The following is a 188,176-nucleotide window of genomic DNA, read 5'->3' as shown; positions in this document are numbered from 1 at the left end:
CACCGGGAGCAGTCCGTCGCTACACCTGCCGACCACTCGCCCAGGTGTGTTTGATCTCCTTCCAGCGCGCGGCCCGCTCGGGGTCCAACCGCCCGCGCAGCTCGGCGAGTTTGAGCAGGTTGGCCTCCGCCCCCGCGGTCAGGGTCTGCGCCTCTCCGAGGTAGTGGTCGTCGATCAGCGCTTCGAGCTCCTGGTCGTTCATCACCGGCACGATGCGTTCGGCCAGCTTGTTGGTGTTGCGGTACGAGCCCTGGAGCCGGAACGGCGGTTCGGTGCGGTCGGCGTCGTCCATGGTCGCCGAGGCGATGTAGGCGGCGTTGACCCGCAGCGTCGTGCGCTGGACGTACAGCAGCTTCCGCAGCACGGCGAGGATCTGCTCCAGATCCGCGGGGGTGTACGGGTGTGCCAACCGGTCGGCCCGGGCGCTCTCGTCGCCGTCCGCGAGACGCACCAGCAGGTCGATGTCGGCGCGGTCGCGCGCGGCGAGCGGGGAGAGCACCGGGTTGGAGGTGAGGGCGTTCTCGATGTGGCTGAGCGCGAAGACGTTCTCCTTGCCGGAGAGGACGTCGCCGAGGTTCCAGACGTCGGCACGGTTGGCAAGCATGTCGGGGACCCGGAAGCGTGCGCCGGTGGAGGTGAAGGGGTTGCCGGCCATGCAGACCGCGAAGCGCTTGCCGCGCAGGTCGAAAGTGCGTGCCCGGCCGTCGGCGGTCGCGACACCGTCGACTCGGCGCTGGGCGTCGCAGAGCGGGATGAACTTCTGGAGGAGTTCGGGCGAGGTGTGCTGGATGTCGTCGAGGTAGAGGAAGACGTTGTTGCCCATCTCCAGGGCGAAATTGATCTTCTCCACCTCGCGCCGGGCGGCTGCGTCGGGTGCGGCGGCCGGATCCAGCGAGGTGGTGTGGTACCCGAGCGCCGGGCCGTCCACCTTGACCAGCACCAGCCCGAGCCGGGAGGCGACGTACTCCATCAGCGTCGTCTTGCCGTAGCCCGGTGGGGAGAGCAGGAGCAGCAGGCCCTGGCTGTCGGTGCGGCGCTCCGTGCCCGCCGTGCCGAGCTGCTTGGCCAGGTTGTCGCCGATCAGCGGGAGGTAGACCTCGTCGATGAGGCGGTTGCGCACGAAGGCGGACATCACCTGCGGGGTGAAGGCGTCCAGCCGCAGCCGCTCCCGCTCCGCGGTGAGCAGGGCGTTGCGGGCGCGGGTGTACGCACGGTGCGCCGGTACCCGGCGGGCGCGGAACCGATGCGTACGGGCGAGGAACTCGTCGAGCCGCAGCGGGAGTTCGCCGCCGCTGATCCGGCGGTGCGAACCGAGCAGACCGGTGACGGTGGTCTGCACCGGGGCGTCGATGTCGCGTCGGGCCAGCTCATCTCCGCACAGCTCCAGCGCGGCGGCTTCCGGAAGGTCGCCGGTCGGCGCGCTCCTGGCCTCGGCGAACGAGGAGAGCCAGGCCAGCGCGAGCTGGTGCCGCGCCGTCAGGTCCGTGCCGAGCGCCCGGAGGTCCGCGGCGAACTCCTCCGCCTGCACCGACTGCGGGCCGCCGAGGGCCGAGCGGAAGTCGGCCAGGAACGCGCGGGCTGTCGCCGAGGTGGCGAACTGCGGCCTGCCCGCAGCCAGTTCCTCGAAGAGGTAGCTGCCGAGGTTCTCCTCGTCGCGGACACCCCCGTCGCGGGTTCTCCCGTGGCGAGCGCCTCCGACGCGGGTGGTCCCGGAGTCTGCGCCACCGGGACCACCGTCACCGGAGCCGGTGACGCTCAGCCCTGCGGCGACGACGAACTCGCCGGCTGCCGCGCCGAGTTCGCCCGCCAGCTGCGTCACAGCCGGGCCGGGGCCGAAGGCTCTGCGGGCACGGGCGAGGGAGTGGGCGCGGGTCGTCCACGCCGTACGGTCCTCCTCGGAGGTGCCGTACGCCCAGAACAGCTGGGCGGCGCCGCGCACCTCGGGGGTGAAGCGCAGCAGGTCGGCGTCCTCGCCCAGGCCCAGCACCGCGGTCAGCACGGCCGCCGCGTCGTGGTCGTGGACGCCGCGGTCGTACCCCTCGTCGTACGCGGACTCGGCCTGCTCGCGGATGAGCGCAGCCACCGCGCCCTCGGTCCGCGCCGCCTCGCGCAGCCGGTCGGGCCCGACAGCGGCCAGTACGGACGCGGCCAGGTGCTCGGCCCGGTAGACCTGCGGCGACTCCGAGACCAGCGGCTGGTCCCAGAAGTCCCTGGTGCCCTCGAAGGCCGGATCGTCGACGGGCGCACGGTAGTCGGTGCCGGTGACGGCGAAGGCCAGCGCACCGTCCTGCGGCACCAGGGTGAGGTCGATGGGCTGGGTGTTGACGCCGAAGCGGTGCCGACCCAGTCGTACGGTGCCCTCGGCGTCGTAGAGGTCGGCACGGTCGCGCAGGCTGCGGGCCGCTTCCTGGCGCGAGGCCTTGAGTCGGCCGTCCAGCTCCTCGCCGCGCACCGTGTCGCCGAGCGAGCGCAGTTCCTCGGCGGTGTCCCGGACCTTGGCCACCAGCGGATCGGTGGCGAAGTAGGCGTTGACGTCGTCGAGGGTGGCAAGTGTGCCGGAGCGGCGGGAGACGGTGCCCAGGATGCGTTCGGCCGACTGCACCAACCGCTCGGCGTGCCGGGCGCGTTCGTCCAGCTGAGCCTGTTTGCGGGCGGAGAAGGTCTCGTAGATCTCCTCGCGCTGCTCGGTGAGCCGGGCGAGGAAGTCGTCGAAGGCGCCGAACCGCGATTCCAGGTTCTCCAGCTGGAGCAGCAGACGGCCCAGTTGCTCGTCGCACTCCTCGGGGGTGCCGGAGGCCGCGAGCGCGCCGGCGACGGCCTGCCCCAGCAGCGTGAACTCGGCGGAGAACTCCGCCCGGCCCTCGCTCTCCAACAGCTCCTTGCGGCGCCCGTCGAGCACCGCGCGGGCGCGGTTGACCAGGCCCGTCATCTCGCCGATGCGTTCCAACAGGTCGGTGCGCACGGTCGCGTCGGCGATGTCGAGGCCGCCGACCACGTCGGTGACGGTGCGCAGTCCCTCGGCGTGCTCGCCGATCTGCTCGCCCAGCGGGTCGGCGACGGCGACGGTGGCGGCCTCCGAAGCGCGTCGGGTCAGTTCCTCGACGGCCGCGCGGGTGTCGTCGAAGGCGTCGGCGCGGGAGAGGTGGGCGACCGCTCTGCGGCCGGTCGACTCCAGCGAAGCGGTCAACTCGGCGGTCAGCGCGTCGATCTGCTCGACATCGACGTACCGCAGCTCGCGCAGCGACTCCACGCCGCCCTGGGCGCGGCGCAGTTCGGTGAGCAGCACGACCCAGGCGGTGGCGCCGCCCGGCGCCTCGCCCCTGGCACGCCGTACGAGGGTGGTGACCTCGGCGGTCGCCCCGGTCACCGCCGCGCGGGACTGGGCGCGCAGCTCCTCGACCCGCTCGAACTCGTCGATGACCTGCTCGGCGGTCCGGCGCAGGGTCTCCAACGGCTCGTCGAGTCCGTGCAGCCCCTCGTCGGCGAGCCAGTAGTACGCATCGGCGACCCGGCCGCAGGCGGCGACGATCGCTTCGAACACCGCGACGCTGGGCGCCATCTCGTCGGCCATCCTGGCCACCGAGAGCGAGTCGGAGATGCCGCGCACCAGCTCGGCGTTGCCGACCCTGGTGAGCGGGCCGGTGCCCTCGGGCTGCGCCGCGGAGTAGGAGTCGGAGAGGTAGGGCGTCTGCCACAGCTGCATCGGGTGGACCCGGGTCGGCTCGTCGCTGAGGGCCCGGAAGACGGCCATGGTGCCGTCCTCGAAGAGCGAGCAGCCGTGCGAGGGGATCGGTGCCGCGACCTCCTTGCGGATGAGGTTGTAGGGCAGCAGCAGTGTGCGGCCCTCGGCACGGGCGTGGAAGACGTACAGCACGTCCTCGCCGTTGGGCGAGCGGACCACCGACTCGAACTCCAGGTCCGCGGTGTCGGTGTCGAAGGTGCGGGCGGCCGAGCCCGCGGGCGCGGTGGTGAGGTAGTAGCCGCCGGGGAAGATGATGCCCTGGTCCTCGGGCAACAGCTGGCAGGAGAGTCCGATGCCGTCCAGGCGCACGACCTCCTTGGAGCGCCGGTTGAAGACCAGGTAGCGGTGGACGGTCTCCTTGTACGGCAGCACCCGCAGCAGGATCAGTGGGCCGACGCGGACGTGGGCGACCTCGGCGTCGGCGAGCGACTGCAGCGGCTCGTCGACCTCCTCGGAGTAGATGCCCTCGCCGGACTCGGTGTTGTCCTCGACCTTGACGGTGAGCGTGCCGTTCACCGTCTCGACGAACAGCTCGCCCTCGATGGAGATGTGCGGGTGGCGGCCGAGGACGTGGTCCTCACGGCCGGTGGTGGTCCACTCGAAGTCGTGGGAGGGCGGGAAGGTGTGGTCGCGCTCGCCCTTGGCGTCGACGTACTCCGGGGTGCCGTCGGGCGCGATCCTCCAGCGCAGCACACGGATGTCGGAGAGGCGTTCGCCGGTCTGGAAGACGGCGAGCAACAGCTGGCCGGTGCGGCGGAGTTGGAGGAGTTCGGCCTCGCGGTAGTAGCGGTAGAGGTCGAGGAAGTCGCGCCGGAACCGCTCGTCGTCCAGCAGCCCCGGCAGGGTGCTCTCGCCGACCTCCTCGAAGCGGCCGTCCTGGTAGCGGTGGAGCGCGAAGACATCCCGTACGGCGGTGGTCTGCTTGAGACCGAAGTGGACGTTGTAGCCGAACAGCATCAACCCGCCGACCTGCACGATGTCGCGGGGCACGCAGTTGTGCTCGGTGCGGATGCGGTCGTTGCCGATGAGTTCGAGCTCGCTGCCGCCGAAGTCCGCCATCCGCTCGGCGTTCAGTGACTGAGCCCGCCTCGCGAGCTCGGCCGCGGCACCCGACATCCTGCCGCGCAGCACCTCGTAGGTACCGGCGTCCAGGTTGCCCCCGGACCTGCGCCCCTGCCCGTCCGCGGTGGCGGATGTGTCCGCGCCGGACTGCGTCTGCGTGCTCACGTCTTCCCAACTCCTCGTCTCTGCTTACACGTTGCGCACATGGGCGCGAGGACGCCGACATCCGACGCCGACGTCCGACGTCGACGTCCGGGGGCGTCCCGTACCGGCCGGGGTCGGGTGGGGCGTACGGGACCCGCTCGCGCCGGGGCCCGCCGTCGCTCTCGCGCGGCGGACCCCCGTCCACCGTGTGTCCCTGCTCCTGCGACCGGTTCCGGAGGGTCAGCCGCGGTTCTGGGCCGGCACTCCGTTCGCTGCCGCGGCGGTCAGCGCGGCCACCGGCAGCTCGGCCGCGGGGGTGCCGCGCACCGCGTCCAGCAGCGAGGTCAGCTGGGCGGTGTTCGGGCCCTCGGCGGCGATGAGCCGGCCGAGCAGCCCGGAGAGGGTCAGATCGCGCATCCCCGAGGCGCCGAGACCCGCGACCATCGTGCTGACGTCGCTGGTGAAGGTGGAGTCCTTGCCCAGCCACGGCCCGGCCATGTTCTGCACCGAGTCGGAGTTGGCGACGAAGGCGTCCACGCCCTTGCCGGCCGAGATCGAGTTGATCAGACGGTCGAAGAAGACCGAGTCGCCACCGACGATGTCGATGTTGGCCTTCTCCAGCCCCGCGCCGACCAGCGTCGCCTGCGCCTCGGCGATCTGCCGGTGCACGTCGATCCCTGCGAGACGTACGTCCTTCTCCGCCTCCAGGCGCAGTCGGTACTCCTCGTGCTCCCGGCTGGCGCTGTCCAGTGCGGCCATCGCCCCGGCCTTCTCGGTCAGGCCCTCGGCCTCGGCCTTCAGCTTCTCGCGCATGGCCTCGGCCTCGGCCAGTCCCATCTCCTTGGCGGCGGTCGCCTCCACCGCGCGGGTCCTGCCGATGGCGTCCGCCATCCGCTCCTGGACCTCGGCCTCGGCGAGACCGGCTGCGGCCTCCGACGCCCTCCTGCCCTCGGCCGCCCGAATCGCGGACTGGGCGTCCAGATCGGCGGTCTTGCGCCGCGCCTCGGCGAGCGTCAGCTCCTCGGCGGCGCGGTGCTCGGCGGCCTGCTCGGCGGCCTCGGCGGCCTTGATGTCCTTGACCAGTCGCTCCTGGGCCTGCGCCTCGGCGGCGATGATCAGCGCCTGCCGCTCGCGCTCGGCCTCCTCGACGGTGCGCAGCTTCTTGATCTCCTCCTCCTGCTGCGCGACGGTCTTCTCGACCGCGATGCGCTCGCGCACCACGTCGGCGATGTCCCGCTTCTCCGCCTCGACCTCCTTGTCGGCTGCGATACGGCGCAGTTCGGTCTCTCGCTCCCTGGCAATGACCTCCAGCAGCCGGTCCTTCTCGATCCGCTCCCGCTCGATCGCCTCCACCCGCTCGCGGTTGAGCTTGGCGACGGCGACCTCGCGCTCGCGGTTCTCGTTCTGGATGCCGAGCTGCTCCTCGGTCTTGATGTGCGCGGCGTGCGAGCGCAGCCGCTCCTCGGCCTGGACCCGTGCGGTCTCGGCCTCCTCGCGGGCCCGTACGGTGTCGACCTCGCGCTTCTGCTTGATCTCCGCGTCCGCCTGGCGGCGCTCCAGCTCCAGGACGGCCTCCCGGGCGTCGACGTTCTGCCGGGTGATCTCCTTCTCCTCGTTGCGCTGGAACTCGTTGGTCTGGATGTGCTCGATCGCGGTCAGTTCGGTGATCTTCCGAATGCCCTGCGCGTCGAGGATGTTGTCCCGGTCCAGGCTGCGCAGCGGCGTCTGCTCCAGGTAGTCGATCGCCGCGTCCTCGAGGCTGTAGCCATTCAGATCGGTGCCGATGACGGCGATGATCTGGTTCCGGAACTCCTCGCGGTGGGTGTAGAGCTCGGTGAAGTCCAGCTGCTTGCCGACGGTCTTCAGCGCCTCGGAGAACTTCGCGTTGAAGAGCTCCTGGAGGGTGTCGCGGTCGCTGGCGCGCTCGGTGCCGATCGCCTGGGCGACCTTCACGACGTCCTCGCGGGTCTTGTTGACCCGGACGAAGAAGCTGATGCGGATGTCGGCGCGGATGTTGTCCTTGCAGATGAGGCCGTCGTGGCCGGTCCGCTCGATCTCGATGGTCTTCACCGAGATGTCCATGACCTCGGCCTTGTGCAGCACCGGCAGCACCACCATGCCGGTGAAGGTGACCTCGACCTTGCGCATCTTGGAGACGATCAGGGCCTTGCCCTGCGGAACCTTGCGGAAGAGTCTGCTGACGATCAGCAGCAGCGCGAGCGCGATGAGCAGGCCGACGGCGATCAGTACGCCGAGACCTGTCGAGATGGCATCCATGGAGAGTTCCCTTGAATCTGGGGCGTGCGGTTGCGGTACGGGCGGTCGTCTGCACGACGGGTCGCCGGTGCGCAACCGCCGTACGGGGACGCTGTGTTGCTGTGGTCCGGGTTGTCGTGTCCGGGTTGCAGTTGCGTGCCGTTGCGTGCCGTTGCTTGCTGTTGCTTGTTGGTTCCGGTTGGAGTTGCCGGGTGCGCTGCCGTCCGGTTGCCGGTGCCGGCCGCCGGGCCGAGCGCTCCGGTAGCCGCCGTCCGGACGCTGCGGGTGCTGCGGGTGCTGCGGCTCACCGGTGGGGCGGGGCCGAGGAGGCACGCCCCACTCGGGGCGTACGGGTAGGCGTCCCGGTCGGCCACGGACGCACCTGGCCGGTGCCGGGTGCGTTCCGGTGCGGGTTGCGCCCGGCCCCGCGGTTTCGCGGCCGAGGTCCGGCCCGACGCCGCGCGGTCAGCGGCGTGTTCGTCGCCGACCGCTCGGCGGACGCTCGCGGCGACCGCGCGGACAGGCCCTGCCGGACGCGCCGGCTAAGACGCGTGCCGGATCGGCGGTCGAGCGTCGCGACGGACTCGCCGCCGCGGTGTGCGGGTGGATCACCACAATCATCATTTCCCCCCGAGATGTGGCCCGGACTGCTCGGCGACCGGGATCAGCCCGGTGGCCGGTTCGGATCGAGTGCCGCGTCGAAAGGTGCGACACGGAAGAACTCGCCCTCGTCGTCGTAGTCGAAGATCAGCGCCGTGCTGCCGGCGACGAGCCCGTCGGCGGCAGCGACACCGACGCCGACCCCGTCCTCGTATCTGACCTGGATGATCGCCGTCGAGCCGTCGTCGCCGGCCACCTCCGCCTGGCCGAACCGGCTGTCCACCCAGGAGGTCCGTACGACGCAGACCCGGCCGACGAACTCGCTGCGCGAGACGCCGACTTCACCGCGCGAGAGATGCCGCAGCGGACGGATCATCGCCCAGGTCAACGACCAGGAGGCGAAGAGCGCGACGGGCAGCACCAGCACCCGCAGCACGGGGTTGTCGAAGAGCGCGGATCCGGCAAGAGACACGAACCAGGCAATCGCGATCAGCAGTGACAGTACGACCGCGACCGGTACGCCCTCCAGCCTGAGCGCGGCGAACGCACCCGCGAAGCCGGTGCCCGAGCCGTCGGAGGAGACGCCCTCACCCCCGTCGAGGGCGTCCACCTCCGCGGCGCCCACCAGCACGAAGAGCCAGTAGACGACCACCACGACCAGAGCGAAGGAGAAGAGCACGGCGGGAAACGCCAACGCCGCGGCGAAGAACTCACTCAACTTCCCTCTCCTTTCGGTCGGTTGCGGTGTGCCGCCATCGTGACACCGGGCGCGAGCTCCGCACATTGCCAGAACCAGGAAACGTTTAGGCAGTCCTTATGTCCCTACAGACGCGAACTCGGCCACTACAGTTCCCGTTTGGGCCAGCCGAGCAGTCGCGCACCCATGACCGCTGTCTCCAGCGTGTAGCGCTGGATCGCGTCGCTCGCGTCGTATCCCGTCAGCAAGCGGATGCGCGCCAGCCGGTAGGAGAGCGTGCGCACACTGATGCCCAGCCGCCTGGCCGCTTCGGCATTCACATAGCCGGCCGCCGAACACTCGGCGAGTGTACGCACCAGCGGATCGGCACCTCCCCTGGCCCCGTTCAGCGGCTCCAGCACGGTGCGCACGAGGTCGGCCATCGCGTGCCGGTCGCGCAACAGCACCGGGAAGACCATGAGCTCGTTCGCAGAGACCCGGACCGGCGCCAGTTCGAGGCGGTCCGCGATGTCCAGCGCGGTGCGTGCCTCCTCGTAGGAGCGCACCACTCCGCCCGCGCCGCGGTGCTCCCGTCCGATCGCCACCCGCCCGGCACCGGCGTACCCGGGGCCGGGGTCCTCGGCGAGCTGGGCGAAGGCGTCCAGCACAGGCTTCTCACGGCTGGCGGCGACGCACACCAGTCGCCCCTCCTTGGTCGCCAGCAGTACGTCCCGGAGCTCGCCGAAGCGGCCGAGCAACTCACGTTCGATACGGCGCACGGTGGGGTGGGCGTCGTCCAGCTTCTCCGCGCCGCTCACCACCGCCACCACATGGGCGTACGCCAGCCGCAGCCCGTACCGCTGGGCCTGCGCGGCGAGCCGGCCGAGGTCGCTGCGCCCGTACAGCAGATCGTCGACGAACTCCCGGCGCTCGGCCTCCTCCTGGCGCACCGCCATGCGCTGCGCGCGCTCGTGGCCCTCGCCGAGTGCGGTGATGGCGGCCTCCACCGCGGCGAACAGCGCCCCGCCGGTACGGCCGCGCTCGCCCGCGCCCGCGGCCTTGGCGATCCCCGGCAGGGTGCCCCAGAGCTTGCGGGTCTCGGAGAGGTAGAGGCTGTTGAGCTGGCGCAGCCCGTAGCCCGACTCGGCCGCCCGCTCACCGGTCTCCCGCAGCGCCTCCAGCTCGGCTCTGCGCGGCAGCCGGCCGGTCGTGGACACCTCTGCGAGCAACCGCGGATAGTCGCCCAGATACGTACTGGGCACGACGACACGTTTCACGATCCTCATTCCCCCCGGAGCGGTACCCCGACAGCGTAGGTGGTCCCGCTCGGTACCGCCCTCCTCCTGCCGGTGGGGCTGCTCTCCCCCGCCCGGGGTCCTGTACGGCGCGGGCAGCGGTAGAGGAGGCACGGGCGTGGCGGAAGTGGTAAGGGGGACACACGACAGAGTGCGAGGTACATGGGTACGGTGGCCGGGTGCTCGGCGAGACCGGGTTGGTGCGCCGGGAAGTCTGGTCGGCAGCGTGCACGCAGCGCGCTTGACTGTCGTCGACCTGCCCACTTCCAGGAGGCCCCGCCACCATGGCCGGCAACACCCCCTCGGACGCTCCGTCCACCCCCTCCCGCCCGGAACGCAAGTCCCTGGCGAACGCATTGCGCACCGAGACCGTCGGCGGAATGGTGCTGCTCGCCGCCGCCGTGGTGGCGCTCGTTCTGAGCAACACCGCGCTCAGCGGGCTCTACGAGGACGTCCGCAACTTCCACTTCGGCATTCCTGCCCTCGGCTTGGATCTCTCGGTCGGCCACTGGGCATCGGACGGTCTGCTGACGATCTTCTTCTTCGTCGCCGGCATCGAGCTCAAACGGGAACTGGTCGACGGCGAGCTGCGCGATCCGCGCGCCGCCGCCCTGCCCATCGTCGCGGCGGTGGGAGGAATGGCGGTACCGGCTCTCTTCTACCTCGCGGTGAACGCGAGCGGCGGCGGCGACCTCAACGGCTGGGCCATCCCGATGGCGACCGACATCGCCTTCGCGCTGGGTGTGCTCGCCGTCATCGGCACCCACCTGCCCTCCGGGCTGCGGACGTTCCTGCTGACGCTGGCGATCGTGGACGATCTCGGGGCGATCGTCGTGATCGCCTTGTTCTACACCTCGACGCTGAACACATGGGCTCTGGCGGGCGCCTTCGCCGGTCTCCTGCTCTTCTACGTGCTGCACCAGAAGCTCGAAGTTCGGGGCTGGTACCTCTACGTTCCCCTCGGCGTGGCCATCTGGGCCCTGATGTACAACAGCGGCGTCCATGCCACCATCGCCGGAGTCGCGATGGGCATGCTGCTGCGCGCCAAGGCCCGCGGAAACGAGGAGAGCCCGCCGGCGGACCGGATCGAGCACGTGGTGCGGCCGTTCTCGGCCGGGCTGGCGGTGCCGCTGTTCGCGCTCTTCGCGGCGGGTGTGTCGGTCTCCGGTTCGGCGCTGGCGGAGGCGGCGCGGGAGCCGGAGGCGCTCGGCACCGCCCTCGGTCTGTTCGTCGGCAAGGTGGTCGGGATCTTCGGCGGTACCTACCTTGCCGCCCGCTTCACCAGCGCCAGGCTGAGTCCGGACCTGGCCTGGGCGGATGTGCTGGGCATGTCGATGCTGGCCGGCATCGGCTTCACCGTCTCGCTGCTGGTCACCGAGCTCGCCTTCACCGGGAATCCGGAGACCACCGAGCATGTGAAGGCCGCCGTGCTGATCGCCTCGTTCGCGGCAGCTCTGGTGGCGTGCGCGCTGCTGCGGGTTCGCGACGCCAAGTACGCCAAGCTCGCGGCGTCCGATTCGCCGCAGTGATCTAACGCCGGCGGCGCGGACGCGGGCGCGGCAACTCGCGGCCGGCCGGGCGGCGTTCGCCGAGCCGGAGCGTCACGAACCGCGGGCGGTAGAGCTCCACGTCCTCGTGCACGGCCGAGACCTGGTCGGGGACGTTGACGTCGTAGCCGAGCACCAGCCCGTCGTCCGCGCCCCCGCCGTCCGTACCGTCCCCGCCGCCCCCGGTGTCGAGGTCGCCGTGTGCCTGCGGGTTGTACGCCAGCGCCCGGCGGCCCTCGGCGCCCTTCGGCAGCGGCGGGGTGAGCGCGTCGCTCGGCCCGTGCCAGGGGCCCTGCGGCGAACAGGCCCAGTACGAGGCGACATGGGTCAGTCCGCGGCCGTCCGGGCCGCCGGCGTCCGCGGTGAACAGCAGCCAGGTGCCGCCCCGACGAGCGACGGAGAATGTGTTGGTGGCACCGCGCCCGCTGTCGGAACCTCCGACCAGCAGGGCATCGGAGCGGGCGGCGTCACGCTGCCACGCCCGGCCGTCCCAGTACCGCCACCGGTCGCGGTCGGCCAGCGAGCCGCGCGGCACCCTGGCGACGTGCGCCTCGGAGGCCTGACCGAGCGCGGTGCGCTCGTCCGCGCCGAAGACATACGTCCACCGGCCCTCGGTGAGCACGGTGGTGCCGTACAGCACGCGTTCGGCCGGGTTCTGGGAGACCGGCACGTCGATCGACTCGATGGACTCCAGCTTCAGGTCCGGCAGGCTGATCGTGGCGACCTCGCTGGCACGCGGCATCCCGAAGGCCCACGGTGCCTGCGCGCTCTCGCGCTGCCAGAGCACGACCCGCAGCACCTCCTCGCCGGAGCCCGGCTCCCTCGGCTCCACGGTCCCGCCGCCCGGCCAGCGCCAGACCTCGCGCCCGTCGGGTGTCGCGAGGCCGGGGAAGAAGCCGGACGGGCCGTCGGCGAGCACGGTGCGTTCGAGGGTGCCGTCGGGCGACATGACGAGGGCGGAGTTGCGCACCCAGCGCGGGTCCTGGCGAGTGCGGCCGTTCTGCACCGCGTCGAGGAAGGTGTCGGCGGCCAGCCAGAGCGTACGGCCGTCGGGCAGCGCGACGCTGCGGTTGCCGTCGCCGCCGGTCCAGTCGTCGAGGCTGTTGTTGTTGTCGCCGTAGCGGGCGAACTCGCCGGTGAGGCGGGACTCCGGCTCCCAGCCGGTGACCTTCAGCGGACGGCAGGCGTCCCGGTCGTCCTCGGCCTGCTCGCCCGGCAGGACCACGACCAGCACCGCCACCACGACGAGCACCAGGAACGCGGTCAGCAGGGCCGCCGACCGGACGCGCCGGCCCTCGGGCACCGCGGACGCGCCGGGGCCCGGTACGGGGTGGTTGCGGTCGGGATGAGCCATAGGCGGCCAGCTTAGGGGGCGAGTTCGCAAGTCCTCCGGGGTTGGCCTCGGAGGACGATCGGAGTGTGTCTGCGGTCGGGCGCCGAAACGGCGGCGGTCGGTGATGCCTGTCGAGGACCTCCGGCGGCTGTATGCCGTTCGGCGGCTCCCCTCGTCAAGGGCCCCTCGACGAGGGTGTCTTCGGGGTCTTCGGGGTCTTCGAGGTCTCGACGCCGGGTGAGAACGGCCTCCTCGTCCTCCCGTCGAAGCGGTCCTCGCCCAGCGCCCCGGGGCCCGTTAGAACCCAAGGGGCCCGGGGCCCGGGGCCCGGGGCCGAGGCTTGACCTCAACTGCACTTCAGGTTTCATGCTGGGCACACGACGACGCCAGGAGGTTCGTGTGACAACGCTTCAGCTGCCGGATCTGGCCCGCCCCGACGCCGGGACCACCCTGATCAGCGAGTGGATCGTGGACACGCCGGACCGGCAGCGCCGGGCGGGCCGTGCGCTGCTCGAGGAGTGGGGCGAGCTGTCGGCCAGGTTTCGCCCCGAGGCTTTCCTGCGGCTCAGCTGCTTCGCAAGCGCGGACGGGCGGGTGCTGCTCAGTGTCGCGCAGTGGGCCGACGACGACGCCCTTCTCGCCTTCGTCCGCGAACACCGGGCCGAGATGGTCGGCAGCATCGACCGCGAGGTCCCGGGGATCCGGCGTCCCGGGCTGATCCGCTGTCGGCTGGCGCACACCGTCGTGCCCGACGGCGTCGGCGCGGACACGACCGACGTGATCGTGGCACGCGCCGAGAGCGGGCCGGCGTCCGATGCCGTGCGATGGGCCGAGGCCACCGCCGACCGGTTGCGGGCGTCTCCGCCCGCCGGCGCGGGCACCGCTCACGTTTTCGTGAGCGGCGACAGTACGCGTGGACTGCTCTACGCACCCGTGACACAGGCGAACGACGTTGCCGGTGCAAGGCTCTACCGACTGCTCGGTGCCGTCACAGGGCCGAGCCCCGGCACGGACGACACAGGGCCGTCGGGCGGGAGTTCGGCGTTCTGACGATTCGAGCGGGGTGGGGTGCGAGCCGGGCGGGGTGTCGCTCGGCCCCACCGGCCCGGTTCGCACCCGGCCGGGCCGGGCGAGTGCGGACGACCGAGTGCGGGTCCTCGCCCAGCGGCTCGAAACGGCGTCACGGCGTCACGGCGTCACGGCTTCACGGCTTCACGGCTTCACGGCGTCGCCCCGGCGTCACTCCGGCGCCGGGGAGCTGCGGCCCCGGGTGGCGGTCGCGACCTCCACGAACGAGTCGGTGACCAGCTCCGCCACCCGCAGCGCGATGCTGTCCGGCAGCTCGGTGTTGTCCCGCCACTCCCCCAGCGACTCCTGGACCTCCGTCCAGTCCGGGGTACGGCCCTCGCGCACGGCCTGGGCCGCCGGTTCCGCCGCCGCGAGCAGCACACGGGCGAACTGCTCGGCGCCGGGGTCGTGCGCCATCGCGCTCTCCCCGGAGTGCTCGCTCAGTGCGAACGAGCCTGCGTGGTGCGCGAGTTGGGACTCCAGCAGACTCGCGGCCCGGCCCGCGGTGATCAGCGAGTCGTGGGCGTCGGCGGCTGCGCGGCGGGAGAGGCCGCGGGCACGCACCGGTTCGGCGGCGGCGCGGTCGGTGGTCTGCTCCCACTCCATCCGCGCGGCGCGCACGTCCAACAGCGCTTGTCTGGCGCGCTGTTCGGTCTTCGGGTTCGGGTTCGGGTCGGCGTAGTCGGTGAGCACGGTGGCGGCGTAGGTCGCGACGGCGGCGAGCCAGTCGCCGAGCCGCACCCGCAGCCGGGGCGTCTCCCAGCTCGGGAAGAGGGCGTACGACACCAGCGCCAGCAGCCCGCCCACCAGGGTGAGTTCGATGCGCTCGGGCACCGTCTGGGCCCAGTCCTGGCCGGCGATGCCGAGCAGGAAGACGACGTACGCGCCGGCGCAGGCGGAGACCACGGTGAAGCCGGTGCGGATCAGCAGATAGAGCAGGAAGACGGAGAGCAGCGACCAGCCGGCCGCCAGATACACGCCGGGATGGCTGAGCGCGAGCACCAGACCGGCGGTCGCGACACCGACGACCGTACCGACCAGACGCGCCGCGCCCCTGCCCACGGTGTCGGTGAAGTCGGGCCGCAGCACGGTGACGATGGTGAGGGCGATCCAGTACCCGTGCTCGGAGGGCAGCGCCTGGCCGAGCAGCCCGCCTGCCACGATGACCGCGGCGAGCCGGAGCGCGTGCCGGAACACCGGTGAGTCCAGGCGCAGTTCGCGCCGCACCGCGCGGGCTGCGACCCGTACGACACCGGGGCCGAGCCGGTCGCGTACCCAGTGTTCGCCGCCCCGGTCCGTCACCTCCAGCGGGCCGCCGGCGGCGTCGACCGCCTCCTCGGTGAGGGCGATCAACCGCAGCGCGGCCTTCCGGGCGGGACCGGGCGGCAGCACCGGCCCGTCGGCGGGGACGCGCAGCACCTCCAGTGCGGAGGCCGGTACGGTCGGCGTCTCCCCCCGGCGCACGGCGCGGGCGACCGCGTCCAGTACGGTGCCGGCGGCGCGCAGCAGATCGCGCACCCGCTCGCGCTCCGGGCCGTAGTCGGGTACGCCGCCGAGCGGGTCGGCGAGCGCCGCGAGCACGGCGCGGAAGCGCTCGGCGAGGGTTCGGTAGCCGGAGAGCTGCGCCGGCCTGCGCCGCGCCTGGCCGGGCGTCAGCCGGGCGGCGGTGCGCGCCCACATGAGCGGTTCCGGGTCGAAGGGCAGCGTGGGCTCCTCGCGGAGCTGGCGCGCGAAGTCGGCGACCCCGGCGAGCGCGTCGGCCAGCGCGTCGCGCTGCGCGCCCCACCGCCGCACCGGGAAGATCACGATCAGCCCGGCCTGGACGACGCCGCCCAGCGCGATGAGCGAGGCGTGCTGGGCGGCCTCCCACACGGTCGCCGGGAGGGTCACCACCACCAGCATCATCGCGACCGTGAAGGCGCCGACGACGCCGGGGACCGCGCCGAAGGTCCACGCCATCCCGGCGCCGAACGCCCAGAGCGCCAGCAGACACAGGAACGCCGGCAGGTTGCCAGCCAGCACGTAGCCCAGAAAGGCGCTCACCGACAGCCCCAGCGCGGCGGCCAGCGCCAGCGCGGGCCTGGGGTGGAAGCTGCGCTGGAAGGTGGCGATGCCGGAGGCGAAGGCGCCGAAGGCGGAGGACACCGCGAGCCCTGGGGTACCCCACCACAGCGTCAGCGCCAGGATGACGGCGACTCCGGCGGCGCCGCGCAGTGCCAACAGCGGGTTGAGGGAGGCCCGTTCGACGCGCAGCCCGGCGCGTCCCGCGTCCCGTATCGCACGCGGCCATCCGAAGACGGTGGAGGCCCGGCGGCGGGGCCCGCGGGATGTGGAGCCGGGCGCAGCCGAGCGCCCCCGCTGCGCGCCCTCGCCCCCGGACTCGGACCGCTCCCGACCGGCCGATCGCTCCTGTCCGGCAGACCGCTTCCGACCGGCCGATAGCGCGGCCGAGTTCGTCGGCGCCGGGGAGTCGGGGCGCGTCGGGTGGTCGGACGGCTCCGGGGAGTCGGACGGCTCCGGGGGCTCCGGCGGTGTGGAGGACCTCATGAGTGCCGAGCGTATGAGAGGAGCGCGGGGTGCCCGGTGTGCGCCCCCGCATCCGGCGCCGAATGATCGTTCACGGCCGGTCGTGTCGCGGGAAGCCGAGGTCGACGCCCGCGTCCGAGGGGTCCGGCCAGCGGGTGGTGACGACCTTGCCGCGGGTGTAGAAGGCGATGCCGTCGTTGCCGTAGATGTGCAGATCGCCGAAGAGCGAATCCTTCCAACCGCCGAAGGAGTGCGCCCCGACCGGGACCGGGATCGGTACGTTCACGCCCACCATGCCTGCCTCCACCTCCAGTTGGAAGCGGCGGGCCGCGCCGCCGTCGCGGGTGAAGACGGCCGCGCCGTTGCCCCAGCGCGAGCCGTTGACCAGAGCGACGGCCTCCTCGTACGTCCCGACGCGCACCACGGCGAGCACCGGCCCGAAGATCTCGTCCCGGTAGGCGTCGGCGTCCGTGGACACACGGTCGAGCAGACTGACGCCCAGGTAGTAGCCGTCCGGATGGTCGGGCACCCGGTAGCCGGTGCCGTCCACCACCACCTCGGCGCCCTGCTCCGGGGCGTTGTGCACATAGGCGGCCACCCGGTCGCGGTGCTCGCGGCTGATCAACGGGCCCATCTCGGACGCCGGATCGTCGCCGGGGCCGATCCTCAGCCGTTCCGCCCGCTCCGCGATGCGCCGCACCAGCTCGTCGCCGATCGCGCCCACGGCCACCACCACCGAGATCGCCATGCAGCGCTCGCCCGCGGAGCCGTACGCGGCGTTCACGGCCTGGTCGGCGGCGTGGTCGAGGTCGGCGTCGGGGAGGACGACCATGTGGTTCTTGGCGCCGCCGAGCGCCTGCACGCGCTTGCCCGCGCCGACCGCGCGCAGTTGCACGGCCCGGGCGACCTCGGTGGAGCCGACAAAGGAGACGGCGGCGATGTCGGGGTGGTCCAGCAGCGCCTCGACGGCCTCCCGGTCGCCGTTGACGACGTTCAGCACCCCGGGCGGAAAGCCCGCCTCGGCGGCGAGTTCGGCGAGGTACCGGGCCGCTGTCGGGTCCTTCTCGCTGGGTTTGAGGAGGAAGGTGTTCCCGCACACCACGGCCAGCGGGAACATCCAGAGCGGCACCATCGCCGGGAAGTTGAACGGGGTGATGCCCGCGACGACGCCGAGCGGCTGCCGCAGCGAGGAGACGTCGATCCGGGCGGAGACCTCGGTGGACAGCTCGCCCTTGAGCTTCTCCGGCGCGGAGCAGGCGAGTTCGACGATCTCCAGCCCCCGGGCCACCTCTCCGAGCGCGTCCGAGTGCACCTTTCCGTGCTCGGCGGTGATCCGGCGGGCCACCTCCTCGCGGCGGGCGGCGAGCAGCTCGCGGTAGCGGTAGAGCAGCCCGGTGCGGCGCGAGAGCGAGGTCGCGCGCCAGCCCGGCCCGGCCGCCACCGCGGCGGCGACGGCGGTGTCCACCTCGGTGGCCGAGGCCAGCGCCACCGAACCGGTGCGGGTGCCGTCGGCGGGATTGTGCAACGGCGCCTCCCGGCCCGAACCGCCCGGCAGCGAACGGTTGTTGATCCAGTGGCCGAGAACGGGATGCTGCTCGGTGGTCACGGGACCACCTTCCTCTCTACGGGCCCGGCGGACGGGCTGCGGGTCGAGCTGCGGGTCGGGTTGGTCAGCGGTTCGAGCGCCACCGCGTACGGCACTGTCCCGGACGGGACTCTCCCGGACGGTGACGAGGACGGGAGCGGCGGACGGAACGGGCCTGCCGGGCAGTGACGGGCGGGACGAGCCGGACGGGCGGGACGCGCGCGGGCCGGACGGGCGCGGCGGGCGGGCTCACAGGTGCCGTACGCGGTCGGCGACGCGGCGCTCGTACTCCGTGCGCGCCGCGCGGGCGGCCGGGCGTGCGGCGACCTCCGCGACCGGTACGTCCCACCAGGCCGCAGGAGCGGGCCCGCCCGCCGCGGGCGGGCCGGTCTCCACGTACACGCAGAACGGGCCGGTCGCCGTGCGCGCCGCCGCCAGCGCCTCGCGCAACTCCCCGACCGTCGCGGCCCGTCGGACGGTCAGTCCGAGCGAGGCCGCGTTGGCGGCGAGATCGACCGGCAGCGGGTCGCCGGTGTAGCCGCCCTCGGCGTCGCGGTAGCGGTAGTCGGTACCGAACCGCTCGCCGCCGGTGGCCTCGGAGAGCCCGCCGATCGAGGCGTACCCGTGGTTCTGCACCAGTACGAGCCGGATGTCCAGACCCTCCTGGACGGCGGTGACCAGCTCGCCGGGCAGCATCAGATACGTGCCGTCGCCGACCAGCGCCCAGACCCCGGCCCCCGGGGAGGCCAGCTTGACCCCGAGCGCGGCCGGGATCTCGTATCCCATGCAGGAGTAGCCGTACTCCAGGTGGTACTGGCGGGAGTTGTCCGCCCGCCAGTGGCGGTGCAGATCGCCGGGCAGCGATCCGGCGGCGTTGACGATCACGTCCTCGGGAGTGAGCTGCGCCCGCAGCTCGCCGAGGAGTTGGGCCTGTGTGGGACGCGCGTCCGGGCCGGGCGCCGCGCACAGCTCCGCGGTCTGCCGGTCGGCTTCCGCCCGGCCCGCCCGGTACTCGGCCAGGTAGTCGGCGTCGACCCGGTGGCCGGCCAGCTCCTCGGTGAGTGCCTCCAGTCCGGCGCGGGCGTCGGCGACCAACGGGAGCGCGGCGAGTTTGGCGCTGTCCGGGGCGGCGACGTTGAGGTTGACGAACCGCACCCCGGGGTGGGCGAAGAGGGTGTGCGAGGCCGTGGTGAAGTCCGACCAGCGGGTGCCCACCCCGAGCACCAGATCGGCGGTACGGGCGAGTTCGGCGGCCACCTCGGTGCCGGTGTGCCCGATGCCGCCCACCTCCTGCTCGTGGTCGCCCGGCAGCGCCCCCTTGCCCGCCTGGGTGGTGGCGACGGGCACGCCCGTGGCCTCCGCGAAGGTGGCGAGCGCCGCTTCCGCCTCGGCGTACCGCACGCCGCCACCGGCGACCAGCAGTGGCCGCCGCGCGGTCCGCAGCGCCGCCGCGATCGCCGCGAGCGCGGCCGGTTCGGCAGGCGGGCGCCGCACGTGCCAGGTGCGTTCGGCGAAGAACTCCACCGGCCAGTCGTACGCCTCGGCCTGTACGTCCTGGGGCAGCGCCAGGGTGACGGCACCGGTGTCGGCGGGGTCGGTCAGGACGCGCATCGCGCGCAGGGCGGCCGGGATCAACTGCTCGGGACGGGTGATCCGGTCGAAGTAGCGGGAGACCGGCCGCAGGCAGTCGTTGACCGAGATGTCGCCCGCAACCGGCGACTCCAGCTGCTGGAGCACCGGTTCGGCGGGGCGGCCGGCGAAGGTGTCGCCGGGCAGCAGCAGCACCGGCAGCCGGTTGACCGTGGCCAGCGCGGCGCCGGTGACGAGGTTGGTGGCGCCCGGGCCGATGGAGGTGGTGACGGCCTGGACGCGGAGCCGGTTGCTGTGCCGCGAGAAGCCGGTGGCCGCATGCACCATGGCCTGCTCGTTGCGGCCCTGGAGGAAGCGCATCCGCTGCCGTTCCTCCAGAAGCGCCTGGCCCAGGCCCGCGACGTTGCCGTGGCCGAAGATGCCCCAGACCGCGTCGACCAACCGCCGCCGCACTCCGTCGCGTTCGCTGTGCTGGGCGGCGAGGAAGCGGACCAGCGCCTGCGCGACGGTGAGCCGCACGGTGGCCGGCTGCTCTCGCGCGGACGGACCGGGCGAGGACGGACCGGGCTCTGCCGGGCCGGGCTCGGGGCCGGGGGCGGACGGGCCGGGGACGGCCGGCTCCGGGGCTGGTTCGGCGGGCGGGCGGTGCGCGTTCAACGCGGTACCTCCTGGTTCGGCTCCGGGTCGGTTCCGGCTTCCGCACCCTGGCGACCCGGCGGCCCGGCAGGGGCGGGCGGCCCGGCGTTCTCCGGCGGCCCGGCGTTCTCCGGCGGCCCGGCGGGGTCGGGCAGGGGCGCGGTGCACAGGGGCAGCCGGGGGTCCATCGGTGTCTGCCGCCAACTGCCGCGGATCCAGGCGTGGTCGGGATGGTCGCGGATGAGCCACTCGCGCTCCGCACCCGGTCCGGCCATCACGTTCAGGTAGTACATGGTGTGCCCGGGGACGGCCATGGACGGGCCGTGCCAGCCGTCCGGAATGATCACCGCGTCGCCGGTACGCACCTCGGCGAGCACCTCGGTGTTCCGGCCCGACCCCGAGGACGTCACCCGCTGGTACCCGAGACCCTCGGTGGTGTGTCCGTCCTCGCCGCAGTGCGGCGCGATCTCGAAGTAGTAGATCTCCTCCAGCTCCGACTCGCGGCCGGGATCCCACTCGTCGTGTTTGTGCGGCGGGTACGAGGACCAGTTGCCGCCGGGCGTCAGCACCTCCACCGCGATCAGGCGGTCGGCACCGAAGACGTCGGCGGCGGCGAAGTTGTTGACCTGGCGCGAACAGTTGCCGCTCCCCCGCAGCTCCACCGGCACGTCGGAGGCGGGCCCGCGGCGGGCGGGCAGCCGGCGCTCACAGCGCGCACCGAGCAGCGCGAAGCGGCCACCGGCCGTACTGCTCACCCCGGCCGCCGCGTCGCGCGGCAGATAGGCGAAGTCGCTGACCCCCGTGAAGACGCTCTCCCTGCCGTGCAGGGCGAATCGGTCGCCGTCCGCCGTCACCGTGCAGGCGCCCGCCAGCGGCAGCACGATCCACTCGCTGTCGCCGGTGGCGAAGTCGTGGCGTGCTCCGGGAGCCAGCTCCAGCACGCGCAGTGCCGAGTAGCCCCAACCCGCGCTTCCGGGGCCGATGTCCAGTGTGTACGGCCCGTGGGCGGCCGTTCCCGCGGGCAGGTGGTGTTCGCTGTGCCTCATCCCTCCCAGCCTTCCCCACCCGGTGGGCGGCACGCCCCGCCCGTCACGGCGTGCCGCCCACGAATCCGACCGTCCGACGCATTCGCGCGCGCCCGAGCGCCGTCCCGTACGCACCCGCCGCTCCGTACGCGCCCGCGCACACGCCCGTACGCGCGCCGCCCGGGGCGCCGCCCGAGGCCCGCCCGGCACGACCGTCAGTCGGCGGCGGCGAGCAGCGCCTCGACCTCGGCCGGCTCCGGCATCGCGGCCGAGCAGGCGAGCCGGCCGGCCACCAGCGCCCCCGCCGCGTTGGCGTACCGCATGACGCGCGCCAACTCCCAGCCCTCCAGCAGCCCGTGGCAGAGCGCGCCGCCGAACGCGTCGCCGGCGCCGAGCCCGTTGACCACCTCCACCGGATGCGGCGGCGCACCGACCTCGCGCCCGTCGCGGTGGACGGCGAGCACTCCCTCGGGGCCGAGCTTGACCACGGCCAGCTCCACCCCCGCCGCCAGCAGCGCACGTGCGCAGGCGGCCGGCTCGCGCTCACCGGTGGCGACCTCGCACTCGGCCAGGTTCCCGACCGCCACGGTCGCCCCGGCGAGCGCCCGCTCGTAGTGCGGACGGGCCGCAGCCACCGCACCCTCCGGCCAGAACATCGGCCGCCAGTCCAGGTCGAAGACCGTGATGCCGGACCGTGCCCTGGCCTCCAGCGCCGCATGGGTCGCGCCGCGGCTGGGCTCCTCGCACAGGCCCGTACCGGTCATCCAGAAGACCCGCGCCTCGCGCAGGGCCGCGAGGTCCAACTCCTCGGCGCGCACCATGAGATCCGGCGCCTTGGGCCGGCGGTAGAAGTACAGCGGGAAGTCGTCCGGCGGGAAGATCTCGCAGAAGGTCACCGGCGTCGGGGCGCCGTCCACCTCGGTCACCCAGCGGGGGTCCACCCCGAAGTCGGTGAGCGCGCGGCGGCAGTAGTCGCCGAACGGGTCCCGCCCGGTGCGGCTGACCACCGCGGCGCGGCGGCCCAGCCTGGACGCCGCCACCGCGACGTTGGTCGGCGAGCCGCCGAGGAACTTGGCGAACGTCTCGACCTCCGCCAGTGGCACACCGCTCTGCAGCGGGTAGATGTCCACCCCGATGCGGCCCATTGTGATGAGGTCGTAGGGACCCCTGACGTCGCTCACCTGTATTGAACCTCCAACCTGGATCCGTGACCGGCTCGTTCGAGCCGGTGAGAGGAGGACCGGCACTCATGACCACCGCTCACTCTTCCCGCGTACCCACCCTGGACCGACTGCGCGTCGGATCGGCCCCCGACTCCTGGGGTGTGTGGTTTCCCGACGATCCGCTGCAGGTTCCCTGGCAGCGGTTTCTGGACGAGGTGGCCGAAGCGGGCTACGAGTGGATCGAACTCGGCCCGCACGGCTATCTCCCCACCGACCCGGCAGTGCTGCGCGCCGAGACCGGGCGGCGGGGCCTGCGCGTCTCGGCCGGTACGGTCTTCACCTCGCTGCACCGGGGCCCCGCGGTCTGGGACGACACCTGGGCCCATGTCTCGCAGGTCGCCGCCCTCACGGCGGAGACGGGAGCGCGCCACCTGGTCGTCATCCCGTCCTTCTGGCGCGACGACAGAACTGCCGAGATGATCGAGCCGGCAGAGCTCACCGCCGACCAGTGGCGGGAACTGGCCTCCGGCACCGAGCGCCTCGCCGCGCGGGTCCGGGACACCTACGGGCTGGAGATCGCCGTCCACCCGCACGCCGACACCCATATCGACACCGAGGCCAACGTCACCCGCTTCCTGGACGCGACCGACCCCGATCTGGTGAACCTCTGCCTGGACACCGGCCACTACGCCTACTGCGGTGGCGACAGCGTACGGCTGATCGAGACCTACGGTGAGCGGATCGGCTACCTCCACCTCAAGCAGGTCGACCCCGAGGTGCTCGCGGACGTCGTCGCCGGGGGCGTCCCGTTCGGCCCCGCGGTGGGCCGCGGGGTGATGTGCGAACCCCCGCGGGGAGTGCCGGAGTTGGAACCGGTGCTGCTCGCGGCGCAGGGGCTCGGTGTGGAGCTGTTCGCGATCGTGGAGCAGGACATGTACCCGTGCCCGCCCGATCAGCCGCTCCCGATCGCCACCCGAACCCGCCGCTTCCTGCGTTCCTGCGGCGCCTGACCCGCCGCCGTCCGCACCCTGCCGACCGCCGCCGGCCGACCACAACCGCCTGCCTGCCGCCTGCCTGCCTGCCTGGCCGGTCCGTACCCCGGTGCGATGCGTACACCGTGCCCCGCACCCGTAACTCCCGCACCACGCACCACGCACCGCACCACGCTAGGAGAACGCACGACATGAGCAAGACCCCCCTCGGCGTCGCCGTGATCGGCACCGGCCGGATGGGCGCCGACCACGTCCACCGACTGCGGGAGCGTGTCAGCGGCGCCGAGGTCGTCGCTGTCGCGGATGTGGACGGCGACCGGGCCGCGGCACTGGCCGAGGCCGAACCCGCCTGTCGCTCCTACAGCGACGCCGGCCGGGCGCTCGCCGCGCCCGGCGTCGATGCGGTGCTGATCGCCTCGCCGGGACCGGCGCACGAGGAGGTGCTGCTGGAGTCCCTGGAGCGCGGACTGCCGGTGCTGTGCGAGAAACCGCTCACCCCGGACCCCGCCGGGGCACTGCGCGTGCTGGCGGCGGAGCAGCGTTTCGGCAGCCGGCTGATCCAGGTCGGCTTCATGCGACGGTACGACGCGGAGTTCCTCGCGCTCAAGGCGCTGCTGGACCGCGGGGAGTTGGGGCAGCCGTTGATGATGCACTGCGCGCACCGCAACGTCGGCATGCCGGCCTGGTTCACCGAGCAGATGATGATCAACGACTCGGTGGTCCACGAGATCGACTGCACCAGGTGGCTGTGGGGGCAGGAGATCACTGCGGTGACCGTCGTCAAACCCGGCGCGCGCGCGGACTCCCCCGTCGCCGGCAGCGATCCCCAACTCGTCCTGCTGGAGACCTCCGGGGGCGCCCTGGTGACCGTGGAGATCTTCGCCGCCTGCGGTTTCGGCTACCAGGTGCGCGCCGAGGTCGTCTGCTCCCGCGGCACCGCGACGGTCGGCACGGACGACGCGCGCCCGGGCGTACGGGTCGCCGCCGCGGGCCGCTGGGGCGGCGGCGTGGACCAGGACTTCCTCACCCGCTTCGGTGACGCCTACCAGCGTGAGCTCCAGGAGTGGGTGGACGCGGCGCGCTCGGGCCGCGCGACCGGCCCGAGCACCTGGGACGGCTACGCCGCCGCCGCGGTGTGCGCGGCCGGGGTCACCGCCCAGCGCGAAGGCGTGCGCACGCCGGTCGAACTCGCCGAACGCCCGCCGCTGTACGGGGAATCGGCGGCCGGCCGGCCACGGCTGCCGGTCGGCTGAGCGGCACCTCCCGTCGGCGGTCGACGGCACGGCCGAGCCGGGACACCCGGCCCCGCGGCAGGCGACCCGCGGCAGGCGGCAGGCGGCGCGTGCCCGGGGCAGATGGCCGGTTCCGGCAGCCTGCGTCGATCGGTGTCCCGGCGGCGGCGCCGATCGGCCGAACGTTTGCTTGATCCGTCTCCGTCCCGTCACAGCCGTCACCGTTGCGCACCTTGCGGTCACGAGGGGTCAACAGCCAACTGTCGCTGCAGGCACCGGCGATGGGCGGAAACGAGGGTCGGGGCAACACCCGTCACTTCCGTGGAGGTGCCTTCATGGCCGACCAGGCCCTGTGGTCCTACAAGGAGATCGCCGCGCACATCCAGGTCCAGCCGGACACGGTGCGCTCGTACCGCAAGCACGGACTCCTGCCGCCTCCCGACCTGGTGGAGGGCGGCAGGCCCTACTGGCGCGCCGACACCGTACGCACCTGGGTCGCCCAGCGCCCGGGCAACGGCTGGCGCAACCGCTAGACCCGGTACCGGCCCCGCTCCGTCTGCCGCGCAGGACTGCGCGGCAGAGCTGCGGACACCACCGGCTTCATACCTCCAGGGGGTATAGAGTCGAGAGACTGACCCCCGCCCGTACACGCACCACGGAGTCACACCATGAGCACCCAGCAGTCCACCGTCACCACCATGTACAAGGTCACCGGCATGAGCTGCGGCCACTGCGAGAACGCGATCCGGGAAGAGCTGACCGAGGTTGCCGGCGTCGTGGAGGTCAGCGCCTCCGCCAAGGAGGGGCTGGTGACCATCACCTCCGCCGTGGAACCCGACGAGGCCGCCGTGCGCGCAGCGGTCGACGAGGCCGGGTACGAACTCGCCGGGCGCGCCTGAGTCGCACCCGACAGCGCAAACGGTCCGCGACAGCGAAAACGCCCCGGCTGCAAGTCCCCCCACGGGCTCGCAACTCGGGGCGTTTCCATGCCCGGTTGGATTCCCCCCACGGGACCCACGCCGGGTGTCTTGCTCGCTGCGCTCCGGGCCGGAAGGCCGCTCAAAGCATTACGGCCGAGGCAACAGCGTATGGACGTCAACTCCGCCGGGTGTCGACGTCAACCGGTGAGACTGCCGTCCCCCCGAAATGGTTGTACATTCACCCCCTGTGATCTGGATCACACCACACAACCGACCCTACAACCCTCCACAACCCCACCCCACGGGACGACGAAGACGCACGTCAGAGCCCCTCCCGCCTCGAATCCGCCTAGAATCCGCCTCGATCCCGACTCGAACCCGACGCGACTCGAACCGCCTCCGGCCCTCGTCGAGGCGTCGGCCGGCCCGGAGGACTTCAACCGCCTCCGAGGCTTCGGGCGCCTCCGACGACTTCGGGCACTTCCGGGGCGACGGAGGCCGGGCGCCGGGGAACGGCCGTGGGCCCCGGTCGGGATGGTCCGACCGGGGCCCACGGGGCGTCTTGCGCGTGCAGGGCGTCAGCGCTGCTCCACGGGCACGTAGTCCCGCTCGACGACGCCGGTGTAGATCTGCCGCGGGCGGCCGATCCGGGAGCCCGGCTCCTTGATCATCTCGTGCCACTGGGCGATCCAGCCCGGCAGCCGGCCCATGGCGAAGAGCACGGTGAACATGCTCGTCGGGAAGCCCATGGCCCGGTAGATGAGACCGGTGTAGAAGTCGACGTTCGGGTAGAGGTTGCGCGAGACGAAGTAGTCGTCCTGAAGCGCGTGCTCCTCCAGCTTGAGCGCGATGTCCAGCAGCTCGTCGGACTTGCCGAGCGCCGAGAGGACCTGGTGCGCCGCGTCCTTGATGATCTTCGCCCGGGGGTCGAAGCTCTTGTACACGCGGTGCCCGAAGCCCATCAGGCGGACGCCGTCCTCCTTGTTCTTCACCTTGCGGATGAAGCTGTCGACGTCACCGCCGTCGCGCTGGATCTGCTCCAGCATCTCCAGCACGGCCTGGTTGGCGCCGCCGTGCAGCGGGCCCCACAGGGCGCTGATGCCCGCGGAGATCGAGGCGAACATGTTCGCCTGCGAGGAGCCGACCAGACGCACGGTGGAGGTCGAGCAGTTCTGCTCGTGGTCCGCGTGCAGGATCAGCAGCTTGTCCAGCGCACTGGCGACGACCGGGTCCAGCTCGTACTTCTCGGCCGGGACCGAGAAGGTCATCTGGAGGAAGTTCTCCACGTAGCCGAGGTCGTTGCGCGGGTAGACGACCGGGTGGCCGATGGCCTTCTTGTACGCGTAGGCGGCGATCGTCGGCAGCTTGGCGAGCAGCCGGATCGTCGAGATGTGCCGCTGCTCCTCGTCGAACGGGTTGTGGCTGTCCTGGTAGAAGGTGGACAGCGCGCTGACGACCGAGGAGAGCATCGCCATGGGGTGCGCGTCGCGCGGGAAGCCGTCGTAGAAGCGCTTGACGTCCTCGTGCAGCATCGTGTGCTGGGAGATCTCGGTCTGGAAGCCGGCCAGCTCGTCGACCGTGGGCAGCTCGCCGTTGATCAACAGGTAGGCGGTCTCCAGGAAGTTGCCACGCTCGGCCACCTGCTCGATGGGGTAACCGCGGTAGCGCAGGATGCCCTGCTCACCGTCGAGGTAGGTGATCGCGGACTTGACGCCCGCGGTGTTGCCGTAGCCCGCGTCCAGGGTCACCAGACCGGTCTCAGCGCGCAGCTTGCCGATGTCGAAGCCACGGTCGCCGACCGTACCGTCGACCAACGGGAAGCTGTGGTCACTGTTCCCGTACCGCAGTACTACAGCGCTGTCTTCTGCGCGGTGTTCGCTCACGTCATCCCTCACCGACGTAGTGCCTCTTCTTCGAGGTGCCCTGACTGCTTCCACTGTCCCCCATTTACCCCCGCCTCGTGCACTCGGGGTCGACCATAGGGCTTTTTGCTGGCACGCGGTGCCGCGCGCACGCTACTTTCCTCTGCGTTCGTCCCGCAATCGGTGGTCGAGACCCGTGCAGCGACGGCCCGCCGAGACCGAACGGACCGCCTGACCCAGCGCCCGGCGCGAACCCACCAGCACCACCAGCTTCTTCGCCCGGGTGACGGCGGTGTAGAGCAGGTTGCGCTGGAGCATCATCCAGGCGGCGGTGGTGACCGGGATCACCACCGCCGGGTACTCGCTGCCCTGGGAGCGGTGAATCGTCATCGCGTACGCGTGGGAGAGCTCGTCCAGCTCGTCGAAGCCGTACGGGATCTCCTCGTCCTCGTCGGTGAGCACGGTGAGTTGCTGCTCCACGCTGTCGAGCCCGATCACCACGCCGACAGTGCCGTTGAAGACGCCGTTGACACCCTTGTCGTAGTTGTTGCGTATCTGGGTGACCTTGTCGCCCACCCGGAACACCCGGCCGCCGTAACGCTTCTCGGACGTCTCGGGACGGGCGGGCGTCAGCGCCTGCTGGAGCAGGCCGTTGAGCGAGCCGGCACCGGCCGGCCCCCTGTGCATCGGCGCCAACACCTGTACGTCGCGCCGCGGATCGAGGCCGAATCTGGCGGGAAGGCGACGTGCCACCACATCCACTGTCAGCCGCGCCGCCTCCTCGGCGTCCTCCTCGGCGAAGAGGAAGAAGTCCTCCATCCCCGAAGTGAGCGGCGGAACACCGGAGTTGATCCGGTGCGCGTTGGTCACCACCCCGGACTGCCGGGCCTGCCGGAAGATCCGCGTCAACCGGACACGGGGCACCGGGCCGTCCTCGGCCAGCAGATCGCGCAGAACCTCCCCCGCGCCCACCGACGGCAGTTGGTCGACATCTCCCACCAGAAGCAGATGGGCCCCCGGCGGCACCGCCTTGACCAGCTTGTTCGCCAGCAGCAGGTCGAGCATGGACGCCTCGTCCACCACCACCAGATCGGCCTCCAGCGGCCGGTCCCGGTCGAAGGCCGCGTCCCCGCCGGGCTTGAGCTCCAGCAGCCGGTGCACGGTGGACGCCTCCACCCCGGTCAGCTCCGTCAGTCGCTTGGCCGCCCGGCCGGTGGGTGCGGCGAGCACCACCCGCGCCCGCTTGGCGGCGGCCAGCTCCACCACCGAACGCACCGTGAAGGACTTGCCGCAGCCGGGCCCGCCGGTCAGCACCGCCACCTTCTCGGTCAGCGCCAGCCGCACCGCCGCCCGCTGCTCCGGCGCCAACTCCGAGCCCGTGCGCGCCGCGAGCCAGCCGAGCGCCCGCTCCCAGTCCACGTCGGCGAAGGCGGCCAGCGGCCCGCCCGCCGGATGGTCCGCGCGGAGCAACCGCCTCAACTGCCCGGCCAGCGACAGCTCGGCACGGTGGAAGGGCACCAGATAGACGGCCGTCACGGCTCCCTCCGGGTCCTCCGGATCCGGGATCGCCTCACGCACGACGCCCTCCTCCTCGGCGGCGAGCTCGGCCAGGCTCTCGATCAGCAGGCCGGTGTCGACCTGGAGGAGCTTGAGGCCCTCGGCGAGCAGCCGCTCCTCGGGCAGGAAGCAGTGACCGCGGTCAGCTGCCTGCGAAAGCGCGTGCTGGAGACCGGCCTTGACCCGCTGCGGGCTGTCGTGCGGTATGCCGACCGCCTGCGCGATGCGGTCGGCCGTCAGAAAGCCGATTCCCCACACGTCGGCGGCCAGGCGGTAGGGCTCCTCCCGGACGACGGCCACCGAGTCGTCCCCGTACTTCTTGTAGATGCGCACAGCGATGGAAGTGGAGACCTCCACGCTCTGGAGGAAGACCATCACCTCCTTGATCGCCTTCTGCTCCTCCCAGGCGGCGGCTATCTTCGCCGTCCGCTTGGGCCCGAGCCCGGGCACCTCGATCAGCCGGGCGGCGTCCTCCTCGATCACCTCCAGGGTCGCGACGCCGAAGTGCGCGACGATCCGCTCGGCGATCCGCGGTCCGATGCCCTTGATCAGCCCGGATCCCAGATAGCGGCGGATGCCCTGGATCGTGGCGGGCAGCACTGTTGTGTAGTTCTCCACGGTGAACTGGCGGCCGTAGCTGGGGTGGGAGCCCCAGTGGCCCTCCAGGCGCAGCGACTCCCCCGGCTGGGCGCCGAGCAGCGCGCCGACGACCGTGAGCAGCTCGCCGCCGCTCTCGCGCGCACGGGCGGGCGCGAGCCGGGCGACCGTGTAGCCGTTGTCCTCGTTGGCATAGGTGATGCGCTCCAGGACCCCTTCGAGCACGGCGGGTTGGCGCGTCATGGCTTCGACCGTAATCGGTACCTCTGACAGGGAGCTGCCAGAGGTGGCCACAGATGTTCCCTTCGGAACCGATCCCTCCGCAGGGGTTCGCCGATACACTGCGTCGCTGGAGATCATCACTGCGTTGATCTTGAGGAGTCCGACGGCGCGGTGGCGCCCATCAGATCGCTGTCTGGACCATCCGGCTCGCTTCATCACCGCCCACCTCGAGGAACCGCAGCATGAGCAAGAGGAACAGCACCACACGCACCGCAGGCGCCATACGTCACAACCGGGGGTCCCGCCCAGGTCTGCTCCTCGCCGTGCTCGGCACCGCGCTCGCCCTCACCGCGACGGGGTGCGGAAGCGAGGCGGACTCGGCCGAGTCCAAGGAGTCGCCGGGAGCCACCGTGCGCATCGGCCTCTCGCTTCCCAACGTCAAGAGCGACTTCCACAGCGACCTCCTGGCCGGAGCCCGCGCCGAGGCCGAGAAGCAGGGCGCCCGGCTGACCATCAGGGACGCGGGCGACGACGAGGAACGGCAGGGAGAGGACCTGGAGCGCTTCGCCGACCAGGGCGTGGACGCCGTCGTGTACTCCCCGGTGAACCCGGCCGACGCCACCACCAACCTGCGCCGTCTGACCGACGCGGACGTCCCCACCGTCACCGCCGGCCGCACCGGCGACACCCCGCAGGCCGCCTCCATCGTGGCGCCCGACCACGCGCCCAGCGGCCGTATCGCCGCAGAGGCACTGGCCACCGCGCTCGACGGCAAGGGCGACATCGTCGTCCTGCGCGGCTCGAAGGACAACGCGGCCAGCAAGCACCACTACGACGACTTCAGAGCCGGTCTGAAGCCGCACAAGATCCGTATCGCCGCCACCCGGTCCGCCGGCTTCAAGCGGGCGGAGGCGGAGGCGGTGATGAGCGAGCAGTTGCTGATCGACCCGACCGTCACCGGGGTGTTCGCGGAGAACGACGCGATGGCGCTCGGCGCCGCCGACGCGGTCGCCGCGATGGGCCTGGAGGGCATCAGCATCGTCGGCTTCGAGGGCACGGGGGCGGGCCGCAAGGCGGTCAAGAACGGCGACATCGCCGCGACCGTCACCGACCAGCCCGAGGAGATCGGACGGGTCGCGGTGCGCAACGCGGTCCGGGCCGCCAAGGACGAACCGGTGGACAAGCGCATCCTGGTGCCGATGCGCGTCGTGACCAAGGCGACGATCGAGGAGTTCGAGTAGGCCGGAGCCGCCACGGCGCTGCGCGTCTGCGGCGCTGCGCCTCTGCGGGTCTCGGCACGGGGGGTGGCGCGGGGTGCGCCCAACGTGCGTCGGACGGCGGGCAGTGCCTGTCGGAGCACAGGCAAGTGGGGCCCGGTCGCTGCGACCGGGCCCCACTCGTCCGTGCTGCGACGGGCCCGCGAGGTGCGGCAGTTGCGGAAGCCCGCCACCGAGCCGGCCGCTCCGCAACCGGTGCACGTGCGTTGATCGCCCGTGCACCGGTTGCAGGTTGACGCTCGCCGGTTACGGCAGGCCGGGCGGAGTGCGCTCCACCATCGGCCGGTCCAGCTCGGCGTTGTACTTCGCCAGCGGCTTGGGCGCCGCGGACTTCGACTGCGCCTCGGGGCCCAGCTCCTGGTCGGCCCAGCGCATCAGCGCGCGGATGGCCGTGGCCCGGTCGCTCTGCTCCAGCGCCTCGATGTTCGCGCCGTGGTTGGCACCCGGCGCGACCAGCAGGTGCGAGTCCTTGCTGCCGTCGCCCAGACGGAACGGCTCGGCCGACCACGGGTCGTTCTCGCCGTTGACGTAGAGCATCTCGGTGGACTCGGTGCGCACCCACTCGTCGATGTCGGCCATCGCCTTGTCGTCGAAGTGGTCCATCGGGATGTCGCGCGGCACGAAGGTGCGCGGCTCGTTGATGCCCGGGTACTTCAGCAGGTCGTCCAAGTGCGGGGTCTGCACGGACGGCTGACCCAGCTGGGTGCCCGCCTGGTAGTAGTACGGGGTGTAGCCGAGCAGGCCGTCGTCGCTGCCGCCGCTCCAGCCGTAGACCTCGTCGACCCAGGTGTACAGCTCGTCGTCGGTGGCGTCCCCGGCGGGCACGTTCGCGCAGTCCGACTCGCTGGAGTACTGCCAGAACGACCAGATCACGTCGAGGCCGATGACCTCGTACGCCTTGTCCACGTCGCCGATCAGGTCGTAGGTGTAGCCATTCTCCTCGGCTTCCTTCGCCATGCGCTTGCTGAGCACGTCACGACGCTCGAAGATCTGGCGCTCGGCGGTGCTCAGCGCCTCGCGGCACTCCTTGGTCGACACGTTGGCGAAGAACTCGTCGTAGGCCGAGTCCTCCTTGTTGTCGACGTTGTTGGGCGCGACGTAGGCGACCGTGCCGTCCATGTCCTCGGGGTAGAAGCGGCGGTAGTACGTCGCCGTCATTCCGCCCTTGCTGCCGCCGGTGGAGACCCACTTCTGGTCATAGACCCCGTTGAGCGCGCTGAAGATCCGGTGCTGGTCGCTCGCGGCCTGCCAGATGTCCAGCTTCGTCCAGTCCGCCGGGTCGGGGCGCGAGGGGTCGAAGAAGCGGTACTCCATCGAGACCTGGTTGCCGTCGATGATCCGGGTCGGCTCGCTGCGGCTCGGCTGGGTGTTGAGGTTGTAGCCGGAGGTGAAGAAGACGTTCGGACGGTCCTCCGACTTGTGCAGGATCGAGATCCGCTGCTTGAAGGTGCCCTCGTCCGGCTTGCGGTGGTCCACCGGCTGCTCGTAGTTGAGGACGAAGTAGCGGTAGCCGTCCTCGGCCGGCTTCTCCTCGATCAGGCTCATGCCGTCGATCGCGAGAATCTTGTCCTTGATGTCACTCTTGTCCGCTGCGGCGGCACCCGCCGACGCGGCGCCGACGGTGCCTGTTCCTATGAGCACTGCGGTGGCGAGCATCCATCTGAGCGTTTTGCGCATGTATACAACTCCCCGGATTCGGCCTGGTGCTGCGCGCTGGTCGCAGGTGAACCTATCCGGGCGACACTTCGCACACCAGACCTGAACGGCCACGACCGCTCAATTGAACGTTCGATACCCGCGATCGGCGGTGCGCCGCGGCATTCGTCCCCCACTGCCCCAGCAGTCCGCCCTGTCACTGCCGCTACAGCTGCCCTGCGTTCCTCGCCCCTCCGCGCCGCCACCCGGGCGCCGCCCCAACGGTCGGCGCAGGACGGGCCGTTCCCGCCGCCGGCCGGACGGCGGCGGCTACCCTCGCAGCCATGACCTCCGACCTGCCGCCCGCTCACGACCCGCACCCGCGCCCGGCAACCGACCCGCACGGCCTGCCCGTTGAGCCGCCGGAGACCCCCGTCGCCGTACCCCCGCTGGCGACCGGACCGCGCCGGATGGAGCTGCTGGCCTTTCAGCCGGTCGAGGACGTACGCCCGTCGGGCCGCCAGGAGGACGCCGTCATCGCCGCCTACGTGCTGGTCGCCCTCTGGCACCGGGACCGCCTGCTGCTGGTACGGGTTCGCGACCGCGACTGCTGGGAGCTGCCGGGCGGCGGGGTGGAGGCGGACGAGAGCGCGCGTGAGGCCGCCGTGCGCGAGCTGAGGGAGGAGACCGGCGAGGAGGTCGCCCCCGAGACGCTGCGACTGGTGGGCTACGCGACCACCGCGCTCGGGCCGGCCCGAGGCACCCTGATCGGCGCGGTCTTCACCGCGCGGGTCGCCGAGCCGGGCGCCTTCACTCCCAACGAGGAGATCTGCGAGGTCTGTTGGTGGGACGGGCAACAGGAGCTGCCTCGGCTCCAGACCGTCGACACCTACCTCGCGGAACTCACCCGGGAGCGCTGAACGGCGACGCTCCGGCCGCGCCAAGCGGACCGCAGGCGCGAAGCAGCTCGCCCGCCGGACGCACCCCCGACAGCCGGAGGCACCCCGACAGCCGGGCGCCCCGGCCCGCCCTGCGGCGCTGGGGCCGGGGCGCCCGGCTCGGCGACCCGCGCGGTGAAGACCGCGCCGATCAGGGTGCCTCGGGCCGGCCCGAGGCACCCTGATCGGCGCGGTCTTCACCGCGCGGGTCGCCGAGGACGGCACCCACGCCGAGCTGCTGGCGCGCGGTGGGCGGTACGCCGAGTTGTGGCGCACCTTCGTCGGGGGTTCGGACGCGGACAGCGGCGCGCCCCAGCCCTCCCGCGTCTGACCGTTCGGGGGCGGCTCGACGCCGCCCCCGAACGGTCAGACGCGGGAGGGCTGGGGCGCGCCGCTGTCCGCGTCCGAACCCCCGACGAAGGTGCGCCACAACTCGGCGTACCGCCCACCGCGCGCCAGCAGCTCGGCGTGGGTGCCGTCCTCGGCGACCCTGCCGTGGTCGAGCACCACCACCCGGTCCGCCCGCGCGGCCGTGGTCAGGCGGTGGGCGATGACCAGCGTCGTACGCCGCCCGGCCAGCCGGTCGGTCGCCTGGTTGACCAGTGACTCGGTCGCCAGGTCCAGCGCGGCGGTGGCCTCGTCGAGCAGCAGGATGTCGGGCTCCACCAACTCCGCTCTGGCCAGCGCGATCAGCTGGCGCTGACCGGCCGAGAGGTTCTTGCCGCGCTCACCGACCTCGTGCAGATAGCCGTGCGGCAGCGAGGCGATCATGTCGTGCGCACCGACTCTGCGGGCCGCCGCCTCCACCTCCGCGTCCGTCGCCGACGGGCGACCGTACGAGATGCTGTCGCGGACCGGACCCGGGAAGAGGTACGGCTCCTGGGGCACCACGCCGAGCCGCTGCCGGAAACTCGTCAGATCCAGCTCGCGCAGATCGCGGCCGTCGACGCGCACGGCGCCGGAGGTCGGGTCGTAGTAGCGCGCGACCAGCTTCACCAGCGTCGACTTGCCCGCGCCTGTCTCACCGACGAAGGCGACGGTCTGGCCGGCGGGGACGGTCAGGCTGATTCCGCTCAGCGCGGCCTCCCCCTTCGGCACCCCTGCGGGCAGACCGCAGCCCGGGCTCGGGGAGGCGCTCTCCTCCTCCGCACCGCCCGGCGCCCGCGCGACACCGGAGTCGCGCGAGCCGCCCGCGTCCGGCGCGTCTCCCGCCCCGACCGCCTGAGCCGAGGCACCCTCGTAGCGGAACTCCACCGCGTCGAAGGCGACTTCGCCCCGAAGCGTGCGCACCGGCTCGGCCGTCGTCGAGGACGGGGTCGAGGTCTGCTCCCGCAGCAGCCCCTGGATGCGTCCCAGCGAGACGGACGCCTGCTGGTAGCCGTCGAAGACCTGCGAGAGCTGCTGCACCGGGGCGAAGAACAGCTCGATGTAGAGCAGATACGCCACCAGCGCGCCCGCGGAGAGCGTGCCCTCGCTCACCCGGCCCGCCCCGACCAGCAGCACCGCGACCGTCGCGAACGACGCGAGGAGCTGCACGAAGGGGAAGTACACCGAGATGAGCCACTGGCCCCGCACTCGCGCCCTGCGGTAGCCGTCGCTGCGCTCGGCGAAGCGGTCCGCGCCGCTGTCCTCGCGCCGGAACGCCTGGAGCATGCGCAGCCCGGCCACCGATTCCTGGAGGTCGGCGTTGACCACGCTCACCCGCTCGCGGGCCAACTCGTACGCCTTGACGCTGTGTCGGCGGAAGTAGACCGTGCCGAGGATCAGCGGGGGCAGTGTCGCGAAGACGACCAGGGCGAGCTGGACGTCGATCACCAGCAGTGCCACCAGGATTCCGACGAAGGTGAGCAGCGAGACGAGCGCAGTGACCAGACCGGTCTGGAGGAAGGTGGAGAGCGCGTCGACGTCGGTGGTCATACGCGTCATCAGCGCACCGGTCAGATGGCGCTCGTAGTAGTCCAGGCCGAGCCGCTGGAGCTGCGCGAAGATCTTTACTCGCAGCGCGTACAGCACCCGCTCGCCGATCTTGCCGGTCATCCGCATCGCCACGGTCTGCGCCGCCCACTGGACCAGCACCACCACCAGCGCCAGCCCTGCCGCGAGCCAGACACCGGCGATCGCGGCCTTCTCGACACCGTCGTCGATGCCCTGGCGGATGAGGACCGGCAGCAGCAGCATGGCGGCTGCGTCCACTGCGACGAAGCCCAGCGCGAGCGCCAGCGGACGGCCGAAGCCGCGCAGCAACCGCCGCAGGCCGTACGACTCCTCGGGCTGCGCCGCCGCCGACTCGTCGATGTCGGGCACGTCCGTCGCCGGCGGCAGGGCGGCGACCTTGGCCAGCAGCTCGGGGTCGCCGGGCAGCGAGCTCAGCTCGGCGCCGAAGCTCCCCTGCTGCCCGGCCTGTGCCGCGCTCGCCCCGCTGCCGCCGTCGCCGGAACTCTTCGCATCGCCCGAGACCTCGGGACGCTGCCACAGCTCGGGGGTGACGCCGTCCACCGGGAGGTGCTCGTCGTGCCGCGCCCGGCCCGCCGGGTCGCGCGCCACATCGCCCAACTCGTCGGGGTCGGTGAGGAGTCGGCGGTAGAGGTCGCAGCGGGTGGTGAGCTCGGCGTGGGTGCCGACGTCCACCAGCCGGCCGCCGTCCAGCACCGCGATGCGGTCGGCCAGGGTCAGCGTGGACTGGCGATGGGCGATCATCAGCGTCGTGCGGCCGGCCATCACACCGCGCAGCGCCTCGTGGATCTCGTGCTCGACGCGCGCGTCCACCGCGGAGGTGGCGTCGTCCAACAGCAGGAGGCGGGGGTTGGTGAGGATGGCTCGGGCGAGCGCGATGCGCTGCCGCTGCCCTCCCGAGAGGCTCATCCCCTGCTCGCCGAGGACGGTGTCGTACCCCTGCGGCAGCTCGGAGACGAAGCCGTCCGCCTGCGCGGCACGGGCGGCGTTGCGGATCTGCTCGTCGTCGGCGTCGGGTGCGCCGAAGGCGATGTTCTCCCGCACCGACTCGGAGAAGAGGAAGCTGTCCTCCGGCACGAGCCCGATGGCGGAGCGCAGCGAGGCCAGGCTGAGGTCGCGCACGTCGTGGCCGCCGACCCGCACCGAGCCGGCGGTGACGTCGTAGTAGCGCGGCAGCAGCATCGAGACCGTCGACTTGCCGCTTCCGCTGGTGCCGACCACCGCGAGCGTCTCGCCCGGCTCGATGCGCAGAGTGAGGTCGTCCAGCACGGGGCGGTCTTTGTTGTACCCGAAGCTCACGCGGTCGAACTCGACGGAGGCGTCCGCGCCGGCGGGCAGCTCGATCGCGTCGGGGCGCTCGGACATCTGGGGCTCGGTGTCGATCAGCTCGAAGATCCGCTCCACGCCGGCGCGGGCCTGCTGGCCGATGGTGAGCATGGCGGCGAGCATCCGCACCGGGCCCACCAGCTGTGCGAGATAGGTGGAGAAGGCGACGAAGGTGCCGAGGGTGATCTGGCCCTGCACGGCCATCCAGCCGCCGACACCGAGCATGGCGACCTGTCCGAAGGAGGGCACGGCCTGAAGCGCCGGGGTGTAGCGCGCCGTCAGCCGCACGGTGCGCAGCCGGGCGGCGAACAGCGTGCGACCGATCGCGCGCAGCTTGCCCGACTCCTGCTCCTCCTGCCCGAAGCCCTTGACGACCCGTACGCCCGTCACCGAGCCGTCGACCACCGAGGCGACCGCGCCGGCCTGCTGCTGGGCGTACCAGGTCGCAGGGAAGAGACGCTTGCGGCTGAGGTCGGCGATCCACCAGAGCAGCGGGAAGACCGCCAGCGAGACCAGCGTCAGCATCGGGGAGAGCACGAACATCACGATCAGCGCGACCGCGAAGAGCAGGATGTTCCCGATCATCATCGGCAGCATGAACAGCAGGCTCTGCACCAGCTGGAGGTCGCTGGTGCCGCGCCCGACGACCTGGCCGGTCGAGAGCTCGTCCTGGCCCCTGCCGTCCAGCCGGATGATCGCCCGGTACATCGAGGTGCGCAGATCGTGCTGGACGTCCAGGGCGAGCAGCCCGCCGTAGTAGCGGCGCAGGTAGGTGAGCCCGTAGATCACCACCGCGGCCACCAGCAGCAGCCCGATCCAGGGAGCGAGATCGGAGGCGGCGGCGCCGCTGTCGCCGGCGACCTCGTCGATGATGACCTTGGTGAGCAGCGGGACCATCGCCATCGCGGCCATGCCGGCCAGCGAGGCGCCCAGCGCGAGCAGTACGTTCCGCCGGTACCGCAGGCAGTACGAGGTGAGCCGGCGGGCCCAGCCCACCTGTCGGCCTGCCGCTTCGGTCGCTTCCACGTGCTCTGCCCCCGCTCTCCGCGCCCCCGGTCCGGAACGCCTTCTGGTACACGCCTGCCGGACGCTCCAACGCCACGAACGGAGGATTTCATCCCGCTGTGACAATCGGGCGGGGATTTTCTGACGCCGACCGGCTCGTGACACGGCTCAGCCGTCGGGGAACGGCCCCCGACGGCAGCGGAACCGGATGGGGTGCGACGCGCTCAGGAGCGTTTGCGAGGCGGGTGGACGACGGCGGGCGGGCGGCTGTCCCCCGTGCCGCAGAGCACCCCGGCGAGCAGCAGTACCCGGCCGAGTGCCTCGGCGCGCGCCCGGCCGCGCGGACCGCGGTGCTCCCGGTCCGCACACGTCTGCGCTTCGGAATGCCGAGCTCCCGCCGCCCCCTCCGACGGGACATCGCCGGAGCAGGCGGGGCCGTCCGCGGCGGGAGCGGAGAAGGTGGCCCAGACCGCCTTGCCCGTGGGGCCGGGGACGGTCCAGCCCCAGTCGTCGCTCAGGCACTCGACGATGTGGAGCCCCCGCCCGGACTCCGAGAGTTCAACCGCGTCGCACACCTCGGGAGAACCGGCGCCGGCGTCCACCACCACGCACAGCACCCCGTGCCCCTGACGGGCAAGGCCGAGCAGCACGGGCCGGGGGCCGGCGCCTTCGTCCGGCCCGCCGTTGTGGCGCATCGCGTTGGTCACCATTTCCGAGACGGAGACCGCGACGCTGTCGTCCAGCTCCTTCAGCCCCCAGCAGCACAGGGTGTTGTGGGCGTAGCTGCGGGCGAGAGCGGCGGAGCGTGAACCCTCACCGAGAGTCCACACCGCGAAGGCGGACGACTCCTGCGGCTCGTGTGCCGCCGAGTCGGGGGCGGCGGTCGGGCGGCCGGACATCGCACAGGCCGAACCGGACGGGATCGCGGGGCCGGGAAGGACGGGCAGATCTTCCACCAGCCCCTCCACCAGGGAGAGCGGCGTGGGCCCGGGGCCCGGACCGCCACCGGATGCGGCCGGCCCGTGGTGAGCGGCCCTGTCCACCGGTTGTGGGGTCATGACGTACTCCGCAGCCGCCGAAACGGCACGTAAGGGAACACATTTCTCATGACATCCTGCTTCGACTGTGGCGACCGGTGCAAGTGCGGATGCACTTACAACTGTGCACAGTGCGTGGTATAGGCCATTGACCGGCACTTCTCCGGCCCGAACTCCGCCAAAACTCGACCGACCCCCCGGAACCCGGTCATCACCGGCCCACCCGCAGCAACCAGCCACTCCTCCCGCGGCGACATTTCCCGGGGCGGCCCTCCGGGGCCGGTTCGCGCCACCCCCGCCGCGGCAGACCCGTCTATACAAGTTGAAGCTTGTACGGACAGCCTCGGGCCCGGTTGTACGCACCCCGACGGCGCCCCGCCCGCGGCGACTCCGGCCGCGCCCCGGGCGCAGGACCGGCGCGCCCGGACACGCGCGGCGCGCCCCGCCCGCGGCGCGCCGGATCGGCGCTCCGAACCCGCCCGCACTCCCCCGGAGAGCGCCCCGCACGCCGCGTTCGTGGCCGGTAACGGACCGTTGTACAGGCCACACCGAGGAGTGCGAGACTGAGCGGTCGGTCTCACACCGCCGTCACTTCGCACCCACAGGAGAGCAGGAGCAGGTCTGATGGCAGCCCAGCCGGAGCCGGTAGGCCCCGCCCCCTCCGAGACCTCGGTACGCCGCATCCTCTCCACACCGCTCGGTGGGCCGACCGTTCTGCGGATCGTGCTCGGCACACATCTGCGTCGGCTGCGCGAAGCCAGCCACATCACCAGAGAGGCCGCCGGCGACGCGATCCGCGGATCGCACGCCAAGATCAGCCGCCTGGAGCTCGGCCGCGTCGGTTACAAGGAGCGCGACGTGGCCGACCTGCTCACCCTCTACGGCGTCCACGACGCGGCCCAGCGCGAGGAGTTCCTCACCCTCGCCCGGCACGCCAACAACCCGGGTTGGTGGCACAAGTACAGCGATGTGCTGCCCGGCTGGCTCGAAACACTGCTCGGGCTGGAGGAAGCGGCCTCGGTGATCCGCACCTACGAGATGCAGTTCGTGCCCGCCCTCCTACAGACACCCGAGTACGCGCGGGCCGTCTGCGAACTCGCCCATCCCGCCGCAACCCCGGAGGAGACCGAGCGCCGGGTGGGTCTGCGGATGCGCCGCCAGGACCTGCTGCGCCGCCCCGAGGGCCCGCGGCTGTGGGCGGTGATCGACGAGGCCGCGCTGCGGCGTCCGCTGGGCGGCCGGGCGGTGATGCGCGGGCAGTTCGAGCATCTGCAACGCCTCGCGGAGCATCCGCGGGTGACGATCCAGATCGCTCCGTTCCGGCTGGGCGGCCTGGCCGCGACCGGCGGCCCGGTCACGATCCTGCGCTTCGGCGAGCCGGACCTGCCCGACATCGTCCATCTCGAGCAGCTCACCAGCGCGCTCTACCTGGACAAACGCACCGAGGTGGAGACGTACATGGTGGTGATGGACCGCCTGTTCGCGGCGGCCGAGACGCACGAGAGCTCCGTCGCCTTCCTGGGCCGGGTGCTGGCCGAGATGTGAGCAGCGTCGGCCCGCGTCCGCGAGCGGTGGGCCGGCCCTCACCTCCGCGTCGCGTCCGCGGAGGTCGCGGAAAGCGCGGAGGTCGCGGAAAGCGCGGAGGGCGCGGAAAGCGCGGAGGGCGCGGTCGCGGAGTCGGTCGAGTCGGGACAGACACGGAGACACCGAACGGGATGCCCGGAGGTGTTCCGTGCCCCCACCGGGCCGGAGCCTGCGCCGCTCTCGCCGCGAGCGCCGACCGTCACCGCGCGCCCCGAGCCCTCGCCGCGCACGTCCGGGCCCACGCCGCACGCGTCCGGGGTCGCCTCGTGTACGGCGCCGGTCGACCGGCGGCACGCCCGCCCGGAGGCGGCGCGTCACCCCCGGGCCCTCGCCGTACGCCCCGAGCGGTGTGTCACCGCTCGACCGGAGGCGTACGCCTCAGATGACGCCCTGGGCAAGCATCGCGTCGGCGACCCGTTCGAACCCCGCGATGTTCGCCCCCAGCACGTAGTCGTCGGGCGCGCCGTGGCGCTCGGCGGTCTCGTGGCAGGTGTCGTGGATGTTCTGCATGATCGTCGCGAGCTCGCGCTCGACCTGCTCGAACGGCCAGGGCTGCCGCGCCGCGTTCTGCCGCATCTCCAGTCCGCTGGTGGCCACGCCGCCCGCGTTGGCCGCCTTGCCCGGCCCGAACGCGACGCCGGCCTGCTGGAGGAGCTCGACCGCCTCCGGGGTGGTGGGCATGTTGGCGCCCTCGGCGACGGCCTTGACCCCGTTGCCGATCAGCAGCCGTGCGTCCGCCTCGGTCAGCTCGTTCTGCGTGGCGCAGGGCAGCGCCACGTCGGCGGGCACCTCCCACACCCGGCCGTCGGGCACGAACCGGGCGGAGCGACCGCGCAGTTCGGCGTACTCGCTGATGCGACCGCGCCGCTGCTCCTTGACCTCCTTGAGCAGCGCCACGTCGATGCCCTTCTCGTCCACGACGTAGCCGCTGGAGTCCGAGCAGGTCAGCACGTGCGCGCCGAGGGCCGCGGCCTTCTCGGCGGCGTAGATGGCGACGTTGCCGGACCCGGAGACGGAGACCTGCTGTCCGTCGAGGTCCTCGCCCCGCCGGTGCAGCATCGCGGCGACGAAGAGCACGGTGCCGTAGCCGGTGGCCTCGGTACGTGCCTGCGAACCGCCCCAGCCGATGCCCTTGCCGGTGAGGACGCCGGCCTCCCAGCGGTTGGTGATCCGGCGGTACTGGCCGAAGAGGTAGCCGATCTCCCGGCCGCCGACTCCGATGTCCCCGGCGGGTACGTCGGTGTGCTCGCCAAGGTGCCGGTGGAGCTCGGTCATGAAGGACTGGCAGAAGCGCATGACCTCCGCGTCGCTGCGGCCGTGAGGGTCGAAATCGCTGCCGCCCTTGCCGCCTCCGATGGCGAGGCCGGTGAGCGCGTTCTTGAAGATCTGCTCGAAGCCGAGGAACTTGACGATGCCGAGGTTGACCGACGGGTGGAAGCGCAGACCTCCCTTGTAGGGACCGAGCGCGCTGTTGAACTCGACCCGGAAGCCCCGGTTCACATGGACCGTGCCGCGGTCGTCCTGCCAGGGCACCCGGAACATCACCTGGCGCTCGGGCTCCACGATCCGCTCGACGAGCCTTGCGTCCGCCAGCTCCGGCTGGGCGGCCAGCACCGGGGCGAGCGACTGGAGCACCTCGTGGACCGCCTGGTGGAATTCGGGCTCACCGGGGTTGCGCCGAAGGATTTCGGCATGGAGCGATTCATTGCGCTGCATCGACTGGACTTCCTTTCACCGGACGGTCCGACGGCCACCCTCCGTCGGTCCGTGCTCGGGTGCGGGGTGCGGGCCGTCCGACGGTGCGGTACGGCGGTGCCGGCTCGGGAGTTCGGGGCGCGTGCTGCGGGTACGCGGCTCGACGCCGATGGCAAGCCCTACCCGGAACAGTCCTTGTCCGAACGAATTCTCGTACACGGTAGTCGTGGTCGAGAAGTGGTTGCACAGCACAGGGGCCCGCGGCGACGGCGAGCGGTGGATCGCGGGACGGCGCCCCGGAGGGCGCGCGAGCGGGTGAGCGCGGAGAGCCTCGGAGCTGCGGAGACGAAGAACGGGGCGGCTCCGGGGAGTCAGGCCTCTCCCCGGAGCCGCCCCCGCAAAGGGGTGTCGAGCAGACGGCGCGGTCGAACCAGCACCCCCCACAGGGCCGGCACCGCTGCCTGGCGGCTTCGACACCCCGTCCCGCGGGATGCACAGGGAGTCTGTCGGGAATCTCCATGAAGTGCACATCGACCGAACAGAACAGGTAACGTTGCGTATTAAATAAGTGGCAGGAAGTGACCCCGCAAGAACTCGCACCCGGGGGTCAACACCGCCTCCACCAGCGCAGTTACCGCCCCGCGCCCGCCCCGCCACCGACATTCGCCGGTAATCAGACGTTCCGGGCCGCCTCGAACATGGCCGAAAGCGTTCGCAATCCCGACGATGTACGACAGCGGTTCGCGACGAGGTGCGGCGCACGGCGGAACGGCAACGCCGTCTCAGCCGTTGCGTTCCCGGCCCTCGGCGATCTGGCGCGCCATCAGTGTGGTCAGCTCATAGGCGGTGTGGGAGGCCGCGACCGCGGTGATCTCCGCGTGGTCGTACGCCGGGGCCACCTCCACCAGGTCGGCGGAGACCAGATGGCAGCCGGCCAGCCCGCGCAGGATCTCCAGGAGTTCGCGCGAGGTGAGACCGCCGGCCTCCGGGGTGCCGGTGCCGGGCGCGTGCGCGGGGTCGAGCACGTCGATGTCGATCGAGATGTAGAGCGGCCGGTCGCCGACGCGCTCGCGCAACTGCTGGGCCACCTCGTCCACTCCGCGCCGCATCACGTCGGCGGAGGTGACGATCCCGAAGCCCATCCGCTCGTCCTCGTCCAGGTCCCGCTTGCCGTACAGCGGGCCGCGGACACCGACGTGGGAGAGCGCGGAGGTGTCCAGGACACCCTCCTCCACGGCCCGTCGGAACGGGGTGCCGTGGGTGTACTCGGCGCCGAAGTAGGTGTCCCAGGTGTCCAGATGGGCGTCGAAGTGCAGCAGGGCGACGGGCCCGTGCCGGCGCGCGACCGCGCGCAGCAGCGGCAGCGCGATGGTGTGGTCGCCGCCCAGCGTCATCAACCGGGCGCCGCTGTCGAGCAGTTCGTCGGCCGCGGCCTGGACGGTCTCGACCGCCTCGTTGATGTGGAACGGGTTCGCCGCGATGTCCCCCGCGTCCGCGACCTGGGCGAGCGCGAACGGCGAGGCGTCCTGCGCCGGGTTGTACGGGCGCAGCAGCCGGGACGCCTCCCGGATCGCGTTCCCTCCGAAGCGGGCGCCCGGCCGGTAGGAGACGCCTGAGTCGAACGGCACCCCCACCACGGCGACGTCCGCGCTGCCCACCTCGTCCAGCCGCGGCAGCCGGGCGAAGGTCGCGGGGCCGGCGAAGCGCGGCACCCGGGAGGAGTCGACGGGGCCGACCGGCCCGTCGGCCGGATCGCCGCCGATGCTTCCGGTGAACGGCTGAGGCACGGGCGGTACGGGCTGCTGGCTGCGGGGGGTGTCGGTGCTCATGCGCGGAGCGTAGGCGCGGAAGCGTCGCCCACCACATGGACGTTTCCGCGAGGGCGCCCCCGGATTTTGGACAGACTGTCCACCGTTCACACTTCCGCGCCACAATGGCCGTATGCCACCGCCCACCGCACCGTCCCGCAGCGAGCTCGTCGACCATCTCGTACGCACCCGGATCGCGGGGGACGTGGCGACGCCGCGGGAGAACAACCTCAACCACTACCGGGGGCTTGCGAACGGCGACCGCCACTACTGGCTCGGCCTGCAGCTCGGCGACCGCTGGCGGGACGAGCAGGACGTGCTCGCCGTCATGGCGGAGCGGGCCGGGGTGAGCGACGACCCGGCGCACCGCTCGGGTCAGGACACCATCGACCCGGAGCTGACCGTCGACGCGCTCGACCGGGCCGCCGTGCGACTGCGCAAGGCGGCGGCTGCCTCCGAGCGGGTGCTGCTGGCCACCGGCCACCCCGGAGCCCTGCTGGACCTGCACGGCTCGGTCGCGGGCGCGCTGCGCCGCGCCGGCTGCGACGTCGTCCGCGTACCGCTCGGCGTCTTCGCGGACGAGGGCGTGATCGTGCAGTTCGCCGGGGTGGCGGTCTACGAGCGGGGCGCCAGCCTCTGGCACACCCACTCGCCCGCGCCCATGCACGCGATCCTCGGGGCGCTGACGGGGGCGGGGGAGCCGCTGCCCGACCTCGTCTTCGCGGACCACGGCTGGGCGGGCTGCGCCGGGGAGCGCGGCATCGACACCGTCGGCTTCGCCGACAGCAACGATCCGGCGCTCTTCCTCGCCGAGGCGGAGGGCACGCTGGCGGTCACCGTGCCGCTGGACGACCACGTGGTGAACCCGCTCCACTACGAGCCGATGACGCAGTACCTGCTGACCGCCGCAGGCCTCGCCGAGTAGGCCTCCCGCTCGGCTCCCGCTGATCAGGGAGCGGCGTCCGGTGCGTGCGCCCCGAGGCGGCGGGAGCCCCTGAGGAGCAGCGGCGGCAGACGACAGCGCGGCAGATGCGCGTACGGGCGTCGCGAGACCGGCGAAGATCCGAACGACAGGCCGCAGCTATCCCCCGCAGCTCGCCGGGCTACGGGATCACGACGACCGGCCGCTCTGCCCGGCGGGCGAGCCGACCCGCCACCGAACCGAAGATCCGGCCGACGAGCCCGTGCGTGGAGCCGACCACGATGGCGTCCGCCTCGTACTCCTGGCCGACCTCCTCCAGCTCGTGGCAGATGTCGCCACCGCGCTCGACCAGGATCCAGGGAATCTCGCTCAGATAGTCGGCGCAGGCCAGCTCCAGCCCGAGCACCTCGGTGCGCTGGTCCGGAACGTCCACGAAGACCGGGGGCTCGCAGCCCGCCCACACGGTGGTGGGGAGCCGGTTCGCGACGTGGACGATGATCAGACCCGACCCGGAGCGGTGGGCCATGCCGACTGCGTAGGCGAGCGCCCGCTCGCTGGAGAGCGATCCGTCGAAGCCGACGACGACGCCGTGCTTGAAGGCCGGGTCGCACTCCTGGCGTGCGTCCGCCGCGGCCTCCGGCACCGCCGGGGAGTCGGCAAGCCGCTTGCGGTCCACTGGTTCGGGAATCTCGTGTCCGGCCATGATCGTCTCGGCGAAGGTGATCCTCGTGCGGATGGAACGGCGGGTAGTGACAAGCGCAGTCGTGTGAGAACGTCCGGGAAGCGTCTTCCTTTTGGCCTACCCCAAGGGTACGCAGCTACACCCCGCGTGCCCAGTGGCTGGGGCGGAAGCATGCCCGAGGCCGGCGCTTCTGGCAACAGCGGGACCGGAGACGGCACGACACCCGCCGGCGGGGCCTCCTCGCGGCGCGGAGACCGCTCGCGACGCCCGCCACCACCCCGGCCGCGACCGCCAGGGAGAGCCGGCGACCGCCGGTCTCGCCGTACGCCCGCCGAGGCCGCTTCGACGGACCACCGCAGCACTCGAAAGAGCCTCCTGCACGCAGAGAACCCCGAGAGAATCCGCGGACGCGCAGGAGAGGCGGGAGCACCTCGCTGCCGATCGGGCCCACACGTCCGCACCGGGCGAGGAGAATTCCACAGATGGTTGTAAATGCTCGCATTCCAAGGGGGGTTCGGGCACCGGCCCGCGCACGACCGGTGGGCGCACAGGGCACAGAAACCGCGGCACGGGGGCGCACACCCCGAAGCACAGGGGGCGCACAGGGCCTCTAGCATTCTTTTCAGCCAAGTTATGGACGTGATACGCCACTTGTAGCGCGCATGTGTCGCCCTTGCACCACCTGCCGGAATGGGGTGTTTCCGACGTATACCCCTCCCGACGCACACGCTGAGCACCCAACGCACTTCCCAGCGGAGTGTCCGGATGCCACTCTTCGTGATCGAATGCTTTACGCCAAGTTGCCATGTCGACATAGCGGTGGCGGTCGAAGTTGTCCCGAGGGCCTCTTCGGACGCAGTAGATTCGATCTTGGCAAAACCACGGCGGGGGAAACCGTGCAGGACCGAGAGGACGCGACCAACCTGAGGGGGGCTTAGGACAATGAGCCAGGACCCAACGCACGGCCCCGCGACGACTACAAGGAAGCTCGCCACCCGGCGGCGCCGCGAGATCGTGGCGGTGCTCCTGTTCGGCGGCGGACCGATATTCGAGAGCTCGATCCCGCTGTCCGTATTCGGCATCGACCGGCAGGACGCCGGGGTGCCGCGTTACCGGCTGCTGGTCTGCGCGGGCGAGGACGGCCCGCTGCGCACCACCGGCGGCCTCGAACTCACCACGCCGCACGGGCTGGACGCCATCGCCCGCGCGGGCACCATCGTCGTCCCGGCCTGGCGCTCCATCACCCAGCCGCCACCTCCGGCCGCGGTCGAGGCACTGCGTCGAGCGCACCAGGAGGGCGCCCGGATCATGGGCCTGTGCACCGGTGCCTTCGTCCTGGCCGCAGCCGGTCTGCTGGACGGCCGCCCCGCGACCACCCACTGGATGTACGCGCCCACCCTCGCCAAGCGCTACCCCGCGGTCCACGTCGACCCCCGGGAGCTGTACGTCGACGACGGGGACATCCTCACCTCCGCCGGCACCGCGGCCGGAATCGACCTCTGCCTGCACGTCGTCCGCACCGACCACGGCGCGGAGGCCGCCGGCGCACTCGCCCGGCGGCTGGTCGTGCCCCCGCGGCGGGGCAACGCCGCGGACATGGGTCAACTGCACCGGCTGGACAGGTCTTTACCGGAGGAGATCGGCACCGACCCGCTCGCCGAGGTCGTCGCCTGGGCGCTGGAGCATCTGCACGAGCAGTTCGACGTGGAGACGCTCGCCGCGCGCGCGTACATGAGCAGGCGGACCTTCGACCGCCGGTTCAGGACGCTCACCGGCAGTGCCCCGCTCCAGTGGCTCATCACCCAACGCGTGCTCCAGGCCCAGCGGTTGCTGGAGACGACCGACTACTCGGTGGACGAGGTGGCCGCGCGATGCGGCTTCCGTTCTCCGGTGGCGCTGCGCGGCCACTTCCGGCGGCAGCTCGGCTCCTCGCCGGCCGCGTACCGGGCCGCATACCGCGTACGGCGTCCCGGCGCGGCCGGCGCCGCCGAGTCGGCGGACAGTACGGTCGCGGTGGCCACCACGACCGAGTACCGGGTGCCGCCCGCGCGCACCGAGGGCGCGCGCGGCGAGATGCCGCGCACCGAACAGCGCCCCGGCGAGGCGCGCCCCGACGTGCGTACCGACACGGGGCGGCCGGACGGCGTACGGCCCGAGCAGCTGCGGGCGGGGCGGAGCGAGGGGGCCGGAATGTTTACGGCCGGGCTGATCTCCGCCTCCGTGCCGGAGCAGGGCAAGCCCGAGTCGGCGATGTACGTCGCGCGTACACCCGGCAGGCGCACCCGCGGCTGACCTCCGGCCCGGGCCCGGTCGTCGCACGGCCCGGTCGTCGCACGGCCCGGTCGTCGCACGGGCCGGGCCGACTGGACAGCCGCCGGGCTGCGGCCGGTTGGTTCGGACTGCCGGGTTGCGCTGCCGGGTCGGGCTGTTGAACGGCCCGCCGCCTCGGCTGTCGCTCTGCCGGGCCACTGCACTGCCATCCGGCGGTCCGCCCGGTGCAGCCGGGCGCGCCGTCCGACACGGGCTTGGGGGTTCGGTGCGGGCCACCTCGGCCTGCGCCAACCGCCCCGCACGCCAAGGGCGTTCGCGTACCGCGGGCAGTACGGGCCCCGTCGCACGGCGGCAGGGCGGTGACGATCCGCGGCCGGTTTCCCGGTGGCCGGCTCCCGCTCGGCGAGGCCGATTCGTTCCGGTGCTCCGGGAGGGCAGACCCTCGGCGAAGTGCCACGTAGGGTGATCGGCATGAACGATCGCATGGTGTGGATCGACTGCGAGATGACCGGTCTCTCGCTGTCCGACGACGCGCTCATCGAGGTGGCCGCGCTGGTGACCGACTCGGAGCTCAACATCCTCGGCGAGGGGGTGGACATCGTCATCCGACCGCCGGCCGAGGCGCTGGCGCAGATGCCCGAGGTGGTGCGCGCCATGCACACCAGTTCCGGGCTGCTGGAGGAGCTGGAGGGCGGCACGTCCCTTGCGGAGGCGGAGGAGCAGGTGCTCGCCTACGTGAAGGACCATGTGCCGGACGCGGGGAAGGCGCCGCTGTGCGGCAACTCCGTCGGCACCGACCGGGGCTTCCTGGCGCGGGACATGCGCACCCTGGAGAGCCATCTGCACTACCGGATCGTGGACGTCTCCTCGGTCAAGGAGCTGTCCCGCCGCTGGTACCCCCGCGCGTACTTCAACAGCCCGGAGAAGAGCGGCAATCACCGCGCGCTCGCCGACATCCGGGAGTCGATCGCGGAGCTGCGCTACTACCGGGAAGCGGTCTTCGTCCCGCACCCCGGCCCGGACTCCGAGACCGCCAAGGCGATCGCCGCCCGGCACGTGCTGCCGGCGGAGCCGAAACCCGAGCAGCCCGCCTGATCCTGCCGCGCGGAGCGTCCGGGCCCAGCGGGTACGGGCAGCTGGTACGGGCGCACCGCGGGGCCTGCGGGAAGCGAGGGTAAAGGGGTGCGCGAGCACCCGCGCAGACCCTGTACACTTCATATCGGCCGGTACGGAAAGGCACTTTCCGCAGCCGGTCGTGGTGGATGTAGCTCAGTCGGTAGAGCACCTGGTTGTGGTCCAGGATGTCGCGGGTTCAAGTCCCGTCATTCACCCTCCACCGAGAGGCCCGTGACCTGTGGAAACACAGGTCACGGGCTTTTTCTGCGTTTGGCCATGGCCAAACATCGGCGCCTCGTGAGCGCCCCAAGCCGCCACCACCTCGCGCCGGGCCAGCTTTTTCGGATGCAGAACGTCACTCCTCGCTCATGCATCGTCCCGTTCCCCGAAGAACGTCGCTGCCGAGCCCCAAGTGAGTGACGGGCGGAGGCGGAGCTGCCGCCACCGCTCCTGGCAAGGCCCACCCCGGGCAGCGCCTGGGACCTCGGCAAGGCGCGGCCTCCGATGCGGCCCGGCGGGTGGCCAGGCCCCAGCTCAGGTCTGCCGGAACAGCCGAAACCTGTGCTCCACATCGGGACGGCGCCAGCATGCAGGGCAGCCGCGAGCTGCATATCGCCTGCATGGCTGCTAACTTGCAGTTATGCCCGCGATTACAATCCGGGACGTCCCGGACGACACAGTCAACGCCCTGAAGGTCCGCGCCGCGCAGGCAGGCCAGTCGCTCCAGGCGTACGCCCTGGACCTGCTCGCCCGGGAGGTCGGTAAGCCCACCCTCGCGGAGATGGCCACACGCCTCGAACGGGAAGCCCGTACTGAGCTCAGCACGAACGACATCCTCGACACCATCGAGGACGGGCGGAACCGACGTTGATCGTCATTGACTGCTCCAGCCTCGTGCACTTCCTCCTCGATCACGGCACGACCGGAACCGCGATCCGTGAGCGGGTGGGTCGCGCCGATGCTCTCGCAGCGCCGGGCCTGCTGGACTACGAGATCACCTCGGCCGCCTTCGGGTTGGCCCGCGGACGGCGAGGAGGCAAGCCGAAGATCACAGAGAAGGAGGCGGTGAAAGCGATCACCGATTACCAGGCCCTCGCTCTCGACCTGCACCCAACGCTGGTCCTGTGGCGGCGCGTACGCGAGCTGTCGAACAACCTCTCCGTCTACGACGCGCATTACGTGGCCCTCGCCGAGCGCTTCGGCGTTCCGCTTGTCACCAGCGACGCCAGAATCAAGCGCAGCGGGGCAGCACGCTGCACGGTCGAAACCTTCGAGGGATCCAGCACGTGACCCCAACAGCACCAACGTGCAGGGTTGCAGAACCCATGAACGGTCTCCGGGTGCTCGAGCCGGCCCCGCGCCCGTCCTCAGCGGTGGCCGAGGTGAGTGCGGGGCCGGCTGCGGCGGGTGCACGGGGGCCGGGAACGGAGCGGCTCAGCCGGAACCGGCGCGGCTGATCTCCTGCAGCAGTTCCGCCTGCCGCAGGATCTCGGGGTCCGGATGCGCCGCGGTGCGGACGGCTTCGGCGAAGGCCGTGACGGCGTTGTCGACCTGGTCGTCGGCGGCGAGGGGGATCCGGGTCACCTCCCCGCCGCGTTCCAGCCGCACTTCGGGCAGATGGTCGGCGGGCGGGGTGTACGCCCGGTCGACGGTGAGGCGCCCCTCGCTGCCCTGGTACGTGTAGCTGCTCCGGTAGGAGTGGTCGAGGCCGTAGGTGAGTTGGAGGGCGAGGCCGTTGCCGCCGTCCAGGAGCGCCGAGCCCGAGGTGTCGACCGTGTCGCCCGGCCCACGGCGTGCGACGGCGCCCACCAACCGCAGCGAGTGGCCAGGCGCTGCCAGGTGCAGCGCCGCGCGGACCGGGTAGACGCCGGTGTCCCACAGCGCGCCGCCGCCCAGCGCGGGCTGGTAGCGGATGTCGAACGCGGGCCTGCGGGGCACCGTGTACGTCGCCTCGAAGCTCTGCAGTCGCCCGATCGCGCCCTCGGTGACGTACCGCAGCGCCGCCCGGTGTTGGGAGTGATGGACGAAGAGCACGTTCTCCGTCAGGGCCAGTCCTCGTTCGCGGGCGAGCGCGGAGAGCTCGGCCGCTTCCGGCCCCGACATCGCGACGGGCTTCTCCACCAGCACGTGTTTGCCCGCGAGGAGCGCGTCCCTGGCCCAGCGCGCGTGCAGCCCGCAGGGCAGCGGCAGATAGACGGCCTCGACGGTGTCGTCCGCCAGCAGGTCCGCGTAGGACCCGAATGCCCGGCAGCCGTACTCCGCGGCCGTCTCCGCCGCTCTGCCCGGGTCCCGGCTGGCCACGGCCGCCAGCGTGACCTCGTGGGAGGCGGCGAACGCGGGCAGCATGCGGCGGCGGGCGAACTCGGAGGCGGCTCCGAGGACGGCGATCCGTACCGGTTCGCTCATGACAGCGTCACCGCCCCCGAGTTGAGCACGGCGAGCAGGCTGCGCGCCTGGACGGCGACCTGGTGTCCGGCACGCACGAGGTCGCCGAGTTGGCCCGGTGTGATCCAGGTGTACTCGGGTGGTGGATCGAGGAGCGCCGGGTCGGTGAGCCCGTCCACCGACACGAACCGGCAGCGGCTCTCGGCGTTCAGGAACCGGCCGCCCTCCTCGGAGTGCACGGCCGTGTAGAGCACGTCCCGGCTGTCCGCGGTCTCGACGAGGTCGGCGTACCGAGGGCGCTGCCCGTGGCCGTCCGGCGCGTACTGCACCGTCGGGGCGACCTCGACCGTGTGCAGCAGTCCGTCCTCCGGGCGGGCCTGCGCCAGCAGGTGCGGTGTGCCGTCGAAGTGGCGGACGAGAAAGGCGCTGACGCTGCGGGCGCGCGGCTCGAAGAGCGGCTGCGTCCATCCGCCCACTTCGCGGCCCTCGGCCTCGACGGCGGCGGCGATCACGCGGAAGCCGCGGTCCTCGACGTGGCGGATGCACTCCGCCTCGCGCACCCAGCCCCGTATCCCCTCGAGCGGCACGGACTCGACGCGCACCCGGCAGCGGGCGCGCTCGCGGGTCAGCCAGGACTGCACCTCGACGTCGGTGTGCAGGGCCCGGGGTTCCTCGGCGGGGGTGGGGAGGCAGGCCAGTACGGTCCTGGTGTCCATGTTGACCACGTTGTCCCGGCCCAGCAGCGTTCCCAGCTGGCCGAGCGTCAGCCAGCGGTGGTCCGGTGCGGCGGTCGGGTCCTCGGCGACGTGCTCGTCGGTCTCCACGACGACGTTGCGGTTCGACTTGTGGAGGAACCATTCACCGTGCTCGGACTGGAGCGTGTCGGCCAGCGGGCGTCCGCGGCCGGGCAGGACGAAGTGGTCGAGGAACGGTACCGGCGAACCCCCGTGCACACGCTGGTAGTTGCTGCGCGTCGCCTGCACGGTGGGAGAGAGCTGCACCAGGCCCGGGTTGCCGGGCTCGGTCTTGGCGTAGGTGAGGAAGTGCAGGACGCCGTCGAACTCCCTGGCGAGCATGCCGAGTACGCCCACGTCCGGCTGGACCATGATGGGCTGCTCCCACCGGGTACCGGCTCCGTCGGTCCGGGGTGCGTCGGCCTCGGGTACGCGCAGCCCCTCGACAGTGAAGAAGCGTCCGCTGCGGTGGACGAGGTCGCCGGTCTCCTTGTGGAACGTCCAGCCGTCCAACTCCGCGAACGGGATGCGGCGCACCCGCGCCGCTCGGGCCCGTCGGCGCTCCGCCAGCCAGGCCGTGACCTCCTCGATCGGGCTCCGGGCCCCGGTCGCCGGGTCGACGGCGGCCAGGGAACGGGCGACCGCGGCGCCGTGACCGGCCGCCCCACGAGGCCGCGGCACGCGGCCGGGGCTCACCGGGCGCCTCCCGCGAACTCCCGCACCGAGGCGATGACGTAGTCGGTCATCTCGTCGGTGAGGCCGGGGTAGACGCCGGTCCAGAAGGTGCGTTCGGTGACGACGTCGCTGTTGGTCAGCTCGCCGACGACACGGTGCGGCTGGTTGCGGTACGCGGGCTGGCGAGTGAGGTTGCCCGCGAACAGGCGGCGGGTGCCGATCCTGCGGCTCTCCAGGAAGGCGGTCAGTTCGCCACAGGTGAACGGCGCGTCCTCGGCCACCGTCATCACGAAGCCGAACCAGCTCGGTTCGCTGTCCGGTGTCGCCTCGGGCAGCAGGATGTGCGGCACTCCGTCCAACCCGTCGCGCATCCGCTGCCAGTTGTGCCGGCGGGCCGCGATGAACTCGTCCAGCTTGTTCAGCTGCGACAGTCCGAGGGCGGCCTGGAGATCGGTGGACTTCAGGTTGTAGCCGACGTGCGAGAAAATGTACTTGTGGTCGTACCCGGGTGGGAGCGTGCCCAGTTGGTGGTCGAAGCGCTTGAGGCAGGTGTTGCTGCGGCCCGGCTCGCACCAGCAGTCCCGGCCCCAGTCGCGGAGCGACTCGACGATCCGCGCGATCCGCAGATTCGAGGTGGTGACGATGCCGCCCTCGCCCATGGTCAGGTGGTGCGCGGGGTAGAAGCTCACGGTGCTGACGTCCCCGAAGGTGCCGGTGAGCCGCCCCCGGTAGGTGGTGCCGACCGCGTCGCAGTTGTCCTCCACGAAGACCAGGCCGTGGTCCGCGGCGAGTTGGGCGACCTCCTCCACCTCGAAGGGGTTGCCGAGCGCGTGGGCGATCATGATGGCGCGGGTCTTGGGGCCGATGGCGGCGGCGACCCGGTCGGCGGTGGTGTTGTATGTGCCCAGCTCGATGTCGACGAAGACCGGCACCAGGCCGTTCTGCAGAATCGGGTTCACCGTGGTGGGGAATCCGGCGGCGACGGTGATGACCTCGTCGCCGGGCAGCAGTCGGCGCTCTTCGAGCTGGTGCGAGGTGTACGCGGTCAGCGCCAGCAGGTTGGCGGACGAACCGGAGTTCGTCAGATGCGCCTTGCGCCGCTTCAGGAACCGCGCGAAGGAGGACTCGAAGCGCCGGGAGTAGGGGCCGGCCGCGATGCGCATGTCCAACGCGGCCTCGACGAGTGCGGCCCGGTCGTCCTCGTCCAGAACGGCGCCGGAGGGCCAGATCTCCGTCTCGCCGGGAACGAACTTCCCGTCCCCGCGCAGACTCCGGTGGTGCCTCCTGGTCTCCTCCAGGGCCCTCGTCCGGTGTTCCTCGTTCACGTCCACTCTCTCCCCTGTCTGACCTGGTCCTTCGTCGGTTTCCACCATGCCGTGTTGTCGCGGTACCAGTCGACGGTGGCGGCGAGTCCTTCGTCGAAGCCGACCCGTGGCGCGAAGCCCAGCTCCGCGCGGGTCCTGGAGTCGTCGAGGGAGTAGCGCAGATCGTGGCCCTTGCGGTCGGTGACGTGGCGGATCATGGAGCTGTCCGCGCCGCACAGCGCGAGGAGGCGCTCGGTGACGTCGAGGTTGCTCAGCTCGTGGCTGCCGCCGATGTGGTAGACGCCGCCCGCCCGGCCCCCGGTGAGCACGTGCTGGACGGCTCGCGCGTGGTCGTCCACGTGGATCCAGTCGCGCACGTTCTGGCCGGTGCCGTAGACGGGCACGGGCTCGCCCTCCAGCAGGTTGGTCGTGAAGAGCGGGATCAGCTTCTCCGGGTGCTGGTACGGGCCGTAGGTGTTGGAGCAGCGGGTGATCGAGACGTCGAGCCCGAAGGTGCGCCAGTACGCGCGCACGGTCACGTCCGAAGCCGCCTTGGACGCCGCGTACGGGGAGTTGGGCAGCAGCGGCGAGTCCTCGTTCCAGGAGCCCTCGGCGATGCTGCCGTACACCTCGTCCGTGGAGATGTGCACCATCCGCGGGACCTCGGCGGCCAGGCAGGCGTCCAGGAGGGTCTGGGTGCCCACCACGTTCGTCCGGGTGAAGACGGCGGGGGCGTCCAGGGAGCGGTCCACGTGCGACTCGGCGGCGAAGTGCACCACGGCGTCGTGACCGGGCACGAGTTCGCGCAGCAGCGCCGCGTCGCAGATGTCGCCGCGCACGACGTTCAGCCGCGGGTGGCCCACCGGGATGTTGTCGACGTTGCCGGCGTAGCTCAGCTTGTCCAGGACGGTGACGCGGGCCTGCTCGTAGCCTTCGTAGCCCCCGTCGAGCATGGTGCGGACATAGTGCGAGCCGACGAACCCGGCTCCTCCCGTGACCAGGATCTTCACGGCGCCACCTCCCGTGCGAGTGCGTTCGGTTGACCGCCGGGGGCGCCGGGCGGCGCGTCCGGCGGGGTGTCCAGATGGACCTCGGCGGTGTCGGAGATGAGCGATCCGCTGCCGCCGGAGCGCCCGGTCACCCGTGCGCCGTCCAGCACGATCGAGTTCCGCAGCTCGGCTCCCCGCAGCACGCAGCCGCTGCCTATGGAGGTGCCGGGGCCGATGTGGCAGTCCTCGATCAGTGAGCCCGCGCCGACGACCACCGGCCCGTTGATGACGGAGCGCACCACGGTGGCGCCGGGGCCGAGCCGCACCGGGCCGTTCAGGCTGCTGCGTCCGTCGGTGCCGATGCCCACGTCGCCCTCCAGCGCGTCCAGCAGGCGCCTGTTGCAGTCGAGCAGGTCGGCCACGCTCCCGGTGTCCTTCCAGTAGCCGTCGTACTCCCCCGCGGTGACCCGGGCGCCGCCTTCGACCAGCCTCTGCACCGCGTCGGTGATCTCCAACTCGCCGCGTGCGCTGGGCCTGATGGCCGCGACTGCCCGGTGGATGGCCGGTCCGAAGAAGTACACGCCGATCAGGGCCAGATCGCTGCGCGGCCGGCTCGGCTTCTCCACCAGCCGCAGGACCCGCCCCTCGGTGTCCAGTTCGGCCACGCCGAAGGCGCGGGGGTCGGTGACCCTGGCCACCGCCAGGTGGGCGTCCGAGCGGTGGTTGCGGAAGTCCTCGGCCAGCTCCGCGACACCGCTCTCCACGACGTTGTCGCCGAGGTACATCACGAAGTCGTCATCGCCGAGGAAGGGACGGGCGAGCGCCACGCAGTGCGCCAGTCCCAGCGGTTGTTCCTGCCTGAGGTAGGTGATCCGGGCGCCGAATCGGGAGCCGTCGCCCAGCCGGGCCTCGATGGCCGGCCCCCACTCGCCGACGACGACGCAGATCTCGCGCACTCCGAGCGCGCGGATGTTCGTCAGCACGTGTTCGAGGACCGGTTGGTTGGCGATGGGCATGAGCTGCTTGGGCATGGTCTCGGTGAACGGCCGCAGCCGCGTGCCGAGTCCTCCCGCGAGTACGAGCGCCTTCATGGTCTCTCCCCCCGTCGGCGCGTGCCTTCGCCCCGTGCGCCCTCACCCCGTACGCCGTGGCCCTGCGGCGGGTCGGTGAGGTGCCCGGGCGCGACGGCCTGCCAGGTGGCGAGCATTCCGGCCGCTCGTGCCGCTGCCAGGCCCGGGGCGTTCGCGTCCTTCGGGGAGAGCAGCGGGGCGCCCTCGCAGCCCCAGGGGATGGCGAGTTCGGGGTCGAGCGGGTCGATGTCGATCTGCGTCCCCGGCACATGCGTGGCGGACAGGGCGTAGCAGACGCAGGCGTCGTCGGTGAGTGCGAGGAACCCGTGCCCCACCCCGTCCGGGACGTAGACCGCGCGGCCCGAGCCCGGGTCGAGCTCGGTGACGTGGTGGCGGCCGAAGGTCGGCGAGCCGACGCGCAGGTCCACCACCACGTCCCGTACCGCGCCGCGCACACAGGTCACGTACTTGGCCTGGCCGGGCGGGACGGCGACGCCGTGGATCCCGCGCAGCGTGCCGCGTCGGGACACGGAGTGGTTGATCTGCCGGGGCGTGAAGGGGTGGCCGAGCACCTGCTCCAGCAGGTCGGTGCGCAGCACCTCGTAGAACGTGCCGCGCGCGTCCGGCAGTTGTGCCGGCGTGACCACATACGCGCCCGGTACGGCCGTCTCTTCGATCTGCACTGTCCGTACCCCCTGTCGTGACTTGCTGGTGCCCGCCTCAGATCCCGGCCGACTCCCGGTGCTCGGCGACGGCCGCTCGCAGCGCTTCCGCCACCTTCCGCGTCTCCGCATCGCCCAGGGCCTGGTGGATGGGGAGCAGCAGGGTGCTGTCGGCCGCCTCGTCGGTACCGGGCAGTTCGGTGTCCCCGGCCTCGTAGATCGGCACGCGGTGCAGCGGCGGGTAGCGGAACGTCGTGTAGACGTCCTGCTCCAGCAGTGACGCGGCGACCCGGTCGCGAATCAGCGGATCCATCTGGACCCAGTAGAAGTAGTACGAGGTGGTGTGGCCCGCGGCGAGCGGCGGCGGCACCCGGATTCCCTCGGCGCCGGCGAGCAGTTCGTCGTAGGTTTCGGCGACTGCCCGCCGCCGGTCGATCGACTCGGGCAGCCGGCCGAGCTGGACGGTGCCGAGAGCCGCCGTCAGATCGTTGCCGATGACCCTGCGGCCGAATCCCTGCACGTCCAGTTCCCACCAGCGCGCGGACACCCGTGCGCCGGCGAAACCGCTGGAGCGCTCCAGCCCGTGGTAGGCGAGGACCCGGGCGCGCCGGGCGAGGTCCGGGTCGCGGACGTACAGCATGCCGCCGTCGCCGGTCACCAGGACCTTCATGGCGTCGAAGCTCCAGACGGCGATGTCGCCGAAGGTGCCGCACGCCCTGCCGTCCGCAGTGGAGGCGACGGCGCAGGCGGCGTCCTCGACCAGGGTGACGCCGCGCTCCGTGCACAGTGCTGCGATACGGGCGATGTCGCCCGGGTCGCCGCCGTAGTGCAGCACCATCACGGCCTTGGTGCGCGGTGTCAACGCGCGCTCGATGTGTTCCGCGGTCGGGTTGAGGCCGTGCGGTTCGACGTCGCAGAAGACGGGCCGGGCGCCGGTGGCGGCGATGGCGTTGGCGGCGGCCACGAAGAAGACCGACGGCAGCACCACCTCGTCGCCGGGGCCGAGCTCCAGCAGCTCGGTGGCGAGGAAGAGGCCCGCCGTACCGGAGTTGAGGAACAGCAGGCTGTCCGCTTCGGCGCCGATGTGGTCGGCGAACTGTGCCTCGAACGCGCGGGTTCTCGGGCCGTGGCCGAGCCAGTTCGAGGCGAACACCTCGGACAGCGCCGCAAGCTCTGCCTCACCGAGGCTCGGCTGGAAGACGTTGATCACGCGGGCTTCCTCACGGTTGGGGACCACAGTGGGTGGCGGGCGGGTTCAGACCCGGGCCCGGTGGTGGTGGGTGAGGCGCTCCAGGACGGGGACGGTCTCGCTCGGCCCGGGCGCCGACAGCAGATCCGTGTACAAGCCGGACGCGGCGTCGGCGAACGAGGGTTCGCCGATGAGCCGTGCCAGTCCCGCGCGGAGTTCGGCGCCCGAGTGGCGATCGGCGCGCACGCCGGTGCCGGCCCCGCTGCTGACGAGGAACCGGCTGGTCAGCGGTGCTTCCATGGGGTAGCGCGGATCCATCACGACGAACTGCGGGATCCGCGCGGCGAGTGCTGCGCCGAAGGTGCCGTGTCCGCCGTGGTGGATCACTGCCGAGCAGGTCGGCAGCAGCTCGGACAGCGGGACGTAGTCGATGACCCGTACGTTGTCGGGGATCCGGTCGGCCACCGCGAGCTGGGTCGCGTCCAGGGTGGCGACCGCCTCGACATCCAGACCGTCGACCATCTCCAGGACCCGGTTGACCAGAAGGCCGCTCTCCTGCGACCAGGCGCGGACGGAGGAGCCGAGCGTGATGGCGACCCGTGGCCCGGCCGATGGTCCGTACAGCCATTCGGGCAGCGTGCTGCTCCCGGTGTACGGAACCCACCGCACGGACACGGTGCGCGCACGCGTCGGCAGCCGCATCGCCTCCAGGACGGGGTTCACCGTCCACTGGCCGAGCAGCAGTTCGTCCGTCACGGCGAGTCCGTAGCGTGCGGCCATGGGTGTGACGGAGGCGGTCAGCGGCTCCTGGGCGGTGAGTGCCCCACCGGCTTGCTCCGTGCCCCGGGCGTACTGCTCGTGCGCCCAGCCGAACAGGTCGGGCCCCCACACGAAACGGGCGTGGGCGGCGCCGGAGACCTGGGCCGCGACTCCTGCGGCCGGCATCGTCGGATCCCACAGGACCAGGTCGGGCCGCCAGGAGCGGCAGATGCCGACGAGTGCGTCGAGGGCGGGCTGCGGTTCGTCCGCACGTGCCGTCGGCGGCTGGAAGTCCCGCAGCGCGGGGAGCATGTAGTCGCGGTGGTAGGACCAGAGGTAGCGCTCGTGGCCGCTCAGGTCCAGGGTCTTGGTGATCTGTTCGAGGTCGGCGGCGACGTCCGGGGAGACCGCGCGGCCCGCTCCCAGCGGCTCCGGCAGCGTTCGCTCGTCCCCGAGCGGGACGGCCGTGAGTCCCGCGCCGTTGACGGCGCCCGCCAGCGAGGGGTGTGAGGCGACGCGCACCTCGTGGCCCGCGGCACGCAGGGCCCAGGCCAGCGGCACACCGGGATAGAGATGGGCTGCCGCCGGCCAGACGCAGATCAGGACGCGCATGGTGGTCTCTCTCCGGCTCGCTCAGACACGGGTCATGACCGCGAACCATGCCTGGGCGACGCCAGGGTCGAACGCCACGTCCAGTTCGGCCGGCTCCAGCGTGTCCACACGCCAACCGGCACCGGTGAAGGCTTCCCGCAGGGCCTGCTCGGGAACGCGCTGCGGGCCCCAGGTGCCCGGCTGCCGGTCGCTGAAGCACATCAGGTAGCAACGCCCGCCGGGTGCCGCGACGGAGGCCATGCTGCGGGCGAGCAGAGGGCGGTCCTGCGGAGGGAAGCAGTGGAAGAGGCCGACATCGACGAGGGTGTCGAACTGCTCGTCCAGGGTGTCCAGTCGGAGCGCGTCCCACTCCAGGAAACGGGCGTCGAGGCCGCGTTCACGAGCCTTGCCCCTGGCGAGGGTGATCGCGCTGGGGGCGGCGTCGACGCCGGTGGTCTCCAGCCCGTGCGCGGCGGCCAGCAGGGCGTTGTCGCCGCTTCCGCAACCGACGTCGAGCACGCGCCCGCGCAGGGCGCCCCCCTCGACGAGCCGTACGAGCGTGGACTGGGGCCGGTTGATCTCCCAACCCGCTCCCGGCTCACCGGCGTAGTGCCGCTCGAAGATCTCCACGCCGCTGCCGGACGGCTGCGGGTGCACACCATGTCCGGCGGCCGGTGGCAGTGGCTCGCTCATGGTCTCTCCCGGATTGCCTGTCTCGTACGTCGAAAACCCCTGCTGAGAGGGTCACCGACAGTAGATCCGCCAAGCTAGCCCACTTCTCCGGCACCGAAAGATCCAAGCGCGGAGTCCGTGACACATATCAGGAAGCTGCCTCGGCACCTTGCTGCCGCAGCTCGGATCTGGCAGCGGCGTCGACGCGCAGGTGCCGGATCGTCGTCGTCCACAGAGCACAGGCGGCCAACAGGCCCACCAGGGTCAGGACCGCGGGGACCGAGAGGCCGGCGATCGCGGCGACGCAACCGATCGCTCCGACGGCGATGAGCCCGACAGCCGTCCCCCGGTACTCCGGGTGACCGAAGGCCCGGGACAGCGGGAAGAAGTGCACACCGACCACGATCGCGATGAGGGCCGGAATCCAGCCCTGCTGCCCGGTGACGTTGCCGAGGACGATGACCGCCATGATGCCGAACCCCTGGGCCACGTTGCTCCACACCAGGGTTCGGTACGCACGCTCGTACGCCTCCTTCTCACCGGCCGTGCCCAGGCGCCGCATCGCGACGACGAGCAGGGCCGCCGCGAGGGCCAGCCCGACCGCGAGGACGGCGACGCGGGTCGCGCCTTCGAGGGTGACGGTGCCGACGAACCACCAGGCGACGCCGAAGAACGTGAGGATCATCCCGGAGCCGCGGGTTCCGCGCTGGGGTTCCGACCGAGGAGGTGTGCTCATCATCCGGACCATCAAAGCAGACCGGACGCGCCCCCGACCAGGACTGATTTCACCCAAAACCCCCAACCAACCGATTGTCGGGACCGCACAGAAGGGCAGTACGTGACAGATGTCAGCGAGTGCTGACCACTCATTGTGACTTCCGGGGTGTGCGTGCATGCTGAACGGGTAGTTCGCTGCCTTTGTCGGAATTCGGTAAGACAGTCGACCTCCATTCTCTTCGGGCAGTCGCTTTCTTTGTTTCCTTGACCAACGAACAGGTTCGTAGTGTGACGATGGATGCTGCGGTGAGCCGCGCTCAGACCGACGCGACCGAAGCGCTGGGACTGCGCCTCTACTCCCGGGCGCCGATCACGCCACGATGGCTGGTGAAAACGGTCGTACCGCTGGTCCGCCCGCTGAGCGAGGAACGCGCGGGGCTTGTGTATCTGCGACGGGGCTGGCTCCACGGGCCGCACGTCGACATCGTGTCCCATCCGGCTCCCGGACTGCCCGCTCCGCTCTGGTCGGATATTGCCGGCCGCATTGATTTCGGAACCGTTTCGACGGACGACGAAATCAACGAGGAGACCTATCTGGCGCAGGCCCGGGAAATAGGAAGGCTCGAAGGAGTTTCTCCGCCCTATCTCCCGATGCGCGCGCACGGAACCGTCGAACTCCTCGGGAGCGGCGACGTCGAGACCTGGCCGCAACCCCTCCAGGGGCTGCGGGACATGGCCCTCGACCAGATGACCCCTCCGCTGCTCTCCACGCTGGACGCCCTGACCCGGGACCCGGCCGGCGCGGCCGTCCACGTCACGGAGGCGTTCGCCGCGCTGGCATCGGCCCATCGCGCGGGTGCGGCCCAGGGCGTGTTCTCCATGCGCTCGCACGCCGAGGCGTTCCTGGCCTGGGCCTCGCCCAGAACGGACCCGCGCCCGGCCTTCGACCGGCGGCTGAAGACCGACGCACCGAGGCTGCGACCCGTGGTCGAGCAGGCCCTCGCCGGCGCCGGGGACCCGCTGACCGCACGCTGGGGCCGGGGCTTCGCCTACTGCATGGGCGGATTCGACCACGCCGTGGCGCAGGGTCAGCTGACCCAGGCCCAGGTGGACGGGCTCGGCGGCGGCTTCGACTCCGAGACGATGGGCCCGCCCGGCGGCGACGGCCGCGCGGCCCACCGGCCCAGCGCCTTCCACAGCGCCGTCGCGGCGTCCGGAGTGAACGACGGCCCGAACGAGTGGTTCGCCTCCTACCGGCTGCTGGTCAACCTCTTCTACCAGCAGCTTCCGCTGCTCGGTGTCCCACCGATGCACCGCTACTACTTCTGCTACGCCCTCGCCGAGCTCGTCGACGAGGTGCTGGGCATCTCCTGGCAGGACCGGATGGGCCGTGCCGCGGGAGAGACCCCGGTGAGCCCCGCATGACCGACGAGACCACCCCGCTGGAGCCCACCGCGACAGCCGCTGGACCCACCGCGACGCACGACACCGCCGCGCCGTCCCCCGAGGGGGAGCCGCTGTGGATGCTGAGAATCAACCCGCTGCGCCGCGTCCGCCTGGCCGACCCCGCCCTCGGGGCGCAACTCGGTGCCCTCGGGCGGCTGGAGGACGAGGTCCGGGACCTCGCGGCCCGGTGCTCGGACGCGCTCTACGGGTTGATCGGCGACGCCACCGACCGCGACGCCCGCGGTCGGCTGATCGCGCTCCGGCGGGCCATCCACAACGACACCTCTCCCCGGCCCGAGCTGCTCGTCGACCACCCCGACGTGGCCCGCTGGCAGGAGACCCGTGCCCGGCGGAGCGAGGCCCGTGAGCGGATCGCCGCGCTGCACCCCGAAGCCCTCGCCGCGGAGCGCGGGACGCTGGCCGCGCTGCTCGGCGACGCCGATCTGCGACGCTCCATGGCCCTGGTCGCGCCCGACGCGGCCGAGGGCTCCGAGCGGTACGTCGAGGCGGTCACGGGCGCCAGGCCGTTGACCGCGCGACTGCGCAAGTCCGAGCGGGGACTGGTCCAGTACGTCACCAGGGCGATGGTCCGCACCAGCCCGATGGCCCGGTTCACCGCGGTCGGCTTCGCCGTCCCGGAGCCGGACGGACCGCCGCTGGACGCGCCGGAGTTCGGCCGGCCGGTGCCCCGCCTCGGTCTGGACCGGGTGATGCTCGACCACGTACTGGGCGGACTCCACACGGGCGCGGGCCGGACGGGCCCGGACACCCTCGTCCAGCTGCCGCCCACCTCCCAGCTCTCCGAGGACGGCGGGCAGTTGTACTTCCTGCGGCCCGACGGCGCGGGCGGCGTACGGCGGTTGGCCGCCAAGGTGGCACCGCTGGTCCGGCTGCTGCTGGACGCCACCGCGATGGGACCGCGGCGCATCGCCGACGTCGCGGCGTACGTCGTCGAGCGCACCGGCTGCTCCCCCGAGCAGGGTCTGAAGGCCGTGCTCGGCGCGGCGCAGCAGGGCATCCTCTGCACCCGGGCGCTGCCGGAGGCCGGCGACGCCGACGTCGGCGACCTGCTCGCGGCACCGGGCACCGAGTCCGAGGAGGCCGCGGCCCTCCAGGCGCAGGTCCGCACCGGGCTGGTGGAGCTGGCCGACGCACCGCCCGGCGAGTGGCCCGCCGCCCTGCGAGGGCTCAAGGCGTCCCTGTCCGGCATGAGTCGGGTCGCCGAGCGGCCCGCCCAGATCGTGGTCGAGGACGACACCGTCCTGGAGTCGGTACGGGTGGGCACCGCGGAATGGCGCCGCCAACTGGACGATCTGGCGGCGGGCGTGTCGCTGATGTCCGTCTTCGACCTGATGCACGACGTACGGGCGCTGGTCGTCGCGGCGTTCGTGGACCGGTTCGGCGCAGGTGCCGAGGTCTCGCTGGTGGACCACGCCGAATACCTGGTCAACGAGATGTACCGGCGCGGCCTGAGCATCGAGGACCCCACCACCGCCGGTGGACTGGGCCCGGCCGACGGCTCACTGGACCGCCTGTACGAACTGCGCGAGAAGGTGGCGGACGCACTCGGCACCGATCTCACCAGGGCGGCCGAGGACGGCGTCGACGTGGTGTGGACCAGCGCCCGGGCCGCGGAGGCGGTGGCCCTGCTGCCCGACCGCTTCCGCCGGGACCCCCTGCTGTACGGCGTCCTCGTCCAGCCCTGGCAGGGACAGCTGCTGTTCAACAACGCCTACGCGGGCCACGGCATGCTCAACGGGCGCTTCCTGGCCGCCGACCGCGAGCTGGGCGGCCGGGCGCTGCCCCACCTCGCGGACCGGCTGGATTCGTGGTTCGGCGCGGACGGCTCCCGGCTCGTCGAGGATCTGGGACTGCACCGGCTCAACGTCAACGCCCACCCCCAGGTACTGGACGAGGGGCTCCGGCCGGACGACTGGTACTCCCTGCGCCTCGCCCACGACCCGGACACGGACACCCTCGGGATCCGGGACGCCGAGGGCCGTCCGCTGCGCGTCCTCACCCTGGGGACCGGCCACCCGGAGATGTACCCCCATCCGCTGCGCCTGGCCAACTGGCTGACCGCCGGCGGCGAGCTGCGCGAGAGCCTGGTCGGCAACTGGCACTCCACACGCGCCGGGGACGGCGGCACCCTGTCCTGCCCGCGGTTCTCCGTCGGTTCGGCGATGCTCTCCCGACGCCGGTGGTACGGCGGCGAGGAGCTGGAGCGCGCCCTGGCCGCCGGCCCTGCCGAGCACGACCGGCTGATGGCCCTGACCCGCTGGCGCCAACTGCACGGCGTGCCCGAAGAGGTGCTCCTGAAGTCGACGGCCGACGGCTACCCGCCCGCGGCGAACGCCGGGGACGGCGGCGAGCGGGGCGAGACCCGACGGGACAAGCCGCAGTACGTCGACCTGGCGAGCGCGCTGAGCGTGCGGGTGCTGCCGCAGATGGTGCAGCGGCGGGGCGAGGGCTACCTCGAGGAGGCCCTCCCCCGGGTGTCCGACGGACCGCACGCCATGGAGTGGATCGCGGAGATCGGCTGCGCTCCGGGCGGCACGTTCCAGTACGGAGGAAAGACCCGATGACCGCGACGACTCCGACGACGGCGACGGCCAACTCCCTGAAGGCCCGTCCCTACCTGCACTACGCGCCGGTACCGGACGGGGTGTACTTCAGCGGCCCGGGCGCGCAGTTCGTCCTCAAGGGCCCCGCGCTGCTCTACCAGGTCGCCGATGTCTGCGTGCCCCTCCTCGAGGCGGGGACGACCGAGGACGCGCTGGTCGCCGCGCTGCGCAGCGAGCGGTCCCGCCCGGTGGTCCGCAAGCTCGTGTCCGACCTGCGCAGACACGAGCTGATGCTCGATCTGGAGGCGCTCACCGCGCCCGAGCCCCCGGAGGACGTACGGGCGCGCTTCCCGGAGGCGCTGACGCATCTGGAAGCCGCCACGAACGACCCCTACGCGCTCTTCGAGCGGCTGCGCGCTGCCGCGGTGCTGCTGTGCGGCCCCGCCGAGACGGTGCTGCCCGCCGCTCGGGGGCTCCACCGGGCCGGGCTGACCGAGCTGACGCTCGCGACCGAGGACCCCGGCACCGTCGCAACGACCGCCGAACGGCTGGGACTTCGGGTGGTCGCGACCACCGCGGCCGGTCTGCCCGAAGAGCTGCCCGACGGACTGGACGCCGTCCTGTACGCCCTCGACTCCACCGGCGACCGCACCTCCAGCGATCCCGCTCCCGACACCGGCGCCGACACCGGCGCCGATGCGCTCGCGGGGTTGGCCGCCCGGCTGCCCGCCGGTGTTCCGGTGGTTCCGGTGTGGTGGCACGAGCGGGTGCTGCTGGCCGGACCCGCGGTGCGCGGTGCGGCACAGGCCGCGCAGTCGGCCGCCCTGGTCACTCGCGCCGCCCGCTGGGCCGCTGACGAGGATCTCGGTTCGCCGCCTGCCCCGACCGCGCGCGCACTGGCCGGGGCGCTCGCCGGACAGCTGCTGTACGAGACCCTGGCCGGCATCGCGGAGCCGGGCCGGGCACATGTGGTGTACGGCGACGATCTGGCCACCGAGCCGATCGCCGTCGCTCCCGCCCGCCCGGGCGACGCGCCCGTGCGCCGCGCGCTGACCGCCACACCCGCCGCGAACGCCGCACCCACTGCGAGCGCCGCACCCGTCCCGTCCGCCGCGGCCGTCGCCGAGAACCCCGCCCCGGACGCGGCGCCCACGCCCGAGCAGGCGCTGGAGACGGTCGTGGCCCTCACCGCCCGCTGGACCGGCCCCTTCACCCGGGCGCCCGGACTCGACCTGCCGCAACTGCCCCTGGCGCTGCGGGAGACGGCCGACCGCTCGGCCGGCTTCGGCTCGCTCGTGAACTGGGCGGGCGAACAGCGCACCGCGACCGTCGCGGGCGCGCTCGCCGCTCTGCGCGCCACTGCCCCCGACGAGAGCGACAAGAGCGTCGCGGCGGCGGGCCTGACCGAGGAGCAGTGGCTGCTCGACGGCGCGCTGCGGCTGCTCGCGGAGGACGCCAGGTCGTACGCCTCGCACGGCGTCGAGGACGAACTCTCCCCCGAGGCGCTGCGGTTCGCACGGGCGCTGGCCGACGAGGGCCTGAAGACGCACACCGTCACGCTGCTGCGTCATCCGGGGCTCGACTGGCGGCTGGCCCGCGTGACCGCGGAGGCCGGCTCGGAGTCGTACACCGGACTGAGCTGGGGCCCGGACGGCCCCGCCGCCGCACAGGGCGCGCTCGGCGCCGTCCTGGCGGACGCCCAGACGCGCGCGCACGGCGGCGGCGCACGGGTGCCCGGTGGTGTGCACACCGACGCCCTGCTCTTCCTCGACGACGCCGCACGGGCCGCGCTGCGCGACCAGGTCGTCGCGCTCGCCGACGGGCGCGGCCTGCGCTACGAAGGTGTGGTGCACGCCCCCGACGCAGTGCTCGGCACGGCCGCGCTGTGGTCCGGAGAGGTCACCGCGGAGACCGCACGATGACCGTGGCACCGGACGCGCTCCCCGTCCCGCACGAGGCACTGCCCGAGGAGTGGCGCTGGGCCCTCGAACCGCTGCGCGTGCCGGCCGGCGGCTCGGTGTCCGTCACCGTGGGGTGGCAACTGGACCGTGAGCGCGAGCAGTTGCTCGCCGCGGGCGACCGGGAGCACCTGTCGATCCGGATCCACGAGGACGAGGTGCTGGTGGGCCCGCTGCGGGTGCCCGGCACGGATTCCGGCTGCGCGGGCTGCGCCGAGGTGCGCACCCGCGTCGCCGTGCAGCACCCGCTCATGGGCGACCTCGGCGCGGCCACCGCGCGCGTGGCGCCGCGGCGGCCGTTCCTGCCCGAGCTGGTGCGGGCTGCCGTGGCGCAGCTGGCCGAACGCCCGCTGCTGCCCGGCGAGTTGTACGCCATCGGTGACCGCGGCGTCCGACGCCACCGCGTCGTGCGGCACTTCGACTGCCCGCTGTGCGCTCCGAAGGTCCCGGACCGGCCGCCGCACGCACCGCCGCCCCCGCTGGTCCTGCACGAGCGTCCCACCGGCGACAACCCCGGCCGGGCGGCCGAGGGTTCCCGGCTGCTGCGCCGCGACGCGCTGCGCCGCCGGGTGGTGGACCCGCGTTTCGGTCCGGTCCTCGCCGCTCAGCGGGAGCACCTGGCCCCGTTCGCGATGAGCATGGCCGTACTGCCCGACGCCATCGCCATGGGGTACGCCAGGGAGTCCTCGTTCGCCGCCGCCGATCCGATCGCGATCCTGGAGGCGTACGAGCGGATGTCCGGCTTCCCGTACCAGGCGCCGGTGGTCGCGGATCTGACCCACGCCGAGCTGGTCGCGGCCGGCGTCGAGACGGTGGCGCCCGCCGCGTTCGGCGAGTACACGCAGGAGCAGGCGGCACACCCCGCCGCCCGGATCGCGCAAGTGACGGAGACGACCCGGATGGACTGGGTCTGGGGCCACGACCTGGACACCCGCCAACCCGCCCTGATCCCCGCGGAGATCGGCTTCTACCAGTACGACTACCGCTACCGCGGCGACCACCGCGGCGCCCGCCGGCACGGAGCCGCCCCGAGGCAGCACCTCTACCAGGAGTCCTCCAGCGGCTGCGCGCTCGGTTCGAGCCTGGAGGAGGCGGCGCTGCACTCGCTGCTGGAGCTGGCCGAGCGCGACGCCTTCCTGCTGAGCTTCCACCGGGCCGCCCCGCTGCCGGAGATCGTGCACGCCTCGATCGACGACCGGGTCTCCCGGCGCCTGCTCGAACTCATCGAGTCCCGCGGTTTCCGCGTACACCTGCTCCGGGCCACCCAGGACATCGACGTGCCCGTGGTCTGGGCGCTCGCGGTCAACGGCCGGGAGGTCTTCCCCGCCACCTTCACCGCGGCCGGGTCGGGGCTCGACCCCCGCTCCGCGCTGCGCGGCGCGCTGTGGGAGCTGGGCCAGATCGTCACCGACCCCCTGGGCTGGGATCGCGCGGAGGCCGAGCGGATGCTGGAGGACCCCTGGCTGGTCGACGAACTCGACCACCACATCCGGCTCTACGCCCTGCCGGAGGCGCGCGAGCGGGCGACGGCCGTCCTCGGCGGACCGCGCGTCGCGCTGGACGAGGCGTTCCCCGACTGGCCGGGACGTGCCGTACGGGCCGCACGGGGCGAAGTGCGCGGCGCGCTGGACTTCGTCCGCGGCCTGTACGCGCAGGCGGGGCTGGACCGGATCGTGCTGGTCGACCAGTCGACCCGGGACCACACCGACCTCGGTCTGGCCGCTGCCAAGGCCACGGTGCCCGGCATCGTCCCGATGTGCTTCGGCCACGCCCAGCAGCGGCTGACGGGCCTGCCGCGCCTGACGGCGGCCCTGGCCGGCACCCCCAGCGAGCACCGGCCGGTGCCGTACGACCCGCACCCTTTCCCCTGACGGAGCCCGTATGACCCAAGCGACCGAGCACGGCGGCCCGCCGGCCGAACCGCCGGTACCGGCGGACGTCGACATCATGTCCCGCGACGTGCGCTGGTTCGCCCACGCGACCGGGGCCGACTGGCCGCCGGCCGCACAGCGCGACCACCTCGCCGTACCGCGGCCGGACACCGAGGTCGCGCCCGCGCTGCCGGAGTCGGCGCGCGGCGGGACCTCGGTGCCGCTGCCGCCGGGCACCTCGGAGCTGCTGGAGCACGCCGCGCATCCGGCCGTCCGGCCGGCGACCGCTCCGGACGCCTCGACCGCGCTCGGACACGCGCTGGTCACCGGTTTCGGAATCCAGCGCAAGGAGCCGGAGAACCCGTTCAACGACCACCGCGGCTACCCGTCGGTCCGGGCGAAGTTCCCGGTGCAGGTGTTCGTGCGGGACGGTGGGCGCGCACAGGTCCTCGACCCGTACCGGCACGCACTGACCGGGCTGGACGGAGACGGTACGGCGGCCGGGGGCCGGGAGGTGCTCCTCGCGGGCCGGTACACCCGCCTCCCGGACTCCTACCGGTGGTTCCGCGGCACTCTGGTCAACCTCGAACTCGGCATCAACCTGCGCCAGTTGTGCCTCGGCATGGAGCTGTTCGGCCTCTCCGGACGGCTGCGCCTGCCCGGGCCGGGCGCCCGCCGCGACCTGGACGCGCTGGGCCTGTCCCCGCACGAGGAGTGGACGCTGCCGCTGGCGGTGGAGCTGACCGGCGACGGCTCGTCGCCCGGTGCCGCCGCCTCCGCAGTGCCGGACCCGCTGCCTCCGGAACGGGTCTCCGATCCCGTGCTGGCGGAGACGGTCACCCTCAACAGGGCCCAGGACTTCGGCCTCTCGGAGCCCCTGGGCCCGGCGGTGCCGGAGCACCTCCCGCAGACCGCGACCTCCTGGGCCGAGGTGCTGTGGCGCCGCAGCGCGGGCCGGATGCCGCGCGGGCTGTACGGCATGAGCGGACGCCGCCGCACGGTCTCCCCGGAGGTGCTGGAGGCAGCCGCGCGCTGGCTGACCGTACCGCCGCCGGGCGACACGCTCGCCGCGGTGTGGGACGAGGTGCGGATCACCGGCGTCCTCCAGGACGTCGAGGGCCACGCCGACGGGGTGTACCGCCTGCACGACGGCGAACCCTCGCTGCTGGAGGCCCGCTCCGGCGCTCCCGAGGAGCTGGAGGGCCACTACGCCTACCGGGTCGACCCCTACAACGGGGGTGACATCCGGCACGCGACCGCGGTGTGGTTCCTCTCGGCACACCCGAGGGCCCTGGTGGAACGCTTCGGCCCCGGAGCCTTCACCGCCGCCCAGTACGCGGCCGGTTGGGCCGCCCAGGGCGTCGGGCTGGCCGCCGCGGCGAGCGGCCTGTACGCCCGGCCGGCACGGGCGTTCCAGGAGGTTCCGGCGCAGCGGCTGCTCGGTCTGGACACCGACGAGATGGTGCTCTGCGCCGTCATCACCGGAACCCCGCGGTTCAGCGGGCCGATGTACGACCTGAGGCTGTGAGGGAGAGAGCGATGGAGCACACGTCACGGCCGACCGCCGACGAGGAGACCGTGCCGGGCACCGCCTTCGCCGGGCCGGTGAACAAGGAGCCGGACGCCCACTGGCACGCCTGGCACCTGCACCTGGACACCGACGAACGGAGCGCCCGCGACCGCGTGGTGACCGAGGTGGTCGCCCCCGCGGTCGCCTCGGTGCCCGGCAGACCGTGGTTCTTCATCCGGTACTGGCACGGCGGACCGCATGTGCGCCTCCGACTCCGCGATCTGGCGGAGGACGAGGCGGACCGGGTCGAGAAGGTGCTCACCGAGGCCCTGGCCACCGCCGGCGAGCCGCGCGGGGAAGAGGAGCGGCTGCGCCCGGAGGAGTACGAGTCGGCCGCCGCCCGGCTGGCCGCCGTCGGCGACCGTCCCACCCATGACGAGGTGAGCGGCCTGCTCCCGCCCGGGGCGCACCGCTTCGCCTACCACCCGGAGTACGAGCGCTACGGAGGACGGGAGCTGATGCCCGCCACCGAGCGGCTCTTCCAGCTCTCCAGCCAGTTGTGCCTGGCCTTCCTGCGGCGCGAACCCTCCTCCGGCGCCCGGGCGATGCTGGCGCTGCGCGCCACCAGGGCGGCCGGGCAGGCTCTCGGCGAGGACGACGAGGCCGTCTTCTACGCCCTGGGTCTGCACTCCTGGCGCGCCTGGGCGGCCGGACTCGGGTACTCCGACCAGCAGTTGGACCGGCTGAGCCTGGCGACCGTACCGGCGACGGCGCTGCCCGAGGACCCGGGCCCGCTCGGCCCCTGGCGGGACGCGCTGCGCGAACTGGCCGCCGACGTGCGGGAGCACACCGAACTGCACGCGGGACAGGTCGTCTCCTCCCACGTCCACATGCTGCACAACAGACTCGCGCTGCACGTGACCGAGGAGATCCAGACGTACGCGCGGCTGTCCAACCTCTTCCCGGGCCCCGCGATCCCCGACATTCCGCAGGGCAAGGCACACCCCCTTCACAAGGAGCAGCAGTGACCAGCAACCAGACGGCCGTGCAGACCCGGCCCGAGACACCCGACGACGGTCGGGAGGTCATCGCCAGGGCGATCGGACTGACCCGGCGCTACGGCGACACCGTCGCCCTCAACGAGGTCGACTTCACCGTGCGCGAGGGCGAGTTGATCGGCCTGCTCGGACCGAACGGCGCGGGCAAGTCCACTCTTCTCAACACTCTGGTGGGGCTGCGCAAGCCCTCCGCCGGCAGGGTCGAGCTCTTCGGCGGCGACCCCGCCGTGCCCGCCAACCGCCTGCGGCTCGGCATGACGCTCCAGGAGACCGGCGTGCCGGCCACCCTCAAGGTGGCCGAGGCCGTGGACCTCGTCGCCGCCCACTACCCCGACCCCGAGAACCGCGACGAACTCCTCGTCCGGCTGGGCCTGGAGGAGTTCGCCAAGCGCCAGTGCGGCGGACTGTCCGGCGGTCAGAAGCGGCGCCTCGCGCTGGCCCTCGCCTTCGTGGGCAAGCCGCGGCTCGTCGTGCTCGACGAGCCGACCACGGGCCTGGACGTGGAGTCGCGGCGGCTGCTGTGGGACCACATCCGCAACTTCCACAGCCAGGGCGGCACGGTGCTGCTGACGACCCACTACCTGGAGGAGGTCGAGGCGCTGGCCCAGCGGGTCGTCGTCATGGGCAACGGCGAGGTGCTCGCCGACGACACCGTCGAGGCGGTGCGCGGCCTCGCCCACGTCCAGCGGGTGAGCATGGTGGCCGAGAAGCTCCCCGAACTGCCCGGTGTCATCAGCGAGGAGCGCATCGACAAGCGCATCCATCTGATGACCCACGACGCGGACCAACTGATCAGGTCGCTGGTGCGGTCGGACGTGGCTTTCTCCGGCCTGGAGGTCCAACAGGCCACGCTCGAAGAAGCCTTCCTGACGATCTCCCGTTCCTAACCGAAAGCGCTGCCACCATGAACCTCGCCCTCACCCACACCCGCTACCAGCTGCTCCAGCTGTTCCGCATCCCGGTCGCGATCCTGGGCGCGGCCTTCTTCCCCGCGGCGTCCCTGGTCTTCTTCGTCGTGCCCAACACGCGGGACAACCCGACCGGTGCGACCCTCGCCACCGCGTCGATGGTGGTCTTCGCGACCATGATCAGCAACCTCTTCGGCCACGGCACCGGGGTCTCCGACGACCGCGCGCAGCCGTGGGACCCGTACACCCGTACGCTCCCCATGGGCCCGGCCGTGCAGTTCACCAGCCGCATCCTGACCGGCGTCACGATGATGATGCTCTCGCTGATACCGGTCGTGATCATCGCGGCGCTGTTCACCCCGGCCACCATCGCACCCCTCGACTTCGTCCTGGCGATCTTCGCGGTCCTGATCACCTCGCTGCCGTTCACGATGATGGGCCTGTCGATCGGCTACCTCATGTCGACCAAGGCCGCGCTCGCCGTGGTGCAGTTGATCTTCCTGCCGATGGCGTTCGCCGCCGGTCTGCTGAGCACCCCCGGCGAGGAGCCCGGTTTCATCCAGACCATCGCACCGTTCGTACCGGCCCGTGGCGCGGTCGAGTTGATGTGGGCCACCGTCGGGGACTTCGACGTCAACCCGGTCGCGATCGTCTCCTTCGTGGTGTGGACCCTGTTCTTCGGCGCGCTGGCCGTCTTCGCCTACCGTCGCGACGAGGGCCGCAGGTTCCGCTGAGCCCACCGGGCCCCGTCGGGCCCCACCGCCGCACGGCCGGCCTTCCGCGCACGGCGACCGGCCCGCGCCGCGCGGGAGCGGTACGGCTGCCGGACGGGCAGCGGCCGGACGAGCGGTACGGGCCGTGCCGGCGGGGAGGGCGGGGGCGGTACGGCGCGGGTCAGCCGCGCGCCGGGGGCTCCGGCACCTCGTCACCGCTGTCGTCACTGCTGTCGCCGCCGCCCCTGTCGCCGCCGCCCCTGTCGCCGCCGTCGACGTCCTCGGAGGCCGTCAGCCGGGCCGTCAGGTCGCGGAGCAGTGCGGCGACTCCTTCCGCGTCGGACGCGGCCCCGTACACGTAGTGGTCCGGCCGCACCAGCACCGCGCGGGCGCCGAGCGAGGCCAGCCACGGCAGGTAGAAGCCGTCAATGTCGAGGAGGCTGTCCGACTCCCGCGGTACGGCGCCGCCGTCCGCCCGACCGTCGGCGGGCCGTACGGTCACCGCGCGGCCACCGATGAGCCGCAGCTCCTCCAGCAGCTCCGGCTCCACCCCGTGTACCAGCTCCGGGGCGCAGAGCAGGACGAACCCCTCGCCCAGCACCTCGTCCGCCGGCGCGGCCGTCCCGGCACCGCCGGGCCCGGCGAGCCGTGCCTGGCCGGCCAGCAGACCGGCGGGCGCCCCGCCTCCCCGGAAGAAGAATCCCCGTCCCAGCGTCTCGCCCGGCGGGCGAGCGCCGTGGGCCGGCGGCCGGGCCGCACCCGTCTCGCCGGGCCCACCGGACCGGGACGCCTCCCCAGCCGTACCTGGCGTACCTGGCGTACCTGCTACACCTGCCACACCCGCCGTACCTGCCGCACCCTCGGTACTCGCAGCCCCTGACGCACCAGCCGTCCCTGCGTCCCCGGTCGGCGGCCGGAGCATGGCCCGGTCCCGCTCCTCGGCCCGCGCCGGCTCGATCTCGCAGATGATCCTGCCCAGTTGCACCGACAGTCCGATGGAGTACCGCACCTGAGCGCGGCGTTCCTCCTCGTAGGTGTCGAGGAGGCGTTCGGCGGCCGTACCGCGCAGCACCAGGTCGAGCTTCCACGCGAGGTTGGCCGCGTCGCGGAATCCGGAGCACATTCCCTGGCCGGCGAACGGCGGCATCTGGTGGGCCGCGTCGCCGGCCAGCAGCATGCGGCCGATCCGCCACCGCTCGGCGTTGCGCCCGGCGAAGGTGTAGACGGTGTGGCGGTCAAGTGCGGCGTTGGCCGGGGTGGCGCCGAACTGCGCCAGCAGCCGCCAGGCGTTCTCCTCGGTGGCGAACTCCGCGGGGTCCTCGTCGGGAAGCCGCATGAACTCCCAGCGACGGTGGCCCGGTCCGGCGGAGACCGCCACCCGGGGGCGTGCCGGATCGGCGATCTGGAGGTTGAGCGGCGGGAAGTCCTCGGCCCGCCGGGGCACGACGTCGCACGCCATCCAGTCCAGCGAGAAGCCGAAGTCCTCGCAGCCGACGCCGAGTCGGTCGCGCAGGAAGCTGTTCGCACCGTCGCTGCCCACGACCCACCGCGCGCGCGAGGCACTTCGCTCGCCGCTGTGGACGTCCTCGGTGACCACTTCGACGGTCTCGCCCAGGTCGGTCGCGAGCACGGCCCGGCGGCCCCACTCCACCCGCAGGCCCGGCAGTTCGCCGGCGCGCTCCGCCAACGCGGCCTCCAGGCTCGGCTGGTGCACGGAGGTGGAGTCCGGCCAGCCGTGGTACCCCTCGGGCCGCAGCTCGAAGCGGAGCAGCTCGCCGCCCGCGGCGTTCGCCACCACGTAGTCGGGCGAGGGCTCGGTGATCGGCCGGATGCGGTCGGCCACGCCGGCCGCGGCCAGCAGGCGGGACGCCTGACCGTCGAAGGCCACGGCGCGCGGCAGCGGGTAGGGACGCGGCTGCCGCTCGAGAACCGTCACCCGCCAACCGTGCTGCGCCAGCAGTACGGACAGGGCCTGGCCGACGGGACCGTAGCCGATGACCAGTACATCCGCGTCCGTGTCGCCGTCGTCACGCGCGGTGGGTTCGGACGGACCGTTCATGTCTCTCGGTCTCCATTCATGAACAGACAGCGACGCCTCGCCGTGTGCGAACACCGTGGGACCCGGCAGTTGCGGAGGGCAAGGTTCCGACTGTGAAAATCAAGCCCGTGATAAATGTCAGCGCTGCTCTCCGACGGATTGCCGCGCGCGTGAAGAACCCGTAAAGATGCCAACACCCAGCATACCCGCTGGCGAAACTCCCACTGAAGGAGAAATCGCGATGAGCATTTCCACCGCGACGAACACCGACGACCTGTTTGCTTCGTTCGACATCGAGGAGATGGAGACCCTGGAGGTCGCCGACGGCGTCGCGCTGCCCGAGATGGGCGCGTCCAGCGGCGACACCAGCTGCTGCTCCTCCTCCTCTTCCTCGTCGTCCTGCTGCTGCTGCTGATCTCTGAGCAGTGAACTGTGCGCCTGTGCGCCTGCACACCCGCGGGTTCCGCGGCGCACAGGCGCGCACAGGATCCCCGCGTACCGGCACAGCCCCACGAGAACGGCGATAAGCGCTCGCACCGCCTCTCGCAGTGCTGCACCTGAACGGATGTCCATGACGTTCCCGATCGAAGACGTGAAAGCCTCCTCGACAGGGCATGAGAGCTATGTCCACCGGATTCTGCGGCGCTTGGCACGACAAAAGCCCCAAACCACAATCCGCACTCACGGGCATTCGCTCAGCAATACGGAGCTGGCGCTTTCCATTCACGCAGCGGTTGAAGGACTCAGAGGACTCGGGCTGCGCGCTCGGGGAACAGTGGCAATCCTGACAGAACCGAATCATCAGGCGATGCTGACAATTCGGTACGCCGCCCACCTCCTGGGCGCCTCGGTCGTCCACCTCCGCTCGGCCAACCCCCGTTCCGACGCGGTGGCGCTCTCCGCGGACACCCAGGCACGTGTGATCGCCGAAACCGGCGCCTCGATCCTCGTCACGGACACCGCACACGCCGCGCGCGCCGCCGAACTGGGCCTGCGCAGCGGGCAGTCGCTGCGCCTCGCGGGCTACGGCTTCGGAACCGGCCACATCCCGGACGTACTGGCCGACGCCTCGCAGGACCCGGCCGCACCGACCGACCCCGCCTGGCTGTCGAGCCTCCCGCCCTACGAGCCCGAGCACCGGGCCGTGGTCACCTTCACCAGCGGAAGCACCGGCGAGCCGAAGAGCATCGGCCAGTCCCACGCCGTCTGGAACAGCATCGTCGGTTCCTTCCCCGGGACCGCAGAGCCGGGCACCCCCTCGGTCTTCCTCGCCGTCACACCGGTCAGCCACACCATCGGCCCGATGGTCGACTCCGTGCTTGCCGACGGCGGCAGCGCGATCCTGCACCACGACTTCCGCGCCCCCGAGGTGCTGCGGACGATCGCCGAGCACCGGGTCACGGACACCTACCTCGCCGTACCGCACCTCTACCGGCTCACCGACGAGTCCGCGAGCAGCCGGCCCGATCTCTCCTCGCTGCGGCGCGTGATCTACAGCGGCACGCCCGCCGCGCCCCACCGCGTCGCCGAGGCCCGCGAGGTCTTCGGCGACGCGCTCATCCAGCTCTACGGGACCTCCGAGGCGGGCGGCATCAGCAGCCTCACCCCGGAGGACCATCTGGAGCCCGAGCTCCTGCCCACCGTCGGGCGCCCCTTCCCCTGGGTGCGGGTGCGCATCACCGAGCCGGGCACCGACCGCGAGGTGGCCAGGGGCGAGGTCGGCGAGATCTGCGTCCGGGCCCCGACCGTCATGGACGGCTACCTCTCCGACCCCGCCCCGGCGGAGGCGGCGGACGGCTGGTTGCGCAGCGGCGATCTGGGCCACTGGGACAAGTACGGCTATCTTCGGCTGACCGGCCGACGTGGCCAGGTCATCAAGAGCGGCGGGCTGAAGATCCACCCCGAATCCGTGGAGCGCGCGCTCCTGACCCACCCCGCCGTCCGCGAGGCGGCGGTCTACGGCGTGCAGGACGCGGACCGCGTCGAGCACGTGCACGCGGCGGTGGTGCGCCGGCCCGAACACCCCTGCTCCGTCGACGAGTTGGTCGACCGACTCAACGCACACGTCAGCGCCGACCTGTCACCACTGCACGCGCCGGCGGAAATCACGTTCTGGGACTCGATGCCGCTCACCGAACGCGGCAAGCCCGACCGGGCGCGCCTGCGATCGACGACCCAACAGGGCAAGCGGCCCAGCCCACCGTGGAAGGGAACGCCATGACCACACACGAGCACTTCGCCCGCGGCCTCAGGCTGCGCCGGCTGTACCGCCACGACCCGCAGCGGCTCTTCCTCGTCCCGCTCGACCATTCGATCAGTGACGGCCCCGTGGTGCCCAGGGGCCTGACCATGGACCGGCTGGTCGGCCAGCTCGCCGCGGGCGGGGCGGACGCGATCATCGTCCACAAGGGCAGCCTGCGCCACATCAACCCCGCACGGCTGGCCGCCACTTCGCTGATCCTGCACCTCAACGCCAGCACCGCACACGCACCGGACCCGGACGCGAAGTACATGGTGACCGGTGTGGAGGACGCCTTGCGCCTGGGCGCCGACGCGGTCAGCATGCACATCAACATGGGTTCGCTGGAGGAGCAGCGGCAGATCGCCGACCTCGGAGCGGTGGCCGATCGCTGCGACCGGTGGAACCTCCCGCTGCTCGCCATGATGTACCCGAGGGGTCCCAAGATCACCAACCCCGCCGACCCCGAACTGGTCGCGCACGCCGTCACCATCGCCGCCGATCTCGGCGCCGACATCGTCAAGGCCCCGTACGTGGGCCCGCCCTCGGTGATGCGCGAGCTGGTCTCGGCCTGCCCCATCCCGCTGGTCTGCGCCGGTGGACCGCGGCGGGGCGACTCCGAGGACGCGCTGGACTTCGTCCGGGACGCGATCTCGGGCGGCGCGGCCGGGGTGGCGATGGGGCGGAACATCTTCCAGGCTCCCGACCCCCGGGCGATGGCGGCCGGCGTGGCCCGGGTCGTCCACCGTCTTCCCGACCGCATCCCCGGTTCGGCCACCATCCCCGATCAGATCACGGAAGGGCGCGGCAGTGAACGCCAAGAGACTGTGCTGGCTTGACCTTCGTACGACGAGCGCCGAGCAGGTCGACGCCGTCGTCGAGGAAGCGGTGCACCAGCGGATCGACGGAATCCTCACCTCCGATCCCGCCGAGCTGCTCGACCTGCCGCCCACCGTGAAGAAGGTCCTGCTGCCGCCGCCGGGCGAGCTTCCCGACGACATCGGTGGCGCCGACATCGTCATCCTGCACGGCGGCGCCGCGGAGCGGGCCGAGGCCCAGAAGGCCCACCCCTCCGCGGAGTTCGGTCGCTACGTGGAGATCACCGACGCGGCGAGCCTGGACGAGGCGGTGGTGGCGGCCAACACCGAGCGCTGGAGCGTCCTGGACTTCCGGGACCCGACGAAGATCCCGCTGGAGATCGTCATCGCCGCCGCTGCCGAGGCCACCGGCACGCTCATCACCCTCGCCCACGACGTGGCGGAGGCCGAGATCATCTACGGCGTGCTGGAGCTGGGCTCCGACGGCGTGCTGATGCCCGCGCGCGCGGTGGGCGACGCCACCGCCCTCAAGCAGGTCTCCATCGCCCCCACCGGCGAGCTGGAGCTGGTCGAGCTGGAGGTCACCGCGACGGCGCACGTCGGCATGGGCGAACGCGCCTGCGTGGACACCTGCTCCTACCTGGGCAAGGACGAGGGCATCCTGGTCGGTTCGCACTCCAAGGGCATGATGCTGTGCGTCAGCGAGACCCATCCGCTGCCGTACATGCCCACCCGTCCCTTCAGGGTGAACGCCGGCGCCATCCACTCCTACACCGTGGCCGACCGCGGCCGGACCCAGTACCTGAGCGAGCTGACCTCGGGCAGCAAGGTCCTCGCGGTGGACACCAAGGGCCGCACCAGGACCGTCACGGTGGGGCGGGTCAAGATCGAGACCCGGCCGCTGATCTCGGTCGACGCAGTCGCCCCCAACGGGCAGACGGTGAACCTGATCCTCCAGGACGACTGGCACGTACGGGTCCTGGGCCCGGGTGCGGTGGTGCTCAACAGCACGGAGCTGCGTCCCGGCGACAAGGTGCTCGGCCATCTGCCGACCGCGGACCGGCACGTGGGCTATCCGATCGACGAATTCTGCCGTGAGCAGTAGTCACCCCCGGATCGCGGTCGTCGGCGCAGGTGTCGGCGGCCTCACTCTGGCCGCCGCACTGACCAGGGCCGGCGTGCCCTGCACGGTGCACGAGCAGGCTGACCGTCTCTCGGAGGTCGGCGCGGGGCTCCAACTGGCCCCGAACGCCGTCCGGTTGCTCCACCGGCTCGGACTGGCCGACACACTCGGGCAGCGTGCCGTGCACCCCCTGTCCCGGGACATCCGGCGCTGGGACGACGACCGGCTGCTCTCGCGCACCGAGCTCGGCGCCGAGTGCGAAGCCCGCTACGGCGCCCCGTACACCACCGTGCACCGCGCCGACCTGCACACCGCCCTGCTCGCCGTCGCCGGGGGCCCGGTGCGTACGGGCCGCCGGCTCAGCGGGCTCACACAGCGGCCGGACGGCGTCGTCCTGCGGTTCGCCGACGGCACCGTCGAGGAGGCCGACGTGGTCGTCGGCGCGGACGGGATCCGTTCGACGGTGCGTGCCGAACTGACACGGGACGCACCCGAGTTCTCCGGCCAGTTCATCTACCGCGGGCTGGTCCCGGCGGAGGCGGTGCCCGAGGCGGCGGGCGAGCCGCGGGTCCGGGTCTGGCTGGGGCCCGGCCGCCACTGCGTCTGCTACCCGGTGTCCGGAGGCCGGTCGCTGAGCTTCGCGGCGACCGCCCCGGGCGACGGGCGGCACGAGGAGTCCTGGACGGGCACCGCCGAACCGGGCGAAGCGGTCGCGGCCTACCGGGGATGGAACAGCACGGTCACCTCGCTGCTCGCCGCCGCCGGCCCGGTCGGCCGCTGGGCGCTGCACGACCGCCCGACGCTGGAGCGGTGGTCCACCGACCGGATCACGGTGCTCGGCGACGCCGCCCACCCGATGCTCCCCTTCGCCTCCCAGGGCGCGAACCAGGCGATCGAGGACGCGATGGCGCTCGCCGCCTGCCTGGTCCGGTCCGGTTCCGACGCACCGGCCGCGGCCCTGCACCGGTACGCATCCGTCCGCGCGACCCGTACCGGCCTGCTCCAGAGGTCCTCGCGGGAGCGCACCGAGGCAATGCATCTGCCGGACGGTCCGCGCCAGCGCGAACGCGACACCGCGTTCGCCGGAGCGGGCGATCTCCGCGACGAGGCCTGGCTCTACGGGTACGACACCCTGGCCGCGGTGGCCCGGGCGACCGGCTGAGCACGCCCGAACGGGGCCGCACCACCACCGCGTTCGGCGAATCCGGCGGGGTTCGGCGAACGCCGACATCTGGGAGAGGCGATGGCAGCGGAAACACGGGTGCCGACGGCGTACAGCGAGGACCACGCCGCGATCTACGACTTCGTGCACAGCGCGCGCGGACGCGACTGGAAGGCCGAGGCGGACCGGTTCGCGGAGATCGTCCGGGAGCACACCCCCCGGGCGGAGTCCCTGCTCGACGTGGCCTGCGGCACCGGGGCTCATCTGGAGAGCTTCCGGCAGCACTTCCGGACGGTCGCCGGCCTCGAACTCTCGCCCGGCATGCGCGAGATCGCCCGGAACCGTCTGCCCGCGGACGCCGTGCACGCCGGGGACATGCGGGACTTCGACCTCGGCACCCGCTTCGACGCCGTCCTGTGCCTCTGCTTCTCCATGGGGTACATGAAGGACACGGCGGAACTGACCGCGGCGGCCGAGGCGCTGGTGCGGCATCTCGCCCCGGGGGGCGTGCTGATCGTCGAACCCTGGTGGTTCCCCGAGCAGTTCGCCGACGGGTTCGTCTCGGCCTCGCTCGCGCAGGACGGCAACCGTGCGGTCAGCAGGATCTCGCACTCGGTGGGCGACGGCCGGGTGTCGCGGATGACCGTGCGCTACACCGTCGCGGACTCCGAGGGCATCCGCGACTTCACCGAGTACGAGACGTACTCCCTGTTCACCGAGGACGAGTACCGGCTGGCCTTCCGGGAGGCCGGCTGCGAGGTGGAGTTCCGCCCGGGGTGGCCGAACCTCCGGGGGCTCTTCGTCGGCACCCTCCCGTCGGGGCGCTGACCCGCCGCTCCTCTCCTGTCGGCACCGCGCCTCCAACCCGCCCACCGTCGGCGGAAGGCCGGCCCTGGACAGCGCGGCGACCGGTCGGTAGCTTCACTGAGCAAGCGCTTAGCCGCTCGCCGAGAGCAAGCTGCCACCGTCATCCGGGAGAGATCCATGCGGCGTACTGTGTTCAACGAGGACCACGAGGCGTTCCGCCAGACCATCCGCGAGTTCATCGCCGACGAGGTCGTCCCGCACTACCCGCAGTGGGAGGAGCAGGGATTCGTCCCGCGCAGCCTCTACCGCAAGCTCGGTGAGCTGGGCATCTTCGGCATCGAGGTCCCGGAGGAGTACGGCGGGGCTGGCGAGAGCGGCTTCAAGTTCAACGCAGTGATCAGCGAGGAGTGCGCCCGCGCGGGCGTGAGCTTCGGCGGCTCCAGCGTGCACACGGCGCTGTGCCTGCCCTATCTGCTCTCCTACGCCGACGAGGACCAGAAGCGGCGCTGGCTGCCCTCGTTCGTCTCCGGCGAGATGATGACGGCGATCGCGATGACCGAGCCGGGCACCGGCTCCGACCTGGCCGGTATGCAGACCACCGCCAGGCTGTCGGACGACGGCACCCACTACGTGCTCAACGGCGCCAAGACCTTCATCACCGGCGGCGTCCAGGCCGACCGGGTGCTGGTCTGCTGCCGCACCTCTCCCGCCTCCGCCGAGGACCGCAGGGGCGGCATCTCCATCCTGGTGGTGGACACCTCCAGCGAGGGCTACGCGGTCGGCCGCACCCTGGACAAGCTCGGCCTCAAGACCTCCGACACGGCCGAACTCTCCTTCAACGACGTGCGGGTGCCCGTCGCAGATCTGCTCGGCGAGGAGGGCAGGGGCTTCGAGTACCTCACCCACAACCTGCCGCAGGAACGGCTCGGCATCGCCATCGGCGCGTACGCCCAGGCCGCTGCCGCGGTGCGGTTCGCCACCGAGTACGTGCGCGAGCGGACCGTCTTCGGCAAGTCGGTGTCCTCCTTCCAGAACACCAAGTTCGTGCTGGCCGACTGCCGTTCGGACGTCGACGCCATGCAGGCGGTCGTGGACCGGGCGCTGGAGGCGCACGAGGCCGGCGAGCTCACCGTCGCCGACGCCGCGTCCGCGAAGCTCTTCACCACCGAGTCGGCGGCCCGGGTGATCGACAAGTGTCTCCAGCTGCACGGGGGTTACGGATACATGCGGGAGTACCCGATCGCGCGCCTCTACGCCGACACCCGCGTGACCAGGATCTACGGTGGCACCAGCGAGGTGATGCGCTCCATCGTCGCCAAGTCCATGGGCCTGTAGCAGCAGTCCCCGGCGGGGGTGTGCGCGCCGGGCCGGGTTCCGCCCGCCCGGCGCGCACACCCCTGTCCGCCCGGGCGCCTCGCGCGCACCCGTACACCGCACGAACCGCAAGGGCTCCCGTCATGACCGACGCACTGGACTCGCTCCTCGACCTGCTCGACCTGGAGCGGATCGAGGAGAACATCTACCGCGGTGTCAGCCGCCCCTCCGTGGTCCCCCGGGTGTTCGGCGGGCAGGTGGCGGCGCAGGCGCTGGTCGCCGCCGGCCGCACGGTCCCCGACGACCGGCCGGCGCACTCGCTGCACGCCTACTTCCTGCGCCCCGGGGACCCCGGCGCCCCGATCGTCTACACGGTGGACCGCATCAGAGACGGCCGGTCCTTCACCACCCGCCGGGTGGTCGCGGTCCAGCACGGCCAGCCGATCTTCCATCTCTCCGCCTCCTTCCAGGAGTTCGAGGAGGGGATGGAGCACCAGGAGGAGATGCCGGCCGCTCCCGCCCCCGACTCGCTGCCGACCGCGGAGGAGCTGCTGCCCCGGCACGCGCACCTCTTCCAGGACCCGCAGATCCCGCGGCGGCTGCTGGAGGCGCGGGCCGCGGTCGATCTGCGCTACGTGCAGGACCCGCCGTTCGTCGCCGCGGAGAACGGGCCGAGCGAGCCGCGTTCCCAGGTGTGGTTCCGCACCAACGGCAAGCTCGACGGTGCGCGCGACCAGCCGATGCTGCACATCTGCCTGACCACCTACGTCTCGGACATGACGCTGCTCGACTCGGTACTCCTCGCGCACGGGCGCGGCGGTTGGGCGGTCGGCGACGTGGTGGGCGCGAGCCTGGACCACGCCATGTGGTTCCACCGGCCCTTCCGGGCGGACGAGTGGCTGCTCTACGACCAGGAGTCCCCCACCGCGCAGGGCGGGCGGGGCCTCGGCAAGGGCCGGATCTTCACCGCGGACGGGCGGCTGGTCGCCTCGGTGATCCAGGAGGGCGTCGTACGGGTGCCGCGCGCCTGAACACCGCACGCCCGCTGCCTCGGGCGGGCCCGGACATGGGCGACGGCTCCCGGTCCGCGTGCCACCTACGCGGGCCGGGAGCCGCCTCCCCTTCGCCGGCGTCGCCCATAACGCCGGCGCAGAGCTGCCAGAAGTGGACCGTCACCTCCACCTCCGGCAGCGCGTACTCCAGCTATATGCCCGGCACAAACGCACAATCCACCGCCTACGACCGAGTAGCTTCGTAGAGGAACTGTGGAGCACGCCTGGTGTTCGGGTGGAGGAGGCGGCGTGTCGGCGGGGCGGCACGCGGCGTTGCCCCTCACCGGGGTGTCCGCGCGCCGCCGGCCGGCTCACTCCACTGTGACGGACTTCGCCAGGTTGCGCGGCTTGTCGATGTCCCGGCCCAGCGCCAACGCCGTGTGGTAGGCGAGGAGTTGGAGCGGAATGCCCATCAGGATCGGGTCCAGCTCGGTCTCGTTGCGCGGTACCACCACGGTGTGGTCGGCGCGCTCCTGCTCCTGGTGGGCGACGGCGAGGATACGGCCGTGGCGCGCCTTGACCTCCTCCAGTGTGGCCCGGTTCTTGTCGAGCAGCTCGTCGTCCGGCAGTACCGCGACCGTCGGCACGGCCGGCTCGATCAGCGCCAGCGGACCGTGCTTCAACTCCGAGGCGGGGTAGGCCTCGGCGTGGATGTAGGAGATCTCCTTGAGCTTCAGCGAGGCCTCCAGCGCGACCGGGTAGCCGCGCACCCGGCCGACGAACATCATCGACCGCGCGTCCGCGTACTCCCCCGCGATCTTCTCGATCTCCGCCTCCTGCGCGACGATCTCGGCGATCTGCGCGGGCAGTCGGCGCAGACCGTCGATGATGCGCTTGCCGTCGGCCACCGACAGATCGCGGATGCGCCCCAGGTGCAGGGCGAGCAGGGCGAAGGCGACGGCGGTGTTGGTGAAGCACTTGGTGGAGACCACGCAGATCTCCGGGCCCGCGTGGACGTACACGCCGCCGTCGGTCTCCCGGGCGATCGCACTGCCGACCACGTTGACGACACCGAGCACCCGGGCGCCCTTGCGCTTGAGCTCCTGCACGGCGGCGAGGGTGTCGTAGGTCTCGCCGGACTGGCTGACCGCGATGTAGAGGGTGTCCGGGTCGACCACCGCGTTGCGGTAGCGGAACTCGCTGGCCGGCTCCGCGTCCGCCGGAATGCGCGCCAGCTCCTCGATCAGCTGGGCGCCGATCAGTCCCGCGTGGTACGCCGAGCCGCAGCCGAGGATCTTGACCCGCCGTACCGAACGGGCCTCCCTGGCGTCGAGGTTGAGGCCGCCGAGCCGTACGGTCGCGAACCGGTCGTCGATCCGGCCGCGCAGCACGCGGTCGACCGCGTCGGCCTGCTCGGTGATCTCCTTGTGCATGTACGTGTCGTGGCCGGCCATGTCGTAGGACTCGGCCACCCAGTCCACCGTCTCCGGCGCGGCGGCGGTGCGGCTGCCCTCGGTGGTGTACGTGCGGTAGTCGTCCGCCTTGATGGTGGCCATCTCGCCGTCGTCCAGGGTGATGACCTGGCGGGTGTGCGAGACGAGCGCGGCGACGTCGGAGGCCACGAACATCTCGTGCTCGCCGAGGCCGAGCACCACCGGGGAGCCGTTGCGGGCGACGACGATGCGGTCGGGGAAGTCGGCGTGCAGGACCGCGATCCCGTAGGTGCCCTCGACCAGCCGGAGCGCCTCGCGGACCTTCTCCTCCAGCGTCTCGGCCCGGGAGCGCGCGATGAGGTGGGCGAGGGTCTCGGTGTCGGTCTCGGAGGTGAAGACCACGCCCTCGGACTCCAGCCGGGCGCGCAGTTCGGCGGCGTTGTCGATGATGCCGTTGTGGACGAGGGCGATCTTGCCGTCGGCGTCCTGGTGGGGGTGCGCGTTCTCGTCGCAGGGCGCGCCGTGGGTGGCCCAGCGGGTGTGCGCGATGCCGGCCGTGCCGGTGAAGCGCTTGGGCAGCCGGGCCTCCAGCTCGCGCACCCGCCCGGTGGCCCTGGCCGTACGCAGCCCGCCGTTGCGTCCGGTGCCGTCGCCGTGAATGGCGATCCCGGCCGAGTCGTAGCCCCGGTACTCCAGCCGCTGAAGGCCCTCCAGCAGCAGCGGTGCCACATCCCGCCTGCCGATGTATCCGACGATCCCGCACATGTCGCTTCTCCCGTCCGTTGCGTGGTGTGCCCGAACACCGGGGCGGCCGACGCGGGTCGGAGCGTCCGCCGTCCCCGGCCTCAACCGTTGCGGCTGTTGCGGCCGACTCAGCCGTTTGCGGCCGTGGGCGCCGACTCAGCCGTAGACGACGCGGCGCAGCTGGCGCAGCGAGAGCTGCGGCGGAGCCACCGCGCGGTGCGGCAGCTCCTGGCTGATCCGCTCGAAGATGACCGGGTTGGTCAGTCCGCGCGACTGCATCTCACGATGGCGCCGGCGTACGTACTCCTCGATCGTCTCGTCGAAGTACGCCAGTACGTCGAGCACCACGCGGGCCGCCTCCCCGCGGTGCAGCGGGGTGGTGCGGACCAGGTGGTCGACGAGATCGTCGTGGGACGACGGGCGGCGTTCGAGCACGAGTCGATACTGCGCAGCGCGATCGGACTTCGCAAGAAATCTGCCCGCTTTCGGGCACGTATCCACTCGACCCGCCGAACGGCGGGGGTGCTCCTCCTGCGGCAGCACGATGTGCGCACCCGTGGCCGGCTGTGAGGCTGCGAGGTCGCGGCCGTCGCCGCGCAGGACTTGGCGCGCGGCCGGGAGACCGGGGCGCCGACGGAAAGGGCGTACCGGTGGGCCGCGAAGCGGTGCTGGAGGAAACGGTTCAGCGCTATCTGTGGGCATCGCCGGTCTGCTTCACCGTCGCCGCGGCCATGTGCTTCGCCCTGGGCCCGCCCTCCGGCGCCGGCCACGGCGTCGGCTGGAGCCTGTACGCGGCCGGTTGGCTGCTGCCGGTGGTCGCGCTCGCCTGGCGGGTGGGACGCGGCGGCTATCCGGGCGCGGGCGCGAGGTTCGCCTTCGGGCTGCTGCTGGCCGCCGGGGCGCTCTTCCTCCTCGTCAGCGGGTGAACCACGGGCGCCCCGAGCGGAGTTGACCGCCGGCAGGCAGATGCTCACCGTCCGGAACTCGCCCCCGCCGGACCGCCCGTTCCGCCCGCGCACCCGTTTCCGCCACGGGGACGAGCACCGGCCGGGCACCCGTCCCCGTGGGGGCAGGCGCCCGGCCGGGCACCATCAGCCGTTCAGGCCCTCACTCGTCGAAAGGCTCTGTCGACCTGCGACTCGCTCGTCCGAGGGCTCGTCGTCCGAGGGCTCGTCGTCCGGCGACTCGCCTTCGGGCGGCTCAGTCGACCGGCGGCAGGGTGCGCTCGCGCACCAGGTCGGCGTACCAGCGCGCACTGGACTTCGGGATGCGCTGCTGCGTCTCGTAGTCGACGTAGACGGCGCCGAAGCGCTTGCTGTAGCCGTACGCCCACTCGAAGTTGTCCAGCAGCGACCAGAGGAAGTACCCGCGCACGTCCACGCCCTCGGCGCGCGCGTCGGCGACGGCGGCCAGATGACGGTGCAGGTAGTCGATCCGGTCCGGGTCGTGCACGGCGCCGTCGGCGCCGACCTTGTCGTCGCACGCCATGCCGTTCTCGGTGACGTACAGCGGTACGCCCTCGGCCTCGCGCCCGAAACGCTTGAGCAGGTCGTACAGACCGCTTGCGTCGGTCGTCCAGCCCATCTCGCTGACCGGGCCCGGGGTCTGGTGGAAGGCGACCCGGTCGGCGCCCGGCCACGGCGAATGCTCGCTCGCGCCGTGACCGTCCCGGCGCGAGGCCTCCTGCTCGGGGGAGACGGCCGAAACCAGCGACGGGGTGTAGTAGTTGACGCCGATCGCGTCCAGCGGCTGGTGGATGTTCTCCAGATCGCCGTCCTTGACGAAGCTCCAGTCGGTGATCTCGGCGGTGTCGGCGATCAGGTCGGCGCCGTACTCGCCGCGCAGCAGCGGACCCTCGAAGATCCCGTTTGCCAGCGCCTCCACCCGGCGCTTGGCGTCCAGGTCCTCCGGAGAGTCCGAGACGGCGCGCACCGAGGCGGAGTTGATGCTGATGCCGACCTTGGCTCGGGCCGGCAGCGCGGCGCGCAGCGCCTGACTGCCGAGACCGTGCGCGAGGTTGAGGTGGTGCGCGGCCCGCAGCGCGGCGAGGTGGTCGGTGCGACCCGGCGCGTGCACACCGGAGCCGTAGCCGAGGAAGGCGCTGCACCAGGGCTCGTTGAGCGTCGTCCAGTGCTCGACCCGGTCACCGAGGGCCTCGGCGACCAGCGTCGCGTAGTCGGCGAACCGCTCGGCGGTCGCCCTCTCCGGCCAACCGCCGCCACCCGCGCCGGCCGGGTCGGCCTCCAGCTCCTGCGGCAGGTCCCAGTGGTAGAGGGTCAGCCAGGGGGTGATGCCCTTCTCCAGCAGCTCGTCGACGAGGTTGCGGTAGAAGTCCAGGCCGCGCTGGACGGCCGGCCCGCGGCCGGTCGGCTGCACCCGGGGCCAGGAGATGGAGAACCGGTAGGTCTCCAGGCCGAGTTCGGCCATCAGCGCGACGTCCTCGCGCCAGCGGTGGTAGTGGTCGACCGCCACATCGCCGGTCTCGCCGCCGAGCACCTTGCCGGGGGTCCGGCAGAAGGTGTCCCAGATCGAGGGGGTACGGCCGTCCTCCTGCGCCGCGCCCTCGATCTGGTAGGCGGAGGTCGCTGAACCGAAGAGGAAGTCGGTGGGGAACTCGATACGGGATTCGGACGGGTACGTCATCTGAGAGCGCTCCCTTTTGCAGGCGGGCGGAGGGGGGACAGGGTGAACTTCCTTGTGGAGGAGTGGAATCGGGTACGGGCTCGATCAGCCCTTCACCGCGCCCTGCATGATGCCGCCGACGATCTGCTTGCCGAAGACGGCGAAGACGATCAGCAGGGGCAGTGTGCCGAGCAGCGAACCGGCCATGATCACCGACTGGTCCGGGATGTAGCCGCGGCCGAGTCCCGTCAGGGCGACCTGGACGGTCGGGTTGTCCTGGGTCAGCGCGATCATCGGCCAGAAGAACTCGTTCCAGGCGAGCACGAAGGTCAGCATTCCGAGCACCGCCATCGCGGGCCGGGCCGCCGGGAAGACCACGTGCCACACCAGCCGCAGGCTGTGCGCACCGTCGACCCTCGCCGCCTCGATGAGCTCGGTCGGCAGAGCGTTGATCAGGTACTGCCGCATGAAGAAGACACCGAAGGCGCTCGCCATCATCGGGAGGATGACGGCCTGCAGCTGATTGGTCCACTCCAGCTCGGCGACGGCCATGAACAGCGGCACGACGCTGAGTTGGGGCGGCACCATCATGGTGCCTATCACCAGGAGCAGCAGGATGTTGCTTCCCCGGAAGCGCAGCTTGGCGAAGGCGAAGCCGGCCAGCGTGGCGAACAGGACCGTCGAAACGGTGACGGTACCTGCGACGAAGACCGTGTTGATCAGGGCCTTGCCCATGTTGGCGTCGGTCCAGGCAGCCTGGAGGTTGGAGCCCAGGTTGCCGCCGAACCAGAACGGCGGTGGTGTCTCGGCCAGCCGGGCGTTGTCCCGGGAGGCGGCGATCGCGGTCCACACCAGCGGGAAGAGCGAGCCGACGGTGAAGAACCCGAGCACCACGTAGGTGAACCAGCCGGCGTACAGATGCCGCCCGGCCTTGCCGCGGGTGCGGGTCCGCCGCTTGCCGTCCCCCTCGCCGGGGGCTTCTTCCTTCGGCGTCGCGGACGTGAGTACAGCCATGCGTATCCCCCTCAGTGGCTCTTCTGCAGCCGCTTGGCCACCAGGAAGTAGACGAGTCCGATCACGATCAGGACCAGGAACATCATCCAGGCGATCGCCGAGGCGCGGCCCAGGTGGAAGTTGGTCCAGCCCTGCTCGTACAGGTAGAGCCCGAGCGTCTGGTACTGGTTCGACGCACCGCCCGAGGGCGAACCGCCGAACAGCAGCGGCTCACCGAACAGTTGGGTCGACCCGATGGTGGAGATCACCACGGTGAACAGGATCGTCGGCCGCAGCGAGGGAACGGTGACATGGAGGAACTGCTGCCAGCGCGAGGCCCCGTCCAGCGCCGCCGACTCGTACAGGTCGTTCGGCACGGACTGCATCGCCGCGAGGTAGATCAGCGTGTTGTAGCCCGTCCACCGCCAGATGACGATCGTGGCGACCGCGAACTGCGAGGTCCAACTGCCGCCCTCCCAGTCGATGTTGTCGATCCCGAAGAGACCCAGGCCCCAGTTGATCATTCCGAAGTCGCGACCGTAGAGCATCGCGAAGACGAGCGTGGCCGCGGCCACCGAGGTCGCGTACGGGGTGAGCATCGCGACGCGGAAGAACATCGAGCCGCGCAGCTTGTAGTTGAGCAGATGCGCGAGACCGAGTGCCATCAGCAGCTGCGGGACCGTGGAGATGATCCCGATCACGAAGGTGTTGCTCAGCGAGTTCCAGAAGTACTCGTCCTGGAGGAGGCGGGTGAAGTTGTGCAGCCCGACCCACTCCATCTCGGTGGGCGAGTGCAGCGAGACCCGGTGCAGCGAGGCCCATCCCGTGTAGAGCAGCGGGAAGAGGCCGAACGCCGCGAAGAAGAGGAAGAACGGCGAGATGAACGCGTACGGGCTCCACTTGGCGTCCCGCTGATACCACTTGCTGCGCCGCGCCGCCCTGCGCTTCTCACGCTCGTCCGCCCCGTCGGGGCCTGGCGGGGACGTGCCCGCGCCCGCCGCCGAAGTGGCGGGCGCGGACCGCATGTCCTGGGAGGTCATTCATCGGCTCCGGTCACTCGTCGAGGACGTCGTCGATCTTCTTGGTCGTGGCGCTCCAGGCGGAGTCGGGCGACTTGCCCTGCTGCTCGACCGAGAGAATCCCGTTGCTGATCTGCTCACCGATGATCTGGTCCTTCGGGCCGAGGATCGCGGTGGGCATGTCCTTGGCGGCGTCGGAGAAGATCTCGCCGATCGGAGCGTTGTCGAAGTACTCGTGCTTCGCGCTCTTGACCGCGGGCAGCTCGAGCGCCTTGGTGGAGCTCGGGAAGCTGGCCTGCTTCTCGAAGAGCTTGGCCTGCTGCTCGGGCGCCGTCAGCCAGGCGGCGAGCTTGATCGCCTCGTCCTTGTTCTTGGACGCCTCGGGCACCGTCAGGAAGGAGCCGCCCCAGTTGGCGGGCTTGGGCGCGGGAGCGACGTCCCACTGGTCGGCGTTCTTCGGGCCGGCCTTCTCCTTGATGTAACCGAGCATCCAGGACGGGCAGATGACACTGGCGAAGGTGCCGTTGGCGTAGCCCTGGTCCCAGGACGTGTCGAACTGCTTGAGCTTGCCGGTCATCTTGCCGTCGACCGCACGCATCGCCAGGTCCCACGACTCCTTGACGGCCTTGCTGTCCTTGTAGATCAGCTCACCGTCCTCGTCGTAGTTCTTCTTGGCGTGGCTGGAGAGGGCTCCGTTGTAGAGGCCGGCGGCGCTGTCGGTGAAGGAGCTGCCCTTGGGGGCGTCCTCCATGTAGTCCTCGCCGGTGTCGACGTACTTGGCCCAGTCGCCCTCCCAGAGCTTGCCGACCTCTTCGCGATCGGTGGGCAGTCCGGCCTTGTCGAAGAGGTCCTTGCGGTAGCAGATCCCCATCGGGCCGATGTCCGTGCCGAGGCCGATGACCTTGTCGTCCTCGGTCTTGGCCTGGTCCCACTTCCAGGGCAGGTAGTCCTTGCCGTCGACACCGTCGGCCTTCGACATGTCGACGAACTTCGCGGCCTGGATGGTGGCCAGCTCGTTGATGTTGTTGACCTCGACGGCCTGGATGTCGGCCAGACCGCTGTTGGCGGAGAGGCGGTTGAGCAGCGCCGGGTAGTAGTCCTCGTTGCGCTCGGTGGAGTTCTCCTTGATCTTGATGTGCGGGTTCAGCTTCTCGTAGGCGTCGTAGAGACCTGCCTGCTTGTAGCCGAAGACTCCGAACACCCCCACCGACAGGGTGACTTCCCCGTCCTTGCCGGACGAGCCGCCGCCGTCGTCGGCGCAGCCGGCCAGCAGGGTCGCGCTCAGGACCACGGCGGTGACCGCGGAGAGCCGAGGGGTGAGACGGGCCATGCGGGTTCTGCCGTGCATTGGTCCTCCCGAGATGTACGGGAATTGAAAGAAGAGTGGGCACTGGGAGCGCTCCCAGGCGTGATTGACTGAAGATTCGCGGAAGGGCCTCAGGGTGTCAAGACACTGTGCGACAACGGCTCAGAAACTCTTCACCCCGCCGAAATATGGAGGAAGCCTGTAGAAGTCCGACACCTGCTGGTGGTACGGGCGATCGCGTCGAACACTGGCCAAGACACCGGCAGTTGCTCTATTACTTGAACACAACACTGAGGTGGCAGGAGGCAACCGTGACGGCTCCCGGCGCGGCCCGGCACACCCGCAGACCCACCCTCGAAGAAGTGGCGGCACGCGCCGGGGTGGGCCGCGGCACGGCATCTCGCGTGGTCAACGGCTCCCCCACCGTCAGCGCGCACAGCAGAGCGGCGGTGGAGGCCGCGGTCGAAGAGCTGGGCTACGTGCCCAACGGCTCCGCGCGGGCGCTCGCGGCAGGCAGTACCGACTCCATCGCGCTGGTGGTCCCCGAGTCGGAGACACGGCTCTTCGCCGAGCCGTACTTCTCGGGAACCGTCAGCGGCGTCGCGACCGCGCTCGCCGACACCGAGAAGCAGCTGCTGCTCACCCTGCTGCGCACGCCCAAGGAGCGGGAACGATTCGCCCGCTACGTCAGGGCCCGCCGCATCGACGGCGTACTGCTGGTCTCGATGCACGCCGGCGATCCGCTGCCCGAACTCCTCCAGCAGTACGAGATGCCCACCGTGCTCGGCGGGCGCCGCTCAGCGGACGAGCAGGTGCCGTACGTGGACTGCGACAACCCGGGCGGCGCCGAGGCCGCCGTCGCACATCTGCTCGCGCGCGGCAGACGCCGGATCGCCACCGTCACCGGCTCGCTCGACCTGTACGCCGCCCAATGCCGCCTGGAGGGCTACCGCGCAGCTCTGCGGCACGGCGACCACCCGGCCGACCCCCGGCTCGTCGCGCAGGGCGACTTCACCGAGGAGGGCGGCCGTCGCGCGATGGGCGAACTGCTGGAGCGCTGCCCCCAACTCGACGCGGTCTTCTGCGCCTCGGACCTGATGGCCTCGGGCGCGCGGCTGGCACTGCGCGAAGCCGGCCGCCGGGTGCCCGACGACGTCGCACTCGTCGGCTTCGACGACTCCGCGGTCGCCCGCCACCTCGACCCGCCGCTGACCAGCGTGCGGCAGCCGGTGGAACTGATGGGACGCGAAATGACCGGGCTGCTGCTCGATCAGATCGCCGGCCGCACGGGCGAGTCGGAGGCACGCCGCCGCCTGCTGCCCACGGAGCTGGTGCCGCGCGGGTCGAGCTGAGCCGCACATTTGGCACCGGTCGCCAGCAACCGGGAGGAAGGGCCTGCACTCTCGCGCAAAGGCGGGCCCGGGCCGTTGGGAGGGCGCCGCGCGACCAGTAAAGTGGCCGCCATCCCCTCCCCCCCCCCGACGGAGCGTCCGTGGATTTCTGCGCGTTGTGCCGGCGTCGACTCAACGGTGCACTGAACTGCCCCGGTTGCGGTCAACTGAACGCGAGCGCGCAACCCGGCGGACAGCCCGGCGGCGGATACGGCGAGTACAGCGACGCGTACGGCGGCCGGCCCGCCGGCGGGTACGGCGACCCCCACGGCACGTACGGCGCGCAGCCAGGCACGTACGACCCGTACGACGCCGGACAGCCGGACCCGTACGGCGCCGCGCAACGCGAACCGCACACCCCGGACCCGTACGCGGCGGACCCGTACGCGGCGGACCGGCCCCGCGAGGCCGGGCACCCCGACCGCGGAGGTCCGGGCGACGCAGTGCCGGGCGGGGCCGGGCCGGAGGCCGGACAGCCGGTCGGCCGCAGGGCCGCGCGCAGGGCCGCCACGACCTCCGGTCGCGCCGCCGCAGACCGCGCCGCGGGCCCGAGCGCAGAGAGCGGCGCACACACCGGCGCAGACCCGTCCGGCGGCCCGAGCACGGAGGGCAGTGCCGACACCGGTGAGGACAGCCACGGGTCAACGGGCACCCAGGACACGGCAGTCGGCCCCCGCGCCGCGCGACGCAGGGCGGCCGGGCGCTCCGCGCACCGGCGGTCGCAGCGCGCCCGGCGGCGTCGGATAGCGGTCGGCGCCGTACTGGCCGCCGTCGTACTGGCCGGGCTGGTCGCGGTGGAGGCCGGCAACGTCGCCATCCCCGGCCTCGACTCCCCCTCGGACAACGTCGCCGACCGACAGGACGCCGACGAACGCGCCCGGCCCGAGCCCGGCGAGTCCGGGACCGGTCCGAGCGGCGGCGTCACGCCCGGGGACACTCCTTCGACAGACGCCGACAGCCCGTCGGCCTCGGGGACCGGCGAGGGGGACGACGAGGAGTCGCCGAGCGCGAGCGCCTCCGACTCCGCCGACCCTTCGGACTCCTCCGAACCCGACGACTCCTCACCCAGCGGGCGACCCTCGGGGCCCTCGGAATCGCAGGCGCCCACCAGCCCCACCCATCCGCCGACGAGCCCCACCGAGGAGCCGACGCAGGAGCCGGAGCCGGAGCCCACTCCGACCGACGACGGCTGCTGGTGGATCTTCTGCCCCAACTGATCCGCCCCGGCACTGCCGGGAAGCGGGCTCACCCCGCCACGGGCCGACGGGCGGGCCCGGCCGGCCCTCACCGCCTGACCGGCCCTCACCGGCCGTGCCCGAACGCCGTTCTGACGCTCCGTGAACCCCGCCCGGAACGCAGCGCGCAGTGGTTCAGTCCATTCACCCGCACGGAGTGAGCCGCCGTCAGTACGCCGCCCACGGCCAACTCCGGGCCTGCGCCGACCGGTTGCGTCCACCGGACCCGCCGTCGGTACACCGTTCGGGCGCGTATCGCCCCGCCCAGGAGATGCAGCGCCGCGCACCCTGGCGTGTCCTCGCAGTGAGCCAAGTCACCGCCAAGGAGGACGCATGTGTACGCACCATGAGGAACCATCACTGTCCCGACGCGGAATGCTGCTGCGCGGCGGCGCGCTCGCGGCGCTGGGACTTCTGCCTGCGCTGGGCTGCGCCCGGTCGGCGTCGGCAGGCCCCGGCGAGCCGATGAACCGGACGCTGCGCGCCACGGCGGCCGGCGGGCCGGGCCCGCAGGCGGCGCCCGGCGGGCGATGGGCTCGACCGCTGACCGGGCAGCACGCGATCTCCGCGGCGTACGGCATCGAGGGCGACTGGCTGGCCGGCCGGCACACCGGCATCGACTTCGCCGTCGACACCGGCACCCCGCTCTTCTCGGTCGGACCGGGCACCGTGGACATCGCCGGCGACCAGGGCGACTACGGGCAGGCGGTGCTGGTGAGGATGGACGACGGGCACTTCATCCTCTACGCCCACATGTCGTCACTCCAGGTCAAGCGGGGCGGGCGGGTGACCGGCGGCTCCCGGCTCGGCAACACCGGTGCCAGCGGACGGGTCTCCGGTCCGCATCTGCACTTCGAGGTGCGCACCACCCGCAACTACGGCACCGACATCGACCCCGTGAAGTACCTGGCCGCACGCGGCGTCAAGATCGGCTGAGGAGCCCCGGCCCGAGCCCGCGACGGGCCTCAGCCGTACGCCCGCGCCGCCGAGTCGAAGGCGCCCCGGGCGAGCCGGTGCAGCAGCGCGGCCGTGCTCTGCCGCGAGGGCAGCGCCGCGGGGCGGCTGAGGTGCGGAGTGGAGTTCAGCAGGCCGAAGACCGCGTGGACGGCCGTACGGGCCTCGGCCTCCGGCAGCGACGGATGGACCTCGCGCACCACGCCGACCCACAACTCGACGTACTGGCGCTGGAGTCGGCGCACCCGCTTGCGGTCGTCGTCGCGCAGCCGGTCGAGCTCGCGGTCGTGGAGGGTGATCAGCGCGCGGTCGTCGAGCGCGAACTCGATGTGCCCCTCGATCAGCGCGTCCAGCGCCCTGGCGGGCGGGTGCGCCGCGCCCCCCTGGTCGAGCAGGCGCCGCTGCCCACCGTCGTGCAGACGCTCGCTGATGCCGACCAGCAACTCGGCCAGCATGGCGTCCTTGCCGGCGAAGTGGCGGTAGAGGCCGGGCCCGCTGATGCCGACCGCCGCCCCTATCTCGTCGACGCCGACGCCGTGGAAGCCGCGCTCGGCGAAGAGCCGCGCGGCCTCGCCGAGGATCTGCTCCCTGCGCGTACGGGGCCGCACGGGCCGGTCCCCTCGCGCGGCCTGTTCGGAACGCACGGCCGGGTCGACGGGCGTGCCGGTCTCGCTGCTCATCCCACGATTGTAGACAGCCGTGTTAGTGGACGTTAACCTTGCGACCATTGGTTAACGCCTATTAACCACGAGCAAAGGGGCTCAGGGCATGCAGCAGGCACCGCCGCTGTCCAGCACCGCCGACCCAACCTCCCCGCAGTGGCGCACCCATGAGGAAGCGCACCGGGAGCTGGCGGCGCAACTGCGGGAGAAGCTCGCCGCGGCACGGCTCGGCGGAGGTGAGAAGGCCCGCGCCCGCCACACCGCGCGGGGCAAGCTGCTGCCGCGCGAGCGGGTGGATGCGCTCCTGGACCCGGGCTCTCCCTTCCTGGAGCTCGCACCGCTCGCCGCCGACGGGATGTACGACGGCGCCGCACCGGCTGCCGGCGTCATCGCCGGCATCGGCCGGGTCAGCGGGCGCGAGGTGGTGATCGTCGCCAACGACGCGACGGTCAAGGGCGGCACGTACTACCCGATGACGGTCAAGAAGCATCTGCGCGCCCAGGAGGTCGCGCTGGAGAACCGCCTCCCCTGCCTCTACCTGGTCGACTCCGGCGGCGCCTTCCTGCCGATGCAGGACGAGGTCTTCCCCGACCGCGAGCACTTCGGCCGGATCTTCTACAACCAGGCCCGGATGTCGGGCAGCGGCATCCCGCAGATCGCCGCGGTGCTCGGTTCCTGCACCGCAGGCGGCGCCTACGTCCCGGCGATGAGCGACGAGGCGGTGATCGTGCGCGAGCAGGGCACGATCTTCCTCGGCGGCCCGCCGCTGGTGAAGGCCGCCACCGGTGAGGTCGTCACGGCCGAGGAGCTGGGCGGCGGCGAGGTGCACTCGCGTGTCTCCGGCGTCACCGACCACCTCGCGGAGGACGACGCGCACGCACTGCGGATCGTGCGGAACATCGTCGCCACCCTCCCCGATCGCGGCCCGCTGCCGTGGTCGGTGCAGCCGGTCGAGGAGCCCGCGGTCGACCCGGCCGGGCTGTACGGCGCGGTGCCGGTGGACTCCCGCACGCCCTACGACGTGCGCGAGGTGATCGCCCGGATCGCCGACGGCTCCCGCTTCCAGGAGTTCAAGTCCGAGTACGGCCAGACGCTCGTCACCGGCTTCGCCCGCGTCCACGGGCACCCGGTGGGCATCGTCGCCAACAACGGCATCCTGTTCGCCGAATCGGCGCAGAAGGGCGCCCACTTCATCGAGCTCTGCGACCAGCGCGGCATCCCGCTGCTCTTCCTCCAGAACATCTCCGGCTTCATGGTGGGCCGGGACTACGAGGCCGGCGGCATCGCCAAGCACGGCGCGAAGATGGTCACCGCCGTCGCCTGCGCCCGGGTCCCCAAGCTCACCGTCGTGGTCGGCGGCTCCTACGGCGCGGGCAACTACTCGATGTGCGGCCGGGCGTACTCGCCCCGCTTCCTGTGGATGTGGCCGAACGCCAAGATCTCCGTCATGGGCGGCGAGCAGGCTGCCTCCGTACTGGCCACGGTCAAGCGCGACCAGTTGGAGTCGCGCGGCGAGCAGTGGAGCGCGGAGGACGAGGAGGCGTTCAAGGACCCGGTCCGCGCCCAGTACGACACCCAGGGCAACGCCTACTACGCCACCGCCCGGCTGTGGGACGACGGGGTGATCGACCCGTTGCAGACCCGTACGGTCGTCGGCCTCGCGCTCACCGCCTGCGCCAACGCACCGCTGCCCGCGCGCGACCAGGCCGCGCAGGGCTTCGGCGTCTTCCGGATGTGAGGACCGCGGACATGTCTGACCACGAACCCGAGGGAGCCCAGGGGATGTTCGACACCGTGCTGGTCGCCAACCGCGGCGAGATCGCGGTACGCGTCATCCGTACGCTGCGCCGGCTCGGCGTGCGCTCGGTGGCGGTGTACAGCGACGCGGACGCCGGCGCCCGCCATGTGCGCGAGGCCGACACGGCGGTGCGCATCGGGCCGGCGGCGGCCTCCGAGAGCTACCTCTCGGTCGAGCGGCTGCTGGAGGCCGCGGAGCGCACCGGCGCGCAGGCCGTGCACCCGGGGTACGGGTTCCTGGCGGAGAACGCCGCGTTCGCCCGTGCGGTGACGGAGTCGGGGCGGGCCTTCATCGGCCCCCCGGCCTCCGCGATCGAGCTGATGGGCGACAAGATCCGCGCCAAGGAGACCGTGCTGAAGGCCGGCGTGCCGGTCGTCCCCGGCTCCTCGGGCAGCGGCCTCAGCGACGCCCAACTCATCGACGCCGCGACGGAGGTGGGCGTTCCGGTGCTGCTGAAGCCCTCTGCGGGCGGCGGCGGCAAGGGCATGCGGCTGGTCCGCGATCCGGCCCTGTTCGCCGAGGAGATCGCCGCAGCCCGGCGCGAGGCGCGCGGCTCCTTCGGCGACGACACGCTCCTGGTGGAGCGGTGGGTCGACCGGCCGCGGCACATCGAGATCCAGGTGATGGCGGACGGCCACGGCAACGTCGTCCACTTCGGGGAGCGCGAGTGCTCGCTCCAGCGCCGTCACCAGAAGATCATCGAGGAGGCGCCGAGCCCGTTCCTCGACGAGGAGACCAGGTCGGCGATGGGCGCGGCGGCCGTCGAGGCGGCGCGCTCGTGCGGGTACCGCGGCGCGGGCACGGTCGAGTTCATCGTCGCCGGGACGGACGCGCGCTCGTACTTCTTCATGGAGATGAACACCCGGCTCCAGGTCGAGCACCCGGTCACCGAGCTGGTGTGCGGTGTGGACCTGGTGGAGTGGCAGCTGCGGGTCGCCGCCGGCGAGCAACTCCCGTGGCGGCAGGGCGACATCCGGATGACCGGGCACGCCGTGGAAGCCCGTATCTGCGCCGAGACCGCCCGCCCCAGCGGCGAGCGGGTCGACTTCCTGCCCTCGGCCGGCACCGTACGGCTGCTGCGCGAGCCCGGCGGCGAGGGCGTACGGGTGGACTCCGGCCTGAGCGAGGGCAGCGAGGTCGGCACGACCTACGACCCGATGCTCGCCAAGGTCATCGCGTACGGGACCGACCGGTCGAGCGCGCTGCGGCGGCTGCGCGCCGCGCTGGCGGAGACAACCGTGCTCGGCGTCGACACCAACACCGGATTCCTGCGCGCGCTGCTGGCCCATCCGGCCGTGCGCAGCGGCGAGTTGGACACCGGCCTGGTCGACCGGGACGCGGCGTCGCTGGTCGCGGCCGGCGTGCCGGACGAGGTGTACGCCACCGCGGCGCTGCTGCGGCACGCCGCGCTGGAGCCGAGCGGGCAGGGCTGGACGGACCCGTTCTCGGTCCCCTCCGGCTGGCGGCTGGACGGCCGGAGCGCCTGGACGACGTACCACTTCAGAGCGCCGGGCGCGGAGCCGGTGGCCGTCGCCGTGCGCGGCCGGGGGCCCGGCACCGAGGTGCGGATCGGCGCGGAGGGCGAGCCCGTCGCCGCGCACCTGGCCGCGGAGGAGTCGGGCCGGGTGCGGACGGAGTGGCGGGGCACGATGCTCGGCCACCACCATGTGGCCGGGGCCGGTGAGCGGTGGCTCGGCTCGGAGGGTTCCGGCTGGCATCTGGTCGACCACGATCCGGTCGCCGCCGCCCTGCGCGGCGGGGCGGGTGCGCACGGCGCCGACGCGCTGACCGCGCCGATGCCGGGCACCGTCACGGTGGTGAAGGCCTCGGTGGGGGACCGGGTCGAGGCCGGGCAGGCCCTGGTGATCGTCGAGGCGATGAAGATGGAGCACGTCATCTCCGCACCGCACGCGGGCACCGTCACCGAGCTCGATGTGCGTCCCGGCAGCACGGTGGCGATGGACCAGGTGCTCGCCGTGGTCGACCCGGACGCCGCCGACCCGGACGCCGCCAACCCGGGCGCCGACACTGGTCCGGACGCCGACACCGGTCCTGCCTCCGACACCGACTCGGACGCCGTCGGATCCGGCCGTGCCGCCGCCGCGGGTTCGGGCGCGAGGGCCGGGGAGGGCGCATGAGCACCGCCGGGCTGCCGATGACCGTGCCCGCCGAGGGACTGCCGTCGCGCGTACGCATCCACGAGGTCGGTCCCCGCGACGGCTTGCAGAACGAGAAGTCCGTCGTACCGGTCGAGGTCAAGGCGGAGTTCATCCACCGGCTGGTCGAGGCCGGGTTGGACACGGTGGAGGCGACGAGCTTCGTCCACCCCAAATGGGTGCCGCAGCTCGCCGACGCCGAGGAGCTGTACGGCGGGCTCGCGGATCTGCCCGCGTCGGCCGGTGTGCGGCTGCCGGTGCTGGTGCCCAACGAACGCGGCCTGGAGCGCGCACTGGCCCTGGGCGCCCGGGAGATCGCCGTCTTCGGCAGCGCCACCGAGTCCTTCGCACGGGCCAACCTCAACCGCACCGTCGACGAGGCGCTGGAGATGTTCGCGCCGGTCGTCGCCCGGGCGTCGGAGTCGGGCGCGAGGGTGCGGGGCTATCTGTCCATGTGCTTCGGCGATCCGTGGGAGGGCCCGGTCCCGGCCGGCCAAGTGGTCGACGTCTGCCGCAGGTTGCTGGACCTGGGCTGCGACGAGCTGAGCCTGGGCGACACGATCGGCGTCGCCACCGCGGGCCAGGTCGAGGAGTTGCTGACCGCGCTGAACGCGGCCGGTGTGCCCGACGAGGTGCTCGCGGTGCACTTCCACGACACCTACGGCCAGGCCCTGGCCAACACCCTCACCGCGCTGCGCCACGGTGTCACCACCGTCGACGCCTCCGCGGGCGGCCTCGGCGGCTGCCCGTACGCCAGGAGCGCCACCGGAAACCTCGCCACCGAGGACCTGGTCTGGATGCTCCGGGGGCTGGGCGTCGAGACCGGCGTCGACCTCGACCGACTGGTCGCCACCAGCACGTGGATGGCCGACCGCCTGGGCCGTCCCAGCCCGTCCCGCACCGTCCGCGCCCTCTCCCCCACCAAGGAGCAGTGACCACCATGTCCCTGGACCACCGCCTGAGCACCGAGCACGAGGAACTGCGCCGCACCGTCGAAGAGTTCGCGCACGACGTCGTCGCGCCGAAGATCGGCGACTTCTACGAGCGGCACGAGTTCCCGTACGAGATCGTGCGCGAGATGGGCCGGATGGGCCTGTTCGGACTGCCGTTCCCGGAGGAGTACGGCGGCATGGGCGGCGACTACCTGGCGCTGTGCATCGCGCTGGAGGAGCTGGCCCGGGTCGACTCCTCGGTGGCGATCACCCTGGAGGCCGGGGTCTCCCTGGGCGCGATGCCGATCTACCGGTTCGGCAGCGAGGAGCAGAAGCGCGAGTGGCTGCCGCGGCTCTGCTCGGGCGAGGCGCTCGGTGCGTTCGGGCTGACCGAGCCGGACTGCGGTTCGGACGCGGGCGGCACCCGCACCACGGCGGTGCGCGACGGAGACGAGTGGGTCGTCAACGGCACCAAGTGCTTCATCACCAATTCGGGTACGGACATCACCGGCCTGGTGACCGTCACCGCGGTGACCGGCCGCAAAGAGAACGGCGCACCGCGCATCTCCACCATCCTGGTCCCCTCCGGGACCCCGGGCTTCACGGTCGCCGCCCCGTACTCCAAGGTCGGCTGGAACGCCTCGGACACCCGGGAGCTGTCCTTCTCCGACGTCCGCGTCCCCGCCGCCAACCTGGTCGGCGAGGAGGGCCGCGGCTACGCGCAGTTCCTGCGCATACTCGACGAGGGCCGTATCGCCATCTCCGCCCTGGCCACCGGGCTCGCCCAGGGCTGCGTGGACGAGTCGGTGCGGTACGCCAAGGAGCGCCACGCCTTCGGCCGGGCGATCGGCTCCAACCAGGCCATCTCGTTCAAGCTCGCCGACATGGAGATGCGCGCCCACACTGCCCGCGTCGCCTGGCGGGACGCGGCGAGCCGGCTGCTGGCGGGCGAGCCGTTCAAGAAGCAGGCGGCGATGGCGAAGCTGTACTCCTCCGAGGTCGCCGTCACCAACGCGCGCGAGGCGACCCAGATCCACGGCGGCTACGGCTTCATGAACGAGTACCCGGTCGCCCGGATGTGGCGCGACTCCAAGATCCTGGAGATCGGCGAGGGCACGAGCGAGGTCCAGCGGATGCTGATCGCACGGGAGTTGGGCTTCACCGACTGAGCCCGGTCGGTAACGGCGGTTACGGCGGCTACGGCGGCTACGGCGGCTACGGCGACGGTGCGGTTGCGGTTGCGGCGCGGTCGGTGATGTACGCCTCAACGCTCGAAGGTTCCCGGCGGGGGCGCCGGAGAGCCGGTCGTCGCGGTCGCGTCGGTGACCGGCCGGGAGCCGGCCGCCAAGTCGGCCGGCTCCCGGCCGGCCAACACCCGCCCGGCGTGCGGGTCTCCGGCGGTGCGGCGAGTGAACTCGCCCACCGGCAGCGGCACCCTGGCAGCCGCCAGCACCACGTTGCCGAATCTGCGCCCGCGCAGTACGGCCGGGTCCGCAGCGATCGCCAGCTCGTCGAAGACCGCGCCCACGGTGGCCAGTTGACCGCGCAGATGGGCGAGCGGCGGCCCGTCGGTCAGGTTGGCCGTGTACCAGCCGCCGGGCGCCAGGACCCGGGCCGCCTCCTGCACGAACTCGACGGTGCCCAGATGCGGCGGCGTACGGGCGCGGTCGAAGACGTCCGCGATCACCAGGTCGGCCCAGCCGTCCGGCACCCCCGCGAGTCCGGCGCGCGCGTCGCCGCCGTGCACGCGTACGCGCCAGCCCGGCTCCAGCGGGAGTTCGCGGCGCACGAAGGCGGTCAGCGCGGCGTCGACCTCCCAGACGCGCTGGGTGGAGCGCGGCCGGGTCGCGGCGACGTACCGGGCGAGCGTCAGCGCACCACCGCCCAGGTGCAGCACCTTCAGCGGGCGCCCTGCGGGCGCGAGCAGATCGACGAGATGACCGAGCCTGCGCTGGTAGCCGAAGGCGAGATGGGCGGGTTCGGCGAGATCGACGTGCGACTGGGGAGCGCCGTCCAGGGTCAACTCCCAGGCGGAGGGCCGCTCCCGGTCCGGTACGAGCCGCGCCTCGCCGGTGTCGACGGTGGCGGTCAGCTCGGCCCGTCCGCCGCCCCTGCCGCCTCGTTCACCGCGCCGTCTGCCTGCCACCCGACCAGTATCCCCGTCCGCGGCAGCCGTCCGCGCACCACGGTGACGGGAGGCAGGGGCAGCGGAGGCGGACGGGGAGCCGCGGTCGAAACGCGAGGCGCAGACCCACGGGACGACCGGGAGCAGGACCGGCCGGCAGCTGGACCGGCCGGGAGCAGCCCCCGGTTCAGACGCAGCGGTCGGTGACCTCCAGGGTGCGGGCGGCCTGGACGAGCGCGGCCCGCAGTCGGGTGGGATCGGTCGCGGTGAGCGCGGCGGACTCGGGGCCGATCAGCCAGTCGGCGCCCGCGATCGGCGGGCGGCCGGTGCCCTCCTGGCTCAGCGGACCGCAGAGCGGAGCGCACGCGCTGCCGGGGTGGCGCCAGTGCACGGAGGTGCCGGGCGGGACCAGGAAACCGAGCGTCGCACCCGCGCAGTCGTGCAGCACGGGGCCGACACCGAGGCCGTGGCGCAGGATGTCGACGGCCTCCAGCGCCTGTCGGGCCGGCACGGTGACCAGCTCGGTGTGGGGAGCGCCGCCGCCCTGGCAACCGCTCTCCACCGGGCCCGGCTGGCGGCCACGCACCGGGCGCCGGTGGCCAACGGCGATCCGCGATCCGTCGGTGTCCAACAACGCGACCCTCCTCCACTCTCACGCCCACACGCTTCGACGCCTGTGCCTCGATGCCCGTGCTGCGCACTGTCGTTGCTGCACGGTTCAACGCACGGACCCCGTCAACGGCTACGGCGGAAAGCCCCCTCAAAGGATGGCGGTTCATGGCAGATCACGCATGAGATATCCGTTTTGTAAGCAAACTCCCCATCTCCCGCCCCGCGCCCGCGTGTACGGTCCGGCCATGGCGTCGTCACCCTCAGCGCCAGCCGGGAGAGGACCGGCGGGCCCGGCCGAGTCATCGAATCACCCTCACCAACCGAACCCAGCCTTCCGGCGGTTGCGCGGACAGCTCTCCCCGCGGGAGTTCGCGGCCTCCGTGCGGAGGGCCGCCCGCGAGATCGGCGAGCAGGTCTCCTGCGACGCCCGCTACATCGGGCGGGTGGAGGCCGGCGAGATCCGCTGCCCCAACTACGCCTACGAACGAGTGTTCCTGCACATGTTCCCGGGGTGCACGCTCACGGATCTGGGCTTCACCCAGCGCGACGCCGTACGGGGACGCGCGGCGCGGCGCACCCGTACGACCGTGCGCGAGGCGGCCGGTGACCGCCCCGCACCGTGCGCGTCCGATCACTCGCCGGGTGGCCGGGCCGGCTGCGGGGGACCGGAGCACAACTGTCAGAGCACCACCCAGAGCTACGAGGAGAGCGACGTGCTGCGTCGCGCGTTCATGACCGGCGGCCCCGCCGCCCTGGCGACCGCGCCCCTGTGGGGGCCCGCCCAAGCGGCCGAGGCCCGCCCGGGGCCCACCGACGGCACCACCCTGCCCCGCCCCCGGGCCGCCGAGGGCACCCTGGGCCGCGACGACGTCCTCTCCGTCGAGGAGGCCGTGCGGCGGATCCGCCTGCTGGACGACCGCCACGGCGCGGACAACCTCTACCGCCGTGCCGACCTCGCGCTCCGGCAGACCTTCGAGCTGCTCGACTCCGGCGCCCGCGCGCACGCACACACCGAGCGGCTGCACTCCCACACCGGTGAGCTCGCGCTCTCCGTCGGCTGGTTGGCACACGACTCCGAGCGCTACCAGGAGGCCCGTTCGCACTACGGCGAGGCTCTGGCGCTGGCCAGGGTCGGCTCCGACCCCGGGCTGGAGGCGCACGCCTTCTGCAACACCGCTTTCCTCGCCCGGGACGCCGGTCGCCCTCGGGAGGCGCTGCGCGCCGCCCAGGCGGGCCAGCAGGCCGCCGGCAGGCTCGGCTCCTCCCGGCTCCAGGCGCTGCTGGCATTGCGCGAAGCGGGCGGCTGGGGCGGTCTCGGCGACCGCGCGGGCTGCGAGGAAGCCCTCAGCCGGGCCAGGACCCTCTTCGACAAGGGCCCCTCCGACTCCGATCCGGAGTGGATGTCCTTCCTCTGCGACGCGGAGCTGTCGGGGCTGGAGTCCCAGTGCTGGTCCGCGCTCGGCGACTGGGAGCGGGCGGCGGAGCTGGCGCGGGAGGCCGTCGCGCTGCAACCCGCCCAGTTCGTCCGCAACAGGGCGCTGTTCACCGCCGAGTTGGCCGGGAATCTGGCCGTGGGCGGAGACCCGGTCGAGGCGGCCACCGAGGGGAACAGTGCGCTGACGCTGCTGGAGACCGTGCGCAGCGCGCGGGTGCGCCGCATGCTGCACGCCACGGCCGAGCGCCTCACCCCGCACACCCGCCACGTCGAGGTCGCGGGCTTCCTCGCCCGCCTTTCCGCCTGACCCTCCGCCTGCTCTCCGCCTGCTCTCCGCCTGCTCTCCGACGGCGGGCCGGGGCGGGTGCGGATCAGAGTCGGCCGTCGAGGTGGCCGGTGTCGTTCCACCGCTCCAGCGCCGGCTGACCGTAGGACCAGCCCAGGACCGACAGGGACGCCGGGGAGAGCCGCAGCCGGGCGCCGAAGGAGAGTTCCTCGCCCAGCCAGCGCGCGGCGATCGTGCGCAGCACATGGCCGTGCGCGAAGACCAGTGCGTCACCGGGGACCGTACGCGCCCAGTCCACCACCTCGTCGGCGCGCGCGGACAGCGCGGCCCGGCTCTCGCCGCCCGCGACGCCGTCCCGCCAGATCAGCCACCCCTCGTCACCCGCGGCCTCCTTGATCTGCGGGGTCGTCAGCCCCTCGTAGCTGCCGTAGTCCCACTCCATCAGGGCGTCCCAGCTGCTCGCGCGGTCGCCGAAGCCGGCCACTGCGCAGGTCTCGGCGGCTCGGGAGAGCGGGCTGGTACGCACCTCGGCGTCGACGAGGCCGTCGAAGGGGGCTGTCCGCAGGCGCTCACCGAGGAGTTCGGCCATGCGGCGTCCCCGGCCGAGCAGCGGCACGTCGGTGCGGCCGGTGTGCCGGCCGGCCTGCGACCAGGGCGTCTCGCCGTGGCGCACCAGGACGAGTCGACCGGACTGGGGAGTTGTGGACACGGGCTGTTCGGCGGCCTTTTCCGTCATGCCACGACGGTACTCACCCGCGGGCCCGCCGCGTCGCGCGGCGTTGCCGAGGGCCGAGCGGGAGCGCGTTGTCGGTGGGGGATGTCAGACTTCGCCGGGTGAAGCAGTTGTCCCACCAGAGAGGCACCGAGTCGACAGGTGCCGACCAGTCCGCGCTACGGGATCGGCTGGCCGCGCTGCGCGGCCCGGGCCGGCAGCCGAGACCGCTGGACAGCAGGGCCCTGACGGCGCTCGCCGCAAACCCGGGGTGCAGCCGCCGCGCGCTGCTGGACAGCGCGGGCGTGGACAAGGCCGCCCTCGCCGAAGTGCTCGGCGCACCTGCCAACTTCGGCCAGTCGCAGTTCGCCTTCGCCCGCGGCCACGCCTTCGAGGCCGGAGCGACGCGGGACGGCGGGGCCGAGCTGGTCCGGCTGCTGTGCGCGCACACCGGTCAAGCGCCGCCCGATCCACAGCTGTTGGAGTGCCCGGATCTCACGGCCGAGGGGCCGGAGGGCCGGATCGAGCGCACCCGCGAGGCGTTGGCCCTGGCGCAGGCGCGCGGGCAGACCGGGGCGGAGGGCGGTCCGGGCGGTTGGTCGGTGCTGCTGCATCCGATGGTGCGGCTGACGGTCGCCGGGGCGCCGGTCTGCCTGGAGCCCGACGCGCTCGTGGTCGACGGGGACGGAGGCGTGACGATCGTGGAGATCAAGTCCTTCCCGATCCTGGACGGTTCGGCCGCCCCGACGAAGGTGGGCGCCGCCACCCGGCAGGCCGCGGTCTACGGGCTGGCGCTGGAGGCGATGGAGGTGCGGGCGGCGGAGTCCGTCCTGCTCGTCTGCCCGAAGGACTTCTCCAACCTCCCGACCGCCGCACTGGTCGACATGCGCAAGCAACTGGCGGCGGTGCGCAGACAGTTGCGCAGGCTCACCCGGGTCGAGGAGCTGACCGCCGCGCTGCCGGCGGGCACCAGCTTCGATCTGGACCTCCCGCCGGACCGGCTGGCGGGCGCGGTCGACTCGGTGCCCGCGGCGTACGCGCCGGAGTGCCTGGCAGGCTGCGATCTGGCGTTCCACTGCCGCTCCCAGGCGCGCACCGGGAACGACCCCGCGGTGCTCGGCCGCGGCACCCGCGCCGAGTTGGGCGCGTTGACCACGGTGAAGGCGGCTCTGGACGCCGCCCACAGCGACCCCCCGCCGCCGGAGCCCTCGGACCCCACGCACCCGGCCGGCCCGAGCGACCCTCCCGACCCGGCCGTCCTCGCGCTGCGCAGGGCAGCCCGGTTGCGCGCCGAGGTCCTGGGTGGAGACGGCGCCGCCGGCGCGGACGGCGCGGGGCCCGCTGGAGGTGGCCCGTGCCGCTGATGCACAGTCTGGCCCGGATGGAGGCGATGGCCGCCGGCCGAGCCCAGCCGCTGACGACCGTTCTCCACCGCCACCTGAGCCGACAGCCGCTGGTTCTGGTGCCGTTGACCACCGCGGGCGAGGTGGGCGCTCCGCTCGGCGCGATGCTCGGCACCGACCGGGACCACCCGCTGCTGCTCACCGTCCCCCAGCCCAAGGACCGCGATCTGCGGTTCACCTTCCTCTCCGACCTCGCCGAGGCGCTGCTGCCGCATCTGGAGTCGGCACTGGAGGAGACCGAGCAGGTGCGTGAGGACGCCGAAGTCTGCACGGACGCGCCGCAGTTGCTGGTCCCCAACGCGCCCGGCGCGGAGTTCGTGCGGCTGCTGGGCCGCTCCATGCGGTTCCGCCGCACCGCCGAGGAGGACCCGCAGACCCCGTATCCCTCCCCCGCCCGAGTGCCGCTGCTGGGGCGCTGGTTGACGCACTACGGCGAGCGGGCGCGGGTGCCGGGCTCGTCCCTGCTGCTGTCCATGACCGAGGTGCTCACCCGGCACTGGGCGACCGGGCAGAGCTCTTTGGAGGACCAGCATCTGGGGGCGCTGCTGGCCTGGCTGCGCGCCGGTCCGGAGGGCGGCGGCGACACCGCCGCGCTGGAGGTGGAGACCGCGCGCGACGAGCACGGTCAGCTGCGGACGCCGCCCTCGGGCCCGTCGACGGACCCCGCCTTCGACAACCGCGTCCTGGCCCCGGCGGTGGATCGGTACGACGCGGATCTGCCCGGTTCGGCGGAGCGCGTGCACCAGTTGCTCGGCGGCCAACTGCGCCCGGTCTGGGACGCGATGTGGGAGAGCGTGGATCTGCTGCGCCGGCTGCCGGAGGGCGAGCGGATCGCCTCCCGCTGGGAGAGCGATCGCTGGTCCTACACCGCGCACCGAGACCGGCTGCGGGCGGGCGAGCCGCCCCAGCCCCGTCGGGACGACGCCGTGACGGCCGCGCGGAAGCTGTCGGTGCGCGAGCGGGACCAGGCACGGCTGCAGGCGCAGGAGGCGTTGGACGACCCGCTGGTGATGGCCGAACGCAGGCTGGCCGGCGAGGCGTTCGTCGCCGAGGTGACCGACTCCTGGATGACGTACTCGCAGGGGCGTCGCCCGATGCCGCGTCCGGTGCTGGCGCTGTCCACCGAGGACACCCCGCAGTGGGCGCCGGGCGCGCGCGCGTACCGGGTGCTGCCCTCGGGCGCGGCGCAGCCCGCCGAATTCCTCGCGCCGGAGGACGAGCCCGCCGACGGCAGCGCGGACGAAAGCGCCGGCGCGCCCGGCGCGCCCGGCGAGTTGAGGCTGCGGTTGACGGGCGGCATGGGCCGGGCCAAGGAGCCCGCGCCCGGTTCGGTGCCGGAGGTCGGGGACCGCGTCTGCTGGACGCTCTTCGAGCACGCCCCGCGCGGCGGCCCCTCGCTGCCCGAGCCGGAGGACACCCCCTGGACGCACGGCGGACCGCCACAGTCCGGCACTCCTCTCCCCGAACCGCGCACCGCCGAACGGCACGGCACCGGCGGGCAGTCGGGCGAGGCCGGGCGTACCGGAGGCACCGGACCGCCGGGCGTCACCGATCCGGTGGCGCACTCCACGCTCCCCGACCCCGTCACCGCCGAGGACCTGCTGTGAGCACTGCCCGCCCGACACCCGAGCCGGCGACCGCCGCCACCGGCCCCTCCGCGCCCGCACAAGGGCCGCCCGGACACTCTCGGTCCGGACACCGGCCGCCCGGGCCCACGCCGTTCGGGTCCTCGTCGTTCGGGTCCTCGCCGTTCGGGTCCTCGCCGCCCGGGGAGGCACCCGCGCCGAGCCCGGCCGGCGCCGCCGCAGCCGCGACCGAGGCGATCCTCGCCGACATCCTCACCGGCACCGAGCGCGGCGTGGTGGTGGACTCCCCGCCCGGCGCCGGCAAGTCGACCCTGGTGGTGCGCGCCGCACAGGAGTTGGCCTCCGCAGGCCGCCGGCTGATGCTGGTCGCCCAGACCAACGCCCAGGTGGACGACCTCGTCGACCGCCTCGCCACCGCAGACCCCGAGCTGCCGATCGGCCGCCTGCACAGCACCGAGGCGCGCCCCGGCGACGCGTCCGCGCTCGCGCTGGAGCGGCACCCCTCGGTGCGGATGTCCGCGAAGGTCGCCGACCTGGCCGAGCACGACGTGGTGGTCTCCACTGCCGCGAAATGGGCGCATGTGCGCGATGTCGAGCCCTGGGAGCAGGCCATCGTCGACGAGGCGTACCAGATGCGCTCGGACGCCCTGCTCACCGTGGCCCGCCACTTCGAGCGGGCGCTGTTCGTCGGCGATCCGGGCCAGCTGGATCCGTTCAGCCAAGTCGGCACCGAGCAGTGGGCGGGGCTGAGCTACGACCCGTCGGCCAGCGCGGTGGCCACACTCCTCGCCCACAACCCCGGCCTCCCCCAGCATCGGCTGCCGGTCTCCTGGCGGCTGCCGGCGAGCGCTGCGCCGCTGGTGTCGCGGGCGTTCTACCCGTACACCCCGTTCCGCAGCGGTACGCAGGAGGGGGAGCGCCGGCTGGCCTTCGGCGGTGCGGGCGACGGCTCGGCGACGGACCGGGTGCTCGATGTCGCCGCCGAGTCCGGCTGGGGCCTGCTGGAGCTGCCGCCAGCCCATACGCCCCGTACCGATCCGCAGGCGGTCGCGGCGGTCGCCGACGTGGTCCGCCGGCTGCTGGAGCGTGGCGGCAGCACGATCGGCGAGCGTTCGCCCGAGCCCGCTCCGCTCACCGCGGACCGGATCGCGGTCGGCACCGCGCACCGCGACCAGGCCGCAGCCGTCCGGGCCGCGCTCGGTGGGCTGGGCATCGAGGGCGTCGTCGCGGACACCGCGAACCGGTTGCAGGGAAGGGAGTTCGACGTCACGGTCGTCCTCCATCCGCTGTCCGGGCGGCCGGACGCCACCGCGTTCCATCTGGAGACCGGCCGGCTGTGCGTGCTGGCGTCGCGGCACCGGCACGCCTGCATCGTGGTCTGCCGGGCGGGGGTGCCGGAGCTGCTCGACGCGTACCCGGAGACGGAGCCGGTGCCGCTCGGCGTCACGGTGAAGTTCCCGGACGGCTGGGAGGCGCACCACTCGGTGCTGGCGCATCTGGAGGAGAGCCGCGTACGGGTCCGCTGACGCCGGTCGATCCGCCGCCCCGGCGCCCGTGGCGCGGCCGGTCCCTCGGCCCTGCGGGGCGAGCCGGCGCGGCCCGCCCCGCAGGGCCGAGGCGGCGGATCGACCGGCGCGGGCGCCGGGCTCGCGCTCCGGGCCGGTGCACTCTTGCGCGGCGCGCGACAATGTCAGTGCCCTACTCCCACGGAGGTGTCTGCATGCCAGAGCCGCACTCGGCTCCGGACCCGCGCAACGGCGTGCCCCGGTTCAGCCGTCCGGTGCCGCTGACGTTCGAGCCGACCGAGGCCGCCGGCGACGAGGAGCGCTTCTTCGACCTGGAGTCGATCAGCGATCCGCGGGAGCTGCTGGCCAGATCCACGGATCTCTCGCTGGCTTTCCAGGCGGCGGCCGACCGAGCCGTGGAGTTCCAGGCGATGGCGGCGGCGCAGCTGGCCGATCCGGGCCGGTTCGACCGGCTCTCGGAGGCGGCCATCGCGGAGCGGGCGGAGTGGAGCGAGGACTACGCGCGGAAGATGGTCGAGTTCGGCCGCGAGCTGCTGCGCAGACGCCCGCCGCAGTAGCGGGACCGCCCGCCCCCACTCCGAGGCGAAGGCGCCCGAAGTGGTGCGCCGGGAGACCCGGAGGCGCCCCCGCCCGAAGCGTCCCGAGGGGACGCGCCACCTCGTGCGGGGGCGTCCTCCGGGGCCACCGGTTATCGATTTTCACTCTTCCGGAGGCTGGTGCTAGGGTCTGTGACGTCAGCAGGCGCCGTTAGCTCAGTTGGTTAGAGCAGCTGACTCTTAATCAGCGGGTCCGGGGTTCGAGTCCCTGACGGCGCACTCCATCACCAGGTGATGCTGGGCCTTTCCGAAGCCGGAAAGGCCCAGAGCTGTTTCGGGGCCCGGGTTCTCCCGGGCCCTTCGCACGTCCGGCACACCGCCGCCGCGGCTCGTTCCGCCCGAGGACAGCCCGAGCACGGCCCGAGGACGACCCGAGGACGACGCCCCGCCGAGAACGGTCCGCCTCAGGCCGACGGCGCGGTGGCGACGGCAGCCGCGTACCCCTCGACGGCCACGTCCGCCAGCCGCCAGCCGTCCGGCCCGGGCGCCGGTACGGGTCCGCTGCCCACGTAGTCCAGATTCAGCTCCCGCCCGAGGCCGGTTCCGATGCCCTTCAGGTACGCCTCCTTGCGCGCCCACACCCGTCCGAACGCGGCCACCCGCTCCGGATGCGGCAGCGCCATCAGCTCCGCGGTCTCCCTGGGGTGCAGACTTCCGGCGAGGTCGTCCACCGAGCCCGACCGCGGGCCCCGTTCCACGTCCACGCCCACCGGGCTCGCGGCGAGCGCGATCAGCGCGAGGGTCCCGCTGTGCGAGAGCGAGAAGTGCACCGCCGCGCCGACGAGCGCGGGACGGCCGTGCTGCTTGTCGCAGCACGGGCACTGCTCCCTGGTGAACCGCAGCTCTTCGGGCGCCACTCCCAGGCAGGAGCCCAGCACGAGCCGGAGCCCGATGTGCGCGCCCTGGTAGAGCGTGCGAGCGCCGGCCACGCGGAAGGCGGCGGCACGGGCACGCTCCTCCTCGTCGAGGACGGCGGCCGTCCGCCGGTCCAGCACCGCGCTGTGCCGTGCAGCGTCGACCAGCCACAGCGAGGGCCCCTCGCCCGGCTGCGGCAGCGGTACGGCGGGGGCGGTCTCCAACGACTCCAACACTGTGGGTATGTGTACGAGTTCGGCTGTGGCGTCCATGCGGTCACCCTATCCAGGTGCCGGGTCAGCGTCGGGTGATGCGCAGGTTCCACTCGCCCGACTCGGACTGGTCGAGCACCGAGATCCGTACGTCGCCGCCGTCGACCGACAGGCTCTCGCCCACCCGGAGCGGGGCGTCGGCCAGTTCGGGCCGCACCGAGCTGCCGTGGCACGCGGCCGTGTCCGGATGACCGTCGAGCACCTCGACGGGGCCGTCCGCGGAGGCCCGGTCGGCGGTGACCCGGTAGGCCAGCACACCGCTGGTGCAGACCGAGACGTCGTTGCCGAGCGGCTCGCGCACCTCCAGCACGACCGCCTCGTGCGCGCCGGTGCGGACCACCGCCATCCGGCTCGCCGGCCTGGCGCGGGCCACGGCGGCCTGTGCCTGCGCACCGCCGCGCCCGTCGTCGGCACCGCCGCGCCCGTCGTCGGCACCGCCGCCCCATCGCGGCTCCTCGGGCTCGGCACCGAGCGGCACCAGGGTGTGCAGGCTCGTGCCCGGCTGCCAGACGCAGTCCACCTGCTGGTCGTCCAGCCAGCCCAGCTTCCACCGGTGCCAGCCGAACGGGTCCGGCGCCAGCCCGAACTGGCTGCCCATGAGGTCCCAGTCGCCGACGTGGGTGTCCCAGTCGCCCTTGCCGTCCTCCGGCCGGTTGTAGAGGTCGGGCAGGTCGAAGACGTGGCCCGTCTCGTGGGCCAGCACGTTGCGGTCGGCCGGGTACCGCTCGAAGAGGGTGACCACGCGGTTGAGCTCCGTGCCGTCGACCCGGATCGGCTCCTTGAAGTTCACGACCTTCGTCGCGTCGGAGTCCACGCCCGGGGCGTCCGGGTCGGCGACGAGGTAGACGATGTCGTACTCGCCGAAGTCCACCTCCGGGTCGGTGACTGCCAGCGCGTCCCGCAGGAACGACGCCCGGCTCGCGGTGCTCCAGTCACGCGCTATGTCGTACGCCGTCGACTTCTTCGGCATCTCGATCCACCGCGGGACCGGGTGCGCACGCAGGTCGAACCGGCCGTAGGACGCCTGCCGGAAGAAGTCGCTGGTCGCCGGGAAGTAGTCGCGGGAGAGCTGCTGCGGGGTGACGCCCGGCCTGGAGTCGGGGAAGGAGAGGAAGAGCATCACGGCGTCGGCCCTGCCCTCGGGCAGCACGTAGGAGGAGTCCCAGCTGCTGACGCCCAGGGAGTGGTGGGCGTCGGTGCGTTCGAGCGCGCAGGGCATGCCCACGCCCGCCCGGGCAAGAGGCCCTGCCATCGACGCCGTACTGATCACCGCGGTCAGCGCCGTCACCACGGACAGCGGTCTGCGCAACGACCGACGTACGCCCGCCGGCGGGGTGCGTGGGGCACGCTCGTCCGGCACCGGGGCCTCCCAAGGGGTGTCGTGGCTTCACCTCACCTTCGGAGCCGACAGGTGCCCCCGCCCGTTCGGGTAGGCCGACCGGGTCCGGCACGGGAGCCGGGTCGGCCGCGAGAGCCGCCGCACCAGAGTGCAGTTACTCTGTGTCAATATCTCCCCTGGATTTGGGATCGGCGCCGATCCGCGCCACACGTCGTACTGGCGTCCGGGACAGTCGCCTTCAGGAGTGCCCAATCCCCTCGCCAAGCTGGCCCAACTGCCGTCACAAGCCCTATGATCGGCACACTTTCCAGCGACGAATCCCCTTTGGGAGCGATCGGTGAACGGAATCCGGAGCGGGCAGAAGGACGGCACCCAGAGCTCCGCGACAGCACACAAATCGATTACCGACAGTGATTACGCTGACTACACGGCCTCGTTCGCCGAGCTTGTTCCCGGCCAGGGGGTGGATTTCCACGGGGCCTTCCACACCGCTCAGTTCGCCATGGCCGTGGTCAGCCGCAGCGGCCGTATCGTCGCGGCGAACCGGGCGCTCGCCACCCTCTTCGACACCTCCTCGCACCAGCTCACCCATCTGCCCGTCACCGACCTCGCCGGGCTCGGGCAGACCCCCCGCATCCGTACGGCCTGCCAGGCGGTGCTGCGCGGGGAGAGCGAGCAGATGCACTGCACCCGGCGGCTGAAGCTGGCGGACGGCCAGCTCTTCTGGGCCGAGATCACCCTCCGGCCGCTGCGCAGGGACGGCTCCGCGCTGCTGTCCGTCACCGATGTGAGCGAACGCCGGGATCTGCGCGAGCGCCTGCGCCACCTCCAGATGCACGACCAGGTCACCAAACTGCCCAACCGCACGCTCTTCTTCGAGCGGCTCGCCATCGCGCTCGCGGACAGCGCCACCGGTCGGATCGGCCTGTGCTATCTGGACATCGACGGCTTCAAGGCCATCAACGACACCTTCGGCCACCGGGTCGGCGACCAACTGCTGGACGCCGTCGGACGACGCCTGGTGCGCAGCACCACCACCGGTACGGCGGGCGGCGGCCATCTCGTCGCACGGCTGGGCGGCGACGAGTTCGCCGTCCTGGTCGAGGCGTCGAGCGGGCCCACCCAGCTCACCGAGCTCGCCGCAGCGCTCCAGGCCGGACTGGGCAGATCCTTCGAGGTCGCGGGCGAACGACTGGACGTCTCCGCGAGCATCGGCGTGGTGGAGCGCTCGGCAGTCGGGGCCAACGCCACCGAGCTGATGCAGGCCGCCGACACCACGCTGTACTGGGCCAAGGCCGACGGCCGCGCCCGCTGGACCCTCTTCGACTCCGAGCGCAACGCACACCGGATGACCCGCCAGGCGCTGTCCAGCACGCTGCGCCCGGCCGTCGAACGCGGCGAGTTCACCCTGGAGTTCCAACCGATCGTCGGGCTGGCCGACGACAGTCTGCGCGGAGTGGAGGCGCTGGTGCGCTGGCGCCATCCTCAGCTGGGCACCCTGGGGCCCGGCCAGTTCATCCCGCTCGCCGAGGAGAACGGCTCCATCGTCCAGCTCGGCCGCTGGGTGCTCGCCGAGTCCTGCCGGCAGGCGAGACGGTGGCAGCTGGAGCACAGCGGCGACCCGCTCTTCGTCTCGGTCAACGTCGCGGTGCGGCAGGTGTGGGACTCCGACCTGGTCGCGGACGTGGTCACCGCGCTCAGAGAGAGCGGCCTGCCCGCCGGGCTGTTGCAGCTGGAGCTCACCGAGTCCGCCGTCATGGGCACTGGCGGCCGTCCGCTCCAGACACTGCGCGCCCTGTCCTCCATGGGGGTGCGCATCGCCATCGACGACTTCGGCACCGGCTACTCCAACCTCGCCTATCTCAGCCGGCTTCCGGTGCGCACCCTCAAGCTGGACGGCACCTTCGTCAGCGGCTTCCGGGTGTCCTCACCGCGCAACCCGGCGGACGAGACGATCGTCTCCTCGCTCGTCGACCTCGCGCACAAGCTGGGGATCACCGTCACCGCCGAGTGCGTGGAGGGCCAGGCGCAGGCGGACCGGCTGCGCCGCATCGGCTGCGACACCGGCCAGGGGTGGCACTACTCCAAGCCCGTCCCGGCCGACAGCATCTCCGCCCTGCTGGGAGCCTGACCCGCCCCGCGCCCGTACGCCCGCGCGGTCCCGGCAGGCACGGACCGGGCCCGCGCCGGGGGCCGCTTCCGGCCGGCCCCGGCGAGGGGCCGGTCAGACCGCGCTCGCCCGGCCGCCGAAGAGGGTGCCCAGCTCCGGGCAGTCCACCTGCAGGCCCAGCAGCCGCAGCCCCTCCCAGACCGTCACCTGGTTCGCGGTGAGCACCGGTTTGCCCAGCGCGAGTTCGAGGTCGGCGAGGTACGCGGCGGAGTGCAGCGCGGTGTCCGGCAGCAGTACGGCTTCCGCGTCCCGGTGGTCGCCCGCGCCGGCCATCGTCAGCACCTCCTCGCGCCCCCAGGTGCCGACCTCGGCTGCGGTGATGATGCCGCTCCCGCGCAGCGAGACGACCTCGACCCCCGCATCGCGCAGGAAGGCCGCGAAGAGTTCGGCGACGTCCTCGGGGTACGTGGCGGCCACCGCGACGCGCCGCAGGCCGAGCTCCCGCGCGGCCCGGGCGAAGGCGAAGGAGGTGCTGGACGCGGCGACGCCCGCGGTGCCGGAGAGCTCCGCCACCTGCTCCGCCGCGCCCCGAGGGCCGAAGACGAAGCTTGCGCTCGTGCAGGACCAGACCACCGCCTGCGCGCCCAGCGCGACGACCTCGGAGACCTTCGCCGCGAGGCGTTTCGCGGAGCCCATCTCCAGCAGCGCGTCCACCCGGTGAGCGTCCTCACCGATGTCGGTGTGCACCAGCGGCAGCCGTACATCGGCGCCGGCCTCGCGCAGCATCGCCTCCAGGCGGGGATAGTCGTCCTCCGCCGAGTGGCCCGGGTACAGAAATCCGACGGTGCTGACGGCCATGTGCGGCTCCAGATCTCTCGGTGCGTTGATCCCTGCTCCTCCCCCGCGCGGCCACCGGCCCGCGGGGGCGGGTCCGTACGGACGGGCCGTTCAGGGCATGCGGACGGCTGCGATCAGCCCGGCGACAGCGGTCCGCCCCCCTCCTCCGACCCCGCGGGATCGGACGGCAGCTCGGCCGCGTCGGACTCGCCGCCCGACACGGTGGTGCCCGCCAGTGCCCTGGGCTCCGGCGGCTCGTCCTCGGCCGGGGGCGGCAGGGGCGGGGTCGGAGAGGGCAGCACGGTCATCGCGACCGGCCCGGTGCGGGCGGCGGGGTCCAGCAGCGCCTGGTACGGGCCGACGGCCTCCTTGCCGATGTGCCGCAGCGCTCCCCAGACCGTCACCTGGTTCGCGGAGAGGACCGGCATCCGCAGCTCCGCCTCCAGCTGTGGGATCACGTCGAAGGTCGGCAGATTGGTGCAGCTGATGAAGAGCGCATCGGGGGCGCCGGTGGCCGCCTCTCGCGCCATCTCCACGACGTCCCGGTAGGGCACCCGCCAGATGTGGCTGGTCAGGCCGAGGTAGCTGCGCCCGGTGACCTCGACACCGGCCTCGCCGAGGAAGTCCTCCAGGGAGGCGGTCACCGACCGGGTGTACGGCGTGACCACCGCGATCCGCCGTGCGCCGATCTCCCGCAGCGCCTCCAACAGGGCGCCGGAAGTCGTCACGGCGGGAGTCTCGCTCGCCTCCTCCATGGCGCGGCGCATCCCGCGCTCACCGGCGCCGCCGCCCACGAACGAGCCCGAGGTACAGGCGTACGCGACGACCTCCGGGCTGACCGCGTGTAGCGCCCGTACGGCCGCGCGCAGCGTTTCGTGCTCGCTCACCAGCCGCGCCTGGTCCAGGCTCACCTCGACCGGGACGAACGGAGTGCGGGTGAGATGGAGCGATACGTCGTCGGGCACCCATCGCCACAGCTCGCGATCGAGCGCGAAGTCGAACGGCGCGACGATCCCGACACCGCGCTGCGGCTGCGGGCCACCGAGAAAAGAGACGTCCATTGCGAGCCCCTCAAGATACGCAGGGACGGCTTACGGCCAGCCGACGCGGGCGCGCCCCTTGATCTCGGCACGCCGAACGCGTATGCCGGGAACGTTGGGAATCGCCAGTGTGCGGGCCTTGGGCCACAGAGGAAAAGTGCCGGACTTCAAGCCGGGACGCCGGGACAGATGCCTTTGTTGACGAAGGTAGTTTCTGCTCCCTACCGTGGTCAATCCTCGCTTCTGTTCGCGTGAACCCGCTTGCGTAACCCAGTCAAACCCGCCCCCGTTGCGAAATGGTTTCCCGCTGATGACGCAGACGTCCCTGCCTCGTGTCCTGGTTCTCGACGACGAGCCGCTGCCCGATCTGAGCCCGCTCTCCGGCAGGGCCGAAGTCCTGCACAGCGACGGCGGATCACTGCCCTCGCTGCTCCCCGAGGCGGATGTGCTCCTGGTGTGGAACTTCACCACCGACGCGGTGAAGGACGCCTGGGCCGGCAAGGGCCCGCGTCCCGGCTGGGTGCACACCGCCAGCGCCGGAGTCGACCGGCTGCTGCCCGAGCTCGCCGACTCCGATGTGGTGATCACCAACGCGCGCGGCGTATTCGACCAGCCCATCGCGGAATACGTGGCCGGGCTGGTCATCGCCATGGCCAAGGATTTCCGCGGCACCTGGGAATTCCAGCGCGGCCACCAATGGCGGCACCGAGAGACAATGCGCGTCGGTGGCACCCGTGCAGTTGTCGTGGGTTCCGGCGGAATCGGCAGGGCAATCGGCCGCACGCTCAAGGCACTCGGTGTCAGCGTCGATCTCGTCGGGCGCCGACAGCGCGACGGCGACGAGGAGTTCGGCACGGTGTGGGGCAGTGACGCCCTGGACGGGCTGCTGCCCGAGGCCGACTGGGTCGTCTGCGCGGCGCCGCTCACCCCGGCGACCGACGGCATGTTCCACCGCGCGTCCTTCGAACGGATGAAACAGGACGCCCACTTCATCAACATCGGACGCGGCCGGCACGTCGTGACCGAGGACCTCGTCCGGGCGCTCACCGAAGGCAGGCTGCGCGGCGCCGCCCTGGACGTGCTCGGCGAGGAGCCGCCGGCGGCAGACAGCCCCGTCTGGGACGCGCCGGGGCTGGTGCTCTCCCCGCACATGAGCGGGGACACGATCGGCTGGCGGGGTGACCTGGCCACCCAGTTCCTCGCCAACTTCGACCGTTGGGCCGCGGGCGAACCGCTGCTCAACGTCGTCGACAAACAGCTGGGTTACGTCCCGGCGGGCGGCTGACGTCCGTGACCGGCCCGTCCGCTGCCAGTCCTTCCACCTCCCGGAGGCCCTGTTGAGCACACTGCCCGAGCTGCCCGACGTCACCGGCGGCGTCCACCACGACACCGGCGCGTCCGCCGGCCCCGCGCCCGGACGGCCCGGGAGCGCCGGACCGCGCTCCGGTGCCGACCTGACCGCGCTCACCGCGGCGGAGCTCGTCGCGGGGTATGCGGCCGGCGCCTTCTCCCCGGTCGACGCCACCGAGGCTGTACTGGCCCGCGCCCATGCGGTGCAGCCCTCGCTCAACGCCTTCGTCCGGATCTTCGACGAAGAGGCGCTCGCGCAGGCCCGGGAGTCGGAGCAGCGCTGGGACCGGGGCGCACCCGGCGGGCTGCTCGACGGGGTGCCCGTCACGGTCAAGGACATCCTGCTCCAGCGGGGCAGTCCGACGCTGCGCGGGTCCTGGGGCGTCTCGGGCGAGGGCCCCTGGGAGGAGGACGCGCCGTCGGTGGCGAGGATGCGCGAGCACGGCGCGGTGTTCGTCGGCAAGACGACCACGCCCGAGTTCGGCTGGAAGGGCGTCACCGACAGTCCCCGGCACGGGGCGACCGGCAATCCGTACGACCCCGCACGCACCGCCGGCGGCTCCAGCGGAGGCGGCAGCGCGGCGGTCGCCGCCGGCGCGGCGCCGCTGACGCTCGGCACGGACGCGGGCGGGTCGGTGCGCATCCCCGCCTCGTTCTGCGGGATCTTCGCGCTCAAGCCGACCTACGGGCGGGTGCCGATCTACCCGGCGAGCGCCTTCGGCACCCTGGCGCACGTCGGCCCGATGACCCGGGACGCGGCCGACGCGGCGCTGCTGATGGACGTGATCAGCGCCCCCGACTCCCGTGACTGGTCCCAACTCGGCCCGCTGACCGGCGGTTTCCGCGACGGGCTGGGGAACGGCGTGCGCGGGCTGCGCATCGCCTACTCCCCCGACTTCGGCGGCCGGGTCGCCGTCGCTCCCGACGTGGCGGCGGCGGTGCGGCGGGCGGTGGACCGGCTGGTCGAGCTCGGCGCGGAGGTGGAGGAGGTCGATCCGGGCTTCGACGATCCGATCGAGCCGTTCCATGTGCTGTGGTTCAGCGGCGCCGCCCGCGTCACCCAGCACTTCACCCCGGAGCAGCGCGAGCGGATGGATCCGGGGCTGCGCGAGGCGTGTGAGGAGGGTGCGCGCTCTTCGGCACTGGACTACCTCGCCGCCGTCGACGCGCGGATGGCGCTGGGCAAGCAGATGGGCGTGTTCCACCAGAATTACGACCTGCTCGTCACCCCGACGATGCCGGACACGGCCTTCGGCATCGGCCGCGAGGTACCGGACGGCGCGCCCTACCGAAGGTGGACGGGGTGGACGCCGTTCACCTACCCCTTCAACCTGACCCAGCAGCCGGCGGCCAGCCTGCCGTGCGGGCTGGACTCGGCAGGGCTCCCGATCGGCGTCCAACTGGTGGGCGCCCGGCACGCGGACGCGCTGGTGCTGCGCGCCGCGCACGCGCTGTACGGGACGTCGGTGACCGAGCTGCCCCCGCCCCCGCCCCCGCCGACGCCGACGCCGACGCCGACGCCGCAGGATTGAACAACAGGCACCAGGGGCGGGCGCTCACCGATCACCCGCCCCTGGTTTTGTCATATGCCAAGAGTCGACCTGGTGCTTCCCGGAGCCCGGGCCGGGCTCACGAGTCCGGCACCCGGGTCCGTACGCGCCGTACACGCGCCCCGCAACCGCCCCGCGCGCCCCGCCGGGAAGGCGCTCCACGCAGCGCGCTCCCGCCCGATCCGGAACCGGGGCGCACCACGGCACCGACCACCTCAGACGCGGCGGAAGTTGAGCGTCTCCCCGAGAGCGCCGGCCCGCCACAGGTCCTGGCACGCCTCGGCCATCTCCGGCAGGCCCTCGACCACGCTGCCCCAGACGATGCCCGGCACCCAGCCGGCGTCACCGTTGATCAGCAGGTTGTTGCGCTCGTAGAAGAGCGCCAGGTCGACCACCGTGGTGCGACCGCGGTGGCCCGCCTCGGCCTCGTAGCCGTAGGACTTGGTGCCGAGCTGGGTGTCGGTGAAGGTGAAATAGCACAGGTCGCCGGGGATCGGGGTGACGGTCGGGTTCTCCAGCGGCGGCTCCTCGGGCGCGAAGGTCGGGAGCAGGGCGTAGATCTCGTTGCGGGCGTACTTGGCGTGGTACACGTCCCCGCCGAGCGGCAGCGCGTTCCACACGGCGTCGCAGGTGATCGGAGCCCGGTCGTCCAGCAGCTTGGCGGTGCAGCGCACCCCGCGCCTGTCCAGCGAGACCTCGACGAAACGGTCGGTCATCGCACCTCCCGGTGGTGGCTGTATCGGCGATGTTCACACAGCTTCACTGTGCCCACTCGCGCACCCTCCGACCCGTACGCCGCTCCCACGGGGCACCGGCGTCCCGCCCTCACCCTCCGAAACACACGCCGCCGCGGCCCGCCACGCGCCGGAGCACGACGAAGAGGGGCCCTTCGCAATGAAGCGAAGGGCCCCTCGACCGTCTGTGCGCCGTCAGGGACTCGAACCCCGGACCCGCTGATTAAGAGTCAGCTGCTCTAACCAACTGAGCTAACGGCGCCTGCTGACGGGAGAACTCTACCTGCCCGCAAGGGGTGCTCACGACCATCACCCCCGGCCGCTCGAGGAGCACTGCACACGACTCAGAGCGAGAGCGAGAGCAGTACGGGCGCGGCACGCTCGTTGAGCTTGCGCGCCGCGTAGCGCAGCCGGTGGGCCTTCTGGAGCGGCAGCGACACCGCGAGGCACCCCACCGACGCACCGGCCGTCACCGGCACCGCCGCGCAGACGGTACCCATCGCGTATTCCTGGAGGTCGAGCACCGGCACGGTCGCCGGCTGGCGGTCGAGCTGGCTGAAGAGCACGCGCTCGCTGGTCGTGGTGCGCGAGGTGAGCCGGATCGTACGGTGCCGGGAGAGGTGGTCGCGGCGCCCGTCGTGGTCGAGCTGGGTCAGCAGGCACTTGCCGACCGCCATGGCGTGCGCGGCGGCCCTGAAGTCGACCCACTCCTGCACGGCGGGCGTACCGGGCCCCGCGGCGAACTGGGTGACCTTCACCTCGCCGTCGACATAGCGGCTGATGTACACCGCCGCCCCGACCTCGTCCCGCAGCGAGGTGAGCGTGCGCTGCAGCTGGCCCTCCAGCCGGCTGCGCCGATCACCCGCCGCACCCAGCAGCCGGAAGGCGTCGCCTGCGACGAAGGTCTCGTCGGTCAGCTGCTCCAGGTAGCCCTCGCGGGCGAGCATCACCAGCAGACGGGCGAGGTGACCGGGAGGCAACCCGGTCTGCTTGACCAGCTCCTCCTCGGTACGTCCGTCCGGGTACCGGGCGATGGCCTCAAGCACACGCAGTGCGTACTGAACCGAATGAAACGGAACGGACGGCACGGGCTTGGGCGCCACGGTGTCCCCCTCGAGGTAGTGACCGCTTGCGCCGTGACCATTGCTCCGGGTCACGGGCTCAACTCAAGATAACGCTCAAGACCCTCTGATTACCCGACCGTTGACCAAACGGCATATGCCTTGAGCAAAATCGTGCACCACGAGGGGCGCGACGGCCGCGACGGCTGACGCGCCCCTCGTGAAATGCTCGGAAAACCCCGAGGTCAGAGCACCGCGCCGAGGAACTCGCGGGTGCGGGGGTGGTCCGGGTCGTTGAACATCTTGTCCGGGGATCCGGACTCGATGACCTTGCCCTCGTTGAACATCAACACGTCGTCCGAGATGTCACGGGCGAAGCTCATCTCGTGCGTCACGCACAGCATGGTGATGTCCGTGGTGTGCGCGATGTCCCGGAGGACGTCGAGCACGCCGGCGACCAGCTCGGGGTCGAGCGCCGAAGTGACCTCGTCCAGCAGCAGCACCTGCGGACGCATCGCCAACGCACGTGCGATGGCCACACGCTGCTGCTGACCGCCGGAGAGCTGCGAGGGGTACTTGTCCATGTGCTCGGTCAGACCGACGAGCTCCAGCAGGTCGCGGGCGCGGGTGTCGGCCTCCTCCTTGGAGAGCCCGAGCACGTTGACCGGCGCCTCGGTGATGTTCCGCAGCACCTTCATGTTCGGGAAGAGGTTGAACTGCTGGAACACCATGCCGATGTTCTTGCGCACCTCGCGGATGTGCTTCTCGCCGGCCGGTACGAGCTTGCCGTTCTTCTCCTCGTGGGTCAGGTACTCGCCGCCCACCGTGATGGTGCCCTCGTCCGGCTTCAGCAGCGTCATCAGCAGCCGCAGAATCGTCGTCTTGCCGGATCCGGACGGGCCGATCAGGGTGACGTGCTTGCCGGAGTCGACTCTGAACTCCAGGTCGTCCAGCACCACGTTGTCACCGAACCGCTTGGTGACCCGGTCGAATCTGATCAGCTCACGGCCGTCCACCTTGGGGTTGGCGGCGCCGGCGGAGTCCTCCGGAGCGCTCTTCGCGCCACCGGCCACGTCCTTCGCGAGACTGGCGCCGGTGCTCTCGTTCTCTTCCTGGTTCGGGGTCTCACTTGACAAGGCGACGCTCCAAGACTCGCAGCAGCAGGGAAGCCGGGTAGGCGATCAGGATGAAGGCGATGCCGACCACGGTGTAGGCCTCGATGGTGAAGGTCGCGTTGCTGAAGGCACTGGCCTCGCCCAGCATCTCGTAGGCGCCGATGACCGCGATCATGGGCGAATCCTTCAACATCGCGACCACGTAGTTGCCCAGGGCCGGGATGACGCGGCGGATCGCCTGGGGCAGGATCACCGCGGTCCACGTCCGGACCTTGGGGAGGCTGAGCGCGGTGGCCGCCTCCCACTGTCCCTCGGGCACTCCGTCGATACCGGCGCGATAGACCTCGGCCGTGTAGGTCGAGTAGTGGAGGCCGAGACCGATGATGCCGGTCATCAAAGGCGACATCGACGGGCCCCACTCGGGAACCACGTAGAAGAGGAAGAACAGCTGGACGAGCAGCGGAGTGTTCCTGATGAACTCCGTCAGCACCGTCACCGGCCATCGCACCAGCTTGCGTTCGGACCGTTGCGCTATGGCCCAGACCAGACCCAGGGCGAAGGCGATGAGGCTGCCGAACACCAGAGCCTGAACGGTGACGATCACGCCGTCCCAGAACAAAGGCATGAAGTCGCTGACGACTCCCCAGTCCCAGTTCATCCCAGACCACCTGCTCCCTGCGACCGGGCGAAGTCATTGGCGGCACCCGGCTTGAGGCGCCGCCGCAGCCAACCGCTGCTCTCCGGCTTCTGGCCGACGCCGGCCTTCGCCCTGCGCTCCAGCAGTCGCATTCCGCGCGTCAGCACGAAGGCGATGACGAAGTAGGAGAGGAGCAGCAGCGTGTACGCCGGTGCGCTCTCGTTGCTCGCCAGACGGGAGATGTTGGCCGCGAAGGTCATGTCCGCGACCGCGATCGTGGAGACCAGCGCCGTGCCCTTGAGCAGCTCGATCAGCAGGTTGTTGAAGGGCGGGATCATCTCCGGCCACGCCTGCGGAATCTCGATCTTCCTGAGCCGCTGCATCTTGGTGAAACTCAGCGCTATTCCGGCTTCTCGCTGAGCGGGCGGCACTGCTTGGAGCGCACCGCGGACGATCTCGGAACCGTACGCGCCATAAGTCAGACCGAGCGCGACAATGCCGGAGGCCATCGGCACGAACTGCCAGCCGAACATCAGTGGGAAGGCGAAGGCCAGCCACAGCATGAGGACCAGCGCCGAAGTTCCGCGGAACACCTCGAAATAGCAGCCGGCGACGAATCGGACGATCCACACCTCGGAGGTGCGGGCCAGCCCGACGACGAAGGCGACGACAAGTGCGAGCAGCGCGGAGAGAAGGGTGATCTGGATGGTGATCCAGACACCCGGAAGGAACCAGCTGGTGAAGAGGGCTGAAGTCATCCGCACAGCTCCTCTGCGGTGAGATCGGTCATCTCTTCCTGGGTGAACCCGAAAGGACCGACGATCTTGAGCAGGCCTTCGTTCTTGTTCTTGCGGAGCTTGTCCAGCTCCTTGTTGAAGGCGTCACGGAAATTGGCCTCGGAGAGCCGGAAGGCGAACCCACCGGCTCCGTAGGCGGGTTCACCGTCGACGATGGGCTGGAACGGCTCGGTGTGCTCGGCCCGGCGCGAGTTCTTGACGACGTCTCGGACCGTGATGCTGGTGCCGGCGAAGGCGTCCACCCGGCCCTGGACGACCGCGTCGAGACCGGCGACCTGGTCCGGAAGGATCAGGATGTCCTTGATGCCGGCCGCCTCCGCGTAGGCGATCTCGGCGTACGCCTCACCGCTCGCGAGCTTGAGCTTCTTCTCGACGATGTCCTCGTAACGCGTGATGTTGTGCGGATTGCCCTTTCGGACGATGAATGCGTCCAACATCAGGTAGTCGGGGTCGGAGAACAGCACCTGCTGACAGCGGGTGGCGTTGATGTACATACCCGCGGAGACCACGTCGAACTGCTGCGCCCGGAGCCCGGGGATCAGTGCGCTGAAGTCGACGGGGACGGGCTCGACGTTGTCGATACCCAGGTTCTTGAAAACCACCTTGGCGAGCTCGGGTGCCTCACCCGTGGGCTCGCCCTTGTCATTGATGTAGCCGAAGGGCGGCTCACTGGCGATTCCGATCCGGACGGTGCCGCGGTCCCGCACACGCTCCAGCAGGTCGCCGCCTTCCACCTCCCCCTCCTCAGGTGCGCGGCTGCAACCGACAGCCCCCGCTGCGCCAAGAGCCGCCACTCCCACTCCTGCGAGGAGCGAGCGGCGGCTCACTTGTCTGTGACTGAGTGTCTGAATCTTTCTCGGTGGTGGAGCCATGGGCGCGCGACTACCCATCGATCGTTGAATCATGCAAAACGTTTTACGCCAGTGACCAGGTCGTTGTACGGCAGGTCACTTCGCGAGTTGGGACATGCAACACGCAGGAGCGCGGAACGCGGCCTTCCACAGCGCCGCCCGGAGGCATACGAGTTGGACGCGTCGCAGCGAATGACTTCTCCGATTGGTCTGGACTTTGGACGGTGGAGCGCGCTAGCTTCTGCCGTGGTCTAGACCTTCCCCCACACATGCTTGCAGCAGGCACACCTAGCCCCACCCCCACAGGAGCGAAGTATGCGCAAGAGGATCACCGCCGCCGCGCTCGGACTCGGCATCGCGGGAGCGGCCGTGTTCGTCACCGGCGGCTCGGCCCAGGGCCACGGGTACAGCGAGGGCCCGACGAGCCGTCAGGCCTTCTGCGCCTCCGGCGAGGCATCCGACTGCGGCGCCGTGGAGCACGAGCCGCAGAGCGTCGAGGGCCCCAAGGGCTTCCCGGCCGCCGGCCCAGAGGACGGACAGATCTGCTCCGGCGGCAACGAGGGCTTCGGCGCACTGGACGACCCGCGCGACGGCAACTGGCCCGCCACCGAACTGACTCCGGGCGAGAGCCACACCTTCACCTGGAAGCTGACCGCACCCCACAGCACCACCGACTTCCAGTACTTCCTCACCACCGACGACTACGACCCGACCCAGCCCCTGACCAGGGACGCACTCGAGGACGAGCCGTTCCTGACCGTGCCGCTCGACGGCGCCCAGCCCGACTTCCAGGAGAGCCACGAGGGCACCGTCCCCGACGGCAAGTCCGGTCGCCACCTGATCGTCGGCGTCTGGAACATCGAGGACACCGAGAACGCGTTCTACGCCTGCTCCGACGTGGACCTCTGAGCCGGACGGTCCACACCCCCACACGGCCGCTGACCCGTCACCGCCCCGACCGGGCGACACCTGGTGCGGGTCAGCGGTCGCCTGGAGCACCTCCGGGCATCGGGTATTCTTTCTCCCGCTGGTTCCGACCGGCCATCTGCGCCGTTAGCTCAGTTGGTTAGAGCAGCTGACTCTTAATCAGCGGGTCCGGGGTTCGAGTCCCTGACGGCGCACACTCCCGAGGGCCCTCGCACTGCGAGGGCCCTCGGCCCGTTTCCGCCCCCGCGGCACCGGATCGTCGGACTCCCAGGACCGCCGGACACGCAGAGCCGCCGGCCGAGGGAGCACCGATCGGGGCTCGGGCCGCCGGGGCCGTATGGAGCACAGTCGCAGGCCGAGCGCACGGTCGAGCCGCAGTACGGCGGACCGGTCGTGGCAGCAGTCGGTCACCCGGCACGCACGGCTCGTTCCCCTCTGGCATCTACTGTCCAGTTATCGCCACGTTCGGGGGAATCTCTGTGCGGTTCGGCTTGAAGTGTGGTGTGCTCTGAGTCACGGCGAAATCGACCCGGCACCCACCGGGAGACCTGACCGGAGGCGTCCCACTAGCGACACCGAAGGCCCTCGGCCCACGGGAAGTTGACCACGACGGAGCGTAGGGACGACTTCACCGGGCAGCGCGGATCACGGCCCTCGTCGCGGCGCCGGTGATGCGACGAGCCGGGGCACGCCGAGCGTCGCCCGCGCGCGGGGCGGACAGCACGCACCGGCAGGGTCCACAGCTTGAGAGAGATCACACACCACCACGACGGTCCGACAGGACACGTGGATCGCTTCGAGGGAGTTGACCGTGGGCGTTCCCGTTCAGGAGAAGGAACAGTCGGCACAACAGGCGTACACCATCGGCACCGATGAGCTGAACGCGCTGCTCTACGCACAGCCCGCACTCGGACTGGCCGGCGAGACCGGCGAGGAGAACGAGCCGCACATCTGGCGCGGTATCGACTGACGACGGGCGGCGACCCCGGCATCGCTCCGGTGCGCCAAAAGTCTCCGCCGTGGTGGTGGCTGCCAGACTCCGCGAGTCTGGCAGCCACCACCACGGCAGTACCCGGCGGGGCCCGCTCGGCGGGCCCCGCCGGGCGTCCTTGTCCGGATCGTTGCTTCTTGATCACGTTCGATCTCCGGTTCCCCACTCAAACGGGTAAACGGCGCGTATCGTTCTTGCGATCACGTGAGGAGCTCCGCGAAGCTGACGCGGCACCAGATCCCGCGGCATCCGAACCGGCCGGGAAAAACGGGGCATTTCGGTACCGAGGGAACCAACTACCGCCCTCGGCTGTCTCATACGGCGGCGGTCATCACGCCCGCCCGATTCAACCTGTTCTTCCGGCGCTCAGCCGAAGGTCGCGGGCACGAACGAGCACACGCAGCTGATGCGTGCAGGGGGATGGATTCATGACGTCGGAACCACGCCAGGCACAGTCGCGTGCGCACGACGATCCGTCGCAGACCACCAAGCTCCGCATCCAGCGGAACAGGTCCGGGGAGACCGGCACCTTCGGCCGGGGGCTGCGCTGGCCCCGCAAGGCGCCGCCCCGGTACGACTACGAGCACTACAGTCGCCTGGCCGGCCCGCTGACCCGGCCCGACCCCGACAAGCCCTACCGGGTCAAGTACCGCAGTCTGATGGCCGACGAGCCGCACCGCTTCCGGGCTGCACTGCTGCTGACCCTCGCTCCGCTGCTCTCGCTCGGGCTCTTCGCCTGGCTGATGCAGCCGCAGCACTGGACGGAGCGCGACGAGGGGTCGGTCTCCGACCTGGTGCTCAGGCTCGACATCGTGATGCTGGTCGCGATCGGGCTGATCGAGCTGTTCCGCACGCTGAACGTGCTCTCCAACTCGCACGCGACGCTGGTGGCCAGGGACCCGGTGCCGGTGGTGCCGGAGTCGGGCACCCGGGTCGCCTTCCTCACCTCCTTCGTTCCGGGCAAGGAACCGATCGAGATGGTGACCAAGACCCTGGCGGCGGCGGTCAAGATCCGCCACCGGGGCACGATGCACGTCTGGCTGCTGGACGAGGGCGACGACCCCGAGGTCAAGGAGGTCTGCCGCCGCCTGGGTGTGCACCACTTCAGCCGCAAGGGCGTGGAGAAGTGGAACACCTCCAAGGGCGCCTTCCGCGCGAAGACCAAACACGGCAACTACAACGCCTGGTTGGACGCCCACGGTGACAACTACGACTACTTCGCGGGCGTCGACACCGACCACGTGCCGCTGCCCAACTACCTGGAGCGGATGCTCGGTTACTTCCGCGACCCGAACGTCGGCTTCGTCATCGGCCCGCAGGTCTACGGCAACTACGACAACTTCGTCACCAAGGCCGCGGAGAGCCAGCAGTTCCTCTTCCACGCGCTGATCCAGCGCGCCGGCAACCGCTACGGCTCCCCGATGTTCGTCGGTACCAGCAACGCGGTGCGGATCAGCGCCATCAAGCAGATCGGCGGCCTGTACGACTCGATCACCGAGGACATGGCCACCGGTTTCGAGATCCACCGGGCGCGCAACCCGCAGACCGGCAAGCGCTGGCGCTCGGTGTACACCCCGGACGTACTGGCCGTCGGTGAGGGCCCGAACGCCTGGACCGACTTCTTCACCCAGCAGCTGCGCTGGTCGCGCGGTACCTACGAGACGATCCTCAAGCAGTACTGGCGCGGCTGGTTCACCATGCCGCCCGGCAAGCTCTTCAACTACACGATGATGATCATCTTCTACCCGATCTCGGCGCTGAACTGGATTCTGGCCGCGATCAGTTGCGCCCTGTTCCTGGGACTGGGCGCCTCGGGTGTGCAGATCGACCCGGTCATCTGGATGATGCTGTACGGCAACGCCTCGGCGCTCCAGGTCGGCCTCTACATCTGGAACCGCCGGCACAACGTCTCGCCGCACGAGCCCGAGGGCTCGGGCGGTCTGGCCGGCATGCTGATGTCGGCGCTCTCCGCCCCGATCTACGCCAGGTCGCTGATGGACACGGTGCTGCGGCGGAAGAGCAAGTTCGTCGTCACGCCCAAGGGCGAGTCGGCGAGCCCGGACACGCTCTTCGGCACGTTCCGCATCCACCTCTTCTTCATCGCGGTCTTCGGCGGTTCGGCGATCGGCTCGTTCTGGCTCGGCCACAACCATCCGGCCATGCTGATCTGGGCCACGCTCGCGACCCTGATCACCGCGGCGCCGATCATCGGCTGGCGGGTCGGTATGCGGGCCGAGAAGAAGCGCCGCAGACAGGCGCGGCGGAACGGCGGCGGGGAAGCGCAGCAGCAGGACCCGCCGCAGTCACCGCCGCCCGCACAACCCGCGGGGGGCAGTACGGGCCGTACCGGGGTGCCGGAGTCCGGCGCACCGCCCGCGGGGGTGGCCGGCGGGGCGCCGCCGGGGGGCGAGCAGCGGCCCGCCTGGGCCGCCGATCCGCGCGGTACCGACCGGACCGTCCAGTTCGACGCACGACAGATCCGGCAGTCCGCCCCGCCCGGGCAGTGAGGCACCCGCACCCGCCTCCCGAACGGTGCGGCCCCGCACCTGAGCGCGCCGACGGCGGAGCGCCCCACCCGAGGACCGGACGTGCTGCGCGGACGCCACGGACACCGCCGTACCGGCACCGGGCCGCCCGGGACGCGGTCCCGGCAAGGGGCAGGACGGGCACACCCCGCGGGAGCCGGGGCGCGCCCGGACACGCAACAGAACCACCCACCCCGGGAACCACCCCGGATGTCGCTTGCAGGAGTGTTAACCGGTGAAATACCGCCCAAGCCGCCGTACGAAGCGGTTGGCCATCGCGTCGGTCGCACTGCTCGCCGTCGCGGGCATGAACGCCCCGTGGCTCATCCGGTACACCAGCGAGCAGTACACGAACTACAACATCAACCGCGCGGGCTACAAGGCCGAGAACGGCCTGTGGCAGGTGCTGGACGTACCGCAGAAGAACAAGATCAACACCATCCACGCAGCCCTGCTGCACACCGGCAAGGTGCTGCTGGTCGCCGGATCGGGCAACGACGCCAAGCAGTTCGCCGCCAAGAGCTTCCGCAGCGTGCTCTGGGACCCGGACGAGAACACGTTCAAGAACATCCCGACGCCCAAGGACATGTTCTGCGCGGGACACACCCAGCTCCCCGACGGCAAGCTGCTGATCGCGGGCGGCACCCAGCGGTACGAGACGCTGGAGGGCGACGTCGAGAAGGCTGGCGGCCTGATGATCGTCAGCAACGAGAACCCGGACAAGCCGATCACGCTGCCCAAGGGCACCAAGTTCAAGGGCGCCAAGAGCGGCAAGGTCTTCGAGACCCAGCAGTCCCTGCTGGTGCCCAGGGCCGAGAAGACGGAGACGCCCACCGGTGCGACCGTCACCGCGAGCCAGAAGCGGATCTACGTCGAGGCCGCCAGAAAGGGCAAGAAGCACGCCACCGGCGACACCGACCAGTACGCCGTCGTGGGCCTCGACGCCGCCGACAAGGACAACATCTACGGCATCGCCAACAAGATCTCCTTCGACAAGAAGGACTTCCAGGGCATCCGCGAGTCCTACGAGTTCGACCCGGTGGCCGAGGAGTACATCACGGTCGACCCGATGGAGGACGCCCGCTGGTACCCCACGCTGACCACGCTGGAGGACGGCCGGGTGCTCTCGGTCTCCGGTCTCGACGACATCGGCGAGGTCTCGGAGAAGGTCGAGCTCTACGACCCCAGGACCAAGAAGTGGCAGACCCTGCCCGAGCAGCGCTACTTCCCGACCTATCCCGGGCTCTTCCTCTCCGGCCGGGACGAACTGCTCTACACCGGCACCAGCTCCGGCTACGGACCCGCCGACAAGGGTCGTGTGCCCGGCCTGTGGAACTGGCGCACCGACCGCTTCACCAAGATCCCCGGCATGAGCGATCCGGACGCCCTGGAGACCTCCATGGCCGTGCTGCTGCCGCCCGCGCAGGACCAGAAGTACATGGTGCTCGGCGGCGGCGGCATCGGTGAGAGCACCAAGGTCACCGACAAGACCCGGATCGTCGACCTCAAGAAGAAGAACCCCCGTTTCGTGGACGGCCCCTCGCTCTACGAGCCGGTGCGGTACCCCAGCAGCGTGATCCTCCCCGACGACACCGTGCTCACCACCAACGGCTCGAAGGGCTACCGCGGTTACAGCTCAAGCGACGTGCTCAAGGCCGAGCTGTACGACCCGAGGACCAACACCTCACGGCGGGTGGCCGATCCGCTGGAGGGCCGCAACTACCACTCCGGCGCGCTGCTGCTGCCCAACGGCAAGGTCATGACCTTCGGTTCCGACCCGCTCTTCGACGACAGGGCCAACACCAAGCCCGGCACCTTCGAGCAGCAGATCGACATCTGGTCGCCGCCCTACCTCTTCCGCGACTCCCGTCCGCAGCTCAAGGCGAACGGCGAGAAGCCGCAGCGGGTGCAGCTGGGCGGCAAGGCGGAGTTCGCCACGAAGGACGCGGCGGACATCAAGGAGATGCGGCTGATGCGGCCCAGCTCCTTCACCCATGTCACCAACAACGAACAGCGGTCGATCGCGCTCGACTTCGAACGCACGGAGAACGGTGTGGAGCTGACCGTGCCGGAGGACCCGACCCTGGTGCCCCCCGGGTACTACATGGTCAACGCCGTGGACGAGGACGGCACTCCGTCCGAAGCGGTGTGGCTGCACGTACCCGTGCAGGACGAGTTGCAGCTGCGCGGGGAGTGAGCGAACGCCCGCCGCCGTACCCGCCCAATGCCCGGAGCACACCGGGCCCGACTCGGGCGGACGGGGTGGTGCGCGCGAGCAGGCGGCGCGGGGGCACAGGAAGGGCCCGCGAACCGGTACGGCCGGTTGGCGGGCCCTTGTGCTGTGCGGGGAGCGCGGGCGGACGGGCCGGCTCGCACCGACCGACGGTGGTCAGTCCGCGGCGTTCCCCGCCAGCTCCAGCGCGTACTTCTGGAACCATTCGCCGGCTTCGGGGCCGCCGCGGCAGGTGCCGTCGGACTCGCCGGGCCGCTTGATCCACATATAGGCGTCGACCAGCGGATCGGCGGTCTTCGTCGTGGGAACGTCGCCGAGGGCGCGGCCCGGCGGGTTGCACCAGGACTCCTCGGTCTCCTCGCCGTCGACCGGCCCGTTGCCGTTGCGGCTGGTGTCGATGACGAAGTGCTTGTCGCCCACCATCGAGGAGAGCCGCTTGCCGTAGTCGATGTTCTCCTCGGTCGTCTGGTAGTTGGAGACGTTGAGGGAGAAGCCGTCGGCGCCTGCGATGCCGGCCTTCTTCAGCGGCTCGACCATGCCGCCGGGGTCGCGGATCCAGTGCGGGTTGCCCGCGTCGATGTAGACCTTGGTGCCGGACAGCTTCTTGAGCTTGTCCACGGCTTCGCTGATCAGGGTGTACTGCTCCCCGTGGAGCTCGGCGGGTACGCAGCCCTCCTGCATGATGTGCGGCAGCGCGTCCGGCTCCAGCACCACCGTCGCCTTCCGGTCGCCGATGCCCTTGGCCACCGCGTCGGTGAAGGCGCGGTACTCGTCCGCGGACTTGGCGCCGCCCTGGGAGTACTGGCCGCAGTCGCGGTGCGGGATGTTGTACATGACCAGGATGGGGCTGGTGTCGGCCTCGGTGGCCGCCTCGGTGATGCTCCGGGTCTGGCTCTCGGCCTGCTCCGGCTTGATCCACTCCCCCGCGGGCTGCTCGGCGATCTTCTCGATCAGCTCGGCGTCCTGCCCGCTCGTGGAGTCCAGGGCGGCGGACGCCTTGCCCTCCGGATTCACCCAGAACGCGGCGTCGGACTTCCCCGGCTTGGCCCCGCGGTCCCCGCTGTCGGGCTTGTCCTTGTCACCGCCGCCGGACGCGCAGCCGGCAACCAGTGCCATCGCGCTGAGAGTCGCACCGCCGATCACGAGCGCGGCGCGGATGCGGTGCGGCGGGCGGCCGGCGTCGGTGCCGTACATCCACTCCCCCTTGGGTACGGTGGTGAACCGGTCAGTGCCTATCGTGGCACAGCGACACATCTGGTGCGTCCCGGACCCTCCCGCCCGTGCGCACGCCGTTCCCGGGACGTTCCGGTGGCGTACACGGCGTCACCCGGGCGCACCCGCGCGGGACTTGGGCGGTGAATCCGCCCCGCCGAACAGGCCGGTGGCGCTCACCGGTGGATCGCCGTCAGGTACGCGGAGACGACCACGTTCGCCGTATAGCTGCGGCTCTCGCGGTCGAAGGTGCCGCCGCAGGTGATCAGGCGCAACTCCGCCCGACCCTTGTTCCGCTCGCCGTACGCCTTCGCCGGATCGAAGCCCGCGCGCTGGACGACCTGTACGTCCTCCACCGTGAACTCGGCGACGGTGCCGTCCTCGCGCGAGACCTGCACCCTGGTGCCGGAGTCGGCCGAACTGAGGTTGAAGAACACCGCCTTGTCGGTGGCGGTGTCGACATGGCCCACCAGCAGGGCCGCGCCCGCCGCACCGGGCTGCGGGCCGCCCCCGTACCAGGCGACGTCGTCGCCCTGGCTGAGAGGAGGAGCGTCCACCGCCCCGTCCGCGTCCAGGCCGCGGGTCTGGACGCGGGCGTCCACGCCGAGGCCGTCGATACGTACGGCGACCGGTCGGCCGCCCTCGACCGGATCGAGCGCGTCCGGCAGTTCGCCGCTCTCCGCGCTCCGGCCCGAGCCGAGCTCGCCCAGCACCGGGAAGTCGCGGTCGGTGAGGTCCTTGCCCCACAGCCACAGCCCGAGGAGCAGCACCAGCCAGGCCGTCGCGGTGATCAGACGGCCGCCGCCCGAGGGCTGGCTCTCCCCGGCCATCGCGGCGGGCCCGTCAGGAGTGGCTGCCGGGGCGAGCCGCGGCGCGGCGGCGCAGTACCGCGGCACCGGCGAGACCCAGCGCGGCGGCGCCGGCGAGGGTCAGCGGGAGAGTCGAGGAGTCGCCGGAACCGCCGCTGCCCGCGGTGCCGCCGCCGCCCGCCTTGACCGGCGCGGTGGGCCGTACCGGCGGGTGGTGGGACTCGCCTCCCCTGCCGGGGATGACGACGAACCGGCCCTCGGCGATGGAGCGTTTGAGGTTGCCGGTCTTGTCGTAGCAGTCGACCAGCACGGTGTACCGGCCCGGATCGATCGCCGCCCGGATGCTGGCATCGCCGGTGAGCGTCTCGTCGGCGGCGGACTTCAGGGCCACCGAGGAGATGAACGCGTCCGAGCGGGCGATGCCCTTGTCCCCGTCGCAGGAGTCGACGCGGATGTTGATCTGGCCGCCGGCGTGCACCTTGGACGGTGTGATCTTGACCGATCCGGTGCCGGGCCCGGGCTCCTCCTGCGGCGCCGCGTTCGCCTGCGCCGTACCGAGCAGCACGGCGGAGAGGGTCAACAGTCCCAGGCTGTACGGGACGCGGGCAACGCGGGCAACGCGCATGGCAACCTCCGGGTCGGTACTCCCGAAGATTCACCGCCGCCCGGGCCGTCGCACCCGCAGCGCCGCCGATCGGGTCAGTGCCGCGGGCCCGTGCGGCGCGGGGGCTTGCGCGGGCTCCCCGCCCCTCGAACCACCCGGCACAGCGGGCCCGTTCGGGAAGCCTGCGAGCCGGTGGCTGCCGCACCGACGGCGCGGCCGGGTCCGCGGCACCGGTCGGTGGAACGCGGGGCGTGCCCCGCCGACCGACCGAACCGGAGGGCTGGGGAGCGGGTGGAGGGGTCAAACGCGTTCGACGAGATCCGCGATGGAATCGACGACCGTGGACGGGCGGAAGGGGTGCCGGTCCACCTCCGCGGGGCTGGAGATGCCGGTGAGGACGAGGAAGGTCTCCATGCCCGCCTCCAGACCGGCCAGCATGTCGGTGTCCATCCGGTCGCCGATCATCGCGCTGGTCTCGGAGTGCGCACCGATCTTGTTGAGTCCGGCGCGCATCATCAGCGGGTTCGGCTTGCCCACGAAGTACGGTTCCTGGCCGGTCGCCTTGGTGATCAGCGCGGCCACCGAACCGGTGGCGGGCAGCGGGCCCTCGGCGGAGGGGCCGGTCTCGTCCGGGTTGGTGGCGATGAAGCGCGAGCCGTTGTTGATCAGCCGGATCGCCCGGGTCAGCGCCTCGAAGCTGTAGGTGCGGGTCTCGCCGAGGACGACGTAGTCGGGCTGCGCGTCGGTCAGTACGTAGCCGATGTCGTGCATGGCGGTGGTGAGCCCCGCTTCGCCGATGACGTACGCCGTGCCGCCGGGGCGCTGGTCGTCCAGGAACTGGGCGGTCGCGAGCGCGGAGGTCCAGATGTTGTCGACCGGCACGTCCAGGCCCATGCGCGCCAGCCGGGCGTGCAGATCGCGCGGGGTCTGCATGGAGTTGTTGGTGAGGACCAGGAACGGCTTGCCCGACTCCCGCAGCCTGCTCAGGAACGCGTCGGCCCCCTTGATGGGGATGCCCTCGTGGATCAGGACGCCGTCCATGTCGGTCAGCCAGGATTCGATCGGCTTGCGCTCTGCCACTGGAAGGATCTCCTGCCGTGCGGTGCGGGGACGTGCGGTGCGGGGACGTCTCCAGCCTAAGCCGACCCGGGTGCGGTGCGGCCGGCCGGTACGTTCCCGATGCAGGTGAGTGCCCGACGACGCGGGTGAGTGCCCGGCGGCGGCGCGAACAGCGGGCCGCGGACGACAGGAAGCTGCGGGCCTCGCAACCAAAAGGCCCCGTCGGATGTCTCACAGTGGCGCTCACCCACCGCTCGAAGGGCTCTGACGTGACAAACCCCTACCAAACCCCGCAATACGGCTACCACCAGCCGAACCCCTACGCCACCGCGCCGTACCCGGCGGCCCGGCCGCGGATGTTCGGCGGCACGTTGGCGCGGATCGCCTGGACGCTCGTACCGGTGCTCACGCTCGGCTTCCTGGCCCCGCTCCCCTTCGTCGTCGCAGCGGTGAAGCGCGTGGTCGCCTGGTGGCTGGCGCTGACCTACATCGTGAACACGATCGTCGTCATGGCGGTCGTCATGCTGACCCCGGACGGCACCTCGCTCCCCGGACTGCTGGTGATCGTCCTGATGATCACGGCCGCGACGCACACCGCGCTCCTGGACAACGCGAACGTGACCATCGGCAAGTAGCCCCGGGCACCGCCGAATCGGGGTCGGAGTCCGGCCGGTGCCGGTAACGGCTGCCCGCGCGGCGCCGGTGCGGGGCGGTCGGCCGAGCGGTGCGGTGGGGACCCTTCGGGCGGCTTCGGCGATACCCGCCCGGATCGGTGCGTTGCCCCCGGGAACGCAGTCCCGGGGGTCAACCGAGCGTGCCCGCGCGCCATCCGGCATGCGTACCATGGCCGATCCGCACGCACGTCCGCGCTCCGACGGGCGCGGAGCCGCACGGCAGAAGGTCAGCTGAGCATGTCCGACACAGACCAGACCCCGCAGGACACCACCGACGGCGAGGCGGAGCCCGCCCGGCCCGTACCACTGCGGGTGGGGCTCGTGGGCTACGGAGTTGCGGGATCGTTCTTCCACGCGCCCCTGATCGACGCCGAGCCGGAGCTCTCGCTGGAGGCGGTCGTCACCTCCGACCCGGACCGGCAGGCGGACGTGGCGAAGAAGTACCCCGGCGCCCGTGCGACCGAGGACGTCGACACCCTCCTCGCCCGCGCCGACGAACTGGACCTGGTGGTCCTCGCCTCCCCCAACAAGACCCATGTCCCGCTCGCCGAACGGGTGTTGCGCGCCGGCCTGCCGGTGGTCGTGGACAAACCGCTCGCCGCCACCTCCGCCGAGGCCCTGGCGCTGGCCGGACTCGCCCGCGAACGCGGCCTGCTGCTCTCCACGTTCCAGAACCGCCGCTGGGACAGCGACTTCCGCACCCTGGACAAGCTCCTCGCCGACGGCGAGCTGGGCGAGGTGCACCGTTTCGAGTCGCGGTACGAGCGCTGGCGGCCCAAGCTCAAGGGCGGCTGGCGCGAGTCCGGCGACCCCGCCGAGATCGGCGGCCTTCTCTACGACCTCGGCAGCCACGTCGTGGACCAGGCACTGACGCTGTTCGGTCCGGTGCGCACGGTCTACGCGGAGGCCGACGTGCGGCGCGAGAACGCGGCGGCCGACGACGACACCTTCCTGGCGCTGACGCACGAGAGCGGAGTGCGCTCGCATCTGTGGGTGAGCGCGACCGCCGCCCAACTGGGCCCGCGCTTCCGGGTGCTGGGCAGCAGGGCCGCGTACGTGAAGTACGGCCTCGACCCGCAGGAGGCGGTGCTGCGCGAGGGCAAGCGGCCGGTGCCGGGCGCCCCCTGGGGCTCCGAGCCGCCGTCGGCCTGGGGTTCGCTCGGCGAGCTCGGCGAGACGCGGCCGGTGCCCAGCCTGGACGGCGACTACCCGGCGTACTACCGCGCGATCGCCGCCGCTCTGCGCGAGGGCGGCGAGCCCCCGGTGACCGCGGAGCAGGCGGCGGCGACGCTGCGAGTGCTCGAGGCGGCCCACCTCTCGGCGACCGAGGGCAGAGTCGTCCCGCTCGACTGAGCCGCAGCGGCCGGTGAGGCCGCTGCGGCGACCAAGCATTCCGGGCGACGGCTCGGCTCGGGGTACGGGCCCCGGGTCACGCCGTCGCCGCGACGGGTCGCGACGCGTCCGGCCGAGCGGGGCGCGCGGCGGGCGCGGCGGGCACCGCCCACCGCGCGCCGCGCCGCGCCGCCGGGCGCGTCAGGCGGGGGTGAACTCCTGGCGCTGGCGGCCGAGTCCGTCGACCTCCAGCTCCACGACGTCGCCGGCCCGCAGGAACGGCTTGGGCTCCGGCCGGCCGTTGGCGACGCCGGCCGGGGTGCCGGTGTTGACGACGTCGCCCGGGCGCAGCGTCATGAACTGGCTGAGGTGGCGCACCACTTCGTAGACCCCGAAGACCTGGTCCGCGGTGCTGCCGTCCTGCTGCAGCTCCCCGTTGACCCAGAGGCGCAGTCCGAGGTTCTGCGGGTCGGGGACCTCGTCGGCGGTGACCAGCCAGGGGCCGAGCGGGTTGAAGGTCTCGCAGTTCTTGCCCTTGTCCCACTGCCCGCCGCGTTCGAGCATGAACGCCCGCTCCGAGACGTCGTGGCTGACGGTGTATCCCGCGACGGCGGCGCGCGCCTCCTCCTCGGTCTCCAGATAGCGCGCGGTGCGGCCGATGACGATCGCCAGCTCCACCTCCCAGTCGGTCTTGCGGCTGCCGCGCGGTATCAGGACGTTGTCCCGGGGGCCGACGACGGTGTCCGGCGCCTTCATGAAGACCAGCGGTTCGACGGGCAGCGGCGCACCGATCTCAGCGGCATGGTCGCGGTAGTTGAGGCCGATGCAGACGATCTTGCCGATGTCCGCGATCGGCGGGCCGGTGCGCAGTCCGGCCGGGTCGAGCACCGGCAGCTCACCGGTCTCCAGCGCCTCGGCGGTCCGGCCGAGAGCGACCGGGTCGGCCAGCAGCGCGGAGTTGACGTCCGGCAGCAGACCGGACAGGTCGCGGAGAACGCCCCGACCGTCGAGCGCGGCCGGTCGTTCCGCCCCGCGGGGTCCCACACGCAGCAGTTTCATCGCACACTCCAGTGATCGGGGTCATCGAAGTCGCGATGGGGACGGCCATCGGCTTGGACGATCCTCCAATCCGACGCGCCGCGGGCGCAAGTCCCGCCCACGTACTGGACCGTAACCACGTTCCGCACCCGTCCCGGCCCCGGCCGACGGGCGCCCGACCCGCAGGCGCCCGCCGGCTGTGGGGCCCGGGTGCGGGACGTGCTCAGCCGCCGAGGGCGTGGGTGAAGGTGTGGATCGCCAGGCCCGCGAGCGCACCGACGACAGTGCCGTTGATGCGGATGAACTGGAGGTCGCGGCCGATGTTCGCCTCGATCTTCCGGGAGGTCTGGTCGGCGTCCCAACCGGCGACGGTCTCGGTGATCAACGAGGTGATCTCGCCCCGATAGGTGGTCACCACGTGCGTGGCGGCGCCCTCCAGCCAGTCGTCCACCTTGTGCTGCATCCGCTCGTCCGAGGCCAGCCGGGACCCGAGGGAGATGAGCGACGCCCGTACGCGCAGCCGCAGTTCGCTCTGCTCGTCCTCGGCGGCGGCCAGCAGCATGGCGCGGATCGAGGACCAGGCGGAGGCGATGACGTCCTGCACCTCGCCGCGGGCGAGGATCTCGGACTTCAGCCGTTCCACCTTCTCCCTGGTCTGGCGGTCCTCGCGCAGTTCACGGGCGAAGTCGGCGAGGAAGGTGTCGATCGCGCCGCGCGCCGGATGCTCGGGCATGTCCCTGATCTCCGTGACGAAGCGCAGGAGTTCGCGGTAGACGCGGTCGCCGACCTTCTGGTCGACGAAGCGCGGGGTCCAGCCCGGAGCGCCGCCGGAGACCGCGTCCAGCACCGAACCCCGGTGCTCCACCAGCCAGTCGTGCGCCTTGACGCAGATCAGGTCGACCACCTTGCGATGCCCGCCGTCGGCCACCACCTTCTCCAGTACGTTGCCGAGACCGGGAGCGACCTCCTGGGCGTCGGCCCGGCGGGTGATCGCCTCGCCGACCACCGCCTGCACGTCGGAGTCCCGCAGCACGGTGAGCGCACCGCGCACCGCGGTGGCCAGTTCGGCGGTGACGCGGTCGGCGTGCTCCGGCTCCGCCAGCCAGGTGCCCAGCCGGCGGCTGATGCCCACCGCGCGCAGCCGCTGCCGCACGACGTCCTCGGCGAGGAAGTTGTCGCCGACGAACTCGCCGAGGTTCTCGCCGAGTTGGTCCTTCTTGGTGCGGATGATCGCGGTGTGCGGGATCGGCAGCCCCATCGGGTGCTTGAACAGCGCCGTCACCGCGAACCAGTCGGCCAGCGCACCGACCATGCCGGCCTCCGCGGCTGCGGCGACGTACCCCGCCCAGGCGCCGGCACCGCTGCGTTCCGCCCAGGTCGCCAGCGCGTACACCACGGCCGCCACCACCAGGGCGCTGGTCGCGATGATCTTCATCTGCCGTACGCCGCGCTGCTTCTCCCGGTCGGCGGCGGTGAAAGCGCTGAGGTCGCGGGCGAGCCCCGCGGCGGAGGGCGGGTCGGTGGCCACCGGTCTGCCGCCGCCCGCGCCGGTTCTGGTCGTGCTGCGTTCCATCCGCTCCCACCCGTCTCTCGCGGTCCCCGTGCATTGTCGCCTCCCGTACCCCGGGACACCGGAGGCGACCGTGCCCGAACGGTGAGACACAGAACACGCCCCCGCGCGCAACGTCCCGGGGCCCGGCCGCGTCTTGACCCTCGTAGCGTGCGGAGGGGCGCGCTCCCCCGGGCGGGCCCGGCGGTCACAACTGCTCGAGATGTGAAGGTCTATGGCCCGCGGTCCGGTGCGTGTACGGCTCGTGGGATCATTGCTGCGCAGATCTCGCCCAGGGGGGACACCACAGAATGACCGCGGGCAGGCGCCCATGAGCAAAAACATGGGCTACGCATTGCTGGCCGGCTTCGCGGCCATCGTCGTCCTCGTCTCCGGAGCGATATTCATGAGCTTCGGCGGCACCGAGGAATCCCCGAAACCGGGCACCGGCGGACGCGGCTCGGCAGCTCCCGCCTCTTCCGGCAACTGGGTGGGCACCTGGGCGACCTCGGCGGCAGCCGCGGAACCCAACGCACCACAGGGCTACCCGGGCCGATCAATCCGAAACGTGCTCCACAGCTCGATCTCCGGCACCGCCGCGCGCATCCAGCTCTCCAACCTCTTCGGCACCCAGCCGCTGCTGATCTCGCACGCCACCCTCGCCGTCGCCGCCGCCCCCAGCGCCCCGAACGCCGCGCCCGGCACCATGCGCAGACTGACCTTCGGCACCCAGGAGTCGGTGACCATTCCGCCCGGCGGCATGGTCACGAGCGACGCGGTACGGCTGAACGTGCCGCACGCCGCCGACCTGCTGGTCACGACGTACTCCCCCGAGCCCTCCGGCCCGGTGACCTACCACCCCTTCGCCCGCCAGACCAGCTATCTGGCGGAGGGCGAGCACACCGGCGCCGAGGACGGGACCGCCTACAACCAGCAGAGCCCGTACTGGCGTTACGTCACCGGCGTCGACGTGTGGACGACCGAGACCGAGGGCGCCGTCGTCGTCATCGGCGACTCGATCACCGACGGCATCACCTCCAGCCCCGGGGCCAACCGCCGCTGGCCGGACTTCCTCGGCGAGCGTCTGCGCACCGAACGCGGCGCCCCTGCCTACAGCGTGCTCAACGCCGGGATAAGCGGGAACCGCATCCTGATCGACGGCAGCCGCTACTCGCCCAACAACGGGCCGAGCGCGCTCACCAGAATGGACCGCGACGTTCTCATCCGTACCGGGGTTCGCACCGTCGTGCTCCAGCTGGGCATCAACGACCTCATCAAACGTCCGCAGCAGCGCGACGCCGCGCTCCTGGTCCAGGGGCTCGAACAGCTCGCCGAGCAGGCGCACAACCGCGGACACCGAGTGCTGGTCGGGACGTTGACGCCGTTCGCCGGGCACCGGATGCACACCCCGCGAGTGGAAGCCGTCCGCCAGCAGGTCAACGACCGGCTCCGCGCGAGCGAGGCGTTCGACGGGCTGATCGACTTCGACGCCGCCCTGCGCGACCCGGCAGCGCCCCAGCAGCTGCGCGCCGCCTACGACTCGGGGGACCGGCTGCACCCCAGCGACAACGGGTTCCGGGCGATGGCGCAGGCCGTCGACCTGCAGTCGATCAAGGCCGGCAAGGGGTCCCCGGTCGCCGGCTGACGCCCCGGCCGCAGGGGCCCGGGTCGACGGGCCCGCGCCGGCGGCCCGTTGCGCCGCCGCCCTGCCGCCCACCCGGCTGCGCCGTACGCGGCCTTTCGCCCGCCGCGCCTGGTCGGCCGCACAGGGTCGGCCGTACGCCGCTCCAACGGCGGAAACAGTCCGCGGCGACGCGTGTGCCGGGCCACAACACCGCGCGAGAGTGCATCCGATCGTGTGTTTCGCGCGTCTTCATCTTCGGGGGAAAGCCGGCGAACCGTCGACGACGGCCGCCGGACACCTGACCGGGTGCGTGGCACGTACGCCGCACTCGTCACTGAGCCGGACCGGCGATGCGACAGTGTCAGGGAAGGACAATTGGGACTCGCGCGGTCCCGATGCGTTTGGATGGCCCTGCAAGCCTTGCGCGGGACACGACGCAAGTCGCCCGAGCGTGGACGAGGAGTCCCAGCACAGATGAGTGACGAGCAGCACCACCAAGGAAACCGCCCGGGCCAGGAGGGTCCGAACACCCCGGACTCCCACGGCGACCCGGACGCCGCCGACCCGTCGTCCGACGGGGCCGCCGAGGGCGAGGGCGCCGAGGGCAGGCGCAAGCGCACCGGTCTGCGCCGTCTGGTGCCCACCTGGCGGATGGTCCTCGGCGGCGTACTGCTCGTCCTGCTGCTGTGCACCGGCACGCTCGTCGCCGGGTATCTGCTGGTGGACGTGCCCGAGCCCAAGGACCACGCCGTCGCGCAGAGCAACGTCTACCTCTACTCCGACGGCACCCCGATCGCCAAGGACGGCGAGGTCAACCGGGAGAACGTCACGCTCGCCCAGGTGCCCAAGCACGTCCAGCACGCCGTACTCGCCGCCGAGGACCGGGACTTCTACAACCAGTCCGCGATCGACCCCAAGGCGATGGTGCGCGCCGCCTGGAACATGGTGCGCGGCGAGGGCAAGCAGTCCGGCTCGACCATCACCCAGCAGTACGTGAAGAACTTCTACCTGTCCCAGGAGCGGACCGTCACCCGCAAGGCGCAGGAGTTCTTCATCGCCATAAAGCTGGACCGCGAGGTCAGCAAGGACGACATCCTCATCGGCTATCTGAACACCAGCTACTTCGGCCGCAACGCCTACGGCATCCAGTCCGCCGCCCAGGCGTACTACGGCAAGAACGCCGAGGACCTCACCACCGCCGAGGGCGCCTACCTGGCCGCCGTCGTCAACTCCCCCAGCGCGTACGACGTCTCCGCCCAGCCGCAGAACCGTGACAAGGCCCTCGCCCGCTGGAACTACACGCTGGACGGCATGGTCAAGGAGGGCTGGCTGAAGTCCTCCGACCGGGCCGGTATGAAGTTCCCCGAGCCCGAGGACGTCAAGGCTGCCCCGGGCCGGTCCGGTCAGCGCGGCTATCTGCTGGAGGCGGTGAAACAGCACCTCATCAACAGCGAGGTCATGGACGAACAGCGCCTGGCCTCCGGCGGCTTCCGGATCACCACCACCATCGACCGCAAACGCCAGGAGGCGATGGTCAAGGCGGTCGACGAGAAGCTGATGAGCCAGTTGGACGACGAGCGCGAGGTGGACAAGTACGTCCGGGCCGGCGGTACGTCGATCGATCCGGCGACCGGCAGGGTGGTCGCGATGTACGGCGGTATCGACTACACCAAGCAGTACGTCAACAACGCGACCCGCCGCGACTACCAGGCCGCCTCCACGTTCAAGCCCTTCGTGTACGCCGCCGCGCTGGAGAACGACTCGACCGCGTACAACGGCCAGCCGATCGGGCCCCAGACCGTCTACGACGGCACCAGCAAACGCCAGGTCACCGCCGGCGGCCGGCCCACCGACTGGGCACCGCAGAACGAGCGCGACATCTCCTACGGGCAGATCCCGGTCACCGAGGCGATGGACAAGTCGGTCAACGCGGTCTTCGCGCAGATGGGTGTGGACGTCGGGCCCGAGCAGGTCAAGGACACCGTGACCAGGCTCGGCATTCCCAAGGACACTCCGGAGCTGGCCAAGGCGCAGAGCTCGGTCTCGCTCGGCACCGCCACGCCCAGCACCCTCGACGTGGCTCAGGCGTACACCACGCTCTCCAACCACGGGAAGTACCGCGACTACTCGATGATCGAGGAGATCAGCCGGGGCGGTGAGAAGATCAAACTGCCCGAGCCCGAGACCCGGCAGGCGATCGAGCGTTCGGCCGCCGACTCCACGACCGCGATGCTGCGCAGCGTCGTCGAGGGCGGCACCGGCCAGGCGGCACAGGCGGCCGGCCGGCCCGCGGCGGGCAAGACCGGCACCGCGGAGAAGGACACCGCGGCGTGGTTCGCCGGATACACCCCGGACCTGACGACCGTGATCTCCGTAGTGGGCCAGGACCCGGAGAACGGGGCCCACAAGTCGCTGTACGGAGCCGCCGGCCAGGAGCGGATCAGCGGCGGCGGATACCCGGCGGAGATCTGGGCCCAGTACACCTCCGCCGCGCTGGAGGGCAGCGCCCCCAAGGACTTCGAGCTGGAGGCCGAGGAGGTGCCGCCGCCCGCACCGGGCGACCCGAACGACCCCGAGCAGCCCGGCGACGGCCGGCAGCCGCCCGGTCAGGGCGACTCGGGCGGTGACGAGGGCGGCCAGGACAACGGCGGTGCCGACGGCGGCGGCGACGAGGGACAGGACGGCGGCCAGGACGGCGGCGCGGACGAGGGGCAGGACAGCGGCGGCGGCGATCCGGGCGGCGGCGGACCCGGCGGACCCGGCGATCCCGGCGATCCGGGCGACCCGGGCGACCCGGGCGGCGGCGGACCCGGCGACCCCGGCGGCGGCGGACCGGGCGGGCCCGGTGATCCGGGCGACCCGGGCGGCGGTCCCGGCGACCCGCAGTTCCCGGGCTGAACGACGCACCGGGCGGGCGCCGCAGTTCCGGGCGCCCGCGAGGCCGGGGCGCGCCCGAGGCCGGGAGCGAGGCCGCACTTGAACCGGCCGCGACACCGGACACACGTACTGGGCCGGCGCACGCACCGGACGGACGGACGGTGGAGCGCGCGGCGGGCGCGGCGCGGCGGCGGGCGCGTCCGGCAGACAGGCGCACGGGCGCGGCGCCCGTCCCACCCCACGCTCCACGCTCCACAAGGGGTCAGGGGAGGTCCGACGGTTGAGAAACCGTCGGGCCTCCCCCGGTTCGGGTTCGGTGGGGCGGGCGCACGCTCACCGGCAGACGGGGAACGCGGCGTCAGCGGACGAGAGCGGTCCTCCACGCGGGCCGGGGCGCGTTCCCGCAGCCGAGCGGGCCTTCGTCGTCGCCGGAGCGTGTTCGTCCATGCGGGCCCTTGCGGGGGCGCAGCGCGGGCGGTGTGCGGTCAGAGGTAGAGCCCGGTGGAGTCCTCCGAGCCCTCCAGCCGCTCGGCGGCCACCGCGTGCAGATCGCGCTCGCGCATCAACACGTAGGCCACGCCGCGTACTTCGACCTCGGCCCGGTCCTCCGGGTCGTACAGCACCCGGTCGCCCGGCTCGACCGTGCGCACGTTCTGCCCGACCGCGACCACCTCGGCCCAGGCAAGCCTGCGGCCGACCGCGGCGGTGGCGGGGATGACGATGCCGCCGGTCGAGCGGCGCTCGCCCTCCGAAGTGTCGGTGCGCACGAGCACACGGTCGTGCAGCATCCGGATGGGCAGTTTGTCGTGATGGGGCGGTTGCGAGGTCACGCCAGGACCGTACCGCAGGCCCTCAGCGGCGCTTCCGGCGAGACACCACCACCGCGCCGACCACCGCCACCGTCACCACGGCGACCGGCACGATCCGCTCCGTGCGGGGCGAGCCGTCGGGCGCGACGACCTGCGAACGGGCGCGGTCCACCAGGCCGTTGACGCGCACGCACGTCTGGCCGACCGTGCGGTCGACGGAGTCGGAAACCCTGTCCTTGACGTCGCCGAGGATCGTCGAGGGGTGCACACGTACGGCGATCTCGTCCAGCGTCACTGCCAGCCGCTGCCGGCTGCGAGCGATCTGCGCCTCGATCTCGCCGGGTGCCTTCGCTTGAGCCACCGCGCTACCTCCGTTGTCTCGTCATCGCTGCTGAACAGTGTGTCAGCTCACTGTCCCACGGGTTCCACCACTCCCCCTGTTCGCCGGCCGCCGACGGGCCCGGTCGACTCGTTAGGCTCGACGTCGCAGAACCGCCTACGAGGAGTACCGATGAGCGAACGACTTCAGCCCGGCGACCCGGCACCGGCCTTCACACTGCCGGACGCCGACGGCAAACAGGTGTCCCTGGCGAACCACGCGGGCCGCAAGGTCATCGTCTACTTCTACCCCGCCGCTCTCACGCCGGGTTGCACCAAGCAGGCGTGCGACTTCACCGACAACCTCCGGCTGCTGGCCGGCGCGGGCTACGACGTCATCGGCGTCTCCCCCGACAAGCCGGAGAAGCTGGCGAAGTTCCGGGAGCAGGAGCAGCTGGGCGTGACCCTGGTCGGCGACCCGGAGAAGAAGGTGCTGGAGGCCTACGGCGCCTTCGGCGAGAAGAAGCTCTACGGCAAGGTCGTGACCGGAGTGATCCGCTCGACGGTCGTGGTCGACGAGGAGGGCCGGGTCGAGCGCGCGCTGTACAACGTCAAGGCGACCGGCCATGTGGCCAAGCTGCTGCGCGATCTGAAGATCGACGGCGCCTGAGCCGCGAACCCCTCGGGCCCGCACCGCCGTTCGGGTCACGCACCTCCGACCCGCCCTCCCGCGGAAGACCGCGGCGGTGGGCGGGGGGTGGGGGCGGCGACGCGCGGCGAACACCGCCGGCCGACCCTTGTGACCGCCACACACCCCTCCCGCTACGATGGCTGCCAGCCGGCGGCCGTGATGGAACTGGCAGTCATGCTGGGTTTAGGTCCCAGTGGGTTCACACCCGTGCGGGTTCGAGTCCCGCCGGCCGCACGCCGTACGAAGAGCCGCCCCCGCGCATCCGTCGGGGGCGGCTCTTCGCCGTTGCGGGCGCGGTGCGGGGCGACGGCGCCGGTGCGGTGTTCAGCCCAGGAGTTCGCGCACCTGCGGGACGAGTCCGCGGAACGCCTCGCCCCGGTGGCTGATCGCGTTCTTCTCCGCAGCGGAGAGCTCGGCGCAGGTACGGGTCTCGCCGTCGGGCTGGAGGATCGGGTCGTACCCGAACCCGCCGTCGCCCGCCGGGCTGTGCCGCAGCGTGCCGCGCAGTCGCCCCTCGACGACGCGTTCGGTGCCGTCGGGCAGGGCGAGCGCGGCGGCGCAGGCGAAGTGGGCGGCACGGTGCTCGTCGCCGATGTCCGCGAGCTGGGCCAGCAACAGGTCCAGATTGGCCCGGTCCTCGCCGTGGCGTCCGGCCCAGCGGGCGGAGAAGATGCCCGGCGCGCCGCCGAGCACGTCCACGCACAGCCCGGAGTCGTCGGCGACCGCGGGCAACCCGGTGGCCTCGGCGAGGGCGTGCGCCTTGAGCAGGGCGTTGGCCGCGAAGGTCACACCGGTCTCGCGGACGTCCGGCACGTGCGGATACTGGTCGGCTCCGGCCAACTCCAGCCGGAGGCCGGCGTCGTGGAGGATCGCCTGGAGTTCGGTGACCTTGTGGGCGTTGCGGGTGGCGAGTACGAGGCGCTGCATGTCGGCGATTATCGACGACGCCCGCGCCGTCCCGTGCGCGAGGGTCGCCGTCGACGCGGCCACGGGTCGGTGTCCGTGGCACACGGATCCGTGGCGCGCACCGGGTGCGGCGGGGCGGCCGTACGGCGGAACTCCGTACGGCCCGCCGGGCGGCTCAGCGGCCGAGGGCCTCGCGCTGGCCCTTTTCGAGGTCGCGGCAGCCGCCGACCGCGAGGTCGAGCAGCGCGTTCAGCTCGTCGCGGTCGAACGGCTCGCCCTCGGCGGTGCCCTGCACCTCGACGAAACGACCGTCGCCGGTGCAGACGACGTTCATGTCGGTCTCGGCGACGACGTCCTCCTCGTAGCAGAGGTCGAGCAGCGGCACGCCCTTGACGATGCCGACGCTGACCGCCGCGACGCTGCCGGACAGCGGCTTGGCCGAAGCCTTGATCAGCTTCCGCTCCTGGCCCCAGGCGACCGCGTCCGCGAGCGCGACGTACGCGCCGGTGATGGCCGCCGTACGGGTGCCGCCGTCGGCCTGGAGGACGTCGCAGTCGAGCACGACGGTGTTCTCGCCGAGCGCCTTGGTGTCCACGACCGAGCGCAGCGAGCGGCCGATGAGCCGGGAGATCTCGTGCGTGCGCCCACCGATCTTGCCGCGTACGGACTCGCGGTCGCCGCGGGTGTTGGTGGAGCGCGGCAGCATGGAGTACTCGGCGGTGACCCAGCCCTTGCCGCTGCCCCGGCGCCAGCGCGGCACGCCCTCGGTGAAGCTGGCCGTGCAGAGGACCTTGGTGTCGCCGAAGGCGACCAGCACGGATCCCTCGGCGTGCTTGCTCCAGCCGCGGTCGATCGTCAGGGGGCGGAGCTGGTCGGCTGTGCGGCCGTCGATTCGTGACATGGAGCGAGGGTAGTGGTCCGCGCCGGGGGCGCCCGCCGCGGGCCCTCCCCCGCACCGCCGCTTTCGGCCACCGGCTCGGCGCCCCGAGGACGGCCGGCCGCGCCGGCGCACGCGGCGAGAGCTCGGTCGCGCCGCGGGCCGCCGGTGGCGACGGGTTCACATGAGGTCTTCGATCTCGGAGGCGATGGGGTCGGCGTCGGTGCCGATGACGACCTGGACCGCCGTGCCCATCTTCACCACGCCGTGGGCGCCGGCGGCCTTCAAGGCGTTCTCGTCGACCCGGCCCGCGTCCTCGACCTCGGTGCGCAGGCGGGTGATGCACCCCTCGACCTCGACGATGTTGTCGATGCCGCCCAGCCCGGCGACGATCTTCTCAGCCTTGGTGGCCATGTCTCTCTCCTGTGTTCTGCCGGCGGTTCTCGCCTGCCACGCAGGCCGGGACCGGCCGAGCCTGTCGGCCGGCCGGCACCCCGGCTCCGCGCGATGCGACGGGTCAGTGGTCTACACCAGCGTAGCCCGGCACCTCCGACACCGAGCCGCGAGCCGACGCGGAGCACCGTTCGTACTGTTCGCCGCGAAATGGCACATCACAGAAGAGGAACGAATCATTCCGCTCTCCCCGGCGTTCGTGCTACAACTGCCTGCACCGAGTGGTTTAGACCAATAGAACATCCCGGAAGCCCACCCGTCGACTGTCCGGCGGCGCCCCGGCCCCCGGCTCGCGGAGGAACCAGATGAGCACGCCGAACGAGGCCCCAGCCCCCACCCGCCGATCCCGCGCGATGGCGGTCGCCCAGCGCATCGGACGCAGCCTGATGCTGCCGATCGCCGCACTGCCGGCCGCCGCACTGATGCTGCGGCTCGGCCAGGACGACATGCTCGGCCGGCCCAACTTCCCCGATGTGCTCAACCGCCTCGCGGAGTTCCTGGCGGCGGGCGGCAGCGCGCTCCTGGACAACATGCCGCTGCTCTTCGCGGTGGGCATCGCCATCGGGTTCGCCAGGCGGTCCGACGGATCCACCGCGCTGGCGGCCGTCGTCGGCTACCTCGCGTTCAAGAACGTGCTGGAGGTCTTCACCGACGACAGCCTGCCCATGGTGCAGGAGGTCGTCGACGGAAAGATCGTCGAAGTGGCACCGCCGGTCGACGCCGGGGTGCTCGGCGGCGTGGTGATGGGCATCGTCGTCGCCCTGCTGTACCAGCGCTTCCACCGGCAGAAGCTGCCGGAGTGGCTGGGCTTCTTCGGCGGACGGCGACTGGTGCCGATCCTCGCCGCGTTCGCCGGCCTGGTCATCGGCATCGTCTTCGGCTACATCTGGCCTGTTCTCGGCACCGGACTGCACAACTTCAGCGAGTGGCTGGTCGGTTCGGGCGCCACCGGTGCCGGTATCTACGGCGTGCTCAACCGCGCGCTGATCCCGGTCGGCATGCACCACCTGCTGAACTCCTTCCCCTGGTTCCAGGCCGGGAGCTACGACGGCAAGAGCGGTGACATCGCACGGTTCCTCGCCGGGGACCCGACCGCGGGGCAGTTCATGACCGGCTTCTTCCCGATCATGATGTTCGCGCTGCCGGCCGCATGCCTGGCGATGTACCACTGCGCCAAGCCGCAGCGGCGCAAGGTCGTCGGCGGCATGATGGCCTCGATCGGCCTCACCGCCTTCGTCACCGGTGTCACCGAGCCGATCGAGTTCACCTTCATGTTCATCGCGCCCGTGCTGTACGCGATCCACGCGGTGCTCACCGGCGTCTCGATGGCCCTGACCTGGGCGCTGGGAATGCGCGACGGTTTCGGCTTCTCGGCCGGGGCGATCGACTACCTGCTGAACTTCGGCATCGCCCAGAACCCGCTCGGCCTCGCTCTGGTCGGCCTCTGCTTCAGCGTCGTCTACTACGCGCTCTTCCGGTTCGCGATCACCAAGTTCAACCTGCCCACGCCGGGCCGGGAGAGCGACGAGGAGATCGCCGAGATGGAGAAGGCCAACTACAAGGCGTAGCACGGCTTCTGCCGCCACCACGCGGCTCGATCGGCGCCCGGGAGGTCAACGCCCCCCGGGCGCCGCGCTGTTGAGGCCTCGACGGTAGACCTGGCGCGATCCGCCCTCCGGGCCCGGTTCGGCGGCTTCCGCCGGGAGGAAGCCCAGACGCTCGTAGAAGACCCGCGCACCGCTGTCCGCCGCCCCCGGATGGTCGACCCCGAAGGTCACCACTTCGACAACGGCGGAAGCCGCGCCGGCAATGGCGGGGTCCAGGCGGTTCGTCGCTCCGTCGACCAGCGCACGGCCGACACCCCTGCCGCGTGCGGCTTCACTCACAACCAGCCAGTGCAGCCGCAGAGTTGGCGACTCGACACCGAAGAGCAGACCCCCGAGCAGCGGGGAGGACGAGGAATGGCCGGCGACGGCGACCAACGCCGTGCCCAGCTCGACATGGGCGCGGACCGCCTGGTGGAAACCCGGTTCGCCGACCATCGGACCGAACCACTGCTCGACCTCGGCCGCCAGGTCGAGAAAACCGGGAAAAGCCTGCTCGCGCGCGGTTCTGACGATCACTCACGCAGTCTCGCAGAGCGGCCGGTTCGAGGCAGTACGGGCGGGCTGGCGCGCGCTGTGGTGCCGGCCCGTGGCCGCGGGGCGTGGTGTCGGGCGAGCAGGCTCAGATCTCGTACACCGCGCCGGGGCGGGCGAGTTCGACCGGGCCCGCGTACGCGGAGCGGGCGTCGCGCAGGTTGGCGCGGGCGTCGGTCCACGGCGGCACATGGGTCAGCACAAGTCTGCGAACGCCTGCCGCCTGCGCGTACTTCCCCGCCTGAAGGCCGTTCAGATGCAGTCCGGGGATGTCCTCCTTGCCGTGGGTGAACGACGCCTCGCACAGGAAGAGATCGGCGTTCTCGGCCAGCGAGCCCACCTCGTCGCACTCACCGGTGTCGCCGGAGTACGTCAGCACCGAACCCTCGTGCTCGATGCGGAAGCCGTACGCCTCGACGGGGTGGGAGACCTGCTCCACCCGTACGTTCAGCGGCCCGGCGGTGAACTCCCCGCCCCCGTGCAGCGTGTGGAAGTCGAACACCTCGCTCATCGACTTCTCGCTCGGGGTGTCCGCGTACGCCGTCGTCAGCCGCCGCTCGGTGCCCTCCGGCCCGTAGACGGGGATGGAGGCGGGCCGCCCACCCTCGAAGCGGTAGTAACGGGCGACGAAGTAGCCGCACATGTCGATGCAGTGGTCCGCGTGGAGGTGGCTGAGCACGATGGCGTCGAGGTCGTAGAGACCGCAGTGGCGCTGGAGTTCGCCGAGCGCGCCGTTGCCCATGTCCAGCAGCAGCCGGTAGCCGTCCGCCTCGACGAGATAGCTCGAGCAGGCCGAGTCCTGGGACGGGAACGAGCCCGAGCAGCCGACGACAGTGAGCTTCATAGGGGTGGGAACCTCCGTGCGGCCCGGCAGGAAGAGGGGTTTCCTGAGGGTAAGGGCCACCGGCCTGCGAGGCTGCTCCGCCGACTGGGGTGTGGGCGGAATCACCAGTGCGGGGTACCGCGAGGGGGCCGGTTCGGCGCTGAAGGCCACCGGCGCGCCGGGCCCGGTGACGGTGACGGAGGTCACCGAACCGGGAGCAAGGGCCAGAGGCCGTACGAACCGATCCGGCCCTCGTCGGAGCCCGACTCCCGGTCCGCATCCGCCGCGGGCGGGCATCCGCGGGTACGGGTATCCGCGCGGCCGGGGTGTGGGCTCGCCGGCGGGCCGGCCTCCGGGGCAAGGCGTCACGCCCGGGGCCCGGCCCGAGGCGTCACGCCCAGGACCCGGCCCGAGGCATCACGCCCAGAGCTGGCCCTGGAGCAGTTCGACCGCGGCCTCGGTCGACTCGGCGGTGTAGATACCGGTCGAGAGGTACTTCCATCCCGCGTCGGCGACCAGGAAGGCGATGTCCGCCTCCTGCCCGGCGGTGAGCGCCTTGCGTCCCACCCCGATCGCCGCGTGCAGTGCGGCGCCGGTGGAGACTCCGGCGAAGATGCCCTCCTCGGAGAGCAGCTCCCGGGTGCGGCGCACGGCGTCGGCGGAGCCGACCGAGAAGCGCGAGGTGAGCACGGACTCGTCGTACAGCTCGGGGACGAACCCCTCGTCGAGGTTGCGCAGCCCGTAGACCAGATCGTCGTAGCGCGGCTCGGCGGCGACGATCCGGATGTCGGGGCGCTGCTCGCGCAGATAGCGGCCCGCGCCCATCAGGGTGCCCGTAGTGCCGAGGCCGGCCACGAAGTGGGTGATCGAGGGCAGGTCGGCGAGGAGCTCCGGGCCGGTCCCCGCGTAGTGCGCGCCGGCGTTGGCCGGGTTGCCGTACTGGTAGAGCATCACCCAGTCCGGGTGCTCGGCGGCGAGCTCCTTGGCCACCCGTACCGCCGTGTTGGAGCCGCCGGCCGCGGGTGAGGAGATGATCTCCGCGCCCCACATGGCCAGCAGCTGGCGCCGCTCCTGGCTGGTGTTCTCCGGCATCACGCAGACGATGCGGTAGCCCTTGAGCCGGGCCGCCATCGCCAGCGAGATGCCGGTGTTGCCGCTGGTGGGCTCCAGGATCGTGCAGCCGGGGGTGAGCCTGCCGGCCTTCTCCGCCTCCTCGATCATGTGGAGCGCCGGGCGGTCCTTGACCGACCCGGTGGGGTTGCGGTCCTCCAGCTTCGCCCAGATCCGTACGTCCTCGGAGGGCGAGAGCCGCGGCAGACGCACCAGGGGGGTGTCGCCCACCGCGGCGAGCGGCGAGTCGTAGCGCATCAGCGCGCGCCCCCGGCGACCGCCGGGAGGATGGTGACGCTGTCGCCGTCGGTCAGCTCGGTATTGATGCCGTCGAGAAAACGGACGTCCTCGTCGTTGAGGTAGACGTTGATGAAGCGGCGCACCTCGCCGCCCTCGACCAGGCGCTCCTCGATGCCACTGTGCCGCGACTCCAGGTCGCTGAAGAGCTCGGCGAGAGTGGACCCGCCGCCCTCGACCGCCTTCTGACCATCGGTGTAGGTGCGGAGAATGGTCGGGATACGGACCTCGATGGCCATGGGATGCACTCCTGGGTGTCGGAAGAAACCGGAAGTCCGGCTGGGACGGGGTGTGTTGACGCGAGGAGCGGCGGTCCTGCACGGCCGCGGGCGCGCACGCGCACGTCTCAGCGACCGGACACGGGGCCCGCACGGCGGACCGCCGCCCTCAACAGATGGCGCTGGAGAGCCGGCACAGGTCGACGTGCAGGCGCGCGACGAGCATGCTGCCCGGGGCCTCGAAACTCACGTCGTGGATAACCATGGACGCATCGTATCGATTCCCGAGCCCCGAACTAAGAGCGCGTATCGGCATGCGGACGGACCGTCTCAGGACTCGTACGCCTCGACGATCCGGACCTCTTCCTCGGTGACTTCGCCCTCCACGATGCGGAAGGAGCGGAAGGAGAACGGGCCCTCGTCGTTGCCGCACTCGGCGGTGGAGACCAGGACGTAGTGGGCGCCCGGCTCGCTCGCGAGGTTGATGTCGGTGCGCGAGGGGTGGGCCTCGGTGGCGGTGTGCGAGTGGTAGATCACCGCCGGCTCCTCGTCCCGGTCGTCCATCTCCCGGTAGAGCTTCAGCAGGTCGGCGGAGTCGAACTCGTAGAACGTCGGCGAACGCGCGGCGTTCAGCATCGGCACGAACCGTTCGGGGCGGCCCTGGCCGGCCGGCCCCGCGACCACCCCGCACGCCTCGTCGGGGTGGTCGGCACGGGCGTGGGCGACGATCCGGTCGTGCAGTTCGCGGGTGATGGTCAGCATGTACGCAACGATAGGACGGGTACGCGCCTCGCTCCCCGGCAACCCCGCTCCGTCCCGGCAAGTGGACGCCCGGCGTACCGCGGAACGAGACGGGCCCGTTGTGCGCCTCCTCGGAGGTGCGCAACGGGCCCGTGGTCGCCGTGCCGCGCGGCGGCGCACGGCGGGTGGAGCGAGTTACCGCGTGGAGCGGGTCACTGCTTGGCCGCGACCTCGGCTGCCTCGGCGGCACGCTCGTCGGCCTCGATCTCCTCTTCGGTGTCACCGGCGTCGCGACGGCGCACGTACTCGAGGACCTTCTTCAGCTCCTTCTTCACGACAGGTGCCAGGAAGTACAGACCGACGATGTTGAAGAGAGCCGCCATGAACAGCGTGGCGTCCGCCAGGCTCACGAGCACGCCGAGGGACAGCAGCGCGCCCGTGATCACCATGACACAGAAGATGATCTTGTAGATCATCTCGGAGGTGCGGCTGTGACCGAACAGGTGCCCCCAGCTCTTGAGGCCGTAGTAGCTCCAGGTGATGACGGTGGAGAAGGCGAACAGGATCACCGCCACGGTGAGCAGGTACGGGAACCAGCTCAGCGCGGTGTCGAAGGCGTCGGAGGTGATCGAGATGCCTGCACTGGTGCTGCCGTCCACCTCGCCGCCCTTGATTGCGGTCTCTCGCACCTGCTCGTAGAGCGGACCACCGGCGATGATGATCGTCAGAGCCGTCATGGTGCAGATCACGACGGTGTCGATGAACGGCTCGATCATCGCGACCAGGCCCTCGGTCGCCGGGCGCTTGGTCTTCACCGCAGAGTGGGCGATGGGCGCCGAGCCGACACCTGCCTCGTTGGAGAAGGCCGCTCGCTGGAAGCCGACGATCAGTGCGCCGACCAGACCACCCGCAACACCTTCGGGGTTGAACGCCTCGGTGACGATGGTGCTCACAGCACTCGGGACGTCGCCGATGTTGAAGAAGATGACCAGGAGACAGGCGGTGACGTACAGCAGACCCATGGCCGGCACCAGCCGGCTCGTCACGGCGCCGATGGAGCGCATGCCGCCGATGAGCACCACGGCGACCAGCGCGGCCAGCACGGCACCGAAGAACAGCGCACCGCCGCTGGAGTTGAAGATGCTGTCTTCCTTGCCCGTGACGGAGACGAGCTGCTCCAGCGACTGGTTCACCTGGAAGAGGTTGCCGCCGAAGAAGGTGAAGAAAAGGATCATGGCGGCCGAGAGGCCGGCAAGGATCTTGCCCAGCATGGGGAGCCCACGCTCGGCCAGTCCCTTGCTCAGGTACAGCATCGGGCCGCCGTTGACCGTTCCGTCCGCATTGAGCTCGCGGTATTTCACGCCCAGGGTGCACTCGACGAACTTGGTCGCCATCCCGAGGAGGCCGCACAGGACCATCCAGAAGGTGGCACCGGGACCACCGATGGAAATCGCGATCGCGACACCTGCGATGTTGCCGAGACCCACCGTGCCGGAGACGGCCGAAGTCAGGGCCTGAAAGTGATTCACCTCCCCGGGTGCGTCGACCTGATCGTACTTACCACGCACGATCCGCAGTGCCGCGCGGATATAGCGGAACTGCGCGAAGCCGAAATAGAGAGAGAAAACGACACCCGCAACCACGAGCCAACCCACGATCAACGGAAAGTCTGCTCCGAAGAGTGGGACGCTGTAAAAGACGACATCGTTGAGGACATTCGAAACCGGCTCGAAGACGCTATTGATCTTCTCGTCCAAGGTTTCTGTCCAGCTTGCGTTTGCCATGTATACCTCTGGCTCTGAATTCCGCTGAAGGGACGGGGGAAACGGCAGGATGCCGACCACACACTCGGACGACACGGAAACAGAGCCGAGGCCCCGCTCCACGACCCACTCCGACACGTGCTGCCGCGGCGGCGGAACCACCCACGATGATCGGATTGGCATTTCCTATCACGCAGCGCGACACCAGGCGAGGCCTCGGCTCTCACAGTTGCATCACGGTCGCGTCACAGCGCCCGGAACTCCTTCAAACAGGGTGAACGGCGCGCTGCGCGATATCGATTACCAGACACTTGGAGTGACGCCGCACCAGCACAGAGGTAAATCTCAGCGCGCGAGCGTCTCGATCAGAGATTCCTGGAGCCCACCGAGCCAGAGGTACGCCATCACCAGAGGCTTGCGCGGGTCGTCGTCCGCCAGCGAGAAAAGCCCGTCGGCGTCATCTTCCGCGGAGATTTCCAGTCGCGCGGCAAGGGTGAGACGGAGATCGTTGAGGGTGCCGAGCCACTGCCGGGACTGCTCGGGGGCGAGCGTGAGCACCGCACCGCCGCCACGACCGGGGACCAGGGTGTCCAGCGCCCGCACGACGGCGAGCCCGTCGCCGCGCTTGCGGGCACGCAGGTCGTTCTCGGTGTACCGGCGGAACTCCGCGGAAGCGGCGGTGGTCTCCTCCGTCTCCCGGACGCCCGGGCCGCCATAGGCGTCGGGAAAGAGCCGGGCCAGCGCGGGATCGGCCGGCGGCTCGCTCGGCCCGTCGGTGAACAGCTCCGCCAGCGGGTCGGGATCGGTCGAGGGCTCCTCGCCGGGGCCGATCAGCTCCAGCAGCTGCACGGTGAGGCTGCGGAGGATGGAGATCTCCACCTCCTCCAACGCGATGGCCGCGCCGGAGGGGACGCTGTCCGAGGGCTCGAAGTACGCCGCCATCAGCGGTCCTGCGTGAGGGTCGCCCACAGGCCGTAGCCATGCATCGCCTGCACGTCGCGCTCCATTTCCTCGCGGCTGCCACTGGAGACGACGGCGCGGCCCTTGTGGTGGACGTCCAGCATGAGCTCGCGCGCCTTGTCCCTGGAGTAGCCGAAGTAGCTCTGGAAGACGTAGGCGACGTAGCTCATGAGGTTGACCGGGTCGTTGTGCACGAGCGTCACCCACGGGACGTCCGGCTCCGGAACCGGCTCCGGCGCCTCGGCCGTCTCCGGAAGTTCGGTCTCCATGGGTACGGTCACGCCTCCATGCTGCCACCTGACGGGTACCCAAGTACAAACGAGCTGTGACCTGCACCGCACAGACGACCCGAGCAGATATCGTCACTCTGACGAAATATGGAGTACGATGGCGTCATGAACGCTGCTGATCCCCTGGGTCTGCCGGTCACCGTGCCCTCCACGGCCCTCTTCACCGACCGCTACGAGCTCACGATGGTCCAGGCCGCACTGCGGGCCGGGACCGCGCACCGCCGCGCCGCCTTCGAGGTCTTCACCCGCAGGCTGCCCGAGGGCCGCAGGTACGGGGTCCTCGCCGGCACCGGCCGCGTGCTGGACGCCGTGACCAACTTCCGCTTCGGCAGCGAGGAGCTGGACTTCCTGCGCGAGCGGGGCGTGGTGGACGAACCGACACTGGACTGGCTCGCCGGCTACCGCTTCAGCGGTTCCGTTCACGGCTACCCCGAGGGCGAGGTGTACTTCCCCGGCTCGCCCGTGCTGCGGGTGGAGGGCACCTTCGCCGAGTGCGTGGTCCTGGAGACGGTGATCCTCTCGATCCTCAACCACGACTCCGCGGTGGCCGCCGCGGCCTCGCGGATGGCCGTCGCGGCAGCGGGCCGCAGGCTGACCGAGATGGGCGCCCGGCGCACCCACGAGCTGTCGGCGGTGGCCGCCGCCCGCGCGGCGTACATCGGCGGCTTCGACGCGACCTCCGACCTCGCCGCCGGCTTCCGCTACGGCATCCCCACCTCCGGCACCAGCGCCCACGCCTTCACGCTGCTCCACGACACCGAGCGGGACGCCTTCACCGCCCAGGTCTCGTCGATGGGCAGGGGCACCACGCTGCTGGTGGACACCTACGACGTCGCCGAGGCCGTCCGCACCGCGGTGGAGGTCGCCGGGCCGGAGCTCGGAGCGGTGCGGATCGACTCCGGGGACCTGCTGCTGCTCGCCCACCGGGTGCGCCACCAGCTCGACGAGCTCGGCGCGCACGACACCCGCATCGTGGTCACCAGCGATCTCGACGAGTACGCGATCGCCTCGCTCGCCGCCGCGCCGGTGGACGCGTACGGCGTCGGCACCCAGCTGGTGACCGGCAGCGGCCACCCCACCTGCTCGATGGTGTACAAGCTGGTCGCCCGCGCGGACAGCGACGATCCGGCGGCGCCGCTGCGCCCGGTCGCCAAGAAGTCGATGGGCGGAAAGCTGTCGATCGGCGGCGTGAAGTGGGCCGCCAGGGAGCTGGACGGAGACGGCACCGCGGCGGCCGAAGTCATCGGCACGGGTGAGATTCCCGCCGAGCTGGCGGGGCAGGAGCTGACCGTGGAGCTGGTACGCGCGGGGGAGGTCCTGGCGCGCGAACCGCTGGAGGTGCCGCGCGAGCGGCACCGGCGGGCGCGGGCCGGGCTGCCGCTGTCGGCGGCCCAGCTCTCGCGCGGCGAGCCCGTGCTCCCCACTCGGTACGCCTGACCGCGCGCGGCGCCGGCGCACCGGGGCCGCACCACCGAACCAACGCCTCACATTCCCTGTCGAAAGGTGTGCCACATGCACCGGGCACTGATCGTCGTCGACGTGCAGAACGACTTCTGCGAGGGCGGCAGCCTCGCGGTGACGGGTGGCGCCGACGTGGCCGCGGCCATCACCGACCTGGTGGCGGACGCCTCGGCCGGATACCGCCACGTCGTCGCGACGCGAGACCACCACGTCGATCCGGGAGACCACTTCTCGGACGAGCCGGACTTCGTCACCTCCTGGCCGCGCCACTGCGTCGCCGGCACCGAGGGTGTCGGGTTCCACCCGAACTTCGCCCCGGCCGTCACCTCCGGCGCCCTGGACGCGGTCTTCGACAAGGGCGCCTACACCGCCGCGTACTCCGGCTTCGAGGGCTCGGACGAGCACGAGGTCGGGCTGGGCGACTGGCTGCGGGCCCGGGACGTCACCGAGGTCGACATCGTCGGGATCGCCACCGACCACTGCGTACGGGCCACCGCGCTGGACTCGGCGGCGGAGGGCTTCCGCACCAGAGTCCTGCTGGACCTGACGGCCGGAGTCTCCAAGGAGACCACCGAGCGCGCGCTCGCCGAGCTGCGGTCGGCCCGGGTGGAGCTCAGCGGCCAGCCGGTCGTCTGACCGGGCGGAACGCCCGTACCGCCGTCGCGCGGCGCCGAGCCGGCCCGCGCCGAGCGCCGCCGGCCAAAGCCCGTTGCGCCCGGTCTCCCGTACGCCGGAGCCCTGATGTCCCCGAATGTCACGAGCCGAGCCCCGCTGTCCCCGGACGCGCGGGCCGGCCCGCCGGTGGCCGGGACACAGGCGCCGGTGCCCGGTGGCCGGCGTGCCCGGTGGGGCGCGCTCCCCGGGCGGGTGTGCCGACGCCGGGCGGGCCGGGCTCCCGGCGTGAAACGGGCCCGAGTCGGTACGCGCAGGCGCCGGAACGGGCGACGGTCGGCGACGCGGTCCGGCTCCCGGGGCCGCGCCCGCTCCCCCGATGGGCGGGGCGGCGGCTGTGCTCCGACTCAGCGGCAGGCCCGTGGACGCACCGCCTGGGCGACGGGGTGCCGGGCCAGGCCGACCCGGCTGCTCGCGCGACCGGCCGGGGTGTGGCTGCTGGGTCGCAGCAGGGCCGCTATCGGCTGCCACGAGGCCTGCCCCCGACGCGTCGAGCTGCGCCAGAGCAGCCCCTCCGGGTGGTGCAGTACGGCCGTGACCTCGTCCGGCGTGGGCGGATCGGTGTTTCCTCGCAGGTAGACGGCCCGCAGGCCGAGGTTGCGCAGCCTGGTCAGCGCGCGGGGCCGGTTCACCGCGTGGACGAGGACTCGGACCTGTCCGCCGCTGTCGCCACCGGGCCCGCAGGGTCTCGGCACCGACAGCGCGACGATCACCGAGCCGTCCGGCTGCCGCGCGAAGCCTCCTCCAGTCATGTTCATGATCCCCGTTCTGCTTGATCGGTTTCCTTGTGTAAAGCATGAGCGTTCTTCAGGTCGTCGTGCTGAACGCATCTAAACGCGAACAGCCGCTGCCCGCCAAGAGGGCAACGGCTGTTCACTTTGTGTACGTGATCCACTACCAGTAGTTGATCAACTGGCTTTCGGCGTACGTTTGTTCATGATTTGCCAGGTTTTCCAGCAGTTCATTTCTTACTGGAAGGACCGACCTTGATCGTCATCGTCTTCCCGCGCTTGGGCTGCTTGACGATCGATATTCGGGTGTTGGTGTCCGGAACCTTCACACCCGCAGTCGGGTTGGAGTCGTACCAGTAGGTGCCCTTGCGGTCGTCGAAGAAGGGGGCGGCCTTCTTGCCCTTGATCTTCGTCGGCTCACCGGCGAGGTGCAGTTCGAAGCTCTTGCCGGGGCGCAGGCTGAACGGCGAGTCGTACGCCTGGATTCGGTTGCGCATGATCTCGCCGTTCGACCACTTCTCCGGCTTGGCGTGCGCGTCGACCGGGAGGATCAGCCCCTCGCCGGGGTGGACACCGACGTTGTTGTCGGCCTGCGAGGTGTCCCACAGCCAGACCAACAGGCCCTGGGCGTACGGGAAGTGCTCGACCTTCTTGGGGTCGTTCGCCACGTCGCCGAAGTTGTACGGACCGGTCTTGAGGGTCTTGTCGTAACCCACGTACTGCCGATTCTCGGCGAGGTAGAACTGCGGGTACGCCTTGGTGAACGACTCACCGATGCGCTCGAACCCGGTGGCGGTCCAGCCGTTGTCACCGTCCTCGGCACCGTCCCGGAGGAGCTCCTCACCGTCCGCGGTCAGCGTGATCTCGTCGGCCGCGAAGCCGAGTTCGGAGACACCGCCGTCGGTGCGGTACAGGAAGCGGAGGTCGATCTCCTTGCCCGCGTAGTCGTCCAGCGGGAAGGCGAGGTCGGTGTAGCCGCCCGAATCCCCGTGCAGGGCAGGGGTGTCGGAGGCGTCGCGCGGGATGGCCTTGCCGTCGGCGGTGCCGTCGAGCGCCTCCCAGTTCTCACCGCCGTCGGTGGAGACCTGGGTGTAGAGGAAGTCGTACTCCTCCTCGATCTGCCACCAGCCCCTGAGGTCCAGGGAGGCCTTGGCGGCGTCGGTCAGGTCGACCTTGCGGCGCAGCTCGTTCTTCAGATCGTCGCCCTTGCCGCTCCACCACTGCTTCTCGCCGGCGGCCGGCTCGGTGATGGTGGTGGTGACGTCCTTCTCGGGCAGTTCGACGACAACCGCCTGCGGCTGCTTGGTCTTTCCACCCTTCTCGGCGGCGCCGGACTCCGCCTGCGGGCGAAGCTTGTGCGTCGACTTGGTGGCCGCCTTGGCGGTCTCGTAGTCCAGCCAGCCGAGCTGGAGCTTGTCCCAGGCCGTCATCTCGCCGGCGTGGTCGCCGATGGCGTCCTCGCCGCGACCGAGCCAGGAACCGGAGGACATCAACGACCAGTAGGCGACGGAGGATTCGCCGGTGCCGGTGGTGTCGTAGAGGTCGGGCAGGCCGAGGTCGTGGCCGTACTCGTGGGCGAAGACGCCCAGTCCGCCGTTCTCCGGCTGGACGGTGTAGTCGCCCACCCAGATGCCGGTGTCGCCGATCTCGGTGCCGCCGGCCCGGTTGAAGTCGGGGCCGGTCTTGCCGTGGTCGGTGCCGTACGCGTACCAGCGGTGCGCCCAGATCGCGTCCTCGCCCTGCGCGCCGCCGCCGGCGGACTCGTCCTCGCCGGCGTGCACGAACTGGAAGTGGTCGAGGTAGCCGTCGGGCTCGTTGAAGTCGCCGTCGTTGTCGTGGTCGTAGCGGTCCCAGACGTCGTACGCGGCGAGCTCCTCACGGATCTGCTCCGTGGTCTTGCCGGCGGCCTTCTGGTCCTCGGTCCACTTGTTCACGCCGTCGCGAACGGCGTCCCACACGGTGGGGCAGACGTTGTCGCCACAGGCGTTGTTGCCGTAGCGGGCCTCGTTCCAGTCGATCCTGACCCAGTCGGAGACGGTTCCGTCGACGGTGTACTTACCGGAGGACTGCCGCTCGTAGTAGGTCTTCAGCGAACCCTCGCCGTCGCCGAAGTAGATGTCCTCGAAGTGCTTCTGGTCGAAGTCCTCCTGCCAGAGCGTGGTGTTGTCCTTGCTCCGGTCGGGCTTCTCGATCTCGTTGTGCAGCGGCCCGGGGTCGCCGCCGTACTCCTCGTCGACCTTGTCGCCGAACTCGATGAGGATGGTGAAGATCTTGTCCGTCTTCACCTGCTCCATCTCGACGTACTTCTCGTCGTCGAGCTTCATCACCTTCGAACCGTTGCGCGTCTGCGGCTGCTGTCCGGAGGCCAACCGCTCCAGCGCGGCGCGGCGTTGGGCGTTCTGCTGCTTGGACATCGGGCCGTCGAGGTTGTGCTCGACGTGCTCGTCGGCGTGGCCCGAGGGGGCCTCCGCCTGGGGGTGCGGCTGCTGCTTCTGCTCGTCCTGCGCTCCGATGGCGGTGGCCGGGAGCAGCGCGGCGGCACCCAGCGCGGCAACGGCGGTCACCGCGGCTGCCGTTCTGGCTCTCATGGATCTTCGTGGTCTGGTCACGTTGGTCGACGTCCTCCCTGCGAAAAGCGGATCTTGAGCGAGACCCACTCGTAGGAGAGGCATTTGACCGGAGCGCGGGTGGAAAAGACAGACCTTGTTTTGCTCACGACAATGCCATAGATTGTCGCTTTCCCCCTGAAGCCCCCGAGTTGCTCGGACCACTCCCCAACCATCCGCACCCCGGTGCCACTTGAGACCCGGCCCGCCGCGGGCCGCCGGAGTCCGGCGAAGAGGCCGACGCGGCAGCAAGGGTCGCGGGACGGAGCGCGCAGGTCGAGCGAGGGGCGGCGGGGCGGACGACGGGGTCAGACCCGTACGGCGCGTCTCGCGGGGTGCGGCGCACGCGGCGGCGCGGTGACTCCATGCGCCCCCTGTGCCTCGGCCCCGTGCGTCAGGTCACGCTTACTCCGCTTCCCCCTCGGGAATCCCGCATCGTAGAGTCGCTCACCGGAACGCGACTGCCCGATCGACTCTCGCCCTGACCCCCTGAGGACGGATTCCGCCATGCCGCGTCCGAGTCTCGCTCAGACCATCTACGGTTCAGCGACCGTCACAGTGACGGCGTTCGTACTCCTGCTGCTCACCCAGACCGGCTCCAGCGCCGTCGCCGTGCTCATCGCGACGATCGCGCTGCTGCTCGGCGTTCTGGTGGCGCTGGTGCTCAGCACGTCCGTCAACTCCGCCCGCCGCGAGGAGGTGACGACGCAGGCGCTCAAGCAGACCGAGGAGACCGCGTCGGCCGACCGGCCCTCGGTGGAAGTCCCCGCCGTCGCCGTTCCCGCGGTGGAGAAGAACGCGACGGATGTGGAGTCCAAGCTCGACGCGCGGACGACAGCCACCGACTCCGCCGGCACCGCCGGGCCCATTTCGGTGCCCGCGAGATCGGGATCGGGATCGGGATCGGCCGAGTCGCGCACCGAACAGCGGGTTCCTCAGGCCTCGTTGCGCCACTGACACGGCGGCGCCAGGCTGTCGTTCCGGCCGGGGCGCTGCGGTGCGCCGATGCCGGCCCGGACGGCAGCCGGGTCGCTACCGCCCGGTGGGCGCGTAACGACCCGGAGTGCGCGGTCTGCCGTGCTCGGCTGTTCCTGCAGCTGTGCGTCGGTGCCGTGTGCGTCCTGCGTGCGTGCCGCGTCTGCGACGGCGTCCGGGCGGGGCCGGCCCGCTCAGGTGGCGACGACGACGGTCTTGCCGACCTTGTCGTGCAGGCACTGCTGGTAGGGCTTGTCCCAGGTGCAGAAGAGGACGTTCACCAGCCAGAAGAGTGTGCCGAGGCAGGGGACGAGCGAGGGCAGGGAGTAGACGGCCGCCCGCAGCCAGCCCGGCGGCCCGGCCGGCAGCGCGCCGTTGTCCAGCATCGCGACCCGGATGCCCATCGCCTTCTTCCCGATCGTCTGGCCCCGGGTCGTCAGCATGAAGCCCTCGTACAGCAGATAGACCAGGGCGTAGACGACGCTCTGCCCGAAGGCCCCGCCGCCGTCCGTGTCGACAGTGAAGCCGACGAAGATCCCGGTGATGAGGAAGACCGGGATACCGACCAGCAGCGCGTCGATGATGCGCGCGCCCAGCCGCTTGCCGCGCGAGGCGAGCGGCGGCATGCCGGCCAGCGGATCGGCGGCGCCGTACGCGTCCCCGTACGGGTTGGCGCCGAACTGGTGCCCGCCGTAGCCGCCGGGCGGTGGCGGCGCGCTGCCGTACGGCGTCCCGCCGGGACCGCCCGGATCGCCCTGGCCGGCGCCGTGCGGGTACTGCGGCTGCTTGCCGTACGGGTCGTTCGGCTCTCCTGCGGCGCCCGGCCGCGGCTCGTCACTGCTCATGCGCCGAGTGGAACGCGCGCCCGGCACTTCCGCAGCCCGACAGCGGCCATCCGGGGCAGCACCCCGGATCGGCGGGCCTCAGCCCAGCCGCACCTCGCCGCCGCCCTCGGCGGTGAAGGTACCCGCGGCCTTGTCGTGCCAGCACTGGCGCCACGGCTTGTCGACGAAGGCCCAGAACAGGTTCACCACACCGATCACCAGGAACCCCAGCGAGCCCTGTACGAGCCAGCGCACCGCGGCCCTGCCGAAGCCCGGCGGCTCCTGCTCCTCCATCGACAACACCCGCAGTCCGAGGAGCTTCTTGCCGAGCGTACGTCCCCAACGGGCGTTCGGCAGGGCCTCGTAGAGGAGCCCGAAGACCAGCACCGCGCCGATGACCATCGCGAGGTAGAGGCCCGTCGTGCCGTCCACCAGCCAGATGTCCCGGGTGACGCCGGCCTGTTCGATCTCCGCGACCTTGGCGTCGAGGTGGTCCCGCGCCTTCGGCAGCAGAGGCAGCGCCACCGCCGCGCCCACCGCCGCCGTCACCAGTGTGTCGATGAGCCGGGCGGCCACCCGCTTGCCGAGCGCGGCGGGTCGGGCCTGGTCCATGGCGGCCCGGAGGAACGGGTCGCTGGCCGGCGGACGCCACGGTGCCGCCAGGCCGTCCCCGCCCTGCGGGGAGCCGCCGTGCCCACCGGGCGGGGCGGCGAGGTCGCGCACCTGCTGCTGCCAGCCGCCCTCGGGCGTGGGCTGTGCCGGGGGTGCGGACCGCGGGCCCGGCTGCGCGGGGGCCTGAGCGGGCGCGGCTGCCTGCTGGGCGGCCTGAGCCTCCCGGGCCGCGTGGCGTGCCTTGACGATGTCCGAGCGGCGCAGCTGCGTCGTCTGCTCGTGCCGCGGTGACGCCGTTTCAGGTGCGGACTGCGCGGGGGCGGGCGGCACGGGTGTCGGCTGCACGGCCAACGTCCGGAGTCCGCTCCGTCCTGGCAGGCCGACGCCGGCCGGCAGAGCGGATTCGGAGGCGAGCAGGACCAGCGCATCTCCTGGGGTTCGCCCGCCGACCGCGGTGAACCCCAGGAGATGCGCTGGTCCTGCTCGCCTCCGAATCCGCTCTGCCGGCCGGCGTCGGCCTGCCAGGACGGAGCGGACTCCGGACGTTGGCCGTGCAGCCGGGCCCGCGGTCCGCACCCCCGGCACAGCCCACGCCCGAGGGCGGCTGGCAGCAGCAGGTGCGCGACCTCGCCGCCCCGCCCGGTGGGCACGGCGGCTCCCCGCAGGAGCCGCCGGCGGGCGGGCTGCCCGAGCTGCGCCCGCGCGGTGACGTGGACGTCCGCGAGAGCGGGCAGATCGCCGAGTGGGACGATCCGGCCCGGCTGCGCGGGGGCCTCGCCGGGCGGCGCGGCCTGCGGACGCTGCCAACCGCCGCCGGGTTCACCGCGGTCGGCGGGCGAACCCCAGGAGATGCGCTGGTCCTGCTCGCCTCCGAATCCGCTCTGCCGGCCGGCGTCGGCCTGCCAGGACGGAGCGGACTCCGGACGTTGGCCGTGCAGCCGGGCCGGATCGTCCCACTCGGCGATCTGCCCGCTCTCGCGGACGTCCACGTCACCGCGCGGGCGCAGCTCGGGCAGCCCGCCCGCCGGCGGCTCCTGCGGGGAGTCGGTGCGCTGCGCGGGTACGGCGTCGACGGACTCGGGCGGCGCACTCGCGGGTGCGCCACCGCCCTCCGGCGACTGCCCGCCCGACCGGGGCTCCTCGCCCGGCGCGGTCGGTGTCGGCTCGCCGGGGCGCGGCTCGGGGCGGCTGGTGCCGGGCACCCAGGAGGCGCCGTCCCAGTACCGGATGTACCCGGGGATGGACGGATCGGGGTAGTAGCCCGCGGTGGTGCTGCTGCCGCTGGCCGATCCTGAGGGAGGCGCACTCATCTGACCGAATCCCGTATCTACTTGACCCAAGTGGTGTGCGAAACCGGCGTGGTCCCCGCGCCCCGCCGGAGCGGATCCGCCGAAGGCACGTCGGTCCACGTGTACCAGAATGCCACTGTCCGCGGACCCTCCTTTCCAGAGCCCTCCACTTCTTCGGTGCCCGGAGGAAAAAATCTTCTCCGAACCCGCGTAATGATTCGCGTCCCCGGCTCTCTTCCCCTGTGCGAGGCCATCCGGCCGAGCATCGTCGACGGCCGTCGGGCCGAGTCAGAGAGGAAGTGCAGGGAGATGAAGACCGTCATCGAACGCGAGCTGGAACTCAAACTGGTGCTCTCGTCCACCTGTTCCGTCGCGGTCCCCGCGCAACTGCGCTACAGCGACGACGATCCGTACGCCGTCCACATCTCCTTCCACACCGACACCCCGCACCCGGTGTACTGGACCTTCGCACGCGACCTGCTGGTGGAGGGCGTCTTCCGGCCGTGCGGACACGGGGACGTACGGGTCTGGCCGACGAAGGTGGACGGCCGCAACGTCGTCTGCATGGCGCTGACCTCACCCGACGGGGACGCCCTGCTGGAGATCCCCTCCGCGCCGATCGCCGCCTGGCTGGAACGCACCCTGCGGATCGTTCCGCCCGGAACGGAGGCCGCACGGCTGGGAGTTGACGACGGGCTGCGGCTGCTGCTGACGCCCACCCCGGTGGACGACCCCTGCGCCGGCGAGCTGCGCCCCTCGGACGATCCCGGCGAGACGGGCGCCTGAGTGCGCCCGCCCCACCGGGCGCGGGATCAGAAGAGCTTGCCGGGGTTGAGCAGACCGAGCGGGTCGAACGCCTGCTTGATCCCCCGGTGCAGCTCCAGGGAGACGGGCCCGACCTCCTGGGCGAGCCAGTCCTTCTTCAGTACGCCGACGCCGTGCTCGCCGGTGATGGTGCCGCCCAACTCCAGGCCCAGGCCCATGATCTCGTCGAACGAGACCCTGGCCCTGGCCGACTCCTGCGGATCGCTCGCGTCGAAGCAGACCGTGGGGTGGGTGTTGCCGTCGCCGGCGTGTGCGCAGACGCCGATGGTGAGGTCGTGCTTCTCGGCGATCTCCGCGACGCCGTCCAGCATCTCGCCGAGCCGGGAACGCGGTACGCAGACGTCGTCGATCATCGTGGTGCCCTTGACCCGCTCCAGCGCCACCAGTGCCGAACGCCGGGCCTGCAACAGCATCTCCGACTCCGCCGCGTCCTCGGCCGGTACGACTTCGGAGGCGCCGGCCGCCGTGCACAGCTCGCCGACCGCGCGCAGGTCGGCCGCCGGGTCGGCGGTGTCGAAGGCCGCGAGCAGCAGCGCCTCGGTCGACTCCGGAAGGCCCATCCTGGTCATGTCGTTGACCGCCCGAAGGGTGGTGCGGTCCATCAGCTCCAGCAGCGAGGGGACATGGCCGCCCTCCATGATCCGGCAGACCGCGTCGCAGGCGGCCTGCGCCGAGGGGAACTCCGCGGCGAGCACCAGCGGTCTGGGCGGCTCGGGGCGCAGCGCGAGCACCGCGCGCACCACGATGCCCAGGCTTCCCTCCGAACCGACCATCAGCCGGGTGAGGTCGTAACCGGCGACTCCCTTGGCGGTGCGCCGGCCGGTGGTCAGCAACCGACCGTCGGCGAGCACCACTTCGAGGCCGAGGACGTACTCCGCGGTGACGCCGTATTTCACGCAGCACAGTCCGCCGGAGGCGGTGCCGATGTTCCCTCCGATGGTGCACTCCTCCCAGCTGGAGGGGTCGGGCGGGTAGAAGAGGCCCTGCTCGGCGACGGCGCGCGAGAGCGTGGCGTTGACCACGCCCGGTTCGACGACGGCGATGCGGTCGACCGGGTTGATCTCCAGAATGCGGTCCATCTTCACCAGGGACAGCACGATGCAGCCGTCGCTGGCGTTCGCCGCCCCCGAGAGCCCGGTCCGCGCGCCCTGCGCGACGACGGGCGTACGGGTCGCCGTGGCCGTCCGCATGACGTGCTGCACCTGCTCCACGGTGCGCGGCAGCACGACGACCGCGGGCGCGCCGGCCGGGCAGAAGCCGGCCATGTCACTGCCGTATGCGGCCATCACCTCGGGGTCGTCCACCAGGGCCTCGGGCGGGAGGCCCTCGCGCAGTGCTTCGATCAGGTCCGCCATGGGGCCAGCCTTGCACCTGCGGGCGGCCGGGGACAACACACCGTTCGCCGAGGAACCGGCGCGCCCCGCGGGCGCCCGGTGCCGAACGCGGGACGGCGAGGCCTCCGACGGCAGCGACGGGTGCCCGCACCGCCCGGTTTCCGTGCCGCGCCGGTTTCCGCGCCGCGCCGGCTTCCTCGCCCGGCGGGGGCCGCGCACCGCGGTCGGGTGCCGCACGGCGGCCGGCTCCGGCGGAACTCGTCGTCCGCCGGAGCCGGTTGGTGGCGGCAGCGGCTGCCGCCGGGACCGCTCAGAGGTTGCCGCGCCGCTCCTGCTCGCGCTCGATCGCCTCGAAGAGGGCCTTGAAGTTGCCCTTGCCGAAGCCCATGGAGCCGTGGCGCTCGATCATCTCGAAGAACACCGTCGGGCGGTCCTGGACGGGCTTGGTGAAGATCTGCAGCAGGTAGCCGTCCTCGTCCCGGTCGGCAAGGATCTTCAGCTCGCGCAGCTCGTCGACCGGCACCCGGGTGTCGCCGACCCACTCGCCGAGGGTGTCGTAGTAGCTGTCCGGCACGTCGAGGAACTGCACGCCGGCGTCGCGCATCGTACGGACCGTGGCGACGATGTCGTTGGTCGCGAGCGCGATGTGCTGGACGCCGGGGCCCCCGTAGAACTCCAGGTACTCGTCGATCTGGGACTTCTTCTTCGCCACGGCCGGCTCGTTGATCGGGAACTTCACCTTCTTGGTGCCGTCCGCGACCACCTTGGACATCAGCGCCGAGTACTCGGTCGCGATGTCGTCGCCGACGAACTCCTTCATGTTGGTGAAGCCCATGACCTTGTTGTAGAAGCCCGTCCACTCGTTCATCCTGCCGAGCTCGACGTTGCCCACACAGTGGTCGATGGCCTGGAAGGTGCGCTTGGCAGGACCTGCGACGATCGGCTCCGCGGCGACGTACCCGGGGAGGTACGGGCCGTCGTAGCCGGATCGCTCGACCAGGGTGTGGCGGGTCTGTCCGTAGGTCGCGATCTGCGCGAGCACGACGGTGCCGTGCTCGTCCTTCAGCTCGTGGGGCTCGGTGAGGCCGGTGGCACCGTGCTCGACCGCGTGGGCGTACGCGCGGCGGGCGTCGGGCACCTCGATGGCCAGGTCGACGACGCCGTCGCCGTGGGTGGAGACGTGCTCGGTGAGGAACCGGCCCCAGTCGCTCTCCTGCCTGACGACCGAGGTGAGCACGAAGCGGGCGCCGCCCGACTCCAGTACGTAACTCGCCAGCTCCCGGCTGCCGTTCTCCGGTCCGGAGTAGGCGACCAGCTTCATCCCGAAGGCGGTGGAGTAGTAGTGCGCGGCCTGCTTGGCGTTGCCGACGGCGAAGACCACCGCGTCCATGCCCTTCACCGGGAAGGGGTCGTCCTGCCGGGGGGTCTGGAGGGTTTCAGTGAGCTCAGTCATGGCCGCAGGTTCTCGCCGATCCGCAAGGTGCGCAATAGTTCCGGCATTCACTGCACACCTTGTACGGCAGAAGTCGCCGACCATCGGCAGATCTGTACATGGTGACCAGGAGTTCCGGTCGTCGGGCGTGTAGGCGTCGGAGGACGGGGCAGAAGGACGCTCTGATGTGTCCAGGCCAACTGAGCCCGGAGGCACGTCCGTACAAGAGGAGAACGGCACCGCATGGCCATAGACCCGCTCGACGGCAGACTCCTGGAGCTGCTGGCCGCCGAGCCGAGGATCGGCGTACTGGAGGCCTCCCGCCGGCTCGGCGTGGCGCGGGGCACCGTGCAGGCGCGGCTGGACCGCCTTCAGTCGACCGGCGCAATCCGGGGGTTCGGTCCCGAGGTGGACCCGGCGGCGCTCGGCTACCCGGTGACGGCGTTCGCGACGCTGGAGATCAAACAGGGCCAGGGCCCCGACGTACGCGCCCATCTCGCCGGTGTCCCCGAGGTGTTGGAGCTGCACACCATCACCGGCGAGGGCGACATGCTCTGCCGGCTGGTCGCCCGCTCCAACGGCGATCTCCAACGCGTGATCGACCGGGTCGTGGGCTTTGATGGCATCATGCGGGCCTCCACCGCCATCGTGATGGAGAACCCCGTGCCCCTGCGCATCATCCCGCTGGTCCGTCAGGCCGCGGGCACCGCGGGCCATCCGGGCGCCGAGGACACAGTTCCGACGGGAGACGGCGAGTGAGTTTCTGGGAGTACCTGGGCAATCGGCACCAACAACTGCTGACGGACGGCTTCCAGCACGCCAGCGCCGTCTTCCAGTGCATGGTGCTCGCCACCCTCATCGGCGTACTGCTCGCCGTGGCCACCTACCGGAGCGAGTGGGCCGGCAACCTGGCCACCACCACGACGGCGACGATCCTGACCGTCCCCTCGCTCGCCCTGCTCGGCCTGCTGATCCCCGTCGTGGGCCTCGGCGTCGCACCGACGGTCATCGCGCTGACGCTCTACGGGCTGCTGCCCATCGTGCGCAACGCCATCGTCGGTCTGCGCGGCGTCGACCCGACTCTGGTGGACGCCGCGAACGGCATCGGGATGTCGCGTCTGACCCGGCTGGTACGGGTCGAACTCCCGCTCGCCTGGCCGCCGATCCTCACCGGGATCCGCGTCTCGACGCAGATGCTGATGGGCATCGCGGCCATCGCCGCGTACGCCTCCGGCCCGGGCCTGGGCAACCTCATCTTCCGCGGCATCGCCTCGCTGGGCAGCGCGAACGCACTGAACCAGGTCCTCGCGGGCACCCTGGGCATCGTCATTCTGGCGCTGCTCTTCGACGCGGCCTACATCCTGATCGGACGACTGACCATCCCTAGGGGGATCCGTGCCTGAAGCAACCGGTGAGCCGAGCGAGACCTCGGGCGCGACGATCCGGCTGGAGGGCCTGACCAAGCGCTACCCGGGCACCCCCACGCCCGCGGTGGAGAACGTCAGCATGGAGATCAGGGCGGGCGAGACGGTGATCTTCGTCGGCCCGTCCGGCTGCGGCAAGTCGACGACGCTGAAGATGATCAACCGGCTGATCGAGCCGACCTCGGGGCGCATCCGGATCAACGGCGAGGACGTCACCGACATCGACCCGGTCCGGCTGCGCCGCCAGGTCGGTTACGCGATCCAGTCCTCCGGACTCTTCCCCCACATGACGGTCGCCCAGAACATCGCGCTCGTACCGAAGATGGTCGGCTGGTCCAAGGCGCAGGTCGCCTCCCGGGTGGAGGAGATGCTCGACCTGGTCGGCCTGGAGGCGCGCGAGTTCGCCGGCCGCTACCCCCGTCAGCTCTCCGGCGGACAGCAGCAGCGCGTGGGAGTGGCGCGGGCGCTGGCGGCCGACCCTCCGGTGCTGCTGATGGACGAGCCGTTCGGCGCGGTGGACCCGATCACCAGGGACCATCTCCAGGACGAACTCATCAGGCTCCAGCACGAGTTGCGCAAGACCATCGTCTTCGTCACCCACGACTTCGACGAGGCCATCAAGCTCGGCGACCGCATCGCCGTACTGCGCGAGCGTTCGCACATCGCGCAGTTCGACAGCCCCGAGGCGATCCTGACCAACCCGGCGGACGAGTTCGTCTCCGGATTCGTGGGAGCCGGGGCTGCGCTGAAGCGGCTGAACCTGACCCGGGTGCGGGACGTCGGGGTGGTCGACTTCCCGACCGCCTCGGTGGAGGAACCGCTGCAACGCATCTTCGACCTGCTCGGCCCGAACGGCACCAACGAGCTGCTCCTCCTCGACCGGCACCGCCGCCCGTACAAGTGGCTGCGCCGCGGCGACCTCTCGCGAGCACGCGAGTCGCTGGCCAGGGCGGGCTCGCCGGTCACCCACCACGTCTCCCGGGACGCCACCCTGCGCGACGCGCTGGAGGCCGTGCTGACCGACAGTGGCGGCCGGGTGGCCGTCACCGGGCGCCGCGGCGAGTACACCGGGGTGGTCGACATGAAGACACTCATGAACTCCGTCCACGAACTCCTGGAGGAGGACCGGATGGAGGCCGTGGAGCACCAGCACGACCTCGCCGAGGAGCGCGAGCGGCAGGCCCAGGCCGCGCAGGAGGGGCTGTCGTGAGCGCACCCGGACAGCCGTCGAGCACCGGTTCCACGGCGGTGGGCGCGGAGACGGAGCAGGGCGCGGCGAAGAACGGGGCGGCGCAGCCCGAGCGCACACCGGGCGACCTCGTCGCACCGGAGTCGGTGCGGGCACGGCTGACGTGGCCGCGGCTGCTGGTGATCCCCGGCCTGGTCGCGATCGCCCTGCTGCTGCTCTGGCTCTGGTTCCGCGGCGCCCAACTGGACGACGTCGCCCGCAACTCTTTGGCCGACGGCAACGTGTGGGTGCGCACCCGTCAGCACATCGAGATGACGGCGATCTCCACCTTCTTCGTGCTGATCATCGCCATTCCCCTGGGCATCGCGCTGACCCGCCGGCGGCTGCGCCCGGCCACACCGGTGGTGGTGGCCGTCGCCAACCTCGGACAGGCGATCCCCGCGCTGGGACTGCTGATGCTGCTGGTCATCTGGCTGGGCATCGGCCAGCGTTCGGCGATCATCGGCATGGTGATCTACGCCGTACTGCCGGTGCTGGCGAACACCATCGCCGGGCTGCGCGGCATCGACCCCCAGCTCACCGAGGCTGCCAGGGGCATGGGGATGTCCCCGATCGCGGTGCTGACCAGAGTCGAACTCCCGCTGGCCGTACCGCTGATCCTCGCCGGCGTCCGCAACGCCCTGGTGCTCAACGTCGGTACGGCGACCCTGGCGACGTTCGGCGGGGGCGGCGGGCTCGGCGACCTGATCGCCGACGGGATCACCAACCAGCGCATGCCGATCCTGGTGCTCGGATCGATGCTCACCGTGGCCCTCGCCCTGCTGATCGACTGGCTGGGCTCACTCGCCGAACTGCTGCTGCGCCCCAGAGGGCTGGAGACCGTGGAGGGGAAGTCGTGATGGGCGGCACGAGGACACGAGGGACGGGCGGCGCGAGGGACGTCTGCGCGGGAGGCACGACGGGCAGCGCGAGTGCGGCCAGCGCCGCGCTCCGGCGCCGGCGGCGGCGCTGGCCGCACTCGCGCTGCTGCCCGCTCTCTCCGGCTGCGGACTGGTCAGCGGCAGCCCCATGACCGACGAGGTCAGCCCCGGCAGCATCGGGAAGGGCGAGCCGCTCAAGGGCGCCCAACTCACCGTCACATCCAAGGAGTTCACCGAGCAGATCATCCTCGGCTCGATGCTCGGTCTGGTCTTCAAGGCCTCGGGCGCGCAGGTCGTCGACCGCACCAACATCCAGGGGTCGATCGGCGCCAGGGAAGCGGTGAAGTCCGGCGACGCCGACGCGATGTACGAGTACACCGGCACCGGTTGGATCACCTACCTCGGCAACACCGAGCCGATCCCCGACCCGCAGAAGCAGTGGAAGGCCGTACGCGACGGCGACCGCGGGAACGGCGTCACCTGGCTGCCGCGCTCCACGCTCAACAACACCTACGCCCTCGCAGTGAACGCGGCCAACAAGAAGAAGCTCGGGGTGGAGAACGTCTCCGACGTGGCGAAGCTGAGCAAGTCGGACCCCTCGGCCGTGACGGTCTGCGTGGGCGCCGAGTTCGCCTCCCGCGAGGACGGGCTCCCGGGACTGACCGAGGCGTACGGCATGAAGATCCCGGCCTCCCGCATCAAGAAGATGAGCGACGGCGTGATCTACACCCAGACCGACTCCGCGCGCTCCTGCACCTTCGGCCAGGTCTCCACCACCGACGGCCGCATCAGGGCGATGGACCTCAAGGTCCTCAAGGACGACAAGCGCTTCTTCCCGCAGTACGACGCGGCGCCCACCATCCACACCCGAACGCTGAAGAAGTACCCGGCAATCGCGAAGGTTCTGGCCCCGCTCACCAAGGCGCTCAACAACGACGTCGCCCAGGAGCTCAACGGGCGGGTCGACGTGGACGGCGAGGACCCGCACGAGGTGGCGAAGGACTGGCTGGTGGAGAAGGGGTTCATCAAGGAGGGCTGACCCCGCTGGCCCCGTTGGCCCCGTTGGACAGCGCGGGGGCCGGGCGGCGCACCGCGACACGACCGCACGGGGGAGCGCGGGCGCCGGGACGGGTCAGCAGGACGGCACGTCGCCGCCGTCCTCCAGTGCCTTGAGCGAGTCCATTGCGCCGCTCAGGGTCTCCACCGGCACCAGTCGCAGCCCGTCGGGCGCCGCCGCCTCGGCCGCCGCGCACTCGTCCGCGGGCACCAGGAACACCGAGGCGCCGTCGCGCTTGGCCGCCAGCGTCTTCAGCGGTACGCCGCCGACCGGGCCGACCCGGCCGCTCGCGGTGATGGTGCCGGTGCCCGCGACCGTACGGCCGCCGGTGAGATCGCCGCCCCGCCCGTCGCCGTCCAGCAGCTCGACGATGCCGAGCGCGAAGAGCAGCCCTGCGCTGGGGCCGCCGATGTCCTCCAGTGCGAGGTCGACCTCCACCTCGTCCTCCGAGAGCCGCAGGCGCCCGAGCGCGGCCTGCACCGCGGCGCTCTGAGACTCGTTCATCTGCTCGGTGTTGTGCTTGCGGATCTTCTCGACCGAGTCGCCCCTGGGGTAGACGGCGTCCTTGGGCATCACCGCCCGGTCGTCGTCGAACCAGCCCTTCACGACGTCGGTCAGCCGCAGCTCGGTGTCCGCGGTGGTGGCGGCGATGGTGGTCATCAGCAGCCTGCCGTCGGCGCTGCGCACCTCGCCCTCGTCCGCCTGCACCCTGATCACCCGCTTGCCCTCGTACTCGCCCAACACATCGGCGGTGACGCCGGGTTGAGCGACGACGTACGGCAGCGGGGCGAGGGCGGCGACCGCGACCAGCGCGACGATCGGCACGGCACACGCCGCCAGCAGCGGGCCACGGCGGGAGGAGAGGCGAGACATCACCCGTGCAATCTAACGCGCGCGGGGCCCGTCACCCGCCGGGGGCCGTACCGCACCGGGCGGCGCACCGCGACACGACCGCACGGGGGAGCGCGGGCGCGTACGGTCGTGCGCGCTGTGAGGGGGCTGCGGGGCGTGCGCGCTGTGCGGGACCGTACGCGTCGTGGGCGCGTCCCCGGACGGAGCGCGGCGCGCGGGCCGGTTGGCGGGCGAACCGGTGGCGGGCGGTCAACGCAGGGCGTCCGCGACTTCCTTGGCGGCGGCGACGACCCGGTGGCCGATGCTTTCGGGAACGGAGTCGGAGAGCATGATCACGCCCACACTGCCCTCGATCCCGCCGACGTCCCGCAGCGGGGCCGCAGCGCCGCTGGCACCCGCCTCCAACTCGCCGTGGGTGAGCACGAAACCGTCGGAGACCTCGTCGTCCGCCCCGCGCCCCACGGTGATCGCCCTGCCTGCGGCGCCGCGGTCCAGCGGGTGGCGGAAGCCGGCGCGGTAGGCGACGTGGTAGTCGGTCCAGCTGGGTTCGACGACAGCCACCGCCAGCGCCTCCTGGCCGTCCACGAGGGTGAGATGGGCGGTCGCGCCCACTTCCTCGGCCAGCGAACGCAGTGCGGGCAGCGCCGCCTCCCTGACCAGCGGGTGGACCTGGCGTCCCAGGCGCAGCACCCCGAGGCCCACGCGTGCCCGGCCGCCGAGGTCGCGCCGGATCAGCGCGTGCTGCTCAAGCGTGGCGAGAAGTCGGTAGATGACGGTCCTGTTGACACCGAGCCGGTGCGAGAGCTCGGTCACCGTCAGTCCGTGGTCGGTGTCGGCGAGCAGCTTGAGGACGCGCAGTCCCCGGTCGAGCGTCTGAGATGTCTCCGCGGTCACGACGCCCCTCTTCTCAAGCGACTGGGCGGACCGGGCCGGTTCCTCGCGGATGTGCCGACCGTCCGGTGAACGGACACGAGTGGAGCCACCGGTCCGGGCCGGCAGATCGCACCGGCGGCGCTCCGGGGGCGACGCTGCCCGCGGGGCGTACTGCGTGACCGGAAACCTAGCGACCCGCACCGCTCACCGGAAGACTCCGTCCAGAATCCGGTCAGCTTCCGCACGGCTCCCCGGTATCGCCACGGCAACGGGTGTCCGACTAGCGGAACATCCGGCGCACTCACAGGACAGAGCGCGTCCGCGGCAACATGGCGCCGGGCGCCAACTGGCCACCACGGACGGTGAAACCCGCGCCCCGGATCGGCCTCGGACGCACCTCGGCCCGCACCTGGCCCGCACCTCGGACGAGACCGGAGGCGGCCCGCGGCGTACGGCGCCCGCCACACGAGACGACGACCGGCCACGCAGCCCGCCGCGGTCGCGAACCCCGGCGAAGAGCGGGCCTAGCGCATCCGGGTCGCCCACTCCTGCACCTTGGCGATACGGGTCTGCAACTGCCCCGCCGTCGCCTCGGCGGAGGCGGGGCCGCCGCACAGCCGGCGCAGCTCGTTGTGGACGACACCGTGCGGTTTGCCGCTCTGGTGGACGTACGCGCCCACCATGGTGTTGAGCTTGCGCCGCAGCTCCAGGAGTTCCTTGTGGGTGACCACCGGACGGCGCTCGGCCGGGATCTCCGGCAGGTCGGCCTCGGCATCCGGCCGCTTGCGGCTGTGCGCGATCTGCTTCGCCTGACGCTTGTGCAGCAGTATCTGCACCTGGTCCGGCTCCAGCAGCCCCGGGATGCCGAGGTAGTCCTGCTCCTCCTCGCTGCCCGGGCGCGCCTGCATCCCGAACTCGGCGCCGTCGTACATCACCCGGTCGAAGACGGCGTCCGACTCCAGGGCCTCGAAGGAGAGTTCCTCCTGCTCGCCGGTGTTCTCGTCCTCGGCGCGCTCGGCCTCCTTCAGCAGGTCGGCCTCCTCGGCGTACGGGTCGTCGTCGGCCTTCTTCGGCTTGTCCAGGACGTGGTCGCGCTCGACCTCCATCTCGTGGGCGAAACCGAGCAGCATCGGGACCGTCGGCAGGAAGACCGAGGCAGTCTCGCCGCGCCGGCGCGACCGTACGAAACGGCCCACGGCCTGGGCGAAGAAGAGCGGGGTCGAGACCGTGGTCGCGTACACGCCGACAGCCAGCCGCGGTACGTCGACGCCCTCGGACACCATCCGCACCGCCACCATCCAGCGGTCCTCGGACTGCCGGAAGTCATCGATGCGCTGGGAGGCGCCGGTGTCGTCGGAGAGCACGACGGTCACCGCCCGACCGGAGATGTCGCGCAGCAGCTTGGCGTAGGCCCGGGCCGACTCCTGGTCGCTGGCGATCACCAGCCCGCCCGCGTCCGGGATGGCCTTGCGCACCTCTTCGAGCCGCCGGTCGGCGGCCTTCAGCACACTCGGCATCCACTCGCCCTTGGGGTTGAGCGCGGTGCGCCAGGCCTGCGAGACGGCGTCCTTGGTCATCGGCTCGCCGAGCCGGGCGGCGATCTCGTCGCCGGCCTTGGTCCGCCAGCGCATGTTGCCGCTGTAGGAGAGGAAGATGACCGGCCGCACGACACCGTCGGCGAGCGCGCCGCCGTAGCCGTAGGTGTAGTCGGCCGACGAGCGGCGGATGCCGTCCGACCCCTCGACGTAGGTGACGAACGGGATCGGGTTGGTGTCCGAACGGAACGGCGTACCGGTCAACGCCAGTCGCCTGGTGGCCGGTTCGAACGCCTCGGAGCACGCCTCGCCCCACGACTTGGAGTCGCCGGCGTGGTGGATCTCGTCCAGGATCACCAGGGTCTTGCGCTGCTCGCAGCGGTTGCGGTGCAGCATCGGCCGTACCCCGACACCCGCGTACGTCACGGCGACGCCGTGGTACTCCTTGTTGAGCGCGCCCGCGCTGTACTCCGGATCGAGCTTGATCCCTATGCGCGCGGCGGCCTCCGCCCACTGCTTCTTCAGATGCTCGGTGGGCGCGACGACGGTGACCTGCTGGACGACGCGGTGGTGCAGCAGCCAGGAGGCCAGCGTCAGCGCGAAGGTCGTCTTGCCGGCACCGGGAGTGGCGACCGCGAGGAAGTCGCGCGGATGCTGCTCCAGGTACGCGTCCATGGCCCCCTGCTGCCAGGCGCGCAGCTTGCTGGCCGTGCCCCACGGGGCGCGGCCCGGGAAGGCCGGGGAGAGGTGGTGGGAGGTGGCGGTACTCACGGTCTCCGGGAGGGGTCGGTCGACGGCAACCGCGTCAGCCTACCGGGCCCCGGGGGTGACGACGGCGGGATCCGGCCGCCGCGCTGTGCGACACCGGGCACACTCGCGCCGCCCCCGGCACGGGCGCCGGACACGGCGCGGCCGGGATGCTAACCGGTCACCACTGCCGCCGCGGGGCGGATGGGCAGCCGGTTGACCGGCCGGCCGGTGGCCGCGCGCACCGCCGAGGCGATGGCGGCCGGGGTGACGACCACCGGCACGGCACTGACCGATTTGGCTCCGAAGGGCGCGACCACATCGCGCTCCTCCAGCAGCTTGACGATCTTGATGTCCGGTACGTCGAGCGAGGTCGGCATCGCGTAGCTGGTCAGATCGGGGTGTCGCACCACGCCCTTGGCGACCCGCAGATGCTCGGTGAGCGCGGCCCCCAGGCCCTGGGTCATCCCGGCCTCGATGCGGGAGCGGACGATCGCCGGGTTCAGCAGCCGCCCGACGTCCTGTGCCACGGCGAGCTCCACCACCCGTACGGTGCCGAGCTCCACGTCCACGTCGACCACCGCGCGCACCGCGGCGAAGGCGAGGCTGACGAAGGCGTCGCCCTGCCCGCTGTCGTCCAGCGGCTCGGTGGGGTGCGGGCGGCACTGGGCGGTCGCCCAGAGCTCCTTGCCCTCCAGCACCTCGGCGACCGGGGTGGAGAGCACCCCGTCGTAGGAGGTGATCTTTCCCTCGGAGATGCTGAGCAGCTCGGTGGACATCCCGAACTTGGCGGCGAGCGGCTGGAGCAGCTGGGTGCGGACCATCTTCGCGGCGCGCTCGACCGCACCGCCGGACACCCAGGTGTGACGGCCGCGCGCGCCCGGACCGGCGGGCGGCTGGTCGGTGTCGACGCTGGCCACCCGCACCTCGTCGACGCCGAGCACGTCCTGCACGATCTGCCGGGCCAGGGTGGTGAAGCCCTGGCCGGTTTCCACCGCCGCACAGAGCACGGTCGCGACCGGGCCCTCGACCTTCACGGTCGCGGTGGACACCTCGTCGGTGCCCTCCGCCCCGAGCATGTGCACCATGCCGACCGCGTGGCCGACTCCCCGCCGCACCGCGCCGGGGTCACCGGCACCGGCCGGGCCGCCGGGCAGCAGCCACTGGTCGGCAGGGGACTCGTTGGGCAGCGGCGGCAGCGGGTAGTCCCGTACGGCGTCCAGGAGTTGGGCGACCGGCGCCGGGCAGGTGACGCTCTGGCCGGTGGGCAGCAGATCGCCGGTGGACATGACGTTCCGGCGGCGCAGCTCGACCGGGTCCAGACCCAGACGCGCTGCCAGTTTGTCCATCTGGCCCTCGTACGCGGCGCACACCTGCATGGCGCCCTCGCCGCGGACATGGCCGGACGGCGGGTTGTTGGTGCGCACCGCCCAGCCGTCGACCACCGCGTGCGGCACCACGTACGGGCCGACGGCGAAGGAGACCGCCGCGGCGAGCGCGTCCGCCGAGGCGTCGGCGTAGGCGCCGCCGTCCTGGAGGATCTGCGCCTCCACCTTGACCAACCGGCCCTCGCCGTCGGCGTGGTGGCGGTAGCGGAGCATGGTCGGGTGGCGGTGCGAGTGGCCGAGGAAGGACTCGTCGCGCGCGGCGGCGAGCTTGACCGGTCTCGCGGTGCGGATCGCCAGCAGCGCGAGCGGGAGCTGGAAGCTCAGGTCCTCGCGGTCTCCGGTCGCTCCGGGGACCGCGGTCACCACGAACTTGACCTGCTCGGCCGGGAGTCCGAGGCAGGCGGCGGCCTGGTCGCGGTCGCTGTGCGGATCGGTGCAGGAGGTGTGGATCTCCACGCCGCCGTCCTGCCGGGGCACGGCGAGTCCGGCCTCGGCCCCGACCGGCGAGGGGTCCTGGCGGCCGATGCGGTAGAGCCCTTCGACGACGACCTCGCCGGCGGCCTCGGGGTCGCCGAAACGCAGCGGGATGTGGCGCAGCAGATTGCCGTCGGGGTGGATCGGTTCGGCCTCGAACGCCTGCTCCGGATCGGTGACCGGCTCCAGGACCTCGTACTCCACCACGATCGCGGCCATCGCCATCCGGGCGGTGTCCGGGTGGTCGGCTGCGACGGCGGCGACGGCCTCGCCGTAGTGCCGGACCAGATCGCGGGCGAAGGCGGGCCGGTCGGCGATCTTGCGCCCGTGGGTGGCGCTGCCGGGGACGTCCTCGTGGGTGACGATCGCGTGCACGCCCGGCATCGCCGCGGCCTGCGAGGTGTCGATCGCGGTGATGCGCGCATGCGGGTGCGGGGCGCGGAGCACCGCCGCCCACAGCAGTCCCTCGGCCCACAGGTCGGCGGCGTAGGGGAAGGTGCCCTGGGCCTTGGCCAGGCCGTCGGTGGGCAGCAGGGACCGGCCGAGGCCGCGGGGCGCGGCGGTGGCGGGAGGCGGCAGCGCGCTGTCGCCCGCGCCGGCCGTCTGGGACGTCATGTCGCCGATCGTCACGGCGCGCCTCCGGGCTCCTCGGTCCTGGACTGCTGCGGCACCCCGTGCGGTTCCGGCTCGGCGCCGCGCGGGACGTCGGCCGGGCCGCGGCCGGGGTGGACCGCGCTCTGCTGCCCGGTGTGCGGCTGGTGCCGGTGTTCCTGGTGCGGGCCCTGCGACTGCTGCGGGACGGGCGCGTTCTGTGCGGACTGCTGGTTCCGGCTCTGGCTCTGGTGGCTCTGGTGCTGCTGGCTCTGGTGCTGGTGCTGCTGGTGCTGGTTCTGCTGCTCCGCGAGCTTGGCGGCGCGGGACTCGGAGACCTCGCGGACCGCCTCCAGCACCCCCCGGTAGCCCGAGCAGCGGCACAGGTTGCCGCACAGCGCCTGCCGGACCTCGAGGTCGTTGGGGTTGTGGTTGCCGGCGAGCAGATCGTGCACCGTCATCGCCATGCCGGGTACGCAGAAGCCGCAGTGCGCGCCGGCGCGTTCGGCCAACGCCCGCTGCACGTCGGAGGGTTCGCCGTCCCTTGCCAGACCCTCGACCGTACGGACCTCCGACTCCGCCGCGGTGATCGCGGGCACCAGGCACGAGGCGACCAGCCGCCCGTCGACCTGTACGGAGCAGGCGCCGCACTCGCCCTGCGAGCAGCCGTCCTTGGCACCCGCGAGGCCGAGGCGCTCGCGCAGCACGTAGAGCAGCGACTCCCCGATCCACGCGTCGGCCACCGGCCGGTCCGCGCCGTTGACGTGCAGAACGTAGGACTCCAGCGGGTGTTCGGAGTCCTCGGCCGGCTGCCCGTCGGCGGCCGACTCCGATTCCGCGTCCGCCGCCGGCTCTGCCGGCTCGGCGGCGCGGTCCGGGTCGGGGTCCCCGGGCTCGGGGCCCCGGCCCGGCTCGGCGGCCGATTCCGCGGTGGAGTCGGCCGCGGCGGTGTCGGTCGCGGCGCGCGGCGGCGGGACCTGGGAGGCGGCGGCGTTCTCGCCGGACTGCTCCGGGCCCGGGCCCTGCACGGCCGGCTGCTCCGGCGCACTACCGTTCGCGGGCCCGGCCGGGTACTCCGCCGACGGTCCGACCCCGTGGTCGGTGCCGTACTCGGCCTCGTACTCCGTGCCGTAGTCGGCGCCGTGGCCGGTGCCGTTCCCCCGGGGGAACGGCACCGGCCACGGCGCCGACTACGGCACGGAGTACGAGGCCGAGTACGGCACCGACCACGGGGTCGGACCGTCGGCGGAGTACCCGGCCGGGCCCGCGAACGGTAGTGCGCCGGAGCAGCCGGCCGTGCAGGGCCCGGGCCCGGAGCAGTCCGGCGAGAACGCCGCCGCCTCCCAGGTCCCGCCGCCGCGCGCCGCGACCGACACCGCCGCGGCCGACTCCACCGCGGAATCGGAGTCGGCCGCCGACGGGCGGCAGTTCGGTCGGCAGTTGAACGAAGGCGGTGGCGTCCGCGTCGTACTCCCCGCCCCAGCCGCCGGCCGGCGGCTGGGGCGGGGAGTACGACGCGGACGCCACCGCCTTCGTTCAACTGCCGACCGAGGGGCGTACGTGCCTCGTGGGCGCCCGCGAGCGCGGCGGCAGCGCCCTGGCCGAGCGCGGTGTGGTCGTTCGCCCGCGTGCGGTCCGGGGTCTGGTCGACAGCCGGGTACTGCTCCCCCACCGGCGCGAACGGCATCGTCCACTGGCCGGTCGCCGTCGGGTCGGTGGACGCGGCCGGTGTCATCGGCGGAATGGCCGGCGGCTCCCAGCCGGCTCCGGTGCCGGGCGCGGCGAGCGGCGCGGCCAGCGGGTCGTACTCGCCGGCCCCGCCACCGCCGACGGGCGGCAGTTCGGTCGGCAGTTGAACGAAGGCGGTGGCGTCCGCGTCGTACTCCCCGCCCCAGCCGCCGGCCGGCGGCACGCTGTGCGGATCCTCGGACGTACGCCACCGCTGCTGGTCATCGCTCATGCGAGAGCCCTCCCCAGTGCCCGGCGAGCCAGTGCCGCCACGGTACGCCGCAGATGCAGCGCGGCGGGCGGAAGTTCGACGGCCGCCTCCCCGTCCACGGTGGGCTCCGGGTCGGGGATGCAGGCCATCGCGACGTACTGCCCGAACGCCTCGAGCGCCTCGGGTGCGAGCGCGCTGGCGCCCTTGTCCATCACCACCGACCAGTCGATCAGCGAGGCCACCCACTGCTCTGCCTCCAGCGGGCGCAGCGGCATCGGCGCCACCGCGCCGATCGCGCACCGCACCCCGCGTCTGGCCGGGTCGAGGACCACGGCCGCGGAGGCCTGCGCGCGGCTCGGGCCGGTGCGCGCGGTGGCCTTGAGGAAGGACTGCGGTGCGTGCAGCAGCGGGACCCGCAGATGACCGATCACCTCGCCGGGCCGGAGCATCTCCATGCCGGCGAGGAGATGGCTGACCGGCACCTCGCGACGGGCGCCCTCGCTGCCGGCGATGACCAACACCGCTTCGAGCGCGGCCAGTACGGGCAGAGTGTCGCCGGTGGGGGCGGCGGTGACGACGTTCCCGCCGAGGGTCCCGGCGTTGCGGATCTGGGGCGGTCCGGCGGCGCGGGCGGCGGCGGCGAGCGCAGGGAAGAGGGCGGCGAAGTCGGGTCGGCCCATCCGGGCGTGGGTGAGTCCGGCGCCCAGCAGGCCGTGGCCGTCCTGGTACTCCCAGCCGCGGAGTTCGCTGATGCGGGCCAGGCTGACCAGTCCGGCGGGCCGCAGCCGGCCGGAGTTGACCGAGACCATCAGGTCCGTGCCGCCCGCGACGGGTACGGCCGCAGGCATCTCGGTGAGCGCGGCCACCGCCTCGTCGAGCGTGGCGGGCAGGACGACGGACCGCCTGAGCCCTGGGCTGTGTGGCGCATGCGGCGCGTGCGTGCTCAATCCAGCTGCCCCTTCCCCGGCTGCCCGGCTTACTCAGCCGTACGGTACGTGCTCAGAGGCTGGAGGTGGCAACTCTGGCACAACTCCGGGGCCGCGCGACGCGAGGGGCGCCGTTGTCCGGCGCTCCGCCGATCCGCGCGCAGCCCCAAGGGAGTTGGGAAAGACCACGATGGGTACGATTTGCCCGAATCGTCACCTGGGTCGCATCGCCGGAGCCCCGCGCTGCCGCCCGGTGCCTCTCGGACACTTCTCGAAGCGCCGCCCCGGGGACGGCCGGACCCGCTTCGCAGGAGGGTCCGATTCCCCGTCGCCGGACCTCGGCGACCGAAAGCCACGCTTCCAGCCGCCGGGGTCGGCCGGGCGCCCAACAGCGCCCGCTCACACGATCGGGGGGACTCCGTCGATCGGACGTCCGAGCACACCGGGGCGCTGCTGCCAGGGCCTGGGACCGCCCGGCGGCCGGTAGTCGATGCCCATGGCGTCCAGTCGCGCGTAGTGCCCGCGCACCATCCGACCCTCGAAATCCGGCCAACTCCGGTGCTCCCGACCGCTCCAGACCACCTCCGCGAACGCGGCGAGCCGGGGGAACGCCTGGTAGTCCACACGTTGACGGCTCTCCGCGACCTCGGTCCACAGGTTCGCCTGCGCGCCGAGCACCCGCCCCTCGGCGTCCGTACCGGCCAACTCCGGCGGCAGCGGCTCGAATTCGTAGACGTCGCGCAGCGTGCGGACGAAGCCGATGGGTACCGGCTCGTCCTCGCCCGCGGCCTGCCGGTGGTCCAGGTAGACGTGCTGCTCGGGGCAGATCACGACGTCCCTGCCGGAGCGCGCCGCCGCCACACCGCCCGCGTAGCCGCGCCAGGAGGTGACGGCCGCGCCGGGCCCCAACCCGCGGCCGTCCGTCGCCAGGCCGCCGCCGGAGAGGATCTCGTCCCAGCCGATGAGCCTGCGCCCCCGCTCGGCCAGCCAGCGGTCGAAGTGCCGGATGAACCAGGTCTGCAACTCCTCCTCGTCCGCGAGATCGAGGTCGACGATGCGCTGCTTGGCGGTCTGCGACGCCTGCCACTGTTCCTTGGGGCACTCGTCCCCGCCGAGATGCACGAACTCGCCGGGGAAGAGCTCCAGGATCTCGGTGAGCACGTTCTCGTAGAAGTGCAGCACCTCGTCGGTGGGGGCGAGCACGTTGGCGCTGATGCCCCAGTCCGTCCAGACGTCGAGCGCGCCGGTGTCCACCGCGTCGGTGTTGCCCAGTTCGGGGTAGGCGGCGATGGCGGCCTGCGAGTGGCCCGGAACCTCGATCTCGGGCACTACCGTGATGTGCCGCTCGGCCGCGTAGGCGACGATCTCGCGGATGTCGTCCTGGGTGTAGCACCCGCCGTGGCGGCGCTCGTCCCACAGCCCGGAGGCCCGGTGGCCGACCCGGGTGCCGGGTCGCCAGCCGCCGACCTCGGTGAGCCGCGGGTAGCGCTTGATCTCCACCCGCCAGCCCTGGTCGTCGGTGAGGTGCAGATGCAGCACGTTCAGCTTGTGCGCGGCGAGCAGGTCGATGTACCGCAGCACGCCGTCCTTGGGCATGAAGTGCCGGGAGACGTCGAGCATGAAACCGCGCCAGCCGAAACGGGGCTCGTCCTCGATGCTGCCGTGGGGCAGCGGGTCGGTCTGCGCGCCGGGCAGCGGCGCCCGGCGGTGGGCGACCGGACCGAGGAGCTGACGCAGGGTCTGGGCGGCCCAGAAGACGCCCGCGGCGCTGCCGCCGACCAGGCGCACCCCGGACTCGTCGACGGTCAACCGGTGGGCCTCTGCGGCGAGTTGACTGTCGAGCTCCAGGCGGACGACCGGGCCGGGCCCGTCCGGGAGCAGCGGCCAACCGGTGGCCGCGCCCAGTGTCGTACGGAGCCAGCGCGCGACGCCTTCGGTGCCGGCGGCTGCGGCCAGGGCAGTGTCGGCGTCGAGCCGCAGGGCGCCCTCGGCGGGGCGGACGGCGACGGGAGCGGGGATCAGTGGTGAAGGGCTGAGAGGGGTCTCGGACGCACCTGACAGCGAAGAGGAGTCCATGGTCGTCGAAGGCTACGGGGGCCCTCTCCGCGACACAAGGTCTATACCAATATCGGCAGCTCAAACCTGTTTCCGGCGCCGCCGGGAGGTCACTTCTGCGCGTGGTCCCCGACGAAGAACAGCAGCATCACAAAACCGGCGAAGAGGTGCGTCGCGAAGACGTAGATGAAGACACGCAGCCAGACGCTGCGCTCCTTCCAGCTCTCCGAAGCCGCCCGACCGCTCATCGTCCCTGTCCCTTCGCCGACCCGGCAGGTCAGCCACCACGGTCCCACAGCGCGCACCGCCTCCGCACCGGGCCCCGGCACTGCCAACGGCCGGACCCGACCGGGTACGCCCCGGACCCGACCGGGTACGCCCCGCCGTCCGCACGCCGCCGCTACCGCCGGCGCCACGGGCTCAGCCCGCCACGCGGCTGCTCCGCTCCACCGCCAGCCGCCAGACGCCGCGGACCGAGCCGACCACGACGAACAGCAGATGGGCCAGGAACACCGCGTCCCACCAGCCTCCGCCCACCCCGCCGAGCACCATCGCCACCGTGCCCCCGGACAGCACCAGGACCAGCGCCAGCCGCCGTTCCACGTACGGGCTGTGCAGCAGCCGCTCGCGCCACACCCGCTCCCCGTACCACCAGCGCACCAGCAGTCCGCCGCCGAGCACCGCGGCAGCGGCGCCGAGCCCGGCGCAGAGCGCCGCGAGCGCTGGCCAGGGCTGCCCGTCCGCGGCGGCTGCGGCCACGAAACCGGTGGTGAAGAGGGGCACCAGCGGGAGCACCACTGCGACCGCCAGCTCCACCACCCGGGCCTGGCCCGGGTGGCCGAGCAGCTCTGCCCTGGTCGCGGCCCTGGCCGCCTGCACCCGGTCCGCGGGCCGCGCGCCGACCCGCAGCACGGAGACCCACCACAGACCGATCAGAGCGATCAACATCGCGCAGAGCACGCCGATCGCCAGCCGCCAGTCGATACCGGCGACCACTTGCAGGCCGAGGAAGATCACCACCACGGGCAGCCAGCGGAACCGGCGCCACCAGGGCGGCCTGGCCCCGGCCAACGCCGCCTCGTCGGCGCCGAGTTCGGCGGCCCGGGCCCAGGCGCGGTCGCGCTCGGAGGTCAGCGCGCGGCGCCGCTGGCCCGGCAGCGCATGCCGCAGACTCAGCGAACGGGCCAGCGCGAGCTGGGCCTCCACCTCCTCGGGCGCGAGGTCCACGGCGTGCCGGGCGAGTGTCACGCTCTCCTGGATACGGTCCAACTCCCGGTAGGCGTCGGCCAGCAGGACGCGGGGCCGCCAGTCGTGCGGGTCGGCGGCCAGTGCGCGACGGCCGATCGTCAGCGCGCGGTGCTCGTCGCCGAGAGCCAGCAGCACCTGTCCCGCCAGGCAGAGCTGATCGACCGGATCACCGTCCAGATGCAGCAGCGCCCAGTCGGTCGCCTCCCGACTCTCCGCCCGGGAGCCGCGCAGCGCGTGGACGTAGGCCCGCAGCAGATAGCCGAGGCTGCCGACGGCCCGCACCCAGTCGTCGTCGAGCAGGGCGTGCGCCTCGTCGAGGCGGCCGGACTCGCACAGGCGCTGCACCAGCTCGATCCGGTCCCGGCCGTCGGGATCGACTCCGTCCACACCGTCGTGCACCACGCCCCCGCTCTGCTCGCGCTTCGGCTGCCACTGCCCGGGCGCAAAGGCCTGCCCCCGGCGCGCCTCAACAGCGCGTCGGGGGCAGGCCGGGCCCTGCGCAACAGCGTATCGGCGGCGCCGCCCGCGGCGGCTACTTCTTGCCGTCGCCCTTGCCGCCCTTGTCCCCGCCCCCGGAGGTCATGGACTCGTAGATCTCCTTGCACATGGGGCACACCGGGTACTTCTTCGGGTCGCGACCCGGGACCCACACCTTGCCGCAGAGCGCGACGACAGGGCTGCCGTCGAGCGCGCTGGACATGATCTTTTCCTTCTGGACGTAGTGCGCATACCGCTCGTGATCGCCGTCGCCGTGCGACGTCTGCGGAGTCGGCTCGACGAGCGTGCCGGTACCCGTTCCGCGGTCGGGCTCAAGAGTGCTCATACGAACCAAGGGTACCCATCCGCGACGGGTGCGCGCGGCCCGCGCGACCCGGCCCGCACGGGCCGAACGGGCGGGCGGAACAGGCGTCGGCGCACCCGAGTTCACGGCACCCGCACCGGGTGGCGCACGGGATCCCGCGACGCACTCGCCTCCCCCGCGGACCGGCAGCCCGAGCCGCGTCACGGGGCCGCCCACGCGGGCGCGACGCGGGACGTACGGGCGGAACGCGCGACGCGGGACCTACAGGCGGAACGCGCGACGCGGGACCTGCGGGGCGTACGGGCAGGGCGGGGACACGCGACACA

At 71.8% G+C, this 188,176-nt stretch carries 147 protein-coding genes, 5 tRNA genes and 4 pseudogenes; 69 read left to right on the top strand and 87 right to left on the bottom strand.

Translation table 11 applies throughout. The features are described from left to right. Positions 1–19 precede the first annotated feature (19 nt). The 4 genes from JGS22_RS14810 to JGS22_RS14795 all read right to left on the bottom strand — a co-directional run bounded on the left by JGS22_RS14810 (position 20) and on the right by JGS22_RS14795 (position 9,766). Positions 20–4,858, bottom strand: coding sequence for a DNA repair ATPase (locus JGS22_RS14810; protein ID WP_211041441.1), 4,839 nt, complete (start codon positions 4,856–4,858; stop codon positions 20–22). Between the two features lie 330 nt (positions 4,859–5,188). Continuing rightward, a complete protein-coding gene (locus JGS22_RS14805; RefSeq protein WP_211041439.1) occupies positions 5,189–7,225 on the bottom strand; it encodes a flotillin family protein in 2,037 nt (678 codons plus the stop codon). A gap of 643 nt (positions 7,226–7,868) precedes the next feature. After that, the gene (locus tag JGS22_RS14800) at positions 7,869–8,522 is read right to left on the bottom strand and encodes a DUF1449 domain-containing protein (protein WP_211041438.1); all 654 of its coding nucleotides are present in this window, start codon (positions 8,520–8,522) and stop codon (positions 7,869–7,871) included. Positions 8,523–8,647: 125 nt separating this feature from the next. After that, positions 8,648–9,766 (bottom strand): PucR family transcriptional regulator, encoded by a 1,119-nt coding sequence (locus JGS22_RS14795; protein ID WP_211041437.1) that lies wholly within the window; start codon positions 9,764–9,766, stop codon positions 8,648–8,650. A gap of 293 nt (positions 9,767–10,059) precedes the next feature. Between JGS22_RS14795 and nhaA the strand changes: the two genes are divergently transcribed. Continuing rightward, complete coding sequence (gene nhaA, locus JGS22_RS14790; RefSeq protein WP_211041436.1) at positions 10,060–11,304, top strand: Na+/H+ antiporter NhaA; 1,245 nt, start codon at positions 10,060–10,062, stop codon at positions 11,302–11,304. Between the two features lies 1 nt (position 11,305). Here nhaA and JGS22_RS14785 read toward each other — a convergent pair whose 3' ends face one another. Further along, positions 11,306–12,676, bottom strand: coding sequence for a DUF5005 domain-containing protein (locus JGS22_RS14785; RefSeq protein WP_236073152.1), 1,371 nt, complete (start codon positions 12,674–12,676; stop codon positions 11,306–11,308). A gap of 378 nt (positions 12,677–13,054) precedes the next feature. On the opposite strand from JGS22_RS14785, the gene JGS22_RS14780 reads away from it, so the two are divergent. Next, positions 13,055–13,705: an antibiotic biosynthesis monooxygenase gene (locus JGS22_RS14780; protein WP_211041435.1), complete on the top strand. Its 651-nt coding sequence runs from the start codon at positions 13,055–13,057 to the stop codon at positions 13,703–13,705. 189 nt (positions 13,706–13,894) lie between these two features. On the opposite strand, the gene JGS22_RS14775 is transcribed toward JGS22_RS14780, so the two are convergent. The 5 genes from JGS22_RS14775 to iolC all read right to left on the bottom strand — a co-directional run bounded on the left by JGS22_RS14775 (position 13,895) and on the right by iolC (position 22,266). Next, complete coding sequence (locus tag JGS22_RS14775; protein WP_211041434.1) at positions 13,895–16,270, bottom strand: FUSC family protein; 2,376 nt, start codon at positions 16,268–16,270, stop codon at positions 13,895–13,897. Positions 16,271–16,340: 70 nt separating this feature from the next. Then, positions 16,341–17,855: a CoA-acylating methylmalonate-semialdehyde dehydrogenase gene (locus JGS22_RS14770; RefSeq protein WP_216814994.1), complete on the bottom strand. Its 1,515-nt coding sequence runs from the start codon at positions 17,853–17,855 to the stop codon at positions 16,341–16,343. Between the two features lie 228 nt (positions 17,856–18,083). After that, positions 18,084–19,943, bottom strand: a complete 1,860-nt coding sequence (iolD, locus tag JGS22_RS14765) for a 3D-(3,5/4)-trihydroxycyclohexane-1,2-dione acylhydrolase (decyclizing) (RefSeq protein WP_216815088.1) — start codon at positions 19,941–19,943, stop codon at positions 18,084–18,086. 134 nt (positions 19,944–20,077) lie between these two features. Next, positions 20,078–21,106: a 5-deoxy-glucuronate isomerase gene (gene iolB, locus JGS22_RS14760; RefSeq protein ID WP_216814993.1), complete on the bottom strand. Its 1,029-nt coding sequence runs from the start codon at positions 21,104–21,106 to the stop codon at positions 20,078–20,080. 194 nt (positions 21,107–21,300) lie between these two features. Next, positions 21,301–22,266 (bottom strand): 5-dehydro-2-deoxygluconokinase, encoded by a 966-nt coding sequence (gene iolC / locus JGS22_RS14755; protein WP_308405676.1) that lies wholly within the window; start codon positions 22,264–22,266, stop codon positions 21,301–21,303. Between the two features lie 68 nt (positions 22,267–22,334). On the opposite strand from iolC, the gene JGS22_RS14750 reads away from it, so the two are divergent. From JGS22_RS14750 to JGS22_RS14735, 4 genes are all read left to right on the top strand, one after another. Beyond that, the gene (locus JGS22_RS14750; protein WP_211041884.1) at positions 22,335–23,258 is read left to right on the top strand and encodes a sugar phosphate isomerase/epimerase family protein; all 924 of its coding nucleotides are present in this window, start codon (positions 22,335–22,337) and stop codon (positions 23,256–23,258) included. A 173-nt stretch (positions 23,259–23,431) separates the two neighbouring features. Beyond that, the gene (locus tag JGS22_RS14745) at positions 23,432–24,493 is read left to right on the top strand and encodes a Gfo/Idh/MocA family protein (protein WP_211041883.1); all 1,062 of its coding nucleotides are present in this window, start codon (positions 23,432–23,434) and stop codon (positions 24,491–24,493) included. Between the two features lie 314 nt (positions 24,494–24,807). Next, positions 24,808–25,005, top strand: coding sequence for a helix-turn-helix transcriptional regulator (locus JGS22_RS14740; protein WP_211041882.1), 198 nt, complete (start codon positions 24,808–24,810; stop codon positions 25,003–25,005). Between the two features lie 135 nt (positions 25,006–25,140). Further along, positions 25,141–25,371, top strand: a complete 231-nt coding sequence (locus JGS22_RS14735) for a heavy-metal-associated domain-containing protein (protein WP_211041881.1) — start codon at positions 25,141–25,143, stop codon at positions 25,369–25,371. Positions 25,372–25,970: 599 nt separating this feature from the next. Here JGS22_RS14735 and JGS22_RS14730 read toward each other — a convergent pair. Further along, entirely contained in the window at positions 25,971–27,275 is a 1,305-nt protein-coding gene (locus tag JGS22_RS14730) for a citrate synthase (protein ID WP_211041880.1), read from the bottom strand. Positions 27,276–27,407: 132 nt separating this feature from the next. Further along, positions 27,408–29,651 (bottom strand): SF1B family DNA helicase RecD2, encoded by a 2,244-nt coding sequence (gene recD2 / locus JGS22_RS14725; protein WP_211041879.1) that lies wholly within the window; start codon positions 29,649–29,651, stop codon positions 27,408–27,410. Between the two features lie 221 nt (positions 29,652–29,872). Between recD2 and JGS22_RS14720 the strand changes: the two genes are divergently transcribed. Then, complete coding sequence (locus tag JGS22_RS14720) at positions 29,873–30,871, top strand: sugar ABC transporter substrate-binding protein (protein WP_211041878.1); 999 nt, start codon at positions 29,873–29,875, stop codon at positions 30,869–30,871. A 282-nt stretch (positions 30,872–31,153) separates the two neighbouring features. Here JGS22_RS14720 and JGS22_RS14715 read toward each other — a convergent pair whose 3' ends face one another. Continuing rightward, a complete protein-coding gene (locus JGS22_RS14715; RefSeq protein ID WP_211041877.1) occupies positions 31,154–32,584 on the bottom strand; it encodes a S28 family serine protease in 1,431 nt (476 codons plus the stop codon). Between the two features lie 302 nt (positions 32,585–32,886). Here JGS22_RS14715 and JGS22_RS14710 point away from each other — a divergent pair, with 302 nt between their 5' ends. Then, a complete protein-coding gene (locus tag JGS22_RS14710; protein WP_211041876.1) occupies positions 32,887–33,462 on the top strand; it encodes an NUDIX domain-containing protein in 576 nt (191 codons plus the stop codon). Positions 33,463–33,846: 384 nt separating this feature from the next. Here JGS22_RS14710 and JGS22_RS14705 read toward each other — a convergent pair whose 3' ends face one another. Together JGS22_RS14705 and JGS22_RS14700 are read right to left on the bottom strand one after the other, a co-directional pair. Beyond that, positions 33,847–37,785 (bottom strand): ABC transporter ATP-binding protein, encoded by a 3,939-nt coding sequence (locus tag JGS22_RS14705; protein ID WP_211040763.1) that lies wholly within the window; start codon positions 37,783–37,785, stop codon positions 33,847–33,849. A 203-nt stretch (positions 37,786–37,988) separates the two neighbouring features. Further along, positions 37,989–38,822: an ATP-binding protein gene (locus JGS22_RS14700; protein ID WP_211040762.1), complete on the bottom strand. Its 834-nt coding sequence runs from the start codon at positions 38,820–38,822 to the stop codon at positions 37,989–37,991. Between the two features lie 603 nt (positions 38,823–39,425). Here JGS22_RS14700 and JGS22_RS14695 point away from each other — a divergent pair. Continuing rightward, complete coding sequence (locus JGS22_RS14695) at positions 39,426–40,346, top strand: Sco1979 family transcriptional regulator (RefSeq protein ID WP_211040761.1); 921 nt, start codon at positions 39,426–39,428, stop codon at positions 40,344–40,346. A 417-nt stretch (positions 40,347–40,763) separates the two neighbouring features. On the opposite strand, the gene gdhA is transcribed toward JGS22_RS14695, so the two are convergent. Further along, positions 40,764–42,101, bottom strand: coding sequence for an NADP-specific glutamate dehydrogenase (gene gdhA / locus JGS22_RS14690; protein ID WP_211040760.1), 1,338 nt, complete (start codon positions 42,099–42,101; stop codon positions 40,764–40,766). A gap of 761 nt (positions 42,102–42,862) precedes the next feature. Further along, complete coding sequence (speB, locus tag JGS22_RS14685) at positions 42,863–43,909, bottom strand: agmatinase (RefSeq protein ID WP_236073151.1); 1,047 nt, start codon at positions 43,907–43,909, stop codon at positions 42,863–42,865. Positions 43,910–44,021: 112 nt separating this feature from the next. Between speB and JGS22_RS14680 the strand changes: the two genes are divergently transcribed. Beyond that, positions 44,022–44,813, top strand: a complete 792-nt coding sequence (locus JGS22_RS14680; RefSeq protein WP_211040759.1) for a phosphatase — start codon at positions 44,022–44,024, stop codon at positions 44,811–44,813. 178 nt (positions 44,814–44,991) lie between these two features. On the opposite strand, the gene JGS22_RS14675 is transcribed toward JGS22_RS14680, so the two are convergent. Beyond that, positions 44,992–45,513: a universal stress protein gene (locus JGS22_RS14675; protein ID WP_211040758.1), complete on the bottom strand. Its 522-nt coding sequence runs from the start codon at positions 45,511–45,513 to the stop codon at positions 44,992–44,994. 921 nt (positions 45,514–46,434) lie between these two features. Here JGS22_RS14675 and JGS22_RS14670 point away from each other — a divergent pair. The 5 genes from JGS22_RS14670 (at position 46,435) to JGS22_RS14650 (ending at position 50,169) form a co-directional block, all read left to right on the top strand. Beyond that, the gene (locus JGS22_RS14670) at positions 46,435–47,784 is read left to right on the top strand and encodes a helix-turn-helix domain-containing protein (RefSeq protein ID WP_211040757.1); all 1,350 of its coding nucleotides are present in this window, start codon (positions 46,435–46,437) and stop codon (positions 47,782–47,784) included. A gap of 450 nt (positions 47,785–48,234) precedes the next feature. Continuing rightward, positions 48,235–48,858 (top strand): oligoribonuclease, encoded by a 624-nt coding sequence (orn, locus tag JGS22_RS14665; protein WP_211040756.1) that lies wholly within the window; start codon positions 48,235–48,237, stop codon positions 48,856–48,858. Positions 48,859–49,020: 162 nt separating this feature from the next. Further along, positions 49,021–49,095, top strand: a tRNA-His gene (locus JGS22_RS14660). Positions 49,096–49,519: 424 nt separating this feature from the next. Continuing rightward, positions 49,520–49,750, top strand: a complete 231-nt coding sequence (locus JGS22_RS14655) for a FitA-like ribbon-helix-helix domain-containing protein (RefSeq protein WP_211040755.1) — start codon at positions 49,520–49,522, stop codon at positions 49,748–49,750. Then, a complete protein-coding gene (locus JGS22_RS14650; RefSeq protein WP_211040754.1) occupies positions 49,747–50,169 on the top strand; it encodes a type II toxin-antitoxin system VapC family toxin in 423 nt (140 codons plus the stop codon). Before JGS22_RS14655 ends, JGS22_RS14650 begins: the two co-directional genes overlap by 4 nt. Positions 50,170–50,313: 144 nt before the next feature. Here JGS22_RS14650 and JGS22_RS14645 read toward each other — a convergent pair whose 3' ends face one another. From JGS22_RS14645 to JGS22_RS14600, 10 genes are all read right to left on the bottom strand, one after another. Further along, on the bottom strand, positions 50,314–51,285 hold the full coding sequence (locus tag JGS22_RS14645; protein WP_211040753.1) for a Gfo/Idh/MocA family protein: 972 nt from the start codon (positions 51,283–51,285) through the stop codon (positions 50,314–50,316). Beyond that, positions 51,282–52,694: an NDP-hexose 2,3-dehydratase family protein gene (locus tag JGS22_RS14640; protein ID WP_211040752.1), complete on the bottom strand. Its 1,413-nt coding sequence runs from the start codon at positions 52,692–52,694 to the stop codon at positions 51,282–51,284. The genes JGS22_RS14645 and JGS22_RS14640 overlap by 4 nt, the downstream gene beginning before the upstream one ends. After that, positions 52,691–53,998 (bottom strand): lipopolysaccharide biosynthesis protein RfbH, encoded by a 1,308-nt coding sequence (gene rfbH / locus JGS22_RS14635; RefSeq protein WP_308405675.1) that lies wholly within the window; start codon positions 53,996–53,998, stop codon positions 52,691–52,693. Before rfbH ends, JGS22_RS14640 begins: the two co-directional genes overlap by 4 nt. Beyond that, positions 53,995–54,987, bottom strand: a complete 993-nt coding sequence (gene rfbB / locus JGS22_RS14630; protein WP_211040750.1) for a dTDP-glucose 4,6-dehydratase — start codon at positions 54,985–54,987, stop codon at positions 53,995–53,997. Before rfbB ends, rfbH begins: the two co-directional genes overlap by 4 nt. Then, a complete protein-coding gene (locus tag JGS22_RS14625) occupies positions 54,984–56,057 on the bottom strand; it encodes a glucose-1-phosphate thymidylyltransferase (protein WP_211040749.1) in 1,074 nt (357 codons plus the stop codon). Before JGS22_RS14625 ends, rfbB begins: the two co-directional genes overlap by 4 nt. Further along, positions 56,054–56,719: a dTDP-4-dehydrorhamnose 3,5-epimerase family protein gene (locus JGS22_RS14620; protein WP_211040748.1), complete on the bottom strand. Its 666-nt coding sequence runs from the start codon at positions 56,717–56,719 to the stop codon at positions 56,054–56,056. The genes JGS22_RS14625 and JGS22_RS14620 overlap by 4 nt, the downstream gene beginning before the upstream one ends. Positions 56,720–56,756: 37 nt before the next feature. Then, the gene (locus JGS22_RS14615) at positions 56,757–57,908 is read right to left on the bottom strand and encodes a DegT/DnrJ/EryC1/StrS family aminotransferase (protein WP_211040764.1); all 1,152 of its coding nucleotides are present in this window, start codon (positions 57,906–57,908) and stop codon (positions 56,757–56,759) included. A 45-nt stretch (positions 57,909–57,953) separates the two neighbouring features. Beyond that, entirely contained in the window at positions 57,954–59,258 is a 1,305-nt protein-coding gene (locus JGS22_RS14610; protein WP_211038547.1) for a nucleotide disphospho-sugar-binding domain-containing protein, read from the bottom strand. A gap of 21 nt (positions 59,259–59,279) precedes the next feature. Then, positions 59,280–59,930, bottom strand: a complete 651-nt coding sequence (locus tag JGS22_RS14605; protein ID WP_211038548.1) for a class I SAM-dependent methyltransferase — start codon at positions 59,928–59,930, stop codon at positions 59,280–59,282. 127 nt (positions 59,931–60,057) lie between these two features. Continuing rightward, positions 60,058–60,645: a hypothetical protein gene (locus JGS22_RS14600; protein ID WP_211038550.1), complete on the bottom strand. Its 588-nt coding sequence runs from the start codon at positions 60,643–60,645 to the stop codon at positions 60,058–60,060. A 287-nt stretch (positions 60,646–60,932) separates the two neighbouring features. On the opposite strand from JGS22_RS14600, the gene JGS22_RS14595 reads away from it, so the two are divergent. Genes JGS22_RS14595 through JGS22_RS14560 form a run of 8 tightly spaced genes read left to right on the top strand, consistent with a single transcriptional unit; the run spans position 60,933 to position 72,675 of the window. After that, a complete protein-coding gene (locus JGS22_RS14595) occupies positions 60,933–62,051 on the top strand; it encodes a hypothetical protein (protein WP_308405674.1) in 1,119 nt (372 codons plus the stop codon). Then, complete coding sequence (locus JGS22_RS14590) at positions 62,048–64,657, top strand: lantibiotic dehydratase family protein (protein WP_211038552.1); 2,610 nt, start codon at positions 62,048–62,050, stop codon at positions 64,655–64,657. Before JGS22_RS14595 ends, JGS22_RS14590 begins: the two co-directional genes overlap by 4 nt. Beyond that, positions 64,654–66,558 (top strand): hypothetical protein, encoded by a 1,905-nt coding sequence (locus tag JGS22_RS14585; RefSeq protein WP_211038555.1) that lies wholly within the window; start codon positions 64,654–64,656, stop codon positions 66,556–66,558. Before JGS22_RS14590 ends, JGS22_RS14585 begins: the two co-directional genes overlap by 4 nt. Further along, positions 66,555–68,465 carry a TOMM precursor leader peptide-binding protein gene (locus tag JGS22_RS14580; RefSeq protein ID WP_211038557.1) on the top strand — a complete coding sequence of 637 codons (1,911 nt, stop codon included), beginning with the start codon at positions 66,555–66,557 and terminating at the stop codon, positions 68,463–68,465. Before JGS22_RS14585 ends, JGS22_RS14580 begins: the two co-directional genes overlap by 4 nt. Before the next feature lie 10 nt (positions 68,466–68,475). After that, positions 68,476–69,993 carry a hypothetical protein gene (locus JGS22_RS14575; RefSeq protein WP_211038558.1) on the top strand — a complete coding sequence of 506 codons (1,518 nt, stop codon included), beginning with the start codon at positions 68,476–68,478 and terminating at the stop codon, positions 69,991–69,993. Positions 69,994–70,004: 11 nt separating this feature from the next. Beyond that, entirely contained in the window at positions 70,005–71,003 is a 999-nt protein-coding gene (locus tag JGS22_RS14570; protein ID WP_211038560.1) for a thiopeptide-type bacteriocin biosynthesis protein, read from the top strand. Beyond that, on the top strand, positions 71,000–71,920 hold the full coding sequence (locus tag JGS22_RS14565; RefSeq protein WP_308405673.1) for an ABC transporter ATP-binding protein: 921 nt from the start codon (positions 71,000–71,002) through the stop codon (positions 71,918–71,920). Before JGS22_RS14570 ends, JGS22_RS14565 begins: the two co-directional genes overlap by 4 nt. 17 nt (positions 71,921–71,937) lie before the next feature. Beyond that, positions 71,938–72,675 (top strand): ABC transporter permease, encoded by a 738-nt coding sequence (locus tag JGS22_RS14560; RefSeq protein WP_211038562.1) that lies wholly within the window; start codon positions 71,938–71,940, stop codon positions 72,673–72,675. Between the two features lie 160 nt (positions 72,676–72,835). Here the strand turns inward: JGS22_RS14560 and mhpA are convergent, their stop codons facing one another. Beyond that, positions 72,836–74,713 (bottom strand): bifunctional 3-(3-hydroxy-phenyl)propionate/3-hydroxycinnamic acid hydroxylase MhpA, encoded by a 1,878-nt coding sequence (mhpA, locus tag JGS22_RS14555; RefSeq protein WP_211038564.1) that lies wholly within the window; start codon positions 74,711–74,713, stop codon positions 72,836–72,838. A 220-nt stretch (positions 74,714–74,933) separates the two neighbouring features. On the opposite strand from mhpA, the gene JGS22_RS14550 reads away from it, so the two are divergent. The 8 genes from JGS22_RS14550 (at position 74,934) to JGS22_RS14515 (ending at position 83,186) form a co-directional block, all read left to right on the top strand. Further along, complete coding sequence (locus JGS22_RS14550; RefSeq protein ID WP_211038566.1) at positions 74,934–75,107, top strand: thiazolylpeptide-type bacteriocin; 174 nt, start codon at positions 74,934–74,936, stop codon at positions 75,105–75,107. 150 nt (positions 75,108–75,257) lie between these two features. Further along, complete coding sequence (locus JGS22_RS14545) at positions 75,258–76,913, top strand: class I adenylate-forming enzyme family protein (protein WP_308405672.1); 1,656 nt, start codon at positions 75,258–75,260, stop codon at positions 76,911–76,913. Further along, positions 76,910–77,770 (top strand): 2-amino-3,7-dideoxy-D-threo-hept-6-ulosonate synthase, encoded by an 861-nt coding sequence (locus tag JGS22_RS14540; RefSeq protein ID WP_211038570.1) that lies wholly within the window; start codon positions 76,910–76,912, stop codon positions 77,768–77,770. Before JGS22_RS14545 ends, JGS22_RS14540 begins: the two co-directional genes overlap by 4 nt. Continuing rightward, positions 77,742–78,854 carry a 3-dehydroquinate synthase II gene (locus tag JGS22_RS14535; RefSeq protein WP_211038572.1) on the top strand — a complete coding sequence of 371 codons (1,113 nt, stop codon included), beginning with the start codon at positions 77,742–77,744 and terminating at the stop codon, positions 78,852–78,854. Before JGS22_RS14540 ends, JGS22_RS14535 begins: the two co-directional genes overlap by 29 nt. Beyond that, positions 78,844–80,034 carry an FAD-dependent monooxygenase gene (locus JGS22_RS14530; protein ID WP_211038574.1) on the top strand — a complete coding sequence of 397 codons (1,191 nt, stop codon included), beginning with the start codon at positions 78,844–78,846 and terminating at the stop codon, positions 80,032–80,034. The genes JGS22_RS14535 and JGS22_RS14530 overlap by 11 nt, the downstream gene beginning before the upstream one ends. An 81-nt stretch (positions 80,035–80,115) precedes the next feature. Continuing rightward, on the top strand, positions 80,116–80,862 hold the full coding sequence (locus tag JGS22_RS14525) for a class I SAM-dependent DNA methyltransferase (RefSeq protein WP_211038575.1): 747 nt from the start codon (positions 80,116–80,118) through the stop codon (positions 80,860–80,862). Between the two features lie 156 nt (positions 80,863–81,018). Beyond that, positions 81,019–82,176, top strand: coding sequence for an acyl-CoA dehydrogenase family protein (locus JGS22_RS14520; protein WP_211038577.1), 1,158 nt, complete (start codon positions 81,019–81,021; stop codon positions 82,174–82,176). Positions 82,177–82,298: 122 nt separating this feature from the next. Beyond that, the gene (locus JGS22_RS14515) at positions 82,299–83,186 is read left to right on the top strand and encodes an acyl-CoA thioesterase (protein ID WP_211038578.1); all 888 of its coding nucleotides are present in this window, start codon (positions 82,299–82,301) and stop codon (positions 83,184–83,186) included. Positions 83,187–83,518: 332 nt separating this feature from the next. On the opposite strand, the gene glmS is transcribed toward JGS22_RS14515, so the two are convergent. Then, positions 83,519–85,345, bottom strand: coding sequence for a glutamine--fructose-6-phosphate transaminase (isomerizing) (glmS, locus tag JGS22_RS14510; RefSeq protein WP_211038579.1), 1,827 nt, complete (start codon positions 85,343–85,345; stop codon positions 83,519–83,521). Positions 85,346–85,480: 135 nt separating this feature from the next. Further along, positions 85,481–85,759, bottom strand: coding sequence for a hypothetical protein (locus JGS22_RS14505; protein WP_211038580.1), 279 nt, complete (start codon positions 85,757–85,759; stop codon positions 85,481–85,483). Between the two features lie 215 nt (positions 85,760–85,974). Between JGS22_RS14505 and JGS22_RS14500 the strand changes: the two genes are divergently transcribed. Further along, on the top strand, positions 85,975–86,250 hold the full coding sequence (locus JGS22_RS14500) for a hypothetical protein (protein ID WP_211038581.1): 276 nt from the start codon (positions 85,975–85,977) through the stop codon (positions 86,248–86,250). A 274-nt stretch (positions 86,251–86,524) separates the two neighbouring features. Here JGS22_RS14500 and JGS22_RS14495 read toward each other — a convergent pair whose 3' ends face one another. The 4 genes from JGS22_RS14495 to JGS22_RS14480 all read right to left on the bottom strand — a co-directional run bounded on the left by JGS22_RS14495 (position 86,525) and on the right by JGS22_RS14480 (position 91,306). Next, positions 86,525–87,967: a GH1 family beta-glucosidase gene (locus JGS22_RS14495; RefSeq protein ID WP_211038582.1), complete on the bottom strand. Its 1,443-nt coding sequence runs from the start codon at positions 87,965–87,967 to the stop codon at positions 86,525–86,527. 84 nt (positions 87,968–88,051) lie between these two features. Then, a complete protein-coding gene (locus tag JGS22_RS14490) occupies positions 88,052–88,960 on the bottom strand; it encodes a carbohydrate ABC transporter permease (RefSeq protein WP_211038583.1) in 909 nt (302 codons plus the stop codon). An 11-nt stretch (positions 88,961–88,971) separates the two neighbouring features. Beyond that, a complete protein-coding gene (locus JGS22_RS14485) occupies positions 88,972–89,979 on the bottom strand; it encodes a carbohydrate ABC transporter permease (RefSeq protein WP_211038584.1) in 1,008 nt (335 codons plus the stop codon). A gap of 13 nt (positions 89,980–89,992) precedes the next feature. Continuing rightward, positions 89,993–91,306: an ABC transporter substrate-binding protein gene (locus tag JGS22_RS14480; protein ID WP_211038586.1), complete on the bottom strand. Its 1,314-nt coding sequence runs from the start codon at positions 91,304–91,306 to the stop codon at positions 89,993–89,995. A 269-nt stretch (positions 91,307–91,575) separates the two neighbouring features. Here JGS22_RS14480 and JGS22_RS14475 point away from each other — a divergent pair, with 269 nt between their 5' ends. From JGS22_RS14475 to JGS22_RS14465, 3 genes are all read left to right on the top strand, one after another. Further along, a complete protein-coding gene (locus JGS22_RS14475; RefSeq protein ID WP_308405671.1) occupies positions 91,576–92,616 on the top strand; it encodes a LacI family DNA-binding transcriptional regulator in 1,041 nt (346 codons plus the stop codon). 140 nt (positions 92,617–92,756) lie between these two features. Next, positions 92,757–93,872: a hypothetical protein gene (locus JGS22_RS14470; protein ID WP_216814992.1), complete on the top strand. Its 1,116-nt coding sequence runs from the start codon at positions 92,757–92,759 to the stop codon at positions 93,870–93,872. 351 nt (positions 93,873–94,223) lie between these two features. Beyond that, positions 94,224–94,826 (top strand): M23 family metallopeptidase, encoded by a 603-nt coding sequence (locus JGS22_RS14465; protein ID WP_211038591.1) that lies wholly within the window; start codon positions 94,224–94,226, stop codon positions 94,824–94,826. Between the two features lie 29 nt (positions 94,827–94,855). On the opposite strand, the gene JGS22_RS14460 is transcribed toward JGS22_RS14465, so the two are convergent. After that, a complete protein-coding gene (locus tag JGS22_RS14460; RefSeq protein WP_372454312.1) occupies positions 94,856–95,488 on the bottom strand; it encodes an SACE_7040 family transcriptional regulator in 633 nt (210 codons plus the stop codon). A 124-nt stretch (positions 95,489–95,612) separates the two neighbouring features. Between JGS22_RS14460 and JGS22_RS14455 the strand changes: the two genes are divergently transcribed. Genes JGS22_RS14455 through JGS22_RS14440 form a run of 4 tightly spaced genes read left to right on the top strand, consistent with a single transcriptional unit; the run spans position 95,613 to position 101,561 of the window. Next, positions 95,613–97,244: a carboxyl transferase domain-containing protein gene (locus JGS22_RS14455; protein WP_211038595.1), complete on the top strand. Its 1,632-nt coding sequence runs from the start codon at positions 95,613–95,615 to the stop codon at positions 97,242–97,244. A gap of 44 nt (positions 97,245–97,288) precedes the next feature. Next, positions 97,289–99,442 carry an acetyl/propionyl/methylcrotonyl-CoA carboxylase subunit alpha gene (locus JGS22_RS14450; RefSeq protein ID WP_211038672.1) on the top strand — a complete coding sequence of 718 codons (2,154 nt, stop codon included), beginning with the start codon at positions 97,289–97,291 and terminating at the stop codon, positions 99,440–99,442. Next, on the top strand, positions 99,439–100,395 hold the full coding sequence (locus JGS22_RS14445) for a hydroxymethylglutaryl-CoA lyase (protein ID WP_211038597.1): 957 nt from the start codon (positions 99,439–99,441) through the stop codon (positions 100,393–100,395). Before JGS22_RS14450 ends, JGS22_RS14445 begins: the two co-directional genes overlap by 4 nt. A gap of 5 nt (positions 100,396–100,400) precedes the next feature. Beyond that, the gene (locus JGS22_RS14440) at positions 100,401–101,561 is read left to right on the top strand and encodes an acyl-CoA dehydrogenase family protein (protein ID WP_211038673.1); all 1,161 of its coding nucleotides are present in this window, start codon (positions 100,401–100,403) and stop codon (positions 101,559–101,561) included. 95 nt (positions 101,562–101,656) lie between these two features. Here JGS22_RS14440 and JGS22_RS14435 read toward each other — a convergent pair whose 3' ends face one another. Both JGS22_RS14435 and JGS22_RS14430 read right to left on the bottom strand, forming a co-directional pair. Further along, positions 101,657–102,538 carry a spermidine synthase gene (locus tag JGS22_RS14435; RefSeq protein WP_211038599.1) on the bottom strand — a complete coding sequence of 294 codons (882 nt, stop codon included), beginning with the start codon at positions 102,536–102,538 and terminating at the stop codon, positions 101,657–101,659. A 166-nt stretch (positions 102,539–102,704) separates the two neighbouring features. Beyond that, the gene (locus JGS22_RS14430) at positions 102,705–103,151 is read right to left on the bottom strand and encodes a hypothetical protein (RefSeq protein WP_372454248.1); all 447 of its coding nucleotides are present in this window, start codon (positions 103,149–103,151) and stop codon (positions 102,705–102,707) included. 223 nt (positions 103,152–103,374) lie between these two features. Between JGS22_RS14430 and JGS22_RS14425 the strand changes: the two genes are divergently transcribed. Continuing rightward, on the top strand, positions 103,375–104,871 hold the full coding sequence (locus tag JGS22_RS14425; protein WP_211038601.1) for an NsdA family TPR-like regulatory protein: 1,497 nt from the start codon (positions 103,375–103,377) through the stop codon (positions 104,869–104,871). 64 nt (positions 104,872–104,935) lie between these two features. On the opposite strand, the gene JGS22_RS14420 is transcribed toward JGS22_RS14425, so the two are convergent. Then, a complete protein-coding gene (locus tag JGS22_RS14420; RefSeq protein WP_211038603.1) occupies positions 104,936–105,586 on the bottom strand; it encodes a histidine phosphatase family protein in 651 nt (216 codons plus the stop codon). 107 nt (positions 105,587–105,693) lie between these two features. On the opposite strand from JGS22_RS14420, the gene JGS22_RS14415 reads away from it, so the two are divergent. The 5 genes from JGS22_RS14415 to JGS22_RS14395 all read left to right on the top strand — a co-directional run bounded on the left by JGS22_RS14415 (position 105,694) and on the right by JGS22_RS14395 (position 110,892). Beyond that, complete coding sequence (locus JGS22_RS14415; protein ID WP_211038676.1) at positions 105,694–106,926, top strand: hypothetical protein; 1,233 nt, start codon at positions 105,694–105,696, stop codon at positions 106,924–106,926. Next, on the top strand, positions 106,917–108,572 hold the full coding sequence (locus JGS22_RS14410; RefSeq protein WP_308405668.1) for a hypothetical protein: 1,656 nt from the start codon (positions 106,917–106,919) through the stop codon (positions 108,570–108,572). The genes JGS22_RS14415 and JGS22_RS14410 overlap by 10 nt, the downstream gene beginning before the upstream one ends. A gap of 215 nt (positions 108,573–108,787) precedes the next feature. Next, entirely contained in the window at positions 108,788–110,077 is a 1,290-nt protein-coding gene (locus JGS22_RS14405) for an AAA domain-containing protein (protein ID WP_211038678.1), read from the top strand. 194 nt (positions 110,078–110,271) lie between these two features. After that, a complete protein-coding gene (locus tag JGS22_RS14400) occupies positions 110,272–110,634 on the top strand; it encodes a DUF8844 domain-containing protein (RefSeq protein ID WP_211038605.1) in 363 nt (120 codons plus the stop codon). Between the two features lie 184 nt (positions 110,635–110,818). Further along, a tRNA-Lys gene (locus tag JGS22_RS14395) sits at positions 110,819–110,892 on the top strand. A gap of 185 nt (positions 110,893–111,077) precedes the next feature. Here JGS22_RS14395 and JGS22_RS14390 read toward each other — a convergent pair. Both JGS22_RS14390 and JGS22_RS14385 read right to left on the bottom strand, forming a co-directional pair. Then, complete coding sequence (locus JGS22_RS14390) at positions 111,078–111,800, bottom strand: 4'-phosphopantetheinyl transferase family protein (protein ID WP_211038607.1); 723 nt, start codon at positions 111,798–111,800, stop codon at positions 111,078–111,080. 25 nt (positions 111,801–111,825) lie between these two features. Further along, positions 111,826–113,160 carry a M6 family metalloprotease domain-containing protein gene (locus tag JGS22_RS14385; protein ID WP_308405667.1) on the bottom strand — a complete coding sequence of 445 codons (1,335 nt, stop codon included), beginning with the start codon at positions 113,158–113,160 and terminating at the stop codon, positions 111,826–111,828. 316 nt (positions 113,161–113,476) lie between these two features. Between JGS22_RS14385 and JGS22_RS14380 the strand changes: the two genes are divergently transcribed. Then, a complete protein-coding gene (locus JGS22_RS14380) occupies positions 113,477–115,270 on the top strand; it encodes a putative bifunctional diguanylate cyclase/phosphodiesterase (RefSeq protein WP_211038609.1) in 1,794 nt (597 codons plus the stop codon). A gap of 93 nt (positions 115,271–115,363) precedes the next feature. On the opposite strand, the gene JGS22_RS14375 is transcribed toward JGS22_RS14380, so the two are convergent. Together JGS22_RS14375 and JGS22_RS14370 are read right to left on the bottom strand one after the other, a co-directional pair. Then, positions 115,364–116,107 (bottom strand): maleate cis-trans isomerase family protein, encoded by a 744-nt coding sequence (locus tag JGS22_RS14375; protein ID WP_211038610.1) that lies wholly within the window; start codon positions 116,105–116,107, stop codon positions 115,364–115,366. Between the two features lie 113 nt (positions 116,108–116,220). After that, positions 116,221–117,147: a maleate cis-trans isomerase family protein gene (locus JGS22_RS14370; protein ID WP_211038611.1), complete on the bottom strand. Its 927-nt coding sequence runs from the start codon at positions 117,145–117,147 to the stop codon at positions 116,221–116,223. Positions 117,148–117,436: 289 nt separating this feature from the next. On the opposite strand from JGS22_RS14370, the gene JGS22_RS14365 reads away from it, so the two are divergent. Next, positions 117,437–118,411, top strand: a complete 975-nt coding sequence (locus JGS22_RS14365) for a D-2-hydroxyacid dehydrogenase (RefSeq protein ID WP_211038612.1) — start codon at positions 117,437–117,439, stop codon at positions 118,409–118,411. Positions 118,412–118,580: 169 nt separating this feature from the next. Beyond that, on the top strand, positions 118,581–120,008 hold the full coding sequence (locus JGS22_RS14360; protein WP_211038681.1) for an amidase: 1,428 nt from the start codon (positions 118,581–118,583) through the stop codon (positions 120,006–120,008). 233 nt (positions 120,009–120,241) lie between these two features. Here the strand turns inward: JGS22_RS14360 and JGS22_RS14355 are convergent, their stop codons facing one another. The 7 genes from JGS22_RS14355 to ehuB form a co-directional block, all read right to left on the bottom strand. Then, positions 120,242–120,742: a DUF3830 family protein gene (locus JGS22_RS14355; protein WP_211038613.1), complete on the bottom strand. Its 501-nt coding sequence runs from the start codon at positions 120,740–120,742 to the stop codon at positions 120,242–120,244. Positions 120,743–120,948: 206 nt separating this feature from the next. Next, a tRNA-Lys gene (locus JGS22_RS14350) sits at positions 120,949–121,022 on the bottom strand. 82 nt (positions 121,023–121,104) lie between these two features. After that, complete coding sequence (locus tag JGS22_RS14345; protein WP_211038614.1) at positions 121,105–121,863, bottom strand: IclR family transcriptional regulator; 759 nt, start codon at positions 121,861–121,863, stop codon at positions 121,105–121,107. Positions 121,864–122,066: 203 nt separating this feature from the next. Continuing rightward, the gene (gene ehuA, locus JGS22_RS14340) at positions 122,067–122,837 is read right to left on the bottom strand and encodes an ectoine/hydroxyectoine ABC transporter ATP-binding protein EhuA (RefSeq protein ID WP_211038683.1); all 771 of its coding nucleotides are present in this window, start codon (positions 122,835–122,837) and stop codon (positions 122,067–122,069) included. Positions 122,838–122,946: 109 nt separating this feature from the next. After that, positions 122,947–123,594, bottom strand: a complete 648-nt coding sequence (gene ehuD, locus JGS22_RS14335; protein ID WP_211038615.1) for an ectoine/hydroxyectoine ABC transporter permease subunit EhuD — start codon at positions 123,592–123,594, stop codon at positions 122,947–122,949. Then, positions 123,591–124,331 carry an ectoine/hydroxyectoine ABC transporter permease subunit EhuC gene (ehuC, locus tag JGS22_RS14330; RefSeq protein WP_211038616.1) on the bottom strand — a complete coding sequence of 247 codons (741 nt, stop codon included), beginning with the start codon at positions 124,329–124,331 and terminating at the stop codon, positions 123,591–123,593. Before ehuC ends, ehuD begins: the two co-directional genes overlap by 4 nt. Beyond that, positions 124,328–125,242 (bottom strand): ectoine/hydroxyectoine ABC transporter substrate-binding protein EhuB, encoded by a 915-nt coding sequence (gene ehuB, locus JGS22_RS14325; RefSeq protein ID WP_211038618.1) that lies wholly within the window; start codon positions 125,240–125,242, stop codon positions 124,328–124,330. Before ehuB ends, ehuC begins: the two co-directional genes overlap by 4 nt. Positions 125,243–125,536: 294 nt before the next feature. Between ehuB and JGS22_RS14320 the strand changes: the two genes are divergently transcribed. From JGS22_RS14320 to glxA, 5 genes are all read left to right on the top strand, one after another. Beyond that, positions 125,537–126,130 carry a lytic polysaccharide monooxygenase auxiliary activity family 9 protein gene (locus JGS22_RS14320; RefSeq protein ID WP_211038620.1) on the top strand — a complete coding sequence of 198 codons (594 nt, stop codon included), beginning with the start codon at positions 125,537–125,539 and terminating at the stop codon, positions 126,128–126,130. A 138-nt stretch (positions 126,131–126,268) separates the two neighbouring features. Continuing rightward, positions 126,269–126,342: transfer RNA gene (locus JGS22_RS14315), tRNA-Lys, on the top strand. 617 nt (positions 126,343–126,959) lie between these two features. Beyond that, the gene (locus JGS22_RS14310; RefSeq protein ID WP_211038622.1) at positions 126,960–127,118 is read left to right on the top strand and encodes a hypothetical protein; all 159 of its coding nucleotides are present in this window, start codon (positions 126,960–126,962) and stop codon (positions 127,116–127,118) included. A 449-nt stretch (positions 127,119–127,567) separates the two neighbouring features. Continuing rightward, entirely contained in the window at positions 127,568–129,646 is a 2,079-nt protein-coding gene (locus JGS22_RS14305) for a glycosyltransferase family 2 protein (protein WP_211038624.1), read from the top strand. 253 nt (positions 129,647–129,899) lie between these two features. Continuing rightward, the gene (gene glxA, locus JGS22_RS14300; RefSeq protein ID WP_211038626.1) at positions 129,900–131,861 is read left to right on the top strand and encodes a radical copper oxidase GlxA; all 1,962 of its coding nucleotides are present in this window, start codon (positions 129,900–129,902) and stop codon (positions 131,859–131,861) included. A gap of 192 nt (positions 131,862–132,053) precedes the next feature. On the opposite strand, the gene JGS22_RS14295 is transcribed toward glxA, so the two are convergent. The 4 genes from JGS22_RS14295 to JGS22_RS14280 form a co-directional block, all read right to left on the bottom strand. Further along, positions 132,054–133,091, bottom strand: a complete 1,038-nt coding sequence (locus JGS22_RS14295; protein ID WP_211038628.1) for a glycoside hydrolase family 6 protein — start codon at positions 133,089–133,091, stop codon at positions 132,054–132,056. A 194-nt stretch (positions 133,092–133,285) separates the two neighbouring features. Then, positions 133,286–133,939 carry a class F sortase gene (locus JGS22_RS14290; RefSeq protein WP_211038630.1) on the bottom strand — a complete coding sequence of 218 codons (654 nt, stop codon included), beginning with the start codon at positions 133,937–133,939 and terminating at the stop codon, positions 133,286–133,288. 13 nt (positions 133,940–133,952) lie between these two features. Beyond that, positions 133,953–134,543: an LPXTG cell wall anchor domain-containing protein gene (locus tag JGS22_RS14285; protein ID WP_211038632.1), complete on the bottom strand. Its 591-nt coding sequence runs from the start codon at positions 134,541–134,543 to the stop codon at positions 133,953–133,955. Between the two features lie 279 nt (positions 134,544–134,822). Continuing rightward, positions 134,823–135,602 (bottom strand): HAD-IIA family hydrolase, encoded by a 780-nt coding sequence (locus tag JGS22_RS14280; protein WP_211038634.1) that lies wholly within the window; start codon positions 135,600–135,602, stop codon positions 134,823–134,825. A gap of 248 nt (positions 135,603–135,850) precedes the next feature. Here JGS22_RS14280 and JGS22_RS14275 point away from each other — a divergent pair, with 248 nt between their 5' ends. Continuing rightward, complete coding sequence (locus JGS22_RS14275) at positions 135,851–136,216, top strand: hypothetical protein (RefSeq protein ID WP_308405665.1); 366 nt, start codon at positions 135,851–135,853, stop codon at positions 136,214–136,216. 276 nt (positions 136,217–136,492) lie between these two features. After that, positions 136,493–137,608: a Gfo/Idh/MocA family oxidoreductase gene (locus tag JGS22_RS14270; RefSeq protein ID WP_211038636.1), complete on the top strand. Its 1,116-nt coding sequence runs from the start codon at positions 136,493–136,495 to the stop codon at positions 137,606–137,608. A gap of 180 nt (positions 137,609–137,788) precedes the next feature. Here the strand turns inward: JGS22_RS14270 and JGS22_RS14265 are convergent, their stop codons facing one another. Together JGS22_RS14265 and JGS22_RS14260 are read right to left on the bottom strand one after the other, a co-directional pair. Further along, positions 137,789–138,646 (bottom strand): fumarylacetoacetate hydrolase family protein, encoded by an 858-nt coding sequence (locus JGS22_RS14265; RefSeq protein WP_211038638.1) that lies wholly within the window; start codon positions 138,644–138,646, stop codon positions 137,789–137,791. Between the two features lie 202 nt (positions 138,647–138,848). Then, complete coding sequence (locus JGS22_RS14260) at positions 138,849–140,198, bottom strand: DUF445 domain-containing protein (protein WP_211038639.1); 1,350 nt, start codon at positions 140,196–140,198, stop codon at positions 138,849–138,851. A gap of 307 nt (positions 140,199–140,505) precedes the next feature. Here JGS22_RS14260 and JGS22_RS14255 point away from each other — a divergent pair, with 307 nt between their 5' ends. Further along, on the top strand, positions 140,506–141,819 hold the full coding sequence (locus tag JGS22_RS14255; protein ID WP_211038641.1) for an SGNH/GDSL hydrolase family protein: 1,314 nt from the start codon (positions 140,506–140,508) through the stop codon (positions 141,817–141,819). Positions 141,820–142,272: 453 nt separating this feature from the next. Then, on the top strand, positions 142,273–144,696 hold the full coding sequence (locus tag JGS22_RS14250) for a transglycosylase domain-containing protein (protein ID WP_211038643.1): 2,424 nt from the start codon (positions 142,273–142,275) through the stop codon (positions 144,694–144,696). Positions 144,697–145,160: 464 nt separating this feature from the next. On the opposite strand, the gene JGS22_RS14245 is transcribed toward JGS22_RS14250, so the two are convergent. Continuing rightward, positions 145,161–145,463 carry a GroES family chaperonin gene (locus JGS22_RS14245; protein ID WP_211038687.1) on the bottom strand — a complete coding sequence of 101 codons (303 nt, stop codon included), beginning with the start codon at positions 145,461–145,463 and terminating at the stop codon, positions 145,161–145,163. Positions 145,464–145,527: 64 nt separating this feature from the next. Then, the gene (locus JGS22_RS14240) at positions 145,528–145,845 is read right to left on the bottom strand and encodes a DUF3618 domain-containing protein (protein WP_211038645.1); all 318 of its coding nucleotides are present in this window, start codon (positions 145,843–145,845) and stop codon (positions 145,528–145,530) included. Positions 145,846–145,995: 150 nt separating this feature from the next. Here JGS22_RS14240 and bcp point away from each other — a divergent pair, with 150 nt between their 5' ends. Both bcp and JGS22_RS14230 read left to right on the top strand, forming a co-directional pair. Further along, complete coding sequence (bcp, locus tag JGS22_RS14235) at positions 145,996–146,472, top strand: thioredoxin-dependent thiol peroxidase (protein WP_211038647.1); 477 nt, start codon at positions 145,996–145,998, stop codon at positions 146,470–146,472. A gap of 171 nt (positions 146,473–146,643) precedes the next feature. Further along, positions 146,644–146,727 (top strand) — tRNA-Leu (locus JGS22_RS14230). Positions 146,728–146,817: 90 nt separating this feature from the next. Here the strand turns inward: JGS22_RS14230 and rdgB are convergent. The 3 genes and pseudogenes from rdgB to JGS22_RS14215 all read right to left on the bottom strand — a co-directional run. Continuing rightward, complete coding sequence (gene rdgB / locus JGS22_RS14225; protein WP_211038649.1) at positions 146,818–147,420, bottom strand: RdgB/HAM1 family non-canonical purine NTP pyrophosphatase; 603 nt, start codon at positions 147,418–147,420, stop codon at positions 146,818–146,820. 154 nt (positions 147,421–147,574) lie between these two features. Further along, on the bottom strand, positions 147,575–148,300 hold the full coding sequence (gene rph / locus JGS22_RS14220; protein WP_211038651.1) for a ribonuclease PH: 726 nt from the start codon (positions 148,298–148,300) through the stop codon (positions 147,575–147,577). A gap of 156 nt (positions 148,301–148,456) precedes the next feature. Continuing rightward, positions 148,457–148,705: pseudogene (locus tag JGS22_RS14215) on the bottom strand (PTS sugar transporter subunit IIB); the annotation flags it as partial. Positions 148,706–149,034: 329 nt separating this feature from the next. Between JGS22_RS14215 and JGS22_RS14210 the strand changes: the two are divergent. Next, a complete protein-coding gene (locus tag JGS22_RS14210) occupies positions 149,035–150,297 on the top strand; it encodes a PTS transporter subunit EIIC (protein ID WP_211038655.1) in 1,263 nt (420 codons plus the stop codon). Between the two features lie 45 nt (positions 150,298–150,342). Here the strand turns inward: JGS22_RS14210 and JGS22_RS14205 are convergent, their stop codons facing one another. The 9 genes from JGS22_RS14205 to clpS all read right to left on the bottom strand — a co-directional run bounded on the left by JGS22_RS14205 (position 150,343) and on the right by clpS (position 157,048). Continuing rightward, complete coding sequence (locus JGS22_RS14205) at positions 150,343–150,852, bottom strand: GNAT family N-acetyltransferase (RefSeq protein ID WP_211038656.1); 510 nt, start codon at positions 150,850–150,852, stop codon at positions 150,343–150,345. 103 nt (positions 150,853–150,955) lie between these two features. Beyond that, a complete protein-coding gene (locus JGS22_RS14200; RefSeq protein WP_211038658.1) occupies positions 150,956–151,711 on the bottom strand; it encodes an MBL fold metallo-hydrolase in 756 nt (251 codons plus the stop codon). A gap of 396 nt (positions 151,712–152,107) precedes the next feature. Continuing rightward, positions 152,108–153,058: a PLP-dependent cysteine synthase family protein gene (locus tag JGS22_RS14195; RefSeq protein ID WP_211038659.1), complete on the bottom strand. Its 951-nt coding sequence runs from the start codon at positions 153,056–153,058 to the stop codon at positions 152,108–152,110. Next, positions 153,058–153,336: a MoaD/ThiS family protein gene (locus JGS22_RS14190; protein ID WP_211038660.1), complete on the bottom strand. Its 279-nt coding sequence runs from the start codon at positions 153,334–153,336 to the stop codon at positions 153,058–153,060. The genes JGS22_RS14195 and JGS22_RS14190 overlap by 1 nt, the downstream gene beginning before the upstream one ends. A 148-nt stretch (positions 153,337–153,484) precedes the next feature. Further along, positions 153,485–153,580 (bottom strand): putative leader peptide, encoded by a 96-nt coding sequence (locus JGS22_RS27390; protein WP_372454247.1) that lies wholly within the window; start codon positions 153,578–153,580, stop codon positions 153,485–153,487. A gap of 65 nt (positions 153,581–153,645) precedes the next feature. After that, positions 153,646–154,077 carry a M67 family metallopeptidase gene (locus JGS22_RS14185; RefSeq protein ID WP_211038661.1) on the bottom strand — a complete coding sequence of 144 codons (432 nt, stop codon included), beginning with the start codon at positions 154,075–154,077 and terminating at the stop codon, positions 153,646–153,648. Positions 154,078–154,268: 191 nt separating this feature from the next. After that, complete coding sequence (locus JGS22_RS14180; RefSeq protein WP_211038662.1) at positions 154,269–155,840, bottom strand: alanine/glycine:cation symporter family protein; 1,572 nt, start codon at positions 155,838–155,840, stop codon at positions 154,269–154,271. Positions 155,841–156,164: 324 nt separating this feature from the next. Beyond that, a complete protein-coding gene (locus JGS22_RS14175) occupies positions 156,165–156,761 on the bottom strand; it encodes a DUF2017 domain-containing protein (protein WP_211038663.1) in 597 nt (198 codons plus the stop codon). Continuing rightward, positions 156,761–157,048, bottom strand: a complete 288-nt coding sequence (gene clpS, locus JGS22_RS14170; RefSeq protein ID WP_211038689.1) for an ATP-dependent Clp protease adapter ClpS — start codon at positions 157,046–157,048, stop codon at positions 156,761–156,763. The genes JGS22_RS14175 and clpS overlap by 1 nt, the downstream gene beginning before the upstream one ends. 126 nt (positions 157,049–157,174) lie before the next feature. Here clpS and JGS22_RS14165 point away from each other — a divergent pair, with 126 nt between their 5' ends. Further along, the gene (locus JGS22_RS14165) at positions 157,175–158,506 is read left to right on the top strand and encodes a nicotinate phosphoribosyltransferase (RefSeq protein ID WP_211038664.1); all 1,332 of its coding nucleotides are present in this window, start codon (positions 157,175–157,177) and stop codon (positions 158,504–158,506) included. 75 nt (positions 158,507–158,581) lie between these two features. Next, positions 158,582–159,166 carry an isochorismatase family protein gene (locus JGS22_RS14160; protein WP_211038665.1) on the top strand — a complete coding sequence of 195 codons (585 nt, stop codon included), beginning with the start codon at positions 158,582–158,584 and terminating at the stop codon, positions 159,164–159,166. 476 nt (positions 159,167–159,642) lie between these two features. On the opposite strand, the pseudogene JGS22_RS14155 reads toward JGS22_RS14160, so the two are convergent. Next, positions 159,643–159,954, bottom strand: a pseudogene (locus tag JGS22_RS14155) (hypothetical protein); the annotation flags it as partial. Positions 159,955–160,163: 209 nt separating this feature from the next. After that, the gene (locus JGS22_RS14150) at positions 160,164–162,521 is read right to left on the bottom strand and encodes an immune inhibitor A domain-containing protein (protein WP_211038667.1); all 2,358 of its coding nucleotides are present in this window, start codon (positions 162,519–162,521) and stop codon (positions 160,164–160,166) included. 525 nt (positions 162,522–163,046) lie between these two features. On the opposite strand from JGS22_RS14150, the gene JGS22_RS14145 reads away from it, so the two are divergent. Next, positions 163,047–163,496: a hypothetical protein gene (locus JGS22_RS14145; RefSeq protein WP_211038668.1), complete on the top strand. Its 450-nt coding sequence runs from the start codon at positions 163,047–163,049 to the stop codon at positions 163,494–163,496. Between the two features lie 212 nt (positions 163,497–163,708). Here JGS22_RS14145 and JGS22_RS14140 read toward each other — a convergent pair whose 3' ends face one another. From JGS22_RS14140 to JGS22_RS26340, 3 genes and pseudogenes are all read right to left on the bottom strand, one after another. Then, positions 163,709–164,359: an RDD family protein gene (locus tag JGS22_RS14140; protein ID WP_211038669.1), complete on the bottom strand. Its 651-nt coding sequence runs from the start codon at positions 164,357–164,359 to the stop codon at positions 163,709–163,711. A 78-nt stretch (positions 164,360–164,437) separates the two neighbouring features. Beyond that, complete coding sequence (locus tag JGS22_RS14135) at positions 164,438–165,295, bottom strand: RDD family protein (RefSeq protein WP_308405664.1); 858 nt, start codon at positions 165,293–165,295, stop codon at positions 164,438–164,440. Between the two features lie 869 nt (positions 165,296–166,164). Further along, positions 166,165–166,260, bottom strand: a pseudogene (locus JGS22_RS26340) (DUF2510 domain-containing protein); the annotation flags it as partial. 288 nt (positions 166,261–166,548) lie between these two features. Between JGS22_RS26340 and JGS22_RS14125 the strand changes: the two are divergent. Continuing rightward, a complete protein-coding gene (locus JGS22_RS14125; protein ID WP_211042572.1) occupies positions 166,549–167,025 on the top strand; it encodes an SsgA family sporulation/cell division regulator in 477 nt (158 codons plus the stop codon). A 26-nt stretch (positions 167,026–167,051) separates the two neighbouring features. Here JGS22_RS14125 and JGS22_RS14120 read toward each other — a convergent pair whose 3' ends face one another. Then, positions 167,052–168,419: an FAD-binding oxidoreductase gene (locus tag JGS22_RS14120; RefSeq protein ID WP_211042571.1), complete on the bottom strand. Its 1,368-nt coding sequence runs from the start codon at positions 168,417–168,419 to the stop codon at positions 167,052–167,054. 289 nt (positions 168,420–168,708) lie between these two features. Beyond that, positions 168,709–169,851: a 4-hydroxyphenylpyruvate dioxygenase gene (hppD, locus tag JGS22_RS14115; RefSeq protein WP_211042570.1), complete on the bottom strand. Its 1,143-nt coding sequence runs from the start codon at positions 169,849–169,851 to the stop codon at positions 168,709–168,711. 222 nt (positions 169,852–170,073) lie between these two features. Here hppD and JGS22_RS14110 point away from each other — a divergent pair, with 222 nt between their 5' ends. From JGS22_RS14110 to JGS22_RS14090, 5 genes are all read left to right on the top strand, one after another. Then, positions 170,074–170,589, top strand: a complete 516-nt coding sequence (locus JGS22_RS14110) for an Lrp/AsnC family transcriptional regulator (RefSeq protein ID WP_211042569.1) — start codon at positions 170,074–170,076, stop codon at positions 170,587–170,589. After that, entirely contained in the window at positions 170,586–171,233 is a 648-nt protein-coding gene (locus JGS22_RS14105) for an ABC transporter permease (protein ID WP_211042568.1), read from the top strand. The genes JGS22_RS14110 and JGS22_RS14105 overlap by 4 nt, the downstream gene beginning before the upstream one ends. Then, positions 171,226–172,464 (top strand): ABC transporter ATP-binding protein, encoded by a 1,239-nt coding sequence (locus JGS22_RS14100; protein WP_211042567.1) that lies wholly within the window; start codon positions 171,226–171,228, stop codon positions 172,462–172,464. The genes JGS22_RS14105 and JGS22_RS14100 overlap by 8 nt, the downstream gene beginning before the upstream one ends. Next, entirely contained in the window at positions 172,461–173,342 is an 882-nt protein-coding gene (locus tag JGS22_RS14095; RefSeq protein WP_308405663.1) for an ABC transporter permease, read from the top strand. Before JGS22_RS14100 ends, JGS22_RS14095 begins: the two co-directional genes overlap by 4 nt. A 169-nt stretch (positions 173,343–173,511) precedes the next feature. Beyond that, positions 173,512–174,402 (top strand): glycine betaine ABC transporter substrate-binding protein, encoded by an 891-nt coding sequence (locus JGS22_RS14090; RefSeq protein WP_211043835.1) that lies wholly within the window; start codon positions 173,512–173,514, stop codon positions 174,400–174,402. Between the two features lie 93 nt (positions 174,403–174,495). On the opposite strand, the gene JGS22_RS14085 is transcribed toward JGS22_RS14090, so the two are convergent. The 10 genes and pseudogenes from JGS22_RS14085 to JGS22_RS14040 form a co-directional block, all read right to left on the bottom strand. Then, positions 174,496–175,296, bottom strand: a complete 801-nt coding sequence (locus JGS22_RS14085) for a S16 family serine protease (RefSeq protein WP_211042859.1) — start codon at positions 175,294–175,296, stop codon at positions 174,496–174,498. 225 nt (positions 175,297–175,521) lie between these two features. Then, the gene (locus tag JGS22_RS14080; RefSeq protein WP_211042850.1) at positions 175,522–176,166 is read right to left on the bottom strand and encodes an IclR family transcriptional regulator; all 645 of its coding nucleotides are present in this window, start codon (positions 176,164–176,166) and stop codon (positions 175,522–175,524) included. Positions 176,167–176,669: 503 nt separating this feature from the next. Beyond that, complete coding sequence (locus tag JGS22_RS14075) at positions 176,670–178,451, bottom strand: DEAD/DEAH box helicase (RefSeq protein ID WP_211042848.1); 1,782 nt, start codon at positions 178,449–178,451, stop codon at positions 176,670–176,672. A 149-nt stretch (positions 178,452–178,600) separates the two neighbouring features. Next, on the bottom strand, positions 178,601–180,904 hold the full coding sequence (locus JGS22_RS14070; protein WP_211042846.1) for a xanthine dehydrogenase family protein molybdopterin-binding subunit: 2,304 nt from the start codon (positions 180,902–180,904) through the stop codon (positions 178,601–178,603). Positions 180,905–180,915: 11 nt separating this feature from the next. Then, a pseudogene (locus tag JGS22_RS26335) lies at positions 180,916–181,923 on the bottom strand ((2Fe-2S)-binding protein); the annotation flags it as partial. 913 nt (positions 181,924–182,836) lie between these two features. Further along, the gene (locus JGS22_RS14060) at positions 182,837–183,766 is read right to left on the bottom strand and encodes an FAD binding domain-containing protein (RefSeq protein ID WP_211043099.1); all 930 of its coding nucleotides are present in this window, start codon (positions 183,764–183,766) and stop codon (positions 182,837–182,839) included. Positions 183,767–184,144: 378 nt separating this feature from the next. Beyond that, positions 184,145–185,821 (bottom strand): beta-N-acetylhexosaminidase, encoded by a 1,677-nt coding sequence (locus JGS22_RS14055; RefSeq protein WP_211043101.1) that lies wholly within the window; start codon positions 185,819–185,821, stop codon positions 184,145–184,147. A gap of 89 nt (positions 185,822–185,910) precedes the next feature. Further along, positions 185,911–186,048, bottom strand: a complete 138-nt coding sequence (locus tag JGS22_RS14050) for a DUF6126 family protein (protein WP_211043103.1) — start codon at positions 186,046–186,048, stop codon at positions 185,911–185,913. A 172-nt stretch (positions 186,049–186,220) separates the two neighbouring features. Further along, entirely contained in the window at positions 186,221–187,450 is a 1,230-nt protein-coding gene (locus tag JGS22_RS14045) for a tetratricopeptide repeat protein (RefSeq protein WP_216814989.1), read from the bottom strand. 130 nt (positions 187,451–187,580) lie between these two features. Next, positions 187,581–187,871 carry a DUF3039 domain-containing protein gene (locus JGS22_RS14040; RefSeq protein WP_216814988.1) on the bottom strand — a complete coding sequence of 97 codons (291 nt, stop codon included), beginning with the start codon at positions 187,869–187,871 and terminating at the stop codon, positions 187,581–187,583. Between the last annotated feature and the right edge of the window lie 305 nt (positions 187,872–188,176).

This window comes from Streptomyces tardus, assembly GCF_018101125.2.
GTDB classification, from domain to species: domain Bacteria; phylum Actinomycetota; class Actinomycetes; order Streptomycetales; family Streptomycetaceae; genus Streptomyces; species Streptomyces tardus.
This window is presented reverse-complemented; position numbering and strand designations above follow the sequence as displayed.

Bases quoted from the DNA above. Each gene is read 5' to 3' on its own strand.
- JGS22_RS14810 (WP_211041441.1), bottom strand. From the start codon at position 4,858: ATGTCGGGTGCCGCGGCCGAGCTCGCGAGGCGGGCTCAGTCACTGAAC.
- JGS22_RS14805 (WP_211041439.1), bottom strand. From the start codon at position 7,225: ATGGATGCCATCTCGACAGGTCTCGGCGTACTGATCGCCGTCGGCCTG.
- JGS22_RS14795 (WP_211041437.1), bottom strand. From the start codon at position 9,766: ATGAGGATCGTGAAACGTGTCGTCGTGCCCAGTACGTATCTGGGCGAC.
- nhaA (WP_211041436.1), top strand. From the start codon at position 10,060: ATGGCCGGCAACACCCCCTCGGACGCTCCGTCCACCCCCTCCCGCCCG.
- JGS22_RS14785 (WP_236073152.1), bottom strand. From the start codon at position 12,676: ATGGCTCATCCCGACCGCAACCACCCCGTACCGGGCCCCGGCGCGTCC.
- JGS22_RS14775 (WP_211041434.1), bottom strand. From the start codon at position 16,270: ATGAGGTCCTCCACACCGCCGGAGCCCCCGGAGCCGTCCGACTCCCCG.
- iolB (WP_216814993.1), bottom strand. From the start codon at position 21,106: ATGAGGCACAGCGAACACCACCTGCCCGCGGGAACGGCCGCCCACGGG.
- JGS22_RS14750 (WP_211041884.1), top strand. From the start codon at position 22,335: ATGACCACCGCTCACTCTTCCCGCGTACCCACCCTGGACCGACTGCGC.
- JGS22_RS14745 (WP_211041883.1), top strand. From the start codon at position 23,432: ATGAGCAAGACCCCCCTCGGCGTCGCCGTGATCGGCACCGGCCGGATG.
- JGS22_RS14740 (WP_211041882.1), top strand. From the start codon at position 24,808: ATGGCCGACCAGGCCCTGTGGTCCTACAAGGAGATCGCCGCGCACATC.
- JGS22_RS14735 (WP_211041881.1), top strand. From the start codon at position 25,141: ATGAGCACCCAGCAGTCCACCGTCACCACCATGTACAAGGTCACCGGC.
- recD2 (WP_211041879.1), bottom strand. From the start codon at position 29,651: ATGACGCGCCAACCCGCCGTGCTCGAAGGGGTCCTGGAGCGCATCACC.
- JGS22_RS14720 (WP_211041878.1), top strand. From the start codon at position 29,873: ATGAGCAAGAGGAACAGCACCACACGCACCGCAGGCGCCATACGTCAC.
- JGS22_RS14715 (WP_211041877.1), bottom strand. From the start codon at position 32,584: ATGCGCAAAACGCTCAGATGGATGCTCGCCACCGCAGTGCTCATAGGA.
- JGS22_RS14710 (WP_211041876.1), top strand. From the start codon at position 32,887: ATGACCTCCGACCTGCCGCCCGCTCACGACCCGCACCCGCGCCCGGCA.
- JGS22_RS14700 (WP_211040762.1), bottom strand. From the start codon at position 38,822: ATGACCCCACAACCGGTGGACAGGGCCGCTCACCACGGGCCGGCCGCA.
- JGS22_RS14695 (WP_211040761.1), top strand. From the start codon at position 39,426: ATGGCAGCCCAGCCGGAGCCGGTAGGCCCCGCCCCCTCCGAGACCTCG.
- gdhA (WP_211040760.1), bottom strand. From the start codon at position 42,101: ATGCAGCGCAATGAATCGCTCCATGCCGAAATCCTTCGGCGCAACCCC.
- speB (WP_236073151.1), bottom strand. From the start codon at position 43,909: ATGAGCACCGACACCCCCCGCAGCCAGCAGCCCGTACCGCCCGTGCCT.
- JGS22_RS14680 (WP_211040759.1), top strand. From the start codon at position 44,022: ATGCCACCGCCCACCGCACCGTCCCGCAGCGAGCTCGTCGACCATCTC.
- JGS22_RS14675 (WP_211040758.1), bottom strand. From the start codon at position 45,513: ATGGCCGGACACGAGATTCCCGAACCAGTGGACCGCAAGCGGCTTGCC.
- JGS22_RS14670 (WP_211040757.1), top strand. From the start codon at position 46,435: ATGAGCCAGGACCCAACGCACGGCCCCGCGACGACTACAAGGAAGCTC.
- orn (WP_211040756.1), top strand. From the start codon at position 48,235: ATGAACGATCGCATGGTGTGGATCGACTGCGAGATGACCGGTCTCTCG.
- JGS22_RS14655 (WP_211040755.1), top strand. From the start codon at position 49,520: ATGCCCGCGATTACAATCCGGGACGTCCCGGACGACACAGTCAACGCC.
- JGS22_RS14645 (WP_211040753.1), bottom strand. From the start codon at position 51,285: ATGAGCGAACCGGTACGGATCGCCGTCCTCGGAGCCGCCTCCGAGTTC.
- JGS22_RS14625 (WP_211040749.1), bottom strand. From the start codon at position 56,057: ATGAAGGCGCTCGTACTCGCGGGAGGACTCGGCACGCGGCTGCGGCCG.
- JGS22_RS14610 (WP_211038547.1), bottom strand. From the start codon at position 59,258: ATGCGCGTCCTGATCTGCGTCTGGCCGGCGGCAGCCCATCTCTATCCC.
- JGS22_RS14605 (WP_211038548.1), bottom strand. From the start codon at position 59,930: ATGAGCGAGCCACTGCCACCGGCCGCCGGACATGGTGTGCACCCGCAG.
- JGS22_RS14600 (WP_211038550.1), bottom strand. From the start codon at position 60,645: ATGAGCACACCTCCTCGGTCGGAACCCCAGCGCGGAACCCGCGGCTCC.
- JGS22_RS14590 (WP_211038552.1), top strand. From the start codon at position 62,048: ATGACCGACGAGACCACCCCGCTGGAGCCCACCGCGACAGCCGCTGGA.
- JGS22_RS14585 (WP_211038555.1), top strand. From the start codon at position 64,654: ATGACCGCGACGACTCCGACGACGGCGACGGCCAACTCCCTGAAGGCC.
- JGS22_RS14580 (WP_211038557.1), top strand. From the start codon at position 66,555: ATGACCGTGGCACCGGACGCGCTCCCCGTCCCGCACGAGGCACTGCCC.
- JGS22_RS14575 (WP_211038558.1), top strand. From the start codon at position 68,476: ATGACCCAAGCGACCGAGCACGGCGGCCCGCCGGCCGAACCGCCGGTA.
- JGS22_RS14570 (WP_211038560.1), top strand. From the start codon at position 70,005: ATGGAGCACACGTCACGGCCGACCGCCGACGAGGAGACCGTGCCGGGC.
- JGS22_RS14560 (WP_211038562.1), top strand. From the start codon at position 71,938: ATGAACCTCGCCCTCACCCACACCCGCTACCAGCTGCTCCAGCTGTTC.
- mhpA (WP_211038564.1), bottom strand. From the start codon at position 74,713: ATGAACGGTCCGTCCGAACCCACCGCGCGTGACGACGGCGACACGGAC.
- JGS22_RS14550 (WP_211038566.1), top strand. From the start codon at position 74,934: ATGAGCATTTCCACCGCGACGAACACCGACGACCTGTTTGCTTCGTTC.
- JGS22_RS14545 (WP_308405672.1), top strand. From the start codon at position 75,258: ATGTCCATGACGTTCCCGATCGAAGACGTGAAAGCCTCCTCGACAGGG.
- JGS22_RS14540 (WP_211038570.1), top strand. From the start codon at position 76,910: ATGACCACACACGAGCACTTCGCCCGCGGCCTCAGGCTGCGCCGGCTG.
- JGS22_RS14525 (WP_211038575.1), top strand. From the start codon at position 80,116: ATGGCAGCGGAAACACGGGTGCCGACGGCGTACAGCGAGGACCACGCC.
- JGS22_RS14520 (WP_211038577.1), top strand. From the start codon at position 81,019: ATGCGGCGTACTGTGTTCAACGAGGACCACGAGGCGTTCCGCCAGACC.
- JGS22_RS14515 (WP_211038578.1), top strand. From the start codon at position 82,299: ATGACCGACGCACTGGACTCGCTCCTCGACCTGCTCGACCTGGAGCGG.
- glmS (WP_211038579.1), bottom strand. From the start codon at position 85,345: ATGTGCGGGATCGTCGGATACATCGGCAGGCGGGATGTGGCACCGCTG.
- JGS22_RS14495 (WP_211038582.1), bottom strand. From the start codon at position 87,967: ATGACGTACCCGTCCGAATCCCGTATCGAGTTCCCCACCGACTTCCTC.
- JGS22_RS14490 (WP_211038583.1), bottom strand. From the start codon at position 88,960: ATGGCTGTACTCACGTCCGCGACGCCGAAGGAAGAAGCCCCCGGCGAG.
- JGS22_RS14485 (WP_211038584.1), bottom strand. From the start codon at position 89,979: ATGACCTCCCAGGACATGCGGTCCGCGCCCGCCACTTCGGCGGCGGGC.
- JGS22_RS14480 (WP_211038586.1), bottom strand. From the start codon at position 91,306: ATGCACGGCAGAACCCGCATGGCCCGTCTCACCCCTCGGCTCTCCGCG.
- JGS22_RS14465 (WP_211038591.1), top strand. From the start codon at position 94,224: ATGTGTACGCACCATGAGGAACCATCACTGTCCCGACGCGGAATGCTG.
- JGS22_RS14455 (WP_211038595.1), top strand. From the start codon at position 95,613: ATGCAGCAGGCACCGCCGCTGTCCAGCACCGCCGACCCAACCTCCCCG.
- JGS22_RS14450 (WP_211038672.1), top strand. From the start codon at position 97,289: ATGTTCGACACCGTGCTGGTCGCCAACCGCGGCGAGATCGCGGTACGC.
- JGS22_RS14445 (WP_211038597.1), top strand. From the start codon at position 99,439: ATGAGCACCGCCGGGCTGCCGATGACCGTGCCCGCCGAGGGACTGCCG.
- JGS22_RS14440 (WP_211038673.1), top strand. From the start codon at position 100,401: ATGTCCCTGGACCACCGCCTGAGCACCGAGCACGAGGAACTGCGCCGC.
- JGS22_RS14425 (WP_211038601.1), top strand. From the start codon at position 103,375: ATGGCGTCGTCACCCTCAGCGCCAGCCGGGAGAGGACCGGCGGGCCCG.
- JGS22_RS14420 (WP_211038603.1), bottom strand. From the start codon at position 105,586: ATGACGGAAAAGGCCGCCGAACAGCCCGTGTCCACAACTCCCCAGTCC.
- JGS22_RS14400 (WP_211038605.1), top strand. From the start codon at position 110,272: ATGCCAGAGCCGCACTCGGCTCCGGACCCGCGCAACGGCGTGCCCCGG.
- JGS22_RS14390 (WP_211038607.1), bottom strand. From the start codon at position 111,800: ATGGACGCCACAGCCGAACTCGTACACATACCCACAGTGTTGGAGTCG.
- JGS22_RS14375 (WP_211038610.1), bottom strand. From the start codon at position 116,107: ATGGCCGTCAGCACCGTCGGATTTCTGTACCCGGGCCACTCGGCGGAG.
- JGS22_RS14370 (WP_211038611.1), bottom strand. From the start codon at position 117,147: ATGGACGTCTCTTTTCTCGGTGGCCCGCAGCCGCAGCGCGGTGTCGGG.
- JGS22_RS14365 (WP_211038612.1), top strand. From the start codon at position 117,437: ATGACGCAGACGTCCCTGCCTCGTGTCCTGGTTCTCGACGACGAGCCG.
- JGS22_RS14355 (WP_211038613.1), bottom strand. From the start codon at position 120,742: ATGACCGACCGTTTCGTCGAGGTCTCGCTGGACAGGCGCGGGGTGCGC.
- ehuD (WP_211038615.1), bottom strand. From the start codon at position 123,594: ATGAACTGGGACTGGGGAGTCGTCAGCGACTTCATGCCTTTGTTCTGG.
- ehuC (WP_211038616.1), bottom strand. From the start codon at position 124,331: ATGACTTCAGCCCTCTTCACCAGCTGGTTCCTTCCGGGTGTCTGGATC.
- ehuB (WP_211038618.1), bottom strand. From the start codon at position 125,242: ATGGCTCCACCACCGAGAAAGATTCAGACACTCAGTCACAGACAAGTG.
- JGS22_RS14320 (WP_211038620.1), top strand. From the start codon at position 125,537: ATGCGCAAGAGGATCACCGCCGCCGCGCTCGGACTCGGCATCGCGGGA.
- JGS22_RS14305 (WP_211038624.1), top strand. From the start codon at position 127,568: ATGACGTCGGAACCACGCCAGGCACAGTCGCGTGCGCACGACGATCCG.
- JGS22_RS14295 (WP_211038628.1), bottom strand. From the start codon at position 133,091: ATGTACGGCACCGACGCCGGCCGCCCGCCGCACCGCATCCGCGCCGCG.
- JGS22_RS14290 (WP_211038630.1), bottom strand. From the start codon at position 133,939: ATGGCCGGGGAGAGCCAGCCCTCGGGCGGCGGCCGTCTGATCACCGCG.
- JGS22_RS14285 (WP_211038632.1), bottom strand. From the start codon at position 134,543: ATGCGCGTTGCCCGCGTTGCCCGCGTCCCGTACAGCCTGGGACTGTTG.
- JGS22_RS14270 (WP_211038636.1), top strand. From the start codon at position 136,493: ATGTCCGACACAGACCAGACCCCGCAGGACACCACCGACGGCGAGGCG.
- JGS22_RS14265 (WP_211038638.1), bottom strand. From the start codon at position 138,646: ATGAAACTGCTGCGTGTGGGACCCCGCGGGGCGGAACGACCGGCCGCG.
- JGS22_RS14260 (WP_211038639.1), bottom strand. From the start codon at position 140,198: ATGGAACGCAGCACGACCAGAACCGGCGCGGGCGGCGGCAGACCGGTG.
- JGS22_RS14255 (WP_211038641.1), top strand. From the start codon at position 140,506: ATGAGCAAAAACATGGGCTACGCATTGCTGGCCGGCTTCGCGGCCATC.
- JGS22_RS14250 (WP_211038643.1), top strand. From the start codon at position 142,273: ATGAGTGACGAGCAGCACCACCAAGGAAACCGCCCGGGCCAGGAGGGT.
- JGS22_RS14245 (WP_211038687.1), bottom strand. From the start codon at position 145,463: ATGCTGCACGACCGTGTGCTCGTGCGCACCGACACTTCGGAGGGCGAG.
- bcp (WP_211038647.1), top strand. From the start codon at position 145,996: ATGAGCGAACGACTTCAGCCCGGCGACCCGGCACCGGCCTTCACACTG.
- rdgB (WP_211038649.1), bottom strand. From the start codon at position 147,420: ATGCAGCGCCTCGTACTCGCCACCCGCAACGCCCACAAGGTCACCGAA.
- rph (WP_211038651.1), bottom strand. From the start codon at position 148,300: ATGTCACGAATCGACGGCCGCACAGCCGACCAGCTCCGCCCCCTGACG.
- JGS22_RS14210 (WP_211038655.1), top strand. From the start codon at position 149,035: ATGAGCACGCCGAACGAGGCCCCAGCCCCCACCCGCCGATCCCGCGCG.
- JGS22_RS14200 (WP_211038658.1), bottom strand. From the start codon at position 151,711: ATGAAGCTCACTGTCGTCGGCTGCTCGGGCTCGTTCCCGTCCCAGGAC.
- JGS22_RS14195 (WP_211038659.1), bottom strand. From the start codon at position 153,058: ATGCGCTACGACTCGCCGCTCGCCGCGGTGGGCGACACCCCCCTGGTG.
- JGS22_RS14190 (WP_211038660.1), bottom strand. From the start codon at position 153,336: ATGGCCATCGAGGTCCGTATCCCGACCATTCTCCGCACCTACACCGAT.
- JGS22_RS27390 (WP_372454247.1), bottom strand. From the start codon at position 153,580: ATGGTTATCCACGACGTGAGTTTCGAGGCCCCGGGCAGCATGCTCGTC.
- JGS22_RS14185 (WP_211038661.1), bottom strand. From the start codon at position 154,077: ATGCTGACCATCACCCGCGAACTGCACGACCGGATCGTCGCCCACGCC.
- JGS22_RS14180 (WP_211038662.1), bottom strand. From the start codon at position 155,840: ATGGCAAACGCAAGCTGGACAGAAACCTTGGACGAGAAGATCAATAGC.
- JGS22_RS14175 (WP_211038663.1), bottom strand. From the start codon at position 156,761: ATGGCGGCGTACTTCGAGCCCTCGGACAGCGTCCCCTCCGGCGCGGCC.
- clpS (WP_211038689.1), bottom strand. From the start codon at position 157,048: ATGGAGACCGAACTTCCGGAGACGGCCGAGGCGCCGGAGCCGGTTCCG.
- JGS22_RS14165 (WP_211038664.1), top strand. From the start codon at position 157,175: ATGAACGCTGCTGATCCCCTGGGTCTGCCGGTCACCGTGCCCTCCACG.
- JGS22_RS14160 (WP_211038665.1), top strand. From the start codon at position 158,582: ATGCACCGGGCACTGATCGTCGTCGACGTGCAGAACGACTTCTGCGAG.
- JGS22_RS14150 (WP_211038667.1), bottom strand. From the start codon at position 162,521: ATGAGAGCCAGAACGGCAGCCGCGGTGACCGCCGTTGCCGCGCTGGGT.
- JGS22_RS14145 (WP_211038668.1), top strand. From the start codon at position 163,047: ATGCCGCGTCCGAGTCTCGCTCAGACCATCTACGGTTCAGCGACCGTC.
- JGS22_RS14140 (WP_211038669.1), bottom strand. From the start codon at position 164,359: ATGAGCAGTGACGAGCCGCGGCCGGGCGCCGCAGGAGAGCCGAACGAC.
- JGS22_RS14125 (WP_211042572.1), top strand. From the start codon at position 166,549: ATGAAGACCGTCATCGAACGCGAGCTGGAACTCAAACTGGTGCTCTCG.
- JGS22_RS14120 (WP_211042571.1), bottom strand. From the start codon at position 168,419: ATGGCGGACCTGATCGAAGCACTGCGCGAGGGCCTCCCGCCCGAGGCC.
- hppD (WP_211042570.1), bottom strand. From the start codon at position 169,851: ATGACTGAGCTCACTGAAACCCTCCAGACCCCCCGGCAGGACGACCCC.
- JGS22_RS14110 (WP_211042569.1), top strand. From the start codon at position 170,074: ATGGCCATAGACCCGCTCGACGGCAGACTCCTGGAGCTGCTGGCCGCC.
- JGS22_RS14090 (WP_211043835.1), top strand. From the start codon at position 173,512: ATGACCGACGAGGTCAGCCCCGGCAGCATCGGGAAGGGCGAGCCGCTC.
- JGS22_RS14070 (WP_211042846.1), bottom strand. From the start codon at position 180,904: ATGACGTCCCAGACGGCCGGCGCGGGCGACAGCGCGCTGCCGCCTCCC.
- JGS22_RS14055 (WP_211043101.1), bottom strand. From the start codon at position 185,821: ATGGACTCCTCTTCGCTGTCAGGTGCGTCCGAGACCCCTCTCAGCCCT.
- JGS22_RS14050 (WP_211043103.1), bottom strand. From the start codon at position 186,048: ATGAGCGGTCGGGCGGCTTCGGAGAGCTGGAAGGAGCGCAGCGTCTGG.
- JGS22_RS14040 (WP_216814988.1), bottom strand. From the start codon at position 187,871: ATGAGCACTCTTGAGCCCGACCGCGGAACGGGTACCGGCACGCTCGTC.